228 protein-coding genes, 2 tRNA genes, 3 rRNA genes, 2 pseudogenes and 2 riboswitches (2 of these 237 cut by a window edge) are annotated in these 222585 nt (G+C 70.3%); of the genes and pseudogenes, 114 read left to right on the top strand and 121 right to left on the bottom strand.

Features of this window, described 5'->3' with window-relative positions; translation table 11 throughout:
- Both AB5L52_RS24420 and AB5L52_RS24415 read right to left on the bottom strand, forming a co-directional pair.
- Positions 1 to 166: the 5' portion of an SH3 domain-containing protein gene (locus tag AB5L52_RS24420; RefSeq protein WP_351029155.1), read on the bottom strand. Its footprint begins 164 nt before the window's first position; only the first 166 of its 330 coding nucleotides appear in the window; it begins with the start codon at positions 164 to 166; the stop codon falls past the left edge of the window.
- 162 nt (positions 167 to 328) lie between these two features.
- Positions 329 to 511 (bottom strand): hypothetical protein, encoded by a 183-nt coding sequence (locus AB5L52_RS24415; protein ID WP_351029156.1) that lies wholly within the window; start codon positions 509 to 511, stop codon positions 329 to 331.
- 418 nt (positions 512 to 929) lie between these two features.
- Between AB5L52_RS24415 and AB5L52_RS24410 the strand changes: the two genes are divergently transcribed.
- Complete coding sequence (locus AB5L52_RS24410) at positions 930 to 2912, top strand: UvrD-helicase domain-containing protein (protein ID WP_369368961.1); 1983 nt, start codon at positions 930 to 932, stop codon at positions 2910 to 2912.
- A gap of 18 nt (positions 2913 to 2930) precedes the next feature.
- On the opposite strand, the gene AB5L52_RS24405 is transcribed toward AB5L52_RS24410, so the two are convergent.
- Positions 2931 to 3623 carry a copper homeostasis protein CutC gene (locus tag AB5L52_RS24405; protein ID WP_351029157.1) on the bottom strand — a complete coding sequence of 231 codons (693 nt, stop codon included), beginning with the start codon at positions 3621 to 3623 and terminating at the stop codon, positions 2931 to 2933.
- A gap of 161 nt (positions 3624 to 3784) precedes the next feature.
- On the opposite strand from AB5L52_RS24405, the gene AB5L52_RS24400 reads away from it, so the two are divergent.
- On the top strand, positions 3785 to 4471 hold the full coding sequence (locus AB5L52_RS24400) for a hypothetical protein (protein ID WP_369366169.1): 687 nt from the start codon (positions 3785 to 3787) through the stop codon (positions 4469 to 4471).
- 28 nt (positions 4472 to 4499) lie between these two features.
- Entirely contained in the window at positions 4500 to 5600 is a 1101-nt protein-coding gene (locus AB5L52_RS24395; RefSeq protein ID WP_351029159.1) for a GNAT family N-acetyltransferase, read from the top strand.
- A 73-nt stretch (positions 5601 to 5673) separates the two neighbouring features.
- Here AB5L52_RS24395 and AB5L52_RS24390 read toward each other — a convergent pair whose 3' ends face one another.
- Together AB5L52_RS24390 and AB5L52_RS24385 are read right to left on the bottom strand one after the other, a co-directional pair.
- Entirely contained in the window at positions 5674 to 5955 is a 282-nt protein-coding gene (locus AB5L52_RS24390) for a DUF4031 domain-containing protein (protein ID WP_351029160.1), read from the bottom strand.
- Entirely contained in the window at positions 5952 to 6335 is a 384-nt protein-coding gene (locus AB5L52_RS24385) for a hypothetical protein (RefSeq protein WP_369366166.1), read from the bottom strand. Before AB5L52_RS24385 ends, AB5L52_RS24390 begins: the two co-directional genes overlap by 4 nt.
- 56 nt (positions 6336 to 6391) lie before the next feature.
- Between AB5L52_RS24385 and AB5L52_RS24380 the strand changes: the two genes are divergently transcribed.
- From AB5L52_RS24380 to AB5L52_RS24365, 4 genes are read left to right on the top strand one after another with little or no spacing between them, the layout of a single operon-like run.
- Positions 6392 to 7312, top strand: coding sequence for a MurR/RpiR family transcriptional regulator (locus AB5L52_RS24380; protein WP_351029164.1), 921 nt, complete (start codon positions 6392 to 6394; stop codon positions 7310 to 7312).
- Positions 7313 to 7352: 40 nt separating this feature from the next.
- Positions 7353 to 8276, top strand: coding sequence for an N-acetylmuramic acid 6-phosphate etherase (murQ, locus tag AB5L52_RS24375; RefSeq protein ID WP_369366164.1), 924 nt, complete (start codon positions 7353 to 7355; stop codon positions 8274 to 8276).
- 16 nt (positions 8277 to 8292) lie between these two features.
- Complete coding sequence (locus AB5L52_RS24370) at positions 8293 to 9720, top strand: PTS transporter subunit EIIC (RefSeq protein WP_369366162.1); 1428 nt, start codon at positions 8293 to 8295, stop codon at positions 9718 to 9720.
- A 30-nt stretch (positions 9721 to 9750) separates the two neighbouring features.
- Positions 9751 to 9981 (top strand): hypothetical protein, encoded by a 231-nt coding sequence (locus AB5L52_RS24365; RefSeq protein WP_351029170.1) that lies wholly within the window; start codon positions 9751 to 9753, stop codon positions 9979 to 9981.
- Positions 9982 to 10003: 22 nt separating this feature from the next.
- On the opposite strand, the gene AB5L52_RS24360 is transcribed toward AB5L52_RS24365, so the two are convergent.
- Positions 10004 to 10681 (bottom strand): class I SAM-dependent methyltransferase, encoded by a 678-nt coding sequence (locus tag AB5L52_RS24360; RefSeq protein ID WP_351568693.1) that lies wholly within the window; start codon positions 10679 to 10681, stop codon positions 10004 to 10006.
- 90 nt (positions 10682 to 10771) lie between these two features.
- Here AB5L52_RS24360 and AB5L52_RS24355 point away from each other — a divergent pair, with 90 nt between their 5' ends.
- On the top strand, positions 10772 to 11359 hold the full coding sequence (locus AB5L52_RS24355; RefSeq protein ID WP_351029269.1) for a hypothetical protein: 588 nt from the start codon (positions 10772 to 10774) through the stop codon (positions 11357 to 11359).
- Between the two features lie 25 nt (positions 11360 to 11384).
- Here AB5L52_RS24355 and AB5L52_RS24350 read toward each other — a convergent pair whose 3' ends face one another.
- The 4 genes from AB5L52_RS24350 to AB5L52_RS24335 all read right to left on the bottom strand — a co-directional run bounded on the left by AB5L52_RS24350 (position 11385) and on the right by AB5L52_RS24335 (position 14765).
- On the bottom strand, positions 11385 to 12953 hold the full coding sequence (locus tag AB5L52_RS24350) for a carboxylesterase/lipase family protein (RefSeq protein WP_369366160.1): 1569 nt from the start codon (positions 12951 to 12953) through the stop codon (positions 11385 to 11387).
- Positions 12954 to 13081: 128 nt separating this feature from the next.
- The gene (locus AB5L52_RS24345) at positions 13082 to 14206 is read right to left on the bottom strand and encodes an NADH:flavin oxidoreductase (RefSeq protein ID WP_369366158.1); all 1125 of its coding nucleotides are present in this window, start codon (positions 14204 to 14206) and stop codon (positions 13082 to 13084) included.
- Between the two features lie 116 nt (positions 14207 to 14322).
- On the bottom strand, positions 14323 to 14535 hold the full coding sequence (locus AB5L52_RS24340) for a hypothetical protein (protein WP_351569052.1): 213 nt from the start codon (positions 14533 to 14535) through the stop codon (positions 14323 to 14325).
- Positions 14532 to 14765 carry a hypothetical protein gene (locus AB5L52_RS24335; protein WP_351029177.1) on the bottom strand — a complete coding sequence of 78 codons (234 nt, stop codon included), beginning with the start codon at positions 14763 to 14765 and terminating at the stop codon, positions 14532 to 14534. The genes AB5L52_RS24340 and AB5L52_RS24335 overlap by 4 nt, the downstream gene beginning before the upstream one ends.
- Positions 14766 to 14879: 114 nt before the next feature.
- Here AB5L52_RS24335 and AB5L52_RS24330 point away from each other — a divergent pair, with 114 nt between their 5' ends.
- Positions 14880 to 15719, top strand: a complete 840-nt coding sequence (locus AB5L52_RS24330; protein WP_351029178.1) for a helix-turn-helix transcriptional regulator — start codon at positions 14880 to 14882, stop codon at positions 15717 to 15719.
- A complete protein-coding gene (locus AB5L52_RS24325) occupies positions 15703 to 15912 on the top strand; it encodes a DUF397 domain-containing protein (protein ID WP_351029179.1) in 210 nt (69 codons plus the stop codon). The genes AB5L52_RS24330 and AB5L52_RS24325 overlap by 17 nt, the downstream gene beginning before the upstream one ends.
- On the opposite strand, the gene AB5L52_RS24320 is transcribed toward AB5L52_RS24325, so the two are convergent.
- Together AB5L52_RS24320 and AB5L52_RS24315 are read right to left on the bottom strand one after the other, a co-directional pair.
- Positions 15888 to 17516 carry a transglycosylase domain-containing protein gene (locus tag AB5L52_RS24320; protein ID WP_369366155.1) on the bottom strand — a complete coding sequence of 543 codons (1629 nt, stop codon included), beginning with the start codon at positions 17514 to 17516 and terminating at the stop codon, positions 15888 to 15890. The two genes, AB5L52_RS24325 and AB5L52_RS24320, sit on opposite strands and share 25 nt — an antisense overlap.
- Positions 17513 to 18583 carry a sigma factor-like helix-turn-helix DNA-binding protein gene (locus tag AB5L52_RS24315; protein ID WP_369366153.1) on the bottom strand — a complete coding sequence of 357 codons (1071 nt, stop codon included), beginning with the start codon at positions 18581 to 18583 and terminating at the stop codon, positions 17513 to 17515. The genes AB5L52_RS24320 and AB5L52_RS24315 overlap by 4 nt, the downstream gene beginning before the upstream one ends.
- A 112-nt stretch (positions 18584 to 18695) precedes the next feature.
- On the opposite strand from AB5L52_RS24315, the gene AB5L52_RS24310 reads away from it, so the two are divergent.
- Both AB5L52_RS24310 and AB5L52_RS24305 read left to right on the top strand, forming a co-directional pair.
- Positions 18696 to 19211, top strand: coding sequence for a SigE family RNA polymerase sigma factor (locus tag AB5L52_RS24310; RefSeq protein WP_369366151.1), 516 nt, complete (start codon positions 18696 to 18698; stop codon positions 19209 to 19211).
- On the top strand, positions 19201 to 19884 hold the full coding sequence (locus tag AB5L52_RS24305; RefSeq protein WP_369366150.1) for a hypothetical protein: 684 nt from the start codon (positions 19201 to 19203) through the stop codon (positions 19882 to 19884). Before AB5L52_RS24310 ends, AB5L52_RS24305 begins: the two co-directional genes overlap by 11 nt.
- A gap of 106 nt (positions 19885 to 19990) precedes the next feature.
- Here the strand turns inward: AB5L52_RS24305 and AB5L52_RS24300 are convergent, their stop codons facing one another.
- Entirely contained in the window at positions 19991 to 20290 is a 300-nt protein-coding gene (locus AB5L52_RS24300; protein WP_351029187.1) for an SH3 domain-containing protein, read from the bottom strand.
- Positions 20291 to 20658: 368 nt separating this feature from the next.
- Between AB5L52_RS24300 and AB5L52_RS24295 the strand changes: the two genes are divergently transcribed.
- A complete protein-coding gene (locus AB5L52_RS24295) occupies positions 20659 to 21474 on the top strand; it encodes a hypothetical protein (RefSeq protein ID WP_369366147.1) in 816 nt (271 codons plus the stop codon).
- Positions 21475 to 21533: 59 nt separating this feature from the next.
- On the top strand, positions 21534 to 22214 hold the full coding sequence (locus tag AB5L52_RS24290) for a Uma2 family endonuclease (RefSeq protein ID WP_369366145.1): 681 nt from the start codon (positions 21534 to 21536) through the stop codon (positions 22212 to 22214).
- Between the two features lie 90 nt (positions 22215 to 22304).
- On the opposite strand, the gene groL is transcribed toward AB5L52_RS24290, so the two are convergent.
- The 4 genes from groL to thrC all read right to left on the bottom strand — a co-directional run bounded on the left by groL (position 22305) and on the right by thrC (position 26441).
- Complete coding sequence (groL, locus tag AB5L52_RS24285; protein WP_351029190.1) at positions 22305 to 23927, bottom strand: chaperonin GroEL; 1623 nt, start codon at positions 23925 to 23927, stop codon at positions 22305 to 22307.
- 325 nt (positions 23928 to 24252) lie between these two features.
- On the bottom strand, positions 24253 to 24459 hold the full coding sequence (locus AB5L52_RS24280) for a cold-shock protein (protein ID WP_023549335.1): 207 nt from the start codon (positions 24457 to 24459) through the stop codon (positions 24253 to 24255).
- Between the two features lie 432 nt (positions 24460 to 24891).
- Complete coding sequence (locus tag AB5L52_RS24275) at positions 24892 to 25167, bottom strand: MoaD/ThiS family protein (protein ID WP_023549334.1); 276 nt, start codon at positions 25165 to 25167, stop codon at positions 24892 to 24894.
- Entirely contained in the window at positions 25164 to 26441 is a 1278-nt protein-coding gene (gene thrC / locus AB5L52_RS24270; RefSeq protein ID WP_369366142.1) for a threonine synthase, read from the bottom strand. Before thrC ends, AB5L52_RS24275 begins: the two co-directional genes overlap by 4 nt.
- A gap of 17 nt (positions 26442 to 26458) precedes the next feature.
- A riboswitch (SAM riboswitch) is annotated at positions 26459 to 26614 on the bottom strand.
- Positions 26615 to 26774: 160 nt separating this feature from the next.
- Between thrC and AB5L52_RS24265 the strand changes: the two genes are divergently transcribed.
- A complete protein-coding gene (locus AB5L52_RS24265) occupies positions 26775 to 27719 on the top strand; it encodes a glucosyl-3-phosphoglycerate synthase (RefSeq protein ID WP_351029271.1) in 945 nt (314 codons plus the stop codon).
- Positions 27720 to 27793: 74 nt separating this feature from the next.
- The gene (locus AB5L52_RS24260) at positions 27794 to 29254 is read left to right on the top strand and encodes a trehalose-6-phosphate synthase (RefSeq protein ID WP_369366140.1); all 1461 of its coding nucleotides are present in this window, start codon (positions 27794 to 27796) and stop codon (positions 29252 to 29254) included.
- Positions 29255 to 29258: 4 nt separating this feature from the next.
- Here the strand turns inward: AB5L52_RS24260 and otsB are convergent, their stop codons facing one another.
- From otsB to AB5L52_RS24245, 3 genes are all read right to left on the bottom strand, one after another.
- Positions 29259 to 30092 (bottom strand): trehalose-phosphatase, encoded by an 834-nt coding sequence (otsB, locus tag AB5L52_RS24255; protein ID WP_351029195.1) that lies wholly within the window; start codon positions 30090 to 30092, stop codon positions 29259 to 29261.
- 86 nt (positions 30093 to 30178) lie between these two features.
- Positions 30179 to 30403 (bottom strand): DUF3263 domain-containing protein, encoded by a 225-nt coding sequence (locus AB5L52_RS24250; protein ID WP_351029197.1) that lies wholly within the window; start codon positions 30401 to 30403, stop codon positions 30179 to 30181.
- A 35-nt stretch (positions 30404 to 30438) separates the two neighbouring features.
- Positions 30439 to 31695 (bottom strand): extracellular solute-binding protein, encoded by a 1257-nt coding sequence (locus AB5L52_RS24245; protein ID WP_369366137.1) that lies wholly within the window; start codon positions 31693 to 31695, stop codon positions 30439 to 30441.
- A gap of 142 nt (positions 31696 to 31837) precedes the next feature.
- On the opposite strand from AB5L52_RS24245, the gene AB5L52_RS24240 reads away from it, so the two are divergent.
- From AB5L52_RS24240 to AB5L52_RS24230, 3 genes are all read left to right on the top strand, one after another.
- Positions 31838 to 32812 (top strand): ROK family protein, encoded by a 975-nt coding sequence (locus AB5L52_RS24240; protein WP_369368960.1) that lies wholly within the window; start codon positions 31838 to 31840, stop codon positions 32810 to 32812.
- Positions 32812 to 33954 carry an N-acetylglucosamine-6-phosphate deacetylase gene (gene nagA / locus AB5L52_RS24235; protein ID WP_351029201.1) on the top strand — a complete coding sequence of 381 codons (1143 nt, stop codon included), beginning with the start codon at positions 32812 to 32814 and terminating at the stop codon, positions 33952 to 33954. Before AB5L52_RS24240 ends, nagA begins: the two co-directional genes overlap by 1 nt.
- Before the next feature lie 110 nt (positions 33955 to 34064).
- Entirely contained in the window at positions 34065 to 34997 is a 933-nt protein-coding gene (locus AB5L52_RS24230; protein ID WP_351568735.1) for a 1-phosphofructokinase family hexose kinase, read from the top strand.
- A gap of 19 nt (positions 34998 to 35016) precedes the next feature.
- Here AB5L52_RS24230 and AB5L52_RS24225 read toward each other — a convergent pair whose 3' ends face one another.
- The 3 genes from AB5L52_RS24225 to cdgB all read right to left on the bottom strand — a co-directional run bounded on the left by AB5L52_RS24225 (position 35017) and on the right by cdgB (position 38125).
- Positions 35017 to 35316, bottom strand: a complete 300-nt coding sequence (locus AB5L52_RS24225; RefSeq protein WP_351029204.1) for a hypothetical protein — start codon at positions 35314 to 35316, stop codon at positions 35017 to 35019.
- 104 nt (positions 35317 to 35420) lie between these two features.
- A complete protein-coding gene (locus AB5L52_RS24220; RefSeq protein ID WP_351029205.1) occupies positions 35421 to 36353 on the bottom strand; it encodes a carbohydrate-binding protein in 933 nt (310 codons plus the stop codon).
- 116 nt (positions 36354 to 36469) lie between these two features.
- Positions 36470 to 38125 carry a diguanylate cyclase CdgB gene (gene cdgB / locus AB5L52_RS24215; protein WP_351568741.1) on the bottom strand — a complete coding sequence of 552 codons (1656 nt, stop codon included), beginning with the start codon at positions 38123 to 38125 and terminating at the stop codon, positions 36470 to 36472.
- Between the two features lie 391 nt (positions 38126 to 38516).
- On the opposite strand from cdgB, the gene AB5L52_RS24210 reads away from it, so the two are divergent.
- Complete coding sequence (locus tag AB5L52_RS24210; RefSeq protein WP_351568744.1) at positions 38517 to 39089, top strand: flavin reductase family protein; 573 nt, start codon at positions 38517 to 38519, stop codon at positions 39087 to 39089.
- 148 nt (positions 39090 to 39237) lie between these two features.
- Positions 39238 to 39765: a DUF6624 domain-containing protein gene (locus tag AB5L52_RS24205; protein WP_369366133.1), complete on the top strand. Its 528-nt coding sequence runs from the start codon at positions 39238 to 39240 to the stop codon at positions 39763 to 39765.
- 107 nt (positions 39766 to 39872) lie between these two features.
- Here AB5L52_RS24205 and AB5L52_RS24200 read toward each other — a convergent pair whose 3' ends face one another.
- Both AB5L52_RS24200 and arfB read right to left on the bottom strand, forming a co-directional pair.
- Positions 39873 to 40730 carry a sigma-70 family RNA polymerase sigma factor gene (locus tag AB5L52_RS24200; RefSeq protein ID WP_351029211.1) on the bottom strand — a complete coding sequence of 286 codons (858 nt, stop codon included), beginning with the start codon at positions 40728 to 40730 and terminating at the stop codon, positions 39873 to 39875.
- A 221-nt stretch (positions 40731 to 40951) separates the two neighbouring features.
- The gene (arfB, locus tag AB5L52_RS24195) at positions 40952 to 41389 is read right to left on the bottom strand and encodes an alternative ribosome rescue aminoacyl-tRNA hydrolase ArfB (RefSeq protein ID WP_351029212.1); all 438 of its coding nucleotides are present in this window, start codon (positions 41387 to 41389) and stop codon (positions 40952 to 40954) included.
- 149 nt (positions 41390 to 41538) lie between these two features.
- On the opposite strand from arfB, the gene AB5L52_RS24190 reads away from it, so the two are divergent.
- On the top strand, positions 41539 to 42114 hold the full coding sequence (locus tag AB5L52_RS24190; RefSeq protein WP_351029214.1) for a TerD family protein: 576 nt from the start codon (positions 41539 to 41541) through the stop codon (positions 42112 to 42114).
- Positions 42115 to 42144: 30 nt separating this feature from the next.
- Here AB5L52_RS24190 and AB5L52_RS24185 read toward each other — a convergent pair whose 3' ends face one another.
- The gene (locus AB5L52_RS24185) at positions 42145 to 43539 is read right to left on the bottom strand and encodes a M1 family metallopeptidase (protein WP_369366130.1); all 1395 of its coding nucleotides are present in this window, start codon (positions 43537 to 43539) and stop codon (positions 42145 to 42147) included.
- Positions 43540 to 43592: 53 nt separating this feature from the next.
- On the opposite strand from AB5L52_RS24185, the gene AB5L52_RS24180 reads away from it, so the two are divergent.
- Complete coding sequence (locus AB5L52_RS24180) at positions 43593 to 44093, top strand: hypothetical protein (protein WP_369366129.1); 501 nt, start codon at positions 43593 to 43595, stop codon at positions 44091 to 44093.
- Between the two features lie 44 nt (positions 44094 to 44137).
- Here the strand turns inward: AB5L52_RS24180 and AB5L52_RS24175 are convergent, their stop codons facing one another.
- Positions 44138 to 44830: a pentapeptide repeat-containing protein gene (locus AB5L52_RS24175; protein WP_351029219.1), complete on the bottom strand. Its 693-nt coding sequence runs from the start codon at positions 44828 to 44830 to the stop codon at positions 44138 to 44140.
- Between the two features lie 203 nt (positions 44831 to 45033).
- Here AB5L52_RS24175 and AB5L52_RS24170 point away from each other — a divergent pair, with 203 nt between their 5' ends.
- Positions 45034 to 46200 carry an NAD(P)-binding protein gene (locus AB5L52_RS24170; RefSeq protein WP_351029220.1) on the top strand — a complete coding sequence of 389 codons (1167 nt, stop codon included), beginning with the start codon at positions 45034 to 45036 and terminating at the stop codon, positions 46198 to 46200.
- Positions 46201 to 46236: 36 nt separating this feature from the next.
- Here the strand turns inward: AB5L52_RS24170 and AB5L52_RS24165 are convergent, their stop codons facing one another.
- Together AB5L52_RS24165 and AB5L52_RS24160 are read right to left on the bottom strand one after the other, a co-directional pair.
- Positions 46237 to 47643, bottom strand: coding sequence for an NAD(P)/FAD-dependent oxidoreductase (locus AB5L52_RS24165; RefSeq protein WP_369366126.1), 1407 nt, complete (start codon positions 47641 to 47643; stop codon positions 46237 to 46239).
- 10 nt (positions 47644 to 47653) lie between these two features.
- Positions 47654 to 48307 carry a rhomboid-like protein gene (locus AB5L52_RS24160; RefSeq protein WP_369366124.1) on the bottom strand — a complete coding sequence of 218 codons (654 nt, stop codon included), beginning with the start codon at positions 48305 to 48307 and terminating at the stop codon, positions 47654 to 47656.
- A gap of 34 nt (positions 48308 to 48341) precedes the next feature.
- Here AB5L52_RS24160 and AB5L52_RS24155 point away from each other — a divergent pair, with 34 nt between their 5' ends.
- A complete protein-coding gene (locus AB5L52_RS24155; protein ID WP_369366123.1) occupies positions 48342 to 49217 on the top strand; it encodes an aminoglycoside phosphotransferase family protein in 876 nt (291 codons plus the stop codon).
- Between the two features lie 15 nt (positions 49218 to 49232).
- On the opposite strand, the gene AB5L52_RS24150 is transcribed toward AB5L52_RS24155, so the two are convergent.
- The 6 genes from AB5L52_RS24150 to AB5L52_RS24125 form a co-directional block, all read right to left on the bottom strand.
- On the bottom strand, positions 49233 to 49688 hold the full coding sequence (locus AB5L52_RS24150) for a hypothetical protein (protein ID WP_369366121.1): 456 nt from the start codon (positions 49686 to 49688) through the stop codon (positions 49233 to 49235).
- Positions 49689 to 49840: 152 nt separating this feature from the next.
- Positions 49841 to 50320: an Hsp20/alpha crystallin family protein gene (locus tag AB5L52_RS24145; protein WP_369366120.1), complete on the bottom strand. Its 480-nt coding sequence runs from the start codon at positions 50318 to 50320 to the stop codon at positions 49841 to 49843.
- 536 nt (positions 50321 to 50856) lie between these two features.
- Positions 50857 to 51555 carry a hypothetical protein gene (locus tag AB5L52_RS24140; protein WP_369366119.1) on the bottom strand — a complete coding sequence of 233 codons (699 nt, stop codon included), beginning with the start codon at positions 51553 to 51555 and terminating at the stop codon, positions 50857 to 50859.
- 161 nt (positions 51556 to 51716) lie between these two features.
- On the bottom strand, positions 51717 to 52037 hold the full coding sequence (locus tag AB5L52_RS24135) for a hypothetical protein (protein ID WP_369366118.1): 321 nt from the start codon (positions 52035 to 52037) through the stop codon (positions 51717 to 51719).
- Between the two features lie 21 nt (positions 52038 to 52058).
- On the bottom strand, positions 52059 to 52187 hold the full coding sequence (locus AB5L52_RS24130) for a hypothetical protein (RefSeq protein ID WP_369366116.1): 129 nt from the start codon (positions 52185 to 52187) through the stop codon (positions 52059 to 52061).
- A gap of 104 nt (positions 52188 to 52291) precedes the next feature.
- Positions 52292 to 53335 (bottom strand): RHS repeat-associated core domain-containing protein, encoded by a 1044-nt coding sequence (locus tag AB5L52_RS24125; RefSeq protein ID WP_369366114.1) that lies wholly within the window; start codon positions 53333 to 53335, stop codon positions 52292 to 52294.
- On the opposite strand from AB5L52_RS24125, the gene AB5L52_RS24120 reads away from it, so the two are divergent.
- A complete protein-coding gene (locus AB5L52_RS24120; RefSeq protein ID WP_369368959.1) occupies positions 53225 to 54055 on the top strand; it encodes a site-specific integrase in 831 nt (276 codons plus the stop codon). The genes AB5L52_RS24125 and AB5L52_RS24120 overlap by 111 nt on opposite strands.
- A 45-nt stretch (positions 54056 to 54100) precedes the next feature.
- Here AB5L52_RS24120 and AB5L52_RS24115 read toward each other — a convergent pair.
- A tRNA-Thr gene (locus AB5L52_RS24115) sits at positions 54101 to 54174 on the bottom strand.
- Positions 54175 to 54379: 205 nt separating this feature from the next.
- Here AB5L52_RS24115 and AB5L52_RS24110 point away from each other — a divergent pair.
- The 3 genes from AB5L52_RS24110 to AB5L52_RS24100 all read left to right on the top strand — a co-directional run bounded on the left by AB5L52_RS24110 (position 54380) and on the right by AB5L52_RS24100 (position 57175).
- The gene (locus AB5L52_RS24110) at positions 54380 to 55516 is read left to right on the top strand and encodes a sn-glycerol-3-phosphate ABC transporter ATP-binding protein UgpC (protein WP_351032565.1); all 1137 of its coding nucleotides are present in this window, start codon (positions 54380 to 54382) and stop codon (positions 55514 to 55516) included.
- Positions 55517 to 55821: 305 nt separating this feature from the next.
- Complete coding sequence (locus tag AB5L52_RS24105) at positions 55822 to 56268, top strand: hypothetical protein (RefSeq protein ID WP_351032566.1); 447 nt, start codon at positions 55822 to 55824, stop codon at positions 56266 to 56268.
- 175 nt (positions 56269 to 56443) lie between these two features.
- Entirely contained in the window at positions 56444 to 57175 is a 732-nt protein-coding gene (locus tag AB5L52_RS24100) for a nucleotidyltransferase family protein (protein ID WP_351032568.1), read from the top strand.
- Between the two features lie 83 nt (positions 57176 to 57258).
- Here AB5L52_RS24100 and AB5L52_RS24095 read toward each other — a convergent pair whose 3' ends face one another.
- From AB5L52_RS24095 to AB5L52_RS24065, 7 genes are all read right to left on the bottom strand, one after another.
- The gene (locus tag AB5L52_RS24095; protein ID WP_369366111.1) at positions 57259 to 58929 is read right to left on the bottom strand and encodes a DoxX family protein; all 1671 of its coding nucleotides are present in this window, start codon (positions 58927 to 58929) and stop codon (positions 57259 to 57261) included.
- Positions 58930 to 59082: 153 nt separating this feature from the next.
- Positions 59083 to 60024, bottom strand: a complete 942-nt coding sequence (gene rlmB / locus AB5L52_RS24090; RefSeq protein ID WP_369366109.1) for a 23S rRNA (guanosine(2251)-2'-O)-methyltransferase RlmB — start codon at positions 60022 to 60024, stop codon at positions 59083 to 59085.
- Between the two features lie 91 nt (positions 60025 to 60115).
- Complete coding sequence (gene cysS / locus AB5L52_RS24085; protein WP_351032576.1) at positions 60116 to 61513, bottom strand: cysteine--tRNA ligase; 1398 nt, start codon at positions 61511 to 61513, stop codon at positions 60116 to 60118.
- Positions 61514 to 61573: 60 nt separating this feature from the next.
- Positions 61574 to 61978 (bottom strand): PPOX class F420-dependent oxidoreductase, encoded by a 405-nt coding sequence (locus tag AB5L52_RS24080; protein ID WP_351032578.1) that lies wholly within the window; start codon positions 61976 to 61978, stop codon positions 61574 to 61576.
- A 93-nt stretch (positions 61979 to 62071) separates the two neighbouring features.
- Positions 62072 to 62572 (bottom strand): 2-C-methyl-D-erythritol 2,4-cyclodiphosphate synthase, encoded by a 501-nt coding sequence (gene ispF, locus AB5L52_RS24075; protein ID WP_369366106.1) that lies wholly within the window; start codon positions 62570 to 62572, stop codon positions 62072 to 62074.
- Positions 62562 to 63314, bottom strand: coding sequence for a 2-C-methyl-D-erythritol 4-phosphate cytidylyltransferase (ispD, locus tag AB5L52_RS24070; RefSeq protein ID WP_369366104.1), 753 nt, complete (start codon positions 63312 to 63314; stop codon positions 62562 to 62564). Before ispD ends, ispF begins: the two co-directional genes overlap by 11 nt.
- A gap of 370 nt (positions 63315 to 63684) precedes the next feature.
- Positions 63685 to 64167: a CarD family transcriptional regulator gene (locus AB5L52_RS24065; protein WP_003953493.1), complete on the bottom strand. Its 483-nt coding sequence runs from the start codon at positions 64165 to 64167 to the stop codon at positions 63685 to 63687.
- A 639-nt stretch (positions 64168 to 64806) separates the two neighbouring features.
- Between AB5L52_RS24065 and AB5L52_RS24060 the strand changes: the two genes are divergently transcribed.
- Positions 64807 to 65496 (top strand): DUF461 domain-containing protein, encoded by a 690-nt coding sequence (locus tag AB5L52_RS24060; protein WP_351032587.1) that lies wholly within the window; start codon positions 64807 to 64809, stop codon positions 65494 to 65496.
- A gap of 100 nt (positions 65497 to 65596) precedes the next feature.
- Here AB5L52_RS24060 and AB5L52_RS24055 read toward each other — a convergent pair.
- The 3 genes and pseudogenes from AB5L52_RS24055 to AB5L52_RS24045 form a co-directional block, all read right to left on the bottom strand.
- Positions 65597 to 65716: pseudogene (locus tag AB5L52_RS24055) on the bottom strand (helix-turn-helix domain-containing protein); the annotation flags it as partial.
- Positions 65717 to 65802: 86 nt separating this feature from the next.
- Positions 65803 to 66483 (bottom strand): response regulator transcription factor, encoded by a 681-nt coding sequence (locus AB5L52_RS24050; RefSeq protein WP_030612283.1) that lies wholly within the window; start codon positions 66481 to 66483, stop codon positions 65803 to 65805.
- Positions 66480 to 67790, bottom strand: coding sequence for an ATP-binding protein (locus AB5L52_RS24045; RefSeq protein WP_351032589.1), 1311 nt, complete (start codon positions 67788 to 67790; stop codon positions 66480 to 66482). Before AB5L52_RS24045 ends, AB5L52_RS24050 begins: the two co-directional genes overlap by 4 nt.
- A gap of 251 nt (positions 67791 to 68041) precedes the next feature.
- Between AB5L52_RS24045 and phoU the strand changes: the two genes are divergently transcribed.
- From phoU to AB5L52_RS24025, 4 genes are all read left to right on the top strand, one after another.
- The gene (gene phoU, locus AB5L52_RS24040) at positions 68042 to 68731 is read left to right on the top strand and encodes a phosphate signaling complex protein PhoU (protein ID WP_351032591.1); all 690 of its coding nucleotides are present in this window, start codon (positions 68042 to 68044) and stop codon (positions 68729 to 68731) included.
- Between the two features lie 183 nt (positions 68732 to 68914).
- On the top strand, positions 68915 to 69070 hold the full coding sequence (locus AB5L52_RS24035) for a hypothetical protein (protein WP_351032594.1): 156 nt from the start codon (positions 68915 to 68917) through the stop codon (positions 69068 to 69070).
- Between the two features lie 630 nt (positions 69071 to 69700).
- The gene (locus AB5L52_RS24030; protein WP_351032596.1) at positions 69701 to 70024 is read left to right on the top strand and encodes a hypothetical protein; all 324 of its coding nucleotides are present in this window, start codon (positions 69701 to 69703) and stop codon (positions 70022 to 70024) included.
- A gap of 111 nt (positions 70025 to 70135) precedes the next feature.
- Positions 70136 to 70492 carry a hypothetical protein gene (locus tag AB5L52_RS24025; RefSeq protein ID WP_351032598.1) on the top strand — a complete coding sequence of 119 codons (357 nt, stop codon included), beginning with the start codon at positions 70136 to 70138 and terminating at the stop codon, positions 70490 to 70492.
- A 249-nt stretch (positions 70493 to 70741) separates the two neighbouring features.
- Here AB5L52_RS24025 and AB5L52_RS24020 read toward each other — a convergent pair whose 3' ends face one another.
- Together AB5L52_RS24020 and AB5L52_RS24015 are read right to left on the bottom strand one after the other, a co-directional pair.
- Positions 70742 to 71227, bottom strand: coding sequence for a DUF4265 domain-containing protein (locus tag AB5L52_RS24020; RefSeq protein WP_369366100.1), 486 nt, complete (start codon positions 71225 to 71227; stop codon positions 70742 to 70744).
- Positions 71228 to 71770: 543 nt separating this feature from the next.
- Complete coding sequence (locus AB5L52_RS24015) at positions 71771 to 73531, bottom strand: MOSC domain-containing protein (RefSeq protein WP_369366098.1); 1761 nt, start codon at positions 73529 to 73531, stop codon at positions 71771 to 71773.
- Positions 73532 to 74012: 481 nt separating this feature from the next.
- On the opposite strand from AB5L52_RS24015, the gene AB5L52_RS24010 reads away from it, so the two are divergent.
- The 3 genes from AB5L52_RS24010 to AB5L52_RS24000 all read left to right on the top strand — a co-directional run bounded on the left by AB5L52_RS24010 (position 74013) and on the right by AB5L52_RS24000 (position 75987).
- Positions 74013 to 74399: a hypothetical protein gene (locus tag AB5L52_RS24010; protein ID WP_351032605.1), complete on the top strand. Its 387-nt coding sequence runs from the start codon at positions 74013 to 74015 to the stop codon at positions 74397 to 74399.
- 449 nt (positions 74400 to 74848) lie between these two features.
- Positions 74849 to 75532 (top strand): hypothetical protein, encoded by a 684-nt coding sequence (locus AB5L52_RS24005; RefSeq protein ID WP_369366096.1) that lies wholly within the window; start codon positions 74849 to 74851, stop codon positions 75530 to 75532.
- Between the two features lie 248 nt (positions 75533 to 75780).
- Entirely contained in the window at positions 75781 to 75987 is a 207-nt protein-coding gene (locus AB5L52_RS24000; RefSeq protein ID WP_369366094.1) for a ribosomal protein L7/L12, read from the top strand.
- An 80-nt stretch (positions 75988 to 76067) separates the two neighbouring features.
- On the opposite strand, the gene AB5L52_RS23995 is transcribed toward AB5L52_RS24000, so the two are convergent.
- On the bottom strand, positions 76068 to 76829 hold the full coding sequence (locus tag AB5L52_RS23995) for a phosphoglyceromutase (RefSeq protein WP_351032611.1): 762 nt from the start codon (positions 76827 to 76829) through the stop codon (positions 76068 to 76070).
- 178 nt (positions 76830 to 77007) lie between these two features.
- Here AB5L52_RS23995 and AB5L52_RS23990 point away from each other — a divergent pair, with 178 nt between their 5' ends.
- Positions 77008 to 78264, top strand: a complete 1257-nt coding sequence (locus tag AB5L52_RS23990; RefSeq protein ID WP_369366092.1) for an MDR family MFS transporter — start codon at positions 77008 to 77010, stop codon at positions 78262 to 78264.
- An 81-nt stretch (positions 78265 to 78345) separates the two neighbouring features.
- Here AB5L52_RS23990 and AB5L52_RS23985 read toward each other — a convergent pair whose 3' ends face one another.
- The 3 genes from AB5L52_RS23985 to AB5L52_RS23975 form a co-directional block, all read right to left on the bottom strand.
- On the bottom strand, positions 78346 to 78618 hold the full coding sequence (locus AB5L52_RS23985) for a hypothetical protein (protein WP_351032616.1): 273 nt from the start codon (positions 78616 to 78618) through the stop codon (positions 78346 to 78348).
- 212 nt (positions 78619 to 78830) lie between these two features.
- On the bottom strand, positions 78831 to 79052 hold the full coding sequence (locus AB5L52_RS23980; RefSeq protein WP_351032617.1) for a hypothetical protein: 222 nt from the start codon (positions 79050 to 79052) through the stop codon (positions 78831 to 78833).
- A 373-nt stretch (positions 79053 to 79425) separates the two neighbouring features.
- Entirely contained in the window at positions 79426 to 81348 is a 1923-nt protein-coding gene (locus tag AB5L52_RS23975) for a hypothetical protein (protein ID WP_369366089.1), read from the bottom strand.
- 444 nt (positions 81349 to 81792) lie between these two features.
- On the opposite strand from AB5L52_RS23975, the gene AB5L52_RS23970 reads away from it, so the two are divergent.
- Positions 81793 to 82266: a carboxymuconolactone decarboxylase family protein gene (locus tag AB5L52_RS23970; protein WP_351032620.1), complete on the top strand. Its 474-nt coding sequence runs from the start codon at positions 81793 to 81795 to the stop codon at positions 82264 to 82266.
- Between the two features lie 15 nt (positions 82267 to 82281).
- On the opposite strand, the gene AB5L52_RS23965 is transcribed toward AB5L52_RS23970, so the two are convergent.
- Complete coding sequence (locus AB5L52_RS23965) at positions 82282 to 82722, bottom strand: DUF2000 domain-containing protein (protein WP_351032621.1); 441 nt, start codon at positions 82720 to 82722, stop codon at positions 82282 to 82284.
- Here AB5L52_RS23965 and AB5L52_RS23960 point away from each other — a divergent pair.
- Positions 82721 to 83599 carry an AraC family transcriptional regulator gene (locus AB5L52_RS23960; protein WP_351032646.1) on the top strand — a complete coding sequence of 293 codons (879 nt, stop codon included), beginning with the start codon at positions 82721 to 82723 and terminating at the stop codon, positions 83597 to 83599. The genes AB5L52_RS23965 and AB5L52_RS23960 overlap by 2 nt on opposite strands.
- Before the next feature lies 1 nt (position 83600).
- Here the strand turns inward: AB5L52_RS23960 and AB5L52_RS23955 are convergent, their stop codons facing one another.
- Positions 83601 to 84101: a YbjN domain-containing protein gene (locus AB5L52_RS23955; protein ID WP_351032624.1), complete on the bottom strand. Its 501-nt coding sequence runs from the start codon at positions 84099 to 84101 to the stop codon at positions 83601 to 83603.
- Positions 84094 to 85431: a D-inositol-3-phosphate glycosyltransferase gene (mshA, locus tag AB5L52_RS23950; RefSeq protein ID WP_351032626.1), complete on the bottom strand. Its 1338-nt coding sequence runs from the start codon at positions 85429 to 85431 to the stop codon at positions 84094 to 84096. The genes AB5L52_RS23955 and mshA overlap by 8 nt, the downstream gene beginning before the upstream one ends.
- Before the next feature lie 222 nt (positions 85432 to 85653).
- Between mshA and AB5L52_RS23945 the strand changes: the two genes are divergently transcribed.
- From AB5L52_RS23945 to AB5L52_RS23935, 3 genes are all read left to right on the top strand, one after another.
- Entirely contained in the window at positions 85654 to 86439 is a 786-nt protein-coding gene (locus AB5L52_RS23945; RefSeq protein ID WP_369366086.1) for a class I SAM-dependent methyltransferase, read from the top strand.
- 186 nt (positions 86440 to 86625) lie between these two features.
- The gene (locus AB5L52_RS23940; protein WP_369366084.1) at positions 86626 to 87699 is read left to right on the top strand and encodes an NlpC/P60 family protein; all 1074 of its coding nucleotides are present in this window, start codon (positions 86626 to 86628) and stop codon (positions 87697 to 87699) included.
- 352 nt (positions 87700 to 88051) lie between these two features.
- A complete protein-coding gene (locus tag AB5L52_RS23935) occupies positions 88052 to 89353 on the top strand; it encodes a fused response regulator/phosphatase (protein WP_351032632.1) in 1302 nt (433 codons plus the stop codon).
- Between the two features lie 119 nt (positions 89354 to 89472).
- On the opposite strand, the gene AB5L52_RS23930 is transcribed toward AB5L52_RS23935, so the two are convergent.
- The 4 genes from AB5L52_RS23930 to AB5L52_RS23915 all read right to left on the bottom strand — a co-directional run bounded on the left by AB5L52_RS23930 (position 89473) and on the right by AB5L52_RS23915 (position 92332).
- The gene (locus AB5L52_RS23930) at positions 89473 to 89817 is read right to left on the bottom strand and encodes a DUF2516 family protein (RefSeq protein ID WP_351032634.1); all 345 of its coding nucleotides are present in this window, start codon (positions 89815 to 89817) and stop codon (positions 89473 to 89475) included.
- A gap of 114 nt (positions 89818 to 89931) precedes the next feature.
- Positions 89932 to 90528, bottom strand: a complete 597-nt coding sequence (locus tag AB5L52_RS23925; protein WP_351568848.1) for a hypothetical protein — start codon at positions 90526 to 90528, stop codon at positions 89932 to 89934.
- A 78-nt stretch (positions 90529 to 90606) separates the two neighbouring features.
- The gene (locus tag AB5L52_RS23920; RefSeq protein WP_369366081.1) at positions 90607 to 91083 is read right to left on the bottom strand and encodes a helix-turn-helix domain-containing protein; all 477 of its coding nucleotides are present in this window, start codon (positions 91081 to 91083) and stop codon (positions 90607 to 90609) included.
- Between the two features lie 130 nt (positions 91084 to 91213).
- Positions 91214 to 92332 carry an FAD-dependent oxidoreductase gene (locus tag AB5L52_RS23915; protein ID WP_369366079.1) on the bottom strand — a complete coding sequence of 373 codons (1119 nt, stop codon included), beginning with the start codon at positions 92330 to 92332 and terminating at the stop codon, positions 91214 to 91216.
- Between the two features lie 53 nt (positions 92333 to 92385).
- On the opposite strand from AB5L52_RS23915, the gene AB5L52_RS23910 reads away from it, so the two are divergent.
- The 3 genes from AB5L52_RS23910 to AB5L52_RS23900 all read left to right on the top strand — a co-directional run bounded on the left by AB5L52_RS23910 (position 92386) and on the right by AB5L52_RS23900 (position 94886).
- Entirely contained in the window at positions 92386 to 93078 is a 693-nt protein-coding gene (locus AB5L52_RS23910) for a TetR/AcrR family transcriptional regulator (RefSeq protein ID WP_369366077.1), read from the top strand.
- Between the two features lie 170 nt (positions 93079 to 93248).
- Positions 93249 to 93737 (top strand): hypothetical protein, encoded by a 489-nt coding sequence (locus AB5L52_RS23905; protein ID WP_369366075.1) that lies wholly within the window; start codon positions 93249 to 93251, stop codon positions 93735 to 93737.
- Positions 93738 to 93806: 69 nt separating this feature from the next.
- Positions 93807 to 94886 (top strand): MerR family transcriptional regulator, encoded by a 1080-nt coding sequence (locus tag AB5L52_RS23900; RefSeq protein WP_369366073.1) that lies wholly within the window; start codon positions 93807 to 93809, stop codon positions 94884 to 94886.
- Between the two features lie 58 nt (positions 94887 to 94944).
- Here AB5L52_RS23900 and AB5L52_RS23895 read toward each other — a convergent pair whose 3' ends face one another.
- Positions 94945 to 96282, bottom strand: coding sequence for a PLP-dependent aminotransferase family protein (locus tag AB5L52_RS23895; protein WP_369368958.1), 1338 nt, complete (start codon positions 96280 to 96282; stop codon positions 94945 to 94947).
- A 174-nt stretch (positions 96283 to 96456) separates the two neighbouring features.
- Here AB5L52_RS23895 and AB5L52_RS23890 point away from each other — a divergent pair, with 174 nt between their 5' ends.
- The 5 genes and pseudogenes from AB5L52_RS23890 (at position 96457) to AB5L52_RS23870 (ending at position 100650) form a co-directional block, all read left to right on the top strand.
- The gene (locus tag AB5L52_RS23890; protein WP_351030953.1) at positions 96457 to 97047 is read left to right on the top strand and encodes a LysE family translocator; all 591 of its coding nucleotides are present in this window, start codon (positions 96457 to 96459) and stop codon (positions 97045 to 97047) included.
- Positions 97048 to 97114: 67 nt separating this feature from the next.
- Positions 97115 to 99487 carry an ATP-binding cassette domain-containing protein gene (locus AB5L52_RS23885; RefSeq protein WP_369366072.1) on the top strand — a complete coding sequence of 791 codons (2373 nt, stop codon included), beginning with the start codon at positions 97115 to 97117 and terminating at the stop codon, positions 99485 to 99487.
- 113 nt (positions 99488 to 99600) lie between these two features.
- Complete coding sequence (locus AB5L52_RS23880) at positions 99601 to 99735, top strand: chorismate-binding protein (RefSeq protein ID WP_369368957.1); 135 nt, start codon at positions 99601 to 99603, stop codon at positions 99733 to 99735.
- Positions 99732 to 99973, top strand: a pseudogene (locus AB5L52_RS23875) (cupin); the annotation flags it as partial. The gene AB5L52_RS23880 and the pseudogene AB5L52_RS23875, both read left to right, overlap by 4 nt.
- Positions 99898 to 100650: an FAD-dependent oxidoreductase gene (locus AB5L52_RS23870; RefSeq protein WP_369366070.1), complete on the top strand. Its 753-nt coding sequence runs from the start codon at positions 99898 to 99900 to the stop codon at positions 100648 to 100650. The pseudogene AB5L52_RS23875 and the gene AB5L52_RS23870, both read left to right, overlap by 76 nt.
- A gap of 47 nt (positions 100651 to 100697) precedes the next feature.
- On the opposite strand, the gene AB5L52_RS23865 is transcribed toward AB5L52_RS23870, so the two are convergent.
- The 6 genes from AB5L52_RS23865 to AB5L52_RS23840 all read right to left on the bottom strand — a co-directional run bounded on the left by AB5L52_RS23865 (position 100698) and on the right by AB5L52_RS23840 (position 108533).
- On the bottom strand, positions 100698 to 101321 hold the full coding sequence (locus tag AB5L52_RS23865; protein WP_369366068.1) for an RraA family protein: 624 nt from the start codon (positions 101319 to 101321) through the stop codon (positions 100698 to 100700).
- A 19-nt stretch (positions 101322 to 101340) separates the two neighbouring features.
- Positions 101341 to 103371, bottom strand: coding sequence for an AAA family ATPase (locus tag AB5L52_RS23860; RefSeq protein ID WP_351030798.1), 2031 nt, complete (start codon positions 103369 to 103371; stop codon positions 101341 to 101343).
- Between the two features lie 95 nt (positions 103372 to 103466).
- Positions 103467 to 104081 (bottom strand): TetR family transcriptional regulator, encoded by a 615-nt coding sequence (locus AB5L52_RS23855; protein WP_351030801.1) that lies wholly within the window; start codon positions 104079 to 104081, stop codon positions 103467 to 103469.
- A gap of 9 nt (positions 104082 to 104090) precedes the next feature.
- Positions 104091 to 106382 (bottom strand): phosphotransferase, encoded by a 2292-nt coding sequence (locus AB5L52_RS23850; protein WP_369366065.1) that lies wholly within the window; start codon positions 106380 to 106382, stop codon positions 104091 to 104093.
- Positions 106383 to 106917: 535 nt separating this feature from the next.
- The gene (locus tag AB5L52_RS23845) at positions 106918 to 107652 is read right to left on the bottom strand and encodes an HAD-IA family hydrolase (protein WP_351030804.1); all 735 of its coding nucleotides are present in this window, start codon (positions 107650 to 107652) and stop codon (positions 106918 to 106920) included.
- Positions 107652 to 108533, bottom strand: a complete 882-nt coding sequence (locus tag AB5L52_RS23840; protein ID WP_351030806.1) for a winged helix-turn-helix domain-containing protein — start codon at positions 108531 to 108533, stop codon at positions 107652 to 107654. The genes AB5L52_RS23845 and AB5L52_RS23840 overlap by 1 nt, the downstream gene beginning before the upstream one ends.
- Positions 108534 to 108666: 133 nt before the next feature.
- On the opposite strand from AB5L52_RS23840, the gene AB5L52_RS23835 reads away from it, so the two are divergent.
- Positions 108667 to 108834: a hypothetical protein gene (locus AB5L52_RS23835; RefSeq protein ID WP_351030807.1), complete on the top strand. Its 168-nt coding sequence runs from the start codon at positions 108667 to 108669 to the stop codon at positions 108832 to 108834.
- A gap of 3 nt (positions 108835 to 108837) precedes the next feature.
- Here AB5L52_RS23835 and AB5L52_RS23830 read toward each other — a convergent pair whose 3' ends face one another.
- From AB5L52_RS23830 to AB5L52_RS23820, 3 genes are all read right to left on the bottom strand, one after another.
- Complete coding sequence (locus tag AB5L52_RS23830; RefSeq protein WP_369366063.1) at positions 108838 to 109752, bottom strand: winged helix-turn-helix domain-containing protein; 915 nt, start codon at positions 109750 to 109752, stop codon at positions 108838 to 108840.
- Between the two features lie 304 nt (positions 109753 to 110056).
- Positions 110057 to 111307 carry a GNAT family N-acetyltransferase gene (locus AB5L52_RS23825; protein ID WP_369366061.1) on the bottom strand — a complete coding sequence of 417 codons (1251 nt, stop codon included), beginning with the start codon at positions 111305 to 111307 and terminating at the stop codon, positions 110057 to 110059.
- A gap of 54 nt (positions 111308 to 111361) precedes the next feature.
- Positions 111362 to 112090, bottom strand: coding sequence for an aerial mycelium formation protein (locus AB5L52_RS23820; protein ID WP_369366059.1), 729 nt, complete (start codon positions 112088 to 112090; stop codon positions 111362 to 111364).
- 159 nt (positions 112091 to 112249) lie between these two features.
- Between AB5L52_RS23820 and dtd the strand changes: the two genes are divergently transcribed.
- Positions 112250 to 112675 (top strand): D-aminoacyl-tRNA deacylase, encoded by a 426-nt coding sequence (dtd, locus tag AB5L52_RS23815; RefSeq protein ID WP_369366057.1) that lies wholly within the window; start codon positions 112250 to 112252, stop codon positions 112673 to 112675.
- A 51-nt stretch (positions 112676 to 112726) separates the two neighbouring features.
- Here dtd and AB5L52_RS23810 read toward each other — a convergent pair whose 3' ends face one another.
- From AB5L52_RS23810 to AB5L52_RS23790, 5 genes are all read right to left on the bottom strand, one after another.
- Positions 112727 to 113692: a folate-binding protein gene (locus tag AB5L52_RS23810; RefSeq protein WP_351030816.1), complete on the bottom strand. Its 966-nt coding sequence runs from the start codon at positions 113690 to 113692 to the stop codon at positions 112727 to 112729.
- Between the two features lie 9 nt (positions 113693 to 113701).
- Positions 113702 to 114139: a Fur family transcriptional regulator gene (locus AB5L52_RS23805; RefSeq protein ID WP_351030817.1), complete on the bottom strand. Its 438-nt coding sequence runs from the start codon at positions 114137 to 114139 to the stop codon at positions 113702 to 113704.
- A gap of 16 nt (positions 114140 to 114155) precedes the next feature.
- Positions 114156 to 114731: an FABP family protein gene (locus tag AB5L52_RS23800; protein ID WP_369366054.1), complete on the bottom strand. Its 576-nt coding sequence runs from the start codon at positions 114729 to 114731 to the stop codon at positions 114156 to 114158.
- 221 nt (positions 114732 to 114952) lie between these two features.
- Complete coding sequence (locus AB5L52_RS23795) at positions 114953 to 115225, bottom strand: DUF397 domain-containing protein (protein ID WP_351030821.1); 273 nt, start codon at positions 115223 to 115225, stop codon at positions 114953 to 114955.
- Positions 115207 to 116049: a helix-turn-helix domain-containing protein gene (locus AB5L52_RS23790; RefSeq protein WP_369368956.1), complete on the bottom strand. Its 843-nt coding sequence runs from the start codon at positions 116047 to 116049 to the stop codon at positions 115207 to 115209. Before AB5L52_RS23790 ends, AB5L52_RS23795 begins: the two co-directional genes overlap by 19 nt.
- 163 nt (positions 116050 to 116212) lie before the next feature.
- Between AB5L52_RS23790 and AB5L52_RS23785 the strand changes: the two genes are divergently transcribed.
- The 3 genes from AB5L52_RS23785 to AB5L52_RS23775 are packed head-to-tail and all read left to right on the top strand — an operon-like array spanning position 116213 to position 117215.
- Positions 116213 to 116617: a hypothetical protein gene (locus tag AB5L52_RS23785; protein WP_351030823.1), complete on the top strand. Its 405-nt coding sequence runs from the start codon at positions 116213 to 116215 to the stop codon at positions 116615 to 116617.
- Positions 116614 to 116856: a hypothetical protein gene (locus AB5L52_RS23780; protein WP_369366052.1), complete on the top strand. Its 243-nt coding sequence runs from the start codon at positions 116614 to 116616 to the stop codon at positions 116854 to 116856. Before AB5L52_RS23785 ends, AB5L52_RS23780 begins: the two co-directional genes overlap by 4 nt.
- Positions 116853 to 117215, top strand: coding sequence for a DsrE family protein (locus AB5L52_RS23775; protein ID WP_369366050.1), 363 nt, complete (start codon positions 116853 to 116855; stop codon positions 117213 to 117215). The genes AB5L52_RS23780 and AB5L52_RS23775 overlap by 4 nt, the downstream gene beginning before the upstream one ends.
- A gap of 54 nt (positions 117216 to 117269) precedes the next feature.
- Here AB5L52_RS23775 and AB5L52_RS23770 read toward each other — a convergent pair whose 3' ends face one another.
- Positions 117270 to 117533 carry a DUF3099 domain-containing protein gene (locus AB5L52_RS23770; protein ID WP_351030831.1) on the bottom strand — a complete coding sequence of 88 codons (264 nt, stop codon included), beginning with the start codon at positions 117531 to 117533 and terminating at the stop codon, positions 117270 to 117272.
- A gap of 119 nt (positions 117534 to 117652) precedes the next feature.
- On the opposite strand from AB5L52_RS23770, the gene AB5L52_RS23765 reads away from it, so the two are divergent.
- The 4 genes from AB5L52_RS23765 (at position 117653) to AB5L52_RS23750 (ending at position 119973) form a co-directional block, all read left to right on the top strand.
- Positions 117653 to 118390, top strand: coding sequence for a DUF2993 domain-containing protein (locus AB5L52_RS23765; RefSeq protein WP_369366048.1), 738 nt, complete (start codon positions 117653 to 117655; stop codon positions 118388 to 118390).
- A 197-nt stretch (positions 118391 to 118587) separates the two neighbouring features.
- Positions 118588 to 118695 carry an Ms5788A family Cys-rich leader peptide gene (locus tag AB5L52_RS23760; protein WP_348273507.1) on the top strand — a complete coding sequence of 36 codons (108 nt, stop codon included), beginning with the start codon at positions 118588 to 118590 and terminating at the stop codon, positions 118693 to 118695.
- 124 nt (positions 118696 to 118819) lie between these two features.
- Positions 118820 to 119659: a sulfurtransferase gene (locus tag AB5L52_RS23755; RefSeq protein WP_351568903.1), complete on the top strand. Its 840-nt coding sequence runs from the start codon at positions 118820 to 118822 to the stop codon at positions 119657 to 119659.
- A 26-nt stretch (positions 119660 to 119685) separates the two neighbouring features.
- Positions 119686 to 119973, top strand: a complete 288-nt coding sequence (locus AB5L52_RS23750) for a DUF1416 domain-containing protein (RefSeq protein ID WP_351030838.1) — start codon at positions 119686 to 119688, stop codon at positions 119971 to 119973.
- A 198-nt stretch (positions 119974 to 120171) separates the two neighbouring features.
- Here AB5L52_RS23750 and AB5L52_RS23745 read toward each other — a convergent pair whose 3' ends face one another.
- From AB5L52_RS23745 to AB5L52_RS23735, 3 genes are all read right to left on the bottom strand, one after another.
- Positions 120172 to 121422: a hypothetical protein gene (locus AB5L52_RS23745; RefSeq protein WP_369366046.1), complete on the bottom strand. Its 1251-nt coding sequence runs from the start codon at positions 121420 to 121422 to the stop codon at positions 120172 to 120174.
- A 4-nt stretch (positions 121423 to 121426) separates the two neighbouring features.
- Positions 121427 to 121681 carry a MoaD/ThiS family protein gene (locus AB5L52_RS23740; RefSeq protein ID WP_369366045.1) on the bottom strand — a complete coding sequence of 85 codons (255 nt, stop codon included), beginning with the start codon at positions 121679 to 121681 and terminating at the stop codon, positions 121427 to 121429.
- A 66-nt stretch (positions 121682 to 121747) separates the two neighbouring features.
- Positions 121748 to 122599, bottom strand: a complete 852-nt coding sequence (locus AB5L52_RS23735) for an alpha/beta fold hydrolase (protein ID WP_351030843.1) — start codon at positions 122597 to 122599, stop codon at positions 121748 to 121750.
- A gap of 181 nt (positions 122600 to 122780) precedes the next feature.
- Here AB5L52_RS23735 and AB5L52_RS23730 point away from each other — a divergent pair, with 181 nt between their 5' ends.
- From AB5L52_RS23730 to AB5L52_RS23705, 6 genes are all read left to right on the top strand, one after another.
- On the top strand, positions 122781 to 123581 hold the full coding sequence (locus tag AB5L52_RS23730) for a response regulator transcription factor (protein ID WP_351030846.1): 801 nt from the start codon (positions 122781 to 122783) through the stop codon (positions 123579 to 123581).
- 97 nt (positions 123582 to 123678) lie between these two features.
- Positions 123679 to 124704 (top strand): LacI family DNA-binding transcriptional regulator, encoded by a 1026-nt coding sequence (locus tag AB5L52_RS23725; RefSeq protein WP_351030848.1) that lies wholly within the window; start codon positions 123679 to 123681, stop codon positions 124702 to 124704.
- 147 nt (positions 124705 to 124851) lie between these two features.
- Entirely contained in the window at positions 124852 to 125877 is a 1026-nt protein-coding gene (locus AB5L52_RS23720) for a trypsin-like peptidase domain-containing protein (protein ID WP_351030850.1), read from the top strand.
- Between the two features lie 46 nt (positions 125878 to 125923).
- Positions 125924 to 126181 carry a hypothetical protein gene (locus tag AB5L52_RS23715; protein ID WP_351030853.1) on the top strand — a complete coding sequence of 86 codons (258 nt, stop codon included), beginning with the start codon at positions 125924 to 125926 and terminating at the stop codon, positions 126179 to 126181.
- A 265-nt stretch (positions 126182 to 126446) separates the two neighbouring features.
- Positions 126447 to 127181, top strand: coding sequence for a response regulator transcription factor (locus tag AB5L52_RS23710; RefSeq protein WP_351030855.1), 735 nt, complete (start codon positions 126447 to 126449; stop codon positions 127179 to 127181).
- A complete protein-coding gene (locus tag AB5L52_RS23705; protein ID WP_369366042.1) occupies positions 127178 to 128662 on the top strand; it encodes a sensor histidine kinase in 1485 nt (494 codons plus the stop codon). Before AB5L52_RS23710 ends, AB5L52_RS23705 begins: the two co-directional genes overlap by 4 nt.
- A gap of 16 nt (positions 128663 to 128678) precedes the next feature.
- Here AB5L52_RS23705 and AB5L52_RS23700 read toward each other — a convergent pair whose 3' ends face one another.
- Positions 128679 to 129158 carry a MarR family transcriptional regulator gene (locus AB5L52_RS23700; RefSeq protein WP_351030859.1) on the bottom strand — a complete coding sequence of 160 codons (480 nt, stop codon included), beginning with the start codon at positions 129156 to 129158 and terminating at the stop codon, positions 128679 to 128681.
- Positions 129159 to 129281: 123 nt separating this feature from the next.
- Between AB5L52_RS23700 and AB5L52_RS23695 the strand changes: the two genes are divergently transcribed.
- Entirely contained in the window at positions 129282 to 130148 is an 867-nt protein-coding gene (locus AB5L52_RS23695; protein WP_351030860.1) for an NmrA/HSCARG family protein, read from the top strand.
- Here AB5L52_RS23695 and AB5L52_RS23690 read toward each other — a convergent pair.
- From AB5L52_RS23690 to AB5L52_RS23650, 9 genes are all read right to left on the bottom strand, one after another.
- A complete protein-coding gene (locus AB5L52_RS23690; RefSeq protein WP_351030862.1) occupies positions 130142 to 130543 on the bottom strand; it encodes a hypothetical protein in 402 nt (133 codons plus the stop codon). The genes AB5L52_RS23695 and AB5L52_RS23690 overlap by 7 nt on opposite strands.
- A complete protein-coding gene (locus AB5L52_RS23685; protein WP_351030864.1) occupies positions 130540 to 130827 on the bottom strand; it encodes a hypothetical protein in 288 nt (95 codons plus the stop codon). Before AB5L52_RS23685 ends, AB5L52_RS23690 begins: the two co-directional genes overlap by 4 nt.
- A 114-nt stretch (positions 130828 to 130941) precedes the next feature.
- Complete coding sequence (locus tag AB5L52_RS23680) at positions 130942 to 132330, bottom strand: DUF6177 family protein (RefSeq protein WP_369366040.1); 1389 nt, start codon at positions 132328 to 132330, stop codon at positions 130942 to 130944.
- A 67-nt stretch (positions 132331 to 132397) separates the two neighbouring features.
- Positions 132398 to 133267 (bottom strand): immunity 49 family protein, encoded by an 870-nt coding sequence (locus AB5L52_RS23675; protein WP_351030868.1) that lies wholly within the window; start codon positions 133265 to 133267, stop codon positions 132398 to 132400.
- Between the two features lie 8 nt (positions 133268 to 133275).
- On the bottom strand, positions 133276 to 135129 hold the full coding sequence (locus AB5L52_RS23670) for a hypothetical protein (RefSeq protein ID WP_369366038.1): 1854 nt from the start codon (positions 135127 to 135129) through the stop codon (positions 133276 to 133278).
- A 517-nt stretch (positions 135130 to 135646) separates the two neighbouring features.
- Positions 135647 to 136084 carry a DUF6507 family protein gene (locus AB5L52_RS23665; RefSeq protein ID WP_351030872.1) on the bottom strand — a complete coding sequence of 146 codons (438 nt, stop codon included), beginning with the start codon at positions 136082 to 136084 and terminating at the stop codon, positions 135647 to 135649.
- A gap of 230 nt (positions 136085 to 136314) precedes the next feature.
- Positions 136315 to 136515, bottom strand: coding sequence for a DUF397 domain-containing protein (locus AB5L52_RS23660; RefSeq protein ID WP_369366035.1), 201 nt, complete (start codon positions 136513 to 136515; stop codon positions 136315 to 136317).
- Positions 136512 to 136715, bottom strand: a complete 204-nt coding sequence (locus tag AB5L52_RS23655) for a DUF397 domain-containing protein (protein ID WP_369366034.1) — start codon at positions 136713 to 136715, stop codon at positions 136512 to 136514. The genes AB5L52_RS23660 and AB5L52_RS23655 overlap by 4 nt, the downstream gene beginning before the upstream one ends.
- On the bottom strand, positions 136712 to 137536 hold the full coding sequence (locus tag AB5L52_RS23650; RefSeq protein WP_369366032.1) for a helix-turn-helix domain-containing protein: 825 nt from the start codon (positions 137534 to 137536) through the stop codon (positions 136712 to 136714). The genes AB5L52_RS23655 and AB5L52_RS23650 overlap by 4 nt, the downstream gene beginning before the upstream one ends.
- A 133-nt stretch (positions 137537 to 137669) precedes the next feature.
- Here AB5L52_RS23650 and AB5L52_RS23645 point away from each other — a divergent pair, with 133 nt between their 5' ends.
- From AB5L52_RS23645 to AB5L52_RS23575, 15 genes are all read left to right on the top strand, one after another.
- Positions 137670 to 137894, top strand: coding sequence for a hypothetical protein (locus AB5L52_RS23645; protein WP_369366031.1), 225 nt, complete (start codon positions 137670 to 137672; stop codon positions 137892 to 137894).
- Positions 137891 to 138199, top strand: a complete 309-nt coding sequence (locus AB5L52_RS23640) for a hypothetical protein (protein WP_369366029.1) — start codon at positions 137891 to 137893, stop codon at positions 138197 to 138199. The genes AB5L52_RS23645 and AB5L52_RS23640 overlap by 4 nt, the downstream gene beginning before the upstream one ends.
- A 13-nt stretch (positions 138200 to 138212) precedes the next feature.
- A complete protein-coding gene (locus AB5L52_RS23635) occupies positions 138213 to 138371 on the top strand; it encodes a hypothetical protein (RefSeq protein ID WP_351568949.1) in 159 nt (52 codons plus the stop codon).
- 23 nt (positions 138372 to 138394) lie between these two features.
- The gene (locus AB5L52_RS23630) at positions 138395 to 138664 is read left to right on the top strand and encodes a Uma2 family endonuclease (protein ID WP_369366028.1); all 270 of its coding nucleotides are present in this window, start codon (positions 138395 to 138397) and stop codon (positions 138662 to 138664) included.
- A gap of 29 nt (positions 138665 to 138693) precedes the next feature.
- Positions 138694 to 140022, top strand: a complete 1329-nt coding sequence (locus AB5L52_RS23625; RefSeq protein ID WP_369366026.1) for a 26S protease regulatory subunit — start codon at positions 138694 to 138696, stop codon at positions 140020 to 140022.
- Entirely contained in the window at positions 140019 to 141143 is a 1125-nt protein-coding gene (locus tag AB5L52_RS23620) for a tetratricopeptide repeat protein (RefSeq protein WP_369366024.1), read from the top strand. The genes AB5L52_RS23625 and AB5L52_RS23620 overlap by 4 nt, the downstream gene beginning before the upstream one ends.
- Positions 141144 to 141630: 487 nt before the next feature.
- Positions 141631 to 142557, top strand: coding sequence for a mycothiol synthase (mshD, locus tag AB5L52_RS23615; protein ID WP_351030894.1), 927 nt, complete (start codon positions 141631 to 141633; stop codon positions 142555 to 142557).
- 388 nt (positions 142558 to 142945) lie between these two features.
- The gene (locus tag AB5L52_RS23610; RefSeq protein ID WP_351568961.1) at positions 142946 to 143332 is read left to right on the top strand and encodes a GntR family transcriptional regulator; all 387 of its coding nucleotides are present in this window, start codon (positions 142946 to 142948) and stop codon (positions 143330 to 143332) included.
- Positions 143329 to 144225 (top strand): ABC transporter ATP-binding protein, encoded by an 897-nt coding sequence (locus tag AB5L52_RS23605; protein WP_351030896.1) that lies wholly within the window; start codon positions 143329 to 143331, stop codon positions 144223 to 144225. Before AB5L52_RS23610 ends, AB5L52_RS23605 begins: the two co-directional genes overlap by 4 nt.
- On the top strand, positions 144222 to 145235 hold the full coding sequence (locus AB5L52_RS23600; RefSeq protein ID WP_351030898.1) for an ABC transporter permease: 1014 nt from the start codon (positions 144222 to 144224) through the stop codon (positions 145233 to 145235). Before AB5L52_RS23605 ends, AB5L52_RS23600 begins: the two co-directional genes overlap by 4 nt.
- Before the next feature lie 188 nt (positions 145236 to 145423).
- Complete coding sequence (locus AB5L52_RS23595) at positions 145424 to 147778, top strand: RNA degradosome polyphosphate kinase (protein ID WP_351030899.1); 2355 nt, start codon at positions 145424 to 145426, stop codon at positions 147776 to 147778.
- Positions 147759 to 148955: a CHAD domain-containing protein gene (locus tag AB5L52_RS23590; RefSeq protein WP_369366021.1), complete on the top strand. Its 1197-nt coding sequence runs from the start codon at positions 147759 to 147761 to the stop codon at positions 148953 to 148955. The genes AB5L52_RS23595 and AB5L52_RS23590 overlap by 20 nt, the downstream gene beginning before the upstream one ends.
- 19 nt (positions 148956 to 148974) lie before the next feature.
- The gene (locus AB5L52_RS23585) at positions 148975 to 149382 is read left to right on the top strand and encodes an NUDIX hydrolase (RefSeq protein ID WP_351030903.1); all 408 of its coding nucleotides are present in this window, start codon (positions 148975 to 148977) and stop codon (positions 149380 to 149382) included.
- A gap of 332 nt (positions 149383 to 149714) precedes the next feature.
- Positions 149715 to 150635: a hypothetical protein gene (locus AB5L52_RS23580; protein WP_351030905.1), complete on the top strand. Its 921-nt coding sequence runs from the start codon at positions 149715 to 149717 to the stop codon at positions 150633 to 150635.
- 101 nt (positions 150636 to 150736) lie between these two features.
- The gene (locus AB5L52_RS23575) at positions 150737 to 150895 is read left to right on the top strand and encodes a hypothetical protein (RefSeq protein WP_351030960.1); all 159 of its coding nucleotides are present in this window, start codon (positions 150737 to 150739) and stop codon (positions 150893 to 150895) included.
- A 13-nt stretch (positions 150896 to 150908) separates the two neighbouring features.
- Here AB5L52_RS23575 and AB5L52_RS23570 read toward each other — a convergent pair whose 3' ends face one another.
- Positions 150909 to 151253 carry a metal-sensitive transcriptional regulator gene (locus tag AB5L52_RS23570; RefSeq protein ID WP_351030906.1) on the bottom strand — a complete coding sequence of 115 codons (345 nt, stop codon included), beginning with the start codon at positions 151251 to 151253 and terminating at the stop codon, positions 150909 to 150911.
- A 206-nt stretch (positions 151254 to 151459) separates the two neighbouring features.
- Here AB5L52_RS23570 and AB5L52_RS23565 point away from each other — a divergent pair, with 206 nt between their 5' ends.
- Positions 151460 to 152080, top strand: coding sequence for a DUF47 domain-containing protein (locus tag AB5L52_RS23565; RefSeq protein WP_067120521.1), 621 nt, complete (start codon positions 151460 to 151462; stop codon positions 152078 to 152080).
- 7 nt (positions 152081 to 152087) lie between these two features.
- Entirely contained in the window at positions 152088 to 153086 is a 999-nt protein-coding gene (locus tag AB5L52_RS23560) for an inorganic phosphate transporter (protein WP_351030908.1), read from the top strand.
- Positions 153087 to 153154: 68 nt separating this feature from the next.
- On the opposite strand, the gene AB5L52_RS23555 is transcribed toward AB5L52_RS23560, so the two are convergent.
- The 8 genes from AB5L52_RS23555 to AB5L52_RS23520 form a co-directional block, all read right to left on the bottom strand.
- Complete coding sequence (locus AB5L52_RS23555) at positions 153155 to 153583, bottom strand: hypothetical protein (RefSeq protein ID WP_369366019.1); 429 nt, start codon at positions 153581 to 153583, stop codon at positions 153155 to 153157.
- 77 nt (positions 153584 to 153660) lie between these two features.
- Positions 153661 to 154107: a hypothetical protein gene (locus tag AB5L52_RS23550; protein WP_369366017.1), complete on the bottom strand. Its 447-nt coding sequence runs from the start codon at positions 154105 to 154107 to the stop codon at positions 153661 to 153663.
- A 78-nt stretch (positions 154108 to 154185) separates the two neighbouring features.
- Positions 154186 to 154407 (bottom strand): hypothetical protein, encoded by a 222-nt coding sequence (locus tag AB5L52_RS23545; protein WP_369366015.1) that lies wholly within the window; start codon positions 154405 to 154407, stop codon positions 154186 to 154188.
- A gap of 62 nt (positions 154408 to 154469) precedes the next feature.
- Positions 154470 to 155321 carry a helix-turn-helix domain-containing protein gene (locus AB5L52_RS23540; RefSeq protein ID WP_369368955.1) on the bottom strand — a complete coding sequence of 284 codons (852 nt, stop codon included), beginning with the start codon at positions 155319 to 155321 and terminating at the stop codon, positions 154470 to 154472.
- A 6-nt stretch (positions 155322 to 155327) separates the two neighbouring features.
- Positions 155328 to 155843 (bottom strand): DUF6879 family protein, encoded by a 516-nt coding sequence (locus AB5L52_RS23535; RefSeq protein WP_369368954.1) that lies wholly within the window; start codon positions 155841 to 155843, stop codon positions 155328 to 155330.
- Positions 155830 to 156057: a hypothetical protein gene (locus AB5L52_RS23530; protein WP_369366013.1), complete on the bottom strand. Its 228-nt coding sequence runs from the start codon at positions 156055 to 156057 to the stop codon at positions 155830 to 155832. Before AB5L52_RS23530 ends, AB5L52_RS23535 begins: the two co-directional genes overlap by 14 nt.
- 88 nt (positions 156058 to 156145) lie before the next feature.
- Positions 156146 to 156322, bottom strand: a complete 177-nt coding sequence (locus tag AB5L52_RS23525; RefSeq protein ID WP_369366011.1) for a DUF397 domain-containing protein — start codon at positions 156320 to 156322, stop codon at positions 156146 to 156148.
- Positions 156323 to 156332: 10 nt separating this feature from the next.
- Positions 156333 to 157187 carry a helix-turn-helix domain-containing protein gene (locus tag AB5L52_RS23520; RefSeq protein ID WP_369366010.1) on the bottom strand — a complete coding sequence of 285 codons (855 nt, stop codon included), beginning with the start codon at positions 157185 to 157187 and terminating at the stop codon, positions 156333 to 156335.
- A gap of 226 nt (positions 157188 to 157413) precedes the next feature.
- On the opposite strand from AB5L52_RS23520, the gene AB5L52_RS23515 reads away from it, so the two are divergent.
- From AB5L52_RS23515 to AB5L52_RS23500, 4 genes are all read left to right on the top strand, one after another.
- Positions 157414 to 157548, top strand: a complete 135-nt coding sequence (locus AB5L52_RS23515) for a hypothetical protein (RefSeq protein WP_369366008.1) — start codon at positions 157414 to 157416, stop codon at positions 157546 to 157548.
- 9 nt (positions 157549 to 157557) lie between these two features.
- Positions 157558 to 157884 carry an ATP-binding protein gene (locus AB5L52_RS23510; RefSeq protein WP_369366006.1) on the top strand — a complete coding sequence of 109 codons (327 nt, stop codon included), beginning with the start codon at positions 157558 to 157560 and terminating at the stop codon, positions 157882 to 157884.
- 88 nt (positions 157885 to 157972) lie between these two features.
- On the top strand, positions 157973 to 158230 hold the full coding sequence (locus AB5L52_RS23505) for an Arc family DNA-binding protein (protein WP_369366005.1): 258 nt from the start codon (positions 157973 to 157975) through the stop codon (positions 158228 to 158230).
- Positions 158227 to 158607, top strand: a complete 381-nt coding sequence (locus tag AB5L52_RS23500) for a hypothetical protein (protein ID WP_369366003.1) — start codon at positions 158227 to 158229, stop codon at positions 158605 to 158607. The genes AB5L52_RS23505 and AB5L52_RS23500 overlap by 4 nt, the downstream gene beginning before the upstream one ends.
- Positions 158608 to 158780: 173 nt before the next feature.
- On the opposite strand, the gene pstB is transcribed toward AB5L52_RS23500, so the two are convergent.
- From pstB to pstS, 4 genes are all read right to left on the bottom strand, one after another.
- Positions 158781 to 159557: a phosphate ABC transporter ATP-binding protein PstB gene (gene pstB, locus AB5L52_RS23495; protein WP_351030911.1), complete on the bottom strand. Its 777-nt coding sequence runs from the start codon at positions 159555 to 159557 to the stop codon at positions 158781 to 158783.
- Between the two features lie 76 nt (positions 159558 to 159633).
- Positions 159634 to 160695: a phosphate ABC transporter permease PstA gene (gene pstA / locus AB5L52_RS23490; protein WP_351030913.1), complete on the bottom strand. Its 1062-nt coding sequence runs from the start codon at positions 160693 to 160695 to the stop codon at positions 159634 to 159636.
- A complete protein-coding gene (gene pstC / locus AB5L52_RS23485; protein ID WP_351030915.1) occupies positions 160692 to 161699 on the bottom strand; it encodes a phosphate ABC transporter permease subunit PstC in 1008 nt (335 codons plus the stop codon). The genes pstA and pstC overlap by 4 nt, the downstream gene beginning before the upstream one ends.
- Positions 161700 to 161825: 126 nt before the next feature.
- On the bottom strand, positions 161826 to 162959 hold the full coding sequence (gene pstS, locus AB5L52_RS23480) for a phosphate ABC transporter substrate-binding protein PstS (RefSeq protein WP_351030917.1): 1134 nt from the start codon (positions 162957 to 162959) through the stop codon (positions 161826 to 161828).
- 377 nt (positions 162960 to 163336) lie between these two features.
- Between pstS and AB5L52_RS23475 the strand changes: the two genes are divergently transcribed.
- The gene (locus AB5L52_RS23475; RefSeq protein WP_351030958.1) at positions 163337 to 164890 is read left to right on the top strand and encodes an FAD-binding oxidoreductase; all 1554 of its coding nucleotides are present in this window, start codon (positions 163337 to 163339) and stop codon (positions 164888 to 164890) included.
- A 56-nt stretch (positions 164891 to 164946) separates the two neighbouring features.
- Here AB5L52_RS23475 and AB5L52_RS23470 read toward each other — a convergent pair whose 3' ends face one another.
- The 5 genes from AB5L52_RS23470 to AB5L52_RS23450 form a co-directional block, all read right to left on the bottom strand.
- Positions 164947 to 165642 (bottom strand): phosphatase PAP2 family protein, encoded by a 696-nt coding sequence (locus AB5L52_RS23470; RefSeq protein WP_369366000.1) that lies wholly within the window; start codon positions 165640 to 165642, stop codon positions 164947 to 164949.
- 173 nt (positions 165643 to 165815) lie between these two features.
- Entirely contained in the window at positions 165816 to 166817 is a 1002-nt protein-coding gene (locus tag AB5L52_RS23465; protein WP_351030921.1) for a bifunctional lytic transglycosylase/C40 family peptidase, read from the bottom strand.
- Between the two features lie 99 nt (positions 166818 to 166916).
- Complete coding sequence (locus AB5L52_RS23460; RefSeq protein ID WP_369365999.1) at positions 166917 to 168656, bottom strand: serine/threonine protein kinase; 1740 nt, start codon at positions 168654 to 168656, stop codon at positions 166917 to 166919.
- 73 nt (positions 168657 to 168729) lie between these two features.
- Positions 168730 to 169500, bottom strand: a complete 771-nt coding sequence (locus AB5L52_RS23455; protein ID WP_369365998.1) for a trypsin-like peptidase domain-containing protein — start codon at positions 169498 to 169500, stop codon at positions 168730 to 168732.
- 343 nt (positions 169501 to 169843) lie between these two features.
- Positions 169844 to 170746 (bottom strand): oxidoreductase, encoded by a 903-nt coding sequence (locus AB5L52_RS23450; RefSeq protein ID WP_369365995.1) that lies wholly within the window; start codon positions 170744 to 170746, stop codon positions 169844 to 169846.
- Positions 170747 to 170808: 62 nt separating this feature from the next.
- Between AB5L52_RS23450 and AB5L52_RS23445 the strand changes: the two genes are divergently transcribed.
- The 9 genes from AB5L52_RS23445 to AB5L52_RS23405 all read left to right on the top strand — a co-directional run bounded on the left by AB5L52_RS23445 (position 170809) and on the right by AB5L52_RS23405 (position 182223).
- On the top strand, positions 170809 to 171423 hold the full coding sequence (locus tag AB5L52_RS23445) for a TetR/AcrR family transcriptional regulator (RefSeq protein ID WP_369365993.1): 615 nt from the start codon (positions 170809 to 170811) through the stop codon (positions 171421 to 171423).
- 275 nt (positions 171424 to 171698) lie between these two features.
- On the top strand, positions 171699 to 173066 hold the full coding sequence (locus AB5L52_RS23440) for a S53 family peptidase (RefSeq protein WP_351030930.1): 1368 nt from the start codon (positions 171699 to 171701) through the stop codon (positions 173064 to 173066).
- Between the two features lie 327 nt (positions 173067 to 173393).
- On the top strand, positions 173394 to 174704 hold the full coding sequence (locus tag AB5L52_RS23435) for a S53 family peptidase (protein ID WP_351030933.1): 1311 nt from the start codon (positions 173394 to 173396) through the stop codon (positions 174702 to 174704).
- Between the two features lie 359 nt (positions 174705 to 175063).
- Positions 175064 to 175372, top strand: coding sequence for a hypothetical protein (locus AB5L52_RS23430; RefSeq protein WP_009189392.1), 309 nt, complete (start codon positions 175064 to 175066; stop codon positions 175370 to 175372).
- A 143-nt stretch (positions 175373 to 175515) separates the two neighbouring features.
- Positions 175516 to 176349 carry a hypothetical protein gene (locus AB5L52_RS23425; protein WP_369365989.1) on the top strand — a complete coding sequence of 278 codons (834 nt, stop codon included), beginning with the start codon at positions 175516 to 175518 and terminating at the stop codon, positions 176347 to 176349.
- Positions 176339 to 177685 (top strand): hypothetical protein, encoded by a 1347-nt coding sequence (locus AB5L52_RS23420; RefSeq protein WP_369365987.1) that lies wholly within the window; start codon positions 176339 to 176341, stop codon positions 177683 to 177685. The genes AB5L52_RS23425 and AB5L52_RS23420 overlap by 11 nt, the downstream gene beginning before the upstream one ends.
- On the top strand, positions 177682 to 179241 hold the full coding sequence (locus tag AB5L52_RS23415; protein WP_369365985.1) for an SCO6880 family protein: 1560 nt from the start codon (positions 177682 to 177684) through the stop codon (positions 179239 to 179241). The genes AB5L52_RS23420 and AB5L52_RS23415 overlap by 4 nt, the downstream gene beginning before the upstream one ends.
- Positions 179242 to 179255: 14 nt before the next feature.
- Positions 179256 to 180668 carry an ATP-binding protein gene (locus tag AB5L52_RS23410; RefSeq protein WP_351030943.1) on the top strand — a complete coding sequence of 471 codons (1413 nt, stop codon included), beginning with the start codon at positions 179256 to 179258 and terminating at the stop codon, positions 180666 to 180668.
- Between the two features lie 25 nt (positions 180669 to 180693).
- Positions 180694 to 182223, top strand: a complete 1530-nt coding sequence (locus AB5L52_RS23405) for a type IV secretory system conjugative DNA transfer family protein (protein WP_369365983.1) — start codon at positions 180694 to 180696, stop codon at positions 182221 to 182223.
- Here the strand turns inward: AB5L52_RS23405 and AB5L52_RS23400 are convergent.
- Positions 182220 to 182798 carry a GNAT family N-acetyltransferase gene (locus AB5L52_RS23400; RefSeq protein WP_351030946.1) on the bottom strand — a complete coding sequence of 193 codons (579 nt, stop codon included), beginning with the start codon at positions 182796 to 182798 and terminating at the stop codon, positions 182220 to 182222. The two genes, AB5L52_RS23405 and AB5L52_RS23400, sit on opposite strands and share 4 nt — an antisense overlap.
- A 52-nt stretch (positions 182799 to 182850) precedes the next feature.
- Between AB5L52_RS23400 and AB5L52_RS23395 the strand changes: the two genes are divergently transcribed.
- Entirely contained in the window at positions 182851 to 183411 is a 561-nt protein-coding gene (locus AB5L52_RS23395; RefSeq protein ID WP_369365980.1) for a cysteine hydrolase family protein, read from the top strand.
- A 65-nt stretch (positions 183412 to 183476) separates the two neighbouring features.
- On the opposite strand, the gene rrf is transcribed toward AB5L52_RS23395, so the two are convergent.
- The 4 genes from rrf to AB5L52_RS23375 all read right to left on the bottom strand — a co-directional run bounded on the left by rrf (position 183477) and on the right by AB5L52_RS23375 (position 189834).
- Positions 183477 to 183593 (bottom strand): 5S ribosomal RNA (gene rrf, locus AB5L52_RS23390).
- 88 nt (positions 183594 to 183681) lie between these two features.
- A 23S ribosomal RNA gene (locus tag AB5L52_RS23385) occupies positions 183682 to 186798 on the bottom strand.
- Positions 186799 to 187101: 303 nt separating this feature from the next.
- Positions 187102 to 188627, bottom strand: a 16S ribosomal RNA gene (locus AB5L52_RS23380).
- The 16S, 23S and 5S rRNA genes sit together here, the layout of an rRNA operon.
- Positions 188628 to 189282: 655 nt before the next feature.
- Entirely contained in the window at positions 189283 to 189834 is a 552-nt protein-coding gene (locus AB5L52_RS23375; protein WP_351016408.1) for a MarR family transcriptional regulator, read from the bottom strand.
- 110 nt (positions 189835 to 189944) lie between these two features.
- Here AB5L52_RS23375 and AB5L52_RS23370 point away from each other — a divergent pair, with 110 nt between their 5' ends.
- A complete protein-coding gene (locus AB5L52_RS23370; RefSeq protein ID WP_369365977.1) occupies positions 189945 to 191225 on the top strand; it encodes an MFS transporter in 1281 nt (426 codons plus the stop codon).
- A 137-nt stretch (positions 191226 to 191362) separates the two neighbouring features.
- Here the strand turns inward: AB5L52_RS23370 and AB5L52_RS23365 are convergent, their stop codons facing one another.
- Positions 191363 to 193009 (bottom strand): SpoIIE family protein phosphatase, encoded by a 1647-nt coding sequence (locus tag AB5L52_RS23365; RefSeq protein WP_351016414.1) that lies wholly within the window; start codon positions 193007 to 193009, stop codon positions 191363 to 191365.
- Positions 193010 to 193140: 131 nt separating this feature from the next.
- Positions 193141 to 194520 (bottom strand): NAD(P)/FAD-dependent oxidoreductase, encoded by a 1380-nt coding sequence (locus AB5L52_RS23360; RefSeq protein ID WP_369365975.1) that lies wholly within the window; start codon positions 194518 to 194520, stop codon positions 193141 to 193143.
- A 378-nt stretch (positions 194521 to 194898) separates the two neighbouring features.
- On the opposite strand from AB5L52_RS23360, the gene AB5L52_RS23355 reads away from it, so the two are divergent.
- A complete protein-coding gene (locus AB5L52_RS23355) occupies positions 194899 to 195654 on the top strand; it encodes a helix-turn-helix domain-containing protein (protein WP_351571212.1) in 756 nt (251 codons plus the stop codon).
- Between the two features lie 265 nt (positions 195655 to 195919).
- Positions 195920 to 197818 (top strand): sigma-70 family RNA polymerase sigma factor, encoded by a 1899-nt coding sequence (locus AB5L52_RS23350; RefSeq protein WP_369365972.1) that lies wholly within the window; start codon positions 195920 to 195922, stop codon positions 197816 to 197818.
- Between the two features lie 58 nt (positions 197819 to 197876).
- Here AB5L52_RS23350 and AB5L52_RS23345 read toward each other — a convergent pair whose 3' ends face one another.
- Together AB5L52_RS23345 and AB5L52_RS23340 are read right to left on the bottom strand one after the other, a co-directional pair.
- Positions 197877 to 201311 (bottom strand): BTAD domain-containing putative transcriptional regulator, encoded by a 3435-nt coding sequence (locus AB5L52_RS23345; RefSeq protein WP_369365971.1) that lies wholly within the window; start codon positions 201309 to 201311, stop codon positions 197877 to 197879.
- A gap of 251 nt (positions 201312 to 201562) precedes the next feature.
- The gene (locus AB5L52_RS23340) at positions 201563 to 203638 is read right to left on the bottom strand and encodes an asparagine synthase-related protein (protein WP_369365970.1); all 2076 of its coding nucleotides are present in this window, start codon (positions 203636 to 203638) and stop codon (positions 201563 to 201565) included.
- A 723-nt stretch (positions 203639 to 204361) separates the two neighbouring features.
- Between AB5L52_RS23340 and AB5L52_RS23335 the strand changes: the two genes are divergently transcribed.
- The 4 genes from AB5L52_RS23335 (at position 204362) to AB5L52_RS23320 (ending at position 209334) form a co-directional block, all read left to right on the top strand.
- Complete coding sequence (locus AB5L52_RS23335; RefSeq protein WP_351016430.1) at positions 204362 to 205786, top strand: MFS transporter; 1425 nt, start codon at positions 204362 to 204364, stop codon at positions 205784 to 205786.
- A gap of 62 nt (positions 205787 to 205848) precedes the next feature.
- Positions 205849 to 207066 (top strand): L-2-hydroxyglutarate oxidase, encoded by a 1218-nt coding sequence (lhgO, locus tag AB5L52_RS23330; protein WP_351016433.1) that lies wholly within the window; start codon positions 205849 to 205851, stop codon positions 207064 to 207066.
- A gap of 54 nt (positions 207067 to 207120) precedes the next feature.
- Positions 207121 to 207975, top strand: coding sequence for a tRNA (guanosine(46)-N7)-methyltransferase TrmB (gene trmB, locus AB5L52_RS23325; RefSeq protein ID WP_351016435.1), 855 nt, complete (start codon positions 207121 to 207123; stop codon positions 207973 to 207975).
- Between the two features lie 45 nt (positions 207976 to 208020).
- Positions 208021 to 209334, top strand: coding sequence for a PrsW family intramembrane metalloprotease (locus tag AB5L52_RS23320; protein ID WP_351016438.1), 1314 nt, complete (start codon positions 208021 to 208023; stop codon positions 209332 to 209334).
- Between the two features lie 71 nt (positions 209335 to 209405).
- Here AB5L52_RS23320 and AB5L52_RS23315 read toward each other — a convergent pair whose 3' ends face one another.
- Together AB5L52_RS23315 and AB5L52_RS23310 are read right to left on the bottom strand one after the other, a co-directional pair.
- On the bottom strand, positions 209406 to 210350 hold the full coding sequence (locus tag AB5L52_RS23315; RefSeq protein WP_369365968.1) for an aldo/keto reductase: 945 nt from the start codon (positions 210348 to 210350) through the stop codon (positions 209406 to 209408).
- A 70-nt stretch (positions 210351 to 210420) separates the two neighbouring features.
- A complete protein-coding gene (locus tag AB5L52_RS23310; protein ID WP_369365965.1) occupies positions 210421 to 211431 on the bottom strand; it encodes a M23 family metallopeptidase in 1011 nt (336 codons plus the stop codon).
- Between the two features lie 7 nt (positions 211432 to 211438).
- A riboswitch (cyclic di-AMP (ydaO/yuaA leader) is annotated at positions 211439 to 211607 on the bottom strand.
- A gap of 333 nt (positions 211608 to 211940) precedes the next feature.
- On the opposite strand from AB5L52_RS23310, the gene AB5L52_RS23305 reads away from it, so the two are divergent.
- A tRNA-Met gene (locus tag AB5L52_RS23305) sits at positions 211941 to 212014 on the top strand.
- A gap of 78 nt (positions 212015 to 212092) precedes the next feature.
- On the opposite strand, the gene AB5L52_RS23300 is transcribed toward AB5L52_RS23305, so the two are convergent.
- Positions 212093 to 213226, bottom strand: a complete 1134-nt coding sequence (locus tag AB5L52_RS23300; protein WP_369365963.1) for a dihydrofolate reductase family protein — start codon at positions 213224 to 213226, stop codon at positions 212093 to 212095.
- 70 nt (positions 213227 to 213296) lie between these two features.
- On the opposite strand from AB5L52_RS23300, the gene AB5L52_RS23295 reads away from it, so the two are divergent.
- Positions 213297 to 213815, top strand: coding sequence for a MarR family transcriptional regulator (locus tag AB5L52_RS23295; RefSeq protein ID WP_351016448.1), 519 nt, complete (start codon positions 213297 to 213299; stop codon positions 213813 to 213815).
- 180 nt (positions 213816 to 213995) lie between these two features.
- Entirely contained in the window at positions 213996 to 214637 is a 642-nt protein-coding gene (gene ribA, locus AB5L52_RS23290; RefSeq protein WP_351016451.1) for a GTP cyclohydrolase II, read from the top strand.
- Positions 214638 to 215085: 448 nt separating this feature from the next.
- Here ribA and AB5L52_RS23285 read toward each other — a convergent pair whose 3' ends face one another.
- Both AB5L52_RS23285 and AB5L52_RS23280 read right to left on the bottom strand, forming a co-directional pair.
- Complete coding sequence (locus AB5L52_RS23285; protein WP_369365961.1) at positions 215086 to 217056, bottom strand: MFS transporter; 1971 nt, start codon at positions 217054 to 217056, stop codon at positions 215086 to 215088.
- 25 nt (positions 217057 to 217081) lie between these two features.
- Positions 217082 to 217714, bottom strand: coding sequence for an NADPH-dependent FMN reductase (locus AB5L52_RS23280; RefSeq protein ID WP_369365959.1), 633 nt, complete (start codon positions 217712 to 217714; stop codon positions 217082 to 217084).
- A gap of 208 nt (positions 217715 to 217922) precedes the next feature.
- Here AB5L52_RS23280 and AB5L52_RS23275 point away from each other — a divergent pair, with 208 nt between their 5' ends.
- Entirely contained in the window at positions 217923 to 218636 is a 714-nt protein-coding gene (locus AB5L52_RS23275) for a TetR/AcrR family transcriptional regulator (RefSeq protein ID WP_351016460.1), read from the top strand.
- 85 nt (positions 218637 to 218721) lie between these two features.
- Here the strand turns inward: AB5L52_RS23275 and AB5L52_RS23270 are convergent, their stop codons facing one another.
- Positions 218722 to 219387 carry a TetR/AcrR family transcriptional regulator gene (locus AB5L52_RS23270; RefSeq protein WP_351016463.1) on the bottom strand — a complete coding sequence of 222 codons (666 nt, stop codon included), beginning with the start codon at positions 219385 to 219387 and terminating at the stop codon, positions 218722 to 218724.
- 211 nt (positions 219388 to 219598) lie between these two features.
- Here AB5L52_RS23270 and AB5L52_RS23265 point away from each other — a divergent pair, with 211 nt between their 5' ends.
- The 4 genes from AB5L52_RS23265 to AB5L52_RS23250 form a co-directional block, all read left to right on the top strand.
- Positions 219599 to 220171 (top strand): TetR/AcrR family transcriptional regulator, encoded by a 573-nt coding sequence (locus tag AB5L52_RS23265; protein WP_369365956.1) that lies wholly within the window; start codon positions 219599 to 219601, stop codon positions 220169 to 220171.
- 360 nt (positions 220172 to 220531) lie between these two features.
- Positions 220532 to 221164 carry a DUF2637 domain-containing protein gene (locus tag AB5L52_RS23260; protein ID WP_351016468.1) on the top strand — a complete coding sequence of 211 codons (633 nt, stop codon included), beginning with the start codon at positions 220532 to 220534 and terminating at the stop codon, positions 221162 to 221164.
- Between the two features lie 263 nt (positions 221165 to 221427).
- Entirely contained in the window at positions 221428 to 221553 is a 126-nt protein-coding gene (locus AB5L52_RS23255) for a hypothetical protein (RefSeq protein ID WP_351016471.1), read from the top strand.
- 263 nt (positions 221554 to 221816) lie between these two features.
- Positions 221817 to 222585 carry the 5' portion of a hypothetical protein gene (locus AB5L52_RS23250; protein WP_369365953.1) on the top strand. The gene runs 347 nt beyond the window's last position, so the window shows 769 of its 1116 coding nt (coding positions 1–769); the start codon lies at positions 221817 to 221819; its stop codon lies beyond the right edge, outside the window.

The following is a 222585-nucleotide window of genomic DNA, read 5'->3' as shown; positions in this document are numbered from 1 at the left end:
CCCACTGGACGACCTGCAAGGTCTGGTCCTTGATGTTCTCGGTGCACGCGGAGGAGCCCACGGCCGAGGCGCTGGGAGCGGCCAGAACGGTGGCGCCGAGGGCGAGCGCGGTGGCGGCGGTGAGACCGCTCACCGCCTTGCGGAACGTAAGCTTTGAGAAGGTCATGCCAATTTCCCCGTTTGCTCGGTCGAATGGATCGGACAACGGCTGATCATGTTGGCATACGGCTCCGAGAGCCCGAGCACCAGGAGTGGGTAAGGATCTGCAAACGGCTGCTGCCGCCAAGGACGTTCGAGGGTTGGAGGGTTCGAGGTCCAGGCGTCGCCGTCACTTACGGCGTATGCCCGCTTCCTCGCCGTACTCGCCGAGGATGACCACGCCGAACGCGGCCTCCGCGAACACCTTGACGGCGCGCAGGGCGTTGCCGAGCCAGTGGTGGTGCGGGCCGTCCACGGCTGTGGCGCCGGTCGGCGGTCGGACAGGACCTGGGGAGATGGTTGCTGCGCTCATGTCTCCATGGTGGATCGCCGGACCTGAGACCGGCATCGGTCTCCAGAGCCAATTCCTGACGGCTGCGCGTAGGCCCCCGGGTGGACCACGGCCCCTACTTAGGGGGCCCGGCGCCCCCTAAGGGGCACAAAAACCATTGGCCTCGTCCCCGCCCACTCGCCTAAAATCCCCGCTCTTGCCCGCCTCCCCTCACGGAGCGCCGCCGCCCGCACGGAAACCGGACGGCCCCAGCCATGCCCAGTCGTGCACCCATGCCCAGTCATGCGTCATGCGTCATGCGAGAGCAGATCCGGAGGCCCCCTTGTCCGCGCCCGCCCACGAACCCCTCGAAGGCCCCGCCGCCCCCGTCGAAGGCCCCGCCGACCCCCTCTCCCGAGAGCGTTCCCACCTCGCCTCCTCCCGCGCCGCGCTGCGCGCCATGCGGGAGGACGTGGAGTCGCTGGACATCCGGGACGTCACCGCGAACTGGGTCAACGCCGAGGTGCTGTCCCGCCAGATCGACGAGCGGATCAAGGCGCTGGCCGACCTCAGCGACACCCCGCTGTTCTTCGGCCGCCTGAACTACCTGCACGCGCCGGGCGCGGATCAGGCCGAGGGCGCGGACGGCGAGCAGTTCTACATCGGGCGCCGGCATGTGCACGATGCCGACGGCGACCCCATGGTCATCGACTGGCGCGCGCCGGTCTCGCAGCCGTTCTACCGCGCGTCCAAGAAGGACCCGATGGACATCGGGCTGCGCCGCCGCTTCGGCTACACCGGCGGCGACCTCACGGCCTACGAGGACGAGCACCTGTCCGACCCGGAGGAGACCGCGAAGACCAGCAAGCTGCTCCAGCAGGAGATCGAGCGGCCCCGCGTCGGCCCCATGCGGGACATCGTCGCCACCATCCAGCCCGAGCAGGACGAGATCGTCCGCAGCGGGCTGGGCGGGACCGTGTGCGTGCAGGGCGGTCCGGGGACCGGGAAGACCGCCGTCGGTCTGCACCGGGTCGCCTACCTCCTCTACGCCCACCGGGAGCGGCTCGCCCGCACCGGCACGCTCGTCATCGGACCGAACCGCTCCTTCCTGCACTACATCGAGCAAGTCCTCCCGGCGCTGGGCGAGTTGGCCGTGCAGCAGGCCACCGTGGACGACCTGGTCGCCCAGGTGGAAGTGCGCGGCACGGACGACGCGGCCGCGGCGGTGATCAAGGGCGACGCCCGGATGGCCGAGGTGCTGCGCCGGGCTCTGTACTCCCATGTGACCCTGCCGACGGAGGCGGTCGTGGTGGTGCGGGGCTCGCGGCGCTGGCGGGTGCCGTCGTACGAACTGGAGGAGATCATCCGGGAGTTGCTCCAGCGGGAGATCCGTTACGGCGCCGCCCGCGAGGCCCTGCCGCAGCGGATCGCGCACGCGGTGCTGGTGCAGATGGAGCGGGCCGGGGAGGCTCCGGACGACCGGGTGCAGGACGCTGTCGCACGCAACAGCGCGGTGAAGGCGGCCGTGAAGGAGATCTGGCCGGTGGTGGATCCGGCGAAGCTGGTCCTGCGGCTGCTGACGGACGCCGGCTTCCTCGCCGAGCACGCCGCCGGGGTCCTGGACGAGGACGAGCAGGCCACGATCCTGTGGGCCAGGCCGGTGCGCAGCGTGAAGGCGGCCAAGTGGGCGGCGGCGGACGCGGTGCTGATCGACGAGGCGGCGGATCTGATCCGGCGCACGCACTCGCTGGGCCATGTCGTCCTCGACGAGGCGCAGGACCTCTCCCCCATGCAGTACCGGGCCGTCGGGCGCCGTTGCACCACCGGCAGCGCGACCGTCCTCGGGGACCTGGCACAGGGTACGACGCCCTGGGCGACCCGCAGCTGGGGCGAGGCGCTCGGCCATCTCGGCAAGCAGGAGGGCGTGATCGAGGAGCTGACGGCCGGTTTCCGCGTGCCCACGGACGTCATCACGTACGCCTCCCGGCTCCTCCCGCACATCGCGCCCGGCCTCACGCCGGTGGCCTCCGTCCGTGAGAACCCCGGTTTCTTCGAGGTGCGTACGACGGCGGAGACGGCCGAAGTCGTCGCCGCGTGCGAGGAGTTGCTGGGCAACGAGGGCTCGACGGGCCTGATCGCCGCCGACGCCCGCGTCCCCGCGCTGGCCGAGGCCCTGACGGCGGCCGGGATCACCTACCTCGCCCCCGGCGAGGAGACCACCCGCGAGACCCGCCTCACCCTGGTCCCGGCGTCCCTCGCCAAGGGTCTGGAGTACGACTACGTGGTCCTGGACGAGCCACAGGCGGTGGTGGCCGGGGAGCCGGACGAGCGCACCGGGTTGCGGCGGCTGTACGTGGCGTTGACGCGAGCGGTGTCGGGGCTGATCGTGACGCATACGGCACCCTTGCCTGCACAGCTGCGGGGCGACGCGCCCGGCACATGACCCCCCGCCCCGACGGCGCTACTCCCCGTCCAGCGCCCTCCGCCACTCGGCGACAGCCTCCTGCGAAACCGGCCCCGCCCAGCCCGCGGAGCGCGCGGCGCCGCCGATGTGGAACGCGTCGATGCCGGCGTTGCGCAGCGGTCGTACGTGCTCCAGGCGGAGCCCGCCGCCGACCAGGAGCGTCTGGTCGTACCCCGGTTCCCCGCGTCGCCCCGCCTCCGCGACCAGGGTGGGCAGCCCCTCGTCCACCCCGCCGGAGGCGCCCGCGGTGAGGTAGGTGTCCAGGCCCGGCAGGTCGGCGAGCTGTTTGCGGAGGGCGTCGCGGTCGGCGGCGCGGTCGATCGCGCGGTGGAAGGTCCAGGCGCAGCCGTCGAGCACGCCGACCAGCCGTTCCAGCGCTGCCAGGTCCGCCCCGCCGTCCGCGTCGAGGAAGCCGAGCACGAACTGGTCGGAGCCGGCCGCCCGCAGCTCGCCGGCCACGCCCACGAGCCGCTCCACGTCACCGGCCGCGAACCCGTCCGCGAGGCGGAGCATCACGCGCAGGTCGATGTCGACGGCGGCACGGATCCCGGCGAAGACGGCCACCGACGGGGTCAGCCCGTCGGCCGCCATGTCGGTGACCAGCTCCAGGCGGTCCGCGCCTCCGGCCTGGGCGGCGACCGCGTCCTCGACGTCGAGCGCGATCACCTCCAGGACTGCACGCTTGCTCATGGCACCCCATTCCTCGGCGAGTACAGGTCCCGTACAGGTCTAGTCCAATTCCTAGACTACGCGAGGCCCTCCGGGGGCGGGGCCGGAGTACCGCCGTTGGGGTGCGGCCCCGCGCCCCGGGGGAGCTGCAGTGCCGTCGCCTTCACGAAAGAATGGGCGCCATGGCCGACCTCGACGCCCTCCGCCTCCGTTTCGCCCGCGCGCTGGAAGCGACCCGCACCGCCGGCGACGGTCCCGGCGCCCCCGGCGAAGGTCACGGCACCCCCGGCGGCGGTCCCGACCCCGCGCCGTACGCCGACAACCTGCTCACCCGCTGGCAGGAGCCGCAGCGCCGGTATCACACGGTGGCCCACCTCACCGCGGTCCTCGACCGCATCGACGTACTCGAAAAGTACGCGGACGACCCGGACGTCGTACGCCTGGCCGCCTGGTTCCACGACGCCGTCTACCATCCGGAGCGGTCCGAGAACGAGGAGCGGTCCGCGCGGCTGGCCGAGCGCGCGCTGCCCGAGGCCGGGGTCCCGCGGGACAAGACCGCCGAGGTGGCCCGGCTGGTCCGGCTCACCGTCACGCACGACCCGGCCGACGACGACCGCGACGGCCAGGTGCTGTGCGACGCCGACCTGGCGATCCTGGCCGCGCCCCCGTCGGCGTACGCCGCCTACACCGCCGAGGTGCGCGAGGAGTACCACTTCGTGCCGAACGACGCCTTCCGGGAGGGGCGTTCGGGGATTCTGCGCCAACTCCTCGGTCTGCCAAGGCTGTTCCGCACGCCATACGGGCAGGAGCACTGGGAGGCCACCGCCCGTTACAACCTTTCCGCCGAGCTGGAAATGCTGTCGACCTGAGGGAGGCGGCCCGCCTAGGGTTCGCCCCATGCGACCGACAAACGGGGACGACGTCATCGAGGCCGTGGCGAACTGCACAGCGGTGCTGCGCACGGCGGTGGACCGGGACTGGAAGGCCGTCCCGGCCGGGCGGCTGGAGTGGGACTGCCACGCCACCGCGGTCCATGTGGCCGACGACCTGATCGCCTACGCCGCCAACCTGGCCGGACGCGCGCAGGACGCCTACGTCCCCTTCGAGCTGACCCTCGACGAGGGCACCGACAACGCGGGCCTGCTGCACGTCATCGAGACGACCGGCGCCCTGCTCGCCGCCACCGTCCGCACCACCCCGCCCGGCGTCCGCGCCTTCCACCCCTACCCCTTCCGCAGCGCCGACCGGGTGGGCTTCGCCGCGATGGGCATCGCCGAGGTGCTGCTCCACACCCATGACATGGCGGAGGGTCTGGGCATCCCCTACGAGGCGCCGGCCGAGCTCGCCGAGTCCGTGCTGGCCTGCCTCTTCCCGGACGTCCAGCCCGGCCCCGCCCCCTGGCCGACCCTGCTGTGGGCCACCGGCCGCGGCGAGCTGCCCGGCCGCGCCCCGGTCACCGAGTGGCGCTGGCACAACAACCTCGTCGTCCCGGCCGAGCGCTTCGCCCTGGTCGGCGTCCGCCCGGCCGCCGCCCACGCGCTGCGCCTGGGCGGCGACGGCGGCTTCGACTGGCTCGACGGCGGGCCGTACGAGGGCACCCGGGAAGCCTCCTCATTCCTGGTGAAGGCGTACGAATCCGGCGTGCACCGGCCGGAGTTCGGGGTCTTCGTGCTCGTCCGGCACGAGGACGGCCGGGCGATCGGCGGCATCGGCTTCCACAGCGCCCCGGACGAGCACGGCTGGGTGGAGGTCGGCTACGACCTGGTCGAGGGCGCCCGGGGCCGGGGCTACGCCACCGAGGCGCTGCGCGCCCTGACGGAGCGGACCCTGGCCAGGGACGACGTCTCCATGGTGTTCGCGACGATCGAGCACACCAACGTCCCCTCCCAACGCGTCGTGTCCCGGGCCGGGTTCGCCCGGGCGACCGTGGAGGAGGAGCGGATCGCCCACGAGGAGCGCGGCCTGGACACCGGGCTCCAGCTCTACATCCGCCGCTGAGGCGGAAGCTCAGGCAGAAGCTGAGGCAGAACCTGGTGCACGCCCCCGCTCGGCACCCGGCTCAGCACCCGACTCAGCCCCGGCCCGGCTGGGCCGGCCGCCCCTTCGGGCGTCGCAATCCCGCCCGGGTGAGCCGGCGGACCAGCTCCTTGGAGCCCACCTGCACCGCCCCGGCCGCCACCGCGTCCGCGTACCGGTGCGCCGGAAGGTCGTAGTGGTCGCGGTCGAAGGCGCGCCTCGGCACGTCCAACTTCTCGGCGAACGCGTGCAGTTCGTCGTAGGACACATCGCTCACCAGGTGGGACCACATGCGGCCGTGGCCGGGCCAGACGGGCGGGTCGACGTACACCGTCACGACGAGGTCATTCCGCCGGTGGCCGAGCCCAGCGAGCCCACCGCGGCGACCTTCACGCCCGCCTTGTGGCACACCCAGTGCGGGTCGGGGCCCAGCTCGGGCTCCACGTCCAGCGCATGCGGATCGCCGGTGCCGCAGACCGGGCACAGCGGCCAGCGGCCGTAGCGGTCCAGCAGCGCGTCCTGGACGTCCTGGGCGACCAGCCCGACGACGTAGGCGAGGCCGTCCGGCCACTGCTCGACCCACCAGCGCCGCTCCGCGAGGGAGTCCTCGACCAGCGAGACCACGTCCGCCTCCGCGACCTCGCCGGCCACCAGATCGGCGAGCACCAGGGCTCTGGCGGCATGCAGGGCCTGCTCAAGGGGACTGACGGGATCCATGGAACCCATTGTGCGCACTCTTGACCACAACGCCGAACCGAAAATATCTTTCATATGTGACCCAGGATGTGAAGGAAATTTTCGGGCCGGGCGGGTTCGGCAGTCCGGGCGGCTCCCTGGCCGCCAAGGTGCGCACCCTCGCCCCTTCCATGACCCGGTCCATGCAGCGCGTCGCCGAGGCCGTGGCGAACGACCCGGCCGGCTGCGCCGCCCTCACGGTCACCGGCCTCGCCGAGCTCACCGGCACCAGCGAGGCCACCGTCGTCCGCACCGCCCGCCTCCTCGGCTACCCCGGCTACCGCGATCTGCGCCTGGCCCTCGCCGGGCTCGCCGCGCAGCAGCAGTCGGGACGCGCGCCCGCGATCACGACCGACATCGCGGTGGACGACCCCCTCGCCGATGTCGTCACCAAGCTCGCCTACGAGGAGCAGCAGACCCTCGCCGACACGGCGGCCGGACTCGACACCGTCCAGCTCGGCGCCGCGGTGGGCGCGCTGGCCGGCGCCCGGCGCACCGATGTGTACGGCGTCGGCGCGTCCGGGCTCGTCGCCCAGGACCTCACGCAGAAGCTGCTGCGGATAGGGCTCATAGCCCACGCCCACGGCGATCCGCACCTCGCGGTGACCAACGCGGTGCAGCTCCGCTCGGGCGACGTGGCGATCGCGATCACCCACTCCGGCTCGACGGGGGACGTCATCGAGCCACTGCGGGTCGCCTTCGAGCACGGGGCCACGACCGTGGCCATCACCGGCCGGCCGAACTCGCCGGTCACCCAGTACGCCGACCACGTACTGACCACGTCCACCTCACGGGAGAGCGAGCTGCGGCCCGCCGCGATGTCCTCGCGGACGAGTCAACTGCTCGTGGTGGACTGTTTGTTCGTGGGCGTGGCCCAGCGGACGTACGAGACGGCGGCGCCCGCGCTGGCCGCGTCGTACGAGGCGCTGGCTCATCGGCATCGCACCAACCCCAGGTGAGTATCAGCACGCGAACCCGAACCTGAGAGAGCCACCCCCCATGACCTCCCCCGAACTGCGCAGCCAGCTGGCTTCCCTGACCACCGAGGCCTTCCGTCCCGAGCTCGCCGACATCGACCGGCTGCCCACCCTCGACATCGCCCGCCTGATGAACGGCGAGGACGCCGGGGTCCCCGCCGCCGTCGGCGCCCAGCTGCCCCGGATCGCCGCCGCCGTCGACGCCATCGCCGAGCGCATGGCGAACGGCGGCCGGCTGCTCTACGCCGGTGCCGGTACGGCCGGGCGGCTGGGCGTGCTGGACGCCTCCGAGTGCCCGCCCACCTTCAACACCGATCCCGGGCAGGTCGTCGGCCTGATCGCGGGCGGACCCGCGGCCATGGTCACCTCCGTGGAGGGCGCCGAGGACTCCGGGGAGCTGGCCCGGCAGGACCTGGACGCGCTGAAGCTCGCGCCCGCCGACACCGTCGTCGGGATCTCCGCCTCCGGCCGCACCCCGTACGCGATCGGCGCCGTCGAGCACGCCCGCGCCCTGGGCGCCCTGACCGTCGGCCTGTCCTGCAACGCGCACAGCGCGCTCGCGGCCGCCGCCGAGCACGGCATCGAGGTCGTCGTGGGGCCGGAGCTGATCACCGGGTCCACGCGGCTGAAGGCCGGCACGGCGCAGAAGCTGGTCCTCAACATGCTCTCGACGATCACGATGATCCGGCTCGGCAAGACCTACGGGAACCTGATGGTCGACGTCCGGGCGTCCAACGACAAGCTGCGGGCCCGCTCACGCCGGATCGTGTCCCTGGCCACGGGCGCCTCGGACGCGGAGATCGAGAAGGCCCTCACCGAGTCCGGCGGCGAGGTGAAGCACGCGATCCTCGCCCTCCTCTCCGGTGTCGACGGCCCGACGGCCGCCCGCCTTCTGGAGGAGTCCGGCGGGCATCTGCGTGCCGCGCTGGCGCACACGCCCGGCTGACCCGCACGCTCGGGGCGTGCGCAACGACCCCGCCTCCACCGCAGCAGCCGTCCTCACCCGGGTCGGCGGCCCGGCCAACGTCACCTCCGTGGCCCACTGCATGACCCGTCTCCGGCTGACCCTCGCCGATCCGGCGGCGGCGGACGAGGCGGGGCTGCGGGCCCTGCCCGGTGTGGCGGGGGTGGTGGCCGACGGGCCCGCCTGGCAGATCGTGCTCGGGCCCGGGGTGGTCGACGAGGTCACGGCGGAGGTGGCGGCGCGGGTCGGCGCCGGGCAACCGGGCGTGCGTGACGCCGAGTTGGGCCCCGACACGCAGGTGCGGGACGGCGCCGAGCTGCGGGAGCGGCTGCGGCGCCGTGACGCCACCCCGGTCAGGACCGCCCTGCGCCGGGTCGCGAACGTCTTCGTGCCGCTCATCCCCGCCCTGATCGGCTGCGGCATCCTGTCCGGCGTCAACGGGCTGCTGCTGAACACCGGTTGGCTGCCCGGCCTCACCCCGGCCCTGTCGGCCGTCGCGTCGGCCTTCATGGCGCTGATCGCGGTGTTCGTCGGCCACAACACGGCGGCGGAGTTCGGCGGCACCCCCGTACTGGGCAGCGCGGTCGCGGCCGTCGTCGTCCACCCGGGCGTGGCGAAGGTGGCGGTGTTCGGGACGCAGCTGGCGCCCGGACAGGGCGGGGTGCTCGGCGCGCTGGCCGCGGCGCTGCTCGCGACCCGGGTGGAGAAGTGGGTACGGGGCCGGGTGCCGGGCGCACTGGACGTCCTGCTCACCCCCACGGTCACCGTCCTCGTCTCCGGCCTGGTGACGCTGTACGGCCTGATGTACGCAGCCGGCGCGGTGGCCACCGCGATCGGTACGGCGGCCGACTGGCTGCTGGCCACCGCGGGCGCGGCCGCCGGACTGCTCCTCGGCGGCCTCTTCCTGCCCCTGGTCATGCTGGGCCTGCACCAGGCCCTCATCCCCATCCACACCACCCTCATCGAGCAGGAGGGCTACACCGTCCTGCTCCCGCTGCTGGCCATGGCGGGCGCGGGCCAGGTGGGCGCGGCGCTCGCCGTGTACGTCCGGCTGCGCCACGACGAGACCCACGCCTCCGTGCTCACCACGATCCGCTCGGCTCTCCCGGCCGGGCTGCTCGGCGTCGGCGAACCGCTGATCTACGGCGTCTCGCTGCCCCTCGGCCGGCCGTTCCTGACCGCCTGCGCGGGCGGCGCGGCGGGCGGCGGCTTCGTCGGGTTCTTCGCGACGCTCGGCACCAGAGTGGGCGCGACGGCGATCGGCCCGTCGGGCTGGGCGCTGTTCCCGCTGCTGACCGGGAACCGGGGCCCGGCGGCGGCCGTGGCGATCTACGCGGGCGGGCTGCTCACCGGGTACGCGGTCGGCTTCGCGGCGACCTGTCTCTTCGGCTTCCCGCGCCGTCCCCGTGTGGCCGCACCCGCGTGACGTGCCGCCCGACCGGTCGTTTCCCCGGGCATGATGAAGAAGCTCCTGGTCAGCGCCGTTCTGGCCACGTCGCTCGCGGCCCTGGCCGCCCCCGCCCACGCCGACGATCGCGAGGTGGACGCCGATCCCGTGACCTGCGCCGGCAACCTCAACGTACTTCCCGTTCTCCAGCCCACCTCACCGCTGGCATTGGCGGCCGGTGCCATCGCCGCCGTCCCCGTGTGCGGGGCGGGCAGCACGCTCAGTCAGCTCCGCGGCTGACCGAACGGCGCCGGATCACTCTTCAGCGGCCCGAGGTGGCGGCAGGGGCGCGCCAGACGAGGGTGTACCGCCAGAAGAGCCGGCGCCGAAGCCGGGCACCGGGAAGCAGTCGGCCCGCCTCGCGGGCGATCTCGGTGAGGGTCAGCTCCGGGTCACGGACGGGGGCGGTCATGGAGACCGGCCGGCGCGCCGTGGCCCGCCCCCGGTTCTTCGCCCACCCCATCAGCGCGTTGAGCGGTACGGCCGTCAGCGAGATCGCGTGGTCGAGGGCGCCCTCCGGGCGGGCGCAGCCGACGACCACCAGGGTGCCGCCGGGGGCGAGTTCCCGCCGGAAGCGGGTGAGGGTGTCGGCGCAGGGCAGGTGGTGCAGGACGGCGACACAGGTGATGACGTCGTAGGGGCCGGCCGGAAGGCCATGGGGGGCGGTGGCGCGGGTGTAGGTGACAGGGGCCGTCGCGCCCGTCAACTCCCGTGCCCTGTCGAGAATTCGGGGGTCGGCGTCCACCCCGACGACCGACTCCGCGCGGCCGGCCAGCCGCCGTACCAGATCCCCGCTGCCGCACCCCACGTCCAGGGCGCTGCCGAAGCGGCGCGGCAGCTGCCTGAGCAGCCAGCGGTGATAGTGCGCGTTGTGGTCCCAGGGGTGGGCGGCGTTGAAGCGATGGAGGGCCTCCACCAGCCGGCTCGGCGGTGTCGTCATGCGGCCAGTCCACCACGAACGGCTTCGCGCCACCGGCCCATGGCGATCATCGCTGGACACCTGGGCAGGAAAGGTGTACGCAGGGTGACCATGAACCACGCCCAGCTCGCCGCCCTCGGAAGGGCCCTCCGGCTCCTCGGGGAGCACGGGGAGGCCCTCACCGCCGACACCCCGGACGCCCGGCTGCACGAGATCAAGGCGGATCTGCGCCGGGCGCTCGACCTGGTGGAGGAGAGCGCCGGGGGCAGCGCGCCCGCCACCCGGTGTGCCGAGCACCCGCAGGGGCCCGTGGACGAGAGCGCGCCCGATCTGTGCCTGCTGTGCGAGACCCGGCGCCGGGCCGCCCGCCGCTCGGAGTTCCAGGGCGGGCGCGCCGAGCCCGCGCCCGTCGCCACCGCACCCTCCCGGTACGGCGTCCGCGCCGACCGGCCGCAGCCCCAGCAGCGCTGGCTGCCGGAGGCGTGGACCGGGCAGGAGTGGCAGCTGTGCGGCACGCCCCGGCGGGACCGGCGCGAGGCCGAGGCGTATCTCGCCGCCCAGCGGCGCGGTTCGCGGCCGGCGATGGCCTACCGGCTCGTCCACGAGTTCACCGACTACGAGGTGCTGCGGGTGTGGGGCACACCGGTGCACGTGGACATCGAGCCCATGGGGAACATGGGAAACATGGGGAACCTGTAGCGCCTCCGTCAGCCCTGCACCTCCGTCAGCCCTGCAGCGGCAAGGCCGAGAAGGCGTACCCCTCCCAGATGAGCCTGTTCCGCTCCTCCGGGTACGGCGCCACCTCCGGCTCCGCGTCCAGGACCTGGACCAGGCGGGACTCCGGGTCGTAGGCCGGCCAGCCGGGGTCGCCGGTCCGGGCGAACGCCGGCCAGGCGCGCTGGAAGAAGGCCGTGAGCCGCTCCGCCTCCGGTGTCGGTCTGCCGCCGGGGAAGAGGAGCGCGCCGAGGTCCGCGCCGTACGTGCCGAAGAGCAGCGGGATGTCCAGGGCGTGGCAGGCGCCCAGATCGCCGCCGGTGTCGGGAGCCGGCCAGGTCAGTTCGTAGACATGGGCGCGGCCGCCGCCCGCGTGCTGTGCCTCGGCCAGGCGCAGGCTCGGCAGCGCGAACAGCCAGTCGGTCTGGACGCGGGCGAAGAGCTGCTCGGCGGTGGCGTCCGGGAAGGCCGCGCGGTAGGCCTGCTCGCCGCTCTCGCCACCCGGCGCGTACATCCGCAGGGTCGCCGTGGCCAGGTCGTCCGTGACCTTGCCGGACAGGCCCGCCATGACCAGGAACAGGCGGTACTCGTCGCGGTTGTGGCCGACGAGGAGGTCGATGTCCCGCGCCGCGCCGGCGGCGAGGGCCTGCCAGGGCGTGTCGGGGAGGATCTCGCCGTCGACGACCGGGGCGAAGGGGACGGTGGTCGGGGCCGCCTGGCCCCAACGGGCGGTGTACTGGGCCATCTTGGCGCCCAGCGCCGCGCCTGCCTCGGTGAGCCGCTGGGGCGCCACCGACGCCAGGTCGGCCGCCGTGGGCTCACGGCCCGCCTCGGCCGCCAGCGCCGACGCCATGTCGCGGGCCAGGTCGGCGGAGAAGTACGTGCCGGGCACGCTCTGGGTCACCGCGCGCCGGAACAGGCCCCGCGCTCTGGGCATCGCCAGCAGTGCGGCGATGGAGCCCGCGCCCGCCGACTCGCCGAAGACCGTGACGTGGCCGGGGTCGCCGCCGAACGCGGCGATGTTCTCCTGGACCCATTCCAGGGCCGCCACCTGGTCCAGGAGACCGCGGTTGGCCGGGGCGCCCGCCCAGAGGGCGAAACCCTCCATGCCCACGCGGTAGTTGAGAGTGACGACCACGACGTCGCCCGCGCGGGCCAGGTGCTGGGCGTCGTAGCCCGGCTGGCCGCTGAAGCCCAGCTTGTACGCACCGCCGTAGATCCACACCATGACGGGGCGGGCGGCGGAGGGGTCCGGCTCCGGGGTCCAGACGTTGACCGTCAGCCAGTCGTCGCTCTGCGGGGCCGGGAGCGGGACCGCGCGCCCGACGAAGCCCGTCTCCTGCGGGGGCGGCGGCCCGAAGGCATACGCCTCCCGGGTGCCGTCCCAGGGGCGGGGCGGGCGCGGGGCCTGGAAGCGGGCCTCGCCGACCGGGGGCGCGGCGAACGGGATGCCCCGGAACACCGACAGGCCCTGCTCGCGCAGGCCGCGCACCGCGCCGGAGGCGGTGCGCACCACGGGACCGTCGGTGTCCGGGGTATCCGGGGTGTCCGGGGTGACCTGGGACTCACTCGTCGTCATCGCTGCTCGCTCCCTCGCTGCCTGACTGCTCATCACGACAACGCGCGACGACGATCACAAGTGCCCGGCCGCAGACGTCAGCCGAAAACTCAGCCGAAAACGTCAGCTGAAGACGTCAGCTGAAGACGTCAGCTGAGAGTCTTCACGGCGGCGGCGTCGTACGGCTTCAGCTCGTCGAAGCGGTCGGCGAGCACCTTGGCCGCCCACTCCGGGTCCTGCAGCAGCGCCCGGCCGACGGCGACCATGTCGAACTCGTCGGCCTCCAGCCGGTCGAGGAGGTTGTCGATGCCCTGGACCGGGGAGCCCTCGCCCTGGAAGGCGTTGACGAAGTCGCCGTCGAGGCCGACCGAGCCGACGGTGATGACTTGCTTGCCGGTGATCTTCTTCGTCCAGCCGGCCAGGTTCAGGTCCGAGCCGTCGAACTCCGGCAGCCAGTAGCGGCGGGTGGAGGCGTGGAAGACGTCGACACCGGCCGCGGCGAGCGGGGTGAGGATGGCGTCCAGCTCCTCGGGGGTCTCGGCGAGCCGGGCGGTGTAGTCCTGCTGCTTCCACTGCGAGTAGCGGAAGATCACCGGGAACTCGGGCGACACCGCCGCGCGGACCGCCGCGACGATCTCCGCGGAGAACTTCGTACGGGCCACCGGGTCGCCGCCGTAGGCGTCGGTACGGCGGTTGGTGCCCTCCCACAGGAACTGGTCGAGGAGGTAGCCGTGGGCGCCGTGCAGCTCGACGCCGTCGAAGCCGATGCGCTCGGCGTCCGCGGCCGCCTGGGCGAACGCGGCGACGACGTCGTCCAGGTCGGTCTGCGTCATCGCCTTGCCGGTGACCTCGGCACCCGCACTGACCAGGCCGGACGGGCCCATCGCGGGGGCGTCCGGGTAGGGGGCGTCGCCGTCCTTGCGGACCATGCCGATGTGCCACAGCTGCGGGACGATGGTGCCGCCGGCCGCGTGCACGTCCTCGGCGACCTTCGCCCAGCCCGCCAGCTGCTCCTCGCCGTGGAACCGCGGCACCCGGTCGCTCTGCCCGGCCGACTCGTGGCCGACGTACGTGCCCTCGGTGACGATCAGGCCGACACCGGCGGCGGCACGACGGGCGTAGTACGACCGCACGTCCTCACCCGGGATGCCGCCCGGGGAGAACATCCGGGTCATCGGAGCCATCACGATCCGGTTGGGGACGGTGAGGCCGTTGAGCGCGATCGGACGGGACAGTATCTGGGCCGCGCGGGAGGCGGGGGTCGTGACGGTCACGTGGGGGGCTCCTCGTGAGGGACGGCGTTAACCGGTCGGTATGTGAACACGCATTGTTGCAGCTCCTTAAGTAACCGCCTATGCGGTGCCCCACATTCCGGCCCCGCCGCATCCCCTCATGTGACCCCACTCACACTGTCCCGGTTCAGCCGCCGCACCCGCTCCCGCAGCACCGCGTCCGGCGGCGCCGGCTCGACCGACTCGGGCGGACAGTCCCACTCCCGGCCGCCACCGATGGGGCGCAGCTGCACATAGCCCCCTACGCGCGCCATGACCTCACCGATCCGCCCGCTGCGCGTGTCGACGGCGTACTCGGGTGTACGGCTCACGCGTCGGAGGCCTTCCCGCGGAGAACCGCCGCCAGCCGCGAGGCCACGCCCAGATTGCAGCGGCCCAGGTCGACCAAGGCGTACGAGTCCTCGTCCGAGGTGCTCAGCGGGTCGACCCGCAGCGACGGCAGGACGATCCCCACCCCGCGCAGAGCGACACGCAGCCGGTCCACCGCCTCGTCGGCAGTCCGGGCGGGCCGCTCACCGACGGTCGTTTCCTTCGTCTCCATTGCGCCACTTCCTCCACGCTGAGTATTCACGTTCGCCACACAGAGTGGCCGACCGCGCTCTAACCTGGCCAGAGATGGCGCCCAACAAACTCTGCTGTCAGACCAGGAGTTGCCATGGCAGGACCGAAGGACCTCGACCCGTCGTCATCACCACGCGCTCTGCTGGGCGCCGAGTTACGCCACGCCCGCGAGCGGAAAGGGCTGAGCCAGGAGGAGCTGGGCCGACGGCTGTTCGTGAGCGGATCGTTCATCGGGCAACTGGAGGCGGGGACGCGGCGGATGCAGCCGGAGTTCGCGGTGATGCTGGACGAAGTCCTGGAGACAGACGGCTTCTTCACGCGGAACTGCAAGGCGGCGGCCAGGTCGAAGTATCAGGAGCACTTCGCAGAGGTGGCGGAGGTGGAGGCTCAGGCCACGGCGATCAGGCAGTACGCGCCACTCCTGATCCCCGGGCTGCTGCAGACGCCCGCGTACGCACGGGCCGTGAACCGCGGGTACGACCCGACAACGCCGGAGGAGACCATCGAAGAGTGGGTGGACAACCGGATGGCGCGGGCCCGCGTACTTGAACACCCAACAAAGCCGTTGTTTTGGGCGGTGCTTGACGAGGCTGCGTTGCGCCGGAAGGTCGGTGGTCGGGCGGTGATGGCGGAGGCTCTGCGCCACATCGGCGGACTGGCTGGCCGGAACCGCGTCATCATGCAGGTGCTGCCACTCAGCGCAGGTGCGCACACGGCGATGGAGGGTGCCCTGAAGTTGATGGACTTCGCGGACGCCCCTCCTTTGGTCTACCTGGAAGGAGTCCGTACCGGACGGCTGGAGGACGACCCGGGCACCGTCGCCCAACTCAGGTTCGTGTTCGATCTCCTCGTGGCCTCCGCGCTCTCGCAGGAGGAGTCCCTGGCTCTGGTCGAGGCGTTGGCGGAGGATTACACCCATGAGGAACATCCCTGACTACGACCTGAACACGGCCGTATGGCACAAGTCCAGCTACAGCGGCAACGCCGACAACTGCCTGGAAGTCGCCGACGCCCACCCAACCCTCGTCCCCGTCCGCGACTCAAAGACCCCCGACGGCCCGAATCTCGCGTTCGGACCGTCGACTTGGTCCGCCTTCGTCGATCACCTCAAGCGCCCCCAGAGCTGAGTCGCCATCTGTTCCGTGAACGCCGTCGGTGAGGGATCCGTCGGCAGCTGCGCGGGCACCGTCGTGTCCTTCTTCTTGCCCGGCTTGTCGGCGAAGAGAGCGACGGTCAGGGTGAGCCGGGTGTCGTAGGCGACGGTCCACACCGTGCGGCGGGTGATGCCGCCGCCCGCGCCCGCCGTGAACCGGACCGGCGCGGCCACCACGTGGGCCGCCGTCTCCGGCAGGACCCGGTGGCGGTCGGCGTGCGCGTAGTAGACGGTCCGGCCGTCGCGGGTGATGCGGGCGACGGTGTACGGCGCGGCGTACATGCCGTCGGCCGCGACCGCCGCGTACGCCGACGTGAGCTTCAGCGGTGTGGGCGCGGTTGTCTTCGGGAACCCCGTGAGCGGCGCCCCGAACTGCCGGCCCGCCAGCGGCGTCATCACCGTACCCGCCTCCACCGCCCCGCTCACCGCGTCGTTGAAGGGTTGCCGGGCGTAGTCCGACCCCCCGTACAGCACCCGCACCGCGCCGTCGCCGGGCTCGATGCCCACGACGGCGGTGTGCAGCCGTATCCCCTTGCCGGCCTTCTGCCCCTTGACCAGTTCCGCGGCGGAGTCCTGCAGGGTGAGGTCGAAAGTGGTGCGCACGGTGTAGCCGCCGCTCGCCAACTGGTCCTCGGTGATGCCGAGCCGGTCGGCGGCCTCCTTCGCCGCGGCGTCGATCAGGTACTGCCGCTGCCCCTCGGTGGCCCCCGGCGGATAGAACCGGAACGCCGGGAAGCGGGCCTCGGCCCGCTGTTTCGCCGTGATGTTCCCGCTCGCCGCCATCGCGTCCAGCACCCATTCCCAGCGGTGCTGCAGCGTCGCCGTCACCTTCGGGTCCGAGCCGGCCTTCTCGTAGTACGAGGGGAGGTTGATGATGGCGGCCAGGGCCGCGCCCTGGGAGACGGTGAGGTCCTTGGTGTCGACGTCGAAGTAGTTGCGCGCGGCGGCCTGGACGCCGGCGGCGCCCCGCCCGAAGTACACGGTGTTGAGGTAGCCCTGAAGGATCTCGTCCTTGGAGCGGGTGCGGTCCAGCTTGACCGCGATCAGCGCCTCACGCGCCTTGCGCGACAGCGACTGCTCGGGGCTGAGCAGCGCGTTCTTGACGTACTGCTGGGTGATGGTGGAGCCGCCCTGCCGTTCACCGCCGGTCAGCGCCGCCGCGACGGCACGGACGAGGGCCTTCGGGGAGACTCCGGAGTCGGTGCGGAAGGAACGGTTCTCGGCGGCGATCACCGCGTCCTGCACATACCGCGGCACCTGCGACAGCGGTACGTCCTGACGGTCGACCGGACCCCGGCGGCCCAGGTAGGCACCCTTCTCGTCGAGGAAGACGGTGCTCTGGACGACGGTGTCCGGGTGCGGATCGGGGATGACGGTGAGCTTGTACGCGACGACGACCGCCCCGCACAGCAGGGCGATCAGGACCAGGAAGGCAGCCAGCAGCCGACGCGCGATACGGCCCCGGTTGCGGCGCAGGCGGACGCGGAGCGGAACGCGCCGCGAACTCGCGGGCGGGACGGCGTTCTTGGGCTCCTCCTTGGGCTCCTCCTTGGGCTCCGCCTTGAGCTCCGGGGTCATGCCCGCCACCCCCCGCTCCGCAGCCGGGCCACGACGGCGCCCGCGGCGTCGTACACCCTGACGCCGTCACCCCTGTCACCCTCGTCACCGCCGACGCCCTCGACGATGAGCGTCTTGGTGTCCCGTGCGGACAGCGGCGTGCTCGCGTACCAGACGCCCCAGCCGGGGCTGCCCGCCAGGGTGAGCACGTTGGCGGCGACCTGGCCGTGGCCGGTGCTCAGCTCGACACGTCCCGGGTCCCCGGTGACGCCGTAGTACAGGCCGGACAGGAAGTACCCGCCCTTCACCGGCTCCGCCTGCACGGACACCCCCGGCTGGTGGCGTGGGTAGGTGTCCAACCCGCGGAACTGGTTGGCCTGTTCCGGCGTCGACCAGTGGCTGCCGTCCGCGGTCAGCCACATCTCCACACCGGGCGCCGCCTGTACCCGCTCCCCCGGCGCCACGATCCGTACGGAACCCGCCTCGCGGCCGGCCACCGTACCGGACGACGAACCGCTGCCGGCCCCGCCGACCAGGCCGACGGCAACGAAACCCCCGGCCACCAGCACCGCCGCACAGCCGACGGCGGCCACCGCGGCCCGGCGCCGCCGCCACGCCCGCCCCCGCACGGTCACCGCCGCCAGCGGAACCGGGCCGGGAACCACGTCACCGGCCGCGGCGGCGCAGGCCTCGCGCAGCCGCCGTTCGTCACCCCCGGCCGCCTTCACCCCACGCCTGGCGACATGGCGCACCGCGCCCGTGGAGATGCCGAGCAGCTGACCGATCTGCGCGTCCGGCAGCCCCTCGCCGTACCGCAGCACCAGCACGGCCCGTTGCCGGTCGGCGCGCCGCCCGAGCGGCCACGGCCGCCGCAACCAGCTCCGCACCAGGTGACGCCGTACATGGAAGTCCACGTCGTTGCGCGGAACGCGGCGCCAGCGCGCGTACACCCGTGCCAGCGTCCTCCTCGCCAGATCGTCCGCCTCGGCCGGATCCCCGGTGAGCGACAACGCGGTGCGAAGGAGCCGGGGCCAGCAGGCGCGCGCGTAGGCGGCGAAGTCGTCATGGATCCGGGCACCCGTCCGCATCGTCTTCTCCTTGGGTCACATGTGTTTCGATGTACGCCGCACACGCGGCCCACGGGACCTGTACGCACGGGCGGGGCAGGCGGGTTGCACCGGAAACGAAAGACGCGGAGGCATGACCGAGGACGAGTTCGACGCTTTCTACGCGGCCGCGTTCCCCCGCCTGACCGGGCAGCTCTACGCCTTCACCGGAGACCACGGCGAGGCCCAGGACGTGGTGCAGGAGGCGTTCGTACGCGCCTGGGACCGGCGGAAGTCCTTCCTGGCCGACAGCGCCCCCGAGGCCTGGATCCGCACGGTCGCCGTACGGCTGGCGGTCAGCCGCTGGCGGCGCGCCAGGCGCTGGCTGGAACTGGTACGGCGGCACACCCCGCCCGAGTCGACCCCCGGCCCAGGACCCGAACACACCGCGCTGGTGGCCGCGTTGCGCGCACTGCCACAGGCGCAGCGGCTGGCGATCGTCCTGCACCATCTGTGCGACCTGAGTGTCGAGCAGGTAGCCTCCGAGACCGGCGCGCCCGTGGGCACGGTCAAGGCCCGGCTGTCCCGGGGCCGGGCGGCACTGGCGAAGCAACTGGGCGCGGACGAGGCCGAGGAGCCGGTACGGAAGGAGGGCCGCCGTGTCGGATGACCTCACCGCGCGTGAACTGGCCACCGCACTCCACGAGTTGGCCACGGCGAACGAGACCCAGCCACCCGTCACTGCCGCCGGGATCCGCCGCCGCGCCGTCCGCCGGGGCCGCCGCCGTCGCACGGCCCTCGCCCTCGGCGCGGGTGCCACGGCCCTCGCCCTGGCGGCATTCGCCCTGTCCCTGAAGACGGGTGGCACTCCGGAACACCGTCAGCCCCCGGCCGCCACCGCTCCCCGCCTCCCGTCCCCCTACCCCTCCGCTTCCCCCTCCCCCTCCTCCTCTTTTCCCGCCCCTCCCCCGACTCCGACCCCGACGGGGATCACGATCGCCGGAACGGTGAACCTGGGCAAGCGGACCCTGACGATCGACGGCCGGGTCATGCCCATCACCTCGGGTTTTCCGACCCTCGTCGCCGCCGGCCCGCTGACCGTCGCCGCGAAACTCGACCTCGGCCGGGGCCCCGTCGGTCAACTCGCCGAGGCCTCCTGCAAGGTGGCGGAACCGTACGTGGTCGAACTCCACGACGCCGACCGGAACAGCATCTACCTCGGCTCCCTCGCCTGCGCCGCCCGAACCGGCAGCTGGATCGGGCTCGACCCCAAGGACGCCGTCTGGCTCTACCACAGACTGACCCCGGGCGACACGCTGTCGGCGGTCACGCCGAAGGCCTAGGCGCGGCGCGCTGTTCGCGCCACAACGAGAAGGGCCGCCCTGCCAGACGGCCGGGCGGCCCCATCCCTAGATCTTCAGATCTTCACCGGTACCTCAGCGGGACATGTCACCAGCTGTAGTAGCCGTGGGACATCCATCCGCTGACGCCGCTGTCGACGTCGTAGACCAGGTCCCACTGACCGTCACCGGACACGTCCCGGTGCGCCAGGCGCTCGCCGGTGTAGCAGAGACCGAGCACCGTGCCCGAGGTGCTCGGGTTGGAGCGGATGCGGACACCGTCCGTGGTGCAGTGGCCGTAGACGTCGTCGGCGTAGGCCGGCGTGGCCAGCGTCGCGCCACCGATGGCGGCGGCGACCGCGAGGCCGGTCAGTGCCATGCCGCGCTTCCCCCGTACTGCGAAGGACACAGTTCCTCCTGATTGAGCCATGTGAAACCAAGCCAAATGATCTTGGTCGGGAGGAACATAGCATGTTCATGATCTTGATTCGGGCAGATCCGGCGCCCCGAAGCTCAAGCCACCAGCTCCGAGCGCTCTTTGCATGGAATGGGCGGAGGGTCTCAACCCACCCTCCCACCCCGCGAGTTGACTTGCTGCGCTCGACTTGCCACGCACAGTCACGAGGCTCTAGCGTGCCCGCATAACGAACAGCCCCCGTCAGGTGCTAGCAACACCTGCGGGGGCTTGACCAACGAGACCGGACAGGACCCGATCCCGTGGCTGACGCCAAGCTTAGTGCTGTCTCCCTGCCCGCGCACGCTTCCCCCCCCCACCCGATGGCCAATCCGGGTTACGGCAAGCGCTCGGCATCAGACCAACGCCCCCGCACCAACCACGACTTCGCGCACCTCCCGCCCCGCGAAGCAGCCATCGCCGCGTACGTCGGCCGTCTCCCCGACGGCGCCGACATCTCGGTGAAAACGCTGGCCAAGCAGCTCCCGTACGGCCAGTGCGCACTCCGCACAGCGCTCAACCGCCTTCAGGCGGCAGGGCACTTACGCCGAGGAAGGGAGCGGCTGGAGACGGAAGGCGGCAGCTCGCGCTGGATCACCCGATCGTGGTGGTCCCGTACCGCACGCGACGACGGCTGGTGGGCGGCCTTCACGCGCGGCGACGTACCGGAGGATCCACCCGATCGGTCGGGCCCCACCCGCTCCCGAGCCCACATCCTCCTCGCCGCCCTGGGCCGTACGGCCCCGGTCCTGTCCCTCTCCGCCGCCGACTGCGCCGCCCTCGCCCCGCTGGTGGAGGGGTGGTTCGCGCGCGAGGCCACCGACGAGGTCGTACTCCGCGCCCTGACCGAGGGACTGCCCTCCCCGGTCCACCACCCGGCCGCCCTGGTCCGCCGCCGCCTGATCGACAAACTCCCCCCGGAACCGGTCCGCCGCCCAGCGCGCCGGGTGCTGGAGTGCGCGGAGTGCGGGGTGCCGGGGCGGCCGGAAGCACTGGCGGGGGGTGTGTGCGGCGGCTGCCGGGGCGAACGCGCGCCGACGCACTCCAACGCGCCCCTGCCCGCTTCGGCGGTCCAAGTCCACGCATCCGAGATCCGCGCTGCGATGTCCCTACGACGACGTGAAAGGACACCCGCATGACCGCTCCTACGGTCCGACGACACCGCCCTGGGGCACGATGGGAGGAAGGAGGCGACGCCATGACCCCTGACACCGCTGAGCGCCCGCAGATGTCCGTCGAGGACTTCGAGGAACTCGTCCGCAGGGCTCCCAGGGAGCTGCAGAACCGGCTGGAATTCCTCGGCGGCCGCCTGTGCGTAAGGCACGGGCCGCTTGACGTTGAGGAGTTCGAGGAACTGGCTGAAGTCGCTCCAGAAACCGTGCGGCTGGAATACGTCAACGGAAGGGTAGTAGTCAAGGCAATGCCGGACGGCAACCACAACGAGATCTTCGTCTGGCTCCAGGAGCAGTGCATGCAGCATCGCCCTGACCTACGTCTCTACCCCGAGTCCGGTGTCAAGGCCGAGGCCTACCGCAACGGTCGCGCCCGCACAGATGGCGCCCTCGCGCCGAAGGGCCACTTCAAGGGGCGCGGGGATTGGTCTGCAACTGACGGCATCCTGATGGCCGTGGAGATCACCTCCCACGACCGCGACACCGACCAACGCGACCGCATCGACAAGCCGATCGGGTACGCGACGGCAGAGATCCCCGTCTACCTCCTCATCGACCGTGACAACAACACCCTCACCGTCTTCAGCGAGCCCAAGGACGGCCGCTACCAGCAGTCCCCGTCCTACCCCTGGGGCGCCACCGTCGAACTCCCACCGCCGGTGAGCATCACCCTGGACACCGAGGAACTCAAGGACTACGCCGACTGACCTCGGCAAACGCCCGAGGGCGGTACCCCCGGCCAGAAGCTGGGGGTACCGCCCTCGGTCCGTAGGACAGGCGATCAACCGTCAGGTCGATCAGAAGTCCATGTCACCGCCCGGCATGCCGCCCGGAGCGGCCGCGGCGGCCTTCTCCGGCTTGTCGGCGATGACGGCCTCGGTGGTGAGGAACAGCGCGGCGATGGAGGCGGCGTTCTGCAGGGCGGAACGGGTCACCTTCGCCGGGTCGATGATGCCCTCGGCGATCATGTCGACGTATTCGCCCGTGGCGGCGTTCAGACCGTGGCCGACGGCCAGGTTGCGCACCTTCTCCACAACGACGCCGCCCTCAAGACCACCGTTGACGGCGATCTGCTTCAGCGGGGCCTCCAGGGCGAGCTTCACGGCGTTGGCGCCGGTCGCCTCGTCGCCCTCCAGGTCCAGCTTCTCGAAGACCGAGGAGGCCTGCAGCAGGGCCACGCCACCACCGGCGACGATGCCCTCCTCGACGGCGGCCTTCGCGTTGCGGACGGCGTCCTCGATGCGGTGCTTGCGCTCCTTGAGCTCCACCTCGGTGGCGGCACCGGCCTTGATGACCGCGACACCGCCGGCGAGCTTCGCCAGGCGCTCCTGCAGCTTCTCGCGGTCGTAGTCCGAGTCGCTGTTCTCGATCTCGGCGCGGATCTGGTTGACCCGGCCGCCCACCTGCTCCGAGGAGCCGGCGCCGTCGACGATGGTGGTCTCGTCCTTGGTGATGACGACCTTGCGGGCGCGGCCCAGGAGGTCCAGGGTCGCGTTCTCCAGCTTGAGGCCGACCTCCTCGGAGATGACCTCGCCGCCCGTGAGGATGGCGATGTCGCCGAGCATGGCCTTGCGGCGGTCGCCGAAGCCCGGGGCCTTGACGGCGACGGACTTGAAGGTGCCGCGGATCTTGTTGACGACCAGGGTCGACAGGGCCTCGCCCTCGACGTCCTCGGCGATGATCAGCAGCGGCTTGCCCGACTGCATGACCTTCTCCAGGAGCGGGAGCAGGTCCTTGACCGAGGAGATCTTGGAGTTGGCGATGAGGATGTACGGGTCCTCCAGCGCCGCCTCCATGCGCTCCATGTCGGTCGCGAAGTAGGCGGAGATGTAGCCCTTGTCGAAGCGCATGCCCTCGGTGAGCTCAAGCTCCAGGCCGAAGGTGTTGCTCTCCTCGACGGTGATGACGCCTTCCTTGCCGACCTTGTCCATGGCCTCGGCGATCAGCTCGCCGATCTGGGTGTCGGCGGCGGAGATGGACGCGGTGGAGGCGATCTGCTCCTTGGTCTCGACGTCCTTCGCCTGCTCCAGGAGGGCGGCGGAGACGGCCTCGACGGCCTTCTCGATACCGCGCTTCAGCGCCATCGGGTTGGCGCCGGCGGCGACGTTGCGGAGGCCCTCCTTGACCAGGGCCTGGGCCAGGACGGTCGCGGTCGTCGTGCCGTCACCGGCGACGTCGTCCGTCTTCTTCGCGACTTCCTTGACCAGCTCGGCGCCGATCTTCTCGTACGGGTCCTCGAGCTCGATCTCCTTGGCGATGGAGACACCATCGTTGGTGATCGTGGGGGCGCCCCACTTCTTCTCGAGGACGACGTTGCGACCCTTGGGGCCGAGCGTCACCTTCACGGCGTCCGCGAGCTGGTTCATGCCGCGCTCGAGGCCGCGCCGCGCCTCCTCGTCGAACGCGATGATCTTGGCCATGTGAAGTGGTCCCTCCAGGACTGGGGGTGATTCCTTCGGACCGCGCCCGCGCCCGCGACGGACGGCTCGCCGGCCTGTGGTTCCCTGCCCCACGTGGCCTGCGGGCCTCACCGACCCGGTCCTTCTTTGTCACTCTCACCTTCAGAGTGCTAACGCCAATGATTAGCACTCGGCACCCCCGAGTGCAAGCGCCCAGCGCCTGCCGGGGACCTCGCTCAGCCGCGCGCGAACAGGGGGCGCCGGGCATGCCGAAGGGCCCGCACCCCAGGAGGTACGGACCCTTCGAAGTCGAACAGAAGAACGTCGCTGTCAGCCGACGCGTGCTTCAGCTGGTCGCCAGCTTGACCATGTCCGCCTGCGGACCCTTCTGGCCCTGCGAGATCTCGAAGTCGACCCGCTGCCCCTCTTCCAGGGTGCGGTAACCGTCCATCTGGATCGCACTGTAGTGGACGAAAACATCCGCACCACCGTCGACCGCGATGAAGCCGTACCCCTTCTCCGCGTTGAACCACTTGACGGTGCCCTGAGCCATGCCTAACTCCCCTATTACTGGCCCTTGCACAGATCCACACTTCGCGGACCCGGGTCAGACCTCACCCCCCAAATCGGTCGGGGGCGTGCGCCGGAACGCGTCGACCGCGGCTGAATGTATCTGCCCAACTGCCGTCTGCAACAGGTCAATCGGACGAGAATTCTGGACGGGAACGGTCCGGAATGTGGTGAGAATTCGCCCGACTTCGGGGCAAGTCGGGCCACGCAAACATCACAAATGCCGCATAAAACCCGCATACTTTGGCTACTTCTTGTCGGGCTTGCGGCATGAATCCGGGGCTCGCGACCCGAAGGCGGCGACCGGGTTCCCCAACTGTACCGCGCTCAATCACGCAGAATTGCCCCCTCCGCTTCTCTCACGGAGGAGGCAATTCGATGAACAATGAGTAACTCTAGTTACCCAAGGTAACGATCAGCCGCCGGCCACCGCCGGAATGATCGAGACACCCGCGCCGTCGGGCGTCGCGGTTTGAAGGCCCTGCTCGAAGCGCACGTCGTCGTCGTTGACGTAGACGTTGACGAACCGGCGCAGCTTGCCCTGGTCGTCCAGGACGCGCGCGGCGATCCCGGTGTGGTTCTTCTCCAGGTCCTCGATGACCTCGGCGAGGGTCGCGCCCTCGGCGGCGACCTCGGCCTGGCCGCCGGTGTAGGTGCGCAGGATGGTGGGGATGCGAACGGTCACGCTCATGCGAGGCCAGCCTCTCGGAAGGAGTCCAGGGTCGGGCGAATGGTGGCGGTGAGGCCGGTACCGGCCACCGCGTCGAGGGTCTTCAGGCCGTCGCCGGTGTTGAGGACGACCGTGGTCTTCGTCGGGTCCAGGACGCCGTTCTTGATCAGCTTGCGCGTCACGCCGACGGTCACTCCGCCCGCGGTCTCGGCGAAAATGCCCTCCGTGCGGGCCAGCAGCTTGATGGCGTCGACGACTTCCTCGTCCGTCACGTCCTCCACCGCACCGCCGGTGCGGCGCGCGATGTCCAGGACGTAGGGGCCGTCGGCCGGGTTGCCGATGGCGAGGGACTTGGCGATGGTGTTCGGCTTCTGGGGCCGTACGACGTCGTGGCCGGCCTTGAAGGCCGTCGACACCGGCGAGCAGCCCTCGGCCTGCGCACCGAAGATCTTGTACGGCCTGTCCTCGACCAGACCCAGCTCGATCAGCTCCTTCAGACCCTTGTCGATCTTCGTGAGCTGGGAGCCGGAGGCGATCGGGATCACGATCTGGTCGGGCAGCCGCCAGCCGAGCTGCTCGCAGATCTCGTACGCGAGGGTCTTGGAGCCCTCCGCGTAGTACGGCCGCAGGTTGACGTTGACGAAGCCCCAGCCCTCGCCGGCCGAGTCGCCGATCAGCTCCGAGCAGAAGCGGTTCACATCGTCGTAGTTGCCCTCGATGCCGACCAGTTCGCCGCCGTAGACCGCGGCCATGACGACCTTGCCCTGCTCCAGGTCGTGCGGGATGAACACGCAGGAGCGGAAGCCGGCGCGGGCCGCGGCGGCGCCGACGGCACCGGCCAGGTTGCCCGTCGAGGAGCAGGAGAGCGTGGTGAAGCCGAAGGCGCGGGCGGCCTCCAGGGCCTGGGCGACGACGCGGTCCTTGAAGGAGTGCGTCGGGTTGCCGGAGTCGTCCTTCACGTACAGGCCGCCGGTGACGCCCAGCTCGTGGGCGAGGTTGTCGGCCTTGACGAGCTTGGTCCAGCCCGGGTTCAGGTTCGGCTTGTCGGCCACGTCCGCGGGGACGGGCAGCAGCGGGGCGTAGCGCCAGATGTTCGCCGGGCCGGCCTCGATACGGCGGCGCAGCTCTTCGGTGTCGTAGCCGGAGAAGTCGTAGGCGGTCTCCAGCGGGCCGAAACACTCCTCGCAGGCGAACACCGGGCCGAGCGGGACGCGGTGCCCGCACTCGCGACAGCTCAGGGCCGCTGCGGGACCGAGGTCGACGGTGGAATTGCTTGCAACTGTCTGCACAGCCATGGAGGCGAGGCCCTTTCTCCTCATCTTCCTCATGACGCATCTCGCCATGAGACGGATTTGGCACCTTCCCTAGCCGGGAGCCTCGCGGAGCGATCCCTGCGGATCTACGAGTACCGACTGGAGGGTTGCCGGGGCTTCATCGGGCCGTGTCCCTCTGCCCCTCTGGATGAGCGGTATTCGGTTGTGAACGCGCGAGAACCTCCGACATGCGATGGTCATCGGCGTTGTTCAAGACTGTAACCGACGGCCAGGAGAGTTGAGATAGTCGTCCGAACCGCGAGATGGATCACACGGTCACCCCCTGTGATCACGAACAGAGAGGAGCCGCAGACCGTGCTGGAAGAAGTCGAGCACTGGCTGGCCACCCGCTCCTGGTCCGTGGCCGATCGCCCTCTCCACCGGATCCTGTCCGCCAAGCAGCGCACGGGCCAGACGATCAGCGTCGTGCTGCCCGCGCTCAACGAGGAGGAGACGGTCGGCGACATCGTCGCGGTCGTCCGGCACGACCTGATGGAACAGGTCCCGCTGGTCGACGAGATCGTCGTCGTCGACTCCGGCTCCACCGACCGTACCTCCGAGGTCGCCGCGCGCGCGGGCGCCCGGGTCGTTCACCGCGACGAGATCCTCCCGCGCGTTCCCGCGGTCCCCGGAAAGGGTGAAGTGCTGTGGCGCTCCCTGCTGGTGACCGGCGGGGACATCGTCTGTTTCGTCGACGCCGACCTGCGCGAGTTCTCCTCCGACTTCGTCTCCGGGATCATCGGCCCGCTGCTCACCGAACCGGGCGTCGACCTGGTCAAGGCCATGTACGACCGTCCGCTCGCCGGGGCGGCGGGGCAGGGCGGCCGGGTCACCGAACTGATGGCCCGGCCGCTGCTGAATCTGCACTGGCCGCAGCTGGCCGGTTTCGTACAGCCGCTGGGCGGCGAGTACGCGGCCCGCCGCAGCCTGCTGGAACAGCTCCCCTTCCCCGTCGGCTACGGCGTGGAGCTGGGCATGCTGGTGGACGCGCTGCACCTGGTGGGGCTCGACGCGCTCGCGCAGGTGGACGTGGGCGTGCGCAAACACCGCCACCAGGACGGACAGGCGCTGGGCCGGATGGCCGCGGCCATCTACCGCACGGCCCAGCTCCGGCTGGCCCGCGGCCATCTCGTCCGCCCCGCGCTGACCCAGTTCGAACGGGGTGCGGACGGCTTCGAGCCGCGCACGTACCCGGTGGACACCGAGGAGCGGCCGCCGATGGCGGAGATCGCCGAGTACGCCGAACGCAAGGTGGCGTGAACCGGTCGTATACGTCCGCGCGCCGGGCCCATCCGTACGTTTGAGCGTTTCCGGGCCGGGCTAGGTTGTGGACCATGGCTTCCACGCAGGGTGCTGCCGAGAAGGCTCGGGTGCTGGTCGCGTCCAACCGCGGCCCGGTTTCATACACCGTCTACGAGGACGGCGGGGCCGGCGGGGCCGGCTCGCTGCGCGCCAAGCGGGGCGGCGGCGGGCTGGTCTCGGGGCTGTCGGCCATCGGGGCGGACGCGGGCTCGGTGTGGGTGTGCGCGGCGCTCGGCGACGGCGACCGGGCGGCCGTACGGCGGGCGGCCGGCGGACTGCTGCCGGCCGAGGACACCGGCGGGCAGCGGGTGCGGATGCTCGACATCGACGCACGGGTGCACTCCGACGCCTACAACGGCATCGCCAACTCGGTGCTCTGGTTCGTCCACCACATGCTGTACCAGACCCCGCTGGCGCCGGTCTTCGACACGGAGTTCCGGCGGCAGTGGGCGTCGTACGAGGCCTACAACCGGGCGTTCGCCGAGGCGCTGGCCGAGGAGGCGGCCGACGGGGCGGCGGTGCTGGTGCAGGACTACCACCTGTGCCTCGTGCCCGGGATGCTCCGGGTGCTCCGCCCCGACCTGCGCATCGGCCACTTCTCGCACACGCCGTGGGCACCGCCGGACTACTTCCGGCTGCTGCCCGACGACATCGCGGCCGCGCTGCTGAGCGGCATCCTGGGCGCGGACCGGGCGGCCTTTCTGACCACGCGCTGGGCGGACGCGTTCGCGTCCTGCTGTGCCGCGGTCCTGGGTCCCGACAGCCTCACGGGCACGGAGATCGGCGTGCACGGGCTCGGCGCGGACGCGGACTTCCTGCGCAAGCGGGCCCATGAGCCGGACGTCGAGGAGCGGATGGCGGCCCTGCGGGCGGAGATCGGCGAGGGCCGCAAGGCCGTGGTCCGCGTCGACCGCACCGAACTGTCCAAGAACATCGTGCGCGGTCTGCTGGCGTACCGGCAGCTGCTGGACGACCACCCCAAGTGGCGCGAGCGGGTGGTGCATATCGCCTTCGCCTATCCGTCCCGGCAGGACCTCGCCGTGTACCGGGAGTACACGGCCGCGGTGCAGCGGGTGGCCCAGGAGATCAACTCGGCCTACGGCACGGCCGGTTGGACCCCGGTCGTGCTGCACGTCAAGGACGACTTCGCGCGCTCGCTGGCCGCCTACCGGCTCGCCGACGTGGCCCTGGTCAACCCCATCCGGGACGGCATGAACCTGGTCGCCAAGGAGGTGCCGGTCGTCTCCGACCAGGGCTGCGCGCTGGTGCTGTCCCGGGAGGCGGGGGCGTACGAGGAGCTGCGCGCCGACGCGCTGGTGGTGAACCCCTACGACGTGCTGGAGACCGCGCGGGCCCTGCACGAGGCGCTGTCCCTCAGGCCGGAGGAGCGGGCGGACCGCGCCAAGAGACTGGCGGCGGCGGCCACCGCGCTTCCCCCGGCCCAGTGGTTCCTGGAGCAGCTGCGGGCGCTGGAGGAGCTTCCGGCCGGCTGAGGCTTCAGTCCAGCTGGGCGGCGAGGGTCCGCAGCAGGTGCACGACGCCGGACGGGCCGTCCACCACCAGGTCCGCGCGCTCCGCCAGTTCCGTGACCTCCGTGCTGCCGCTGCACACCAGGACGCCGAAGACCCCGTCGGAGCGGAGTTCGTCGACGGCGTCGAAGGCGGGGAGGTCGCCCAGGTCGTCGCCGGCGTAGAGGACCGACTCGGCGCCGGTCTTGCGGACGTACTCGCTGAGCGCCACGCCCTTGTCCATGCCCGGCGGGCGCAGTTCCAGGACCATGCGGCCGGGTTCGACGATCAGGCCGTGGCGGGCGGCGAGGTCGGCGAGGGGGCCGCGCAGGGCCTCGAACGCGGCCTGCGGGTCGTCGGCGCGGCGGGTGTGGACCGCGACCGCCCGGCCCTTCTCCTCGATCCAGGTGCCGGGCCAGGCGCCGGCCCGGTCCAGGACGCCGGGCAGCTCGGCGCGGACCGCCGCGACGCCGGGGTGCGGGGCGGGGGCGGTGACGGTGCCGGTGACCGCGTCCCAGCGTTCGGCGCCGTAGTGGCCGAGGACGGTGAGGTGCGCCAGGCCGGGGACGCCGGCGAAGCCGCCGTAGCGGACCGCGACGCCGGCGGGGCGGCCGGTGATCACGGCGATGGAGGCGACCTTCGGGGCGAGGGCGGCGAGCGCCGGTACAGCTTCGGGGTGGGCGCGGGCCTGTTCGGGGTCGGCGACGATGGGGGCGAGGGTGCCGTCGAAATCCAGGCCGACGACTGCTGCGGTGGGCTTGGCCAGGAGTGCGGTGAGTCCGTCTCGGCCGGGCTGGGTCTGCGGGGTGGGCAGAGGGTCCATACCTCCGACACTATCCAGGCTCGGCCGGGCTCACTCCTGACGGAACCGCGGTGCCGTCGGCTTCAGCGTTCCTTTTCAGGGCTCCTTCAGCGCTCCGAGCGGCGAGCGTCCCGTACCCGGCGCAGGCGGTTCACCGTCACCGGGTCGTGGGCCAGGGCTCTCTCGTCGTCCAGCAGCGCGTTCAGCAGCTGGTAGTAGCGCACCGGGGCCAGGCCCAGCTCCTCGCGTATCGCTCGCTCCTTCGCGCCGGGGCCGGGAAAGCCCCGGCGCTCCAGGGCGAGGACGGCTTGTTCGCGCAGGCCCAGTTCCATGACAGCCACCGTAGCGCCGGGGACTGACAGCCCGGTCAGCCCTTGCTGCTGCTGTCCGCCGCCGTCGCCGTCGCCTGGAGGCGGGACAGGACGGCGGCGGGGCTGCCGTCGGGGGCCACGGCCTGGCCGATGTTCTGCTTCACGGCCGCACTGACCGACGCCCAGGAGGTCTTGCCGACGGGGTACAGCTCGGAGGTGGGCAGCTGCTCGAGGAAGGGGTGCAGGGCCTTGTCGGGGGCGGCGTCCGAGTCGATCATGGCGTTGGAGGCGGAGCCGGTGACCGGCAGCAGGCCGTACTGGCGGGAGAAGTCGAGGACGTTCTTCTTGCTGTAGGCGAAGTTGAGGAAGTCGCCTATCTGCTCGGCGTGCCCGTTCTGCTTGAAGGCCATCATCCAGTCGGCGACCCCCATGGAGGCCCTGGCCTTGCCGCTGCGCCCCGGCATCGGCACCATGCCGAACTGCACGCCCTTCTTCCCGGCCTGCTGGATCAGCGTGGGATGCCCGTTGAGCATGCCGACCTGCCCGTCGGCGAACGCCGCGAAGGCATCCGCGCGGTTGAGCTTGCCGGGCGCGACGGGCCCGGTCAGCCCCTTGCCGACCAGGTCGTCCTTGAGCCAGGTGAAGGTGTCGACGTTCTGCGCGGAGTCGATGGTGTAGGTGCCGATGTCGTCGGTGTAGCCGGTGCCGCCGCTCGCGCCGCTCAGCATCCACTGCATGGTCTCGGCCTGCGCCTCCTCGGGGCCGAGGGGCAGCGCCATGGGGTACTTGACGCCCTTGTCCTTGAGCGTCTTGGCGTCGGCGGCCAGCTCGTCCCAGGTGGTGGGCGGGGTGGTGATGCCGGCCTTGGCGAACAGGGTCTTGTTGTAGAAGAGCACGCGCGTGGAGGCCCCGAAGGGGATGCCGAACTGCGTGTGGTTCCACTGGCCCGCGTCGGAGAGCTGGGAGAGGAAGTCGGCCTGGGTGCGGATGGAGAGCAGGTCGGAGGCCGGGTAGAGCTTCCCGGCGGCCGCGTAGTCGGCGTAGGCGCCGATCTGGGCCAGGTCGGGGGCGTGGCCCGCGGCGACCATGTCCTTGACCTTGGCGTCGACGTCGTTCCAGGAGTACACGCTGACGTCGATCTTCACGCCGGGGTGCTTGGACTCGTACTCCTTGACCAGCGCGTCCCAGTACTTCTTGGAGCTGTTCGCGGCCGAGTCGCCGTAGTCGGCGGCGACCAGTTTCAGTGTGACGTCGGAGGAGCCCGAACTCCCGCAGCCGCCGAGGACCGTCGTCATGCCCAGTGCGGACACCACCGCGATCGTTCCTGCCGTACGCCGACGCAACCTCAACGCCCCAACCCTGCTGTCTGACCGTTCAATATATGGACACATAAGGTCTACACCACGCGAGTGGACTAGACCTCTCGCGGGTGGCCGGGCCACACTAGGTGCCGTGGTGAGACATGTCATCGCCCTGGACGTGGGCGGTACCGGGATGAAGGCCGCCCTCGTCGGCGACGACGGCGAACTGCTGCACCGTGCCCGCCGCGCCACCGGCCGCGAGCGCGGACCGGACGCGGTGGTCGAGACGATCCTCGACTTCGCCGCCGAGCTGCGCGCGTACGGCCTGCAGCGCTACGGCGAGGCCGCCGCCGCTGTCGGCATCGCCGTCCCCGGCATCGTCGACGAGGAGCGGGGCATCGCCGCCTACGCGGCCAACCTCGGCTGGCGGGACGTACCGCTGCGCGCACTGCTCACGCGGCGGCTCGGCATCCCCGTCGCCCTCGGCCACGACGTGCGCACCGGCGGCCTCGCCGAGGGCCGGATCGGCGCGGGCAAGGGCGCCGACCGCTTCCTGTTCGTACCGCTCGGCACCGGGATCGCCGGCGCCATCGGCATCGACGGCCGGGTCGAGGCGGGCGCGCACGGCTTCGCGGGCGAGATCGGCCACATCGTCGTACGACCGTCCGGCACGCCCTGCCCGTGCGGGCAACACGGCTGCCTGGAGCGGTACGCCTCCGCGTCCGCCGTGACCGAGGCCTGGGCGGCGGCCTGCGGGGACCCGGACGCGGACGCCGCCGACTGCGCCAAGGCCGTCGCGTCCGGTGACCCGAACGCCGTCCGGGTCTGGCAGGAGGCGGTGGACGCGCTCGCCGACGGGCTGGTCACCGCGCTCACCCTGCTGGACCCGCGCACCCTGATCATCGGTGGCGGTCTCGCCGAGGCCGGGGAAGTGTTGTTCCAGCCCCTGCGGGACGCCGTCCGGCAGCGGGTCACCTTCCAGAAACTGCCGGTCATCGTCCCCGCGGCCCTGGGCGACACGGCCGGCTGCCTGGGCGCGGGACTGCTGGCGCAGGACCTGCTCGACTCCACCGACCTCGACCCCACCGACCCCACCGACCCCACCGACCCCCCGGAGGTAACCGCCTGATGGCTCCCAGCTTGGTTCTCACAGGTGCTCGGGTGGTGCTGCCCGGCGGAGTGGTGGACGACGGGCGCGTATCCGTCGAGGGTACGAAGATCACGGCTGCCGCTCCCGAGAACGCCGAGGTCATCGACGTATCCGGCCACTGGCTGATCCCCGGCTTCGTGGACATCCACAACCACGGCGGCGGCGGAGCCTCCTTCTCCGGCACCCCCGACGACATCCTGAAGGCCATCCACACGCACCGCGTGCACGGCACCACCACCCTCGTCGCCTCCACCGTCACCGACGAGATGGACCTGCTCGCGCGGCAGGCCGGGCTGCTGAGCGAGCTGGCCGAGCAGGGAGACATCGCGGGCATCCACTTCGAGGGCCCGTTCATCTCCCCCTGCCGCAAGGGCGCGCACTCCGAGGAACTGCTGCGCGACCCGGAGCCCGCCGAGGTCCGCAAGCTGATCGACGCGGCACGCGGCAGGGCGAAGATGGTCACGCTCGCCACCGAGCTGCCGGGCGGCCTCGACTCCGTACGGCTGCTGGCCGAGCACGGCGTGATCGCCGCGATCGGCCACACGGACGCCACCTACGAACAGACCGTCCAGGCCATCGACGCGGGCGCCACGGTCGCCACCCACCTCTTCAACGCGATGCCCCCGCTGGGCCACCGCACGCCCGGTCCGATCGCCGCCCTGCTGGAGGACGAGCGGGTCACGGTCGAGTTGATCAACGACGGCACGCATCTCCACCCGGCCGCGCTGGAGCTGGCCTTCCACCACGCGGGCGCGGACCGGGTCGCGTTCATCACGGACGCGATGGACGCGGCCGGCATCGGCGACGGCCGCTACATGCTCGGCCCGCTGGAGGTCGAGGTCAGCGAGGGCGTGGCCCGGCTGGTGCAGGGCGGCTCGATCGCGGGCTCCACGCTCACCCTGGACCGCGCGTTCCAGCGGGCGGTGACCATCGACAGGCTCTCGGTCGAGGACGCCGTGACGGCCCTGTCCGTCAACCCCGCCCGCCTCCTCGGCCTCTTCGACCGCATCGGCTCCCTGGAACCCGGCAAGGACGCCGACCTGCTCCTGCTGGACGCGGACTTCGGCCTCAAGGGCGTGATGCGGCACGGCGCGTGGGTGGTCCCGCCCCAACTGGCCTGATCTGCCCGCCTTTCCCTCGACGGCGGCCGACCCGTCACTGGGCTGGCCGCCGTCTCTTTGGCATGATCGGGCCCCAGAAAACGAAGGAACTTCGAGGGAGGCCGGCCCGGGTGATCCTCACGGTCACACTGAACACCGCTCTCGACCTCACCTATCGCGTGCGGTCGCTACGGCCGCACGCCTCGCACCGGGTCTCGGACGTCGTCGAGCGGCCCGGCGGCAAGGGCGTGAACGTGGCCCGGGTACTGGCCGCGCTCGGGCACGAGACGACGGTCACGGGGTTCGTGGGCGGCGCGACCGGGCGTGCGATGCGCGACCAGCTCGGCGGCATCCCCGGTCTGACGGACGCGCTGGTCCCGGTCGCCGGGGCGACCCGCCGCACGATCGCCGTGGTGGACGAACTCTCCGGTGACACCACCCAGTTGAACGAGCCCGGCCCGCAGATCGCGCCGGCCGAGTGGGGCGCCTTCCTCGACCGGTACGAGGAGCTCCTGGACGGCGGAGTCCGCGCGGTGGCCCTGTGCGGCAGCCTGCCACCGGGCGTCCCGGTCGGCGCGTACGCCCATCTCGTCAGAGCCGCCCGCGCCGCCGGAGCCCCCGTACTGCTGGACACCAGCGGCGAGCCACTGCGCCGCGGCGTGGCGGCCCGCCCGGACCTCATCAAGCCGAACACCGACGAACTCGCCGAACTCACCGGCTCCCACGAGCCGTTGCGCGCCACACAGGACGCCCGCCGCCGCGGCGCCCACGCGGTCGTCGCCTCCCTCGGCGCGGACGGCCTGCTCGCCGTCACCCCCGAGGGCCGCTGGCGCGCCACCCCACCGGCCCGGATACACGGCAACCCGACGGGCGCCGGCGACTCGGCGGTCGCCGGCCTGCTCTCGGGCCTGGTGCAGCGGTTGCCCTGGCCGGACCGGCTGGCTCGCGCGGTCGCACTCTCCGCGGCGACCGTGATGGCTCCGGCGGCGGGCGAGTTCGACCGGGACGCTTACGAGCAACTACTGGCAAGGATCTCCGTGACCGGGGACTCCAGCGCCGCGTGAGCCCTTCTTGACCCGTCTCTCATGTCCTCACAGGAGAAACGCGATCAAAGAGTTCACCTGCGATGGTGCCGAGGAGACCCTCTTCCGGTTCCTCTTGTTCGGCAGCCTTTTTGGGCGCGCCGTGCGCATGGTCGGCACCGTGCGCGCTGTCAGCCGTTTTACCCTCTCCGTCCCTGCTGCCGCCGGCAGGCTCGGGGCGGGCGATCGACCTCTCGGTGGTGGGCTTTTGCGGAGTGGCCGCGGATGCGCCGGTCATGCCGATCGCGGCGAGCAGGACAGGAGTGGCGATCACGATGGCCAAGGCTCTACGTACACGCATGGTTTCCACCTCGTCTAGGACAACGTCGCCACCAAGCTGCCCCGGCCGATCATTCCGAAAAACCGCTCACCGAACTAACCACTCTTACGGCCGCAGTCGGGGGCCTAGCCGTTGCGCGTGTGCTGGCCCTGCTTGAGCCACAGCTGGTCGATCAGCGCGTTGCACTGGTCGCCGGCCTGGCAGGAGATGGAGATCGTGTTGGAGCCCTGGTTGAGGGTGGGCCACACGTAGGTTGTCGTCCAGCCGTTCACGAAGTCGCCGGCCTTGGCGTGCGCGTAGTTCTTCAGCGGCAGCCCGGGGGCGAACGGCTTACCGTTGATGCTGACCGTCATCTTCTGGTCCTGCCCGGGCACGCTGAAGTGCGCGAACAGAGTGTAGGTGCCGTCCGAGGGGACGTTGTTGACAGTCCAGGTGATGGAGGAGCCGGCCTGGTTCAGGCCGCCCACATAGGAACCGTCAGAGGTCTGCGCGCCCTTGACGTCCGTGGCTTTCGCCGCGCCGCCCGCCAACTGGAGGGCACCCGCGTCGGTCTTCAGCTCGCCGGACGCCGAGCTGCTGCTGGACGGGCTCGGACCCTGGCTCTGGGACTGGCTCGGCGTCGTGCCCGCCTGGTTGTCGTTCTTCTTGCCGTCGCTGCCGTTGAGCATCGCCACGCTGATCCCTATGACGACCGCGGCGACCACCGCGATCGCGCCGATCAGCAGGCCCTTGGTGTTCGGGCCGCGGCGGCCGGGGGCGGGCGGCGCGGATCGGGGGCCGCTCGGCGGGGCGCCGCCGGGCAGGGTCTCCGGGGCCTGGTAGTGGGCGTTCGGATGGCCGTAGGCACCCTGCTGCTGCGGGATGCCGGGCTGCTGGCCGTACGCCGACGGCTGCTGGCCGTACTGGCGCTCGCCGACCGCACGCACCCTGCTGACCGAGTTCGGGTAGCCGTAACCGCCGGACGGCGGCTGGGCCCCTCTGGCCTGGCCGTCTGCGTACAGATAGCCGAACGGGTCGTCGTCCTCGGGCGTGCTCGGGCCGTTTTCGCCGGGCGTCATCCCTTGGTCTCCTCAGCGGGTGCGGGTGGATCGATACAGGTCTGGAAGGGCGAGCCTACCCGCTCCGACTGAGCCAAACGGGTGACTCGAATCGCATCAAGTCCCTGACCTGCGGATCACCCGGCGCGTCGGTGTTGTTTGGGACGAGATCGTTTCTCTACGTACATACGTTCGTCGGCTGACTTCAACACTTCGTCCGCGGTCATGCCGCAGTGTGCCCACCCGATGCCGAAGCTCGCGCCCACCCGGACGGCCCGTCCCTCGGCGCGGATCGGCTGGATGATCTCGTTGCGCAGCCGTACGGCGAGATCCTGGGCGTCGGCCCGGCCGAGGCCGTCGGCGAGGATCACGAACTCGTCGCCGCCGAGGCGGGCGACCGTGTCGCCGTCGCGGACACCCCGGGACAGCCTGCGCGCCACCTCGATCAACACCGCGTCGCCCGCGTTGTGCCCGAAGCGGTCGTTGATCGACTTGAAGCCGTCGAGGTCGCAGAAGAGCACCGCGAGGCCCTTGGTGCCGTCGTCCTGGCCGTCCTCGGGGGCGACGGTGTGCACATGGTGGTCGTAGCCGTCGTACCCCTCCGTGCCCGGCCGGAAGTCGAAGCCGTGGCCGGCGGGGGTGTCGAAGGCGGGGTGGCCGTAGGCCGCGTCCAGGGACTCCAGCTCGCCGGCGTGGGCCGCGCGCCGGCACAGCCGGGACGCCAGGCGCGAGCGCAGCTCGGCGGAGTTCGGCAGGCCTGTGAGGGAGTCGTGGGAGGCGCGGTGGGCGAGCTGCAGCTCGCGGCGCTTGCGCTCCTCTATGTCCTCGACGTGGGTGAGGAGGAAGCGCGGGCCGTCGGCGGCGTCCGCGACGACGCTGTTGCGCAGGGACACCCAGACATACGTGCCGTCCCGGCGGCCCAGGCGCAGTTCCGCCCGGCCGCCCTCCGCCGAGGTCCGCAGCAGGGTGCCGATGTCCTCGGGGTGGACGAGGTCGGAGAAGGAGTAGCGGCGCATCGCGGAGGCGGGGCGGCCCAGCAGGCGACACAGGGCGTCGTTGGTGCGCAGGATGCGGCCGTGCTGGTCGCCGCCCATCTCAGCGATCGCCATGCCCGAGGGGGCGTACTCGAAGGCCTGCCTGAAGCTTTCCTCACTGGCCCGCAGCGCCTGCTGCTCGCGCTCCAGGCGGACCAGTGCCCGCTGCATATTCGCGCGTAGACGGGCGTTGCTGATGGCGATGGCGGCCTGGAAGGCGTACATCTGCAGGGCCTCGCGGCCCCAGGCGCCGGGGCGGCGGCCGTTGCGCGGCCGGTCGACGGAGATGACCCCGAGCAGCTCGCCGGAGGAGCCGCCCTGCACGCCCGGCGTGTACATGGGGGCGAAGAGGCGGTCGGAGGGGTGCCACTCGTCCTCGAAGCGCGGCGCGGGCCCGTCCGTGTACCACTGGGGTACGTCGTCGTCGTCCAGCACCCAGCCCTCGGTGTGCGGTATGAAGACCAGGTCGCCCCAGTTCTCGCCCATGTGCAGCCGGCGCTCCCAGGACTCGCGGGAGCCGACCCGGCCGGTGATCAGGGCCTCGGCGGCGGAGTTCCCGGAGAACGCGGCGACGACGAGATCGCCGTCGGGGCGGACGAGGTTCACGCACGCCATCTCGTAGCCGAGGGCGTGTACGGCGCCGTCGGAGACGGTCTGCAGTGTGTCCGCCAGGCTGCGTGCCGTGTTCATGTCGGCCATGACCTGGTGCAGCTGCCGCAGGGACGCAAGACGGACGTACGGCTCCGACTCGGTCTCCATGCTCGCCCTCCCCCCGAGACCTCGCAGCGAATCAAGGGTTGTCTTCGGCGCTTCTCTTGGGTGCCTCTTACGGTGCTGTCTGACTTTCCCCGCCACTGAATCACAGCGCGCTGCCCACTCGGTACACAGGGTCAACAATTCCTGCCTCTTGTGACTCAAGTCACAGGAGAACGTGAACAATTGAGTGGAGTTTCCGCGGTTTCCCTGTGCGTTTCCTGAACGGAAGTTTTGCGGGCGTGCGCACATGATGCACGCGATTGTCGCACCGGGAGGCGGTGCAGATCGCGGCCCTCGGCGGCCGGCGGCCGGCCCGCTCGGCCGTTGGTCCTAGGACCCGGCTCGGGCGAAGGCCCGATGCGGTTCGTGCAGAGCGGAGATTAGCGTTTCCGGCGTGCTGAAGACGCCCTCATCCCCCGCCACCGCCGCTTCCGGGCATGCTGAGGGGGTGAGCAACGACGAGTTCCGGGCCGCGATGTCCCGACTGGCCGCCGGAGTGGTCCTGGTGACCGCGCAGGAGCCGCCACTGGACCCGGACGATCCGGACGCGCCGGGCGTGGAGGACGTCGGCATGACCGCCACCGCCTTCCTGTCGGTCTCCCTCGACCCGCCGCTTGTCCTGGTCAGCCTGCGTGCGGGCGCCCGCATGGACGACCTGCTCGACGAACAGCCCCTGTGGGCGGTGTCGGTGCTCACCGAGAGCCAGCGGCACATCGCGGGCCGGTTCGCGATGAAGGGCCGGATCAGCGACCGGCTGCTCTTCGAGGACATCCCCTACGTCCGCGGCGAGGCCACCGGCGCCCCACTGGTCGGCGGCGCGCTGGCCACGCTGGAGTGCCGCACCGAGCAGCGGGTGACGGCCGGCGACCACACCCTCGTCATCGGCCGCGTCCTGACCGCACACGTCCCGAGCGCGGAGGGCGGCCCGCTGCTGTATTTCCGCGGCCGGTACCGCCAGTTGGACTGACCGGCGAAGTTCTCGATTATCGCGGCGTAAATCCAGTATCCAGGTTTTGCACCCGCCCTGTCACCATCTTCACGGATGATCTTCGCATCCGGAAACGCCCCTAGGGTTTCCATGCACCCAACGGCACGGCATTTCCGAGGAGTTGACGATGACGAACGACCGTCCGCACCACACCGAACCGGCCGCGGAACTGGCCGCGGAATTGGCACGGATGGCCACGGCGGACCACGAACTGGCCGCCCGCGCCCACAGCGACGACCCGGCCGAACAGCTCGCGTGGCGCCGGCTGACCGCGCGGCACGCGGACCGGCTCGGCGAGATCATGGACGAACACGGCTGGCCCACCGCCGACCGGGTCGGCCCGGAGGCCGCCCGTGCGGCCTGGCTGATCGCCCAGCACGCGGACCGCCGGCTCGACATCCAGCGCCGCGCGCTACGCCTGCTGGAGCAGGCGGTCGCGGAAGGCAGGGCCGCCGCCCGCGACCTCGCCTTCCTCCGCGACCGCACCCTCGTCAACGAGGGCCACGAACAGATCTACGGCACCCAGATCGCCGCCGTCCACAACGGCTCCCCGGTCCCGTGGCCGACCATCGATCCCGAGCACCTGGACGAACGCCGAGCGGAGGTGGGAATCGAGCCGTACGAGGAGTACGTGGCCCGGCACGCGCCCGCATAGCGCCGCCGGCGCGGGCGAGCGGGACGCGCTCCCCGAGCCGGCCGCCAGATCTACGCCGGCTCGATCGTCAGCGTCGGTCTATGCCGGCCTCGATCGTCAGCGTCGGTCTATGCCGGCTCGATCGTCAGCGTCGACAGGTCCGCCGGGTTCGTGACGACGTCGATGGACGTGATGCGGTCGGCGGCGAAGGTGAACGTCAGGACCCGCTCGACGCGACCGTCGGCGTACACGACCAGCCCCGTCGCGCCGTCCACCAGCGCCGGCCGCGCCACCCGCGCAAGATGCGCGAAGCTCTTCGCCCCCGAGGCGACCCCGGCCGCCCCCACCGTCGCACCGGCCTCGCTGCGCGCCACCACGTCCGGATCGAGCACGGCCAGCAGCCCCTCGAAGTCACCGCCCCGCGCCGCCGCCAGAAACGCGTCGACGACCTCCCGCTGCCGCACCAGATCGGCCTCCGGCGCATCCGCTCCCCGCACCCGCCGCCGCGCCCGGCTGGCCAGCTGCCGCGCCGCGGCCGGGCTGCGCCCGAGCACCCCGCCGACCTCCTCGAACGGCACCCCGAACAGGTCGTGCAGCACGAACGCCAGCCGCTCGGCCGGCGAGAGCGTCTCCAGGACGACGAGCAGGGCCACCCCGACCGAGTCCGCGAGCACGGCGTCCTGCGCCGGATCCGGCTCGGCGGACGGCCCCGGATGCCAGGTGTCCAGCGACTGCTCGCCCCGGGAGCGGCGGGAGCGGAGCATGTCGAGGCAGACCCGGCCCACCACGGTCGTCAGCCAGCCGCCCAGGTTGCCCACCTCACCGGCGTCGGACCGACTCAGCCGGAACCACGCCTCCTGCACCGCGTCCTCGGCCTCCGTGGCCGAGCCCAGCATCCGGTAGGCGACGGCCCGCAGATGCCCCCGGTATGCCTCGAACCGCTCGGCGAGAAGGTCGTCGTCGCGGTGCTGCTCGTTGTCACTCATCGGGCTCTCCGGCCTCTCCGTCGCCATCCCTGGGTCCTCTGCTTCACTGACGATCGACGGGCCGGAGATGTGACGGGCTCACCGGCTGGGCGCAGGCATCGACATACCGAAATACCGAACGGCAGTCGTCGTAGTGGGCGGCCCGGTCCGTCGGCCGACGTCCGGTTCCGGGTCGGCTGGCGCGCGATCCCGGGTCGGCTAGCGCCCGGTTCCGGGGCCGCTCATGTCCAGTCCCGGCCGGAGCGGCCCCGCTTGGTGTCCGAGCGCTGCTTCTTCTCCCGCAGCCGGCGTTCGTTGATGCCGCGCGGGATACGGGTCGGCCGGCGCGGCTTCGGCGGGGGCGCGCAGGCCTCCGCGAGCAGCGCGGCGAGGCGCACGGCGGCGGTCTCGCGGTTGCGCCACTGGGAGCGGTGCTCGGAGGACCGTACGACGACGACCCCGTCGACGAGCCGCCCGGCCAGCCGCTGCAGCGCCCGCTCCTTCCACACCGGAGGGAGCGCCTCCGTGCGGGCGAGGTCGAAGCGCAGCTCCACCTGCGAGTCACTGGTGTTGACGTGCTGTCCGCCGGGCCCTGACGACCTGGAGAAACGCCACGTCAGCTCGGCCTCGGGAAGCGAGACCGAGCCACGGATGAAGTAGGGCCCGGACATGCCTCCCATGTTCCCGGGCGGCCCGTCTCACGTCACCCTGTTTTCGCTCTCGGTAAAAAAGGTAAAGGGATCCGGAACCACCGGGACCCCACTCGACGTTCTTCGGGGTGACGGTAGCTTCGTCGGCACAGAAACCTAAAAGGGAAGGACTCCCAATCATGGCTGTAAGCCTGTCCAAGGGTGGCAACGTCTCGCTCACCAAGGAGGCTCCGGGCCTGACCGCCGTCACCGTGGGCCTCGGCTGGGACGTCCGCACCACGACCGGCACGGACTTCGACCTGGACGCCTCCGCGATCGCGGTGAACGCGCAGGGCAAGGTCTACTCGGACGCGCACTTCGTCTTCTTCAACAACAAGCAGACCCCGGACAACTCCATCGTCCACACCGGTGACAACACCACCGGCCAGGGCGAGGGCGACGACGAGGCGATCAACGTCAACCTGGCCGCGCTCCCGGCCGACATCGACAAGGTCGTCTTCCCCGTCTCCATCTACGACGCCGAGAACCGCGGCCAGAACTTCGGCCAGGTCCGCAACGCCTACATCCGCATCGTCAACCAGGCCGGCGGCGCCGAGATCGCCCGCTACGACCTCTCCGAGGACGCCGCCACCGAGACGGCCATGGTCTTCGGCGAGCTGTACCGCAACGGCGCGGAGTGGAAGTTCCGCGCCGTGGGCCAGGGCTACGCCTCGGGCCTGGTCGGCATCGCCAAGGACTTCGGCGTCAACGTCTGACAGACGCTGCCCCGAGCCACGACCAGAGCCTCACGGGTGGGCCGGCTTGCCGTCTCCGTACAGCCAGTCCTTCCAGATCTCACTGAAGTCGTGGCCCGGGGCCTTCTTCTCCACGTACGCGGTGAAGTCGGCGGTGTCCACGTTGCCGTAGCGATGGGTGGCGGCCCAGCCCTGGATGATGGCGTAGAAGGTGTCGTCGCCGACCTTCTGCCGGATCTTCTGCAGAACCATCGCGCCGCGCAGGTAGACGGGGCTGTCGGAGATATGGGCCGCGCTCGACGGCTTCGCCGGCGGGTAGGCCCAGATGGCCTCGTTGTCGCCGTTGTAGAGGTCCATGAAGGTCTGCTGGGCGCTCTCGCCGCCGTGGTCCTCCCCGTACAGCCACTCCGCGTAGGTGGCAAAGCCCTCGTTGAGCCACATGTCCTGCCAGGACCTGGGGGTGACCGAGTCGCCGTACCACTGGTGGGCCAGTTCGTGCACGAGCGTCTCGGTGTTGAACTGGTCGGCGGGAATGACCGGCCGGTTCTGGGTCTCCAGGGCGTAACCGGCGTCGCTGTCGCCGGTGACGATCGCGCCGGTGGAGGAGAAGGGGTACGGCCCGAAGTTGTACTCCTCCCAGTCGACGATGTCGGAGAGCTTCGCCAGCACCTCCTTGCTCTCCTTCGCCTCGGCGTGGTCGACGGCGGCGACGATGGGCAGGCCGTGCGGGCCCCTGGTGCGGGTGATGTCGTAGTGGCCGACGGCGACCGTGGCGAGATAGCCGGCCATGGGCTGCGCGGTGTGCCAGTGAAAGCTCGTACGGCCGCCCTGGGTGGACTGGTCCGCCAGCTCGCCGTTGGAGACCGCCTGGAGCCCCTTCGGGACGGTGACCGTGATGTCGTAGGTCGCCTTGTCGGAGGGATGGTGGTTGCCGGGGAACCAGGCCATGGAGCCGACCGGTTCGCCGAGGCCGAGACCGCCGTCGGCGGTGGGCAGCCAGCCCTCCTTCGAACCGTCGGGGTCGGTGAGCGTGCGCGGAGTGCCCGAGTAGCGGACGGTGGTGCGGAACGTCTCGCCCTTGCTCAGGTCGTCGTGCGGGCGCACGGTGAGTTCCTGGCCGGCCCGGGCGAAGAGGGCCTTTCTGCCCTCCACGGTGACCGAGTCCACCTGCAGCCCGGCGAGGTCGAGATTGAACGCGGACAGGTCCTGGGTGGCGCGGGCGGTGATGACCGCCGTGCCGGTGAGACGGCGGCCTGCGGGGGTGTAGTCGAGGGCGAGGTCGTAGTGGTCGACGTCGTAGCCGCCGTTGCCGGCCTTCGGGAAATACGGGTCGCGTACGCCGGAGCCGCCCGGGGTGCCGTGCACACCGCCGCCGCATGCGGTGGTCGTGAGAGCGAGGGCGAACAGGGCCGCGGCGGGTGGGACAAGGCGTACGGATCTGGACATGTCAGTGATCTTATGTTCAGGGGTGCAGGGGGAAGCGTGTCACCATCTCTTCCGTGCTCGACATCGGCTACGCCCTCTCCAACCGGTTCCCGGACCCCCCGCAGACCGACTACCGCCGCGCGGACGTCCACGCCCTGCGCCACGACCTGTTCTGCGGTGACGTGTATCTCGCGGACACCAAGACCGACCGGGAGCTGTCCACAGCCTGGGGATGGGTGCCGGTGCTCGACTTCGCGTGGGCGCTGTGCGACATCGTGGAACAGCTGGACCGGGATCCGATGGGCTCCCGCGCCGCCCGGCCGCAGCGGGCGGACCTGGACTTCACCGAGTCCACCGACCGCATGCTCTTCGAGCGCCGCTTCGGCTGGGTGGACATCACCGCCGACTGGGCGCCGGCGGAGGAGCCCCCGCTCTCCTTCTCCCACGCCGAACTGCGCCGCGAGGCCCGCGACTTCCTGCACGACCTGCTCGCGGACCTCACCGACCTGCACGAGGACCTGTCGGAGAACCCGGCCGTCTGGACACTGCAGGCCCGCTTTCCCCGGGTTCCGTAAGTCCGCCTGCCGGCCCTGGGGCTGCCGTCCCCGGACCGGCTGATTCACTCCACCCGGATACCCAGTTCCGCCGCCAACACCGGTGCCAGGTCGAGCAGTTGGGCCGTACTGATCACCGCCCCCGACAGCCGGTCCAGCCCGCGCACGATCTCCAGCGGAGCGGCCCCGCGCAGGTCCACGTCCGTCAGCGTCGCGCTGCCGAAGTCCGCCTCTCTCAGCGCACAGTCGACGAACTCCACCCGCTCCAGGCGCGCGCCCGCGAAGTCCGGCTCGACCAGGACACAGGACTCGAACACGACGTCCTTGAGGCGGGCCTCGCGCAGGTTCAGATAGTCGATCTTGCCGCCGCGCACCACGACCCGCTCCAGGACGGCGCCGTGCAACTGCGTGCCGCCCAGCCGGGCGTCGATCAGCTCGACGTCCCGGAACGTGGACTCGGCGAGATGCGTCCCCACCCCGCGCAGACCGGTCAGGACCGAGTCCAGCACTCTGGCCCGGCCCAGCGCCGTGCCGTCCACCGCGCAGCCCGTCAGCGCGCAGTCCATGAACCGGGCGCCCACACCGTCCTGCCCCGTCAGGTCCGCGTCTGTGAACTCCAGCCCGTCATAGTCCCCGTCGGGCTCCAGCTCTCCCCCCTGCCACGGCTCCAGGGGCGGCAGCCGCAGCTCCGGCCGTCGCGCACCCTTCACCCCCGCCCGGCCCGCCGCACGGCCGCCGTCCGTCGCTCTCCTCGCCATGCCCTCCATGCTGCACCCCACCACTGACAATCCGCCCTGACCTGGGAAAACGCGGCCCGTGTCACATTCCGGCGCCCCCTCGCCGTCGTAGTCACGACCCATCGCAGTGACCAAGCAGCCGTACGGACCGGCCACACAGATCCGCCGCACCGACCCGCCGTACGCACGGACCGGATGACCTGACCCGAGGGAGGACCCACCTCATGCCCCAGCCCCGCATCACCGTCATCGGTGGCGGCTTCGCCGGACTCACCGCCGCGATCACCGCCGCCGAGGCAGGCGCCGAGGTCACCCTGTACGAGGCCCATCACACCCTGGGCGGCCGCGCCCGCACCGCCGAGGGGCCGTACCGCACCAACGAGGGCCCGCACGCCCTCTACAACGGCGGCCCGCACTGGACCTGGCTCAAGCGGCGCGACCTCATCGGCCCGCTCGCCCCGATCCCGCCCCTGGACGCCGCCCGGCTGCGGCTGCGCCACCACGGCGCCCTGCGCCGCACCCCGCCCTTCGGGATGCTGAAACTGCTGCGCCCCGGCGTCCGGCAGGCCCCCGTCGACACCGACTTCCAGAGCTGGGCGACCGGTGTCGCCGGCGAGGAGGGCGCCCGCGCCGCCGCCCACTACGCGGCCGTCGCCCTCTTCCACCACGACCCGGGCGCCCTGTCCGCCGCGTTCGTACAGGAACGCCTGCGCCGGGCCACCACACTGCCGCCGGAGGCGCACTACCCGGTCGGCGGCTGGGGTCCGCTGATCGAGCGGATGGCCGCACTGGCCTGGAAGCTGGGCGTGCGGGTCGAGACGCTGTCCCGCGTCGACGAACTGCCCACCGGCACACCCGTGATCGTCGCGACCTCCCTGGCCGCCGCCCGGCAGCTGCTCGGCGACGTCTCGCTGACCTGGCCGAGCGGCCGTACCGTCCTGCTCGACCTCGCCCTGCGGACCCGGCGCGGCGACCCCTTCATCCTCTCCGACCTCGACGCCACCGGCTGGTTCGAACGGTGCACCGCGCCGGACCACACCCTCGCGCCGGCCGGGGAACAGCTGGTCCAGGCGCAGCTGCCGATCGGGCCGGACGAGACCCGCGCCGACGGGCTGGCCCGCGCCGAGGAACTGCTCGATCTGGGGTTCCGGGACTGGCGACAGCGGCTGACCTGGCGGCGGGAGGCCGTGGCGGACGGCCGTACCGGGGCCGTGGACCTGCCCGGGAGCACCTGGCGGGACCGGCCCGGCGTCGACCGGGGCGACGGGGTCTATCTCGCGGGCGACTCGGTGGCGGCGCCGGGCGTGCTGTCGGAGGTGTCCTTCAACAGCGCGGTCACGGCGGTCTCCCTGATCCTCGGCCGGACCACGGTTGATCTCAAGCGTGCTTGAGGCCGGCGGGTGGGCGTACACACGACAGCCGTCCTCTCAGTGCCGCCCCGCCACCCGGTCCGCGATCTTCGCCAGCCGGGACGAGCCCGTCCCCGGTCGACGTCGTTCCCGCTGGTCGGCAGTCCGGTACGTGGCATACATGCCATGGACGCCGAGCCAGCGGAAAGGTTCCGGCTCCCAGGTGCGGACCCTGTGGTCGACCCAGGGCAGGTCGGTCAGTTCGGTGCGGCCGCCCTGGCCGGAGTCCTGCTGGACCAGGTCGCGCAGGGTGCGGCCGGCCAGGTTGGTGGTGGCGACGCCGGAGCCGACGTAGCCGCCGGCCCAGCCGAGGCCGGTGGCGCGGTCGAGGGTGACGGTGGCGCACCAGTCGCGCGGGACGCCGAGGACGCCCGACCAGGCGTACTCCACGCGCACGCCCGCGAGGGACGGGAAGAAACGGGTGAGGATCTCGTGCAGGGCGTCGATGGTGGCCGTCTGGGTGCGGCCGTCATTGTCGGTGCGCGAGCCGAAGCGGTACGGGACGCCGCGGCCGCCGAGGGCGATGCGGCCGTCGGCGGTGCGCTGGGCGTACATGTAGGCGTGGGCCATGTCGCCGAGGGCCTCGCGGCCGTTCCAGCCGATCGCGGACCACTGCGCCTCGGTGAGCGGCTCGGTGGCGATCATGGAGGAGTTCATGGGGAGCCAGGTGCGCTTCTGGCCCTTCAGGGAGGCGGTGAAGCCTTCGGTGCAGCGCAGGACGTAGGAGGCGCGGACCGTGCCGTAGGGGGTGACGGCGTGCCGGGGGCGGATCTCGGTCACCGGGGTGGATTCGTGGATGGTGACCCCGAGGGATTCGACGGTGGCCGCGAGGCCTTTGACCAGTTTGGCCGGGTGCAGTCGGGCGCCGTGCGGGGTCCAGGTGGAGCCGACGGCGTCGGCGATGCGGATCCGTTCGGCGGTCTCGCGGGCGCCGTAGAGTTCGCGGTCCTTTTCGCCGTACGACAGCTCGTGCTCGTGGAACGCCTTGAGGCGGGCCAACTGGGCGGGTGTGGTGGCCACTTCGAGGACGCCGCCCCGGTGCATGTCGGCGTCGATGCGCTCGGTCTCGGTGACCGCGATCACCTCGGCGACGGTGTCGTTCATGGCCTTCTGCAGCCGTACGGCGGCCTCGTGGCCGTGCAGTGCGGCGTAGCGGCCGCGGCCGGCGATGCCGTTGTAGAGCCAGCCGCCGTTGCGGCCGGAGGCGCCGTAGCCGCAGAACTTCTGTTCCAGGACGGTGATGCGCAGGTAGGGGGCGGCCTTCTTCAGGTAGTAGGCCGTCCAGAGGCCGGTGTAGCCGCCGCCGATGATGGCGACGTCGGCCGATGCGTCGCCGGACAGGGGTTCCCGTACGGGCGGGAGGCCGTCGTCGGCGTACCAGTAGGAGATTCCGCCGTTGACGACGCTGCTTGCCGAGCTGCTCATGGCCGGGACGTTAACCCCTGAGGGCGGCCAGTGTCTCCTTCGGATTCCATGCTTTTCCGCGGCCCCTGGCCAGGGGGTAGCAGGCCAGGCCGATGAGGACGGAGAGGAAGTGGCCGAGGTCGGTGAAGGTCGGTCCTTCGGCGAGTGGCAGTCCGTAGAAGATCAGTACGGCGAGGAGGTAGGGGTATCGCCAGGGGGGCGTGATCCGGTAGGTGAGGACGGCGATGACACCGGCCAGTGCGTAACTCACGCCGATGTCGAGGGTGTTGACGGCGGAGCGGTGGGCCATGCCGCCCTGGATCGCGACGAGGAGCGCCCCCTCGCTGATGAGTGAGGCCAGGACGTGGGCGAGTGCGCAGACCGCGAGCCAGCGGGGCGTGCCGAGCCAGCGTTCGGCCTGTGCGTGGAAGAGGCTGTACAGGAGGACGTACGGGAGCCAGTGGCCGCTGTCGATCCACAGGGCGCTCGCGACGAGGACGCGCACCGGGTTGTGGGACAGCTCGTGGATGTTGGTCGACCGCTGCCGCAGGAAGTGCTGCTCGAAGGCCGGTGACATCTGGTGGAGCGCGACGGTGGTGATGAAGAGGACGGCCAGCCACACATAGGTGCCCGGAGCGCTGCGGATGTACGCCCACACTCCGCCGGGGCCCCGGTAATTTCGCATGAGCCGATTCACGCACGTCAGTATCGTCCGGTCCATGATTGACATTCCCGCCGATCTCGCGGAAGCGCAGGAGACGTACAACGGCCCGGCGGGCCGGGCCTTCATCGCCGGGCTGCCGGACCTGACGGCGGGCTTCCTGGACCGCTGGCGCCTGCGGCTCGACGGGCCCGCCATGAACGGGGTCAGTGCGCTGGTGCTGCCGGTGGTTCGGGCCGACGGCGGCCGGGCCGTCCTCAAGCTGCAGCTGCCGGACGAGGAGAGCGAGGGCGAGCCGGTCGCGCTGCGGGTGTGGGACGGTGCCGGGGCCGTACGGCTGCTGGATCACGATCCGCAGACGGGCACGATGCTGCTGGAGCGGCTGGACGAGTCCCGGATGCTCTCCGCCGTGGCGGACACGCGCGCGGCCGTCCTGGTCGTGGGCCGGCTGCTGGCTCGTCTCACCTCTTTTCCGGCGCCGCCCGGGATGCGTCGGCTCGGGGACATCGCCGGGGCGATGCTGGAGCAGACGCCGTGGGCGTTGGAGCGCATTCCGGACCCGGCGGTACGGCGTCTGGTCGCGGACTGTGCGGCCGCCGTGCGTGAGGTCGTCGCCGAGCCCGGGGACCGGCTGCTGCACTGGGATCTGCATTTCGAGAACGTCCTCGCCGGCGAGCGCGCCGACTGGCTGGCCATCGACCCCAAGCCGCTGGCCGGTGATCCGGGTTTCGAGCTGTGGCCCGCGCTGGTCAACCGTTTCGAGGCGGCCGAGGTGCGCCGGCGCTTCGACGCGCTGACGGACGTCCTCGGCCTGGACCGGGAGCGGGCCCGTGCCTGGACGCTGGGCCGGCTGCTGCAGAACGCGCTGTGGGACGTGGAGGACGGGCAGCCGGTCGAGGAGCGGCAGCTGGAGATCGCGCGCCGGCTTCGCTGAGCCTTGATCGGGGGATCAGCTCTCGTCGGCAGCCGGAAGCTCCGGCCAGCCCTTGCCGCGCTCGTCGGGCACCGGAAGCGGCTGCCGGCACGGCGTGGAGGCGTCGATCTCCGGTGCGGCCCGGACCAGCGAGGCAGCCGTGGCCGCCGCCTCCGAGCGGTTCGGCACGGAGACGGCGAGGAGGCGGAACGGGGCACCGGGGCGCAGTTCGACGCATACGACGGGTCTGCCGGGCCGCAGGACGACGAAGTCCGCCCCGGCGAGGTGGCCGCGTGTCCCGACGCACCGGGTCCCGGGAATCCACACCCCGCGCCGCGGGTCACCGCGCAGCGCGCGCCACCAGGCGGGTTCGACGGTCACCCGGCACACCGCGGCGAGCGGCACCCGTACGTCACCACGCCGCGCGGCAACCCGTTCCCGCCACGTCAGACGGACGAACAGGTCGTCACCGCGGACCTCCATGCGGGCCATCGCCGGCCTCTCCACGCAGGACGAGCAGGACGAGCAGAACGCGCAGGACGACCGGCGGGGCCGTCCTGCGCGCCTCACGCCCCTTTCGATCCTCAGAACCTCAGTCCTCAGAACCTCGGTCCTCAGAACCTCGGTCCTCAGAACCTCGGTCCTCAGGACTCGGCGATCTCGATGTGGCGCGGCTTCGTGGCCTGCGCCTTGGGTACGGTGACGGTCAGCATGCCGTCGCAGAGCGTCGCGTGGACCTCCTCCGACCTGACGTCGGCGGGCAGCAGGGCCGCGTACTCGAAACGGCCGCTGCGGCGGGTGCTGCGGCGCAGGACGCCCTCGCGCTCCTGCTCCTTGTACTCCCCCGTGATGCGCAGCTCGCGCGCGCCCATCTCGATGTCGATGTCGTCCCGCTTGATTCCCGGCAACTCCGCCTCGATCACATAGGCGTCGTCGGTCTCCCGCATGTCGGCCGCGGGGGACCAGGCCATCGCGGCGGGAGCGGCAGCGGCGGCGCCTTCGAGCAGCCGGTTCATGCGCTCGAACAGCTCATCGAACTCGGCGGCGACGGGCTCACCCCAGCCGAAGGCGTGGAACGGCCTCTCCAGCAGACTGCCGTGCCGGTGTCGGACAGGCAGCGTCATCGGGGTTCACCTCCCCGAATGTAGGTACATGTGCACTTCTCATACTCCATGTACCCATGTGTGGAGCCCCCTGTCGGATTCGAACCGACGACCTTCGCTTTACAAGTGGGATCGAATCCTTGCTGGGGGGTGCTCGACGCTGCCGCGGGGTGCTGTTCTGCCTGATCAGCGCCCTGCGGCGGCGTACTCCATCCGGCTCATGACGCCTCGTGCCGGGCGGTCCGCTCACGCATCGCTCACGCACGAAGGGGGGTGTGACCGGCTGCGTTGGTGAGCTTCGACGCCAGGGAGCGAGTTCTCTCCGGGTACCGAAAGTGGCTGCCGACACGGCGCGGGTGCCCGCAGTTGCACGCACACCACGGTTCTGCCAGGGCCGAGTGCGAGTCCGCCCCGGCGTGGTGGCCGCGCGCGTCGGCGCGCCGGGCGGCGAAAGGTCAGACGCCGCGCTCCAGGCTGCTCGCATGGCACGCCACCAGCAGGGCTCGGCCATCAGCCCTGCAATGGGCATGTCTGTGGCCGTCTGCACCCTGATCAGATCACAGGCCCCCGGTCCCTCGTCTCCGTCGACTGGACAGCAACTCTTCTACAGCAATTCCAAGGCCGAGCTCTGGAACGACATCCAGCCAGGCTTCTGCTTCACGCGCCAGGTCTGTGTCGGCAACCCTGCCTTGAAACCAAGACAATTTTTCCAACAGAACAAGCACCGCATGAAGTTCGACGCCCCCTTCGAAGCTGACCGCTCGATCGAATTCCTCTCCCTGCGGCAGACCGGCACCCAAAGCCCTGAGATAGCGGTCACGCCTGATACTGGCCGCCCTCGATGCCCGCTCACGAGTGAAAGTCAGGCAACCCAGTAGCCGCTCTGCCACGGCATCGACTCGAAAAGAAGCAGGCACATCCCGAGCCCCTTCATCCACCGCTAGCCGAGCAAACCTCATGTACTCCCGGGTGATGATTACCGGGTCATGGACGTTCAATTCTCGCTCGACGAAATCGAGCAGACTCGCCGCAAAGGAAAGACGCCGCTCCAGGTCGATGCCCTGATCTTGGTTGGCGGGATAGTAGTCGGTGAAAGCGACGTCGACCAGAGTAAGAACCCACCGCGCCTGTCGCCCTGGAGGCACCGGCGGGACGAACCCTCGCAGGGCCTTCGATAGGTGCGCGGGTTCGATCCTGATGAGCGAGCCATAGTCAGCGATCGGGCTGTACCGGTCGCTCCGGTTGTTCAAAGTCATCACCCCCCCCGGAACGGTTGGATCGCGTTTTCGGGGACCTCTACGCCTGCGTTCCAGAAAACGTTGACGCCTCATTGGAGGTACGAGTCAGAGGCGTCGGGTTCAGCCATCGGACAGGAAGTAGAGGAATGCCGCCACCTGCGTCACGGCCTTTGTGGTTCTTACCCGACCTCGTCCAACCGCAGCTTCGCCAGATCTGGCAGACCACCGAGCGAAGTCAGCACAGACCGGTCTGGATTCGTCAGGTATACAAGGATCGGATAGTCAGGAAAATCTGGCTCTGACTGATACCCTTCCTCGTCGGTCCAGTTCTCTTCCACGGTTGCCTTATCGAAATGAGCACTCCGCAGTAGAAAGTAGACGCCACCCGCGTACGAACTCTCGCGCTCCTCCAATGCAGCAGAAAGCGTTCGGGCTAGGTTCTCGCTGACTTCAGCGATGTCTGCACCGGTGGATCCGAAGAGGTAAAAACGGTCGGGCACACCGTCCTCCGTCCGTACTTCTCATGGCTTCTTAGCGACAAGGCAGGGCTTTTGCGCAATCGCCGCTTCCGTGGACTCGTAGATCATGAATTTGACCTCACGTCCGCCCAGCGAGGCCGACAGATCGTTCGCCAAATTCAGCAGACCCATTTGACGAAGTTGATAGTCTTTCAGTGGACCTGTCCGAGTGCCTCGCGACCGCAGTTGAATGTTCGAATTCTTCGCGCGCTTGAGAAGGCTCGGACCAGTGAGCGCTATGTCGTAGTCACTGGTGCGCCCTTCGTCGAATGGCTCCCCTGTCCTGTAGCTAGTGCCGGTGAGCTTCCCTGGAAAACCGCTTCAGCATCCGAAAATCCGAGTTCATTCAGGCCATCGTACAACTTAGTCAGAAACTGCTGGTACTGGGCGGTGTCCGAGAAGCCGCGCGGGATGTACGGATTGGCTCCGCTGAGTGCCGGGTCATCGCCATGAGCCGCACCTGGGCCGAACCTGCGCGGTTGGGTCGTGGTCGGTTCGACAGCGTCCTTTTCCCAGCCGGTCAGTCCGCCGAGGCCGGTGAGGAGGATCTGCTGGGTGAGTTGGTCGCCGGCCGCGTCGTACTGGTCGGCGAGTTGGTCGCACCCTTGCTGGCGCAGCATTTCGGCAGCGCGGTAGAGGCGGTAGGCGGGGCGGACGGGGAAGTACTTGTCGAGGAAGGCGCCAGCGCCGCCGTTGCGGCCGGAGACGGCGTCACCGAGGTCGCCGATGAAGGTGAAGGGGAGTTCGGCGCCTTCCTTCAGGCCGCTGCCGATGGCTTTGAGGCGGCTGGTGATCGGATCCCACCAGCTCTGGCCCGATAGGTCGACGGCGTACGTCGGCCGGTCACCGGTGTAGCTGTACGCCGAGGTGTAGGGCTCGGCCTGCTGCGGCTGGATGGGGTCGGTGGTGGTGAAGCGGCCGGTGATGGGGTCGTAGTTGCGGGCGCGGAGGTTGTAGCCGGCGGCCTTGGTGGTGGGTTCGGTGTACTGACCGGTGTACGTGAAGGGGTTGGCCGGCGGGCTGGTGGCGGTGTTGGTCTGGGTGGATTGGCCGTAGGCGGTGTAGGGCCAGCTGGACTGGAGGTTGCCGGTGGCGTCGGTGAGGTCGGTGACGGAACCGAGTTGGTCGTGGTGCTGGAAGTATGCGGCGCCACTGGGCAGCGTCCGGGACTGGATCTGCTCCAGCGGGCTGTACTGGTAGGCGGCGGTGAGGGCGCCGCTGCCGGTGTAGTCGGCGGCTGCCTGCGGGAGGGCGAGGACCGCCTGTACGCGCTGTGGCACCTGATCGCCTTCCGCGGGCTGCGGCGAGGCGAGGCATGCGGGCAGAGGTGGACCGACACGCATCTCGACGACGGCCGTATCACCGTCGCCAAGCAGCTCGTCGTGAGTGGCTGGGAGGTGTACGAGGACGATCCCAAGACCGACGCAGGCGCCCGCACCATCGCGCTCGACTCCGACACGGTCCGAGCCCTCACATGGCACCGCGTCCAGCAGGACAAGGACCGCGAGGAGTGGGAGAGCGCCTGGGTGGAGACCGGCCGCGTCTTCACCAAGGAGAACGGCGAGATGCTCCGCCCCGCCAACGTCACGCGCCGGTTCATCGAGCTGTACGAGGAGATCGGCCTCCCGCCGATCCGACTGCACGACCTGCGGCACGGCGCGGCGACCCTCGCTCACGCGGCCGGGGCCGACCTGAAGGACATCCAGGAGATGCTCGGCCACTCCTCGATCACCATCACGGCGGACACGTACACGAGCTTGCTTCCCGAGGCCGACCTCGCCATCGCCGAGGCCGCCGCCCGCCTCGTACCACGTGCTCACCTGACAGGTGATGCCGAGAAGGCCGAAGCCGAGCCAGAGGTCGCCGATGGCGTGAAATCCGGCGCCGAAGGCGTGCCGACGGATGCCGGGGAATCCGCAGCCCAGCTGGGCCCTGGTGACGCATCCGCTCACGCACCGCTCACGCAAACGGCCCCGGACGGGGAGTCCGAGGCCGAATAGGGCGTGCCGCCTGGGATAACCCCCAGGTCAGAGCGAGTTTTCCAGAGCCCCCTGTCGGATTCGAACCGACGACCTTCGCTTTACAAGAGCGGCGCTCTGACCAGCTGAGCTAAGGAGGCCTGCGCATGGGCGCCCGTGCAGTGTACCCAGGTCTGGGGCTGCCCCTGTCGAAAATTTCCGCGAAGTTCACAGTCGTCTTGGTGCTGACAGAGCGAGTGAACGGCAGGTACCGTCGTGAGCCAGTTCACCCGCGTGGACTACACCACCACCTTCCTACAACGGATCGTCCGGCACGTTCCTGCCGGTAGAAGGGGGCCCATCACCATGGCCACTGTCACGTTCGACAAGGCGACCCGGATCTACCCGGGTTCCACGAAGCCCGCCGTCGACTCGCTCGACATCGCGATCGAGGACGGCGAATTCCTCGTCCTGGTCGGCCCGTCGGGCTGCGGAAAGTCCACGTCGCTGCGGATGCTCGCGGGACTGGAGGACGTCAATGGCGGCGCCATCCGGATCGGTGACCGCGACGTCACGCACCTGCCGCCGAAGGACCGGGACATCGCCATGGTGTTCCAGAACTACGCGCTGTACCCGCACATGACGGTCGCCGACAACATGGGCTTCGCGCTCAAGATCGCCGGTGTCAACAAGGCGGAGATCCGGCAGAAGGTCGAGGAGGCCGCGAAGATCCTCGACCTGACCGAGTACCTGGACCGGAAGCCGAAGGCGCTGTCCGGTGGTCAGCGCCAGCGTGTCGCGATGGGCCGTGCCATCGTCCGGGAGCCGCAGGTCTTCCTCATGGACGAGCCGCTGTCGAACCTGGACGCCAAGCTCCGGGTCAGCACGCGTACGCAGATCGCGTCGCTGCAGCGCCGTCTCGGCATCACCACCGTCTACGTCACCCACGACCAGGTCGAGGCCATGACGATGGGCGACCGGGTCGCCGTACTCAAGGACGGTGTGCTGCAGCAGGTCGACTCGCCGCGGAGCATGTACGACAGGCCCGCGAACCTCTTCGTCGCCGGTTTCATCGGCTCCCCGGCCATGAACCTGGTCGAGGTGCCGATCACCGACGGCGGGGTGAAGTTCGGCAACAGCGTCGTCCCGGTCAACCGCGAGGCCCTGAAGGCCGCCTCCGACAAGGGCGACCGCACGGTGACCGTCGGCGTCCGGCCCGAGCACTTCGACGTGGTCGAGCTGGGCGGCGGTGCCGGCGCGTCGCTGTCCAAGGACAGCGCGGACGCCCCGGCCGGTCTGGCCGTCTCCGTGAACGTGGTCGAGGAGCTGGGCGCCGACGGCTACGTCTACGGCACCGCCGAGGTCGGTGGCGAGGTCAAGGACCTGGTCGTCCGGGTCAACGGCCGTCAGGTGCCGGAGAAGGGCGCCACGCTGCACGTGGTGCCGCGGCCGGGCGAGACCCACGTGTTCTCGACGTCCACGGGTGAGCGCCTCTCCGACTGATCCGGTCCCTGGAGCCGGTCCCTGGAGCCTGTCCCTTGATCCGGTCCCTTGATCCGGTCCCTTCGGCTCGCCCTTTCGGCTGATTCCTCCGACTGAGCAGCGCGTTTGCGCCGAAGTTGACGAAAGGGGCCCCACGGAGTGCCGTGGGGCCCCTTTTGTGTGCCATCTCTGCCCGGATATAACCCGGCACAGCGATCATTTCGGGCACAGCCCGTCAACCCTTTACCCAGAAAGAAGAGCCTTTTCATCCCCCGAAAGGGTGACTAAATGTCGCCAAATCATTACCCCGCGCTACCCTCACACGCGTGAAGCACTCCACCATCCCGCAGACACGACGCGGCCACCGGGGCGGCCCTGCCCGCCGGATCGGCCGCACTCTCGCCCTCGTCCTGCCCGTCGTCCTGGTGCTCTCCGGGACCCTCGCGGTCACCCGGGTCAACTGGACGGGAAGCCCCTCCAGCTCGCTGCTGACCGCCTCGGACGTCTCCGCCAAGAAGGTCGCCCGCGCCCCACAGGAGGAGCTCCGCGACCAGCTGATGGGCGAGCTCCAGGAGAAGAACCCGGGCGTCGTCCTCACCCACCTCCAGCAGGCGGTCAACGGACACCCCTCGCTGGCCCAGCACTGCGCCTCCATCGCCCGCGCCCTCGGCCAGGCCGCGGTGCGCATGTACGGCGCCTCGCGCGCCCAGTCCTACGCCCGCCCGGTGTGCGACACGTCGTTCGCCTCCGGCGTGCTCGCCGCACACAGCTGACGTTCGCCCCGGAGTCCCGGAGGCGGCGGCTCCCGCCGGCGGCCCCTCCTCCTTCCGACCCCTCCTCCGACCCCTCCTCCTTCCGGCGGCCGCTTCCAACGGCTCCGTGTAACGGCTCCTCAGGAAGCGTGCCGCTGTGGGCCGGTCCGAGTGGGGCGCCACGTACAGTGCGGTCATGACCCTTCCCAACGCCGCGTCGCGCCCCACTCAAGCCGTGGTCCTGGCCGGTGGCCAGGGCTCCCGGCTGCGTCCTTACACCGACGACCGGCCCAAGCCGATGGTCGAGATCCCCGGTACGGGCACTCCGATCATCGGCCATCAGCTGACCTGGCTCGCCGAGGAAGGCGTGACCGACGTGGTGGTCTCCTGCGGCCATCTCGCGGAAGTCCTGCAGAAGTGGCTGGACTCCGCCGATCTGCCCGTGTCGGTCAGCACCGTCGTGGAGACCGAGCCGCTCGGCCGGGGCGGTGGCCTCAAGTACGCCGCCGCGCATCTTCCGCGCCCGGATCAGCCCTGGTACGCCACCAACGGCGACATCTGGACCCGGTTCTCGCTGCGCGACATGGCCGACTTCCACACCGAGCGGGATGCCACGGCCACGTTGGCGCTGGCCCGGCCGCGTATCCCCTGGGGCGCGGTGGAGACGGACGGGTTCGGGCACATCACCGACTTCATCGAGGCCCCGCCGTCGACGTTCGAGATCAACGCGGGTGTCTACGTCTTCTCGCCGGGCTTCGCCTCGCTGCTGCCGGAGCGGGGGGATCATGAGCGGACGACGTTTCCCGGGCTGGCCCGGGAGCGGAAGCTGTTCGGGTTCCCGATTCCGCAGGGGGCGTACTGGCGGGCCATCGACACGGCGAAGGATCTGACCGAGGCGGCGAAGGAGTTGGCGGCCTTGGGACGGTAGCCGTCCGAGCGGTAGCCGTCCCTTTCGGGCGCGAAAAGGCCCCGTACCGCCATCGGTACGGGGCCCTCTCGTGTCGCGTTCCGTCAGCCCAGCAGGCCGCCCACCAGGCCCGGTTGGCCGGAGGAGGACGAACCGCCGCCGCTCGTCGACGAGCCGCTGCCGGTCGAGGTGCCGCCGCTGCTCGTCGGGCCGGCCGACGTGCTCGGGGCGCCGCCCGTCGGGGAGGACTGGCGGGGCGGGATCTGGCCGGTGGTGCCCTGGGTCTGGCTGGGGGTGGTGGTCGTACCGCCGGCGGAGCGGGTGGCTCCCGGGGTCGCCGCCGCACCGGACGGGCGAGCGCCGGCGGTGGCGCCGCGGGTGGGCACACCGGAGGAGGACGGGCTCTGGCTGTGCCGATGGCCGGGTCCCTGAGGAAGCGGGGAGCCGGGCTGGTCGTTGCGGGGGGCCTCGCCGGGGCCGGGGACGACGACGCGGCTGGAGTCGCGTACGGCGCCGCCGAACAGGGAGCCGACGAGCAGGGTGAGGCCGACCGTGACGAGGGTGATCAGGGCGCCGCGGCGCAGGACGTAGCGGCGCAGGTCCCAGATGTCGGCACGGGGACCGAGACGGCGCCAGGCACTGGCGGCGAGGCGGCCGTCCACGGAGTAGACGGGGGCGCCGGCGATGATCAGCGGGGACCAGGCGGCGAGGTAGATGATGTCGGGGGCGTCGTAGGCGGGGACCGTCTTCCAGCTGACGGTGACGATCAGGGCGGCGGAGAGCAGGGCGCCGAGGACCGCGGCCACGCGCTGCCAGCAGCCCAGGATGGTGAGGACGCCGACGACCACCTGAAGGAAGGCGATGACGAGGCCGGAGCCGACGGGGTGGTGGAGGGCGAACTGGCGCAGCGGTTCGGCGACGTCCCACGGGTGCAGGGTGTTGAGCCACTTGACCATCGAGCCGCGCTTGCCGCCGTCGAAGTAGACGGGGTCGCACAGCTTGCCCATGCCGGCGTAGATGGTGATGAAGCCGAGGAAGATGCGGAGGGGGAGGAGGACGACGCCGAGGTTCATCCGGCGGCCGGGGTAGTAGGCGTGCCGGGCCGGGTCGTCGCCGTGGCGGCGGGCGGGGCGCGGGGCGTCGGGGTCGGAGGGGTCGTCGTACTCGTCGTAGTCGTCGTCGTAGTCGTCGTACGACTCGAAGCCGGTGTCGGGGTAGGGGGGGTCGTCGTAGGCGCCGGCGTCGGTGCGCATGGGAGGCAGCAGGCGGGTGCCGGAGTCGTGGGGGGCGGTGCGCTGGTGGCCCACGACCGGGGTCTCGACCGTCTGGTCGAGTTGGTCGTAGCCGTCGCCGTAGCCGGTTTCGACGCGCGGGATGACCCGGGTGGCGCCGGGCTCGGGCTCGTCGGCGTGGCGGACGCTGCTGCCCCGCACGGCCTGGAGGAGGCGGTGGGCGCCGGTGTCGTCGGGGGCGGACTTGCCGCTCCACACGACGGGGCGGCGGCGGGCGGCGGCGCCCGACCGGCCGGCCGTGCCCACGACGGGCATCCGGGCGCGGTCCTGGGCGGCACTCAGATGCCGGGCGATCCGCTGGGATTGGGTGCGTTTCGCCGACGGGCCCAGCTGCACGCGGAAGCTGGGGTGGTTGACGATGACCTGCGCCGGATCGCTCGGCACCTTCACCATGCTCAGCGCGGGAGCGTCGTCGGACCCGGACTGGAATCCCGACGAGCGGTCCCCCGTGGGTGTGCGGGGTGTTCTGGTGTCCACACTCATCTAACCGAGTGACGAGGAGTTAGGACACTGCTTTGACCGGGGCGGATGTGTCCGGACCCCGTCAAAGCAGCCTCGAACGCCACATGGGCGCCAGAATTACCCCGTAAGGGTGAAGTTCCGGACGGGTGTTCAATCCCGTTCGGAGTGCCGATGTCAGCCGCGCCGACGCGCCGCCTCATACAAGACGATCCCCGCCGCCACACCCGCGTTCAGCGACTCCGCGCCACCCGGCATCGCGATGCGGACGCGGACGTCGCAGGTCTCGCCGACCAGGCGGGACAGGCCCTTGCCCTCGCTGCCGACCACGATGATGACCGGCCCCTCAAGGGCTTCCAGGTCGCCGAGCTCGGTCTCGCCGTCGGCGGCGAGGCCGACGACCGTGAGGCCGGCCTTCTTGTACGCCTCCAGGGCGCGGGTGAGGTTGGTGGCGCGGGCGACCGGGGTGCGGGCCGCCGTACCGGCGGAGGTCTTCCAGGCGCCGGCGGTCATGCCGGCCGAGCGGCGCTCGGGCACGAGCACGCCGTGGCCGCCGAAGGCGGAGACGGAGCGGACGACGGCGCCGAGGTTGCGCGGGTCGGTGACCCCGTCCAGCGCGACGACCAGCGGGTCGGCACCCTCGTCGTAGGCCGCGTCGGTGAGGTCCTCGGGGTGCGCGTACTCGTACGGCGGGACCTGCAGGACCAGGCCCTGGTGGTTGAGGCCGTTCGTCATGCGGTCCAGCTCGGGGCGCGGGGCCTCCATCAGGTTGATGCCACCGCGTTCGGCGGCAAGCTGGAGGGCCTCGCGGACGCGCTCGTCGTTGTCGATGAACTGCTGGACGTAGAGGGTGGAGGCGGGCACGCCCTCGCGGAGCGCCTCGACCACGGGGTTGCGGCCGACGACCATCTCGGAGGCGGACCTGCCGGCACCCCGGCGCTGCTGCGGGCGGACCTGGGCGCGGCGGGTCTTCGCCGCGGCGGCACGCTGCTTGGCGTGGCCCTTGCGCATCTCGGCGGGCGGGGTCGGGCCCTTGCCCTCCAGGCCCCGGCGCCGCTTGCCGCCGCTGCCGACCTGCGCGCCCTTCTTGCCGGACATGCGGCGGTTGTTCGCGGCCATGAGTTACCTGTCTCCGTGAGCTTCGTACGTACGTCTTATGCAGTGTGCCGCCCGGGGAGCCGGGCGGCACAGTCGATCTTCAGGTGCGGGGCTAGGCCTTGAGGCTCCAGCGCGGGCCCTGCGGGCTGTCCTCGATGGCGAGGCCGGTCTGGGCGAGCTGGTCGCGGATGGCGTCGGCCGTCGCCCAGTCCTTGCGGGCGCGGGCCGACTCGCGCTGGTCCAACACCAGACGGACGAGGCTGTCGACCACGCCGTGCAGGTCTTCACCCTGGCCGGACTCCCCCGTCCACCGCTCGTCGAGCGGGTCGAGGCCGAGGACGCCGAGCATCGCCCGCACCTCGGCGAGGCGGGCCACGGCGGCCTCCTTGTCGTCGGCGGCCAGCGCGCTGTTGCCCTGCCGGACCGTGGTGTGCACGACGGCGAGGGCCTGCGGGACACCCAGGTCGTCGTCCATCGCCTCGGCGAAGGCGGGCGGGACCTCGGCGGCCGGGTCGACGGTCTTCCCGGCCAGCTCGGTGACCCGCTGCACGAAGCCCTCGATCCGCGCGAACGCCGACTCGGCCTCGCGCAGCGCCTCCTCGCTGTACTCGATCATCGAGCGGTAGTGCGGGGTGCCCAGGTAGTACCGCAGGACGACGGGCCGCCACTGCTTGACCATCTCGGACACGAGGACGCTGTTGCCGAGCGACTTGGACATCTTGTCGCCGGCCATGGTCACCCAGGCGTTGTGCACCCAGTAGCGGGCGAACTCGTCGCCGTAGGCCTTGGCCTGGGCGATCTCGTTCTCGTGGTGCGGGAAGATCAGGTCCAGGCCGCCGCCGTGGATGTCGAAGGCGGAGCCCAGGTACTTGTGCGCCATCGCCGAGCACTCCAGGTGCCAGCCGGGGCGGCCGGGGCCCCACGGCGTCGGCCAGGTCGGCTCGCCGGGCTTGGCGGACTTCCACATGGCGAAGTCGCGCGGGTCCCGCTTGCCGGTCTCGCCCTCGCCGGACGGCTGCAGCAGGTTGTCCAGCTCCTGGCGGGACAGCTCCAGATACTGCGGGAAGGACCGGACGTCGAAGTAGACGTTGCCGTCGGCCGCGTAGGCGTGCCCGCGCTCGATGAGGCGCTGCATCATCTCGACCATCTCGGTGATGTGGCCGGTCGCGCGCGGCTCGTACGTCGGCGGCAGGCACCCGAGGGCGGTGTAGCCCTCGTTGAAGGCGCGCTCGTTCTCGTACCCGATCGACCACCAGGGCCGGCCCTGCTCACGGGCCTTGGCGATGATCTTGTCGTCGATGTCGGTGACGTTCCTGATGAACGTCACCTCATAGCCGCGGTACGCGAACCAGCGGCGCATGATGTCGAAGTTGAGGCCCGAGCGGATGTGGCCGATGTGCGGTGCCGCCTGCACGGTGGCGCCACAGAGGTAGATCGAGACACAACCCGGCTTGAGCGGGGTGAAGTCACGGATCTGCCGGGCGCTGGTGTCGTACAGGCGAATGGTCACCACTCCAGGGTAGTGGGCGCGAGAGGGTGCCTCACGCCCCTTCCCCGTAAACCGGGCCCCTCAGAGCCGCCCGACGACCTTCCGGGGCCGGATCCGTACGACCACCCGCTGGGCGTCCTGTGCCGACGCGGGGTTGAAGTCGGCGTATTTCCTGCCGGTGTACTTCTCGCTCAGTTCGTCGATGAGTTGAAGACCGCCCTCGGTCGTCGTCTCGGCGGTGCCGCGGATCTCGGCGTACGCGTAGGGCTGGTCGGGGTCCATGACGACGACCGTGACCCGGGGGTCGCGGTCCAGGTTCAGGTACTTGCGGCGGTCCACGGTGGTGGAGAAGAGGACGTCGTCGCCGTCCCGCTTCACCCAGACGGGCGACAGCTGGGGGCTGCCGTCGGGCTGGAGGGTGCCGACGACGATGAACACCTTGCCGTCGAGCAGGGACTTGAGCCGGTCGGACAGGGCGGCGGACATGGGTACCCTCCGGAGTCCAGGGGTCACTGGCGGTCGTGTGGGTACCCTCGCACGCTCCGGGCGGACCCGCACCAGGAAGGCGCGGAGTCACCGTCAGCCCGCCGTCCGCACCACCAGTGCCGTGGCGACCGCCATCAGTCCCTCCTCGCGGCCCGGGAAGCCGAGGCCGTCCGTGGTGGCGCCGGAGACGGAGACGGGGGCGCCGGCCGCCTCGGAGAGGATCTTCTGAGCCTCGTCGCGGCGCTTGCCGATCTTCGGACGGGGGCCGACGACCTGGACGGCGATGTTGCCGATGGCGAAGCCCGCCTCGCGGACGATCCGGGCGGCCTCCGTGAGCAGGACCACCCCGGCGGCGCCGGACCACTCGGGGCGCCCGGTGCCGAAGTGCTGTCCCAGGTCACCGAGGCCGGCGGCGGAGAAGAGCGCGTTGCAGGCCGCGTGGGCGACGACGTCGGCGTCGGAGTGTCCGGCCAGGCCCGGCCCCTCGCCCTCCCACTTCAGGCCCGCGCACCACAGCTCGCGGCCCTCCTCGAAGGCGTGGATGTCGGTGCCGATGCCGACCTGCGGCAGCATCAGGGGCTGCTCAGAAGCCATCGTTCAGCCTCCTGCGGGCGAGGACCGCCTCGGCGAGGACCAGGTCGAGGGGGCGGGTGACCTTGAAGGCCTCCTCGTGGCCGGGGACGGCGACGACCGTGAGCCCCAGCTGCTCGACCATGCTCGCGTCGTCCGTGACGTTGTCGGTGACGGTCTCGTGGGCGCGGACCAGGGTGGCCCGGTCGAAGCCCTGGGGCGTCTGGACGGCGCGCAGCCGGGCGCGCTCCGGGGTGGCGACGACCGGTTCGGGGTCGCCGGCCTCGGCGGCGGGCTCGACCTCCTTGACGGTGTCGGCGAGCGGGAGCGCGGGGACCACGGCGGACGCGCCCGCGCGCACGGCCTCGATGACCGCGTCGACCGTGTCGACCGGGACGAGCGGGCGGGCCGCGTCATGGACGAGGACGACGCCGTACTCGGGGGGCAGGGCGTCCAGGCCGAGCTTGACCGACTCCTGCCGGGTGTCCCCGCCGGGCACGACCAGGAAGTCGGTGCGCTCGGGCAGGGCGTGCGCGTCGAGCAGGGACTTGACCTCGGCGGCGCCGTCGGACGGGGCGACGACGATCACCAGGGAGACATGGCGGGACGCGGCGAGCGCGCGGACCGCGTGGATGAGCATGGGCGTGCCGTTCAGCGCGCGGAGCGCCTTGGGGGCGCCCGGGCCGAGGCGTACGCCCCGGCCGGCGGCGGGAATCACGGCGGCGACGTTGGTCTGCGCGGGCGAAGGGCGCGATTCGTCAGACATCGGTTCCTGTCAGGTTTGTGTGCTCGACCCAGGTGGGTATGGCCTGGAGGAGTGCCGGGCGCGGCTTTGACCGGACCCTTTCCGTGACCCTGGTCGAGCCATCTGCCCGGGCCCGGCACATCAAGTATCCGGGGGCTTTCCCTGAGGTGTACGGCGGGCGTTTCGGCGCCCGTGTTTCCGGCTGCCGAAGCCGTGCTGCAGTGCGAGGTGCTGTGCCGAAGCGTGAAGTGCTGCGCTGAAGCCTTGCGGTTTCCGGGGACGAACATGCCGCAGCGCCCGGCGACAGGGTCAGTGTCATCGGGCACCGCGGCATTTCACTGTGCTGAACGCGCTGAGCGTGGCGGGAGCGAAGGTTCGCTGCCGTGGCGCGTCAGGAGGCGAGCACCTCGTCGAGCAGGGCCTCGGCCTTGTCCTCGTTCGTGTTCTCCGCGAGAGCCAGCTCGCTCACCAGGATCTGGCGAGCCTTGGCGAGCATGCGCTTCTCACCGGCGGAGAGGCCGCGCTCGCGCTCACGACGCCACAGGTCACGCACGACTTCGGCGACCTTGATGACATCACCGGAGGCGAGCTTCTCCAGGTTTGCCTTGTAACGACGAGACCAGTTCGTGGGCTCCTCTGCATACGGCGCGCGCAGCACCTCGAAGACCCGGTCCAGCCCGTCCTGACCGACCACATCACGCACGCCCACGAACTCAGCATTGTCCGCTGGCACACGTACCGTCAGGTCACCCTGGGCGACCTTCAGCACCAAGTAGGTCTTGTCCACGCCTTTGATCTGGCGAGTTTCGATGGCCTCGATCAGCGCGGCCCCGTGATGGGGATAGACCACGGTGTCGCCAACCTTGAACGTCATGTGACAGGTACCCCTTCCGTGGCTATCCAGGGTAACACGGATACGGCGTCTTCTGAATGGCGTTTTCGCAGGTCAGGGCATATCTCGGGGCTTGACAACTGCGACTGGAACGTGCTTCGAGGGGCCTGCGGGGGCGGGAATTCGCAGGTCGGAGGGGCTCTTCGGGCGGGGTGAAACGCGTACGTTACACACTCCCGGAGCCCCCTCCAAGTGGACGAACGTCCCGTTTTGTCCGCTTCCAAGCGTACGACTTCCGCTACTCCGTTCGGTGGCCCGAGGACGATCCCGACCGATTCCGGAATTGATCAACGACGGCCGGACAGGTGCCACGTGATCAATATCGGGGACGGTCATCGAGAGCCGCTCGAGAGCCGTCATCGAAGCGGTCACGCATTCCTTCACGGAAATTTTGCGGGCGGTTATGTGAATGGCGGACGAGCGCCCGGCAAAGTGACCGGGGAGTCACGTGTGACGGGAGTGGCGAAGCAGCGCGGTACCCCCAGCCGGAGGCAAGCCGGTCCCTTGGGGAGGGTCGGGTGCGGCGGCCCGGGAACGGCTCGGTAACCTAAGCCCGCTGACAGACACTTAGGGTGGCTTTATCAGGGGAGCCGCCCGCGCGTTCAAGGAGTTGCCGCCGCCGTGAGCAGCAGCCTTCGACGCGGCGCCCTCGCCGCCTCCGCCATCGTCTTCTCGATCGCCTCGCTCGCCGCCTGTGGTGCCGGCAACGACTCGCAGACCCTGGGGGTCAAGCCGGACAACGCGGCGACCTCGGTCGGCGACATCAAGATCCAGAACGCGCTGGTCATCACCCAGCCCGACCTGAAGGCGACGGGTCCGGCGGTGATCTCCGCGACCCTGTTCAACCAGGGCGACACGGACGAGACCCTGCAGTCCGTCGCCGTCCAGGGCAGCAGCGACACCGTCAAGCTGACCCCGGCCAAGGGCGGGAACCTGACCGTCCCCGCGCACGGCTCGCTGATCCTCGGCGGCAAGGACAACGCCTCCGCGGAACTGCCCAGCGGCCGTCAGTCGGTCCAGGACGGCAACGCCCAGAAGATCACCTTCACCTTCAGCAAGACCGGTGAGGTGAGCCTGCAGGCCTTCGTGGTGCCGGCCACCAGCTACTTCGACAAGTGGGGCCCGAGCACGATCCCGTCCGCGCCGGCGATCCCCACCGGCGCCCCGGGCGCGAGCGGCTCCCCGTCCACCGGCGGCAAGCCGGCCAAGGGCAAGGGCGGCAAGGCCACCCCGTCGTCCTCCGCGAGCGGCCGGGCGAGCACCGGCGCCACCCCGACCGACTCCGCGTCGCAGTCGGTCGCCGGCCACTGAGCAGCGGTACACGCGAGGGCGGCACCCCAGCGCGGGGTGCCGCCCTTCCTCGTACGGCGCGCACGAGCGGTCTACGGCTCGTCCGGCCGGCGCGTGCGGTTTACGGCTCGAACTTGTAGCCCAGACCCCGCACCGTCACCAGGTACCGCGGTGCCCCCGGATCCGGCTCGATCTTGGCGCGCAGGCGCTTGACGTGGACGTCGAGGGACCCCTCCCCCACGCACCCCTCGCACCGCTGCGCGGGCATCGGGGCGCTGCGCCGGACTCCGTCCGGCCGGACAGCGGGCGTCCCTGACATCGGCTCGATCACGGCTCGAACTTGTACCCCAGACCCCGCACCGTCACCAGGTACCGCGGCGCCCCCGGATCCGGCTCGATCTTGGCACGCAGTCGCTTGACGTGGACGTCGAGCGTCTTGGTGTCGCCCACGTAGTCGGCGCCCCAGACGCGGTCGATGAGCTGCATGCGGGTCAGCACGCGGCCGGCGTTGCGCAGCAGCATCTCCAGCAGGTCGAACTCCTTCAGCGGGAGGTCGACCTTGGAGCCGGCGACCGTCACCACGTGGCGGTCGACGTCCATCCGGACCGGGCCCGCCTCCAGGGCGGCCGGAGCGACCTCCTCCGGCTCGCCACGGCGCCGCAGGACGGCCCGGATACGGGCGACCAGCTCACGCGAGGAGAACGGCTTGGTGACATAGTCGTCGGCTCCTATTTCGAGACCGACGACCTTGTCGATCTCGCTGTCCTTGGCCGTCACCATGATCACGGGGACGTTGGAGCGGCCGCGCAGCTGGCGGCACACCTCCGTGCCGGGCAGCCCCGGCAGCATCAGGTCGAGGAGGACGAGGTCGGCGCCGTTGCGCTCGAACTCGTCGAGTCCGTCGGGGCCCGTGGCCGCGACGGCGACCTCGAAGCCCTCCTTGCGGAGCATGTACGACAGGGCGTCGGAGAAGGACTCCTCGTCCTCGACGACGAGCACTCGGGTCACGGAAGGACCTCCGGGGCGGGAAGCGGTTCGTACGGGGATGACTCAGGGGGGTTGCCGGCCTCGTCGTCGAGGTCGGGGTCGGGGTGCTGCGATGCGCGGTCGCGGGCCGCACCCGCCTCCGGCAGCCTGAGGGTAAAGGTGGAGCCCTGGCCTTCGGCGCTCCAGACCGTGACCTCCCCGCCGTGCGAGGCGACCACGTGCTTGACGATCGCGAGACCCAGACCGGTGCCTCCGGTTGCCCGCGAGCGGGCCGGGTCGACGCGGTAGAAGCGCTCGAAGATGCGCTCCTTGTCCTTGTCGGAGATGCCGATGCCCTGGTCCGTCACGGCCAGCTCGATCATGTCGCCGCCGGGAGCGCTGACCCGGCGGGCGGCTATGCCGACGCGCGTGCGGGCCGGGGAGTAGTTCACGGCGTTCTCGACCAGGTTGCCCAGGGCGGCGGCCAGCTGGCCGCGGTTGCCCCAGACGTGCAGATCGGCCGTGCCGCCCGCCCGTCGCCCGCCACCGCCCTGATCGGGCCCTTCGGGCGCAAGGACGTTCCAGGCCATGGTGATCTGCTTCGTACCGGCCTGGTGGCGGCAGCGGTCGACCGCCTCGGCGACCAGCTCGTCCACGCGGATGGGCTCCGCGTCCTCCAGCGGGTCGTCGTTCTGCACCCGGGAGAGGTCGATCAGCTCCTGGACCAGGTTGGTCAGGCGGGTCGCCTCGATCTGCATACGCCCCGCGAAGCGCTGTACGGCCTCGGGGTCGTCCGAGGCGTCCATGACCGCCTCGGAGAGGAGGGAGAGGGCGCCGACGGGCGTCTTCAGCTCATGGCTCACATTGGCCACGAAGTCGCGTCGTACGGCCTCGATTCTCCTGGCCTCCGTCAGGTCCTCGACCAGCAGCAGGACCAGGCGGGAGCCGAGCGGGGCCACGCGCGCGGAGACGGCGAGGGCCTCGCCGCGTCCGGTGCCGCGCCGGGGCAGGTCCAGCTCGACCTGGCGTATCTCGCCGTCTCTTCGTGTGTCCCGCGCCATCAGGAGCATGGGTTCCACGGCGAGCTTGCCACCGCGCACCAGCCCGAGGGCGTACGCGGCGGAGCTCGCCTTGACGACGGCGTCGGCTTCGTCGAGGACGACGGCCGAGGAACGGAGCACGGACAGCACGGTGTCCACGCCCGGCGGGAGTACGGGATCGATATGCAAGGAAGTCCTGGTCGGTCGCTTCTGGTCGCGCTCGCTCCAGCGGAACGCCAGCATGGCGATGACGCCGGTGAGCACCCCGGCGATCGCTGCCGCTGCGGCGACCGCCGCGTTCACGTCCATGCGTCCAGGTTAAGCAGGGCGTACGACAAGACCACAGCCGTCGGGGGGCGACCTCGAACACTCGTCGCCCAGAGTTCACCTGGGAGCCAGTATTGGTTCATTTGGGGTGGCAGAAACGGACGCGTACGGGCCACAGCGTGGGAGCGTGGGGTTCGCACCGCCGATTTTGCACGGGGCACCCGGTCCACTGGGTCCGCTCGGTGTCACAGCCCCGGAACCCCGAGAACACGCACGTAGGAGAGGAAACCCTGATGCGGGACGCGTACCACGAGGAACTGGACTCGATCGGTGACAGTCTGGTGGAGATGGCCCGGCTGGTCGGGTCGGCGATCGGGCGCGCCACGACCGCCATCCTGGATTCCGACCTCAAGCTGGCCGAAAGCGTGATCGAGGCGGACAAGAAGGTCGACGAGCTCCAGCACGACCTGGAGGCGCGGGCGATAGCCCTGCTGGCCAGGCAGCAGCCGGTGGCGACCGACCTGCGGATAGTCGTCACCTCGCTCCGTATGTCCGCCGACCTGGAGCGCTCCGGCGACCTCGCCCAGCATGTGGCGAAGCTGGCCCGGCTGCGCTTCCCCCAGCGCGCGGTCCCGCAGGACCTGCACGCCACGATCCTGGAGATGGGTCAGCTCGCGCAGCGTCTGATGGCGAAGGCGGCCGAGGTGATCATCACCAAGGACGTCGACCTCGCGATGCAGCTGGAGCAGGACGACGACGAGATGGACCTGCTGCACCGCACGCTGTTCCAGCACCTGATCGACGAGCGCTGGAAGCACGGCATCGAGACGGCGGTGGACGTCACCCTGCTCGGCCGCTACTACGAGCGGTACGCCGACCACGCCGTGGCCGTCGCCAAGCGCGTCGTGTACCTGGTCACGGGCGAGCACGCGGACGAGCTGCAGGCGGACATCCAGCCGGTGACGGGAGTCGAGGGAGCCTGACCCCGCGGGGCGGGGCTTCCGGGGCGTCCGGGCCTCCGGGGCGCTCGGTGCTCCGGAGGGGGCTTCCGGAGTGGTGTCGGGGGCGCGGGGCCGCGTGAGCGCCTCCGTGCGCCGTTGATGCGCCCAGGGAAACGGGCATGAACTAGGTGAGGGCACCCCTGCCCCAGCGTCTAGGAGGGACCCATGGCCGAATCCCCCAGCACCACGCCCGACCCCACGCAGGAGCGCGAGACCGACCGGCCCACCGAAACGAGGAACCTTCCGCTGATCGGCGCGTGCGGGTGCGGCTCGGGCTGCGGCTGCGGCTGCCAGTCGGGTGGCCCCTGCCAGTGCGGCTGAGGGCGGTACGACGTCACGAGGGCCGGTGTGGACGCGAGATGCGATCCACACCGGCCCTTGTCATGCGGGGGGGCGGAAGGGACCGGTCGATGCCGTCGCGCGCGCCGGTGACGTCCGTAAACCGGTGACGTCCGTCAGCGGGTGATGACTGTCAGCCGGTGAAGTCCGTCGGACCTGGTCGTGGCGGACCGCTGATTACCCTCGGCCGGACCGAGGACGCGGCCCACGCATGCGCCGCCGTCCCCTGCCGCGCACCGAGCCGGACTCCGGCCCCCGTGCTCTTCCGGATCCCCGCGTCCTGTCAGACGCGCGCGTTGCGCTCGCGCCGCGGTGGCAGCATGACCGTGAACGCGGTGAGGGCGACAGCACCCGCCAGACCGAGCCGCGTAGCCGAGTCGCTGTGTGCGTGCGGTGGCGCACTCCTGTCGCTCCTCGGAATACGACTTCTCACCGGTGGTCGATATGACCGATCCGCAATGTGAAGTTGATCTACGGCCGCCAAGGCTACCGAGCCGCGTTCTGCGGCTCCTGGGCCGTTCGAGGTCGCCGGGGAGACACTCCACACGGAGGTGCACGTCCTTAATGTCTTCATCTTTTATACTTTGTTCGTCACTCAGCGTGAGGAATCATATGAGAAACGTGATTGAAGCGCTGCGTAATCCGCGGCGCCCCCTTGTGCTCGGCGCAGTGCTGACCGTCGCCCTCGTCGTGCAGTCAGCCGTGCTCCTCGCCCAACAAGGGCAGATCGACGACCTGCAGACGCAGCCCGTCGACTCCCAGGGACACCTCTTGACCGGTCCTCCCGGCCCGTCCGGTCCTCCTGGCCCTCGCGGTCCGGCCGGCCCCATCGGCCCGGCAGGCCATGACGGAAAGGACGGAAAGGACGGAAAGGACGGGCAGGACGGTCATGACGGAAAGGACGGGAAGGACGGGAAGGACGCCATCGGCAGCTAGACGGGGCGGCGTCGGCCGGCCGAGCCCCCGTCGTCGAAGTCGCGTCAAGTCCGCGCCTTTTACTTTTCGCCGTCACACAGAGTGAGGAAAAGCGTGAGTAGCGTAAACGAGGTGTCGCGTAGCCCGCGGCGCCCCCTTGTGCTCGGCGCAGTGCTGACCGTCGCTCTCGTCGCGCAGTCGGTCGCGCTCGTCGCCCACCAGCAGCAGATCGACAGACTCCAGGCACGACGCGTCAGCCTCCAAGGACAGGAGGTCCTGCCCGGCCCGCCCGGCCCCTCCGGTCCCTCCGGTGCGGCCGGCCCCACCGGCCCGAGAGGCAGACCGGGGCACCACGGGGAAGACGGCCATCACGGCAGGAGAGGCCACAACGGCAGGAGGGGTCACGACGGCAGGAACGGGCATGTCATCCCCGCCCCTCCCTCACCGGACAAGAACGGCTCCGACACATCGGAGGACGAGACCGACTAGAAGACGACCGAAAAGCCCCCTACCGGCGGAGAAACCGCAGGTAGGGGGCTTGTTCGCGGGCGCTTACTTCTCCTTGCCCTGGGTCTTGCCCGGGATCTTGGGGAGCTGGGTTTTTGCTGGTCGGGAGCGGTGAGCCCGTGCGCCTGGTGGTCGTCGTTGGTCGTCATTGGCCCCTGTCGAGCGGCCTCGGACGGCCCAGGGACGGCCCAGTCATGGGGCACATCGACGTCATGGGGCACATCGACGGCGTCAAACGGCGGAGGCGGCCCGCCACTGCTCGGTGATGCACCCCTCTTCCATGTCCCACCACTCCTTCGCTACGCCGTGCTTTAGCAGCCCTTGCACCTTGACGAGATCGGCGGTGGGCGGGACGTCCAGGGCAACCATGCCGAACCGCTCTATGCCCTCGCCGTCGACGCCGACTCTCTCAAACGCGTTGATCACGCTCTGCCGTGCAGCTCCCGAGCCGCCGTCACGGAACACGATGAGGCGGATAGTGCAGTTCTCCGAACGCCGGACCACCTCGCCGGCCCATCGCACGCCTTCCTCATCTGGCTCGGTGGCCACGATGTCCCCGCAGGCAATACCTCGGACGAACCAGGGGATGTTGTCGAGCCGCACGGTGCCGTCACCTTGGTCGACGGCCCAGAGGCTCTCCACCGACGTCGGGAGCCAGTCGTCCTCGACCTCAAGCCGGAAGTGCACCTTCACGTACGGGCCTTCGGGGTTCGTCATGGTGCCCAGGATGTACAGCCCTGCCGCGCCAGCCGCAGGTGGGTGACAGATGACGTTTCCTCAGAGTTGGGTCCGGTTCCTCTGGGCCTCAGCCGACGACAGTCAGCCACGACGGCGGGCCTGCGGACCGATCACGCACGCGTATGCCTCGCTGCACCCCCACCGGCCTCCGCCACGCTGCCGGTGCCGTCGATCACAGCAAGCCGTGACGGCCGCCCCGTAAAGACGGTGCCTGAGCCTCAGCTTGGGAAGCTGCGATCATTTGCGGTCGGTTCGGGCATTGACCTGGGCGAACAGCTGAGCTGTGGCTTCGCCGGCGGCGCTCATGTTCACCGTGATTCCCCGCTGTTCCCCGCTCTATCTGGTGCGCTTGTGGTGCGGTTCTCCTCGGTGTTCGGATTCAGCCCAGCGGTCTGTGCCAGTCGGTCTCGGCGGCGTCGGTCAGAGCTGTGGCGCGGTCGGCGAACTCGCCGTCGAATTATCCGTCTTGGAAGCGGTCGGCGACGGTGATGTGCAGGCCCGGCCTGTGCCTTTGCTGGCCGGCTAGAGGTCGAGGACGACTTCGGTGGTCGGCGCGCTGCAGCAGACGAGGATGGTGCCGGCTTCGGGGAGTTCGAGGGGTGGGGTGGTGTAGGTGATGTCGCCTGACACAAGGTGGGTGATGCAGGTGTGGCAGACGCCCGTGCGGCAGGACCAGCGGGTGGGGATGTCACAGGCTTCGGCGAGATCGAGGAGGGACGCGTGGGCGGGTGACCACGGGGTCGTGAGGCCGCTGCGGGCGAAGGTGATGAGGGGGCCGGTGCCCGGTGGACCGGATGGTTGGTGCGGCCGCACCACGGCAGTGGGGGTGACGCCGGGGTTGATGGCCGGGAGGGCGCTGAACTGTTCCGTATGGATCCGCTCGGGGCGCAGACCATGATCGCGCAGGAAGCCACCGACGTCGTCCATGAAGGCGGGTGGTCCGCACAGGTAGGCGTCGGCGTCGGTGGGGATGCCCATGGCCGTGAGTGATCGTGCGGTCGGGCGGCCCTGGGTGATGTAGACCTCGCCGGGATGCGGGGTTTCGGAGGTGTAGTAGATGTGCTCGTGGGCGTTGGGGAGTTGCGCCAGAAGGGCGTGGCTCTCCTCTGCGAAAGGGTGGTGGGCGCGGTCGTGGGCGGTGTGGATCCACCAGACAGGGCGTGCGTCTGTTGTGGCGGCGAGTCGGTGGAGCATGGCGAGCACGGGGGTGGCACCGATCCCTGCGGAGATCAGGAGGATCGGGCGGGTGCTTTCTTGGAGTACGAATGTTCCGCGGGGGCTGGCGATGTCCACGAGGTCCCCGGGGCGGAGCCTGGCATGGATGTAGCTGCTGACTTTCCCGTGGGGCTCGTGCTTGACGCTGATGCGGTAGGTGTCGGCTGTGCGTGCGGAGGATAGTGAGTAGCTGCGCACTGCGGGGGCGGCATCGCCGACGGCGAGGCGGATGGACAGGTACTGGCCCGGACGGGCTTCGGGCAAGGGTGTGCCATCAGTGGCGGCGAGGTAGATCGACGAGACGGTGGGGGTCTCAGGGACGATGCGGGCGATGCGCATGGTCTTGAACCCCGGCCATTGCGGCTCTTGTCTGGGCTGCTGGCAGCTGGCGCGTTCGCCCGGCCATCCCGGTTCCTGTTTAGGCTGCTGGGCGGCGGCGAGTTCGCGGAAGGACTGCTGCCATCCGGGGCTGAGAGCGGGGATGTTCAATGCTTTACGCAGCTTCGCGGGGTCGCGACCGGGGAGGTAGAGCAGCGCGTCGATCTCGGCAACGCTGAGTTGTTCGGGACCTTTGCGGATGAGGCTGATCTCATCGCCGGCTTCGACGCGCCCTTCGGTGAGGACGCGCAGGTAAAAGCCGGGTCGGTGGTGGGCGACCAGGAAGGAGGCCATGGTCGGTTCGCCCAGGCGCATGCCGACCCGGTAGCAGGTGACGCGCGGCTGGGTGACTTCGAATTCGGCTTCGCCGATGCGGTACCGGTCGCCGATGGACACTTCGTCGTCGGGCAGACCGTCGACAGTGAAGTTCTCCCCGAAGATCCCGAAGGTCAGGTCGTCGCGACCGAGTTGCTTTTGCCAGTACTGATAGGACTGCAACTGATAGACGAGAACGGCTCGAATTTCGCCGCCATGCCCGGCCAGATCTCCTTGACCGTCTCCATCGACGTTCAGCCGCCGGACCATGCGAGGGCCCTGGACGGGGGCCTTCCAGGCTCCGGTGTGGACAGTCCTTCCCTGCCAGGGGACGTCTCTGGGCATGCCTACGTTCACGGACAGCAGCGTCGCCATTGCGGACCTCCTGCGGGCTGGCTGGCCGGCCGGGTCAGCCCCTCACAGCGCCGTGATCTGTGCGCTGGGGCCGATCCTAGTTCCCGTTCCGGTGCCGCCGCGATTCCGTGATCATGAATCGTTTGGTGCATTCGCTGAGATTCGAACGGAGGGACCGGCGCGGAAGGCCATTACCTCAAAGGTTCTGCTTCGCTGGGCCGACGAGTTGGCTGATGTCGTCGCGGGTCGCGCTCTCAATGGCGGGTGCATCACCGTATCGGGTTGTACGCCTCCGCTGCTGTCGGCTACTGATGTCGGGCGACAGGCGTTGGAACTGCGGCTTCGCACTTGAAGCCGTGGCCTGGCACACAGGCCGGACACTCGGCGCAGGCGCGCCAGAAACAGGCCGGCGAGCGCTGCTACTCTCCCCACCACCATCCTGCTCAGGCCGAAAACGGCCGCCCTCTGGCCGTTTCGCTGCGCGAGCGTCAAACTGCCCCCTATGGTCGGCGACATGACATGGTGGCAGGCTGCCGTCTGGGGCGTTGCAGGTGGGTTCGCACTCGACGCTGTTGCGATCTATCGCTCCGTCCGCACCCATCGCCGCTGGCCCTGGCAGGAGCGTAAGCCGGGCGACGGGGAGGCAGGCGCGGTCGCCTACACCATCGCCGGGGTCGCGGTATGGATGGTTGGTGGGGGGCTGGCTTCTGCTGCAGATCTGACAGGTCAAATATCGGGCCCGATTGGCGCCCTGACCATCGGCGCGGCGGCTCCGTACATAATTGAGAGAATCGCTCGCACGGTCCCTCTGCAACTCCCAGAATCCAATCTCACGCCACCTGAAACATCGACGATGCAGGGAGCGTCAAACCTGGATCCGGAGGCCTAGGTATGCGCGCTGATTCACTGATCGGCCAGATAATTGCCGTAATGTCACGACGCACTCCTGCCCTGCAATCTCCATCAGTTGTTTCGAGAAAAGCTACTCCCGATCGCATTCTGAGCCTTAGAGTCACACGAGTTGCCGGAGGCGACGACCCCGAAACGAACGACGTCGAGAGCCTGGACGGCAAAATTACGAATTACTCCTCGGGAGGTGATAAACGAGGCGAGGAGCCACCCTACGTGTGGGGCCGTACAGCCGACGGAAAAACTCGCCTGATTGACGCGGTACTTACAGTTCGAGTTGTGAAACGAGCAAGCCCGTCAGTTAGTCTCACTGCACCTGACCGCGCATTGGTCTTCGCAACACCTGGAGGTGTGTACGACACGTATATGCCATCGTATCGCCCTTCGCGTAGTGAAGTAGCATCGAGGCGGTACACCACAATGTACGAGGTGGATGTCAGCACGAATCTCATAACCGAGAGCATCACTTTGCCTAGTGCGGATGATGCCTTCCAGTTCGATGGGGACGTAAGTATCCTCTGGCAGGTCGCCGATCCGGCACGGTACGTGGCCAGCGGGGTCCGTGACGTGCCACAACACCTGATGGCAGAGATCCAGAGGATCGCTCGTCGAGTCACACGGCGAATTAATATCGAAAATAGCGCTGAAGCGGAAAGTGCGTTGCAAGAAGCAGCGGATTCCAAGTCGCTCGGTTCATCAATCGGCCTGCGCGTATCCTGGAGCATCAATGTATCCCAGGAAGAACGCAGCAAGCGGCTGACCCACTTGGTCAACGAGGGAATCTCGCGATTTGAACTTGAGTTGCTCGTGGAGCATCAACGTGCTGAGACTCGCCGTATCGGTGCTCAAAAAGCCGCCTTCTATCAATGGCATTTTGAGACTGGCGGGGTGACTTCGTGGGCGCATCACCTTGCGCTGCATCCTGAGGACTCGCGACTCGCCGTTGAGTCTATGCGAGTCGACCAACTAGAAACAATTGGAAGGAGATGGCGGCAAATCAATGAAATCATGCAGGCGTCAGGAGAGTCGGACAAAAACGCACGAGAACTCGCTCTGCAGGTGATCCAGGAAGTGCTTAAGGAACGACTTGGTCAGCGGTCCACTAAACGCTAATCAAAGGCGTTGAGCCCCAATACCTTGCCCTAGTCGCGTGTCTGTCGCGACTTCCAACACGAGTCGGCTGGTGAATCCGTGCAAGGCCAGGCGCCCGTACGCTCGGGTCGCTTCAGCGGGTACGTCCTGCTGGATTATGAAGCCCTGAGCCGGATGCCTTCAGCAGTTATGGGCCGAGGGGTTCTTACCACCTCAACCCACCACCGTCCCCAGCTCCCATCCCGTACGCCGTCGACCCACCGCGCGAGATGGATGTGATCCGAGCAGTGCGCAAGGTGACCGGGCTGAGCTTGTGGCACAGCCGGGTCCTGGCGCGCCAAGCGCCCGTCACCCTCCTTGAGGGTCTGTCTGCGTACAGGGCCCAGTCCGCTGTCGCTGTGCTCCAGAGCGCCGGCGCCAGAGCGGAGTGGAGACAGGAGCCGGAGCCCGGAGAGCGCGCGGCCCCATCGCCCTGACGGCCCAGAGACGGCCCAGAGGCAGCGAAAGGCCCCCTACCAGCGGAGAAACCGCAGGTAGGGGGCTTGTTCGCGGGCGTTTACTTCTTCTTGCCCTGGTTCTTGACCGCCTCGATGGCCGCCGCGGCCGCCTCGGGGTCGAGGTACGTGCCGCCGGGGGTGACCGGCTTGAAGTTCTCGTCGAGTTCGTAGTACAGCGGGATGCCGGTCGGGATGTTCAGGCCCGCGATGTCGGCGTCGGAGATGCCGTCCAGGTGCTTGACCAGGGCGCGTAGCGAGTTGCCGTGGGCCGCGACCAGTACGGTGTGGCCGTCGAGAAGGTCGGGGACGATGCCGTCGTACCAGTAGGGGAGCATCCGGACGACGACGTCCTTCAGGCACTCCGTGTCCGGGCGCAGCTCCGGCGGGATGGAGGCGTAGCGGGGGTCGTTCGCCTGGGAGAACTCGGAGTCGTCCGCGAGCGGGGGCGGCGGGGTGTCGTAGGAGCGGCGCCAGAGCATGAACTGCTCCTCGCCGAACTCGGCCAGCGTGGCCGCCTTGTCCTTGCCCTGGAGGGCGCCGTAGTGGCGCTCGTTCAGGCGCCAGCTGCGGTGGACCGGGATCCAGTGGCGGTCCGCGGCCTCCAGGGCCAGCTGGGCCGTGCGGATCGCGCGCTTCTGGAGGGACGTGTGGACCACGTCGGGGAGGAGATCGGCGTCCTTCAGGAGCTCGCCACCGCGGACTGCCTCCTTCTCGCCCTTCTCGTTGAGGTTGACGTCCACCCAGCCGGTGAACAGGTTCTTCGCGTTCCACTCGCTCTCGCCGTGGCGGAGGAGGATCAGCTTGTACGGTGCGTCGGCCATGGGAAAGAGCGTAATCCAAGCGTTCCCGGCCCTGCTCGGACGGCCGATGGGTGGACCGTTGACGGCATCTGTTAATTGAGTGGCCACTGACAACCCCCCGCTGTAATGTGTGATCACCGCTTGCGTCACTTACAGGGCCCTGTCGGAGCGTCCTGTGATCCATGGGGGGTCCTTTTTCATGTCCGCCGCTCGTCTTCGACGTGCCGCCCGGGAGAGCGTCTCCGGGCTACCCCGCGAGTTCTGGTGGCTGTGGACCAGCACCCTCGTCAACCGGCTCGGCGCCTTCGTGGCCACGTTCATGGCCCTCTACCTCACCCTCGACCGCGGCTACTCCGCCTCGTACGCCGGTCTCGTCGCCTCGCTGCACGGACTGGGCGGTGTCGTCTCCTCGCTGGGCGGCGGGGTGATGGCCGACCGGCTCGGGCGGCGGCCCACCCTGCTCATCGCCCAGACGAGCACGGCCGCCTCGGTCGCGCTGCTCGGTTTCATGAGCGACCCGGCCGCCATCGCCGGCGTCGCCTTCCTCGTCGGCATGGCCTCCAACGCGTCCCGGCCGGCCGTGCAGGCGATGATGGCCGACATCGTGCGGCCCGAGGACCGGGTGCGGGCGTTCTCCCTGAACTACTGGGCCATCAACCTCGGGTTCGCCGTCTCCTCCATGGCCGCCGGGTTCATCGCCGAGTTCAGCTATCTCGCCGGGTTCCTGATCGAGGCCGGGATGACCCTGGCCTGCGCGCTCGTCGTCTTCCTGAAGGTGCCCGAGTCCCGGCCCGCGGCGCACGTGAAGGAGAAGGACAGCGCCGTCAGCCTCGGGACCGTGCTGCGGGACGGGCGGTACATGGCCGTCGTCGGGCTGTCCTTCCTGGTGGCACTGGTGTTCCAGCAGGGGTCCGTGGGGCTGCCGGTGGCCATGGGGCGGGCCGGGTTCTCGCCCGCGGACTACGGGCTCGCCATCGCCGTCAACGGCATCCTGATCGTCGCCCTGCAGATCCCGGTGACCCGCTTCATCGAGCACCGCGACCCGCGCACCCTGCTGGTCGCCTCCTCGCTGCTCGCCGGCTACGGCTTCGGGCTCACCGCCTTCGCCGGGTCGGTCGGCGTCTTCATGGTCACCGTGTGCGTCTGGACGCTCGCCGAGATCGTCAACGCACCGACCCAGACCGGACTCGTCGTACGGCTCTCCCCGGTGCACGGGCGCGGGCGCTACCAGGGCGTCTACACGCTGTCCTGGTCCGTCGCCGCGCTGGTCGCCCCGCTGATGTCCGGCGCCGTGATCGACCATCTGGGCGCGTCGTGGCTGTGGGGGATGTGCGCCGCGGTGGGGACGGTCGCGGGACTGGGGTACGGGGTGCTCATGCGGGGGCTGCCGAAGGAGACTCCTATGGCGCCCGCTCCGCCGGCCATGGACGCCGAGCCCGAGGTCCGTACGGCCTGAGGGGCTCACCTGCGGAACATTGCCCGCCCCGCACCGTGAGCAGCATGGTGCGGGGCGGGCAATGAAGGCACGGCCAAGCGGTCACTTGGCGTCGGATCGGTCGAAAATGGACCCGGTCTTGCCGAATCCGGAGGCATCCGGGCCGAGATCGGTCTTGCCGTGCGAGCCCTTCCCGAAATCGCCTCCGCTGTTTCCCATGAGGCCGCCATGGTTGTTGCCCATGACCCCGCTGCCCTGGCTGTTGCCGACGGGGCTCCCCATGTCGTCGTTGTCGTCGGCGAGGGCCTGGGCCGCACCCCCGAGCAGAACGGTCCCGGCGAGAGCGATGCCGGCCACCACGGTACGTGCACGCATAAGCGTCTCCTTCGGTCGGTGTGTGCTTGCGCCAGAGGTATGCCGCCGGCCCGCACGCGAGAAGCGGTGCCGTGCACACAAGCACCCGAATAGGGGCCCACTTGGCGCCACCCGCGTGGGCACCCTCGCCGAAAGAGGTGTATAGGGGGCACGACCGAGCCCCCTGACCGGAGTCTCCTCCGGCAGGGGGCTGGGTGCGGTGACCGAAACGATCAGAGGGAGGCGTTCACGCCGACCTGGTGGGTCTGGCCGAGGGCGCCCAGCGCCTCGCCCGTGACGGAGCCCGTGACGGCGCTGAGCTGGGACAGGGCGCCGGTGCTGCTGAGGGTCGTGTTGTCGAGGGTGAGGCTGAGCTCGGGCATCAGGCCGCCGGCGACGGTGTCGAGTTCGGCGTCGGAGATCTCGACGGTCTGGAGCTGGTGAGCGGAGTTCATGGGGAAACTGCCCTTCGCGTGATGGTCCACAAGGGGAAGCGGCACCGCCGGGGGACAGACGGTGGGCCGCGGCCGCAGGCGTGCGCCGTCCTGGTTCAGGACAGGTGGCGCGATCCCGGCGGTGCGAGCGATCAAACCACGGAGTGCGCCGGGCAGCCACCCAACCGCAGCCCGGCCCGGGTCAGTTGCCCCGCCGCGTGCCCCATCCGTGCGGGCGCGGTCACGCTTCCGGGGCGGTTTCTCCACATGCGGCGCCCCACAGGCGGGTCACAGCTCTTGCCACCGCCGCAGCGGTTCGGACAACTCGGCACCAACGGCACCGGACCGTTCCGTGGTTGCGTACGCACTGTGCAGATTCCGTTGTGGCCCTCGGTCAGGGCAGATACGACCGGGTGTTGCTGGCCCACAGGGCGCCGCCCTTGCCCGGGCCGCCGGAGGCCGCGTAGACGACGAAGTTGCCGTCGCTCTGCTCCGTGGCGTACGCGCCGGAGTGGCCGGAGGTGTGGGTGGACCACAGGGCGCTGCCGCTGCTCGGGTAGACCACCAGGTTGCCGTCGCCCTGCATGTACGCGTAGGCGCCGGAGTGGCCGTAGGTGCCGGTGGACCAGAGCGCCTTGCCGTCGCGCTTGCGGTACAGCACGACGTTGCCGTCCGGCTGCACCACCAGTCGGGTGTACTTGGCCTGGGCCCACCAGCCGCCGTAGAGCTTCTGTCCCGAACCGATCGTCGCCGACCGCATGTAGGTGCCGTCCGACCACAGGGCGCTGCCGGTGCTGGAGTACACCACCAGGTTGCCGTCGTCCTGCACCAGGAAGTACGCCCCGCTGTGGCCGGAGGTGTGGCTGGACCACAGGGCGGTGCCGGTGCTGGAGTAGACCACCAGGTTGCCGTCGCTCTGCATGTACGCGTACGCGCCGGAGTGGCCCGAGGTGCCGGTGGACCAGATCGCCGGACCGCTGCCGCTCGTTCCGTTCGTCTTCAGGTACGCGACCAGGTTGCCGTCGCTGCCCATGGACAGGGTGATGTTCGCGCTGCTCAGCCGCTGGCCGGAGGTCAGCTTCCGGCCGGGCTGGAGGGAGTTGACGGTGTTCGCACCGCCAGTGAAGGCGGCGGTGCCGTTGGGCGTGCCGAGGCCGGTCGGGCCGTCGTAGCCGGTGCCGGCGGTGCAGAGGTAACTCGGGGAGCAGGTGCCGTCGGCGCCGGTGGTGACGTCGTTCAGGGCCGACGTGTGGCCGTAGGGGTACGAGGACGGGTAGCTGTTCGCGGTCGGGGTGCCGGCGAGGGCGTAGGTGGCCGCGATGATGGGCGAGGAGGCGCTGGTGCCGCCGTAGACGTTCCAGCCGGAGGCCCCGGTGGTGTCGTAGACCGCGACGCCGGTGGCCGGGTCGGCGACCGCCGAGACGTCCGCGACCGTGCGGCGGGTGCAGCCGGTGTCCGGCTGCCAGGTGGGCTTGGCCTCGTCGGCGGAGCAGCCGGATCCGGTGCCGTCGGTGCTGCCGGTGGACCACACCGACTCGCTCCAGCCGCGGGAGTTGCTCGCGTGGCTGAGCGAAGTGCCGCCGACCGCGGTGACGTAGGGGGAGGAGGCCGGGTACTGGGCGCCGTAGCCGCTGTCTCCCGCGCTGACGGTGATGGCGACGCCGGGGTGGTTGAAGTACTGGACGTCGGCGGTGGTCTCGGACGGGTCCTCGGAGCCGCCGAAGGAGTTGGAGACGTACTTGGCGCCGAGGGCGACGGCCTCGTTCTCGGCCGTGCCGATGTCGGTCATGCTCGTGGAGGAGGCCTCGACGAGCGTGATGTGGCACTGCGGGCAGACCGCGCTGACCATGTCGAGGTCGAGGGAGATCTCACCGGCCCAGCCCGAGTCGGCGCTCGGGTAGGTGGTGCCGCCGGTCTGGTTGACCTTGTGGAAGCAGCCGTTGGCGGTGGTGCAGGCGGGAAGGCCGTACTGGGACCGGTAGGCGGCGAGGTCGGACTCGGCCGTGGGGTCGTCCATGGCGTCGACGATCGCCACGGTCCGGCCCGAACCGGCCGTCGCGGACGGCAGGTTGTAGGCGCTCTGCAGGTCCGCGGGACCGTAGCCGGACGGAGTGGTGTGGGGGCCGACGGTCAGGTGCTGGACGACGTCGGTGCGGGCCTCCGCCAGACACGCCACATGGCCGGGTGTGGTGGCGTGCGCGCACAGGTGTCTGGCGTGGGCCGCCGAAGCTGCCGACGATCCGGCCGCGAACGCGGTCGTCGTGAGTCCCACGCCGGATATCAGTGCCGCGGCGGACAGCAGTGCGGCTGCGGACACCGCCCGGTGTCTCGGCCCGCTGTCCGGCTCGGAGGTGGAACGTTCGGTCCTTGAGCGCAAGGATCCGCCCTTCTGTGTGTGACGACGGAGACGACTGGCCTGCCCATGAGAGTCATGTGGCAGGGGTCGGCGGATGCGCCATGAAGTGGGGGACGCGCTCGGACCGCTCAGGATGTTCCGGCTCTTTCATGAGCCGTTCATGAGCTGCCTGCTTGTTTCATGCGCCGCGGGCTGAACGCTAGCCACACGGTCGGCCGGGCACAACGAGAAGCGGGTAAACCCTTGATCATGGAAAAGGCCCCAGCCCGCACCCGCGGCCGTGCCCTCGCCCTCGCCCTCACCCGCGAGTGACCGGCGTCACATTCGCCCCACGTCACATCCTCCCGGCCCGTTTCGTCAGAGGGGTGTAGTCAGCAGCGACCGGACATCACACAGGAGCACGCCATGGACGCCCGTCTGAACCTCTTCGCCAACCCTGTCACCAGCAAGTTCTTCAGGTACATCAACTCGGCGGGGAAGGTGGTCTCGGACTCCGCCCTGCCGGCCGCGACGCAGGAACTGGTGAAGATCCGGGCCAGCCAGATCAACGGGTGCGGGTTCTGCACCGACATGCACACCAAGGACGCCACCGCCGCCGGGGAGACCGCGCAGCGGCTGCACATGATCGCGGCCTGGCGGGAGGCCAAGGTGTTCACGGACGCCGAGCGCGCCGCGCTGGAGCTGACGGAGCAGGGCACCCGCATCGCCGACGCGGCGGGCGGTGTCCCGGACGAGGTCTGGGCGAACGCCGCCAAGCACTACGACGAGGACCAGCTCGCCGCGCTCGTCGCGCTGATCGCCCTGATCAACGCGTACAACCGCGTCAATGTCGTCGTCCAGCAGCCCGCCGGCGACTACCAGCCGGGCATGTTCGACTGACCCGGACCGGGGGCCTCACGGATGCATCCGGGCGCCCTTGAGGACCTTGTCCACCCCGCCCCGCGGGCCGTACACCGCCAGCCCCACCAGGTCCAGCTCGGCGGTCGGTACGGCCCGCACGGCCGCGCGGTTGTCGCGGTCGTTGCCCGTCGTGAACAGGTCCGAGGTGAAGACGGCGCGGGGCAGGGCGCGGCTCAGTGCCCTGCCGTGGGCCGCCTTCAGGGTCTCCTTGGAGCCCTCGAAGACCAGCACCGGCTGGCGGAACATGGGGAGGTAGCCGACGCCGTCCGCGTCCTCGTACGGCTCGCCGATCACCTCCGGGACCTGGCTGCCGAGGCCGCTGACCAGGAACGCGGTGACATTCAGGCGCTGCCAGGGCTCCAGGTCCGCGCGCAGCAGTACGGCGATCTTCGTGTCGAAGCGGACGGGCTCGGTGGGGATCGGTTCGGTGTTCATGCAGCGAGACTGCCGGGCGGACCGGCGGCCGGTCTTGTACGTTCTTTGCGTGGCCGCCGACCAGCAGGAAGTCTCCGCCTGGCGCCCGCGCATCCCGGGTGTCGTGGAGGTCTTCCACGCCCACTTCACCGAGTACGCCTACCCGATGCACGTCCACGACGCCTGGACGCTGCTCATCGTGGACGACGGGGCCGTACGGTACGACCTCGATCGGCATGAGCACAGCACCCCGCTGGACACCGTCTCACTGCTGCCGCCGCACGTACCGCACAACGGCTCGCCCGCCACTCCGGACGGCTTCCGCAAGCGCGTCGTCTACCTCGACGGCAGCCGGCTGGGCGAGGACCTGATCGGCGCCGCCGTCGACACCCCCGATCTGCGCGATCCGCTGCTGCGGCAGCGCGTCGGGCGGCTGCACTCCGCCCTCGCCCGGCCCGGTGACGAACTGGAGGCGGAGAGCCGGCTGACCCTCGTCGGGGAGCGGCTGCGGGACCATCTGCGGCGGCGCACGAACGTACCGCCGCACCGCCCGGACCCGGTGCTCGGCCGGCGGCTGCGGGAACTGCTCGACGCCCGGGTCGTCGACGGTGTCTCGCTGGCGGAGGCGGCGCGGCTGCTGCACGCCCATCCCGCCCATCTGGTACGGGCGTTCAGCGGCGCGTACGGCATCGCCCCGCACCAGTACCTGATGTCGCGGCGGGTCGGGCGGGCCCGGCGGCTGCTGCTGGACGGCCTGGCACCGGGCGAGGTGGCCTCGGCCACCGGGTTCTACGACCAGGCCCATCTCACCCGGCACTTCAGGAAGTTGGTCGGGGTGACACCGGGGCGCTATCGCGGCGGCTCGCGCACGGCTCCCGCACCCGGAAAACGGCGGTGAGTCAGTCGGCGGGGCGCTCGATCAGATGCCGGAACGCGTCCAGGTTGCGTGTGGACTCGCCGCGGGACACCCGCCAGGCGTACTCCTTGCGGATCGAGGAGGCGAAGCCCATCTCCAGCAGGGTGTTGAAGGCTCCGTCGGCCGCCTCCAGGACCTGGCCGAGGAGGCGGTCGATCTCGTCCGGGGTGACGGAGGCGAGCGGCAGACGGGCGGTGACGTAGATGTCGCCCAAGCGGTCGACGGCGTAACTCACGCCGTACAGCTTGAGGTTGCGCTCCAGGAGCCAGCGGTGGACGCCCGCCTCGTTCTCGTCGGGGTGCCGGACGACGAAGGCGTTGAGCGAGAGGGAGTGGCGGCCGACGAGGAAGGAGACCGTCGTGGAGAGCTTGCGCGTACCGGGGAGCTTGACCACGTAGTTTCCGGGCTCGGGGCTCTCCCACTCCACTTCGGCGTCCTTCAGGACCCCCTCGATGACCTGCGCCGCCTTCTCGACATCACCCATGATGGGAGCGTACGCGACGGCGGTGCGACTGGGTCGCGGCCGTGTAGACGTCGGCGGTCGAGGCGGCCGCCCGGTCCCAGCCGAAGGACCGCGCGTGCCGGGCGGCGGCCCGGCCCATGGTCGCGGCGAGGGCCGGCTCGTCGGCGAAACGGCCCAGCACGCGCGCGTAGTCGGCGGGATTGTGGCCGGGGACCAGGAACCCGGTCTCGCCGTCGCGCACGGCCACCGGAAGGCCGCCCACGGACGCCGCCAGCACCGGCGTGCCGGCCGCCTGCGCCTCTATGGCGACCAGCCCGAAGGACTCGCTGTACGACGGCATGACCAGCACGGACGCGGCCCGGAACCAGTCCGCGAGCTGCTCCTGGCCGACCGGCGGACGGAACCGTACGACGTCCGCGACGCCGAGCCGGGCGGCGAGCTTCTGCAGCCCCTCCGGCTTGGCGAGCCCGCTGCCGCTCGGGCCGCCGACGACCGGGACGTGGATGCGGGAGCGGAGCTCGGGGCGCTCGTCCAGCAGCACGGCCACCGCGCGCAGCAGGATGTCCGGGGCCTTCAGGGGCTGGATACGGCCCGCGAACAGCGGGATCAGGGCGTCCGGCGGCAGCCCCAGGCGGGCGCGGGCCGCCGCGCGGCCGTCGTCCGGGCGGAAGCGGTCGAGGTTCACGCCCGGGTGGACGACGGCGACCTTCGCGGGGTCGGCGGCGTAGTGCCGTACCAGCTCGTCGGCCTCCTCCGCCGTGTTGGCGATGAGCCGGTCGGCGGCGGCGACGATCTGGGTCTCGCCGATGACCCGGGCGGCGGGCTCGGGCGTGTCGCCGTCGGCCAGGTTGGCGTTCTTGACCTTGGCCATGGTGTGCATGGCGTGCACCAGGGGCACGCCCCAGCGCTGGGCGGCGAGCCAGCCGACGTGGCCGGAGAGCCAGTAGTGGGAGTGGACGAGGTCGTAGTAGCCGGGGCGGTGACCGGCCCAGGCCTGCATCACGCCGTGCGTGAAGGCGCACAGCTGGGCCGGGAGCTCCTCCTTGGCGAGGCCCTCGTAGGGGCCGGCGTCGACGTGCCGGACGAGGACGCCGGGGGCCAGTTCCACCGCGGGGGGCAGACCGCCCGACGTGGCCCGGGTGAAGATCTCGACGTCGATGCCCAGGGCGGCGAGCCGCTGGGCCAGCTCCACGATGTAGACGTTCATGCCGCCGGCGTCGCCGGTGCCGGGCTGGTGGAGCGGAGAGGTGTGCACGGAGAGCATCGCGACCCGGCGGGGCCGGCGGTGGAGCCTGAGGAGTGACGCGGCCGACGGGGAGCGTCGCCCGAGCCTGCTGACGTACTGGCTCACGTGGCGGTCCTCCTTGCTGCGGGCATGCCGAACGGAGGATCGACCTCGCCCTCCAAGGTGGGCAACAGCGAGCGGGGCCGCACCATTTCCCGATCAAGCCGCTTTACCCAATCATTACCTTGCGTGAGGCTCCGCCTCTACGGCGCTTACCCTCGTACCGTGAAATCCAGCGCAGCGACACTCCCCCACTCTCGGCTTCGCTCGAGCGGAGGGACCCCCATCGTGGGAACGGTGACGCGCGGGACGACCAACCCCAACCGGCTGCGCCGCATGGACCGCTGGATCGCCGCCGCGCACGGCGCCGAACTGCGGCGCGCCGAGGACCCCCTGGCGATCGATCTCGGCTACGGCGCCGCCCCCTGGACCGCCGTCGAGCTGCTCGGCCGGCTGCGGACCGCCGCGCCACGCGCGCGTGTGGTCGGCGTGGAGATCGAACCGGAGCGGGTCGCGGCCGCGCGGCCGTACGAGCGGGAGGGGCTGGCCTTCCGGCACGGCGGCTTCGAGGTCCCGGTGCCCGGACGGCCCCTGCTCATCCGGGCCGCCAATGTGCTGCGCCAGTACGACGAAGCCGAGGTCGCCGCCGTCTGGGCGCGGCTGTGCGCGCGGCTCGCCCCGGCCGGCGCCGGCTCGCGCGGCGGACTGCTGGTCGAGGGGACGTGCGACGAGATCGGGCGGCGGCACGTATGGGTGGCGCTCGGCCCGGAGGGGCCACGGACCGTGACCTTCGCCACCCGGCTGGGCTCGCTGGAGCAGCCGTCCGACCTCGCCGAGCGGCTGCCGAAGGCGCTGATCCACCGGAACGTCCCCGGCGAGCCGGTGCACGCCTTTCTGCGCGACTTCGACCGCGCCTGGGCCGCCGCCGCGCCCTACGCCTCCTACGGCGCCCGGCAGCGCTGGCTGCGCGCGGTACGGGACCTGACGGCCGACTGGCCGGTGACGGACTCCCCGGCCCGCTGGCGGCAGGGCGAAGTGACGGTGGCCTGGGCGGCGTTGGCGCCGAAGGCCTGACATCACCCGTTCGGGGGCCGTGGGGTGGAACGAATCCCGCGCGTCGTTCGTCACACCGGCGGGGAGATCGTCACGTGGGGCGATTGAGGGGGGAACACCTGCCTCTGTCGCTTTGTGCCGCGACGTGACACCATCCCCGAGGCACCGTAAGTTACTGACGGTAAATCAGCTTTGGGGGGATCCGTGATGGGCTGGGGCAAGCGCAGTGTCCTCTCGGCCGCCGTGACCGTGGTCTGCGCGGTGACCGTGCTGGGTGTGCCCGGCACGGCCTTCGCCGCCCCGCAACCGACTCCGAGTCCGAGCACTTCCCCGACTCCCCCGCCGAGCAAGGACCTTGAGAAGGTCCGCGAGAAGCTCGACAAGCTCTACCACGACGCGGCCGTCGCCACCGACGCCTACAACGCGGCCGAGGAGAAGGCGAAGCAGCAGTCCGCCGAGATCGTCGAGCTGGCGAAGAAGATCGACCAGGGGCAGCAGCGGCTCGCGCGGCTCAAGGACCAGGCGGGCGCGACCGCCCGCGCCCAGTACCGCACCGGCGGTATCCCGCCCACCGCCCAGTTCCTGCTGAGCAACGACCCCGGACAGGTCCTGGACGGGGCCGGACTGGCCCTCCAGGGCCAGCGGGCCGCGAGGTCGCTGATCAGCGAACTGACCAGCACCCAGACGCAGTTGCAGGGGTACGCCGACGACGCCGCGGCACAGTGGAAGAAACTGGACGCCGACCGCACGGCCAAGGCCGCCGCCCAGAAGAAGGTCCAGCAGCAGATCGACGCCGCGAAGAAGCTCGAGTCCCAGCTGGAGAAGAAGGAGCAGCAGGAACTCGACCAGCTGGAGCAGCAGGCCGCCCTGAAGGCGCAGACGGACTGGCTGGACACCGGCATCCTCCAGCGGATCCACGGCAAGGCCTCCGCGCAGGGCGAGAAGGCCGTCGCGTTCGCCACCGCCCAGCTCGGCAAGCCGTACGTGTGGGGCGCCGAGGGCCCGCAGTCGTACGACTGCTCCGGCCTGACCTCCCAGGCCTGGGCCGCGGCCGGCCACCCCATCCCGCGCACCTCGCAGGAACAGTGGCAGCAGCTCAAGCACATCGACGTCCAGGACATGCGCCCCGGCGACCTCATCATCTACTTCGACGACGCCAGCCATGTCGCCCTCTACATCGGCGACGGCGCGATCATCCAGGCCCCGCGCCCGGGGCGTACGGTGACGATCGCGGGCGCCGGTTCGATGCCGATCCTGGGGGTCGTCCGCCCGGACGCGTAGGCCTGCGGCCACGGCGCGGGGCGGTACAGCACCGTTGAGGTACGGCCGTCTTCCGAGCGCGGCTTTCACCGTGGCTGGTCGCTCCCCTGGGCAATCCCCGTGACCCACGCCATGTGACCCACTCCACCGACCCGCCGCCCATATCCGGGCCGGACGTGAGCTTCGTCATCCCCCGCGCCGGGGCGGCCTGTCCAACTGTCGTACGGAACGCGGCATATGACAGCGGCCTGCGCGCGAGCGACGCGGCTCACACCATTCCATCGGGGCGGTCAATGCCGCTATGGTCCCCGTCGGTGGCTTCGAGACCCTCGGCGCCGCCGTGCCCTCGGGGGGAGGGAAGGAACCCAAGACGATGCCCGTACCCGTACCGCGGCAGAGAGCGATCCCGGCCGTGGAGTGTGGTCAGGCGCAGGCCGCCTCCGCAGGCGGCGGCCCCCTCAAGGAAGAGGCCCACCGCGACGCCACGCCCACCAGCACCACCGGCACCACGCTCACCCTGCTGCTGATCGAGGACGATCCGGCCGGTTCGCCGATCGTTCCCGATCTGCTGGACTCCGCCGGCAAGCCGATCCGGGTGCGCACCGCCCGCAACCTCACCGAGGCCGAGCGGCTGCTCACCGACGATGTGCACTGCATCCTGCTGGACCTCGCGCTGCCCGCCCCCGGCGGCAGCGACGCGGACGACGAGCTGGCCGTGCTCCGGCATGTGCTGCGGCTCGCGCCCCGGCATGCCGTGCTCGCGCTGACCGGCTCCGGCGACGCCGAGCGCGGCACCGAGGCCGTGCGCGTGGGCGCCCAGGACTACCTCTTCCGGGAAGAGCTGGACGGCCGGCTGCTCAGCCGCGCCATCCGGTACGCGGTGGAGCGGAAACGTTCCGACACGGCCGAGCGGCGGCTGGCCGAGGGCCGGCTGCGCGCGCAGGAGAACCGCCGCCTGGAGCGCGGGCTGCTGCCCACGCCCCTGCTGGACGGCTCCTCGCTGCGCTTCGCCGCCCGCTACCGCCCCGGCCGCTCCCGGGCACTGCTCGGCGGCGACTTCTACGACGCCGTCCGCACGCCCGACGGCACCGTGCACGCCATGATCGGCGACGTCTGCGGCCATGGCCCGGACGAGGCCGCGCTCGGCGTGGAGCTGCGTATCGCCTGGCGCGCGCTGACGCTGGCCGGGCTGTGCGGGGACGAGCTGCTGGGCACGCTGCAGCAGGTGCTGGAGCATGAGCGGTCCGACGAGGAGATCTTCGCGACGCTGTGCACCGTCGACATCGCGCCGGACGGCCGGAGCGCGGGCCTGTGCCTGGCCGGGCACCCGGCACCGCTGCTGGCCCGTCCCGGGCGGTCGGCCGGGCTGCTCCCCTACGACAACAACGGACCCGCGCTCGGCCTGCTGCCCGGCGCCCGCTGGCCGCGGATGCAGGTGCAGCTGGGTGCCGAGTGGAGCCTCATGCTCTACACCGACGGGCTGATCGAGGGCCGGGTCGGTGACAGTGGAGAGCGGCTGGGGCAGGACGGCATGGTGTCGATGATCCGCCGACAGCTGACCGAGGGGCTGCGGGGGGAGCATCTGCTGCGGGCCGCGGTGAGCGAGGTGCGCGATCTCAACGGGGGCGAACTGACCGACGACGTCGCCGTCGTGTTGCTGGACCGGACACCGTGACGCGGGTCTCGCCGTAGGGGGTTGTTCACGTCGCCCGGTGCGGGGGGCGTCTCACCCGGCGCGAGGTGCCGGGGTGCGAGGGGGTGCGTCGTGGCCGTTCGGCCGAGTAGCCAGGTCAGTCAGCGGCCGCCGTTGTACGGGCCGTAGGGACCGTCGCTGCTGCTGCCACGCCCCCGGCGGCGGAAGCGCTTGCCGCCCGAGACCTGCTGGAGGGCGGGGCGTACGTCCACGAAGAAGACGATCGTCGCGACCAGGCCCGCGAGCTGCAGGAACAGCCACGGCACGAACAGGTTCACCGCGACCGCGACGCCCAGGATGATCAGCCAGAACCCCTTGTTCTGCTTGTCCGCGGCGCGGTACGCGTCCTCGCGGAAGATCGCGGCCATCACGAACGCCACGATGGCAAACGCCAGCATGGCGGTGAAGATCAGCCACATCACGCCGCCGATTGCCGTCGTCAACACAATGTCCACCACCCGAATCGAGTCGTCCGTACAGCCACCGTACCCGTACAACGGGCCGGGCACCCCCAAGGTGCCCGGCCCTTTGTCACGCCGTTGTCAGCTCGCCGACGCGGGTCACTTCGCCGGCGGGGTCGTCTTCTTCGCGGGGGTGGCCTTGCGGGCGGCCGGGGCCTTCTTCGCCACCGGCTTCTTCTCCGCGGCGGGCTCGGCCTGGGCCTGGGCCGGCTTCGGCTCGGCCTGGGCCTCGACCGGCTCGGGCTTGCCCTCGACGACGACCGCGAAGTCCTCGATCTCCTCGGCGGCCTCGCCGCGCCACGTCTTCACGGCCTGCTCGCCGTGCTCGGCGACCTTCTCGTAGGTCTCGCGGGCCTTGACCGCGTACTCGGCGGCGACGCCGACGCCGCGCAGGGCGAGGTCCTGGGCCTGCTCGCCGAGCTTGCGCAGGTCGACGTCGATGGTGCCGAGGAACTCGTTGACCTTGGTCTGGAGCGTCTCCTGCGCCTCCTTGGCGCGGGCGGCGGCCTTCTCCTGCACGGCCTTCGGGTCGGTGTGGCGCACGGCATCGATGCGGGCCGGGGCCTCGGCACGCAGCTGCTCGACCAGGGCGGGCACCTTCTTGGCCTGCTGCAGGGCGAGGTCGGCGGTGCCGGCGGCGAAGTACAGCGGAGTCGGGTCGCTGAGGGTCTTGCGCAGGTCGTCGGTAATGGCCATCGTGATCAGGTCCTCCCGGATTCGCGTTCGGCTGAGGTTGGTGTGGTCCGCGGTGGGGCGGCCGGCGCCCTGGTCCGGTTATCCGGCCGTCCGCCGCGGACCGGCATCGGTGTCGCTCACGTCGGCCGTATCGGCCGTATCGGTGCCGTCGGTGTGCACACCCGCGTCCTGTGCCGGTTCCCCGGCCGCGTCGGGCTCTCCGCCCCCGAATCCGTTCTCCTTGCGGAAGGACTCGTAGATCTGGAGCAGCACCTGCTTCTGCCGCTCGTTGAGCGAGGGGTCGGCGAGGATGACCGCGCGCGTTTCCACCTCGTCGCGATCCCGCTCGGCGTCGAGGATGCCGGCGCGGACGTACAGCGTCTCGGCGGAGATGCGCAGGGCCTTGGCGACCTGCTGGAGCACCTCCGCGCTGGGCTTGCGCAGCCCGCGCTCGATCTGGCTCAGGTACGGATTGGACACCCCGGCGGCGTCGGCGAGCTGCCGCAGCGAGAGCTGGGCGTTCCGCCGCTGCTCGCGCAGGTAGTCACCGAGATTGCCGACGTTCAGCGATGCCATGCCTCCACTGTGCCCCACCCCCGCTAACAATTGCAAGCATCCCGCTTGCAAAAGTGCGCCGCGGGGTGAGACAGACGGGACCCGTGAAGCCGTGGCGAGCCGTTGATGCTGGTGCTCCCGCGCTCGGCGGTCAGGATGGCTGGACTTGGTCGAAGAGGGCGAGGGCTTCGGCGGGGTCCGGGCTCACGAGGCGTTCCAGACCGGCCGTCGTGATCTTCGCCCACTTGCCGGCCCGTGCCCACATCTGTTCCTCGAAGGCACGGACGGCCTCGTCCAGATCTCCAGGGCCGGTGGCGATGGACTCGGCGAGTTCGGCGCCCTCCAGCATCGCGAGGTTCGCGCCTGCCCCCAGTGGGGGCATCAGGTGGGCGGCGTCGCCCAGCAGCGTCACCCCGGGGACGTGGGTCCAGGTGTGGGACACGGGCAGGACGTAGAGGGGGCGGTGGACGAAAGCGGTGCCGTGGCGGAGGAGGTCGAGGACGGGAGCGGCCCAGCCGTCGAACAGAGCCAGCAGGCTCGATCTGACGGCCTCGGCGTCGGCCAGGTCCAGGTTCGTGTGCCAGTCCAGCGGCGCGCGGAACTGGGCGTACACCCTGACGTGGCCGCCGCTGTTGCGCTGGGCGACGAGGCTTCGGTTCACGCCGTACACAGCCAGGGAACCTTCGCCGACCAGCCGGGCGAGGTCGGGGTGGCGGGTGTCGACGTCGTCCAGGGAGGTCTCGACCGTGGTGACGCCGGTGTAGTGCGGCGTCACCGGCGAGACTGCCGGGCGGGTCCGGGACCAGGCGCCGTCCGCGCCGACCACGAGGTCGAACGTCTCCTGTCGCCCGTCCGCGAATTGGACCAGTACGCCATCCCGGGTCCCCGGCACCACCTGTGTCACGCCCCGCCCCCACTGGACGTCGAGAGGGCCGAGCAGCAGGTCACGGAGTTGCCCGCGGTCGATCTCGGGATTGGCCCGGTCGTCCGGGCGGGGTTGCCAGTCGCGCAGGACGGTCCCGTCCGTGTCCAGGATGCGCATGGCCTGCCCCTCGGGACGGGACAGCGCCTGGAACTCCGCCAGCAGCCCCGCCTTGTCCAGCGCGAGCTGGCCCAGCCCTTTGTGCAGGTCCAGCGTGCCGCCCGGGGGGCGGGCGTCGGGGGCGGGATCGCGTTCGAGGACGGTGACGGGGTGGTCATGGCGGTGCAGGACGCGGGCGAAGGCAAGGCCGCCGGGACCGCTCCCGACCACTGCGATGCGATGTCTCATGCCGATACACTGTATTCGTTCGTTACGATGCATCGCAACGGTACGATGTCACCATGACTGTGTGGGACCGGCCGGAGCCGCCGACTCAACCCGTGCCGCTCGACCGGGAGCGGATCGTCGCCACCGCCATCGCGCTGGCCGACGAAGGCGGGCTGGAGGCGGTGTCCTTGCGCAAGGTCGCGGCCCGCCTGGACGCCGGTCCGATGCGGCTGTACAGATACATCGCCACCAAGGAGGAGCTGTTCGACCTCATGGTGGACGAGGTCCAGGCCGAGATTCTCCCCGAGGAGCAGCCCGGTGACTGGCGGGAGGCGCTGCGTATCCTCGCCCACCGCACCAGACAGGCCGCTCTCCGCCACGCATGGCTGGCCGACCTGCTCGGCGGCCGCCCGGCCCTGGGCCCGAACGGCCTCGCCGTGACCGAGGCCAAGCTGGCCGCCCTCGACGGCCTCGCCGATGTCGACACCGTCATGCGCGCCGTGGAGACTGTCAGCGCCTACTTCATTGGCGCGATCAGGCGCGAGATCGCGAACCTGCGGGCCGAGCGCGCCACGGGCCTGTCCAAGCGCGACTGGCAGCGCGCCTCCGGCCCGCACGTGACGAAAATGTTGGCCACGGGCCGCTTCCCGGCGCTGGCCAAGGCCGTGTACGACGGCACGGACGTGGATGCCGAGACATCCTTCGCGACCGGCCTGGACTGGGTCCTCGACGCCGTGGCCGCCAAACTCGACTGCCCGCGGGCGTGACGCTCGGCTCCTGCCGCATGTGAACGAGGGACACCGGCATCCACGGCACGGGGCCGATGGCGGGCTCGCGGCCCGGTCGCCTCGAACCGAGGCGGCTGCCGACGGGCCAGTCGGTGTCAGTGCTCGCCCCTACGCTCGTCGAGTCGCTGACGATCAAGGGGGAGGCTCGCGTGATCACCGAGGACATGACGATGAAGCGTATTGAGGAAGCCATCGGGCTGCAGCACGCGGGGGACGGCGATGGCGCTCGGCACCGGTTCGCCGAGATCTGGGAAGGGATCACGCCGGATGGTGATCCTTTCCACCGCTGCGTTCTCGCTCACTCCATGGCCGATCTCCAGAAGGACCCGCGGGACGAACTCACCTGGGACTTGCGGGCATGGGAAGCGGCCGGTGCGGTGACCGACGACCGGGCCGAACAGCACGACGCGTCCTTGGCGATCCGGGGGTTCTACCCGTCGCTGCACCTCAACCTCGCCGCGGACCACCACAAGCTGGGGGACGATGATCGCGCCCGCGCCCACCTGGCCCAGGCACAGCAGTACGTCGATGCACTGGGCGACGACGGCTACGGGCAGGGCATCCGATCGGCACTGCAGCGGCTGGCCGCCGAACTCGGCATCGAACAGGGCCGCGCAGAAACCAGAAACCTCGGTTGACCTTCACCTTGGGGGAGCCCGCAGCATCGGTGGGGCCGGGCGACGGGCCCGGCATGAGGAGGGACGAGCATGGGGTTGCTGACCATCGGGGCGTTCGCGAAGGCGTCCCGGCTGTCGCCGAAGGCACTGCGTCTCTACGACGAGCTCGGCCTGCTGACCCCCGCCCGCGTCGACCCGGTGACCGGCTACCGCCTCTACGCACCGGAACAGCTGGACCAGGCCCGCCTGGTCGCCTGGCTCCGCCGCCTGGGGATGCCGCTGGCCCGCATCCAGCACGTCCGCACGCTGAACGCGGTGGCGGCGGCCCGGGAGGTCCGCGCGTTCTGGGCCCAGGTCGAGGCCGACACCATCGCACGGCGGGACCTCGCCACCTTCCTCGTCGACCACCTGTCACGGAAGGACCCCGCCATGTCCCCGACCGCCAAGCCCCTGGGCATCCGTTACGCCGCTCTGTCCGACACGGGCCTCGTCCGCGAGAGCAACCAGGACACCGCCTACGCCGGGCCCCGGCTGCTCGCCGTCGCCGACGGCTGCGGCAGCCAAGGAGCCCCGGCCAGCGCAGCCGCCGTCGACGCGCTCAAGCACCTCGAAACCGGCGGCGTCCCGGCCGGCCCTCTCCTCAACGTCCTCGAAGACGTCGTCGAACAGGCCAAGCAGGCCGTGCACGACATCGCCGGGGACGGCTCGTCGTCCGAGCACACCGGCACGACGCTCACCGCGATGCTCTGGACCGGATCCCAGCTGGCCCTCGTCCACATCGGTGACTCCCGCGTCTACCTCCTGCGTGAGGGAGAACTGTTCCAGATCACCCACGACCACACCATGGTCCAGTCGATGGTCGACGAAGGCCGCCTCAGCCTGGAAGAGGCCGCCTCGCACCCGCAGCGGTCGCTGCTGGTCCGGGCCCTGGGCCGAGGAGCCGACACCACACCCGACATGCGCCTCCACGACGCCCGGCGGGACGACCGGTATCTGCTCTGCTCCGACGGCCTGTCGACCGTCGTACCGACCCAGGACATCCACCGAGTGCTCTCCGGGACCGGCGAACCCGAGCAGGCCGTCCGTGAACTCGTCGCCCTCGCCAACGGCTCCGGCGGTCCCGACAACGTCAGCTGCGTGGTCGCCGACGTCCTGGAGCTCCGGCAGTAGGAGCGAGCGGCATGCGCCGGGCCGATTCTGCCGGCGTGGCTGTGACATCCGGCTCGCGTCAGTCGGTGACGTGGTCCTCCGGGGCGGTGCGGGCCAGTTCGGCGAGGGTGGTGAGGGCCTGGGCGAGGACGTCGGGCGGTGGTGTGGCGAGGCCCAGGCGGACGGCGTTCGGGGCGTGGTGGTCGCCGACGGTGAAGGCGGCCGCCGGGACCACCGCGATGCCGTGCCGCGCGGCGGCGGCCACGAAGGTGTCCGCGCGCCACGGACGCGGCAGGTCCCACCAGGCGTGGAAGGAGCGTTCGTCGCTCCGCACCGCGAACCCGGCCAGACACCGGGCCGCGATCCGCTGCCGTACCGCCGCCTCCCGCTGCTTGGCGGCCACCAGCTTCCGTACCGTGCCGCCGCGCTGCCAGCGGTGGGCGGCCTCCAGGGCGAAGCGCAGGGGAGCCCAGCCGCCCGCGCGCAGGGCGGTGGTGACCGCGGTCGTCAGGGCGGGCGGGGTGATCGCGAAGCCCAGGGACAGGCCGGGCGCGATGCGCTTGGAGAGGCTGTCGATCACGACGGTCCGCTCGGGGGCGTACGCGGCGAGCGGCGGGAGGTCGTCGCGCAGGAACGCCCAGATCGCGTCCTCCACGGCGGGCAGCCCGAGGCGCAGCAGCACCTCGGCGAGCCGCTCGACGCGCTGCTCGGGCATGGTGAGCGAGAGGGGGTTGTGCAGCCTCGGCTGGACGTAGACGGCGTGCAGCGGGGCGGCCGCGTGGGCCTGGGCCACCGCCTGCGGGACCAGGCCGTCCGCGTCCATCGCCAGGGGTACGAGGACGATGCCGAGCCTCGCCGCGACCGCCTTGACCAGCGGGTACGTCAGCTCCTCCACTCCGAGGCGGCCGCCCGGCGGCACCAGGGCGGCGACGGCGGCCGAGAGGGCCTGCCGGCCGTTGCCCGTGAACAGGATCCGCTCGGGGGCGGGAGCCCAGCCGCCGCGGGCGAGGATGCCGGCGGCCGACTCCTGCACGGCGGGCAGCCCGGCCGCGCCGACCGGCCGCAGCGCCTGCCCGAGGGCGTCGGGACGCAGCAGCCCGCCGAGCCCCTCGGCGAGCAGCGCGCTCTGCTCGGGTACGGACGGGTAGTTCAGCTCCAGGTCGATCCGGCCGGCCACCGGTTCCGTGAGTGCGGGGGCCGGGTCGGCGGGGGCCGCGCGGACGAAGGTGCCGCGGCCCACCTCCCCCACCGTCAGGCCGCGGCGGGCCAGTTCGCGGTACACGCGGGTGGCGGTGGAGTCGGCGATGCCGTGGCGCCGTGCGAACGCGCGCTGCGGGGGCAGGCGGTCGCCGGGGCGCAGGGCGCCGGACCTGATCTCGTCGGCCACCGCGTCGGCGACGCTCCGGTAGTCCTTCACGGCTCGCCATCCCACCACACCATTGCACCGAGCGCAATCTTTTGATTGCACCGAGTCATTGCCCTGCCCTAGGCTCGCGGCATTGCACCGAAAACGGCGTGAACGGCGTTCGACGAGGGGGTTTTCAGGGTGGAAGCGAGCGGGATCCTCGGCGTGGCCGTGGTGGCACTCGGCATGGTGCTCACCCCCGGTCCGAACATGATCTATCTGGTCTCCCGGAGCATCACCCAGGGCAGGCGGGCCGGGCTGACCTCGCTCGGCGGGATCGCCCTGGGCTTCCTGGTGTACCTGTTCGCGGCGAACCTCGGTCTGTCGGTCGTCTTCACCGCCGTACCCGAGCTGTACCTCACGGTGAAGCTGGCCGGCGCCGGCTATCTCGCGTACCTCGCCTGGAAGGCGCTGAAGCCGGGCGGCATCTCGGTCTTCGCCCCGAAGGAGGTGCCGCACGACTCGCCGCGCAGGCTGTTCACGATGGGCCTGACGACGAGTCTGCTCAACCCGAAGATCGCCATCATGTACGTCTCCCTGATCCCCCAGTTCATCGACCTGCACCGGGGCCATGTCCTGCTCCAGGGACTCGTCCTCGGCTCGGTACAGGTCTTGATCAGCGTCACGGTGAACTTCGTCATCGTGCTCGCCGCCGGCACGATCGCGGTCTTCCTCGCCCGCCGTCCCTCCTGGCTGAAGGTGCAGCGGTATCTGATGGGCACGGTGCTCGGCGCCCTCGCCGTATCGCTGGCGGCCGACACCTCGGGTCCGGCGTGAGGCCGGTCCGGCAAGACGTCAGGATTCGAGAAGCGGCCGCCGCCCCGCCCCCGCTAGCGTGGCCGCCATGGACCGCACCGCAGCGCACGCAGCCGACAGCCATGACCTGATCCGGGTGCACGGCGCCCGGGAGAACAACCTCAAGGACGTCACCGTCGAGCTCCCCAAGCGCCGGCTGACCGTGTTCACCGGCGTCTCCGGGTCGGGCAAGAGCTCGCTGGTGTTCGACACGATCGCCGCGGAGTCGCAGCGGCTGATCAACGAGACGTACAGCGCGTTCGTGCAGGGCTTCATGCCGACTCTGGCGCGGCCCGAGGTCGACGTGCTCGACGGGCTCACCACCGCGATCATCGTGGACCAGCAGCGGATGGGCGCCGACCCCCGCTCCACCGTCGGCACGGCCACCGACGCCAACGCGATGCTGCGCATCCTCTTCAGCCGGCTCGGCGAGCCGCACATCGGCTCGCCCAAGGCGTTCTCCTTCAACGTCGCCTCGATCAGCGGCGCCGGTGCGGTCACCGTGGAGCGCGGCGGGCAGCAGGTGAAGGAACGGCGCAGCTTCAGCATCACCGGCGGCATGTGCCCGCGCTGCGAGGGCCGCGGCACGGTCACCGACCTCGACCTCACCCAGCTCTTCGACGACTCCCTGTCCCTCAACGAGGGCGCGCTCAACATCCCCGGATACAAGACGGGCGGCTGGAACTACCGCCTCTACACCGAGTCCGGCCTGTACGACCCGGACAAGCCGATCCGCGCCTTCACCAAGCGGGAGCTGCAGGACTTCCTGTACCGCGAGCCGACCCGGATGAAGATCGCGGGGATCAACATGACCTACGAGGGTCTGATCCCGCGCATCCAGAAGTCGATGCTCGCCAAGGACAAGGAGGGCATGCAGCCGCACATCCGGGCCTTCGTGGACCGTGCGGTCACCTTCGCCGTCTGCCCGGAGTGCGAGGGCACCCGGCTCACCGAGGCGGCCCGGTCCTCGAAGATCGACGGGGTCGGCATCGCCGACGCCTGCGCGATGCAGATCAGCGACCTGGCGGAGTGGGTACGGTCGCTGTCCGAGCCGACCGTGGCACCGCTCCTGGCCTCCCTGCGGCACACCCTCGACTCGTTCGTGGAGATCGGCCTCGGCTATCTCTCGCTCGACCGTCCCGCGGGCACACTGTCGGGCGGCGAGGCGCAGCGCGTGAAGATGATCCGGCACCTCGGCTCCTCCCTCACCGACGTGACGTACGTCTTCGACGAGCCCACGATCGGGCTGCACCCGCACGACATCCAGCGGATGAACGAGCTGCTGCTGCGGCTGCGCGACAAGGGCAACACCGTGCTGGTCGTGGAGCACAAGCCGGAGGCGATCGCGATCGCCGACCACGTCGTCGACCTCGGCCCCGGCGCCGGTACGGAAGGCGGCACGGTCTGCTTCGAGGGCACGGTGGCGGGCCTGCGGGCCAGCGGCACCCTCACCGGCCGCCACCTGGACGACCGGGCGGCCGTCAAGGACGCGGACGCGGTGCGCAAGCCGACGGGCGCGCTGGAGATCAGGGGCGCGACGACGCACAACCTGCAGAACGTGGACGTGGACATCCCGCTGGGCGTGCTGACCGTGGTCACCGGTGTCGCCGGCTCCGGCAAGAGCTCGCTCGTCCACGGATCGGTCCCGGCCGGCGCGGACGTCGTCTCCATCGACCAGACCCCGATCCGCGGCTCACGGCGCAGCAACCCGGCGACGTACACCGGGCTGCTGGAGCCGATCCGCAAGGCGTTCGCCAAGGCCAACGGCGTGAAGCCGGCGCTGTTCAGCGCCAACTCCGAGGGCGCGTGCCCCACTTGCAACGGCGCCGGGGTCGTCTACACCGACCTGGCGATGATGGCCGGGGTCGCCACGACCTGCGAGGAGTGCGAGGGCAAGCGGTTCGAGGCGTCGGTGCTGGAGTACACGCTCGGCGGGCGGGACATCGCGGAGGTGCTGGCGATGTCGGTGACCGAGGCGGAGGAGTTCTTCGCCGCCGGCGAGGCCCACATCCCGGCCGCCCACAGGATCCTTCAGCGGATGGCCCACGTGGGCCTCGGCTACCTCACCCTCGGCCAGCCGCTGACGACGCTGTCGGGCGGCGAACGCCAGCGGCTGAAGCTGGCCACGCACATGGCCGACAAGGGCGGTGTCTACGTCCTGGACGAGCCGACGACCGGTCTCCACCTGGCCGATGTCGAGCATCTCCTGGCCCTGCTCGACCGCCTGGTCGACTCCGGCAAGTCGGTGATCGTGGTCGAGCATCACCAGGCGGTCATGGCGCACGCGGACTGGATCATCGACCTCGGTCCGGGGGCGGGCCACGACGGGGGACGGGTGGTCTTCGAGGGCACACCGGCGGATCTGGTCGCGTCCCGCTCCACCCTCACGGGCGAGCATCTGGCGGCGTACGTCGGGGCGTGAGCCGCGGGCGTGGGGGCGCTTCAACGGTGTTCTCCGGGCGTCGCCTTCATCGTCGAGGTGAAAGCGCCGGGCGCGTGCCGCACTGTTGCGTGAGCTGGTGCACGACTTGATCCATCGAATGCTTCATCGAGCCCTGTTGGGTTCAGGCCGGGGCCGGGATTGTGAGGCAATCGCAGCCCGAGCGCGAACACGAGGAAACTTGCGAGAAGTTACGCAGCATCGCCTACCAAACAGCCGTCGGCTTATGACTCCGGTCGCGGGGACCGAGGGCTTGGTCGTGCCGCCGGGAGCAGGGCGGAAGCTCGTCTCCCCTGTGCAGCAGGTGACGTTCAAGGTCACCGGCGAGCACTCCCTGGCCGCGTCCAGTTCGCCTTCGAGCCGCGCGTACGCACGCTGGGACACTGGCGGGAGTGGGAGTCCCCCTCGGGGCAGGGATACTTCAGGGCGCCCGTCGGCACCGTCATGGTCGTCCCCCGGGGGTGCCCGGCCACCACTACGTCGGCGCCACCAACCTCATCACCACCACCCCCATCACCGGACCCGAACTCGGCTCCACCCACACCCTCATGCGCGAGGCATGCGAGCAGATCGACCACACCCTGGCCTTCGGCCGCATCCAGCACCTGATGTCCGGCTCCCGCCCCATCCCGCTGGACCGCTTCCCCCTCCTGGGTACCTGCTCCCTGTCCGGTCTTGTCTTCGCCACCGGCACCTATCGCGACGGCTTCCACTACTCACCCGTCGTCGCCCGCCACCTGGCCACCACACTGCTCGGACCTTCCGGAGGCGGGCAGGATGCCGACCTCGCTGCCGATACGGCCCACTTCGCCCCTGAACGCCCGCCCATCCAGGTCATGACCCGCGCGGAGGCGATCGCCGACACGGTCCAGCACACGGTGGACACCATCCAGGAACAAGGCATGCACATGCCGTTCTGGCTCGACAGCACCCCCATGGAGGACTGGGTGCGCGGACAGGTCGAGAACCTCTACGACCGGCTCGGCGACGGCGCCGTCCTGGCACCGGAGCTCATCTACACCCAGTTCCCCGCTCCCAAGTCCACGGACGACACGCACGCCCTCGACCGCCTGACGGCCTATCTGGGCAAGGCACGCGCCCACCACGGCACCGGCCTCGGCCTTCACCCCAACGCCTCTGCCTGACCGGGTCTTGCGGACTCCTGGTGCCAGTCTGAGGGACGCGGCGGGGGTCAGCCCTCGAAGCCCGCTGCCGCGAGCAACTCGTTGATCCGCTCGCGGTGGGCCTTCTCCCACTCGTCCAGGGTCTCCGCGGCCTCCTTCGCGAGCTTCGCCCGGGCCCCCGCCAGGACCTGCTCCGCCAGCGCCGCCGGCACCACGACCACGCCCTCCTCGTCCGCCACGACCACGTCCCCGGGCTCCACCCGGACGCCCCCGCAGCGCACGGGCTCGTTCAGCGGGCGTACGGACTTCTTGGCGCCGGGGATCGGGATGACGCCCCGGGCGAAGACGGGGAAGCCCAGCTCGCGGACTTCGCCGAGGTCGCGGATCAGGCCGTCGGCGACGAAGGCCGTCACCCCGCGGCGCCGGGCGACCGCGCACACGTTGCCCCCGGCCAGCGCGTAGTCGAGGTCGCCGGACTCGACCACGATGATCGAGCCGGGCGCGGCGCGGTGGACGGCCGCGTGCAGCATGAGGTTGTCGCCGGGCGGGCAGCTGACGGTGAACGCCGGTCCGGTGACGCGCGGTACCGGCCCCCACAGCGGTCGTATCCCGATGTCCATGACCTGCTCGCGGCCCAGGAGATCGGCCAGGGTGGTCGTCGGGATTCCGGCGAAGGCTTCCGTGTCGGTCATGCCCCGCACGCTATCGCCGTCAGAACGGCAACGGGCGGGCGTGGATCACATCCAGGCGGGACACCGCGCGCGTGAGGACGACGTACAGCCGGTGTGCGCCGCGCTCCTCCGCCTCGGCCACCGCCGCCGGCTCCACGGCCACGACATGGTCGTACTCCAGGCCCTTGACCATGCTCGCGGGGACGAGCGTCACCCGGGCGCCCAGCGCGTCCGGACCGGCGGTGGTGATACCGGCCTTCGTCAGCGCCTCCGCCACGCCCGCCAGCTCCTCGTCCGCCGCCACGACACCCACGGAACCCTCCCGGGCCAGCGCCTCGCGGACCGCCGTCACCGTCGTGCCCGGCACATCGGCGGTCGGGCGCAGGGTCAACTCGCCGTCCGTGCGCAGGGACCGGGCCGGCGGTGCGGTCACGTCCAGCCGGGCCAGCAGCCGGTTGGCCAGCGCCACGACGGCCGCCGGGACCCGGAACCCGGTCGTCAGCGGGACCACCGTCGTGTCCGGCTTGCCCAGGTGGCGCAGGTGGACGGACCAGTCGCGGGCGGCCCACGGGGTCGTGCCCTGGGCGAGGTCGCCGAGGACGGTCAGCGAGCCGAAGGCGGCCCTGCGGGCGATCGCCCGGCACTCCATGGGTGAGAGGTCCTGTGCCTCGTCCACGACGATGTGGCCGTAGCCCTCGGGGTGTTCGATCAGTCCGGAGAGTTCGTCCAGCAGGACCAGGTCCGCCGCCGACCAGCGGGCCGACTTGTACGAGCGCGGTGCGCGCGGCCGGCGGAGCGTCTCCTGTTCGTCCGCATCCAGCAGGCCGTCCGCCGCACGGGCCAACACCGCCGGGTCGGTGAGGAGTCGGGTCAGCACCTCCTCGGGACGGACCCTGGGCCAGACCAGGTCGAGGTGGGCGGTGAGCGGACGGGCCCGTTCGATACGGCGCACCCAGGCGGCGGGCAGGACACCGGAGCGCCGTTCGGCCCGCTCGCGCAGCCGCCGCACCACCCGGGTGCGCACCCGCTCGCGCCCGATGGCGTACGGCGGCTCCTCGGCGCGCACCTCCTCGACGATGGCGGCCAGTTCCGCCGCCGGCACCCGCCGGCGGTAGGAGCCGTCGGGTACGGCGAGGTCGGTGACGCCGTCGGTGGTGACGTGGGCGTACAGCGCCCGGTGCAGCACCTCGGCCATCCGGGCGTCGTGCTTGAGCGCGGCGGTCGCCACGGGATCGGTGCCGGTGACCGGGTGGCGGGCGATCTCTTCCAGCAGGGTCGACTGGCGTACGCCCGTCTCGCCGAGCGACGGCAGCACCTCGGCGATGTAGTGCAGGAAGGTGCGGTTGGGGCCGAGGATCAGCAGGCCGGCGCGCTGGAGTCGCTTGGGGTGGGTGTAGAGGAGGTACGCGGCGCGGTGCAGGCCCACGGCGGTCTTGCCGGTGCCGGGGGCGCCCTGGACGCACACCGAGTCGGTGAGGGCGGCGCGGACCAGGTCGTCCTGTTCGGGCTGGATGGTGGCGGCGATGTCCCGCATGGGTCCGACGCGGGGCCGTTCGATCTCGCGGGTCACGATGTCGCTGGTCCGCGACTCGCCCCGGGTCAGGTGCTCGTCCTCCAGACCGGTGAGGTCGGCGGCGGCGCCGGTGCTGCCGGGCGCCCAGCCGAACCGGCGCCGTACCTCCACGCCCTGGGGATCGCGGGCGCTCGCCTGGTAGAAGGCGCGGGAGACGGGGGCCCGCCAGTCGACCACGAGGGGCGGGGCGGCCGGGTGCTCGGTGATCCGGAGCCGGCCGACGTGGTAGTGCTGCCCGCCGTGCCCGGGGGCGCCGTCGGCGAAGTCCAGACGGCCGAAGAACAGCGGGCCGGGCGGCAGTTCGCGCATCGCCTTGGCCTGGCTGCGCAGTTGGTAGCCGAGGACCTCGGCGTCGGCGCCGGAGGCGGAGACGTCCTCGCCGATGACGACCTGTTCGGCGGCGCCCTCGATCATCGCGGCGAGAGCGGCACGGCAGCGGTCGTGGTGGGCGCGCTCGGTGTGCAGGGTGTCGACGAGGGCGGGGTCGATGGACGTCATGACGGCAGCGTACCGCCATAACGTTACCAAGTTACATTTTTAACCCGGTCTCACTGGTCTGTCCGGTCTCACGGGCGGCTTCCCGGATCCCGGTCTCACGGGCGGCTTCCCAGGTCGGGGAGCCCCCGCGCCAGCCGCGCGAAGGCCCGCTCGGCGGCCCGTACCGCGTCCGGCCGCACCGCCTCCACGTCCTCCCCCGCCGCGATCCGCCGGAAGTTCTCCAGCGCGAGGATCCGCTGGACGGCGATGATCTGCCCGGCCGCCAGCCGCGCGTCCAGATCCCCGCCGAGCGCCTCGGCGAGCGCCGTCTCGGACCGCTCCTGATGCCGGTACGCCCGCGCCACCAGGGACGGGGTGCCGTAGAGCAGGGCGTGGAAGGCGAGCACCTGCGGGTGGTCGTTGAGCCCGGTGACGGGATCGCCGCTCTCCAGCCCTGCCAGGAAGTGCCGGCGCAGCGCGTCCACCGGGTCGGCCGCGCCGGCGACCACCCGCGCGGCCTCCGTCTCGTGGTCCGCGATGCGGTGCAGGACCAGGTCCTCCTTGGCCGGGAAGTACCGGAAGAGGGTCGGCTTGGAGATCCCGGCCGCCGCCGCGATCTCGGCGACGGACACCGCGTCGAAGCCCCGCTCCAGGAACAGCCGTACGGCGATGTCCGACACGTCCCTGTACATCTGCTGCTTCTTGCGCGCGCGCAGCCCCATCTCACCCATGGGGGGAGCCTACGCAGCGCCGCCCGGACGGGCGGGCCGGACCAGGGCGCCGGTGAGGTGCGGATTGGTCCGGCGCCGGGACGACAGCCCCAGGGAGGCGGTGGCCGCCGCCAGGGTCATCGCGTACGACTCCACCGCGCGGCGCACGTTGGGGGCGTCCAGGCTCGCTCCGGTGACCAGGCGGTCGAGGTCGACGTAGGCGGAGCGGACGATCTCGATCCACCGGTACACCTGCCAGTCCTCCCGCCAGTTCTCGGTGCACCGGGCGGGCAGCCGGGTCTCCCAGCGGCGGAACATGCGGTCGCGGATCTCCGGCCGGGTCGGGGTCAGATGCATGTGCCGGACCAGCTCGTACAGCGGGTCGCCGACCACGGCCAGCTCCCAGTCGATGAGGGTCAGCGCCGGCGGGTCGTCGCGGCGCACCAGGTTCCACGGGTTGAGGTCGCCGTGCAGCAGGGCGGCGGCGCGGTCGGTGACCTCGTGCCGGGCGAGGATCTCGCGCAGCCTGGGCGCGTCGGGCAGGCCGAGGAAGCGGGCCACCCGCTGGGACTCCTTGGGCAGTCCGGCCACCAGGGCCACCAGTTGCTCGCTCAGCCAGGCGTAGAAGCCGGGCCGGCCGGCCACCGGGTCGACCAGGGTGTAGTCGACCCCGGTCAGCGCGGCCAGCTGATCGACCAGGCCGTCCGCCTCGTGCGGGAGCAGCCCGTGCACCGGGTGCTCGGGCCGCCGGCGCATGTCGGGCGGGCCCTCGTAGGTGTGGACGGCGAAGCGGTCCCCGGAGTAGGTCCGGATGCCGGAGAGGTCCTTCGAGTGGCTCTCGCCCAGCGCCAGCACCCGCGGCGCGGCCACCGCCGCGCCGGACCGCTCGATGGCCCGGAGCACGCCGTGCTCGCTGAGGAAGCTGCGTTCGCGCCGCGTGACGTGCGTGACCTTGCGGCGGACGACGACCGGGAACGGGGTGCCGGGGACCCGCAGCACCGAGTTGAGGTGCGCGGTGCCCTTGAACACCCGGTGGGCGGGGGCCGCGCCCTCCAGGATCAGGGCGTCGGCGACGGCGGAGTGCGGGAAGTCGGGGTGTTCCGGCACGCGCCGGTCCGGCGTCCAGTCGATGGCGCGGGCGGGCGGAGCCGGGCGCGGTCCGCCGTGGGCCGGCGCCGCGGCACCGGCGCCCGGCCCGGCACCGGGCCGTACGGAGGCCCGCCAGCGGAACAGGATCCGCTCGATCTCCTCCCGTCCCGGCACCCGGCCCAGTCGCAGCGGCTCCGCCGCCGCCAGCACGGCCCGGTGCACCCGTGCCGTCGCCTCGTCCAGGCTCCGCTGGTCGAAGGACTCCTCCAGCGACTGCGCGGCCCGCATCACGTCGGGGAACACGGACTGCGCCCGTTCGAAGGCGACGTAGTGGCGCAGATCCCGGCCCACGCCGCCCACCGCGGCGGGCCGCACCGCCCCCATGGCGCGCACCCACGCCGCGACGACCTCGTCCCACTGGTGGTCGGGGTAGCGCATCCGGACCAGGTGGACGGCGAGGTCGTGCAGCGGGTCGCCGTAGCCGGCCAGCTCCCAGTCCACGCAGACCGGGGGCGCGGCGCCGCCGTCCGGCATGATCACGTTGTCGCGGTGCAGGTCGGCGTGGAGCAGGCTGTAGGGGCGGCGGGACATGGCGGGGGTGTGCTCCGCCAGCCGGGCGAGGGCGTCCTCGGGGATGCCGAGAGCGGCGAACAGGCCGCCGAACCTGGGCCAGTTGGGCTGGCGGATGCGCAGGTCGGCCAGACGGGCCAGGGTCCGCAGGAAGCCCTGGCTGTCGGTGTGGTTGCGGGGCCACGGGGCCGGCAGGGGCGGCAGTGCGCCGCCGCGGACCTGGGCCGTCCGGGCGAGCAGCTCCGTCAGCGCCCCGATCAGCAGGCCGTCGACCGGTTTGCCGGGCGGGCAGACGCGGGAGAGCGGTGCGCCGTCCACATGGCTGTGGATGGCGAAGCCGTCCCCTTCGAGCAGACTCTCCGGCACGTCGGGCAGCACGCCCCTGACGGCCCGCAGGATCGCCGCCTCGCTGTGCCAGGTCCGGATCACCACCGGCAGGGCACCGGCCCGCGGCAGCCGCACGGTGACGACGGTGCCCGGCTCCCGGCCGAGCAGCCGGGCCATGGGCTCGGTGAGCGGCAGCACGTGGTTGTGGTGGTGGAAGCCGCCGTTGCTGCGCCCCCGCGCGACGGCCTCCGCCAGGAACGCCCGGCAGACGGCGTCGCGCTGTGCCCGGCCGGCACGCGCGCCGGCCGTGCCACGGGGGACGGGTGGTGCGCCCACTGGCCGCTCCGGGGGTCGATCGCGCTGCGCTGAAGAAGACGAGACGGGTCGAGTCAGGTCGGGGAAACGCTATCTCCCCGTACGACGGACGACACGGCGTACGGCCGGACGAGCAGCCCAACGGGTGGTCTGCCACTCGTCCGCGCCAAGCGGGCGGAGGCCGGCTCGTACGCCGACCCCGACGCGGAGACCCGAGCGATCGCTCAGACGGTTGGCCGGATGCTATCCCATGCCGCTCGGGTCCGGGCCGAACCTCCCACGGCAGGGCCTAGGTCCTGTCGTCAAACTCCCGTCGTTCGCCCGTAGGGCGGGCCCGGCGGCGGCGATGGGGGTCCCCCCGCGCGAGCGAAGCCGAGCGTGGGGGAGCGTGCGATCGCAAGGCGCCGGAGCGCCCTCGATGGGGGTGCCCCCGCGCGAGCGAATTCGAGCGTGGGGGAGGCGCCACGTGGGCGCTCCGGCAACGCGGCTGGGGGTGCCCCCTCTGGGGGAGTGCGTGCCAGGCGTCGCCGGGCAGGCGGGAGTTTGACGGCAGGGCCTAGCCGCGCAGTGTCCGCAGCAGCGGCTCCAGCGACGCGACCACGCTGACGGCGCCGGCGTCCCGCAGGATCCTGCCCTTGCGTTCGTTACGCGCGTAGCCGAGAAACGGAACACCGGCGTTGTTCGCCGCGGCGAGGTCGGAGCGGGAGTCGCCGATCATCAGGGCCGCCGAGGGGGCGCAGCCCATCGCGGTGAGCGCGCGGTTGAGGCAGTGCGGGTTGGGCTTGAGGAGGTGCAGGTCGGCCGTGCGGCCGTAGATGTGGGAGGCGAAGCAGGAGGTGAGGCCGCGGCCGTCCAGGTAGGCGCGGACCACCTTCGGGGAGTTGTTGGTGGTGATGGCGAGCCGGGCGCCGACCGCGGTCCAGGTGCGGATCAGCGGGTCGGCGTAGGGGGTGGGCAGCGCGGAGCCGGCGGCGCGCAGTTCCTCCTGGGTGAGACGTTCCTCCAGCTCGGTCACGAGGTCGCTGCCGGGGTGGCGCAGGTCCACGGCGCGCAGCACCACGTGCGGGTCCAGCAGCTCGCGTTCGGAGTCGCTGAGCAGGTTGTGCAGCCCGTGCCCGGCCAGCCAGTCGACCAGCCCGGCGGCGACCCGTTCCGCCTTGTGCCGCGCGAACAGACGGCAGATCGGTCCGTCGAAGTCCCACAGAACCACCCGGGCAGGTTCGATCAGACCTCGTATCTTCTCGATCTCGTTCGCACTCTGTTCGGTCTGCGCCGTCGCATCAGAAGTCACTAGGAGAGTGTCAGGTCCGTCGTGATGGTTTCCCAGAGGGCGTCGAACCACTTCTGCGATTGCTCCACGAACGCCGCGTCCCGCAGACCGGCCCGCTGCTCGAAGGAGAACAGCAGCGACTCGGAGCCGAGGGTGTCGTACATCTCCAGGGTCCCGCGCTCGGTGGGCTCGGCCCGGCGCGTGACCATGTAGTGCGCGAACAGCGCCTCGACGCCGTTGAGCAGATACAGCTTGACCGGCGGGGTGAACGGCAGCGCCCGGAAGGTGACCTGGACGTCGATGCCGTGGGTGCCGCGCAGCGCCTGGAGGTTGTACTGGAGCACCTGGCCCTGGGCGTTGCGCATGGCCAGCCAGCGCCGGTGGACGGCGTCGTCCTCCGCGCTCCCGGCGTCGACCGACACCGGGAAGGCGAGATTGATGTCCCGGGACGGCAGCAGGATGCGGGCGTCGATCCGCTCGGGGCGCAGCCGGCCCTCGTGGACCAGGCGCAGTGCCTCGCCGAGCGCGGGGATCAGGCTCTGCGCGGTCAGGCAGACGGCGTCGATGCGCACGTGCCGGGCGGCGAAGGCCTCGGTCAGCCGGGGGGCGAGGGCCACCATGGTCGGCTGCGGTTCGTCCCGGGCGGGCTGCGGCTCGGCGACCCGGGGCGGGCTGCCCTTGCTGACGTTGCTGAGCAGCCCGTCCTCGTGGAGCACACGCAGCGCCTGGCGGACGGCGCCGCGCTCGACGCCGAACTCCTCGGCCAGCTCGGCCTGGGTCGGCAGCCGCTCGCCGGGCCGCAGCGCGCCGCTGCGGATGCGCTCGCGCAGGGTGTCGGCAATCTCCTGGGGCGTGAGCCTTCTGCTGCCGTTCACTGCCACATGCTCCTGAGTCACGACCAAACGCTACAACTCTGATCCATCTAAGGGGAGTTGCCCGGAAGTTGTTTATGGAATGAGACCAAGTGGGGACAACTTAAGTGAAGTTGGTTGCCAACTTTAGCGAGTTGGCAAGTCTTCGGAAGGGGGAATCGCCGTGCCCGCTCTCACCTTTGTCGTCGAGCAGCTCGTCCAGTGGAAGTACGGTGCCGCCGGCGGCGTCGGCATGCTCCTGCTCTCGGTCGGCATCAAGACCAGGAACCAGAAGACCGCCTCCGCCGGTGCCGTCCTGCTCGCCGTGCTCCTGGCGGGTCCCGCACTGTGAACTCTATGAGCTGAAACGCAGTTCCGAACTGATCGTCTCCCACAGCGCGTCGAACCACAGCCGCGACTGCTCCACGAACGCGGCGTCCCGCTGTCCGGCCCACCGCTCGAAGGCGAACAGCATCGAGCGCGTGCCGTCGGCGTCGTACAGCTCCAGATGCTCGTGCTCGATCTCCCGCTCGCGGCGCAGCAGCGTGTAGTACGCGAAGAGCGCCTCCGAGCCGTTGAGCAGATACAGCTTGACCGGCGGAGTGAACGGCAGGGCGCGGAAGGAGACGTGTACGTCGATGCCGTGGGTGGCGTACAGAGCCAGCAGATTCTGCCGCAGCACCATGCCCTGGGCGTTGCGCTGGGCCAGCCAGCGGCGGTGCAGCAGACCGCCGTCGTCGGCGGCCACCGGGGTTGGGAAGGCGAGGGCGATGTCCCGGCTGGGCAGCAGCACCCGGACGTCGATCTTGGCCGGTTTCAGCCGTCCGGCGTGGATCTGCCGCAGCGGCTCGCCGACGGCCAGCGTGAGCGAGACCGAGGTCAGGCAGAGCGCGTCGATGCGCACGTGAGGGGCGGCGAAGGCGGCCGCGATACGGGGCGCGAGGCCGACCATCGTGGGCTGCGGCGGGGCCGCAGGACCGGCCGGCAGCCGCACCGGTGCGGGCACCGCCGCCACGGTGGCCGGGCTGCCCTTGGACACGTTGGTGAGCAGCCGCTCCGACTGCAGGATGCGCAACGCCTGCCGTACGACCCCGCGTTCCACGCCGAACTCGCCGGCCAGCTCGGCCTGCGTGGGCATGCGCTGACCCGCCCGCAGCACACCGGACGTGATCCGGCCGCGCAGCGCGTCGGCGATGTCGCGGGGGGACGCGTGAGGCTGCCGCGGCCTCGTCCGTCCGCCGGCGGAGGCGTGCTCCGGGTCCACGGACAAACACTACAACTTCCCGCCAACTTCCGGCAGTTCACCGACGGCTGGTTATGAGCCGCTTCCCAGCGGTGATAAGTACAGTGAAGTTGGCTACCAACTTGCATGACCTGGTCAAGCTTCCCAGTGGTTGGTCGGCCGGGCTCCCTTCCGGAGGGGAGCCGGGAGTCCGGACAGGGGACGGCCACCGAAGCGCACAGTCACAACTGAACACGACATGGCACAGCCACAACTGCACACGGCACAGCACAGCCACAACTGAACAGCTCGCTACGGATGAACAGTCAACGCATCGCCTGCGGAAGGGACTTCAGAAGATGTCCGGGCACCACGGCCGCCCGGACGAGCGGAACAGGGCGTCGGCCTGCCGGGCGGCGCCCTCTCGTTCTTCCCGGAGCCGGCCGAGCGCCGCGAGCCGCACCGGCGACTCACCGCCGAGCCAGATCGAGGCCAACTCCCCCACACCCAGCGTGAGATCGGGACTCGCCGCGGGCGCCGACACACAGGACGCCCCCTCGGGCGAGGCCTCCAGCCGGAACCGCCCCCCGGCCAGTCCCGCGGCCGGTCCCCCGTCGTCCACGACGTCCAGGACCAGCGTCCCCGCCGCGTCGTACGTCCGCGCCTCAAGGGCCCGTACGACATCCAGGATCCGCACCCACAGCCAGTCCGCGTGCTCGGTGATCCGGGCCGCGCGCGGGTCGGGCAGATAGTCCGGCAGCAGGTCGTCCGGGCCGCGGAAGCCGGTCTCGACCTTCGTGATCCAGTCGATCGAGCACAGGTAGTGCCACAGGGCGCGCTCGGCGGCCGCAGTGGTGGCCGTGAGCCTGAGCACGCGGGCGGTCTGGTCCGGCTGCTTGCCGTTCCAGGTCTCGTCGGACTTGTACGCCACCAGGCCCTGGACCTCGCCGTCGGCCGCGCGGTGGACGGCGTAGAAGGGCTCGGTCCAGTCGGCGTGGAAGCGCAGGGCACCGGTGCTGAGCTGCCACCACAGCTCGTCCCGGCTGACCGCGCCGGGCTGGAGCCGGCGGAACCGCTCGTGGAACTCCGGGCCGAGCTTGCGGATGTCCGCGCCGTCCACCAGGTCGATCCGGCCGCCGTCGTCGGGCCCGGACCAGCGCGGATCCAGACCGGCCCGGGGCACCTCGATGGTCCAGGTCGTCGTCCAGGTGGCGGGGCCGAAGCCGTAGCGACCGTAGATCGGGTACTCGGCGGCGATCAGCGTGGCGACGACGTCACCGCGCTCCTTCGCCGCCGCGAGGTCCTGGTTCATCATGCGGGTGAGCAGGCCGCGGCGGCGGTGGGTGGGGCTGACGGTGACGTTCGAGATCGCGTTCGCGGGAACGAGCCCGCCGCCGACCGCGGTCAGCTCCTGCGCGAAGGAGCGGAACGTGGCCACGCACCGGTCGCCGTCGAACGCGCCGAGCAGCCGCCCCGGCACGAACTGCGCCCGGCGGGCGTCGAGTTGCTCGGGCGCCAGCACCGGCGGCTGCAGAAACCCCGTGGCCAGCGCGCGCTGCCAGTCCTCGAATTCGGCCTCGGTGACGATCCGGACGTCGCTCATACGCCCACCGTAGGCGGGCGACCCGCCGACTGTCCTCCGGGTTTTTTTCCGCCCTCAGATCAGCAGGTCGTCCACCTGGGCCTCGCCCACCCGGTAGCGGCGGGCGATCTCCGCGCTGGAGTCGTCGGCCGTGCGCTGCAGATGCTGGCGGCGCCGGGAGACCTCCTGCTCGTACTGGACCAACCGCCCCATCGCGGTGGCCAGTTCGGGATCCGTGCGGGCCTGGAGGTCGGACAGTTCGACCTCGGCGAGCATCTCGGCGGCCAGCTGCCCGTACTCCTCGTTGTGCGGGGTGCCGAGCGTGACATGGCGGGCCGAGGAGCGGTGCCGGGCCGGGGCGTCCTTGAGGATCTCCGGGAGCCGGTCGACCACGGAACCGTCCGCGGGCGCCGGCAGCGCGGCCCGGCCGCGCCGGCACAGCTCCGCGCGCAGGATGTCGATCCGGCCCTGCAGCAACCGCCGCACATAGCTGAGGTCCGCCTCTTCGCGCTGGGCGTCCCGCCGCAGGGTGCGCAGCTCGGGCAGGCTCAACAGGGCCAGATCCGGCTCGGGCGGCGGCGCGGGCAGGCTCAACAGGGCCGGATCGGGCTCGACCGGCGCCGTAGGCAGGCTCAACAGGGCCGGATCGGGCTCGACCGGCGCCGTAGGCAGGCTCAGCAGAGCCGGATCGGGCTCGGCCGGCGGCGCGGGGAGCGTCGCGCCCGCCGGAGTGTCGGCACGCTGAACCGGCGCCCGGTACGTCCCCTGCGCCCCCAGCCACCCGCTCGTACTCGGTGTGCTCATGTGGTTGTGACCGTCCCCTCGACCGGCGTGTGAAAGCATCGTGCCACCCCAACTGGCCGCTATGTGACCGAGTGCCCCCGAACGGCCCCAGATGGGGGGTTAGAGATCTATATTGGACCCCCTGTATCCGCGTGCCGGGGACCCGGCATGATGGTCCGCATGCGTGCGGTGGTGCAGAGAGTGGACGGCGCGAGCGTCGTCGTGGACGGAGAGACGGTCGGCTCGATCGAGGGCGAGGGGCTGTGCGTGCTCGTCGGGGTGACCCATGACGACACGAAGGAGAAGGCAGCGCAACTCGCCCGCAAGCTCTGGTCGATCCGCATGCTGCAGGACGAGAAGTCGTGCAGCGACATCGACGCCCCGCTGCTGGTGATCAGCCAGTTCACTCTGTACGGCGACGCCCGAAAGGGCCGCAGGCCGACGTGGAACGCCGCCGCGCCGGGTGACGTCGCCGAGCCGTTGGTGGACGAGGTGGTGGCTCAGCTGCGATCGCTCGGCGCGACAGTGGCCACGGGCCGCTTCGGCGCCCAGATGAGGGTGTCACTGACGAACGACGGGCCGTTCACGGTATTGCTGGAGATCTAGGCGTACGGCACTGAAGCTGCCCGAGGGCCGCGGGGCCGTGCCGATACGCGGCTACGGCTCGACCACGACCTCCTGCGCAGCCGCCGTCTCCCCGGCCAGGAGCCGCGCGTCGAGCGGCACGTTCCGCTTCACCAGCGCCAGAGCCACCGGCCCCAGCTCATGGTGTCGTACCGACGTCGTCACGAAGCCGATCTTGCGGCCCTCGGGGCCCTCGTCCGCGACGCGGAGCTCCGTGCCCGGGACCGGGAGGTGGACGTCGCTGCCGTCCAGGTGGAGGAAGACCAGCCGGCGCGGGGGCTTGCCCAGGTTCTGGACGCGGGCGACCGTCTCCTGGCCCCGGTAGCAGCCCTTCTGCAGATGCACCGCCGTACCGATCCAGCCCAGCTCGTGCGGGATCGTGCGGTGGTCGGTCTCGAAGCCGAGGCGGGGGCGGTGGTGCTCGACACGGAGCGCCTCGTAGGCGAGCAGACCCGCGGCCGGGCCGTGCGTGGCCGCGAAGGACTCCAGGTCCTCGCGCGGCAGGAACAGATCACGGCCGTACGCCGTCTCGCGGACCACGACGCCCTCGGGCACCTCGGCGATCGACCCGGCCGGCAGGTGGACGAGAGCGAAGTCGGCGGTCCGGTCGGCGACCTCCACCCGGTAGAAGAACTTCATCGATTCCAGGTACGCGATCAGCGCGTCCTGCGTACCGGGCTCCACGTGCGCCCAGACGGTCGTGCCGTCGTCCACCAGGTACAGCGCGTGCTCGATGTGCCCGTGCGCGGACAGGATCAGTGCCTCGGTGGCCTCGCCGGGCGGCAGCTCGCTGACGTGCTGGGTGAGCAGCAGATGCAGCCAGCTCAGCCGGTCCGCTCCGGACACGGTGACGACCCCGCGGTGCGAGAGGTCGACGAAACCGGTGCCGTCGGCGAGGGCGCGCTGCTCGCGGAACAGGTCGCCGTAGTGGGCGGCGACACCTTCGTCCACGCCCTCGGCGGGGACTGCGCCGGGCAGGGACAGCAGGGGGCTCTTCATGGGGCCAGCCTACGACGTGGTAGTTGAACTCTTCAGCGAACAGTCCTTGCACCGGCCGAAGATCGCGAAGTGCTTCATGTCCGTGTCGAAACCGAACTGCGCGCGCAGCTTCGCCGTGAACTCGGCGGCGACGTCCACATCGGCCTCGATCACGTTCTCGCAGTCGCGGCACACCAGGTGCAGATGGTGGTGGCGGTCGGCGAGATGGTAGGTCGGCGCACCGTGCCCGAGGTGGGCGTGGCTGACCAGGCCCAGCTCCTCCAGCAGCTCAAGGGTCCGGTAGACCGTGGAGATGTTGACCCCCGACGCCGTCTTCCGCACTTCCACGAGGATGTCGTCGGGGGTCGCGTGCTCCAGAGTGTCCACGGCTTCGAGCACAAGCTGCCGCTGCGGCGTCAGCCGGTAACCGCGCTGCCTGAGGTCACTCTTCCAGTCGGTGCTCACCACACCGACGAGTCTAGAACTACTTGAAGAAGGCGATGCCGTCGTCCGGCATGTCGTCGGGCAGGGCCTTGGCCCAGCGCTCGACGTCCTCCGGAGTGACGACCTTCTTCAGGTGGGCCGACATGTAGGGGCGCAGCTCGACATCGGGCGTCTGCTTCTCGCCGACCCACATGAGGTCGCTCTTGACGTACCCGTAGAGCCGCTTGCCACCGCTGTACGGCTGCGAGGCGGCCGTCCGTGCGACGGCGTCCGTGACCAGGTCGATCTGCGGCTTCTTGTCGGCCATCTCGCCGTACCAGATCTCGATGACACCGTCGTCGCGGGTCATCGTCACCTCGACCTTGCGGTCGGCGTCGATCCGCCAGAAGCCGGACTCCGACTCCAGCGGGCGGACCTTGTTGCCGTCGTTGTCCAGCACCCAGGTGTGCGAGTGGTACTCCAGGAAGTCCCGGCCGTCGTGGGTGAAGCTGACCTCCTGCCCGAAGTTGCACTTCTCCGAGCCGGGGAAGTCGTGCACGCCCGCACCGGCCCAGTTGCCGAGCAGAAAGGCGAGCGGGACGAGGTCCTTGTGCAGGTCGGACGGGATCTCAATCATGAGGGGAAAGCTTTCCTAGGTGTGGGTCAGCGCTGGCCCTGGTACAGCTTCTTCACGGTCAGACCGGCGAAGGCGAGCACGCCGACGCAGACCAGGACCAGCAGGGTTTCGAAGAATGCTTCCACGGGAGCTCCTTGAGCGAGGGCGGGCATACGACAGAGCCGGGGCCCAGCTTACGCGGCCGGAGCCCGGCCCTCCTGAGGAGGTGCGCCGTCCGGGCCTCAGCCCACTTTGACCCCGTCCACGAAGGCCTTCCAGGCGGGGGCGCCGAAGAGGAGGGGGGTGCGAGTGGTGTCCTTGCTGTCGCGGACGGGGACGAGGGGGAGGTTGTCGGCGACCTCGACGCAGGCGCCGCCGTCCGTGTTGCTGTAGCTGCTCTTGCGCCAGGCGGCGGCGCTCAGGAAGTCGTCGGAGACCTCGACGCACTGGCCGCCGTCCGGATTGCTGTAGCTGCTCTTGCGCCACGTCGCGTTACTCAGGTCGATGGCCCGCACGGCTCTTCCTCCAACATCCGCAGGATGAACTTCCGCGACTCGGCCGGGTTCAGTGCCAGGTCACGCATTGCATCGTACGCACGTTGCAACTGCTCAACTGAGCGATTTTCCTCGACCAGTTCACCACGGTACGCGTTCTCCGCATAGGCCACCGTCTGGCCATCCAGCAGCCGCAGAAACATCACGTCAGTGCTCACCAGTCCATGCAGACCGGAGCTTTGCAGCAGGACCTGGATCGTGATGTTCAGGCGCTCGGACGCCTCCAGCAGGTATTCCAGCTGCTCCCGCCACTCACCTGCATCGCGTAGCGGCGTACGCAGCACCGCCTCCGCGATAAGGGCACGGAACGGCGGCGCATCCTCGCCCTCCAGCACGTTCCGCCGACCGGCGCGGGCCTCGACTTGCTGGTCAAGCTCCTTGCCCCTGTAGCCGCCCAGCGCGAGGACCTCACGCGCGTAACCGTCCGTCTGGAGCAGGCCTGGCAGGATGCTCACGCCGTAGTGCCACAGGCTGAACGCCTCCGCCTCCAGCTCCATATAGCCCCGGTACTGCTCCTTGAACTGCTTCGGGTCCGCGACAGCCAGCTCCCAAAGGGTCACCAGCAGCGGAGACGTCCCGTAGTACTGGTCCAGCGCCTGTACGACTTCGGGCCCGCCCAGCGTCTGGCCGTTCTCCATCTTGCTGAACAGGGACGCATCCCAGCCCGCGTCCCTGGCAAGGTCCCGCAGGCTCACGCCCCGCTCGCTCCGCCGCAGCCGTAACTCCTCGGCGAACCGTGCCCTCGGCTCCTGGCTCCGTCCCGTGATCACCAACCGCTGTGGCATCGCGCTCCCGTTGAATTTGTCGAATTTGGCGGCCTCAGCGTTGAACTTGAGCCTCTCAACAGCCCAAACGCCGCTTCCATGCGCCATGCTCGAAGCACCCGAACACGCAGCGTAGTTCAGCGCTTGCGCTGCGCACAGGCGTTCATGGAAAGGAGCTGCCCCGATGACAACGAAGTCGGAGCCCCTCGAACCCGGATCCCTCCTCTACGACCCGGCGACCAGCCAGGTCGGCGAGTACCGGGACAAGTCAGGCCCGTACGCGACGCTGCGCCCCGTCGGCGGCGGCCGGGAGTGGCAGGCCGACCCGGCCTCGCTGCGCCCGGCCACACCTCGGGAGCGGCTGAGCGCCGAGGTGCGGGCGACGAACCAGCACACCCGCGCGGCCGGTGCGAGCGTGCCGCCGGACCCCGAGGACCTCAGCCGACCGCCCTGGCCGATCCCCGGCTGCCCGGCCTGCACGGAGCTTGCCGGGCGCAGGGAGGCCGCCCGCGCCGAGCACGACCGCAGCGCCGAGACCGACGCGAACGTCCTGCTGCGCCAGCACCAGCGGAAGGAGCACCGGGCGTGACGGGGCTGCCGTATGAGGAGTGCAAGCGGCGCCAGACGGAGGTGCGTACACCTCGGGACCCGGAGTTCGTCCAGCCCGCCTACGCGCTGCCGCCCTTCCACCCGTATTTCGCCGAGCAGGCCCGGCAGAGACGGCGTCGGCGGTCGGTCGACGGGGCCGTCGTCAGCGGCGTACTCACCGCCCTCTGTCTCGCCACTCTGATCGTCACCGTCGTCGCCGCGGCTACGCTTCCCGTATGACCAAGAAGCTCGTGATCAAGGTGACGGCGGGGGCCGACGCGCCCGAGCGCTGCTCGCAGGCCTTCACCGTGGCGGCGGTGGCCGTGGCCAGCGGCGTCGAGGTCTCGCTGTGGCTGACCGGGGAGTCGTCCTGGTTCGCACTGCCGGGGCGGGCGGCGGAGTTCGAGCTGCCGCACGCCGCCCCGCTGCCCGATCTGATCGCCTCGATCCTCGCCGCCGGGCGCATCACGCTGTGCACGCAGTGCGCGGCCCGGCGGGCGATCACCGAGAAGGACGTCATCGAGGGCGTACGGATCGCGGGGGCGCAGGTGTTCGTGCAGGAGGCGCTGGCGGACGGGACGCAGGCGCTCGTCTACTGAGCCTTCTCCTCAGCCTTCTAGTGAGCCTTCTACCGAGCCGTCCGCTGAGTCTTCTTACGAGCGCGGGCGCTTCTTGCCGTCCAGTTCGTCCCACCACTCGTCGGACTGGGGATCGCCGGAGGGGTCGTCCCACCAGCGGTCCTCCGGGCCCCGCCGGTTCGCGACCATCGCGGCGACGGGCGGAATCAGCATGGCCACCACGCACATGCCGACGGCCGCCGGGACCGACCAGATGCGCACGACTCCCCAGGCCAGGACGAAGAGCCCGATACAGGTCCCCATCATGGCGAAGTAGATGTGCCGCCGCCGCGCGTACATAAGACCAGGGTAGGTCCGGAGGTCCCTGTCACAAGTGATCCACAATCGCCGCCCGGGCCCGGCCCGCAGGGTTACCGTGACGTAGCCACACCAGTCTCCGCCCCGGGGGGAAACACCACATGCGCGCCCTGCGAATAATCCTGATCCTCGTCGTGATCCTGGGCGGGCTGTTCGTGATCGCGGACCGGATCGCCGTGCACTTCGCCGAGGGGCAGGCGGCCGACAAGCTGAAGTCGACGGAGAACCTCGCCTCGACGCCGGATGTGAACATCAAGGGGTTCCCCTTCCTCACCCAGGTCGCGGGCGGGTCGCTCGACGACGTCGAGGTCGGGATCAAGGACTACGGCGCGGCCACCGGGACCACCGGCCAGAAGATCCGGATCGGCGACCTGAAGGCCGACATGAAGGGCGTCTCCTTCTCCGGGAACTACAGCTCGGCCACCGCGGACAGCGCCACCGGCACCGCGACCATCTCGTACGCCGAGCTCATGAAGACCGCCAAGGCCCAGCCGACCGAGGTCGCCCCCGGGATCACGGCCAGGATCGTCGGCCTCTCCGACGGCGGCAACGGCAAGATCAAGGTCATGGTCGAAGGCACCATCTCCGCCCTGGGGATCAAGCAGACGGTGCCGGTGCTCAGCTCGGTGACCGTCGAGAACGACAAGGTGCAGGTCCACGCCGACTCGCTGCCCAGGCTCGGCGCCGCCGCGATCGCCGAGACCCGCATCCGCGAGATCACCGACTTCCAGCAGGCCGTCGACCAGCTGCCCGGCGGCATCAAGCTGGACAAGGTGCAGGCCGCGGCGGACGGTGTGCAGATCTCGGTGAAGGGTTCCCACGTCAAGCTGGCGGGGTAGTAGTACCGCTTGTGGACGGGGATTGTCCGACTGGCGAGACGGTGTCGTCCGTAACGTAGATCCGAGACCCGTACGAGCGCTCGGCAGGCCGCACGACGGCCGCCGGGCGCCTTTCTCGTCCCGCCATACGGACGATCGTGTCTCGTCATATGACACACCGGTGACACGCCTCCCCGGACGTCCCTACGATCGGGCCCATGCGGTATTCGACAAGCGTCCTCCAGCCGCGGGGACAGGCGGATCTCACGAAGCGGCGGGCAGTGGACCTGTGCCGCGTTGCCGCCATGCTCTGTCGCCCCTTCTGAGCGAAAGTCCCCGACTTCCGCATCTCACGCCCTGCCCTGCTGGAAGGGCACCCGTGCGCCGTATGCGCCGCACACCCCTCTCTACTCGCACGCCCTGCCGCAACTGCCCCGGAGGAGAAAGAGCATGAGCCGCAGCGACGTCCTCGTCGACGCCGACTGGGTCCAGGACAACCTGGACAACCCGAACATCGCGATCGTGGAAGTGGACGAGGACACGTCCGCCTACGAGAAGAACCACATCAAGAACGCGATCCGTATCGACTGGACCAAGGACCTGCAGGACCCGGTCCGCCGCGACTTCATCGACCAGGCCGGCTTCGAGAAGCTCCTGTCGGCGAAGGGCATCGCCAACGACACCCTGGTGATCCTCTACGGCGGCAACAACAACTGGTTCGCGTCGTACGCCTACTGGTACTTCAAGCTCTACGGCCACGAGAACGTGAAGCTTCTCGACGGCGGCCGCAAGAAGTGGGAGCTGGACGCCCGCGAGCTGGTCGATGAGGTCCCGGAGCGCGCCGAGACCACCTACAAGGCCAAGCCGCAGAACACCGCCATCCGCGCCTTCCGTGACGACGTCGTCGCCGCGATCGGCTCGCACAACCTGGTCGACGTGCGCTCGCCCGACGAGTTCTCCGGCAAGCTGCTCGCCCCGGCGCACCTGCCGCAGGAGCAGTCGCAGCGTCCGGGTCACGTCCCGAGCGCGAAGAACATCCCGTGGTCGAAGAACGCCAACGACGACGGCACGTTCAAGTCGGACGAGGACCTGAAGGCCCTCTACGCCGAGGAGGACGTGGACCTCGCCAAGGACACGATCGCCTACTGCCGCATCGGTGAGCGCTCGGCCCTGACCTGGTTCGTGCTGCACGAGCTGCTCGGCGTGGAGAACGTCAAGAACTACGACGGTTCCTGGACCGAGTACGGCTCCCTCGTCGGCGTGCCGATCGAGCTCGGCGCCGGCAAGTAAGACACCCACTTCATCAGGAGAACAGCATGTGTGGAGCGAAGGCCGGCGGTCCGGACGCCTCGACGATCAAGCCCGGTGAGACCACGATCCAGGGCCAGGTGACCCGCGACGGCGAGCCGGTGAAGGGGTACGTCCGTCTCCTCGACTCGACCGGCGAGTTCACCGCGGAGGTTCCGACCTCGGCGACCGGTCAGTTCCGGTTCTACGCGGCCGAGGGCACATGGACCCTGCGGGCGCTGGTGCCGGGTGCGACTGCCGACCGCACGGTCGTCGCCCAGCAGGGTGGTCTGGCCGAGGTTGCCATCGCCATCTGAGTGGTTTCAGCAGTGACGGGCTGAAAGGCCAAGGGCCGTACCCCTGGGGTTGGACACCAGTGGGGGTACGGCCCTTCGGCTGCTCGCCGTGGGAGTGCCTCGTCAGTGCCGGGTGCGGGTGCGCGGGGGTCGTTCGCGCAGTCCCCCGCGCCCCCTGGCGAACCGCAGCACCGTTGGCCGCAAGCGAAGCCCCGCGCCTCAGCCCAGGGCACGCCCCAATACCCACACCACCGGAGCCGCAGCCGACAGGGGCAGTGCCACGCCCGCGGTGAAGTGGACGAAGCGGGACGGGTAGTCGTAGCCGGCGACCCGGTGGCCGATCAGGGCGCAGACGCCCGCCGCCACGCCCAGGGCCGCACCCTTCGGGCCCAGCCCCGTCACATCGCCCACGGCGATCCCCGCACCCGCGGCGGCCAGCAGGGACACCACGATCGCGGCCGGCCCCGGCAGGGGCAGCGCCTTCGCCACGATCGCCACCGCCACCGCCGCCGCGCCCACGGACACCGCGTGCGGGTCGGCGCCCAGATACCCGGTGGCCAGTACCGACAGCGCCGCCGAGACGACCGTTGCCATCAGGCCGTACATCCGCTCGTCCGGTGAGGCGTGCGAACGCAGCTGCAGGACCAGGGACAGCAGGACCCACAGGCCCAGCGGGCCGAGGATCGCGGCGGGTGCGTTGTCGCGGCCCGCGGCCAGGACCGCCACGTCCGCCGCCAGCCCGCCCGCGAACGCCAGCGCGATGCCCTGCCGGGCCGGCCACATGCCGTTCAGCCGGAACCAGCCCGCCGCCGTCACCGCCTGGAGCACCACCAGCGGGACGACCAGCGCGTACGAGGCGATCGGCGCCGTCGCGGCCAGCAACGCGCCCAGCACCGCGGTCAGCAGTGCCGGCTGCATACCGGGCTCGATGATCGGCGAACGGCCCTCCAGCCGCGCCCGCTGGGCGTCCGTGATCCGGGTGTTGCCGGCGAGCGTGGCGGGTCCGTAGGCCGGCTCGGACTCCGACTCGGACTCCGGGACGGCCCGCTGTGCGTGTGCCGGGGCCGGGGCCGGGGTCGGGGCCGCTGTCATCGCCGGTTCAGGCCGCGGCTGAGGCATCGGCTGCGGCTGGGAGTGCGGCTGCGGCTGGGGAGCCGAGGTGTACGGGCCCGCGTACGGCTGCTGCTGGTACTGGCCCTCGTACTGCTGCGGCGGCGCATACGCCGTCTCCGCCGCCTGCGCGGGCATCTGGAGCGACGCGTGCGTCTGGGAATCCCAGGTCTGTCCCTGCCAGTGCTGGGTGGGCTGGGGGTCGTAGCCGGACTGCTGCTGCCCGTGTCCGGCGTACTGGTCCTGCTGCGGCCACTGCTGCTGGTGCTGCTGGTGCTGCTGATAAGGGTCGTAGCCCTCGTAGCCCTCGTACGGGTTGCCCTGGTAGGGCTGTCCGCCCTGATACGGCTGGTCGCTCATCGCCTCACCCTCCTGCGAACGGCGGGAGCACTTCGACCGTGCCGCCCTCGGCCAGCCGTACCGTCTCATGCGCGCGGGTCCCGACGGGGTGACCGTCGACGAGGAAGGAGCATCGCTGCAGCACGCGCGTGAGTTCACCGGGGTGTCGCGCGCGTACGGCGGCCAGCGCGTCGGCGAGCGTGTCCGCGTCGTACGGCTCCTCGGCGACCCGGGCCGCGGCCTTCGCGGCGGCCCAGTAGCGCACCGTGACCTTGGGCATCTCGTTCCTCAATCGGCGGCAAGGGACATCAAAGGACTTCAAAGACAGAGAACAGATGGTGTCAGGCTAGCCCGCCGCACCGACAGCCCAGTCCGCGATCCGGGCCAGCAGCGCGTCGTCCGCCGCGTGCTCAGCGTGGCCCATGCCCGGCTCCACCCACAGTTCCCCGTGGTCACCGGCCGCCTCGGCGAGCATCCGGGGGTGGTCGAGGGGGAAGTAGCCGTCGCGGTCGCCGTGCACGATCAGCAGGGGAGCGGGGGCGATCCTGGGGACCGCCTGCACCGGCGACAGGGGCACCGGGTCCCAGTCGCGGTGGTGGATGCGGGTGCGCAGGCCGTAGCGGCCGACCAGGCGGCCCTCGGGGCGGGTGACCAGCCAGTGCAGCCGGCGCATGGGGGCCGTGCCGCGGTAGTACCAGCGGGCGGGGGCGCTGACCGAGACCACCGCGTCCGTCGTGCCGGGGCGCAGGGCCGCGTGGCGCAGGACCACCGAGCCACCCATGGAGAAACCGACCGTCGCCACGCGCGCGTGCCCGCGGCCACGGGCCCACTCGACGGCGGCAGCGAGGTCCAGGATCTCCCGGTCGCCGACCGTGGACCGGCCCCCGGAGCGCCCGTGGCCCCGGAAGGAGAAGGTGACGACCGCGCCGTAACGGGCCAGGACGCCCGCCACCCTTCGTACGTGCGGACGGTCCACGTCCCCGGTGAAGCCGTGCGCGACGACGAACACCAGGCCACGGACGGGCGAACGGAGGGCGTCCGGGAGTGTTTCGTATACGAGGGTGCCCGGGTCGTATACGAAATCGATCGGAACCCCGTCGGCGGTGTGCAGAAACGTCCGGATAGGGGCCTGTCTGCCTGTCTCGGGATTCGGACGAACGGTGGAATGCGCCACTTGACCTGCCGGACGGTTCCTCATGTGGGCTATTCTGCTGGGCAGAGGACTCGGGCAGCGCAGCCCCCGGGTCCTTTTGTGCTTTCGGAAGCGTTGTATACGAAGCGGGAAACCTCAGGTGACCGCGGGTGTGTACGGGGCCTTCGGGATCGCAGAGCAGTGCCCGTCCGCACAGCCTCGCAGGGACCGAGGAGGAACCAGACGTATGAGTTCTCTGCTGCTCCTGACCAACGCCCTCCAGCCGTCGACGGAGGTGCTCCCCGCCCTCGGCCTGCTTCTGCACAATGTGCGGGTCGCCCCGGCCGAGGGCCCCGCCCTGGTCGACACCCCGGGCGCCGACGTGATCCTCGTCGACGGCCGCCGTGATCTGCCGCAGGTGCGCAGCCTGTGCCAGCTGCTGCGCTCCACCGGCCCCGGATGTCCGCTGGTCCTCGTCGTCACCGAGGGCGGTCTCGCCGCCGTCACCGCCGACTGGGGCATCGACGACGTGCTTCTCGACACCGCGGGGCCCGCGGAGGTGGAGGCACGGCTGCGGCTGGCCATGGGCCGGCAGCAGATCGTCAACGACGACTCCCCGATGGAGATCCGCAACGGCGACCTCTCCGTGGACGAGGCGACGTACAGCGCGAAACTCAAGGGGCGGGTCCTCGACCTCACCTTCAAGGAGTTCGAGCTGCTGAAGTACCTCGCCCAGCACCCGGGCCGGGTCTTCACCCGCGCCCAGCTGCTGCAGGAGGTGTGGGGCTACGACTACTTCGGCGGCACCCGGACGGTCGACGTGCACGTACGGCGCCTGCGCGCCAAGCTCGGCCCGGAGCACGAGTCGCTGATCGGCACCGTACGGAACGTCGGTTATCGATTCGTTACGCCCGAGAAGGCCGACCGGTCCGGTGAGAAGACCGACCGCTCCGCGGAGAAGGCCAAGGCCGGGGCGGACCGGGCAAAGGCGGAAGATGCGGACGCTTCCGCCGTGCCGAGCGGCGAGGAGATCCACGCGGACGTCTAGCGCAGGCATGGAACGCGCCCGGGCGGGGCATTGCTTCAGCACATCCAAGCACTGATACGCCCTGCCCAGAGCGGGTCCATCCGCGTAGACTCCGCGCGTGGCCAAGGTGACTCGGGATGACGTGGCACGGCTGGCTGGAACCTCCACCGCCGTCGTCAGTTATGTCATCAACAACGGACCCCGGCCGGTCGCCCCGGCCACGCGCGAGCGTGTCCTCGCGGCGATCAAGGAACTGGGGTACCGGCCCGACCGGGTGGCCCAGGCGATGGCCTCGCGCCGCACCGACCTCATAGGCCTGATCATCCCGGACGCCCGTCAGCCCTTCTTCGGCGAGATGGCGCACGCGGTCGAGCAGGCCGCCTCCGAGCGCGGAAAGATGGTCCTGGTCGGCAACACCGATTACATCGGCGAACGCGAGGTCCACTATCTGCGCGCCTTCCTGGGCATGCGCGTCTCCGGGCTCATCCTCGTCTCCCACGCCCTGAACGACCTGGCCGCCGCCGAGATCGACGCCTGGGACGCCCGGGTGGTGCTGCTGCACGAGCGGCCCGAGGCCATCGACGACGTCGCCGTGGTCACGGACGACCTGGGCGGCGCCCAGCTCGCCGTACGCCATCTGCTGGAGCACGGCTACGAGTACGTCGCCTGTATGGGCGGTACGGCGGAGACGCCGGCCGTCGGCGACCCGGTCTCCGACCACGTCGAGGGCTGGAAGCGGGCCATGGCCGAGGCGGGCCTGCCCATCGAGGGCCGGCTGTTCGAGGCGCCGTACAACCGCTACGACGCGTATCGCGTCGCCCTGGAGATCCTCTCCGGGCCGCGCCGCCCGCCGGCGATCTTCTGCTCCACCGACGACCAGGCGATCGGCCTGCTGCGGGCCGCGCGCGAGCTGCGCATCGACGTGCCCGGCGAGCTGGCGGTGGCCGGCTTCGACGACATCAAGGAGGCGGCGCTCGCCGACCCGCCGCTGACCACGGTCGCCTCGGACCGCTCGGCGATGGCCCGCGCGGCGGTCGACCTGGTCCTGGACGACGGGCTGCGGGTGGCGGGCTCGCGCCGTGAGCGGCTGAAGACGTTCCCGTCCCGGCTGGTGGTGCGGACGTCCTGCGGCTGTGGGAGCTGAGCAGCCCCGGCACCGGCTCTGCCGAGTCTGCGAGCGGCTTCCGGGTCCGTCTGCATGGTCCGCCTTTATATCGGGCAAACGAGGTTCTGCCGGGCTTCTCAGCCGGTACTCAGGAAGCTCTCACGTTCGCGGGGGACTCTCTTTGACATGACCGAGAGCCAGGGCAACGACGCGCAGCGGTATCCGCAGTACCCGCAGCAGCACTCCTCCTACTCCGCTCCCGCGAGCCACTCCGCTCCCGTGGGCCCTGAGTGGCCGCCCCCGCCGCCGTACCAGCCTCCCATGGACCCGGCCCCCCACAAGCGCCGGGGCAACCGGGGTCCGGTCGCCCTCCTCGCGGCCGTCGCGATCGTCGCGGCGGCGGTCGGCGGCGGCACCGCGTACGCCTTCCAGGAACTGACCGGCAAGGACACGGTCGCCACCGCCGGCCCGAGCACCCATGTGGTGCCGGCCGGCAAGAAGGGCGACGTCGCGGCGATCGCGGCCGCGGTCAGCCCGAGCGTGGTCGAGGTCCAGGCGGCCCTCGGCAACGGCTCGTCCACCGGCTCCGGCGTGATCATCACCGGTGACGGCGAGATCGTCACCAACAACCACGTCATCTCCGGCGCGCAGTCCGTCAAGGTGCGCACCAGCGACGGCAAGAGCTACACCGCCGAGGTCGTCGGCACCGACAGCTCCAAGGACCTCGCGCTGATCAAGCTGCGGGGCGCCTCCGGTCTGAAGCCCGCGTCCCTCGGCAACTCGTCGGGCGTCCAGGTCGGTGACTCGGTCGTCGCGATCGGCTCCCCCGAGGGCCTGACCGGCACCGTCACCAGCGGTATCGTCTCCGCGCTCAACCGGGACGTGACCGTCTCCACCGACGAGAGCCAGGGCCAGGGCGGCGACGGCAGCTGGCCGTTCCAGTTCGGCGGCCGTCAGTTCAACGGCGACACCGGTTCGTCGACGACGACGTACAAGGCGATCCAGACCGACGCGTCCCTCAACCCCGGCAACTCCGGTGGCGCGCTGATCGACGCCGGCGGGAACGTCATCGGCATCAACTCCGCGATGTACTCGTCGAGTCAGCAGTCCTCGTCGTCCTCCGACGCGGGCAGCATCGGCCTCGGCTTCGCGATCCCCGTCAACACCGTCAAGTCCGACCTGGCGAAGCTGCGGGCGGGCACCAAGAGCTAACGCTTCACCTCAGTCAGCAGGGGGCACGTCCAGCAGGGAGTACGTCATGATCACGAAGGTTTCGCACCAGATCGCCCTCCGAGGTCCCGCCGACATCATCCTGGCCCTCTCGGTCTCCAGGAACCTGCACGCGCCCATCCCGGCGCCCCGCGAGCCCGAGCCGGCCTCCCGCACGCCCCGGTCGGCACCGCGTGCACCCGAAGTGGCCGTGACGTTCCCGGAGCTGATGGGCCTGCGCACCGCCCCCGTCCGCACCCACCGCCGCAAGGTCCCCCTGAACCGCCTGACCGCGGTCCGAGCCTGACCACGACAGTGGCTCCGCCCGACCACGGCACCGGCAGTGGGCCCCGCCCGGCTACGGCATCTGGAGTGGGGCGGACCCGACCACGACACCGGCAGCGGGCCACACCCGACCACGGCACCGGCAGTGGGCCGCGCCGGGCTCACGGCGGTGGGGCTCGCGGCCCGCCGGTCGTGGCAGGGCCCGCCGGTCGTGGCAGGCTGAGAGAAACCCCTTCATCCCACCCACCCACCCACCCACACACCCGCACCCCGAGGAATCGCGAGCGATGAGCCCCGCCGAAGGCGACCGTGACCCCCAGCGCATCCTGATCGTCGACGACGAGCCGGCGGTACGCGAGGCGCTCCAGCGCAGCCTCGCGTTCGACGGGTACGACACGGAGGTGGCCGTCGACGGCGCGGACGCGCTGGAGAAGGCCACCGTCTACAAGCCCGACCTGGTCGTCCTGGACATCCAGATGCCCCGTATGGACGGCCTGACGGCGGCCCGCCGCATCCGCGGCGCCGGCGACACCACCCCGATCCTCATGCTCACGGCCCGCGACACGGTGGGCGACCGGGTGACCGGACTCGACGCGGGCGCCGACGACTACCTGGTCAAGCCCTTCGAACTGGACGAACTCTTCGCCCGGATCCGCGCCCTGCTGCGCCGCAGCTCGTACGCGGCCGCGGTGTCGGCCGCGGCCCAGGAGGACGAGGCGCTGACCTTCGGCGACCTGCGCATGGACCTCGCGACCCGCGAGGTCACCCGGGGCGGCCGCCAGGTCGAACTGACCCGTACGGAGTTCACCCTGCTGGAGATGTTCATGGCGCACCCGCGCCAGGTCCTCACCCGCGAGCAGATCCTGAAGGCAGTCTGGGGCTTCGACTTCGAGCCGAGCTCGAACTCCCTGGACGTCTACGTCATGTACCTGCGCCGCAAGACCGAGGCCGGCGGCGAGCCGCGCCTCGTGCACACCGTGCGGGGCGTGGGGTACGTCCTGCGCCAGGGCGGCGCCGAGTGAGCAAGCTGGTACGGCGGTACCGCGCACTGCCCATCCGGGCCCGGCTGGCGATGCTGGTCGCGGCGGCGGTGGCGTTCGCGGTGGCGGCGGTCTCGGTGACGTGCTGGTTCATCGTGCAGGGGAAACTGTACGACCTGGTCGACAAGGATCTGCAGAACTCGTCGCAGCATCCCGTGCGCGCCGGACAGGTGCTCGACCTGCTGGCGGCCTGCCCGCAGAAGCCGACGGACTCCTCCAACGCCTGGCCGGGCCGCACCACCCTCTACTCGCAGTTGATCAAGGCGGACGGCACGGCCTGTGTCTCGCAGGACTCCCCGGGCGTGGTGAGGACCACCCCGGCCGACCGGGCGATCGTCGGGCGCGACACCAGCCAGGGCGGCATTCTCCGCAACGGCACGGACACCAACGGGAACCCGGTCCGGGTGCTCACCATGCCGCTCGTGGTCGGCACGGACACCGGGCTCCAGTCGTATCCCGGTGCCGCCTGGATGACCGCCGTCCCGCTCGCGAACACCGAGAAGACCCTCAACGACCTCGCGCTCATCCTGCTGCTCGTCTCCGGGATCGGCGTCGTGGGAGCCGGTGCCGCGGGCCTCGCCGTGGCCCGTGCGGGGCTGCGCCCCGTCGACAAGCTCACCGAGGCCGTGGAGCACGTGGCGCGGACCGAGGACCTCGCCGTCCGGATCCCGGTGGAGGACGACAGCGAGGACGAGATCGCCCGCCTCTCCCGCTCCTTCAACTCGATGACCACCGCGCTGGCCGGCTCCCGCGACCTCCAGCAGCAGCTGATCGCCGACGCCGGCCATGAACTCCGTACGCCTCTGACGTCGTTGCGGACGAACATCGAACTCCTCACCCGCAGCGAGGAGACCGGCCGGCCCATCCCGCCGGAGGACCGCAAGGCCCTGCTCGCCTCGGTGAAGGCCCAGATGACCGAACTGGCCTCGCTGATCGGCGACTTGCAGGAACTGTCCCGCTCGGAGGGGCAGCAGGGCGAGCGCGTCCAGGTGGTGTCGTTCCAGGAGACGGTCGAGGCGGCGCTGCGCCGCGCCCGGCTGCGCGGCCCGGAGCTGACGATCACGGCGGACCTGGAGCCCTGGTACGTACGGGCGGAGCCCACCGCGCTGGAGCGGGCGGTCGTCAACATCCTCGACAACGCGGTGAAGTTCAGCCCCGGCAGCGGCACGGTCGAGGTGCGGCTGAGCGAGGGCGTCCTGACCGTCCGCGACCACGGTCCCGGCGTCCCCGAGGACGAACTCCCGCACGTCTTCGACCGCTTCTGGCGCTCCCCCAGTGCCCGCGCCCTGCCGGGCTCCGGCCTCGGCCTGTCGATCGTGGCCCGCACGGTCCGGCAGGCGGGCGGCGAGGTCACCCTGTCCCCCGCGAACGGCGGCGGCACGGTGGCGACGGTACGACTGCCGGGCGCGCCGACACCGCCGCCGGAGACACCGGAGGCGGCCGCCGGGACGCCGGCCGGCTGAGCCGGAGCCGCCCGGCTCAGCCGGGCTTCGGCAGGGTGCGCAGGCGCTGGATCTGGGTGCGGCTCAGGTCGTTCGCGCGGCGCATATGGCGGGTGATCGCCTTCAGCTCGTCCTCGCTGTGGTCGTCGAGCAGGGTCTGCCAGGTGCGGCCCAGCTCGTCCCAGACCGCGGCGACGCGCGCGAGGCGCTCCGGCACCGGTGTGACCAGCACCCGGCGGCGGTCCCGCGCGTCCGGCGTACGGGCCACATAGCCGCCGCGTTCGAGCCGGTCCACCAGCCGGGTGGCCGAGCCCGTGGTGAGGCCGGTCAGGTCGGCGATCTGCCGGACGGTGAGCGGCTCGGGCTCGACGGTCAGCAGGCTCAGCGCCTGTACGTCGGTGGGGTGCAGGCCCAGGTGGTCGGCGACGGCCTGGTTGAACAGCACGAACGCCGCGTGGTAGCGGCGCGATTCCGTCGCCAGCTCCTCGTACAGCCGGGCCCGGTGCGGGTCGGTCATGGGGCTCGCCTCCAAAAATCACTGCGCGACGCAGCGAAACTCGCGCTACCGTCTTTCCTGCGCGACGCAGTTAATGCGTCACGCAGGCATCATCCACTCTACGCGCCCACCTGGGGGACACCCATGCTCACCGTCGCCGTCACCGGCGCCACCGGCGCCCAGGGCGGAGCCACCGCCCGTGCTCTGCGGGCCGCCGGCCACCACGTCCGCGCCCTGACCCGCCGCCCCGACTCGGCGGCCGCCGACGCCCTGCGCGCCCTCGGCGCCGAGATCCGCCACGCCGACTTCGACGACCGCGCCTCCCTCGACGCGGCCCTGACCGGCGCGGACGCGCTCTTCGCGGTCACGACCCCCTTCGGCACCGACACGGCGACCGAGGTCCGGCAGGGCAGAACCCTCGTCGACGCCGCCGCGGCCGCCCGCCTCGGGCACGTCGTCCTCACCTCCGCCGCCCACGCCGACCGCGGCACCGGCATCCCGCACTACGACAGCAAGTACGAGATCGAGCGGCACCTGCGCGCCTCCGGCGTGCCCTGGACGGTGATCGCCCCGGCCGCCTTCATGGACAACTACACCGCCGACTGGACCCTGGCCGGACTGCGCGAGGGCGCCTTCGGCTGGCCCATGCCCGCGGACCGGCCCTTCGCCCTGATCCCCGCCGCGGACATCGGCGCGTTCGCCGCGCTGGCCTTCGGCCGCCGGAAGGAATTCACGGGCCGTCGTATCGACATCGCCTCGGACACCCGCACCGCGGCCGAGATCGCGGCCGCCCTCACCACCGCCACGGGCCATCCGATCACCCACCACGAGGTCGCCCTCGACCACGTCCGCACCCACTCCGCGGACCTGGCGGCCATGTTCGCGTACTTCACCACCACAGGCCTCGACGTCGACGCCCCTGCTCTGCGCCGGGCATATCCGGAGGTCGGCTGGACGACCTTCGCGGAGTGGGCGGCTGGGAAGGACTGGGGGACGTTGCTGGGTCAGTAGTGGCCGAGCATGCCGGGGGAATCGATATCGACGGTGAGGATTCCGGGCGGGTAATCCGGCTCGCGGCCGGTCAGGATGATCGACATGCCATCACCCGTCTCCAGGTGCGGTGTCGCGACGTACAGGGCGTGGCAGATGTCGGGGCCGCCCCAGCCATCGCGGTACATCGCGCCCACCGTCGCAGCCGCTGCCTGGCCGAGCGGATCGACCATGACACCGGCGAGCCGCAACACATCACTGGCCGCCCCCTTCTCCTCCGCCTCCGCGTGCATGAGGCAGAGCGCAGGGATGTGCAGCCAGTCACCCGGAGTGTGGGCGACGTTGTCCGCCAGGTGGTGCAGCGCCCGATGTCCCTTCGTCAGGGCGACGACAGCGCTCGTATCGAGGATGATCAAGCGGCCATGCCCTTCTGCGCGTGCATCTTCTCGGCCGCCATCGCATAGATGTTGGCCAGCACGTTCGGTCCCGCGTCGAGTTCCTCGTCGGACAGCGTGCAGCCCATACGCTCACGCAGAACCTCTCGCGTGGCGGCCACCCGCTCGGCGATCTGCGCGGCCGTGAGTTCCCGCTCCGCCAGATTCTCCACCAGCTGCCCCAGGGTCAGCCCCCGCTCCTTGGCCACCTGGGCGAGATGGTCACGGGCCTGCCGAGAGACCTGGATGGTCGTGTTGTCAGCCATATCCACACCATAGACATCTCACGGCCTCACCTGGAACGGTATGCCGCCGCTTCACCGGATCGTGGCAACCCGCCCCCGCGCTGGGGGACTGGACCCCGTCGGCATCCTGAAGCGTCAGCCCCGCTTGAGGTCCTCCGTCAGTCGCTTCAGCCTTCCCCAGGCGCCGGCGTCCGTGCCGTCGCCCAGCGGGTAGTGCAGGGCACGCCCCAGGTGCAGCGGCTCCGGGCCGGCCGGCGGGTGTTCGGCGCGCCGACGCCCGACCGCGTCCGTCTCGGCTCCGCCGAGCGTGAACGCCACCGGTACGGGCGGTGCCTCGATGCGTGCCGGCACCATCAGGTCCCGGCGGGCGGCACGCAGTGAGGTCAGCAGGGTGACCAGGCCATGCTCGGCGTCGAGCGCCTCGGCAAGTGATGCGATCGCGTCGAGCGGCGGCTGCTCGTCACAGCCGTAGCCGAGCCCCAGGGTGATCTCCTCCTCCACTCCCGCCGGGGTGCGCCGTACGCGGACCGTGGCCAAGCCCGGGCGTTCGGGGTCCCCGACGGCGATCAGCAAGGTGGGCCTCGGCGCACGAGCCCTGGCGAGTTCGGTGATCTGCCGCGTGGACCAGGGCAGATTGACCGGTTCGGCGGTACTCCAGCCGGCGGGCGGGGCGCCGGTCAGGTGGCGCCAGACGGCCTCCAGGGCGCGTCCGAGGACAAGGGTCGCGGTCGGCCGGTGCCGGGTGCGCACAGCGAGCAGGAGCTGGCGGTCACCGGTGTCGGCGGCCGTCGCGAAGGGCGCGGCCACCGAGGCCGCGCCGTGCTCGTTCCGAACGGGGCTGAAGGTGCCGCCCTGCCATTGGAGTACGGCGCCGGACAGCCCGTCGTAGCAGCCGTGCTCCGGATCCTGGATCACCCACCGGTTCGGCAGACCGCGCAGGGCGGTGCGGGTGGGCAGGGTCAGCCGCGCCGTGGGCGGGGTGACGATCTGCAGACTACGGTCGGCGTCCGAAGCGGTCCGGAAGGCGTCCGACAGCCAGCTGGTCAGCGCGACCACCGGCCTGTCCTGGATGACGACGGCAGTCGCCTCCGTGAGAACGTCGACCGCCGGGGCTTCGGTGAGCGGGACGGGGATCGCGGTCATGTCCGTGGTGAGGGGCACGACCTCGGTCGTGGCGGCCTTTGGGGGCCAGACCTCCCCGCCCAGGACGGTGGCCAGGCGTCCGGCGAAGGAACCTGCGAGCCGGCCGGCCTCGGCGATCGCGGCGGAGGCGCGTGCCTCCGTCCACCACACCGGTCCGCCGGGCGCCGCGCACCGCAGGAGTCGCTCGATCTCGCCGGGCACATGGACCAGGACCGGTGCCTCCACGGAGACAAGGGGCCGTCCGTCCGGTGAGCACAGCTGGACGACGGCACCGTCACGCGCACCGTTCACGCCGAGACCGGGGCCGCCCGCGAAGAGACCCGCCAACAACGTGCGCAGGTCAGGCATCTTGGGGGTGAGCGCGATGACGTCTTTCGTCACGGGTGTCTCTTCCGATGTCTCCGAACGGAGACGGACTCCAGGAGCCGGCAGTCGTGGTCGTGAGGGGTCATGTGGGGAATTCGCCGAGCCAGCTGCGCTTCAGCAGGTGCTCGGGCAGATACTCGGACTCGACCTCGATGGGACGGCCGGCGTCGTAGGCGAGGCAAGTGATCGCGAGTACCGCGAGCGGGATGTCACCGCCTCCCGACTCCTCGCGCTCGGGATCAGCTGTCCAGTACTCCTTGTGAAGCTCAAGCGCCTGCACCAGGGCCTCGTTGAACTTCACGGGATCCCGGCTGATGAAGCGGTAGAAGAGGTTGATCGGCGGATAGAGAACCTTCAGCATCATTTCGCGGTCGATGACCCGCAGCCGGTCGGGATCGGTCCCGTCGAAGGCCGCGGTCAGCTTCTCACCGAGCCCGGGCCGCTCCAGCCAGTACGTCTGAAGAGTCTCCACCCAGTCGTAGATGTACTCCTCGAAGACCGCGCCCGAGGCACGGAGGGTCTCGATCGGCACCTGGCAGAGCTGGGTCATCCGGTCCTGATCACGGCAGACGACCGCCAGCCAGAAGGCCTCCAGCCAGGTGCCGGCGTCAGTGAAGTGCTTCGGGCCGCCGGCCGGAATGGAGCGGATCTTGTGGGCGATCAGGTGCTCGACCGTGGATCCCTCAGGAGCCGTGGCGGAGGCGAAGAGAGCCGAGCCGACCTGCATGGCCATGACCCAGGCCTCCCAGGTTTCCAGGAGCTCGGCCTTGGGGTCGTCCAGGCATAGCATGAATCCCCGGGACTGAGCCCGGTGAAATATCATGCCGAAACGCTCCGGATAACCTTCAAGATCTTCGACGTCCTTGACGGTTCGCGCATTGAGCTCCTGCCGAAACCTGTCCAGATCCGGGTGACCACTTGCATTCGGCGGGCGCGAAACACGCGTCGGCATGGGGGTCCTCACTTCTTGATGTCGAACTGGTACATCTCGTAGCCAGCGTACTTAGCCCCGTCGGACTTTGCCTTGACGAGGACGTAGTCGACGTTGTCGTGCTTCAAGGCTGTATCCAGGTCTTCCGCCAGCTTGCGCTCTGCCTCGGCCGCCTCGAAGTGCCCCTTCCTTTCGTTTCTTTCCGCTCTCAGCTCCATCTCGTCGAGGATGGTCTGGAAGTACTCCCGCGTCCCCTGCTTCACCAACCGCCCGCTGACGCCCTTGCGCACCCCGAGCTTGGCTTCCGTCGACCCCTTCGCCTCCACCACGACAAAACGTCCATCGTGCGTCTTGTAGATCTGGTCGAACCGGTTGTTTCCGAACGCCCTGTCGTCCACTCGTTCCGCGCCAGGGTAGTGCTCGGGTATCGCCTGGTGTTCCGCAACATCCTCACCGAACAGCTCACTCTGCCGGTTGGCATCCCCGTGCAGAGGTGAGTGCTTCGCGTCCGCCTTGTCCATCGCGTCGGCCAACTCCTGTGTCGGGTCGGCCGCATACGCCTTCTCCGCCTGCTTCAGTTCAGCCTCGGCGGCCTTGTCGGCCTTGATGGCCTTGTCCCGAACGGAGGCCTGCTCATCCAGGTGATGCAGCGCCTCGGGGCGCACGTCCGAGCGCCCGCCCCGGACGGGGTCATTGTGGAGGTAGTGCTCCCTGATCGCCGGCGGCATATCGCTCTTCGCGATCCATCTCCCCGGGTGGAACGGGTCGGGCACAATCTGCGGCACGGCCTGGCCGTAACCGCCCTCAGCCGTTGTCGAACGCCGGTAGCCGTTGGACCGGTAGTGCTTCTTGAACCACTTCGGGTCGTTGTTGGCCCGCTCGACCTGCTTGCGCATGATCTCGCGCTCGGCGTCGAGGGGATCTCGGCCACCACCCGATCCGCCTCCGTGGTGAGAGCCACCGCCATGCCCCTCGGGGGACCCGGTGTGCGAAGACGGCACGTGGCCCACGTCAGCACCACCGAGCGCCGTATGTCCGGCGCCTCGACCACCGACCTCGACGAGTTCCCGTTCCGGTACGGACGCATGCCCGTTCGTGGCCCCCGCGGCTCCGGATCGTTCCTGCGCAGGAGGCACGGCGACTACGTGCCCGTCCTTGTCGTAAGCGATGAACTTGCCGTCCTGGATGACGACCTTGGAGCCGTCCCCCAGTTCGATCACACTGTGGACGCGTCCCACGTCGACCGAGGCGTCCACGTCGGCCAGGACTCTCGACGTCACCTCGGAGACCTTGGGCAGCGAGCGCACGACCCGGCCGGTCACCTTCAGCCCGGCTGACACAGGGTCGACCACCTCGCCGACCTTCGCCACGACACCGAGCCCCTTGGCCAGCGAACCGAATCTGCCCGCCTTTGCAGCGGCACCTGCGGGGCCCGCACCGAGGGTGAGGGCGTTGAAGAACACTGTCGCCGAGGCTCTGGCGGGGTTCTCCTTCCACTCGTCCCACGCCACGAAGGACTTGGCGAACTCCTTCGTGTACACCTTGCTGCCCTGGGCGTAGTCCGAGGCGTAGAAGCCGGTCGGCTTTTTTCCGTCGGCCTCGTGGAGATACGTATCTGCGCCGATCAGTACCCGACCCAGACCGGTCCAGGAGTCCTTGAAGGCCTGCGCCCCGTTGAGGTGTGCCATGGAGAGGATGCCGTCGACGCTGCCCGCGATGTTGTCGACGATCAGCCCGTCCCAGACAAAGCTTTTGAAATAGTAGTTGAAGTCGTGCGGATCCCACAGGTCATGGTGTTGGGTCACCGCGGTGCCCCAGGGCAGCTTCTTGGCGTGATCCAGTACGTCGGCGCTGTAGCCGTAGAGTTCGGCGCCCCGCGGCACGTGCTGCTTCGGGCCGGTGTTCATGACGAACTGGGTGCCGCCGACGAGCGCGGTGATGGTGTCGGCGCAGCTGATCTCAGCCGCTGTGAACGCGGCCTGTGCCACCGCCACGTCGTGCATCAGGGCCTGATGCTCTTCGACCTTGTCCGCGTCCTTGTTCCAGCTCTTGTCGAATTCCCCGGTACTGGTCTTCAGCCCGGCGACGAACGAGGTCGCCTTGCTCTTCAGGTGTTCGAGCCGCTTGGCGATGGGCGCGACTTCGACGGCGTAGGACGCCAGAGCGTCGGCGACCTTCTCGACCTTGTCCGCGAACGCGTCGGCGGCATCCCGCGCCGGTGCCGTGGAGGCGAACAGGTCCTCTGCTTCCGGCGCCTCGTAGAAGGCCGAGAGCCCCTGGAACTGCCGGTGGGCCTCCCCACCGGCCTCTCGTATGCCCCCGCCTCATGCCGCAGGGCTCGGACGTGCTCCTCCAACTGCCCCAGGTCGCCGGTGAAAAGCGGAATCGACTCCGGCTCGATCACGGACGATCCGCCTTCCAGCCCGCCGACCCCGCCGTCCACCCGTCCGGCATGTCCGGCTCGACCAGGCCGGCCGTCCGTCGCTGTGTCTCGGCCGCCATTTCGACGTCACCGGCCTCGTACGCCATGGTGGCCTCCACCGCCCCGCCGACCGACTTGCCGACGCGTACGCCGATGAACCGCACATCGTCCGCAGTACCTTGGACGAACTCCGCGAGGGCAGCCGCCACCAGCCCTGCCTGCCCCTTGTGCTCTCCGCTCGCCCCGCCCGGTGCCAGCGTCCCGGCCGAGGTCGCCGCACCCTGCACGTCAGTGGAGTACGCCTCGACCATGCCTTCCAGGGCATTCATGACGTCACCCACGCGGGAGACCACCCCGGCGACGCCGGACGGTGATATGTCCCAGCCCTTCAACGCACCCCCCGCGTCACTGCCCATAACTCACACATGCTCGAACATGATCTCGCACAACGGATCGAGGGTGCGACGACGTCGAGGTGCGATGGCTGGTTCCTGTCTGTCGACCGCCATGGTTCCGGCGACCTTGTCATGCAGACACCGCTGCTACGGCTTGTCCCAGTAGCACCACAGCGGGTTGAGGAAGGGGAGTACCGGCACGAAGGCCGCGACCAGCCGATACTGCGGGCCCTCGTGGTGAGTCGACACCTTCAGCAGGCGCTCTGGACCGCCGCCGCCACGAACGCTGTCCACGCCGATGCCGTGAGGACGAGCGCGGTGCCGTCGGGGGTCTTGCTGTCGCGGACCGGGACGACACCGGGGTAGCCGTCGGCGACTTCGACGCAGTTCGTGCCGCCCCCGTCGCTGTAGCTCGACTTGCGCCAGGCGGCGGTGCCGGGATCGAAGATCACGCCGTCTCCTTCGCGCCGCGCACGAAGGCGTCCCAGGACGTCGCCGAGAAGATCAGCGGGTGGGCGGAGGGAACCTTGCTGTCGCGGACGGGGACGATGCCGGGGTAGCCGTCGGCGACCTCGACGCAGTCATTGTCTCCCCCTTCGCTGTAGCTCGACTTGCGCCACACGGCGGTGCTGAGATCGGGGGTGCGCGTCATGATCTGTGCTCCTCCAGTACGTCCCTGATGAACGCGAGCGAGTCTGACGGGGACAGCGCCAGGTCGCGGAGCCGATCGTAGGACAGCCGCTGCCGCAGGACTTCGTCCGGATCCTCGATCAGCCGGCTGCAACCGTTGCCCTCCTTGTAGGCAACGGCACTTCCGTCCCTCTGCCAGAGCAGCGTCAGCGACCCGTTCATATGGTGGTGCGCTCCCGCCGAGAACGGCAGTACTTGGAGCGTCACGTTGGGCCACAGCGCGGCGGCCTCAAGATGGAGCAGTTGGTCGTGCCAGGTCTTGCCCCAGGCAGCGGGACGGCGGAGTGCGAACTCGTCCATGGCGATCCGAACCTCGGGCTCCGGCTTCTGCCTCAGCAGGTACTGCCGCCCGAGCCGTGCGGCCACTTGCTCCTCGACGGCCTCGTCACCGTCAGCCGTTGTCTGGACTCCAGACAACACCCCACGGGCGAAGTCCTCGGTCTGCAGAAGCCCTGGAATCCCCGGCGAGAACTTCCACATGATCCGCGCAGTCGCCTCCAGCCCCATGAACTCCTTGTACTGGTCCTTGAACGCGTCCAGCCGAGTCGCTTTCCAGAGGCAGACCAGCAGGTCACCGGTGCCGTAATACCCGTCCAGGTCCTCCATGACGGTCGCCTTGGACAGCCGCTCCCCGGACTCCAAGCGGCTCAAGTAGCCCTTGTCGTACCCGGTCTCGTCGGCCGGCTGCCCCAGTGACTTCCCGGCCTTCTCGCGCAGCACCCGCAGCGTCTGCCCCAGCATGGCCCGCCCGGAAACCGGCTTCGCGTCAACGTCTTCGTCCACGTCACCCCTCCCCGTTGCCTGGCGCCCCAGGCAACACCGAACCTCTTCCGCAGCGTACGCCGCAGCTGTGACGATCAGGGCACGAACGGTAATCACCGCTCGCCAACTCCCCTGCCGCTCAAGGAGCTTCGACGTGCGCGCACGTATCGCCGGAGTCATCGAATCGCTGCTGCTTCTGCTCATCCGGGCCCTGCCGCCCGCCCGGGGCCGCCGTCGCGCGTTCCCGGCCCAACTGCCGGACGCGGACCCGCCATTGATCACACGCCCCGTCCGCCGCCGCGACACCGAAGCGCACCTCTACTGGTACGACACTCCCCTCGTACGCCCGTACCTCCACGAAGTGGAGGTGTTCGTGTGAGTGACGGACTCCGCCTCCTGCCGTGGAGCACCCCGGAGGGCAAGCCCTGCTACCTCAGCACCGACAGCGACCACAGCCGCCTCTCCCTCCTCGCCGATGACGTGGAGGCAGCCCAGCTCGCCTCCGGAGAACAGGTACTCGCGGGAGCGACGGCCGTACTGGAGGACCCCAAGGCGGGTGAGTGGGCGGTGCGTTTCGCGCTCACCGGAGCGACCGAGTCGCTGAGGGACGTCCTCCGCATCGCGGTCGCCCGATCGGGTGCTCGACAGTCTGAGGGGTGCCACCTTGACCGCTCTCGCACATGAGAGGCCCGAGACCATGTCCGAGGCTCCGGCTGAATCCCAGAACGTACCCGACCTGGACGAGGTCCTGTGGCTGGCGTGGAAGGCCATGGAACTCCCCGAGGGCTACCGCGCCGAGATCATTGAGGGAGCCATCGAGGTGTCGCCCACCGGTCGCCTTTCCCACTGGGCGTAGCCGCTTCAGCTGTCTCCCTCGTCGTGGAAGTGGCCTCCCCCGGCCACCGCAACCTGGAACGCGACCGCATGCGAAAGCGCCGCGAGTACGCCCGCGCCGGCATCCCCGTCTACGTGCTCATCGACGACTACGACGGTCAGGGCTCCGTCACCCTTTTCACCGTTCCCCGTCCCGACAAGGCCGACTGGGAGGACATTCACCGCGTCCCCTACGGCACCGAGATCACCAGCCCCGAAGGTCCCGCCAAGGGATTCGTCATCGGTGAGGCCATCACCGGGCCCAAGCGGAAGTGAGCGCAGAGCGGCTCCGTAGGCTTGAGCCCATGCCGGAAGACTCTCCTCTGATCCACAGCCTGCGTACGGCCGTCGCCGCCGCGCCCGCCGATGTGCCGCTCCGACTGCATCTGGCCGAACTCCTCCTGAACGAGGGCCAGTCGGAGGCCGCGGTCGCCGAGGCGGCCGTCGCCCTGCAGCACGCGCCGGGGGACGCGCAGGCGCGACAGCTCATGGCCCGCGCCATGGGAGTGCCCCAGCAGCCGGCCCCCGCCGCACCAGAGACCCTCGCTGCGCCGGAGACCCCCGCCGCGCCGGAGGCCCCCTCGGCCTCGCAGCCCGCCCCGGCCCAGCGGCCCGCCCCGCCCGCGCAGCGCCCCGGTTTCGACTGGAACGCCGCCGAACAGCAGGTCGGTGACGTCGTACCGCCGCGGTTCGTCGAGGCGGGGGCACCGATGCGGGCGGACGGGGACGACGATCCCGGGGACGCCGAGGCCTGGGACGTCGAGCGGCCCGGGGGGCTGCGGCTCGCCGACGTCGGTGGGATGCATGAGGTGAAGGACCGGCTGGAGGCCGCCTTTCTCGCGCCCCTGCGCAATCCCGAGCTGCAGAAGCTGTACGGGAAGAGCCTGCGGGGCGGGCTGCTGCTGTACGGGCCGCCCGGCTGCGGGAAGACCTTCATCGCGCGGGCCGTCGCCGGGGAACTCGGGGCGTCCTTCCTGTCCGTGTCGGTCAGCGACGTGCTCGACATGTGGACCGGCAACTCCGAGCGCAACATGCACGAGATCTTCCAGACCGCCCGTCGGCAGGCGCCCTGTGTCGTCTTCCTCGACGAGCTGGACGCCCTCGGCGCCAAGCGCAGCCGCACCCTGCACGGCGGCATGCGCAACACCGTCAATCAGCTGCTGACCGAGCTGGACGGGATCGACTCGGGCGCGAACGAGGGCGTGTTCGTGCTCGCCGCCACCAACGTGCCCTGGGACGTCGACAACGCGCTGCGCCGGCCGGGGCGCCTGGACCGCACCCTGCTCGTGCTGCCGCCCGACGCACCGGCCCGTGAGGCGATCCTCCGCTACCACCTGCGGGACCGGCCCATCGAGAACATCGACCTGGGCAAGCTCGCCAAGGCCACCGACGGTCTCTCCGGCGCCGATCTGGCCCATGTGTGCGAGGCCGCCGCCGAGCGGGCGCTGCTCGACTCCGCCCGGTCCGGCACCGTGCGCATGATCGGCATGAAGGATCTGCTGGGAGCGGCGAAAGAGGTCGCACCGTCCACCGAGCCGTGGTTCGCCGCCGCCCGGAACGTGGCGATGTTCGCCAACGAGGGCGGCATGTACGACGACCTCATCGCCTATCTGAAGAAGCGGCGGAAGCTGTGAGCACCGGAACGCACCCCGCTCTGGAGCGGGCCGACGCGCTGTACGAGCTGCGGCGGTACGACGAGGCCAGGACGGTGCTCGGACAGCGGCTCGCGGAGGATCCCGAGGACGTCCGCGCCCTGGTCCGGCTCGCCCGCTGCCATCTTCGCCTGGAGAACCAGGCGGAGATGGCACTGGAGGCGGCCGAGCGCGCCCTCGCGCTCGCCCCCGAGGACGTCCCCGCGCTCATCCAGCGCGCACACGCCCTCAGGGCCGTGGGCCGCTTCCCGGAGACCGAGGGCGTCCTGCGGGAGGTCATCCGTATCGACCCCGGGTACTGGCTGGGATACGCGATGCTCGGCGACTGGCTGTGGCGGATCAAGGCCTATCGGTACGGGCGGGAGACCGGCGGTCGGCTCCCCGGAGGCATCCCGCAGGTCTTTCTCGATGAATCGGGTGAATTCGCCAAGGAGGCCATACGCCTGGCGCCCGAGGAGGTCTTCCCCTACGAGGTGGCGTGGCTGATCGCCGACATGGCGGGCAACCGTACCGTCGCCGACCAGCTGGACCAGGCCATCCTCCGCCTCGACCCGAACCACGCGGGGGCGCTGGCCCGGCGGACCGAGAAGGCCGCCGCCGCACCCGGCGTCAAGGCCGCCGAGGCCGCCACCCTCTACGCCGACGCGCTCGCCGCCTCCCCGCACTCGGCGTCCCTCCAGCAGGGCCTGGACCACGCCTCGTACCGGCTGCTGCGCGGGGTGCGCTGGATCGCCCTGCTCAGTCTGGCGCTCGCCGGTGTGCTGCTCGACCTGTGGACCAAGGACGGGCAGGTTCCGCGCGAGCTCCCCGTCTCCCTCGGTCAGCGGCTGTGGTACTTCGCACCGGTCGGCGCCCTCTGGGCCGTCGGCGCGCTGCTGCGCTACCGCCGGCTGCGGACCGGCGTCCGCTACAACCTCCGCTCCCTGATCCACCGCCGCCGCTGGCCCCGGATCGTCCTCGGCCAGGCCGCCTGGGCCGTGCTGTGCGCGCTGGTCATCAGCCAGGTGCCGTGGTCCGAGCGGACGGTGCCGCGGATCGTCTTCTGGGTGGGGCTGGTGCCGACGCTGGCGACGATCTGGTTCGACCGGAAGAAGACCACCTGAGACCGCCCGAGTGTGCCGTCACCATCTGAGGATCAGCGTGTCCTCGCCCTTCGGCGGCGGCGGTGCCGCTGGAAGAAGTACGGGGGCAGGTCCTGGACATGGGCATCGGCAACTCCTTTCCACAGCTGTGGACACGGCCGGGCGGAGCCACCGGTGCGACCACGCGACAACCGGTGACCCCGCCCCACGACGGTCTGACTCAGCGCCTGCCTTGGCGCTTGCCTCAGCCCTTGTCCCCGACCGGGTGGCGCCGCGACGGGGGCGAGCTTGTGGAAAGACATGGAATTCCCCTCCCTGATTCTTGTTTTATACCCAGCCGGCTTTTATTCGCTTTCGACATGGAAAACATTACGGCACCCGGGAGCCGAAAGAAGCGAATTCCGATGAGACCTCAATTAAAGAGCGCTGTGCGCAATTCACAGGGTTTTTGCGGAACCACGGCGCCATTCACATAGGTTTTACGGGGCGCCTGCCGTAGGCTCTACGCATGAGCAGCGACGACACCGTACGGGCCTTCCCCGCCCGCTCCATCGAGACCCACTCCGCGCTCACCGCCGACCGGGCCGAGGCCGTGCTGGCCCTGCTCGCCGAGGCCGCCGGGGTCGACGGACAGCAGCCGGTGTCCGAGCAGGGCCGGCTGCAACTGCGCGGAGGGACCCGCGAGGGCGTCTCGCATCTGCTGCTGACCATCGGCGCCGAACTCGTCGGGTATGCCCAACTGGAGGACACCGACCCGGTGGAGGCGCCGGCCGCCGAACTCGTCGTCCACCCCGCGCACCGTGGACACGGGCACGGCCGGGCGCTCGGCGCGGCGCTGCTCGCCGCCTCCGGCAAGCGGCTGCGCGTGTGGGCGCACGGCGGGCATCCGGCCGCCCGGCATCTCGCCCAGGTGCTCGGCCTGACGCTGTTCCGCGAACTGCGGCAGATGCGGCGGCCGTTGACCAACCTGGAGCTGCCCGACCCGGTGCTGCCGGAGGGCGTGACCGTGCGCACCTTCGTGCCCGGCAAGGACGACGCGGCCTGGCTCGCGGTCAACGCGGCCGCCTTCGCCCACCACCCGGAGCAGGGCTCGCTGACCCAGCGGGACCTCGACGACCGCAAGGCCGAGCCGTGGTTCGACCCGGCCGGGTTCTTCCTCGCCGAGCGGCGCGGGGAGTTGATCGGCTTCCACTGGACCAAGGCGCATGTCGAGGAGGGCCTCGGCGAGGTGTACGTCCTCGGTGTGCGGCCCGGTGAGCAGGGCGGCGGCCTGGGCAAGTCCCTCACCACGATCGGGCTCCGCCATCTGGCCGCCGAACAGCTCCCGACCGCGATGCTCTACGTCGACGCCGACAACCAGGCGGCCGTGTCGGTGTACGAACGGCTGGGATTCAGCACGTACGAGACGGACCTGATGTACCGCACGGAGACGTGAGGGCCGCGTTTCACAGCCGCGGCCGCCGACCGCGCTCCGCCCCCGCGGGGGTCACCCGCGCCCGCACGACCGGCTGCCGCACGGCCAGCGGGCGTACGACCGGCTGCCGCGCGACCCGCTACCGCACGACCAACTGAGCGGCCGGCGCGGCGGAGGTGCCGTGCGCTCCTCGCCCGCCTCGGCTATCAACTCCCGCAAGCGCATGCGCTGTTCGGGGGCGAGGCCGGCGGCCGGTTCAGCCCCGTCGCTTCTCGTCCAGCTCACGTCTCCTCATCGCACCGGCACCGTCGACCGGCTCACGGAAACGGTGCACGGAAGCCGCGCTTGACTTCCGGGCCACCCCTGAACCACCCTTTCACTACTCAATTAGTGAAAGGGTGGTTCACGCGTGGTCGAGTACCGCATCGACCGGCACAGCGGGGTCGCCACTTACGTCCAGATCGTCCAGCAGACCAAACAGGCCCTGCGCCTCGGCCTGCTGTGCCCCGGCGACAAGCTGCCCACGGCCCGTGAGGTCGTGGAAGCCACCGCGATCAACCCCAACACCGTCCTGAAGGCCTACCGGGAGCTGGAGCGGGAGGGCCTGGTGGAGGCGCGCCGGGGCCTCGGGACCTTCGTGCGGCGGGCGCTCGGCACCACCCCGGTCGACTCCCCCCTCCGTGCCGAGCTGGAGGAGTGGGCCGCACGGGCCCGCTCGGCCGGCCTGGACCGGGACGACGCCGCCGCGCTCTTCACTGCCGTACTCGACACCCACTTCCAGGGAGAACGTTCATGAGCGACACGGCGATCGAGGCGAGCGGCCTCGGCAGACGCTTCGGGCGCCGGGGAGGCTGGGCGCTGCGCGACTGTTCCTTCCGGCTGCCCGCCGGGCGGGTGTGCGCCGTCGTCGGGCCCAACGGCGCCGGCAAGTCGACGCTGCTGGCCCTCGCCGCCGGACTGCTCCCGGCCACCGAGGGCCGGATCAGGGTGCTCGGCACCAGCCCGGCCGCGGCCCGCCCGCGGGTCGGCTTCGTCACCCAGGACAAGCCGCTCTACCCGCAGCTCACGGTCGCCGAGACCCTGCGCCTGGGCGCCGACCTCAACCCCGGGTACTGGGACGCGGCCGTCGCCGAGCACGTCGTCGAAGTCGGCGGCCTGGACCCGAAGGCCCGCGTCCGCTCCCTCTCCGGCGGTCAGCGCACCCGGGTCGCGCTCGCGCTCGCCCTCGGCAAGCGGCCCGCCCTGCTGCTCCTGGACGAGCCGATGGCCGACCTCGACCCCCTGGCCCGGCACGAGCTGATGGGCGCGCTGATGGCGGAGGCCGCCCAGTACGGCACCACGATCGTGATGTCCTCGCACGTGGTCGCCGAGCTGGAGGACTCCTGCGACCATCTGCTGCTGGTCGGCGCCGGCCGGATCCGGCTGGCCGGCGAGATCGACGACCTGCTCGCCGCCCATCTGCGGGTCTCCGGCGCCGCCGACTCCACGGACCTCGACGCGCACGCCGTGATCGAGTCCCGGGTCACCGGCCGCCAGCGCACCGCCCTGATCCGCCCGGCCGGACCGCTCCCCGCCGGCTGGCGCGCCTCGCCGCCCTCCCTGGAGGAACTGGTCCTCGCCCACCTGCGCAATCCCGAGGCCCCCGGCCTCACCACCGCCCCGGCCGTCCCCGAGGAGAGTGCCGCGTGACCACCGCTCCGACCGTCCTGCGGCCCCGCACGGCCCGCTGGCTGCTGCGCCTGCACCGCCCCGCGCTGTACGGCTTCGCCGGCCTGGTGATCGCGCTGACCGCCGTGCAGATCGCCCTGGCCGGCCCGCTCGCCGACGCGGCGGCCGAGGCCTGGCGGCAGTTCGACGCCTGCACCTCGGGGATGTGCAGCTACGACCAGGCCGCGATCCTGCGCTACAAGGACTACTACGACTACGCCACCTACGCCCTGGACGCGCTGCCCTTCCTGGTGGCCGCCTGGGCCGGTGCCGCGCTGACCGGCCGGGAGCTGGAGACGGGCACCGCCGGGCTGAACTGGTCCCAGGGCATCTCCCCGGCGCGCTGGCTCACCGTCCGGCTGGCCGTCCCGGCGGTCCTCGCGACCATCGGCGGCTGCCTGCTGTTCTGGCTGCACCACCGGGCCTGGGCGGCGGGCCGGGGGCGCATCGACACCGCCAAGGACTGGTGCGACCTGGCCACCTTCCACGCCAACGGCCCCACCGTCGCCGCCCTCGCCCTCGCCGGGCTCGCGGCCGGCGCCCTCGCGGGCCTGCTGTTGCGCCGTACGCTGCCCGCGCTGGTCCTCGGTGTGGTGTTCACCGGCGCCGTCGCCTGGCTGGCCCAGCGGCTGATGCCGCACCTGTGGCCCACGGTCACCCAGGTCACCTCGCTCCAGCAGGGCGGCGTCGGCTCCGCCATCGTGGTCGAGCAGGGTCTGGTGGCCAAGTCCGGCGGCCACCTGCCGCTGCCGCACTGCTACAGCGAGGCCACGTGCAACGCCGCCTTCGCGAAGGCCTCCGGCTACTACAACGTCTACCACCCCTACGCCCACTACTGGCCGCTCCAGCTCATGACCACGGCGCTGATCCTGGGCGTCACGGGGCTGCTGGTGCTCGGCTGCTACCTGGTCCTGCGCCGCCAGACCGGCGCGCTACGGTCGGCCGCACCGGCCACGGCGCGGCTACGGGTGGAGCCGGCCGCAGCCGCCTAGGGGCGCGGGGCTCTGTTCGATATGCGGCTCACCCGCGTGGGCGGCGCCGGCCACGACGCCCCCGCAGCCGGAAACGGCTCCCGGAATCCGTAACTTTCGCGATGTAGACCTCCGGGAGCCGCCCCCCGCTATCCCGCACGTCATGTCTCCGTAACCATTGATTCAGCCAAGCTTGCGACGCTCGGCCAATGAAGCCCGCCGTGCCAGAGCCTTCGCCGCCCCCCGAGGGGCCCGCGCTGAACGGGGCCGTGACGCTCCCGCCCGCACGTTCCGACGCGCCCGTCACCCCCGCGGCGCGGAAGAATGGACTCATGAGCCAGCAAGACGCCCAGGCACCTGTCCAGCACGCGCAGCCTCCCGTGGGGTCCATCGCCGCGCACCGCCCCCACACGGTGGCCGCCACGGTCTCCGACCTGGAACCCGACATCGACGCGGACCTCGACGGGTACGAGGAAGCGCAGGGAGAGGGTACGCCCCTGCCCCAGGGCCGGTTCCTCGACCGGGAGCGCAGCTGGCTCGGCTTCAACGAGCGCGTCCTGGAGCTGGCCGAGGACCCGAACACCCCGCTGCTGGAGCGCGCGAACTTCCTCGCGATCTTCGCCAGCAACCTGGACGAGTTCTTCATGGTCCGGGTCGCCGGACTGAAGCGCCGTATCGCCACCGGTGTCGCGACCCGCTCCGCCTCCGGGCTGCAGCCCCGCGAGGTGCTGGAGATGATCTGGGCCCGCTCGCGCGAGCTGATGGCCCGGCACGCCGCCTGCTACCACGAGGACGTCGCCCCCGCACTCGCGGAGGAGGGCATACAGCTGGTCCGCTGGAACGAGCTGAGCGACAAGGAGCAGGCCCGCCTGTTCACCCTGTTCCGGCACCAGATCTTCCCGGTCCTCACCCCGCTGGCCGTCGACCCCGCCCACCCCTTCCCGTACATTTCCGGCCTCTCCCTGAACCTGGCCGTCGTCGTACGCAACCCGGTCAGCGGCCACAAGCACTTCGCGCGCGTGAAGGTGCCGCCGCTGCTGTCCCGCTTCCTGGAGAGCAGCCCCGGCCGGTACGTCCCCATCGAGGACGTCATCGCCGCGCACCTCGAAGAGCTGTTCCCGGGCATGGAGGTCCTGGAGCACCACACCTTCCGGCTCACCCGCAACGAGGACCTGGAGGTCGAGGAGGACGACGCCGAGAACCTGCTCCAGGCCCTGGAGAAGGAGCTCATGCGGCGCCGCTTCGGCCCGCCGGTGCGCCTGGAGGTCGAGGAGTCCATCGACCGCGAGGTCCTCGACCTGCTGGTCCGCGAGCTGAAGATCTCCGAGGCCGAGGTGTACCCGCTGCCCGGCCCGCTGGACCTCACCGGCCTGTTCCGCATCCACCACCTGGACCGGCCGGAGCTGAAGTACCCGAAGTTCATCGCGGGCACCCACCGCGACCTGGCCGAGGTCGAGTCGGCGTCGGCACCGGACATCTTCGCCGCCCTGCGCCAGCGGGACGTGCTCCTGCACCACCCGTACGACTCCTTCTCGACGTCCGTGCAGGCCTTCATCGAGCAGGCGGCCGAGGACCCGGACGTCCTCGCGATCAAGCAGACCCTGTACCGGACCTCCGGCGACTCCCCGATAGTCAACGCGCTCATAGACGCCGCCGAGGCCGGCAAGCAGGTCCTCGTCCTGGTCGAGATCAAGGCCCGCTTCGACGAGCACGCCAACATCAAGTGGGCGAAGAAGCTGGAGGAGGCCGGCTGCCACGTCGTCTACGGCCTCGTCGGCCTGAAGACGCACTGCAAGCTGTCCCTGGTGGTCCGCCAGGAGGGCGAGACCCTGCGCCGTTACAGCCATGTCGGCACGGGCAACTACCACCCGAAGACCGCCCGGCTGTACGAGGACCTGGGCCTGCTCACGGCCGACCCGCAGGTCGGCGCGGACCTGTCCGACCTGTTCAACCGCCTGTCCGGCTACTCGCGCCGGGAGACCTACCGCCGCCTGCTGGTGGCCCCCAAGTCGCTGCGGGACGGCCTGGTCGCGCGGATCAACAAGGAGGTCCAGCACCACCATGCGGGCCGCCCCGCCTTCGTCCGCGTCAAGGTCAACTCGATGGTCGACGAGGCGGTCATCGACGCGCTCTACCGGGCGTCCCAGGCCGGCGTGCCGGTCGACATCTGGGTGCGGGGCATCTGCGCGATCCGCCCGGGTGTCGCGGGCCTGTCGGAGAACATCCGGGTCCGCTCCATCCTCGGCCGCTTCCTCGAACACTCCCGGGTGTTCGCCTTCGGCAACGGCGGCGAGCCCGAGGTGTGGATCGGCAGCGCCGACATGATGCACCGCAACCTCGACCGCCGGATCGAGGCCCTGGTCCGCGTCGTCGACCCGGCGCACCGGGCGGCGCTGAACCGGCTCCTCGACACCGGCATGTCCGACACGACCTCCTCCTGGCACCTCGGCCCCGACGGCGAGTGGATCCGGCACGCGACCGACGCGGACGGACAGCCCTTGCGCAACGTCCAGGAGATGCTCATAGACGCGCGGAGGCGCCGGCGTGGCACAGCAACACCTTGAACCGACGGACCCCACGGCCGAGGTGGTGACCGGGGACGCCCTGGCGACGTATCTGCGCGCCCAGGCCACGGAGTTCCTCCGCGCCCTGCGTCTGCACCGGGAGAACGGCGCTGCCAACGGGGGCGCCGCCGCGCGTGACCGGTCGAACACGGGGGAGAGCGGCGCGGAGGAGTCCGTCGACGCGGCGCGCGCCCTGCGCCGCTCGGCCCGCCGCATCAGCGGCAGCCTGCACACGTTCCGTCCCCTGCTGGACCCCGACTGGTCCGAGGAGATGCGCCCCGAACTGGCATGGCTCTCCGGCACGTTGGGCCTGGAACACGCCTACGAGGCCCGCCTGGAGCGCCTGCTGCTGGCGTTGCACCGGCTGTCGGGGGCGACGGGGTTCCCCGGTCAGCCGGCGGCGGGCGGCGGCGGCGCGGGCACAGCGGCGGGAGCGGGCGACGTGACGGTCGCCGTGGCCGCGGGCAGCCGTGCCGCCGGGGCGGCGCCCGTCCCGCAGAGAGCGGCACCTCCCGGCGGCGGCACGGCCGGCCCGACGTCCGCACCGGAACGCGGCAACCTCACGGTGGGCGCGGCCAAAGCAGGCGCCCTGCTGGAGCGCCAGCTGACCCTGGCCCGCACAAGGGCCCACTCCACGGCGCTCCAGGCCCTGGGCTCGTCCCGCTTCCACGCCGTCGCCGACAAGGTCGCCGTACTGGCCAGCGAGGTCCCGCTCACGCCCGCCGCGCCGACCACGGACCTGCGCCCCCTGGCAGCCGCTGCGGAGGAACGGCTGACAGACGCCATCGCGGGCCTGCCCCTGATCACCGCGGGCCACCCGTACAACGCGGAGGCCCTGGTCCACGGCCTGTCCCCGGACCCGGCCCCCCACCCCCAGGACGGTCCCTGGCACCAGGTCCGGCTGCTGCTGCGCCTGCACCGGTACGCCCGGGAGGTGCTGTACGCGGGCAACTCCCCTGTGGACGTACGCCTGTTGGCGGCGGGCCAGGCGCTGAACCGGCACCGGGACGCCTCGGAGGCGGCAGCGGCGGCGGCCCAGGCCGCGCGCACCCCCCGCATCGCACCGGCGACGGCGTACGCCCTGGGCGTGCTCCACGCCGATCAGCGGCACGAGGTGGAGGCGGCCAGATTCGCCTTCCAGCAGGCGTGGCAGCAGCAGACCATCAGCGCATCCTGAGGTCCCACGAGGAGGCGGTGTGAGCGACACCCTGGTGCGAGCGGCCGGCTGCGTGCTGTGGCGCCGCTCGCCCATCGCCGGTGACCTGGAGATATGTCTGGTCCATCGGCCGAAGTACGACGACTGGTCGCATCCGAAGGGCAAGCTCAAGCGGGGTGAGGACGCGCTCGCGGGCGCCCTTCGGGAGGTCGCGGAGGAGACCGGGTACACCGCCGGGCCAGGACCGGAACTGCCGACGATGCACTATCTGGCCAACGGCCGCCCGAAACAGGTGCGTTACTGGGCGGCGGAGGCGATTTCCGGCCACTTCACCCCGAACGAAGAAGTGGACCGGATCCTGTGGCTCTCCCCCGCCGCCGCCCGCAGCCGCCTCACCCAGCCCCGCGACCGGGACCTGGTGGACGCCCTTCACAGACTGGCCGTGTGAGCCTCCGCGTCCGTACGGGCCTGACTGCGGGCCCTGCGGGCGGGGCCGCGCCAGCCGCAGCTGCAGCGGGCCACGCAGAACCGGCCCTCTTCGGTCGTCGTCGTGCAATGTCCCGGCCCGGAGCGGGCACGCTCGGGCCCGTCCTGGTCTGCCGCGCCGCCTGTCACCCCGACAACGTTACCCATCCCGCGGCGCCAGGGCTCACACGGCGCTCGCATGGGGCTCATACGCCCGTCCGGGGCTACCGCCGCCGCGTGACGGCACCTCCTACCCGTCGTTAACCGGACGACAGGGGGCCCGTGACGGACGTACCGGCTGGGGGTAGGCAGGCGATGGATCGGCGGCAGCACAGGAACACGGGCAGAACGTTCGTCGCGGTCGGCATCTTGCTCGGCCTGGGGGCGGGGGCGACGGGGTGTTCCGGCACCGGGGCCGCCGCCGAGGACGTCAAGGGCGGGGGCGATCCGGTCGCCATCCTGCACCGGGCCGCCGACACGCTGGGCGGCGCGGGCAGTTCCAAGGCCACGACCTCCATGGAGATGGCCACGGGCGGCACCCGGGTCACCATCCGCGGCCAGGGCGTCTACGACTACGGGCACCGGCTCGGGCGGCTCACGGTCGTCCTGCCCGAGGACCCGGCGGGCACCGCCGAGCACCAGCCGATCACCGAACTCCTCGCCCCCGGCGCCCTGTTCATGAGGAACCGGGGCGCGGGCGTGCCGGCGAACAAGTGGGTACGGGTGGACACCGCCACCCTGTCCGACGGCAACCTGGTCACCGGCGGCGCGACCGATCCGTACGCGGCGGCCGAGGTGCTGCGCGGGACGCGGACGGCGACGTACGTCGGCCGGACCGAGGTCGGCGGGACACCGGTGCGGCACTACCGGGGCACGGCGAACCTGAGCGGCGCGGCGCGCGCCGCCTCCGCCGAGAACCGGCAGCCGCTGGCCGCGGCGGCGAAAGGGTTCGCCACGGCCGAGGTTCCGTTCGACGCCTATCTCGATGACCAGGGCCGCATCCGCAAGCTCAGACAGCGCTTCAGCTTCGTCAACGGCCGGCAGCAGACCCCCGTGGCGGTCGCCTCGACGACCCTGCTGTACGACTTCGGCGCCCCCGCCGACGTACGGCTGCCGCGCCCGGCGGACATCTACGCGGGCCGTATCGCCGAGGACGACAGCCCGGACGAGCACGCGGACGGGCGCACGGACCACCATGCGGACGGACACATGGAGGGGCACGAGGGCGGGCACTAGTCCGGGGTGTCACCCCGTAAGTAGCCCGTCCGTGCCATGCGCGTTGTGTAGGGCGCTGCCTACTCTAGGAAGTCGGTGACTGTGGAAAAGAGGTGAGGCGAGTGGCTCCAGTCGGCGGTACGGCGGTGCAGGACCACGTGGCCCTCGCCGAGATCGAGCTGTGCGGAGAGCTGATCATCGCGGCCTCCGAGGCCGAGGACCGGCTCAGCCTGGAGAGCATCGACGAGGTGCTCCGGGTGGCCGAGGAACGGGAGTCCTGACCGGCCTGACAGGTCAGGACCGCAGCAGCCGGCCGATCGCCTTCGTCGCCTCGTCCACCTTCGTGTCGATCTCGTCGCCACCCTTGACCGCCGCGTCGGCCACGCAGTGCCGCAGATGCTCCTCCAGCAGCTGCAGCGCGAAGGACTGCAGCGCCTTGGTGGAGGCGGAGACCTGGGTGAGTATGTCGATGCAGTACGTGTCCTCGTCAACCATCCGCTGCAGCCCGCGGATCTGCCCCTCGATCCGGCGCAGCCGCTTGAGGTGCTCGTCCTTCTGCTGGTGATATCCGTGCGTGGTGTGCGCGGACTCACTCGCGGTCCCGGAGGGTGCCGTGGCGCCGGCCTCGGTCGTCGTCATCGCGAGCCTCCATGTCGGTACGAGCCGGTAATAGATACCCCTGGTGGGTATATGGTAACGAACTTCGCGGGGTAAGGAGCCCTTGGTACGCCCCCGTGCTGATCAATCTGCCCGATGGGCGACACTGGGATGCGGCCCATTAGCCGTGGCCGGATGATGCGCCTAGCATCAGCCTGACCGAAACCGAAGCACCCCGAGGACCCCACGTGCGCTTTCGTCTGACCCCCAGGGAGACGAGCTTCTACGACATGTTCGCCGCATCCGCGGACAACATCGTCACCGGCTCGAAACTCCTGATGGAACTGCTCGGGGCGGACGCACCTGCCCGAGCCGAGATCGCAGAGCGTATGCGGGCCGCGGAACACGCGGGTGACGACGCCACGCATGCGATCTTCCACCAGCTGAACTCCTCGTTCATCACGCCGTTCGACCGCGAGGACATCTACTCCCTCGCATCGTCCCTCGACGACATCATGGACTTCATGGAGGAGGCCGTCGACCTGGTCGTCCTCTACAACGTCGAGGAGCTGCCGAAGGGCGTCGAGCAGCAGATCGAGGTGCTGGCCCGGGCGGCCGAGCTGACGGCCGAGGCGATGCCGCATCTGCGCACCCTGGACAACCTCACCGAGTACTGGATCGAGGTCAACCGGCTGGAGAACCAGGCGGACCAGATCCACCGCAAGCTGCTGGCCCACCTCTTCAACGGCAAGTACGATGCGATCGAGGTGCTCAAGCTCAAGCAGATCGTGGACGTCCTGGAAGAGGCGGCGGACGCGTTCGAGCACGTGGCGAACACGGTGGAGACCATCGCCGTCAAGGAGTCCTGAGGCGTCGATGGACACCTTCGCCCTGGTCGTGACCATCGCGGTCGCGCTCATCTTCACCTACACGAACGGCTTCCACGACTCGGCGAACGCGATCGCGACGTCGGTGTCGACGCGGGCGCTGACCCCGCGGGCGGCTCTGGCCATGGCGGCGGTGATGAACCTCGCCGGTGCCTTCCTGGGCTCGGGCGTCGCCAAGACGGTCAGCGAAGGCCTGATCGCCACGCCCGAGGGCTCGACGGGGATGGGCATCCTCTTCGCGGCGCTCGTCGGCGCGATCGCCTGGAACCTGATCACCTGGTACTTCGGCCTGCCGTCCTCCTCCTCGCACGCCCTGTTCGGCGGCCTGGTGGGCGCGGCCCTGGCCGGCGGTACGGTCGTCCACTGGAACGGCGTGGTGGACAAGATCATCATCCCGATGTTCCTGTCCCCCGTGGTGGGCCTCGTCGGCGGCTACCTGGTCATGCTGGCGATCATGTGGATGTTCCGCGGCGCCAACCCGCACAAGGCCAAGCGGGGCTTCCGCATAGCGCAAACGGTCTCGGCGGCGGGCATGGCCCTCGGCCACGGCCTCCAGGACGCCCAGAAAACCATGGGCGTGGTCGTGATGGCACTGGTGATTTCCGGCCATGAGACGTTCGGTGACCCGATCCCGGTCTGGGTGAAGCTGGTCTCGGCGATCATGCTGTCGCTCGGCACCTACGCCGGCGGCTGGCGCATCATGCGCACGCTGGGCCGCAAGATCATCGAACTGGACCCCCCGCAGGGCTTCGCGGCCGAAGCCACCGGCGCCTCGATCATGTTCGGCACGGCGTTCCTCTTCAAGGCGCCGATCTCCACGACCCACGTCATCACCTCGGCCATCATGGGCGTGGGCGCCACCAAGCGCCTCAACGCGGTCCGCTGGGGCGTGGCCAAGAACATCGTCCTGGGCTGGTTCATCACGATGCCGGCGGCGGCCCTGGTCGCAGCCCTGGCCCTGGGCCTCCTCAAGCTGACGGTGCTGTAGTTCTTTTTCCACCCGCCCACCCGTCTCGGTCGGCTGAAAAGCCGGCCAAGGGGGTGGGCATTGTGCTGTCAGTCCGCGTACTGCGGGTACTGGGTGTGCTTCGCGGCGATCTGCTCGGCGGTGAGTGCAGGCACCGTGAGGTTGCCAGTGACCAGCACGTCTTGGTTGCACCAGGATCCGCCAAGCTCCACGAGCCAGCCACCAGCCTCCATCACCCAATCAGCGTCGGAGAGCTTCGTCACGACGCCGCTGCCGCAGATGAACGCCCGGGACGCCTGCGAGACGATCCACTCGGCCTTCCTGATTTCCGTCACCCCGCCGTTGTGGCACCGCTCCGCCATCGTCCAGAGCAGACGCCACCCGACACCGGGGGTCAGCGGCCCCACGAAGGCAAGCTGCTGGTCATCCACGAGAGTGGTCGCGTAGCCGAAGACGGGCCCGAACATGGAGAAGACGGTCACCCGACCCCGGCCCTTGGTTCCTTCGGCAGTCGCCATGAAAACTCCCTTTTGCACCCAGAGTCCCGGATCGTGAGGGCCGGGACTCTAGCGGCCGGCACTGACAACGCCCGGTGTCAGCAGCAGGGACCGTCGCCGCAGCATGTCGGCGCGTTGCACTCCGCCGCGGCGCCCCAGAGACGCTCGTCGACCGCGAAGCCCTCGGCCCTGATGCGCCCGACGACGTCGACCATGAGGCCCTGCGTGCGGACCTTGCTGTTCGGCCGATGGTGCAGGAAGTAGCCGAAGTTCTCGGTGCACCAGTCGGCGTAGTCCTCGGTGTGGAGCATGAACGTGTGCCAACCGGGGTCCACGACCTTGCTCGGAGCCATGACGTCGCCCGCGTTGGTGCTGCCCATCACGTAGCACAGGGTGATGGCCTCGTTCATGATCCGCTCGGCCATGGACCTCTCGTCCCCGTACTCCTCGGCGCAGAAGTCCGCCAGCCTCGCGAACAGCTTGGGCGACACGAGGTCCCGGCCGCGCCGCGAGGCGACGGCTTGCATTTCAGGTGCCACAGTCATTCGGAAGTCCTCTCTTCCCTCTGATCTGATGTGCGCTTGCCTGTGCACGGCCTGCCGGAGGCCGGCGCAGACTGCGCCTTACCGCTGTGAGTGACCATCGGGCGCGTGACCGCGGATGTTCGTGGCGTGCTTGGCGGCTTGCGTGATGTCGCCGAGTTCCTTGGCCGCGTTGAGGCGCTGCCACTCGGACTGGCAGGTCCCGCAGTCAGCGACGGGAGCGCAGTCCAGGAGCCAGGCATTGAAGCCGATCGGAAGATCAACGGGACGCGGGTCGGGGCAGGTCTGCCGGATTCTGGCCATGGTGCCAGGCTGGAGCGGTGATGGCCTTGGGGTCGATGAGCTTCTACGGACTTGCGCGGCGGTTACCCGAGGGCATCGATGGCAGCGGTGATGAGCGATCTGGCCTGTACGCCGTACACAGCGATGGCCGACAGCTCCGCGAACGCCTTGGTGTATTCGGCGATCTCACCAGGCTGGGTGACCGTCAGGTGAGCGGAGACGAGCTCCACGTTGACCTGCGCGTCGTCGTACATGGTGAACGACTCGACGGGCCATCCAGCGCCACGGGGCGTGCCGAGGGGAATGACGCCCAGGCTGACCGAGGGCAGCGAAGCGACAGAGATGAGGTGGCCAAGCGCTCCGGCCATGGTGGCGCTGTCGCCGATGACCGTTCGCAGCACCCACTCCTCGACGAGCATCGCGAACCTGTGGTCGCCGGAGTGCAGGATGCGCTGGCGATCCATGCGGACGGCTGCGGCTTCGTCGATGTCGTCGGGCACGTCCCGCAGATGCCCCACGGTGCTCAGTACAGCTCGCGTATACGCGGCAGATTGGAGCAGGCCCGGGATCACCCACGACTGGTAGACACGAAAGCGGCGCGTGCGCTCGAACAGAGGCGCTACTGATTGCTGGACGCGCTTCAGGCCCGCCCGCTCAATGCGCCGCCACTGGATGTACGCACCCTCTATGCCGCGTGCTGTTGCAATCAGGTCAGCTGTCTGCCCATGGGCAGCACAATGGGCTGTGTACGTGCGGATGTCAGCATCGGACGGAGGCGTGTGCCCGTTCTCAAGACGCGAGCACTTGGACTCGTGCCAGCCGGCACGCCGTGCCAGCTCGCGAGCTGTGAGGCCGGCGTCCTTGCGAATCTCGCGCAGACGCCGGCCGAGGGCCTGCCGTGCTTGCTTGACGCTGGATGAGGTCACGCCGGGGATTGTGGATCAGGTGAGCTGGTAGTCCGCGTGCGGCACTGCCAGGGACCAGACGACCTCGAACGCGTCCGCGCACAGTTTCACAACCGCCGGATCGACGGTGAACTCCTCGTCGTCCGGGGCGAGTTCGCCATCACCGGCGAAGTGGTGGAAGACCACTGAACTCTCGTCGAAGAGCCAGAAGTCGTTGCCCGGCAGGGCGAGCCCGGAGGCACGGCGGCGAGGCAGCCAGCGCACTTGCTCGCCCGCCGCCACGGTTGGGTCCGTCAGGTGATGCTCAAACCTGATGTAGTCCGACACAGGCTCCGACACGATCCGCGCCCTGCGCACCTCGACCCCCTGGGCCGCCAGGTCGGCGATCAGCCGCAGCCACGGCCGGCGTTCAGGGTCGCTGTCGGCCGGGTTGTTCCTGACGCCCTGCTGCCAGGCCTCAAACCGCGGATCGGAGCGCATGTACCCGTCACGCATCTCCAGGTGTACGGCGGCACGGGTGCAGCGCCGAAGCCGCTCCTCAAGCGTCGGCATCGCCACCGCTGTTCACCTCCAGGAAGAACTGCACCATGCGTCGGGGGATCTCTACGACGTCTTCGTGACCGGGGAGATCCAACTGCGAGCGCCTGTCCTCATCGGCCACCTTCCAGCCCTGGACCAAGTAGGTGTCCTTCTCGTCGTCCAGGTACACGGTCGGCGACTTGCCTTCCGGGCTCTCGGGGGCCTTTCCCAGCTTGCGCAACGCCATGCCTGGCCTCCTTCGACCGTGGTGGGCGATCACTGGGGATGAGCTTGCATGCCAACATGACTCCACCGCGACGAACTTGCACGAACTTCTACGCTTCGGCGGCGAACGGCAGGAAGGCCGCCCAAGTGTGAGGGGTAACCGTGAGCTGGGGGCCGGTGCTGTTCTTCGAGTCGCGGATGCGGACGGCTGCGGGTGTGGTGGCTATCTCGACGCAGTTCGAGCTGTCGCCGCTGTAAGTCGATTTCTGCCAATGGAGTATTTGCACGGTCGCTCTCTCAGATGTCCCGGACGAGGCTCTGGATGAAGTCGCGCGACTCGGCGGGCCCGAGCGCACAGGACTCCATGTGATCCAACACGGCACGGTACTTGCTCAACTGTGCCTCCCCGTCGAGGAATCCGCACCCACCGTGGTGGGTGTCGAGCTGCACCGTGTCGAGCTGTGGAACCGGGCCCTCGACGTAGTCGAAGGACTGACCTGTGCTCGGGTAGTACTCCGCGTCGAAGGGGATCACCTGGACAGTGACGTGAGGCAGCTCGCTCATGTCAAGGAGATGCTTGAGCTGACCGCGCCTGACGTCGGGGCCACCGAAGCCCATTCGCAAAGCGGACTCGTGGATGATCGCCGCGTACGCGAGCGGCTCCTCCCGGTGCAGGATTCCCTGTCGTTTCATGCGGTGCGTGAGGCGGTGCTCGATCTCGTACTGCCGCATGGGCGGGACCACTGCCCGGAAGAGGGCGCGGGCATGGTCCGTGGTCTGCAGCAGTGCGGGAATATGCATCGCGAGGGCCACCCGCAATCCGGCCGCGTGGTGCTCAAGTTCAGCAAGATCGACCAGTGCGGCCGGGAGGTGTTCGCGGTATTCCTCCCACCAGCCGCGCATCCGGCGTCCCGTCATCGCCTCCAAGGCGTCGATCAGAGGCCCGTCCGAGCAGTCGTACGCAGATGCCAGCGATCGGACGCGGTCGGCGCTGAGGGAGCTGCGGCCTGTCTCGATCATGCTGACACGCCCCTGGTTGACGCCCAGCAGCGCCGCGGCCTGGGTGACCGTAAGCCCGGACCGCTCACGAAGCCTGCGCAGCTCGGTACCGAGACGCCGTTGACGCAGAGTGGGGTTGTTGGTCGGCGGCAAGGCACGTCCTTTCGGGCTGAGACGCGGCGCTCTCGTAACCCACACGAGGTAACTGTAGGCACATCTCCCAGATTTGGGAGATTCATCTTCCATTCGGCTCTACTGTAGAGCCCGCACCACCCAACTCCCCTCGCCTGTAAGCCGGAAGCGCACCTACCCCAGGCAGAGCCACCGCCCGGCGCGGTCGTTGAGCTGGCCCGAGTCCCTTCTCTCGCTGGAGGTTTCCATGGGCACCGTATCCCTGCCCGACACCTGGGTGTACGCCCTTCGCCTGCCTCATGATCCCCGCGCGGCACGTGTCGCCCGTACGACCGTACGGGCCATCCTGAACGGACACGGCAGACACGAAGTCCTCGACTAGGTCGAATTGTTGACGTCTGAACTCGTCACCAACACCTACCGGCACACCAACGGGCCCGCCTCACTCCGACTCACCGCCCTGGCCGACGGGAGGATTCGGGTCGGGGTGTGGGACAGGCACCCGCACATCCCCGCGCCCTTCGGGGAGCCGCCCTGGGATCGGGTTCCGCTCGCGCCGGTTGACGACGAAGAGGGGCGTGGTCTGCACCTCGTACAGGAGTTCGCCGACTCATGGGGCGGCCTGGCCCTCGGGGACAGCCCACTGGACCGAGGCGCCGGGAAGTTGCTGTGGTTCGAGGTGGGCGGGCAGCGAGCCGGGTGGACGGCTATTGCCTGACAACACCTCCCACCCGCCTCCGGGCCCTGCCTCCTTCCGTTGGATACGGGCACGTACCCGTATCCATGGTGCGCAGAGGAGTCCGACGATGCCCGACGCCAACGTCCGTATCCCTGAGGAAGCCCGGGACCGGCTCGCCGCCGTAGCGGCAGCCGAAGGGATGTCGCTGCGCGCCTACCTGGCCCGGCTCGCCGAAACCCTGCTCACCCCCGCTGAGCGGGCCGAGCAGGCCGAGCAAGCCCGCGCCGCCTTGAAGGGGTGGACCGGCTACGCGCCGGGTCCTGCGGAGGAACGGGACCTCGACAGCGAGCTGGACCGCCGGCTGGCCCAGGCGGCGGCCCGGTGAGCGACGCGATGCACATCGTCCTGGACGACACCGCCGTGGCCGCAGCCGGCCGGGGCAACGTCCTTGCGTCCCGGTTGATCCACCGCGCCCATGTGGAGGCCGGCTGGTACCTGTACGCCCCGGCGTGCGCACTGGTCGAAGCCGACCGGGCCCGTCCCGGTACGGCAGAGCATCTCACCGCCCTGCCCGCCGTCACCGTCCTGGACCTGGACCTGCCCGCCACCCTGGCGGTAGCCCAGCAGAACACGTGGGCGGCGGCGCACTGTCAGTACGCCGCTCAGCCCACCCCGGACCGTCCCGACGGAGCGATCATCGCCACCACCACCCCGGACCGGTGGATCGGCGAGCTGGCCCGTGTGCTGGACCTCAATCCGTAAAGGCCGCGCTTGATGACGCGGCACTACTGAGCGGAGCCCGCGGACAACGGCTCAAGCCGAGCGCAGCGGACGCGCAGCGGGCCCGCCCCCGGGAGCCGGGGGCGGGCCCTCTTGCGTCCTCGCGGTGGCACCGCCATGCAGCACCGCGAGGGGTCCTATGAGACCGTCTCGGCCTAGCCGAAGCGGCCGGAGATGTAGTCCTCCGTGGCCTGGACCGACGGGTTGGAGAAGATCCGCTCCGTGTCGTCGATCTCGATCAGGCGGCCCGGCTGGCCGACCGCCGCCAGGTTGAAGAACGCCGTACGGTCCGAGACACGCGCGGCCTGCTGCATGTTGTGCGTCACGATGACGATCGTGAAGCGCTCCTTCAGCTCGCCGATCAGGTCCTCGATGGCGAGCGTGGAGATCGGGTCCAGGGCCGAGCAGGGCTCGTCCATCAGGAGGACCTTCGGCTCCACCGCTATCGCCCGCGCGATGCAGAGGCGCTGCTGCTGGCCGCCCGAGAGGCCGGAGCCCGGCTTGTTCAGGCGGTCCTTGACCTCGTTCCAGAGGTTCGCGCCCTTGAGCGACTTCTCGACGATGTCGTTCAGCTGGCTCTTCTTGTAGTTGCCGTTCAGGCGCAGACCCGCCGCCACGTTGTCGAAGATCGACATCGTGGGGAAGGGGTTCGGGCGCTGGAACACCATGCCGACCTCGCGGCGGACGGACACCGGGTCGACGCCCGGGCCGTACAGGTCCTCGTCGTCGAGCAGCACCTTGCCCTCGACGCGGCCACCGGAGGTGACCTCGTGCATCCGGTTCAGCGTGCGCAGGAACGTCGACTTGCCGCAGCCGGAGGGGCCGATGAACGCCGTCACCGAACGCGGCTCGACGGTCATCGAGATGTCTTCGATCGCCTTGTGGGAGCCGTAGTAGGCGGTCAGTCCGCTTACGTCGATTCGCTTGGCCATGTCGTCTACTTCACTTCCAGAAATTCAAGCTCGGTCGCTGAGGGGGCCCCGCCCGGCGGAGCCGGAAATTGTCGCCTTAGCGACCGGTCTTCGGGGCCTTCCAGCGGGCGATGCCGCGGGCCACCAGGTTGAGGATCATCACGAAGGCGATCAGCGTGAGAGAGGCCGCCCAGGCACGGTCGTAGGCCGCCGTGGAACCCGAACTGTTCGCGTACTGCTGGTAGATGTACAGCGGCAGCGCCTGCTGGGCACCCGAGAACGGGTTGTTGTTGATGAAGCTGTTGCCCCATACCAGCAGCAGGATCGGGGCCGTCTCGCCCGCGATGCGGGCGATGGCCAGCATGATGCCCGTGGTGATGCCGCCGATGGAGGTCGGCAGGACCACCTTCAGGATGGTGCGCCACTTGGGCACGCCGAGCGCCAGGGACGCCTCACGCAGTTCGTTCGGGACGAGCTTGAGCATCTCCTCCGTGGAGCGGACGACGACCGGCATCATCAGGATGGCCAGGGCCAGCGAGCCGGCGAAGCCGAAGGGCTGCATGTCGGACATCAGCATGAGGCTGAGGATGAACAGACCCGCCACGATGGAGGGGATACCGGTCATCACGTCGACGAAGAAGGTGACCGCCCGGGCGAGGTTGCCGCGCCCGTACTCCACCAGGTAGACCGCCGTGAGCACGCCGATCGGGGCGCCGATCAGGGTGGCGAGGCCGACCTGCTCCAGGCTGCCGATGATCGCGTGGTAGATGCCGCCGCCCGGGTCGGAGTCGGCGACGATGCCCATCGAGTGGGTGAGGAAGTAGGGGTCGAGAACCTTCACACCGCGCTTGACGGTGGTCCAGATCAGCGACACCAGCGGGATCAGCGCGAGCAGGAAGGCCACCCAGACCAGGGCGGTGACGACGCGGTCCTTGGCCTGCCGCTTGCCCTCGACCTTCGCCGCGACGGCGAAGGTGCCGAAGACGAAGAGCAGCACGGCGATCAGGCCCCACTCGATCTTGCTGCTGAGGCCGGCGCCCAGGCCGATGCCCACGGCGACCACGAGGGAGCCCGCGGCGATCGCCCAGGGCGACCACTTCGGCAGGCTGGCGCTGCGCAGCGTGCTGGGACGCTTGTCGGTGACGGCTGCGGTGCTCATGCGTTGGCCCCCGAGTACTCCTTGCGGCGGGCGATGATCGCGCGGGCCGCGCCGTTGACCAGCAACGTGATGACGAACAGGATCAGACCGGAGGCGATGAGCGCGTCACGGCCGTCCTGCGTCGCCTCGCCGAACTTGCTGGCGATGTTCTGGGCGAAGGTGCCACCGCCCGGGTTGAGCAGGCTGGCGTGGATGTCGAAGTCCGGGGAGAGCACGGTGGCGACGGCCATCGTCTCGCCGAGGGCGCGGCCGAGGCCGAGCATGGAGGCGGAGATCACGCCGGAGCGGCCGAAGGGCAGTACGGCCATGCGGATCACCTCCCAACGCGTGGCGCCGAGGGCGAGGGCGGCCTCCTCGTGCATCTGCGGGACCTGGCGGAAGACCTCGCGGCTCACGTTGGTGATGATCGGCAGGATCATGATCGCGAGCAGGATGCCGACGGTCAGCATCGAGCGCGGTGCGCCGCCGTCCCAGGAGAAGATGCCGGTCCAGCCGAGGTAGTCGTTCAGCCAGCCGAACAGGCCGTTCATGTGCGGTACGAGCACCAGGGCGCCCCACAGGCCGTAGACGATGGACGGCACTGCGGCGAGCAGGTCGATCACGTACGCGACCGGACCGCTCAGCCTGCGCGGGGCGTAGTGGGTGAGGAACAGCGCGATCGCGACGGCGACCGGCACGGCCAGGGCCATGGCGATGACCGAGGAGACCACCGTGCCGAAGGCCAGGACGGCTATGCCGAAGGTCGGCGGGATGAGGTTGGTGTTCCACTCGTAGGTGGTCAGGAAGTTCGCGTGGTCCTTGCTGATCGCGAGGGACGCGCGATAGGTGAGGAAGACCGCGATCGCGGCCATGATCACCAGCAGCAGAATGCCCGAGCCTCGTGACAGGCCCAGGAAGACACGGTCGCCGGGGCGGGTCTTGGTGCGCGCGGCACCCCGCTTCCCGACGGCGGCCGGCTGGGGGGTGGGGGGAGATGCGTCAGTTGTTTTAGTCGATATGTCCATCAGGGATTCTCCGGTCTGCTGAGCCTCTCACCCGGTGGGGTGGGCGACTCTTGGCGGCGGTGCACCGGACGGTGCGGCCCGGCCCGCGGGGAGGCCGTGGGAACCGGGCCGCACTCTCGGATCAGGTCAGCTCAGGCCCGCGATGGTGGTGCGGACCTTGCTGATGATCTCTTCGGGCATCGGCGCGTAGCTGATGCCGCTCAGGATCTTCTGGCCGTCCTCGGAGGCGATGTAGTTGAGGAAGGACTTGACGGTGGGCAGGGTGTCGGCCTTGTTGCCCTTGTCGCAGACGATCTCGTAGGTCACCAGGGTGATCGGGTACGCACCCTCGGCCTTGGTGGTGTAGTTCAGCTTCAGCGACAGGTCCTTGCCGACGCCGACGATCTTGGCGTCCGCGATGGCCTTGGTGGCGCTGTCGGTGCTGGGGGCGACCGGCTGGGCGGCACCGGTGTTGATGCTCGCGGCCTTGACGCCGTCACCGACGTAGGAGAGCTCGAAGTAGCCGATGGCGCCGTTGGTCTGCTTGACCTGCTGGGCCACACCGGAGGACTGGGCGGCGGACTGGCCACCGCTCGCCTGCCAGGTCTTGCCACCCGAGTACTTCCAGTTCTCCGGGGTGGCGGCCTTCAGGTACTTGGTGAAGTTGTCCGTGGTGCCGGAGTCGTCCGAGCGGTGGAAGGCCTGGATCTTCAGGTCGGGAAGCTTCGCCTTCGGGTTCAGCTTCGCGATCGCCGGGTCGTTCCAGTTCTTGATCTTGCCATCGAAGATCTGGGCGACGGTGGGGGCGTCCAGGACCAGGTTGTCCACGCCGTTCAGGTTGTAACCGAGGGCGATCGGGCCGCCGACCATCGGGAGGTCGATGCCCTGGCCGCCGGAGCAGACCTTCTTGGAAGCGGCGACGGCGTCGGGCTTCAGCGCGGAGTCGGAACCGGCCCACGGGATCTGGCCCTGGGTGAACGACGTCACACCGGCACCGGAGCCGCCGGCCTTGTAGTTGATCTGCACGCTGCAGGCCTGGGAGAAGTTCTTGACCCAGGCGTTGATCGCGTTCTTCTGCGCGGAAGAGCCGTCGGACAGCAGCTGCCCCTTGGCGCCGTCACACTTGATCGAGGAGGCGTTCGCGGCGCCGGACGGGTTGCCCGAGGCCTTCGAACCGCTGCCGGTGTCGTCGGAGCCGCACGCCGTCAGGGCCAGGGCGCCGGAGACGGCGATCGCGCCGAGGGAGAGGGCGCGCAGCCGGTTCTTGCGCTGAAGCTTCACTTTCGGGTGTTCCTTCCAGGAGCCGCCGCTAGGGGCGGCGTGCGAAGTATCGAGAGTTGTGAGCGCTCATATGGCCGAGCGCATGAATGGCCGCGCTCCGCACCGTGCACGGCCGAAATTAGGCAGAACAGGTGAAGCCGCCGATGGCCGGAAGTGAACGGCGGGTGAACCCCTGCCATCGGCCCGGTAAGGTCACGGAATGCTTACAGGGAGGGCACACGGAGGTTCCGACGGCAGGGTTACGCGCACACGTCTTCGACGTTCGCCTGTCTGTGTGCGAACTGTTGCGAATCCCGCGAACCAATCCGGTCCACAGCGCCATCTCACCCCAGGAAAGGCCAAGGGGGCCTGGGGAGAGGTGACTGAGCACGATGGGCATGGAACGCCGGACGTTCATCGCAGGCGGCACGGCCGCCCTGGCCGCGACCGCACTCACTGGGTGCAGCTCGGGCTCGGGCAGGTCCACGACGTCCGCCACGGGCTCATCGTCTCTCACGTCCCTCAAGACCACCAGCGTGAACGCCGCCGCGAACTGGACGGACCTCGCCCATGACCTGGACGGCACCCTGATCCGGCCCGGCGACGCGGCCTGGCCGACGGCCCACCAGCTGTACAACACCCGCTTCGACGGCCTGAAGCCCACCGCCGTGGCCTACGCGGCGCACGCCGACGACATCCGTACGACCCTGGCCTACGCCCAGGCCCACAACATACGGATCTCCATACGCAACGGCGGCCACTCCTACGCGGGCTACTCCTCCGGCGACAACCGCCTCATCCTCGACGTCTCCCGGCTGAACCGCATACGGGTCAGCGGCGGGCAGGCGGTGGTGGGCGCCGGCTCCAAACTGATCGACGTCTACCGGGCGCTGGGCGCGAAGGGCGTGACCATACCCGCCGGCTCCTGCCCCAGCGTCGGCGTCTCCGGCCTGGTGCTCGGCGGCGGCCACGGCGTCGCCTCCCGGGCGTACGGCCTGACCTGCGACAGCCTCACCCAGGCGACCGTGATCACGGCGGACGGCACCCAGGTCACCGCCGATGCCACGTCCCACTCCGACCTCTTCTGGGCACTGCGGGGCGCGGGCAACGGAAACTTCGGCGTCGTCACCGAGCTGCAGTTCAAGACCCACGCGGCACCGCAGGCGGTGACGGCGTACATGACATGGCCGTGGGCGAAGGCCGCCGGGGTACTGAAGGCCTGGCAGGAGTGGGGCCCGAGCCAGCCCGACGAGATCTGGTCCTCGCTGCACCTGTCGTGCTCCCCGGGCGGCACCCCGTCCATCTCCGTGGCCTGCTTCTCCATGGGTACCTACGGGGAGCTGCAGAACGCCGTGGACCGGCTGGCCCACGCGGCCGGCGCGAACGCCTCCTCCGTCACCCTGCGCCGTCGCGGCTACGAGGAGGCGATGGAGGTCTACGCCGGCTGCTCCTCCTTCTCGACGGACGCGCAGTGCCATCTGCCGGGCTCCACCCCCGGCCGCTCGCCGCAGGGCCGGCTGGGCCGGGAGACGTACGCGGCCCGCTCGGACTTCTTCGACCGCTCGCTGTCGGCGGCCGGCATCCAGACCGTGCTGCAGCAGATCGCGTCCGTCCGGGGCGGCGCGGGCAGCATCGCGTTCACGGCCCTCGGCGGCGCGGTCAACCGCGTCTCCCCCACGGCGACGGCCTTCGTCCACCGCCGCTCCCGGATGCTGGCGCAGTACATCGCGTCCTGGGGGGCGGGGGCCTCCGGCGGTTCGGCCCAGTCGTGGCTCACCTCGGCCCACCAGGCCATGGCGCCGTACGCCTCCGGCGCGGCGTACCAGAACTACACGGACGCGACGCTGTCGAACTGGAAGAAGGCGTATTACGGAGACGCCGCGAACCGCCTGGACAAGGTGAAGAAGCAGTACGACCCGCAGAGGTTCTTCTCCTACGCGCAGGGGCTGTAGGACGGGGTCCGCGGGGGCTGGTCGCTCCCCTCGGGGAGTCGCGGTGCCGTCGGCCTCTAGGCCGCCAGATCCCGTTCCTCGGACTGGGCCGGGCGGCGGGTGCCGGGGACGATCGGGACGTCCGGGGCGGACCGGCGGCGCACGATCCACCCCGCCCCCGGCGCCCGCTCCACCGCCCGCATCAGCGGCGTGAGCAGCGCCATGGCGAGCGGAGACAGCAGCAGCGCGACCGCCGTGCCGAGGGCGAAGCCGCCGATGACGTCCGTCGGATAGTGCACGCCCATGTACACCCGGCAGAACCCCTCCAGCAGCGCGAGCCCGATCCCCGCGATGCCGAAGCGGCGGTTGGCGACGAACAGGCCCACCCCGAGCGCCATGGTGATGGTGGCGTGGTCGCTGACGAAGGAGAAGTCGGTCTTGCCGCCGATGAGGACGTCCAGCCCCTGGTGATCGACGAAGGGGCGGGGGCGCTGCACGAAGCCCCGGATCGGAATGTTGACCAGCACGGCGATGCCGGCCGCGAGCGGCGCCCACACCAGCGCGGCGACGGAGGACGCGGCGTCCTCACCGCCCCGGCGCCGCACGGACCACCAGCACCACAGCACCAGCAGCACCATGGCGAGCAGCAGGCCGTACTCGCCGACGAACTCCATGACCCGGTCGAACCAGTGCGGGGCGTCCTTGGCCAGGCCGTTGATGTCGTAGAGCAGTTCGACGTCGGGGTTCGATCCGGATTCGGCGAGTACAGCCATGGTGCTGTGGCCCCTTCGTCGTCTACCGGACGCACCTCGTGTGCGTACGTCAACAGGAACGCACGACCCCCATCAATACGTTCCACGCTCTACTGAATGATCACCCAGACGTTATCGAAGAGAGACTCATCATCGCAGCTCAGGGGGGTGGTTCACGCACGGTGCACACTCATTCAAACCGCCGTGGGGAGCGCTTTTGCGCCATCCGCCGTCACGCGGGTGGCGCCGAAGTAGTCGGTGCCGTCGATGGGATCGAACCGGATGACGGCCCCGGTGCGCGGCGCGTCGATCATGTACCCGCCACCCACATAGATGCCCACGTGATGGATGGCCCGCGAATCACTGGGGTCGGTCGAGAAGAACACCAGATCACCCGGGAGAAGCTGGTCCCGTGAGGGATGCGGGCCGGCGTTGTACTGGTCGTTGGCCACGCGCGGCAGACTGATACCGACCTTCGCGTACGCGGCCTGGGTCAGCCCCGAGCAGTCGAACCGCCCGCCCTGATCGGCCGTACCCTCACCGCCCCACAGATAGGGCGTACCGAGCTTGCTCTGAGCGAAGGCGATGGCACCGGCGGCCTGTTGGGTGGGGTCGATACGGCTGACGGGGGCGGCGAAGCTCTGCTCCAGAGTCGTGATCGTCTTCACGTAGTTCTGTGTCTCGCTGTACGGCGGCACGCCCCCGTACTTGATCACCGCATCGGCGCCCGCGTTGTAGGCGGCGAGCATGTTCTCCGAGACGTTCCCCGGCACGCTCTTGACGTACTTCGCGAGTTCGCAGTCGTACGCCGCGGCCGAGGGAATCGCGTCATTCGGGTCCCAGACGTTGCGGACGCCATCACCATCGCCGTCAACTCCGTGCGTCGCCCAGGTGCCAGGGATGAACTGCGCGATCCCCTCGGCCTTCGCCGGGCTCTTGGCGTTCGGGTTGAAGCCGCTCTCCTGGTACAACTGGGCGGCCAGCAAGGCGGGGTTGAGGGCCGTGCACAGGTTGCCCCACCTCTGTACGAGCGTCTTGTACGCCGCCGGGACGGCCCCCTTGGCCAGTCCCACACTGCCCGGGCCGACGCCGTTGAGGAGGTTTCCGGCGACGACGTAGACCCCGACGACGAGCAGCATGACGAAGCTCAGGCCGAGCCCGACCGCGACGCCGCCCACCACCCACACTTTGCGCACGACCCAACCCTCCCCCACACAGGGCGCGTTCAAGGCTACTTTCGCAGCACGTCTGTTCCTGCGGCCAACATTTCGGCCTATTCGTGACGCTCGTGCGGCCTACCGGCCCGGAACGTGGAAGCCCGTGCAGCCAAAGCTGTCGTAGTCGGTGGGGCTGTTCTTGACGTGGTACAGGACCGCCGTCCAGTCGCCGGGGTCGTTCTGCACGGGAATCCCGGGGGCGATGTGACCCTCGAAGTGGCTCTGGAAGTCGTCCGGGTACGTCAGCTCGATGAATCCGCCGTCCTTCCAGTACTTGTAGATGTCGACGGGCTTGCTGGTGTAGCCGATGGACTTGTTCGGCCCCATCGAGTCGAACGGCTTGCCCGTCTCGTCGTCGATGTCGTGCGGCGGCTTGACCCCCACCGAGACGTAGTACGGCGCGGGCTTCGACTCGGAGAGCTCCGCGTACTTGAACCGGAAGGAGATCTTCGCCTTCTCACCGACGTACGCGGACTCGGGGTCCTCGCCGCCGCTGACACTGGTCTGCAGGTCGCCGGGCGGGCTCACGGCGTTGATCAGGCCGCACTGGCCGATGCCGTGGGCGACTTCGTCCGGCTTGGTCGACAACCGCCAGTAGTCGTTGGAGATCCTGTTGTTCTCTATGTAGGCGGGCACCTCGTGCACGGCGGTACTCGCCGACGCGGAGGCGGAGGCGGGCGGTGTGGCGCTCCCCTCCTGCCTCCCGCCCTGTCCCCCGTCCTGCATCGTCCGCAGGGCCACGGCGGAGGCCGCCCCGACGACGGCCGCGGCCGCGATGCCCACGACCCAGCGTGTGCGCCGGGGACGCGCACGCACGGGAACGGTCGGCTGTTGCATCGGAGCGAGCGTCGCAATGTGGGCCCTGGGCCCGACCGTGGGGATGTACCCGGGACCCGCCGTCGGCAGCTGGGCCGACGCCGCCGGAGCCAGGCCGGCCGCCACGGCGGCCGCGAGGTCCGGGGGCGGACGCTCGGCGTCGGCGGTGAGCCGTACGTACGCCGGGTCTTCGGCCAGTGAGGACGACACCGAGCACCGTGCTATGACCGCGTCGAGCGCCGGCCGTCGAGCGGGATCCTTGGCGACGCACTCTTGTATCAGCGCCGCGAGGCCCGGCTCCGCACCGGCGACGTCGATCTCCTCGTGAACGACGCGGTACGACACGGCGTGCGCGGCGCCGGATCCGAACGGGGGGCGCCCGGTGACGGCGTAGGCCATGGTCGCGCCCAGGGCGAACACGTCGACGCTCGGGCTCACCTGATTGCGTACCAGGACTTCGGGCGCGCTGTATCCGGGTGTGCCCGGAGCGAACCCGGTCTGGGTCAGGGCCGTGTCCTCGATTCCACGGGCGATACCGAAGTCGATGAGCAGCGGACCCTGTGGCGAGAGGATGACGTTCTGCGGCTTCAGATCCCGGTGGGTGACCCCGTGTGCGTGGACCGCCGCGAGGCCCTCCGCGAGCGCTGCGAACAGCCCCCGGCAGGTCTCCGCGGGCAGCGGGCCGCTTTCCGTGACGGCCTGGGCCAGGGTGGGCCCCGAGACGTACTCGGTGGCCAGCCAGTAGGGGGCGCGGTCCAACGAGGCGTCAATGAGGTTGGCCGTGTAGGCGCTCCGGACCGTCCGCGCGGTCTCCACCTCGCGCCGGAACCGGGCCAGCGCCTCGGGATGGTCGGTGATCTCGTCGCGGATCACCTTGATGGCGACGAGCCGCCCGCCGGGCGACCGCCCGAGATGGACCTGCCCCATCCCGCCCGCCCCGAGCCGGGCGAGCAGCGTGTACGTGCCTATGTGCGGCGGGTCCTGAGGCTTGAGCGCATCCACGGACCTACCTTGCCACGAAGATCAGTTGACGGTCCGGGATGTCTCGGGGATCCAGCGGCGTCCCGGGGATCTGTCAGGGTTCGGCGGTCGCGTCCTTGTACAAATCGGCCGCAGCCCTGCCCAGCGCCACGCTGTACGACACGTCGTCGGTGTCGCCGCCCTCCTCGTGGCCGCCGAGGATGCCGACGACCTGGCCGTCGCCGTTGATCCAGGGGCTGCCGCTGGTGCCGCTGGTGAAGGCGGGGCAGTCGATGCGCTGCTGGGTCTTGCTGTGCGCGGTCGGCTTGTTGGTGCAGCTGATGGGCGCCTCGCGGGAGTCGGGGTAGCCGGTGACGGTCACGGCGGTGGCGCCGGTGGCGGTGCCGGTCGTGAACCGGTTGGCTCCCACCACGTCCTCGATCGGTCTGTCGTCCACGTCGTCGACGGTGGCGAAGGCCAGGTCGCTGTCCTCGTCCTGCTCCTTGGCCCACCCGTCGGGCAGATAGCGGTGCCGCAGCTTCCACACCCCGTACGGTGCCTTCCCATCCCGGTAGCCCGGCACGAACACCAGGTCGGTACCGGTGTCGCTCACACAGTGCGCGGCGGTGGCGATGAGGTCGCCCTGGGGGCTGTGCACGACCGAGGCCGTGCAGAAGTGCCCGCCGGACAGGCTGTCGGCCCGGTCCGCGCCGAACAGCGCGCCGACGCGCGCCGCCTGCCGTGACACGACGACGTCGGCGGTGACCCCCAAGGGCCCCCGCCCGTCATCGGCGGCCGCCACGGACGCCGAGGTCAGGGTGAGCATCACCACGGCGCCGAGCAGTGCGGGACGCGAGGTGAGCGAGATGCGTGAGATGCGCTTCATCAGCCCCCACTCTGTCCCACAAAAGCGAGAAACCCGCTCCGACTTCACTGAGATTTTCCTGTGAAACCTCCCTACGGCGGCTGAGCTTGACCGTCCAGAGGCACGTCGCAGGCAGCGACGTCACCACCGTACTGGGCGATGTCCCGTCGCGCCCCCGCATCACCTCCTTTCACAGTACGAGCAGGAATGACTACCGTATGTCACGGCACTGACAGTCCGCCCGCCGCGGCTGCCCGCGCCCGCTTCCAGGCGGTCGGCCTCGGGTTCCGGGCGGTCGCCCTCGGGTTCCGGGCGGTCGCCCTCGGGTTCCGGGCGGTCGCCCTCGGGTTCCGGGCGGTCGGTTTCAGGCGGCCGGCTTCAGATCCCAGGTCACCCCCGTCAGCTCCTCCGACAGAGTCCACAGCCGGCGGGCCGCCTCCGGGTCGCCGGCCGCCGCGCTGCGGCCGACCAGCGTGGGGGCGCCGCGCATCTCGCCGAGGCCGGCGGGGCCGACGTAGGACGCGCCGGGCAGGTCCTGGCTCGCGGCGTAGAGGGTGGGCAGGGCGCCGGCCTTGTCGCTCTGCGCGAAGACCTTGTTGGCGACGGCCATGAAGGCCCTGGCCAGGGGGTTGGCGTGGTGGCTCTGGAGGTTGGTGGCCGCGTAGCCGGGGTGCGCGGCGAGGGCGCGGACCGGGGATCCGGCCTCGGTCAGGCGGCGCTGCAGTTCCAGGGTGAAGAGGAGATTGGCCAGCTTGGACTGGGCGTAGGCGCGGGTCGGGGTGTAGCGGCCGCGCAGGTTCACGTCCTCGAAGTGGATCACCCCGTCGCCCGCACGGTGGAGGCCTGAGGCCAGTGTCACCACCCGGTCCGTCACCTGCGGCAGCAGCAGGTTGGTCAGCGCGAAGTGCCCGAGATGGTTGGTGCCGAACTGCATCTCGAAGCCCTGCTTGGTGCGCTGCTCCGGCAGCATCATCACGCCCGCGTTGTTGATCAGCAGATCCAGCGGGCGGTCCCAGGCGTCCGCGAACTCCCGTACCGAGTCCAGGTCGGCCAGGTCCAGACGGCGCACCTCGGTGCTGCCGCCCACCCGCGCCGCGGCGGCGCCGCCCCGCGCGAGGTCCCGTACGGCGAACACCACATGCGCTCCGGCGCGGGCCAGCGCCTCGGCGGTGACGAGGCCGAGGCCGCTGTTGGCGCCGGTGATCACGGCCGTACGGCCGGAGAAGTCGGGCAGGTGGGTCACGTTCCACTTCGTCGTATCAGCCATGCCTCGAATGTAGGCATCGACAACAAAGCTGTCAACGACAACATCCCGATACGATGGTGCGCATGCCGCGCCCGTCCTCCTCGCCCCCGAGCCGCCCCTACCACCACGGAGACCTGCGCGCCGCCCTGCTCACGAGCGCCGAGCGCACCCTGCGCGACAAGGGGGCCGGCGCCCTGTCCCTGCGCGAGCTGGCCCGGGACATCGGCGTGAGCCACGCGGCCCCCGGCCGGCACTTCAAGGACAAGCAGGCCCTGCTCGACGCCCTCGCGCTGGACGGATACGAGCGCCTGAACAGGGCCCTGGCCGCGGCCGCCCTGCACCCCGGCCTCGACTTCGACGAGCGGATGACCGCGCTCGCCCGCGCCTACCTCGGCTTCGCCGTCGAGAACCCCGAGCTGCTGGAGCTGATGTTCGCGCGCAAGCACGACCCCGACAGCTCCGACCGGCTCGCCGCGGCCGTCGACCAGTCCCTCGGCTCCCTCACCCGGATGATCGCCGACGCCCAGGAGCGCGGCGAGATCGTGCCGGGCGACCCCGAGCGCATCACCATGGTCGCCGCCGCGAGCCTGCACGGCCTCGCCGCGCTCATCGCCAGCTGCGCACTGGACGCCGAGGAAGCGATGAACGGCCTGGCCGAACACGTCCATCTGCTACTGAACGGACTCCGGCCGCGGTAACACGCGCCGGTCGCGGAGCAGTTACGCGCGTAGCCGCGCCCTGTGGCCGGGCTGCGCCCAGGGTCAAGCGGCGCCCAGCACAGAGCCAGCACAAAGCCATTGATCAGTAAGCCGTCAACCGCCTTGAGCAATGCGGCAGTCAGGATTCCACCAGGCTTCTTGTTGTCGCGTACTCAACAAGCGATGGTCGTCGCGGGCCGCCGCCCCCACCGGTCACCCATCGGTGGACCCTCACACCCGCAGGCCTCTGTCCACCACTTCCAGGAGGCTGTACCTTGCGTACGACCAACCCCAACTTCCCCCACATAAGAGGCAGATGGGCCCGGATCGGCTCGGCCGCCTTCGGCGCCGCCGCGCTCGTCGTCGCCGGTCTCGGCACCACCGCCCACGCCGGCACGGACACCGCCGCCACGAGCCACAAGGTGAGCGCCAAGGCCGTCGCCGCCCAGGTCGCCAAGGCCCATGTGCGCTACGAGAAGGCGTGCGGCGCCACCCCGAAGAAGGGCTACGCCGCCTGCCACGCACTGCGCGTCACCGGCGGCACCACCGCGTTCATGGAGAAGCAGGCCGCCCTGAAGGGCATCACACCCAAGACGGTCCAGCCGAACGCCGCGTCCGCCTCCCCCACCGGATACGGCCCCTCGGACATCCAGTCGGCCTACGGCCTGGCCTCCGCCGCCTCCTCGGGCGGCTCGGGCGAGACCGTCGCCATCGTCGACGCCTACGACGACCCGAACGCCGAGGCCGACCTCGCGACCTACCGCTCGCAGTACGGCCTGCCGGACTGCACCACCGACAACGGCTGCTTCAAGAAGGTCTCCCAGACCGGCTCCACGACCTCCCTGCCCGCGGCCGACAGCGGCTGGGCCGGTGAGGAGTCCCTCGACCTCGACATGGTCAGCGCGACCTGCCCGAACTGCAACATCCTCCTGGTCGAGGCCAAGTCCGCGTCCGACGCCAACCTGGGCACCGCGGTGAACGAGGCCGTCAAGCTGGGCGCCAAGTTCGTCTCCAACAGCTACGGCGGCTCGGAGTCGTCCTCCGACACCTCGTACGACTCCAAGTACTACAACCACCCGGGCGTCGCCATCACCGCGAGCGCGGGCGACAGCGGCTACGGCGCCGAGTACCCGGCCGCCTCGAAGTACGTGACCGCCGTCGGCGGCACCGCCCTGACGACCTCCTCCGACAGCCGCGGCTGGACCGAGAGCGTCTGGAACACCTCCAGCACCGAGGGCACCGGCTCCGGCTGCTCCGGCTACGACGCCAAGCCCAGCTGGCAGACCGACAGCGGCTGCTCCAAGCGCATGATCGCCGACGTCTCGGCGGTCGCCGACCCGGCCACCGGCGTCTCCGTCTACGACACCTACGGCTCCGACGGCACCGGCTGGAACACCTACGGCGGCACCAGCGCCTCCTCCCCGATCATCGCCTCGGTCTACGCCCTCGCCGGCACCCCGGGCAGCAGCGACTACCCGGCCCAGTACCCGTACAAGGCGGCCGGCACCTCCGCCCTGAACGACGTCACCAGCGGCAGCAACGGCACCTGCTCGACCTCGTACTTCTGCACCGCAAGGTCCGGCTACGACGGCCCGACCGGCTGGGGCACCCCGCAGGGCACGTCGGCCTTCGGCGCGAGCTGAGCACGGCCTGATCCGCCCCGTCGGGTCACGGGGAGCCGCCAGGTGAGGGGGACGTGGGGTCCCCTCGGCGGCACGGAAGGAAGACGGGCCACGGCAGCCGGCCGCGGCCCGTTTTCCCTGTCCGGATCCGGGGCCGTTCTCCTGTCCGACTCCCGTGAAACAGCCATGTGTTGCGTCAAGTGAACGGAATGGTTCGGTAAGGCGGACCCCAGGATCCCCGCCACCCCCTGGTTGTCACGTACTCAACAAGTCACAGTCTTCGTCGTACCGCCGCACGCACCCGCACAGCCCTGTTCCCACCCCCCACCCGGAAACCAGGAGCTGCACATGCGTACGACTCCCCCCGTCAGACCCACGGCCGCACCCGGCCACCGGCGCCGCCTCACCGCCGTCCTCGCGGCCACCGCCGCACTCGCCCTCGCCGGCCTCGGCACCGCCGCCCACGCGGACGCGGCCGCCCCCACGGCGCACGCGACCTGGACCGCGGCCCCCTGCGCCACCCCCAAGCACCACGGCGAACTCGCCTGCGACTCCTTCCGAGTGACCGGCGGCCTCACCGCCTTCCAGAAACAGCAGGCCGCGAGGACCGGCGTCACCCCGAAGGCCGCCGACGCCGCCACCCCCTCCGGCTACGGCCCCTCCGACCTCCGGTCGGCCTACGGCCTCACCTCCGCCGCCTCGTCCAAGGGCTCCGGCGAGACCATCGCCATCGTCGACGCGTACGACGACCCGAACGCGGCGGCCGACCTCGCGAAGTACCGCTCGTACTACGGCCTCCCCGCCTGCACCACGTCCAGCGGCTGCTTCAAGAAGGTCAGCCAGACCGGCTCCACCACCTCCCTGCCCACCGCCGACAGCGGCTGGGCCGAGGAGGAGTCCCTCGACCTCGACATGGCCTCCGCGATCTGCCCGAACTGCAACATCCTGCTGGTCGAGGCCAAGTCCGCGACGATGGCCAACCTGGGCAAGGCCGTGAACGAGGCGGTGGCCCTGGGCGCGAAGTACGTCTCCAACAGCTACGGCGGCTCGGAGTCGTCCTCCGACACGTCGTACGACTCCTCCTACTTCAACCACCCGGGCGTCGCGATCACCGTGTCGGCCGGCGACGGGGGCTACGGCGCCGCATACCCGGCGGCCTCGAAGTACGTGACCGCGGTGGGCGGCACGGCCCTCACCAAGTCCTCCTCCGCCTCCCGCGGCTGGACGGAGTCGGTCTGGAGGACGAGCAGCACGGAGGGCACGGGCTCAGGCTGCTCCGCCTACGACCCGAAGCCCAGCTGGCAGACCGACACCGGCTGCTCCAGGCGCACCGTCTCGGACGTCTCGGCGGTGGCCGACCCGGCGACCGGCGTCTCGGTCTACGACTCCTACGGAGTGACCGCCGGCTGGTACACCTTCGGCGGCACCAGCGCCAGCTCGCCCATCATCGCCGGCGTCTACGCGCTCGCCGGCACCCCGTCAAGCGGCAGCTACCCGGCCAAGTTCCCCTACACCGCGGCCGGCACCTCCGCACTGAACGACGTCACCAGCGGCAACAACGGCACCTGCTCCCCGAGCTATCTGTGCACCGCTCGATCGGGCTACGACGGCCCGACCGGATGGGGTACCCCCGAGGGCACGTCGGCCTTCACCGGCTGACCGCTCCCACTGCTCCGCACGTCAAGGCCCCGGCGCGCACACCGTCGGGGCCTTGGCCATTTCGCGCACCTCCCCCATGAGAACATCGTGTCGACGCCTCACCCGACCGGCCGTCAGAAACCGCGCCAGGTCGTAGAGGGGGACAACGACAGAACCACACGACAGGTTCCGGTCGGACCTCGTTGCCCGGCGTGACCTGCCGTGATACACAGAGTGACCGTACGGGCTATTCGTACGAAACCCGCCAGTCAATGACGTCAAGTCGACATACGTTGGCGGCGTTGTCGGCGACAATGAGGCCTGACCTCTGCACACCGCAGAGGGCCAGACGGAACTACCCATCAGGGGCGGTGACTTACATGCTCTTTGCGGCCGACAAGGGAGACATCAACACCATCATCGGCGGGATCGCCCCGAACTGGGGCCCCTTCGGCAGCCTGGGCAACGAGGCCAAGGTGATGATCGAGGTGGTCATGGCCGTAGCCATCCTCCTGTGCCTCGGCATCGCGGTCTGGGGCGCGGCGAAGCAACGCATCGGCGCCACGGCCCTGCGCGACACCTTCAGCGCGGAACAGGGCAAGGGCCTCATCATCGCCGGTCTGACCGGGGTCTTCATCATCGGCTCCCTCGGCACCCTGTTCACCATCGTGTACGGCATGGCGGTCTAACCCTCCCCTCCCCCGCCCGTCCCTTCCGGCTGAGGTTGCGTCTCCCTGATGTCTAGTCACCACACCGCACCCACGCGGGAACCAGCACGGCTACCGTCGTATGCCTACGAGGGTGAGTACGAGGGTGAGGGGGCGCACACGGCATGAATCCCGGAGACGAAGAGTCCTACCCGGACTACGGCGACACCACGGGCCACACCCGCACCCGCCTCCCCGAGAACGACCCCTACGGCGGCGCCCCCCGCCGCGCCCCCCGCCGCTCCTCCTCCCGCAGCCTGGTCACCGTGGTCGGCGTAGTGGTCCTCCTCATCGCAGCGATCGCATTCGCCAACAGAGGCGACCATTCGCCGACGGACGGCTCGACCGCGAAGAACGACAAACCGGCGGCTGCTCCCACGGCGCCCAGCGGAACGCGGCCCGTGGACACCAAGTCCGCCGGAGTACCCACGGGATTCGCCCACACGGAGCAAGGAGCGCAGTCGGCGGCCTCGAACTACGCCGTGGCGCTGGGGTCCACCGACATGTTCAAGAGGGGCAGCCGCGACATCCTCCTGCAGCTCCTCTACACCTCCGAGGCGGCCGCCCGTCTCCAGGGCGCGATGGATCAGGCCTACTCGGCCGGCTTCCTCGCGAAGATGGGACTCGACGCCGCGGGCGACCCGCCCAAGGGCAGTACGTTCGTCTCCCGGGTGGTCCCGGTCGGCGCGACGGTGCAGAGCTACACGGACACCGACGCCAAAGTAGCGGTGTGGTACCTGGGGCTCATCGGCATGGCCGGCAGCAGCTCGACCGATCCGGTCACCTCTTCCTGGAAGACGTGGACGTTCGATCTGCAGTGGGCCCACGGCGACTGGAAGATCGTCTCCGACACGCAGCAGGACGGCCCGGCGCCGGTACCCGGCGACGACAAGGCCGCCACCTCCGACGAGATCACCAAGGCCATCGAAGAGTACGGAGGCTTCACGTATGCCCGGTAGCCCGCAACGTGCGCTCAAGCTCGCCGGAGTCGTGACAGCCGTACAGACCACGGCCGTACTGCTGGCCACGCGCGCCTTCGCCGAGCCCTCACCCACTTCTTCCGGCAGCCCGTCGCCCGCACCGTCGAAGAGTAAGTACAACTGCGACGTCATCTCCGGCGAGGCCAAGAAATACTGCGAACGCGGCAACACCTCCAGCGGCTCCGGCGGTGCCAACGTCCCGGACACCTCCACCCTCGACCCCCTCTCCTCCCTGGCCAAGGGCTGTGCCGAGGCTGCCTCCTGGACCATCGACAAGCTGAGCAAAGCCGTGAAGGAGACCGCCAACGTCGACTTCACGAACCCGAAGTTTCTGCAGCAGTACGCCATCGTCTTCGCCGCGTCCACGATCCTCACGCTCCTGCTGTGGCTCCTGGCCGTGGCCAAGCGAGCCGTACGCGGCGTGCCCCTCACGACCGCCATCTCGGAAGCCGTCGGCTTCCTGTGGCTCACCGTGCTCGCCTCCGCCTTCACCCCGCTGATCCTGTACACCGTCGTGTCGGCCACCGACGGCGTGACCGACGTCCTCGCCAAGGCCACCGGCGACCAGGCCGACACGTTCTTCGGCACGTTCTCCGGCGCCCTGAACAAGGGCAACAACATCGGCGGCGGCCCCATCATGCTGATCGTCGTCTCCCTGGTCAGCATCCTCGCCTCCGGCGTCCTCTGGCTGGAGCTGGTCATCCGCGCCGCGCTCCTCTACGTCGGCGCCCTCCTCGGCACCGTCGTCTACGCCGGACTGGTCGACAAGAACCTGTGGGGGCACGTGCGGCGCTGGGCCGGCATCATGATCGCGGTCATCCTCGTCAAACCCGTGATCGTGATCGTGCTCGGGCTCGCCGGGGCACTGTCCAGCGGCAACGGCCCCGACTCCTTCTCCGCGGTCGTCTCCGGCCTCGCCATCATCCTGCTCGCCATCTTCGCCAGCGCGATGATCTACCGCTTCGTCCCCGGCTTCGGCGACGAGATCGCCAACGGCCGCAACAACCGCATCATGCAGGGCGCCGAGAGCAAGGCCGCCGCCGTCATCAGCTCCCCCGCCACCCTCGTCGCCCAGGGCATCAAGACCCACAGCTCCCGCGCCGACAGCAACAGCGGCGCGGGAGGGCAGGCGAACAGCGCACCCCGCCCCGCCAACCCCGCCAGCGGCGGAGTCGCCGCCCACAGCAGCCGTACCCCCACCGGCGGCGGAGCCGTCCCCTCCGCCACACCCGCGCCCCGCGCGCCCAGCCCCGCCAACACTCCGCACGCCGGCAACACCCGCAACATCAACCGCACGGGAGGTGAAGGGCGTTGACGACCGAGTCCCATCTGTCCCATCCGGTCACGCCCCGCCGTACGTATCTCATCGGCCGCGCCCGGCCGAACGCGATCGTCGGCCGGAACCGCGAATCCGGCGAGATCGCGCTGATCGTCGCCGGCGCGTTCCTCGGCATGATGTGCGGCCTCCTCGTCCCGGTCCTGAGCCTGCGGATCGCCCTGCTGACGGGCTTCCCGATGCTCGCGCTCGCCGCGGTCTACGTGCCGTACAAGCGCCGCACCTTCTACAAGTGGTTCGAGATCAACCGCAGCTACAAACGGACCATCAAGGGCGGCAACGCCGTCTACCGGTCCACCGTCATGGAGGCTGGGACGCGGCTCGACGGGCGGGAGGTCGAGATCGGGCCGCCGCCCGGCATCGGCCGCATCACCTGGCTCGCCGCGCCCTTCGGACCGGACGAGATCGCCGTACTGCTGCACGCCGACCGCAAGACCGTCACCGCCGCCATCGAGATCGAGGGCCCCGGCGTCGGCCTGCGCGACTCCGAGGACCAGGAGGCCCTGGTCGACCGGTTCGGCACCCTGCTCAAGCATGTCGCCAACGGCGACGGCTTCGTGACCCGGCTGCAGATGCTCGCCCGCACCCTGCCCGCCGACCCCGACGCCCACGCCAAGGACGTCGCCCTGCGCGGCGACGGCCGCTCCCTGGAGTGGCTCCAGCGGTCCTACGACCAGCTGCAGTCCATGGTGTCCACCAGCAGCGAGCAGCACCGCGCCTACCTCGTCGCCTGCATGCACTACACCCGCGAACTGGCCGCCGAGGCGAACGCCATGGCCCGCGCCGTCCGCGCCCAGGGCAGCAAGGTCGACCGGGACGCCGGGCTCGCCGTCGTCATGGCCCGCGAGCTGACCGACATCTGCTCCCGGCTCCAGGAAGCCGACATCCGGGTACGGCAGCCGCTCGGCCAGGGCCGGCTGGCCTCCCTCATCCACTCCATGTACGACCCCGACCACCCCATCGACCACATCCAGGCCATGACCCAGCGCAACGCCTGGCCGGCCGAGCTGGACGCCATGGAGCCCACCTATCTGCAGGCCAAGACCCGGGAGTCGTACACCCGGGCCCCCTGGTGCCATGCCACCGCCTGGGTGAAGGAGTGGCCGATGACCCCGGTGGGCGTGAACTTCCTGGCGCCCCTCCTCGTCCACACCCCCGACGTCATCCGAACGGTCGCCGTCACGATGGATCTCGAACCCACCGAGGTAGCCATCGAACGCATGCTGACCGAGAAGACCAACGACGAGGCCGAGGCCTCCCGTGCCGCCAAGATGAACCGGACCGTCGACCCCCGTGACGTCGCGGCCCACCACCGCCTCGACCAGCGCGGCGAAGACCTCGCCAGCGGCGCCGCCGGCGTCAACCTCGTCGGCTACATCACCGTCTCGTCCCGCACCCCGGAGGCCCTCGCCCGCGACAAGCGCACGATAAGAGCCTCCGCCGGCAAGTCGTACCTCAAGCTGGAGTGGTGCGACCGAGAGCACCACCGCGCCTTCGTGAACACACTTCCCTTCGCCACCGGCATCCGAAGGTAGGGGCTGATTCACCGATGCGGGATCCGCTGTCCGTCCTCACCGACGCCTTCACCTCCTTCCTGTTCGGGAAGGTCGAGACGACCCGGCTTCCGGTACGCACCTCCACGGGCCAGGCCCAGGCGGTCTACCTGCCCACCGCCGCGCCCGGCCTCGGCGACTCCGGCGTCATCATCGGCCGCGAGGTGTACTCCGGAAAGGGCTACATCTACGACCCCTTCCAGCTGTACGGCCAGCAGCTCCCGGCCCCGCACTGGCTGGTCCTCGGCGAGTCCGGCAACGGCAAGTCGGCCCTGGAGAAGACCTACGTCCTGCGCCAGCTGCGCTTCAAGGACCGCCAGGTCGTCGTCCTGGACGCCCAGGGCGAGGACGGCGTCGGCGAGTGGAATCTGATCGCGGAGGAGCTGGGGATAACTCCCATCCGGCTCGACCCGACCGCCGCCCTGGACCACGGCATCCGCCTCAACCCCCTCGACCCCGCGATCACCACCACGGGCCAGCTCGCGCTGCTCCGCACCATCATCGAGGTCGCGATGGGCCACGGCCTCGACGAACGCTCCGGCTTCGCCCTGAAGGTCGCCCACTCCTACGTCAACGAGTCCATCCTGGACCGCCAGCCGGTCCTGACCGACATCGTCGAGCAGCTACGGCACCCGGAGCCCGAGTCGGCCGAGTCGATGAACGTCGCCATAGACGACGTACGCGCCTGGGGTCTCGATGTCGCGCTCGTACTGGACCGGCTGGTCGACGGCGACCTGCGGGGCATGTTCGACGGCCCGACCACGGTCGGCATCGACCTCGACGCCCCGCTCATCGTCTTCGACCTCTCCCACATCGACCGCAACTCCATCGCCATGCCCATCCTCATGGCGATCGTCGGCGTATGGCTGGAGCACACCTGGATCCGCCCCGACCGGAAGAAGCGCATCTTCCTGGTCGAGGAGGCCTGGCACATCATCAACAGCCCCTTCGTGGCCCAGCTGTTCCAGCGCCTGCTCAAGTTCGGCCGCCGGCTCGGCCTGTCCTTCGTCGCGGTCGTCCACCACCTGTCCGACGTCGTCGACGGAGCCGCGGCCAAGGAAGCGGCGGCGATCCTCAAGATGGCCTCCACCCGCACCATCTACGCCCAGAAGGCGGACGAGGCACGGGCCACCGGCCGGGTGCTGGGTTTGCCGAGGTGGGCGGTGGAAATCATCCCGACACTGACGCCCGGCATCGCCGTCTGGGACGTCAACGGCAACGTCCAGGTGGTCAAACACCTCGTCACCGAGACGGAACGCCCCCTGGTCTTCACCGACCGCGCGATGACCGAGTCCTCCAGCGACCTCATGGCCGACGACGCCCTGCGCGCCGCCGAGCTGGAGGCCGAGCAGCGGGCGGCGGCCTTCGTGGAACAGCACCTGGGCGACTCCGAATCGACGGTGGCGTAGGGGCACGGGCACAGGGGAGGAACGGGTGAGACCGGACGCTCACGAGCGCCGCCGGGAGGGCCAGGGCGGCATCCCCGACGGCCTGCTGGTCGGCATACTCGCGTTCCTCCTCGGCATGACCGTGCTGGTGTGGACGGCCACGGGCCTGGCGGCCCTCTTCGCCAAGGGCGCCTGGCCCCACGGCGTCACCTTCACCCGCACCCCCGTGGCCATGCGCCACCTGATCGCCGCGCCCCACGACATCAGCGGCGCCTGGCCGGACACCCCCGCCTCCCGGCTCTCCGGCTGGGGCCTCTTCTGGGGCCTGTTCATCGGCCAGCTGATGGCCCTGTTCGTCCTCACCGTGTTCGTGATCGGAACGGTGGCCAGATGGCGAGCGGGCCGGGGACGGCGGGCCAGGGCGGGCAAGGGCGCGGTGCGGCCCGCTGTGCCGAGTGAGGGGGCGGTGCAGCCGACGGCAGCGCCCGAGGCCGTCGTACGGCCGACGGCACCGACCGAGCAGACCGAGCGGCGGTACGAGGTCCCGCTCCCGCGTACCGAGACGGTGCCCACGCCGCCGGTGCCCCTCGAAGGGGCGGTACCGCAACTGCCGTCGCCCGGCCTGCCGGCCGACGGCGAGCGGATGGGCGGGTGGGAGAAGATCCTCCTGGCACCCAGGGAAAGCCGCCACACAACGGCGAGCCGGGCCATCCAGGACGCGCCCGGCCCGACCCTGGTCGTCACGTCGAACCCAGCCCTGTGGGCGGAGACCAAGGACGCAAAGGCCAAACTGGGCCCCACCCTCCTCTACGACCCCGCCCACCTCTGTGACACCCCGTCCCGCCTGCACTGGTCGCCCACAACGGGCTGCGAGGACAAACAGACCGCACTGACCAGAGCCACCGCCCTCCTCGCCCCCGTACAACCCACGGCCAAGCTGGACCAGGCGGTCGCGGACACGGCGACCACCCTCCTGCGCAGCTATCTCCACGCCGCCGCCCTGGACAACCGCACCATCCGCCACGTCCACCGCTGGTCCCAGGGCACCCAGATCCAGGACGCCGTACGCACGCTCCGCACCCACCCCAAGGCCGCCCCCGGCGCCGCCGGCGAACTGGAGGCCGCGCTCACCGCGCACCCCGAACGCCGGGACATCGCCCAGGAGTTGACCAGCCGCGCGCTGTCCGCCCTGTCCACGGTCAACATCCGTGAAGCCTGCACCCCAAACCGAACTGATGCGCTCGCCTTGGATTCCTTCGTCCATGAAGGGGGCACGCTTTATGTGGTCGGTGAATCCATCGAGGACCCCAAGAGCAATCCCGGCGCGATGCCCCTGCTGACGGCCCTCGTCTCAAGCGTGGTCGAGCGCGGCCGGCGCATGGCCGAACGGTCATCCTCCGGTCGGCTCGACCCACCACTCACGCTGGTCCTGGACGACATCGCGGCCGTGGCCCCGCTCCCCCAACTCCCGGATCTGCTCGCCGCGGGCACCGACCAGGGCCTGCCGACGCTCGCCCTCCTCCGCTCCCGCGAACAGGCCCGCTCCCGCTGGCCCCACCGGGAACTCCCGGTCTAGGACAGCCACTCCAGCACGAACTCCAACTCGTTCTGCGCCTCGTCCTTGAAGAACGGCACGACCACCCCGCTCGGCACGAACCCCGCCTTGCGGTAGGCGCCCTGAGCCCGTTCGTTCTCCTCGTGCACGAGGAGCCGCACCCGCTCCGCACCCCGCTCCCGCGCCCAGGCCACGCCGACATCGAACAGGGCCTTGATCAGCCCGTTCCCCCGGTGCTCGGGCCGGACGTACACCCCGACGACATGCCCCTGCCGGCGCTCGACGGCATACCCCGCCCAGTCCTTCGTCCCGGCCTCCTCCATGAGTACGGTGACCGAGCCGGCCCAGCTCCCGTCGGGGGCCTCGGCGATGAACTGCCGGGCCGCCGTGGATCCCTCGCCCGACCCGACGGCTCTGTCCTGCCAGAACGCGTCGGTCTTGGCCACGGCGTCCTCGTAGTCCTCCAGAAAGGCGAGCGGCGCGGCCGGATCCCGCAACGCGTCCAGCCGCAGCTGCTTCACGCGGCGCCAGTCGCCCGGTCGTATGGCGCGGATGACGTAGTCACCGCTGTTGTCAGTGCTGGTCAGGGAGCTCATGGGGTCACCGTAGTGCCGGCCGCTGTCCGTGGCATCCCATATTGTGGACGCCATGACAAATCTGCCACAACGGCCGAACACCGCCCTACTTGTCATCGACGTACAGAACGGCGTGATGGTGCCGGGCTCGCCGCACCTCGACGAGGTCATCGCCAACATCAACACCCTGATCGGCAAGGCCCGCACGGCAGACGTGCCGGTGATCTGGGTACAGCACCAGGACGAGGAACTGGTCCCCGGTACGGAGGCCTGGGAGTACGTCCCGGAGCTGAAGCGCCTCGACGCCGAGCCCCTCATCGCCAAGACCTACCGGGATTCCTTCGAGGACACCGACCTGGAGTCCGTGCTGGCCGACCGCGGGGTGGGCCGGCTGGTCGTCACGGGCGCCCAGACCGACTTCTGCGTCCGCTCGACCCTGCACGGCGCCCTGGTCCGGGGCTACGACGCGACGCTGGTGGCCGACGCCCACACGACGGAGAACCTCACCGCGTACGGCGCTCCGGCCCCGGAGCAGGTGATCGCCCACACGAACCTCTACTGGAGCGGCCAGCACGCACCGGGCCGGCAGGGCGGCACGATGAAAACGGCGGGCGTCAATTTCCAGGACTTCTAAAACCGTAAACTACCCTGAAACGCAGAAAGGCCCACGCCGGATGGCGTGGGCCTTTCTCAAGATTTGTTCGGCGGTGTCCTACTCTCCCACAGGGTCCCCCCTGCAGTACCATCGGCGCTGTGAGGCTTAGCTTCCGGGTTCGGAATGTAACCGGGCGTTTCCCTCACGCTATGACCACCGAAACACTATGAAACTGTGAACGCCACACCACGCTGTGACAACGTGGGGCTGTTCGTGGTTTCAGAACCAACACAGTGGACGCGAGCAACTGAGGACAAGCCCTCGGCCTATTAGTACCGGTCACCTCCACCAGTTACCTGGCTTCCAGATCCGGCCTATCAACCCAGTCGTCTACTGGGAGCCTTACCCCATCAAGTGGGTGGGAGTCCTCATCTCGAAGCAGGCTTCCCGCTTAGATGCTTTCAGCGGTTATCCCTCCCGAACGTAGCCAACCAGCCATGCCCTTGGCAGAACAACTGGCACACCAGAGGTTCGTCCGTCCCGGTCCTCTCGTACTAGGGACAGCCCTTCTCAAGACTCCTACGCGCACAGCGGATAGGGACCGAACTGTCTCACGACGTTCTAAACCCAGCTCGCGTACCGCTTTAATGGGCGAACAGCCCAACCCTTGGGACCGACTCCAGCCCCAGGATGCGACGAGCCGACATCGAGGTGCCAAACCATCCCGTCGATATGGACTCTTGGGGAAGATCAGCCTGTTATCCCCGGGGTACCTTTTATCCGTTGAGCGACGGCGCTTCCACAAGCCACCGCCGGATCACTAGTCCCGACTTTCGTCCCTGCTCGACCCGTCGGTCTCACAGTCAAGCTCCCTTGTGCACTTACACTCAACACCTGATTGCCAACCAGGCTGAGGGAACCTTTGGGCGCCTCCGTTACCCTTTAGGAGGCAACCGCCCCAGTTAAACTACCCATCAGACACTGTCCCTGATCCGGATCACGGACCCAGGTTAGACATCCAGCACGACCAGACTGGTATTTCAACGACGACTCCACACACACTGGCGTGCATGCTTCACAGTCTCCCAGCTATCCTACACAAGCCGAACCGAACACCAATATCAAACTGTAGTAAAGGTCCCGGGGTCTTTCCGTCCTGCTGCGCGAAACGAGCATCTTTACTCGTAGTGCAATTTCACCGGGCCTATGGTTGAGACAGTCGAGAAGTCGTTACGCCATTCGTGCAGGTCGGAACTTACCCGACAAGGAATTTCGCTACCTTAGGATGGTTATAGTTACCACCGCCGTTTACTGGCGCTTAAGTTCTCAGCTTCGCCCACCCGAAAGTGAGCTAACCGGTCCCCTTAACGTTCCAGCACCGGGCAGGCGTCAGTCCGTATACATCGCCTTACGGCTTCGCACGGACCTGTGTTTTTAGTAAACAGTCGCTTCTCGCTGGTCTCTGCGGCCACCCCCAGCTCGAGGAGCAAGTCCTCTCACCAGGCGTGGCCCCCCTTCTCCCGAAGTTACGGGGGCATTTTGCCGAGTTCCTTAACCATAGTTCACCCGAACGCCTCGGTATTCTCTACCTGACCACCTGAGTCGGTTTAGGGTACGGGCCGCCATGAAACTCGCTAGAGGCTTTTCTCGACAGCATAGGATCATCCACTTCACCACAATCGGCTCGGCATCAGGTCTCAGACTTCATGGCGTGCGGATTTACCTACACACCGTCCTACACCCTTACCCCGGGACAACCACCGCCCGGGATGGACTACCTTCCTGCGTCACCCCATCACTCACCTACTACCAGATTGGTCCGGCGGCTCCACCACTTTCCATTCCCCGAAGGGTCCGGAACGGCTTCACGGCCTCAGCATCACTGGATTCGATGTTTGACGCTTCACAGCGGGTACCGGAATATCAACCGGTTATCCATCGACTACGCCTGTCGGCCTCGCCTTAGGTCCCGACTTACCCTGGGCAGATCAGCTTGACCCAGGAACCCTTAGTCAATCGGCGCACACGTTTCTCACGTGTGTATCGCTACTCATGCCTGCATTCTCACTCGTCAACCGTCCACGACTACCTTCCAGTGCCGCTTCACCCGGCAGACGACGCTCCCCTACCCATCACAGCACCCGTTGGGGCTTATACTGCAATGACACGACTTCGGCGGTACGCTTGAGCCCCGCTACATTGTCGGCGCGGAATCACTAGACCAGTGAGCTATTACGCACTCTTTCAAGGGTGGCTGCTTCTAAGCCAACCTCCTGGTTGTCTCTGCGACTCCACATCCTTTCCCACTTAGCGTACGCTTAGGGGCCTTAGTCGATGCTCTGGGCTGTTTCCCTCTCGACCATGGAGCTTATCCCCCACAGTCTCACTGCCGCGCTCTCACTTACCGGCATTCGGAGTTTGGCTAAGGTCAGTAACCCGGTAGGGCCCATCGCCTATCCAGTGCTCTACCTCCGGCAAGAAACACACGACGCTGCACCTAAATGCATTTCGGGGAGAACCAGCTATCACGGAGTTTGATTGGCCTTTCACCCCTAACCACAGGTCATCCCCCAGGTTTTCAACCCTGGTGGGTTCGGTCCTCCACGAAGTCTTACCTCCGCTTCAACCTGCCCATGGCTAGATCACTCCGCTTCGGGTCTTGAGCGTGCTACTGAATCGCCCTGTTCGGACTCGCTTTCGCTACGGCTTCCCCACCCGGGTTAACCTCGCAACACACCGCAAACTCGCAGGCTCATTCTTCAAAAGGCACGCAGTCACGAGAACGTGCAAGCACGTTCCGACGCTCCCACGGCTTGTAGGCACACGGTTTCAGGTACTATTTCACTCCCCTCCCGGGGTACTTTTCACCATTCCCTCACGGTACTATCCGCTATCGGTCACCAGGGAATATTTAGGCTTAGCGGGTGGTCCCGCCAGATTCACACGGGATTTCTCGGGCCCCGTGCTACTTGGGTGTCTCTCAAACGAGCCGCTGACATTTCGACTACGGGGTCTTACCCTCTACGCCGGACCTTTCGCATGTCCTTCGTCTACATCAACGGTTTCTCACTCGTCCCACGGCCGGCAGACCGCAGAAGAGAGATCCCACAACCCCGTATACGCAACCCCTGCCGGGTCTCACACGCATACGGTTTGGCCTCATCCGGTTTCGCTCGCCACTACTCCCGGAATCACGGTTGTTTTCTCTTCCTGAGGGTACTGAGATGTTTCACTTCCCCTCGTTCCCTCCACACTGCCTATGTGTTCAGCAGTGGGTGACAGCCCATGACGACTGCCGGGTTTCCCCATTCGGAAACCCCGGATCAAAGCCTGGTTGACGACTCCCCGGGGACTATCGCGGCCTCCCACGTCCTTCATCGGTTCCTGGTGCCAAGGCATCCACCGTGCGCCCTTAAAAACTTGGCCACAGATGCTCGCGTCCACTGTGCAGTTCTCAAACAACGACCAGCCACCCATCACCCCACCAGAACATCCGGTGAGTGCACTGGGGCCGGCGACTGAGGAAAGTTCGTTCCCTCAGACACCCAACAGCGTGCCCGACACGACCAGCCGACCAGATCAGCGTTCCACGCCCCGAAGAGCAGTACTAGCGCCTGGTCCATCCTGGACCGTGCCGAATAATCAACGTTCCACCCATGAGCTGACCACCGCCAGACATTTGCTGGCGTAGTGGCTCTGGCTGCCTTGCGGCAGCTAGATGCTCCTTAGAAAGGAGGTGATCCAGCCGCACCTTCCGGTACGGCTACCTTGTTACGACTTCGTCCCAATCGCTAGTCCCACCTTCGACAGCTCCCTCCCACAAGGGGTTGGGCCACCGGCTTCGGGTGTTACCAACTTTCGTGACGTGACGGGCGGTGTGTACAAGGCCCGGGAACGTATTCACCGCAGCAATGCTGATCTGCGATTACTAGCGACTCCGACTTCATGGGGTCGAGTTGCAGACCCCAATCCGAACTGAGACCGGCTTTTTGAGATTCGCTCCACCTCACGGTATCGCAGCTCATTGTACCGGCCATTGTAGCACGTGTGCAGCCCAAGACATAAGGGGCATGATGACTTGACGTCGTCCCCACCTTCCTCCGAGTTGACCCCGGCGGTCTCCTGTGAGTCCCCATCACCCCGAAGGGCATGCTGGCAACACAGAACAAGGGTTGCGCTCGTTGCGGGACTTAACCCAACATCTCACGACACGAGCTGACGACAGCCATGCACCACCTGTACACCGACCACAAGGGGGACCCTGTCTCCAGGGTTTTCCGGTGTATGTCAAGCCTTGGTAAGGTTCTTCGCGTTGCGTCGAATTAAGCCACATGCTCCGCCGCTTGTGCGGGCCCCCGTCAATTCCTTTGAGTTTTAGCCTTGCGGCCGTACTCCCCAGGCGGGGAACTTAATGCGTTAGCTGCGGCACCGACGACGTGGAATGTCGCCAACACCTAGTTCCCACCGTTTACGGCGTGGACTACCAGGGTATCTAATCCTGTTCGCTCCCCACGCTTTCGCTCCTCAGCGTCAGTAATGGCCCAGAGATCCGCCTTCGCCACCGGTGTTCCTCCTGATATCTGCGCATTTCACCGCTACACCAGGAATTCCGATCTCCCCTACCACACTCTAGCTAGCCCGTATCGACTGCAGACCCGAGGTTAAGCCTCGGGCTTTCACAATCGACGTGACAAGCCGCCTACGAGCTCTTTACGCCCAATAATTCCGGACAACGCTTGCGCCCTACGTATTACCGCGGCTGCTGGCACGTAGTTAGCCGGCGCTTCTTCTGCAGGTACCGTCACTTGCGCTTCTTCCCTGCTGAAAGAGGTTTACAACCCGAAGGCCGTCATCCCTCACGCGGCGTCGCTGCATCAGGCTTGCGCCCATTGTGCAATATTCCCCACTGCTGCCTCCCGTAGGAGTCTGGGCCGTGTCTCAGTCCCAGTGTGGCCGGTCGCCCTCTCAGGCCGGCTACCCGTCGTCGCCTTGGTGAGCCATTACCTCACCAACAAGCTGATAGGCCGCGGGCTCATCCTTCACCGCCGGAGCTTTCCAGCCTCCACGATGCCGTGGAGGCTCGTATCCGGTATTAGACCCCGTTTCCAGGGCTTGTCCCAGAGTGAAGGGCAGATTGCCCACGTGTTACTCACCCGTTCGCCACTAATCCACCCCGAAGGGTTTCATCGTTCGACTTGCATGTGTTAAGCACGCCGCCAGCGTTCGTCCTGAGCCAGGATCAAACTCTCCGTGAATGTTTTCCCGTGATCGGGATGAACACCACGAGAGCGGAACAGCCGGATGGAATGACCCGACCGTTCACAGCGTCCTCGCTGTGTTTTTCAAAGGAACCTCGACCATCGGAATATTTCCGACGGACGGGGTATCAACATATCTGGCGTTGATTTTTGGCACGCTGTTGAGTTCTCAAGGAACGGTCGCTTCCTTTGTACTCACCCTCTCGGGCTTTCCTCCGGGCGCTTCCCTTCGGTGTTTCCGACTCTATCAGATCTTTTCTCGATCCGATTTCCTCGGTGCTTTCCAGGTTCCCGCGTTTTTCTCGCGGTTTCCTTTCCGGCGGTTCCGACTCTATCAGATCCTTTCGGCGTCCGACCCCCAGTCAGCGGGGTTTGTCTTCCCGGCCGTTGGGCCGTTCCGACGTCTCAAACCTTAGCGGATCCGCTCGGTGATTCCCAATCGGACCACCGGGCTTCCATTCGAATTGAATTCGGGCATGCCGAAATCGACCCGTACGGGAGATCGTGCTGAGGTGTGAGGGGTGCCGCTCGAAGCGGCGAAGGTGTTGCCGAAGAACCGTTACGGCCCTGTGGCAACCCGGAGAACTTTACGGAACCGGCAGGGGCGTGTCAACCATCCCCTGTCAAGATCTTTTCGAGTGACCTCAGCGGCTCAGTCAAGGTCGCTCAGTCGGCCGCCGGCGTCCGGCTGGGCGTGCTCCACCCTGATCAGGAGCCTGGTCAGGACCTCGCCGAGCACCGCGCGCTCCGCCGGGGTGAGGTCCTGGAGGAGGTCCTCCTCGAAGACGGTCGCCAGGCGCATCGCCTCCAGCCACTTCTCGCGGCCCTCGGGCGTCAGCTCGATGATGACCCGGACGCGGTTGGACTCGTCGCGCTCCCGGGTGACGAGCCCCTCGGCGACCATGCGGTCGATCCGGTGGGTCATCGCGGCCGGCGTGAGGCCGAGGCGCTTGGCGAGGTCGCTGGGGCCCATGCGGTAGGGGGCACCGGAGAGGACCAGCGCCTTGAGCACCTCCCACTCGGCGTTGCTGATGCCGAGGGCGCTGGTCTGGCGGCCGTAGGCGACGTTCATACGGCGGTTGAGCCGGGACAGCGCCGACACGATCTTCTCGACCTGGGGATCCAGACCCTGGAACTCGCGTTGATAGGCGGCGATCTGCTCTTCGAGGGTCGGCTCGGTGACGTCGGGGGCGGTGTCGGCCATGGCCGCAGTATGGCACGCGGCTCCTTTGCATTGAAGTCCTTCACTGTGTACTCTTTAGCTTCGAACTTTAGCTTTGAAGTCTTCAGGTCTAACTAGTGAGAGAGGTGAACGTGACCAGGGCGATGGGCGCAGCGATGCGCCGGATCCACGTGGGCAACGCACTCAGCGCATTCGGGCTCGGCTTCACGGTCCCCTACCTGTACGTCTATGTGGCGCAGGTGCGGGATCTGGGAGCCATGACGGCGGGACTCGTGCTCGCCGTCTTCGCCGTGGCCGCGCTGATCGTCCTGCCGTTCGCCGGCCGGGCGATCGTGCGGCGCGGCCCGCTGCCGGTCCTGCTCGCAGCCCTGGTCACGGCCGCGCTCGGCGCACTGAGCCTGGGTCTCGCGAGCAACGCGGCCGCCGTACTGCTGTCGGCCGCGGCGCTCGGGGCCGGGCAGGCCGTGATGCAGCCGGCGCTGGCGACGATGATCGTGGACTGCTCGTCGGCCGACACCCGGTCGCGGGCGTTCGCGATGCAGTTCTTCCTGCAGAACCTGGGGCTCGGGGTCGGCGGCCTCATCGGCGGTCACCTCGTCGACGTCACACGCGTGTCGTCGTTCACGCTGCTGTTCGCGATCGAGGCGGCGATGTTCCTGCTGCTGGTCGTGGTGATGGCGACGGTGCGGATGCCGCACTCGCCGCGGCTGGAGGACGCGCCCACGCAGTCGTCGAAGGGCAGCTGGAAGCAGCTGCTCGGGAACCGGGCGATGGTGCAGCTGTCCGTGCTGGGCTTCGTGCTGTTCTTCGCCTGCTACGGCCAGTTCGAGTCCGGTCTGAGCGCGTACGGCGTAGAGGCGGCCGGGATCTCCACCTCCGCTCTCGGTACGGCGCTGGCCGCGAACACGCTGATGATCGTGGTCGCCCAGTTCGCCGTGCTGAAGTTCGTGGAGCGGCGTCGGCGGTCCCGGGTGATCGCCGCGGTCGGGCTGATCTGGGCCGTCGCCTGGCTGGCCGCGGGGTACGCGGGGCTGGGGCACGGCAGTCAGGAGATGGCGACGGCCGCGTTCGTGTCCACGTACGCGCTGTTCGGGCTGGGTGAGGCGATGCTGTCGCCGACGGTCGCTCCGCTGGTCGCCGATCTGGCGCCGGAGGGGATGGCCGGGCAGTACAACTCGGCGTTCGCGCTGGTCAAGCAGCTGGCCTTGGCTGTCGGGCCGGCGGTGGGCGGGCCGCTGGGGGCCTCGCTGCCTGCGCCGTACATCGTGACCTTCCTGCTGTTCTCGCTGGGGATCACGGTGCTGGCGCTGCGGTTGGGGCGGCGGCTCACGGATGTGCAGGACCAGCCGTGGCTGCGCACCAGCCGTGTGATTGCCCGGGGTGAGGCACCTGCGGAGTCCCTGGCCGCGTAGCCGTCGGGCAGGCACGACTGCCCGCAGCTACGGCGCGCATGCGGGTGCGGCGGCTGCAACCGCCCAGGGGCGCGGGGAACTGCGCGACCAGCCCGCCACACACCCGCATCCAGCAACGGCCAGAACCCCCACGGCCCCTACCCCTTCGGCAGAACGAACTCGCACCACACCGCCTTGCCGCCGCCCGGCGTCCTTCTCGACCCCCAGTTGGACGCGATCGTCGCCACGATGGCGATGCCCCGCCCCGACTCGTCGCCCGGCTCTGCGCGGCGTCGGCGCGGGAGGTGGTCGTCCCCGTCCGTGACCTCGACGATCAGGCGGCGGTCGGTGCGGCGGAGCCGGAGTCTCATGGGTGGGGTGCCGTGTTGGAGGGAGTTGGCCACCAGCTCGCTCGCGGCGAGGACGCCGAGGTCGTGCAGCTCGGCCGGGAAGCGCCAGCTCGTCAGCACGCCGGAGGCGAAGGCGCGGGCCCGCGGGGCCGCTTCCACGCCGCCGAGGAGTTCCAGGGCCGCGTTGCGGAAGAGGTCGCCGGCGGGGCCCGTACGGGCCGGGTGCTGGAGGACGAGGACGGCCACGTCGTCGTCGTGGTCGGCGGTGACGCCGGCCGAGCGGACCAGGCGGTCGCAGATCACCTGAGGGGTGCCCGTGGCGCCGGCCAGAGCGCCTTCGAGTGCCGCGATGCCCTCGTCCAGGTCCTCGTCCCGGCGTTCGACCAGGCCGTCCGTGTAGAGCACCGCCGTCGACCCGGGGCCGAGCGCGATCGAACCCGACGCGTGCATCCAGCCGCCGGTGCCGAGCGGCGGGCCGGTGGGTTCGTCGGCGCGGGAGACCGTGCCGCTCTCGTCGCGGACCAGGATGGGGAGGTGCCCGGCGGAGGCGTACACCAGGCGGCCTTCGTTCGGGTCGTGGACGGCGTAGACGCAGGTGGCGATCTGGTTGGCGTCGATCTCCGAGGCCAGGCCGTCCAGCAGCTGGAGCACTTCGTGCGGGGGCAGGTCGAGGCGGGCGTAGGCGCGCACCGCCGTGCGGAGCTGGCCCATGACGGCCGCCGCGCGGACCCCGCGGCCCATCACATCGCCGATGACCAGCGCCGTACGTCCGCCGCCCAGGGTGATCACGTCGTACCAGTCGCCACCGACCGCCGCTTCCGTGCCGCCGGGCTGGTAGGTGGCGGCGATGCGCAGGTCGTCGGGTTGTTCCAGCTCCTGGGGGAGCAGGGAGCGCTGGAGGGTCACCGCGGTCTCGCGCTGGCGGCGCTCGCTGGCGCGCAGCCGTTCGGCGGCCTCGGCGTGGTCGGTGACGTCGGTGGCGAAGACGAGCACGCCGGCGTCGCGGTCGCCGTCCTCGGCGACGGGCGTGCAGGTGAAGGTGTAGGTGCGGCCGTCGACGGCCTTGCGGGACTTCAGGGTGCGGGGCTTGCCGCTGCGCAGCACCTGGTCGAGAAGCGGGAGCAGACCCAGTTCGGCGAGTTCGGGCAGTGCCTCGCGGGCGGGGGCGCCCGGGGGGCGTACGCCGAAGGCCGTCGTGTAGGCGTCGTTGACGTAGGCGATGCGGTGGTCGGGGCCGTGGACCAGGGCGACGAGGGCCGGGACGCGGTCGAGGACGTCGCGCGCGGGCAGGTCGTCCACGGCGGACACCGGGGGTGCGTCGCCGGCCGGCTGTCCGGCGCGGGCCGCGGGCACGGAGCCTTCCCCCCGCCGGTCCGGGGAGACCGGGGACTCGGTCCGCGCGGCGGCGCGGCGCTGCGTTCCGGGGAGCCGGGCGCTCCAGCGCGTGAAGTTCACTTGGGAAGAAGCCTCGTGGGTGCTGAGGACGGGTGGGTGGCCCGTCCGCGGACGTGGGGCAGTCTGGCAGGGGGCGCGCCGCGGCGACATCGGTCAGACGCCTGGGCGAGCCGGGGAGTTCCTGGGTCCGGTCAGGACGACCCCTTCGGGTCGTCCGAGGGGCTGTGAGGAGGCTTTCCACCGGCCGCGAGTTCGAACTCCGCTCGCGGATGTTCGAGTGAACCGAGCGAGACGATCTCCCGTTTGAAGAGCCCGGCGAGGGTCCATTCGGCCAGGACCCGGGCCTTGCGGTTGACGGTGGGCACCCTGCTGAGGTGGTAGACGCGGTGCATGAACCAGGCAGGGTAACCCTTCAGCTTGCGCCCGTAGACCTGGGCGACGCCCTTGTGCAGGCCGAGGGAGGCGACCGAGCCGACGTACTTGTGGGCGTACGTCTCCAAGGGTTCGCCGTGCAGCGCGTGGGCGATGTTGTCGCCGAGGGTGCGGGCCTGGCGGACGGCGTGCTGGGCGTTGGGCGCGGTCTCGGTACCGGGCTCGGCGGCGGTGACGTCGGGTACGGCCGCCGCGTCTCCGGCCCCCCAGGCGTGCTCCGCGCCGTCGACGGTCAGGTGGGCGGTGCACTTGAGCCGGCCGCGCGCGGTGAGCGGCAGGTCGGTGGCGGCGAGCAGCGGGTGCGGTTTGACGCCGGCGGTCCACACGACCGTGCGCGTCGGGAAGCGCTGGCCGTCGCTCAGGACGGCGACGCGGCCGGCGCAGGAGTTCAGGCGGGTGTCGAGGAGGACCTGGATGTTGCGGCGGCGCAGCTGGGTGACGGTGTAGCGGCCCATCTCCGCGCCGACCTCGGGGAGGATGCGGTCGGAGGCCTCCACGAGGATCCACCTCATGTCCTCGGGGCGGACGTTGTGGTAGTAGCGCGCGGTGTAGCGGGCCATGTCCTCCAGTTCGGCGAGCGCCTCCACGCCCGCGTAGCCGCCGCCCACGAAGACGAAGGTGAGGGCGGCGTCGCGGATCGCGGGGTCGCGGGTGGAGGAGGCGATGTCCATCTGCTCGATGACGTGGTTGCGCAGGCCGATGGCCTCTTCGACGGTCTTGAAGCCGATGCCGTACTCGGCGAGGCCCGGGATGGGCAGCGTGCGGGAGATCGAGCCGGGGGCGAGCACCAGCTCGTCGTAGCCGAGCAGTTCGGCCGCTCTGCCCTCCTCGGCGGTGGCGAGCGTCGCGACCGCGGCGGTGCGCACCGCGTGGTCGATGGCGGTGACCTCGCCGATGACCACATGGCACTGGTCCAGGACGCGGCGCAGCGGTACGACGACATGACGAGGGGAAATCGAACCGGCGGCCGCTTCCGGAAGGAACGGCTGATACGTCATGTAGGGGTCGGGGGTGACGACCGTGATCTCGACCTCACCCCGCTTGAGCTCGCCCTTCAGCTTCCGCTGCAGACGCAGGGCCGTGTACATCCCGACGTAGCCGCCGCCGACAACCAGAATGCGCGCACGTTCCTTCACCATCCCATGACGCACCCGGCGCAGTTGTTTGTCCACAGCCCCGGCAATTTGTGTGACTGGCGGTCGGGTGTGCGCGGGGCCGGACGCGCTGTCGGGGCGGGACGAAACGGGGCAGGTCAGTAGGGTCGGGCCATGGGGAACGAAGAGACGGAAACGGGACGTACGAGGCCCGTACTCCGATCGGGGGGCGCACTGTGCGGAACCTGCCCCTTCTGAATTGACTTCCTCTCAACTATGTTCGTGTGTCGACGGGGTGTAGGGAATGTGGTCGAGCGGGTATCGCGACGGGCGGACCCGGTCGAGACCGATGCCAGTTCCACGCACTCCCGATTCAGTGGCGGGGAGAGTCTCCGGGGGGAGACGTCATTACCGGGGGAACACATGCATGTTCAGGACGCACATTGGTCATCCGCAGCTGCCATCGCACCCGGTGGCGGGGCGGTGAGCCCGGCGGTGGGCAACGGACGCGCGGACGGGCCGCGCACGACGCCGCTACGGGTGGACGCACAGCGCAATCTGGAACACGTGCTGCGTGCGGCGCGTGAGGTCTTCGGCGAGCTGGGGTACGGCGCGCCGATGGAGGACGTGGCGCGGCGCGCCCGGGTCGGGGTCGGCACGGTGTACCGGCGCTTTCCCAGCAAGGACGTGCTGGTCCGGCGGATAGCCGAGGAGGAGACGGCGCGGCTGACCGAGCAGGCGCGGGCCGCGCTCGGGCAGGAGGACGAGCCGTGGTCGGCGCTGTCGCGGTTCCTGCGGACGTCCGTGGCGTCGGGGGCGGGGCGGTTGCTGCCGCCGCAGGTGCTCGTCGGCTCCGCCGGGTCGGGCGGGCCGGGTGGTTCGGTGGGGCCCGCCGAAGAGGCTCGGGTGCCGCAGCAGCGGTCGCAGCCGGACGGTGTCGAGCTGCGGCTGGGTTCGGGGGCCGATGACGCCGGGGCCGGGGCGCTGCTGGAGGTCGTCGGCCAGTTGGTGGAGCGGGCTCGGGCGGCCGGGGAACTGCGGGCGGATGTGTCCGTGTCCGATGTGCTGCTGGTGATCGCCACGGCGGCGCCGTCCCTGCCGGATGCGGCGCAGCAGGCCGCTGCGAGTGCGCGGCTGCTGGACATTCTGCTGGAGGGGTTGCGCTCGCGTCCCGTGTAGGGGCTCGATCGTCGGTTCGGGGTGGGTGGTCCACGTGGTCCTCGGACTGCGGACCATCGGGCTGCAGACCGTACGTGGCTGGTCGCGCAGTTCCCCGCGCCCCCGGGGAACTGCGGCTCACTCGTTCGGGTGGTGGCCGCAAGGCTGTGCCGGCAAGGGTCTCGGATGAGTGGATGCCATGAACGAGGGGTCCTTGAATAAAAGACAATGTGGCACCCTGAGCCGGTGAAGGGTTGGGCCGGGCCGGTGTCGGGGGCATTCCGCGATGAGCGTTGACGGGTGGGACGAGTCACGCGGTGACGACGCGGGCGCGGAGGCCGCCCCCGGGCTGACCCCACCCCAGGTGCCGAATCAGGGCGGTCGTCCGGCTTCCTCGGCCGGGCGGAGCAACGCGAGCGTGCCGGCCCAACGTGAGGGCAGTGCGCTGCCACCGCCCCGGGAGCGGCCGCCCGACGACGGCGCGCTGATCGAGCGAATGCGCGGCGGTGACGATTCCGCGTACGAGGAGCTCTATCGACGGCATGCGGACGCCGTACGGCGGTACGCCCGCACCTGCTGCCGGGACGGGCACACCGCCGACGACCTCACCGCCGAGGTCTTCGCCGGGATGCTGCAGGCGGTGCGCGGGGGATCCGGACCCAAGCACGCCGTGCGCGCCTATCTGCTGACCTCCGTACGGCGCGTCGCCGCGCACTGGACCAGGTCGGCCCGGCGTGAGCAGCTCGTCGACGACTTCGCCGGCTTCGCCCAGCAGGCCGCCCGTGCCTCGGACGTCGCCGACGACACGGCATCCATGGGCTCCTTCGGAGCGGGGTTGGACCTCGGCGCCGATGTGCGCGCGATGCACGAGGCCGAGCAGTCCATGGCCATGCGGGCCTTCCGCTCGCTGCCCGAACGCTGGCAGGCCGTGCTGTGGCACACCGAGGTGGAGGACGAGTCGCCGAGCGACGTGGCCGTGCTGTTCGGGCTGGACGCCAACGGCACCCGGGTCCTCGCCAGCCGCGCACGCGAAGGCCTCAAGCAGGCCTATCTCCAGGCCCATGTGAGCGCCTCCCTCACCGGTGACGAGGAGTGCGCCCGCTACGCCGACCAGCTCGGCACCTACGCCCGCCGCAAACTGCGCATCCGCGCCGAGCGGGGCCTGCGCAAGCACCTGGAGGAATGCGCCAAGTGCCGGCTGGCGGCCGTGCAGATCGAAGAGGTCGCCGGCGGTATCCCCGGTGTCGTCCCGGTCGCGGTCATCGGCTGGTTCGGGGCCGCCGGGTACGCCAAGGCGCTCGGGATCGTCGCCGGCAGCGCCGGGGTCGGGGCGGCCGGCGCCGCCGCGGCCACCGGGTCGTCCGGAAGCGCCGGTGGCACGGGCGGGGCCGCGGCCGCGGAGGGGCTCGGGGCACCGGTGAAGGCGGGGATCGCGGCCGGTGTGGTCGCGGTGGCCGCCGCCGCGGTGGCCCTGGCGCTGGTGAACGACAGCCACCCGCCGGCGAAGGAGGCGGCCAAGCCGTCGCCGTCCGCCCCGGTCGTACAGCCCCCGGCGCCGAAGCCGACCCCGTCGAAGCGGAAACCCTCGCCGAAGCCGGTCGTGGTCGCCCCGGAGCCGACCCCCACCCCCACCCCGACACCGACGCCCACGCCGAGATCCACCCCCAAGCCGGCGCCCACGTCCCGGCCGACGCCCACCCCGACCCCCACACCGAAGCCGACCCCGACGCCCGCTCCGCCGCCGCCCACCACCGTCTACGAGGTGAGCGACCTCAGCTACGACGTCACCGGCGACGGCACCCGGCCCGAGATCCAGCTCGGCGAGAGCAGCTGGGTGTGGCAGCGCTACGGCATGTCGATCGACGGCAAGCAGTACGCGCGCGGGGCGACCGTGCACGGCGAGTCCTCCGTGACCATCGCCCTCAACCGGCAGTGCACCGCCTACGACGCACTGGCCGGCGTGGACGACATGACGCTGGGCCTCGGCAAGGTGTCCTTCTCCGTCTACGCCGACGGGGTCCGGCTGTGGCAGTCCGGGACGGTCGAGGGAAACACCCCTGCCCTGCCCGTCCATGTGGACCTGACCGGGCGCAGGACCGTCCGGCTCGTCGTACAGCCGCACGGCGGCCTCCTCGACCGGGCGGCGCTCGCGGACTGGGCGGAGTCCCGGTTCACCTGCCGGTAGGCAGGTGGGCCAGGGAGCCGGCAGAACGCCGCAGCCAGTGCCCCGACAGGCCGGGGCACTAGGCACGTTCGGCGGGCGTCGTCTCCGTGGCCGCCAGTTCCCGCAGCACGTCGGCCACGTCGAGGGACATGCCCCGGGCGGACTCGGCCGTGTACCGCTCGGCCGACAGGACCGTGCGGGCGTCGGCCTGCACCTTGAGGGCCTCGCCGCGCTCCGGCTCGGGGCGGAGATTGCCGTCGCGCCAGCGGTCCGCGGCGGCGAACAGCCGGACCGCACCGGCCAGATCGCCGCGCCGGGCCTGCAGAACGGCCGCGATGTCGGCCAGCCCCGCCGTGATCGACTCCGCGCACCGCTGGGCCACGGCCTCGCGCAGCGCCTCGGCGACGATCGGCAGCCCGTGCGCGGGACCCGACTCGGCGGCGGTGAGCAGCGCCTCGACGCTGCGCAGGGCCGCCACGAACTGCGGCGGCGGGTTGCCGCCGCGCGTCACCGCGCAGGTCGCCTCGTACAACTCGCGGGCGGCCGCGTGCTCCCCGTCGTGCAGGGCGATGTGGGCGCGCATCAGCAGCACGAAGGCGCGCGACTCCGGCACGGCGTACCGGTCGGCGGCCGCTCCCGCCTCGTCCAGATCGGCCAGCGCGGTCTTCGGGTCGCCGGAACGGTAGGCGATCTCGGCGAGCCGGGCCATCAGGAACGGCGATTCGGCATAGGCACCCACCTCGTAGGCGAGGCGCAGCGCCTCCTCGTACTCACCGCGTGCCTCGCCGAACCTGCCGCGCGCCATGGCCGCCTCACCGGCCGCGCTGCACACCTGGGCCCGCATCCAGCGGTCCCCGACGCGCCGGCTGAGCGTCCGCAGCTCGGCGAGGTCCTCGTCCACGCCCCGCAGGTTGCCCGGGGAGTCGACCTTCGTGTGGGTGCGGTACATCAGAGAGACGCCGACCTCCCAATCGCCGCCGTACGTACGGCAGTTGGCGACGGCCTCGGTCATGGCCCGGCCGAGGTCCTCCGAGCCGCCCAGGTAGTAGGCGGTCAGCGGCCAGACGATGCCCGGGAGCCGGGCGGCGTGGGGACCGCCGTGCTCGAAGGCGGCCCGGACGCGCGCGAGGTACTCCGGGGCCCGCGGGTCGGACGCGAGGTGCTCGGGGCTCGACTCGGAGGTCAGGAACAGGTCGAACATCCGCAGGTCCATCCGCAGCTCCCGCAGCGGATGCCCGGCCTCACCGTCGGGCACGGCGAGAAGGGCACCGACCGGGTCGGCCGACTCCACGAGCTTCATCAGCTCGCCGCCGGGGGCCGGGCCCGCCGAGGCACCCCCCGGGTCGAAGCCGCCCGCGACTTCCGAGGCGTCCGCGACTTCCGAGGCCTCCGAGGTCGCCAGGGCGTCCACGGTGTCCAGGGCCACGCCCAGGCGCAGGACCAGCCGGACCCAGGACACGGCCTCCTGGCGGTGGTTGCGCAGCCACCAGAACCAGCCGATGGCCAGGACGATCGCACCCGCCTCCGGCTCGTCGCCGGCACGCACGGAGCGGTCCAGTGCCGCCCGGATGTTGTCCAGTTCGGTCTCCAGCCGGGAGATCCAGGGCAGTTGGTCCGCCGACCGCAGCCGCGGCTCGGCCTCCTCGACCAGCGCCCGCACCCACGCGCGGTGCCGTCGCTCGGTGGCGGCGCGCAGCCCGGGGACCTCGGCCGCGCGCTCGGCGGCGTACTCGTGGATGGTCTCCAGCATGCGGTAGCGCATACCGCCGCCGGAGGCGTCCGGGGCGGCTACGACGAGGGACTTGTCGACCAGGGCGCCGATCAGGTCGGCGGCCGGGCCGGTGCACACGGCCTCGGCCGCGGCGAGGTCCCAGCCGCCGGCGAACACGGACACCTCGCGCAGCACCGTGCGCTCGCGTTCGTCCAGCAGGTCCCAGGACCAGTCGACGACCGCGCGCAGGGTCTGCTGGCGGGGCAGGACCGTGCGGCTTCCGGAGGTGAGCAGGCGGAAGCGGTCGTCGAGCCGGTCGGCGATCTGCCGTGGGGTGAGCAGCCTGAGCCGGGCGGCGGCCAGCTCGATGGCCAGCGGCAGCCCGTCCAGACGGCGGCAGATCTCCGCCACGGCCTCGGTGTCGGCGAGCACCGCGCCGGCGTCGGGACGGACGGCCTTCGCGCGCTCGGCGAACAGTCGGTGCGCCTGCTCCGGGACGAGGGGCTCGACCGGGCGCACCGACTCACCGGGGACGCCCAGGGGTTCACGGCTGGTCGCGAGGATCGTGAGCCCCGGGCAGTGGGTGAGGAGGGTCTCGGCGAGGGCGGCGGCCGCGCCGATGACATGCTCGCAGTTGTCAAGGATCAGGAGTTGGCTGCGCGGGGCGCAGTACTCGACCAGCTGGGCGACGGGGTCGTCCTGCTGGGTGGCCAGCTCGTTGGTCAGCAGCACGGTCTCGCGCAGACCGAGGGCGCTGACCACTGCGCCGGGCACCGCCTCCGGATGGTCGAGCGGGGCCAGCTCGACCAGCCATGCCTGGGGGAGCCCTGCGGCGGCCTCCTCGGCGAGGCGGGTCTTTCCGGAGCCGCCCGGTCCGGTGAGCGTGACCAGGCGGGCCCTGTGCAAGTCGGAACGAATGGCCTCAAGTTCTGGTTCCCGCCCGACGAAAGACGTCAGACGGGGGCGGAGATTGCCGGTGCGCTCGGGGGGTTGAGCGGGGGCGAGCGGCTTCGGCGGCTCCGGCACTGCATCTGACGGTGAATCCGACGGTGGCTGTGCGTGTGGCTGCGTCCGTGGCTGTGGTTCCTGCTGTGTGAGCAACGACCTGTGCAGGGCCTTGAGTTCCGGGCCCGGGTCGGTGCCGAGGGTGTCGGCGAGGGTGCGGCGGGCGGACTCGTACGCGGCGAGGGCGTCGGCGGGGCGGCCCGTGTCGCGCAGGGCACGGATGAACAGGGCGTGCAGGGACTCGTCCAGCGGGTGGGCCGCGGTCAGCTCCTTCAGCTCCGGTACGGCGTCCGGGGCGCGGCCGAGGTCGAGGGCGGCGGCGGCCCGGGCGCGGGTCGCCTCCCGGCGCAGGGCCTCCGGGCGGGTGGCGGCGGTGCGGTCGGGGAGGTCGGCGAGGGCGGGGCCGTGCCAGAGGGCGAGGGCCTCGGTGAGGGTGCGGTGGGCGGTGGCCGGGTCGCCTGCGGTGAGGGCCTTGGTGCCGGTGTGGACGAGCCGCTCGAAGACGTACAGGTCCACGTCGTCCTCGGTCGCCTCCAGGCGGTAGCCGCCGGGGGTGGAGGCGATGGTGTCACGGCCGAGGGTGCGGCGGAGACGGCCGATCAGGGCCTGGAGGGCGGCGGGGGCGTCGTGGGGCGGGTCGTCCGTCCAGATCTCGTCGATCAGGGTTTCGGGGGTGGTGGTGCGGGAGGGGCGGAGGGCGAGGGCGGTGAGGAGCGTGCGCAGGCGGGGGCCGCCGATGGGTATGGGGGTGCCCTGGTCGTCCGCTGCTTGGGTCACGCCCAGGATTCTGTACCGCACCTGGTCATTGTCGCGGGGGGTGCGGTTCCGGGCACGAGGGTTTCTGAGCGAGGCGTGATCGGTGCCGTGTGCTGCGGCGCGATGAAGGCGACGGCCCTGCGGCTCCCCAGGGGCGCGGGGAACTGCGCGGCCGGCCACGACGGACCCGCGGCGGCCTACGGCGGGAGCCACCCCAGCGGGGGCCTGGGGGCGGCAGCCCCCAGATGGGGAGGGACCAGCGCCCAGATGGGGAGGGACAGCGCCCTCAGCCGTCAAGCGCCGGAGGCCAGAGCTCCCCTTCTCGGCTGGATGCCGGAGGGCACCGCACGCGCCCGTGCCGGTGTCCCCGTCCAGCAGGTGCCTCGGCGGGAGAGGAGGCGGTGGAGCCAGAGTTCGAGGGAGATGAGGTCGGCGAGGCCGTCCAGGGGGATGGGGTCGCCTGCGGCGCCCGCGCGCAGGGCCTCGCGGACGACGCGGGCCTCCACCAGGCCGGCGTCGGCCAGGAGGGGGGTGGCGAAGAGGTCGAGCAGGGGGTCGGCCGCCATGCGCAGGCCCGCGCGTGCGGCCGCCGCCGAGGAGGCGTGGGAGGGGGCGCCCCAGCCGGCCGGGAGGTCGGCGACGCCGGCGCCCTCCAGGACCGTACGGAGGATGGCGGCGCGGGCGCCGGGCTGGACGCGCAGGGCCTCCGGGAGGGCGCGGCAGGCGCGGACGACCTGGTTGTCGAGGAACGGCGCGTGCAGGCGCTGGGAGCGGATCTCGGCGGCCTGCTCCAGGACGCGCAGGTCGGCGGCGTACCGGGCGAGGGCGGCACGCGCGCGATAGTCGCCGGGACGCTGCACGCCGGTCGCGGAGCGGTCTGCCTCCGAATGGAGCAGAACCGATACTTCAGCCAGCGCCTCCCCGGTCAGCCAGCGCGCCGCCGGCCCCGGTCTGGCCCAGGTCAGCGCGGCGAGGGACGCGCCGACCGCTCCCTTGGGCTCGTCGAAGCGGCGCCGCATCAGCCGCTCGGCCAGCACCTCCAGGCCGGTCCGGTAGGGCGTGCGGGCGAGCCGGCGGGCGGCGCCGTACACGCGCGCGGTGACCATCACCGAGCCGTCGGCCTTGGCGAGCGCGGCGACCGGGCGGACCAGATGGCGCCGTCTGCGGTCCATGAGGAGGTCGGCGAGGCGGGCGGGGTGGGCGTCCAGGACCTGGCGGGCGCCGTGGCCGGTGAAGTGGTCGGCGCTGCCGGCGGCGAGCCGGGCGCGGTGCCGGGCGGCCATGACCAGCGAGGGCCCCGGTTCGTCGGTGAGGGGGCCGTCGAGGTCGGCGTACGGCAGGGTTTCCTCGGCGCCGGTGACCACCACGTGGTGCAGGCGCGGATTGGCGGCGAGGGCACCGGCGCGTTCGACCTCGGCCTCGCGGCCGCCGACGGCCAGGTCGTTGAAGGTGACGGCGAGGAGCCGCTCGCCCGCGCCCGTGCCGTGGCCCAGCAGCGTGCCGGGTCTGCCGGGCAGCCCGGCGGCCAGCAGCGCGAGGGTGCCGGAGGCGGGGCCGCCGGAGAGGTCGGCGCCGATGCCGGGCACGGGCATCCCGCGCCGGGCCCGCCGCTCGGCCGGTCCCATGCCGGGCACCGGGCCTGGGTCGAGGTCGGGCACATGGCGCGGTGCGGAGAGGCGGGTGCGGACCGCCTCCACCAGGGCGTCGCGTACGGCGTCCACGGCGTGGTCGGGGTCGGCCGGGGGCGCGGCCACGGCGAGGGAGGCGACCGGCTCGTACCCGGCGATCTCGCGCGCCCCGGCGCGCAGCACGAGTGCGTGCCCCGGCGGAACGCGCCGTACGCCCTCGTACGGGGTGGTGTCGCGCAGCGCGGCCGGTACGTCCGGGGCGGCGAGCAGGGCGGCCAGGTGACCGAAGTCGAGGTTGGCCTCGATGAGGTCGGCGAGGGGCAGCGCGGCGGTGGCGTAGGCCGTGCCGCCTGCCCAGGGGGTGTGGAACACCGGGCGGGCGCCCGCGAGATCGCCGCAGACGGTGATGCGGCGGCCGACCTGCACGACGGCCGTGTAGCTGCCGGGCCAGGTCGTCAGGTGGCGCAGTGCGCCCCCGCGCGCGGTGAACAGGCCGCGCCGCAGCTCCTCGTCGGAGGCGCCGCAGATACCCAGGACGGCGATGCGGTTGTCCGCGTCGGCCCGGATCACGCGTACCTCGTCCGGGCGCCAGTCGCCGACGGCCCACAGCGGGTCCGGGTCGCCCCACAGGAGTTGGGAGCCGACCGGGTGCAGGGTCTCGCCGTCGTAACCGGTGGCGCCCGCGGACCCGATGCCGGCGACGCCCGCGGCGGTGCTGCTCCAACCCACCAACCACCGCATCGACGCCTCCACAGGCTGTGGACAACAGTGCACCGTACGAACCGGATCCTCATGCTGCCATGAAAGACGCGGTGTGGAGGGACGGCGGCACCGGCTTCGATCGAGGGAAGGCCGCGGCCAACGCCGGGGGACACCAAGGGAAGTCGGCGGACGCGACGCATGCCGGCCGTCGGCCGTTCACGATGAGTACGACGCGAATGCGCCCCCTGTGCGCTCCCTCAAAACGCCCTTCGCGCCCTTGAGTTCCGTGGTGGGAGCGGGATTCAACCCTGACGCACAGGATCGATTTTCAGCCAAACATACAGGGGCGCCCGGGATTTGAGCACGCTCCGTACAGGCCTGCGGAGAGCGCGGCGACGCGGACACGCGCACAGTCCGGGAGGCGGGCATCGCCTCCCGGACCGGTCCGCCACCCGCGGGGATGAAGGTGGCGGTGTCCCCCAGCCCACTGGATCCAGTACAGCGGGCCGACCCACGCAAGAGCCATGGAACCGCTCCCCCGGTGGCCGGAGAAGAGCGCACGGACGGGCGCACGGCCACACGGGCGGGGGCACGCGGCGACAAGCCGTGCACGGTGCGTACAGGACCGGACTTCCGTACGGACCACAATCCCGCCATCCGGAACAATGCCCCTTAACGCTTGGGATGCGGCGAACTACGCTGGGTTTACGAATGCCGCGTGGTTATGCCAGCGCGGCAGCCGTCTGTGTCGAGGGGTGGCGCATGTCCAGGGAGCAACGCGGGCCGAACGAAAAGCTCGGCGCCGTTCTCGCCCTCGCGGGAATCAGCAACGCAGGACTCGCACGACGCGTCAACGACCTTGGCGCACAACGCGGGTTGACTCTTCGCTACGACAAAACCTCCGTGGCGCGCTGGGTGTCGAAGGGGATGGTGCCGCAGGGCGCGGCGCCGCACCTCATCGCGGCCGCCATCGGACAGAAGCTCGGCCGCCCGGTGCCGCTCCACGAGATCGGCCTGGCGGACGCGGATCCCGCCCCCGAAGTGGGCCTCGCCTTCCCCAGAGACGTAGGGCAGGCGGTGAAGTCGGCGACGGAGCTGTACCGTCTCGACCTCGCCGGGCGCCGGGCCGGCTCCGGCGGCATCTGGCAGTCGCTCGCCGGATCGTTCGCAGTGAGCGCATACGCAACGCCTGCCTCACGCTGGCTGATAACCCCCGCCGACAGCTCGGTCGCGCGGGAGGCGGGCTCCGCCGAGGGCTCCGGCGCACCGATCAAAGTCGGCCACAGTGATGTACAGAAGCTGCGGGAGGCCGCCGAGGACGCCCGGCGCTGGGACTCCAAGTACGGCGGCGGGGACTGGCGTTCGTCGATGGTGCCGGAGTGCCTGCGGGTGGAGGCGGCGCCGCTGCTGCTCGCCTCCTACTCCGACGAAGTGGGCCGTGCGCTCTTCGGGGCCTCCGCCGAACTCACCCGGCTCGCCGGGTGGATGGCCTTCGACACCGGCCAGCAGGAGGCCGCGCAGCGGTACTACATCCAGGCGCTGCGGCTCGCGCGCGCGGCGGCGGACGTGCCGCTCGGGGGCTATGTGCTCGCCTCCATGTCGCTCCAGGCGACGTATCGCGGCTTCGGCGACGAAGGGGTCGACCTGGCGCAGGCCGCGCTGGAGCGGAACCGGGGGCTGGCGACGGCCCGCACGATGAGTTTCTTCCGGCTGGTGGAAGCGCGGGCACACGCGCGTGCGGGCGATGCGCAGGCGGCGGGTGCGGCACTGAAGGCGGCGGAGGGGTGGCTCGAGCGATCCCGGGAGGGCGACAACGATCCTTCTTGGCTTGGTTTTTATGGCTATGACCGGTTTGCCGCCGATGCGGCCGAGTGCTACCGGGATCTGAAGGCGCCCCGGCAGGTGCGGCGCTTCACCGAGCAGGCGCTGTCGAAGCCGACCGAGGAGTTCGTGCGCTCGCACGGACTGCGGCTGGTGGTGTCGGCCGTCGCCGAGCTGGAGTCCGGGAATCTGGACGCCGCGTGCGAGCAGGGGGTGCGGGCCGTGGAGGTGGCCGGGCGGATCTCCTCGGCCCGGACGACCGAGTATGTGAAGGATCTGCTGCACCGGCTGGAGCCGTACGGCGACGAGCCGCGGGTGGTGGAGCTGCGGGAGCGGGCCAGGCCCCTGCTGATGGCCCCGGCATGAGAACCGTCACCGCCTGCGTTTGAAGGCATTGTCAGTGGCGCAGTGCACTATCGAGGTGGGAGGTGGTGCAGGTGCCGGTCGAGGCGTACGACTGTGATGTGCTCGTGATCGGTGGGGGGATCGTCGGGCTGTCCACGGCGTATGCGATCACCCGGGCCGCACCGGGCACACGGGTGACCGTGCTGGAGAAGGAACCGGGCCCGGCCCGGCACCAGACGGGCCGCAACAGCGGGGTCATCCACAGCGGGATCTATTACAAGCCGGGCTCGCTCAAGGCGCGGTATGCCGTGCGGGGCGCCGCCGAGATGGTGAAGTTCTGCGCCGAGTACGGCATCGCGCACGCCGTCACCGGCAAGCTGATCGTCGCCACGGAGCGGGAGGAGCTGCCCCGGCTGCACGCCCTCGTGCAGCGCGGGCGGGAGAACGGCATTCCGGTGCGGGAGCTGGGCCCCGCCCAGATCGGGGAGTACGAGCCGGAGGTCCGGGGACTGGCGGCCATACATGTCGGCACGACCGGCGTGTGCGACTTCGTGGGCGTCGCGCGCCAGCTGGCGCAGGCCTCGGGGGCGGAGATCCGGTACGGCGCGCGGGTCGTCCGGGTGGACCGGCGGCCGGAGCGGGGCGTGGCCGTGCTCACCGCCGGCGGCGAGATCGTCCGCGCCCGCGTGCTGGTGAACTGCGCCGGGCTGTACTGCGACGAGCTGGCGCGGCTGACCGGGGACGAGCCCGGGGTCCGGATCGTGCCGTTCCGCGGTGAGTACTACGAGCTGGCGAGGCCCGAGCTCGTGCGGGGGCTGGTGTATCCGGTGCCGGATCCGGCGTTCCCGTTCCTCGGGGTGCATCTGACCCGGGGCATCGACGGGGGTGTGCACATCGGACCCAACGCGGTGCCGGCGCTGGCCCGGGAGGGGTACGGCTGGGGGGTCGTACGCCCCCGGGAGCTGGCCGGGACCGTGGCCTGGCCGGGGTCGTGGGCGATCGCCCGGCGGCACTGGAGATACGGCGCCGGGGAGCTGCACCGCTCGCTGTCGAAGGGGGCGTTTCTGGAGGCCGTGCGGAGGCTGTTGCCCGGGGTCGAGGGCGACGACCTGGTGCGGGCCCCGGCCGGGGTGCGGGCGCAGGCGGTGTTGCGGGACGGGACCCTGGTGGACGACTTCCTGATCCGGGAGGGGAGCCGGGCGGTGCACGTGCTCAACGCACCGTCTCCGGCGGCTACAGCTTCGCTGCCGATCGGCAGGGAGATCGGGCGTCGGGTGCTGGACATGCTCGGCTCGCTGTAGGCGTCGTACGGCCGGAAGGGCACCCTCGTAGAGCGCCGTAAAATCGGAAGCACTGTGTCTGACTTCCTCAACGCCACCGAAGCTCCCGAAGCCCCCGCGTCGGCCCCCCACGCCCCAGGTGTCTCCGTTCGGCATACCCGGGCCAAGGGGGAGCCGCGGTTTCCGGACGGGCCCAAGGCGGATCCCGCCGGGTCGCACTTCGAGCGGCGGATCCGGAGTTTTCAGCCGCGGCGGAGCCGGGTGACCGCGGGGCAGGCCGATGCGTTGCAGCGGCTGTGGCCCCAGTGGGGGCTCGACATCGACGGGCAGCAGGTCATCGATCTCGGTGAGCTGTTCGGGAACGACAAGCCCGTCGTGCTGGAGATCGGCTTCGGGATGGGCGAGGCCACCGCGCAGATGGCCGCCGGGGCCCCGGACACCAACATCCTCGCCGTCGACGTGCACACACCGGGTCAGGGGAATCTGCTGAACCTCGCCGACCGGAAGGGGCTGGCGAACGTCCGGGTCGGCAACGGCGACGCGATCATCCTGCTCCGGGAGATGCTCACCCCCGACGCGCTCGACGGGCTGCGGGTGTACTTCCCGGACCCCTGGCCCAAGAAGCGGCATCACAAGCGGCGGCTCATCCAGCCCGAGTTCCTGACGCTGGCCGCGACCCGGCTGAAGCCCGGTGCGCTCGTGCACTGCGCGACCGACTGGGAGCCGTACGCCGAGCAGATGCTGGAGGTGCTCACCGCGCACCCCGACTTCGAGAACACACAGGCGGACGGCGGTTTCGCGCCGCGCCCCGAGTTCCGGCCGCTGACCCGTTTCGAGGGTCAGGGACTGGACAAGGGACATGTGGTGAACGATCTGCTGTTCCGTCGCGTACCGCACCAGGACCGATCACGCGAACCGCACCAGGGCTGATAAACCGCTCCAGCCCCTCGTCCCGTCACCGTTAGGGTCGATGCCGTGGCCACCAGTCCTCCGTTTCCGACGTATCCCCCGGGCCCCGAGGGCCTGGTGCTCCGCCATCCGCACTGGTGGCAGCGCAGGTGGGTGCGGTACGGGGCGCTGATCACGCTGCTGGCGCTGTCCGGTCTGGTCATCCTCGCGCTGGTGCGCCGGCAGACCGGTACCGAGGGGTTTCTCGTCGGGATCGGGCTGGCCATGCTGCCCGTGCCCTGGCTCATAGCCGCCTTCCGCTGGCTGGACCGGGTGGCGCCGGGCCCCTGGCGGAATCTGATCTTCGCCTTCGCCTGGGGCGCGTGCGCGGCCGCGCTGATAGCGATCGTCGCCAACAGTTTCGCGACCAAGTGGATAGCCACCGCCACCGCCGATCCGGCCAGTGCGAACACCCTCGGCGCCACCGTGATAGCGCCCATCGTGGAGGAGTCCGCCAAGGCCGCGGCCGTCCTGCTCGTCTTCCTCTTCCGCCGACGCGACTTCACCGGGATCGTGGACGGGGTGGTGATAGCGGGGATCACCGCCACCGGGTTCGCGTTCACCGAGAACATCCTCTACCTGGGTACGGCCTTCGGGACCGACCAGCTCACCGGCGACGGCGGCATCGCCTCCGTCACCGCCGCCACCTTCTTCGTGCGCATCGTGATGTCCCCGTTCGCGCACCCCCTGTTCACCACCCTCACCGGCCTCGGCTTCGGCATCTCCGCGCTCTCCGCCGAGCGCCAGCGCGTCCGGCGGGTGCTGCTGCCGCTGTGCGGTCTGCTGCTCGCGATGAGCATGCACGCCTTCTGGAACGGTTCCTCCACCTTCGGCGAGTTCGGGTTCTTCGCCGTCTACGGCGCGTTCATGGTGCCCGTGTTCGGGCTGCTGACCTGGCTCGCGATCTGGACGCGGCAGCGGGAGCTGCGGACCGTGCGGGAGGAGCTGCCGGCGTATGTGCTGGCCGGGTGGCTGGGGCCGGCCGAGCCGTTCGCGCTCGGGTCGATGGCGGCGCGGCGGACGGCCCGCGACTACGCCCGGCACCACCACGGCCGGACGGCGGCGCGGGCGGTGGCGCAGTACGAGGCGTACGCCACGTCGCTCGCGTTTCTGCGGCGCCGGGGGCGCCAGGGGAAGGCCGGGGCCGACTTCGTCGTACGGGAGCGGGAGCTGCTGGACGAGCTGTGGAAGCGGCGGGACACGGCCCGGACCGCATTGGAGTATGCGGCCCGGGCGGCCGCGCCGGCCTGGCCGGTGCACGCGGCACCAGTGGCGACGGCGTGGCCGGGGTACGGATATCCGGCGGCGCCCTACTCCGTGTACAACCCGTACCGGTCGTAGCCCTCCGGGTCGCCGATAGTCCGGCACCGCCGGAACACGCCGTCGCGGCGGAAAGGTGACCTACGGGTGCCTTACGCCGACGCCTCCGTCAGGCTCGCCGCCTCCTCGTCCGTCAGCTTCAGGTCCGCCGCCGCCAGCAGAGCCGGGAGCTGGTCGACGGTGCGGGCCGAGGCGATCGGGGCGGTGATGGTCGGCTGGGCGGCCAGCCAGGCGAGGGCGACCGTGGCGACGGGGGCGTCGTGCGCGGCGGCGATCTCGTCCAGGGCCGCGAGGACCTTGTGGCCGCGCTCGGAGTCCGCGTACTGCTGGGCCCGGTTCGCGCGGGCGCTGTCGACCGTCGCGCCGGGGCGGTACTTGCCGGTCAGGAAGCCCGCGGCGAGCGAGAAGTAGGGCACCGCGGACAGGCCCTCCTTGGCGGCCAGGTCCTGCAGCGGGCCCTCGTAGGTGTCGCGGGAGACCAGGTTGTAGTGCGGCTGGAGGGCGACATAGCGGGCCAGGCCCTCGCGGTCGGAGAAGTCGAGGGAGGCCTTGAGGCGCTCGGGGCTGATGTTGGAGGCGGCGATGTGCCGGACCTTGCCGGCCTTCACCAGCTCGTCGAGGGCGCCGATGATCTCCTCGACCGGCACCTCGGGCTGGTCGAAGTGGGTGTAGTAGAGGTCGATGTAGTCGGTGTCCAGACGGCGCAGGGAGGCGTCGGCGGCGGCCTTGATGTTGGCGGCGGACAGGCCCTGGTACTCGGGGTGCTGGCTGACCTTGGTGGCGATGACGACGCGGTCCCGGTTGCCGCGCGCCTTGACCCACTTGCCGATGATCGTCTCCGACTCGCCGCCCTTGTTGCCCTCGATCCAGGCGGTGTAGGAGTCGGCGGTGTCGACGAAGTTGCCGCCCGCCGCCGCGTAGGCGTCGAGGACGGCGAAGGAGGTCTCCTCGTCGGCGGTCCAGCCGAAGACGTTGCCGCCGAGGCAGAGCGGGAAGACCTCGAGGTCGGAAGAGCCGAGTGTGCGCAAAGACGTCATGTTCCACATCAACGCCGACGGTGGATGATCTCATTCCGCCGCCGGCGTCGCGTTCACACGCATGCCATGGTCAGGGGTTGAGGCCCTTGTCGCGCAGCCACGGCGCCGGGTCGATGGCGGACGCCTGGCCGTTCGGGTGGACCTCCAGGTGGAGGTGCGGGCCGGTGACGTTGCCGGTGGCGCCGATGCGGCCGATGACATCGCCGGTGGAGACCTTCTGGCCGACCGAGACGTTGATCGAGGACTGGTGGCAGAACCACAGCTCGGTGCCGTCGTCCAGGGTCAGGATGGTGCGGTAGCCGTAGGCGCCGGCCCAGCCGGCCTCGGTGATCGTGCCGCTGTGGACGGCCTTGATGAGGGTGCCGGTGGGGGCGGCGAAGTCGAGACCGGTGTGGTAGCCGGAGGACCACATCGCGCCGGGCTGACCGAAGGTGCCGGTGATCGTGTACGAGACGACGGGCAGCTGGTACTGCTTGGCCAGCTCCGCCAGCCGCTTGGCCTCGGCCGCCTGCTCGGCGTCGGCCTCCGCCTTCTGCTTGGCGGCGGCAGCCTTGGCCGCGGCCTCCTTCTCCGCCTTGGCCGCCGCGTCGGCGGTCTGCTTCTCGGCGGCGGCGGTGGCCTTGCTGTCGGCCTTGCTCTGCTGATGCTCGGCCTGGGCCATGATCCGGTTGCGCAGGGCCTCGCCGGCATCGCCGCTGTCACCGCTGTCGGTGGTCACGCCGACCTTGCTGAGCCCGGTGGCGGTGGCCTGGTGCTGGTGGGCGGAGTCCTCGCCGAAGAAGTGGGTCACCGAGTCGGGCAGGGATATGGAGACCGGCGGCTTGCCGGTGTTGGCGCTGGCCATGCCGCCCGCGCCGACGGCGGCCATCACACCGACGCCGAGGACGGTGGAGCTGCGCGCGAATCCGCCGCGCTGCTTGGCGACGCGGTGCCGGCCGCGGACGGGGTTGAGGGATTCCTCGGTGGGGTTCCACTCCTCCCAGGGGCCCTCCTCCGCACGGTAGGCGCCGTAGCCGAAGGTATCCGGCTCGGCTTGCGCGGGCTCGAACGGGGCTTCTGGGGCGGGCCGGTTGGACGCCACTCGGGCGTGCTCCTTTCCTTCCTCCGCCTACCGGGTTAGCTGACGGGTTCGGAGCAGGAAGGTCTCCTACGCGCGTATACCGGGCGTGGACTCGACGAGTTCACGTCAGTATGCGCGTGATTCACCCCAAGGTGGTGGTTCCCCGGTTCCCTTACGGGATTCGGCGCGTGCGCACGGAGCCGCCTCTTGTGACGGCTGGGACGACCGCGCTGCGTTATCGAACGTTAATAGACCTCAGAGTCACTTTCCAAGCCGTTCGGCTTGATCATTAACGCTTTCCAGTGGGGACTTACCGGTCACGACCGCTGCAAATCGGGCGAGTTGGTCGCCGTTCAGGAGTATCCGGGTTTTTGATGGTGTCTCAGATGTTATGCGGAGGGCGGTCGTCCGGTCACCGTGGGTGAAGACGATCAGGGCCCGACCGCGGGGCGGCCGGGGCGAGGAGGACATGCCGCGGTTAACCGGTGTGCAAGCTGTCCTGCGCATGGCGTACACTGGAGTCACAACGACGCGGGGTGGAGCAGCTCGGTAGCTCGCTGGGCTCATAACCCAGAGGTCGCAGGTTCAAATCCTGTCCCCGCTACTGAAGGCCCAGGGCCCGGAAACCAATGGTTTCCGGGCCCTGGGTGTTTTCACCGGCCCTGAGCATCCTCCGGGCGCGTCACTCCACCAGATGCCTGTTCGGCGCCTTGGCCTGCTCCTCGCACTCCGGCAGTACGACCACCTCGGCGCCCCCCTTCACCAGCACCCCGGTCCCGTCGGCCGCGTCCACGAACGTGTCCGGCTCCTGCCACGCCGTGACCACCCGCCGTACCCCCGCCCGGAGGATCAGCTCGGAGCACGGCGCGGGGCGGGAGGCGCGCCGGGCGCACGGCTCCAGGCTGCTGTAGACGGTGGCGGTGGCCAGCCGCGGGTCCGCCGGGTCGAGCTTGGCCAGCGCCGCCTCCTCGGCGTGGACCACGGGGTCGGCCCCCTCGCGCGAGTGGCCACGGGCCAGCTCCGTACCGTCGGCGGCGACCACCACCGCACCCACGCTGAACGCCGTGGGCGAGGGCGGGCACAGCGCGGCGAGTTCGCAGGCGGTGCGCAGCCAGTGGCGGTCGGCGGCGGTGGGGAGCGGCCCGGTGCCGGGGGCCGTGGGCTCGTAGCGCATGAGGACCACGTCCTCGATCCGGCGGGTCTCGGTCAGCCGCAGCCGGCCGGACTGGTAGCCGCCCGGGCCGAACAGGCGGGGCGCGGCCGGGTCGCCGACGAACAGCGGGGCGAGGACCAGCTGCAGCTCGTCGGCGAGGCCCTGCCGCAGCAGCTGGGTGTGGACCGTGCCGCCGCCCTCGACCATCAGCCGCCGTACGCCGCGCACGTCGTGCAGGTGGGACAGCACGGCGCGCCAGTCGAGCTCGGGGCCGAGCGGGACGACGTCGGCGGTGCCGCCGAGGCGGCGGGTGGCTTGCTCGGCACCCTGGTCGGTCGTGTAGACGAGCTTGTCGCCGCCGGTGTGCCAGAACTTTGCGTCGGGGTCGAGGGCACCGGTGGCGGTGACGGTCACCTTCAGCGGATACTCCGACCGGCCCTCCCGGAGGCGGGCCGCGCGGCGCTCGGCGGAGTTGACCAGCAGCCGCGGGTTGTCGGCGCGGATGGTGCCGGCGCCGATGAGGATGGCGTCGACCGAGGCCCGTACCGCGTCGACCCGGTCGAAGTCGGCCGGACTGGACAGCAGCAGCCGCTCGGGGCCGGTGTCGTCCAGGTAGCCGTCGAGGGAGACGGCGGCGGACAGCAGCACGTACGGGTACGGCATCGGCGTGCTCTCCCTGGGAAGTGGCGAAGTCGGCCTTGGTTCAAGTTTGAAACAAACCTACACTGGCGGCATGACGACCCGCTGGCTCACCCCCGAGGAGCAGCGCGCCTGGCGCGCGTATCTCGCCGCGACGCACCTCCTGGAGGACGCGATCGACCGACAGCTCCAGCAGGACGCCGGCATGCCGCACCTGTTCTACTCCGTGCTGGCCAATCTGTCCGACGCGCCCGACCGGCGGCTGCGCATGACCGACCTCGCCGAGACACTGAAGATCACGCGCAGCCGGCTGACCTATGCGGTGACCCGTCTCGAACGGGACGGGCTGGTGCGCCGGGAGAACTGCCGCTGGGACAAGCGCAGCAGCATCGCCGTGCTGACGGACGAGGGGATGGCCGTGCTGGAGCATACGGCGCCCGGACACGTCGCGACCGTGCGCGCCACCCTGTTCGACCGGCTCACGCCGGAGCAGGTGGGGCAGCTGGAGGAGATCTTCACGGGGGTCGCGCGCGGCCTGCAGGGCGACGAGGGCGGCGACGCCGGGACGGACGACGTCCCGTGGCGGCGCCGGTCGTCCTGCTCCGGTTCCTGAGTCCCACGGCGCCCATCGGGACCCAGTCGCACCCACCGGGCACCCACCCGCACCCACTGGCACCCGTAAGTCACACCCGACACCCGGAAAACAATTGCTTTAAGTTTGAAACATGGATAGGGTTCCCTCCGAACCCGCTGCTTCAAATCTGAAGCAGCTGCCGCTCTCGGAGGGACCCGCATGCCCGACACCCCCGCCGCCACGCCGCGCGCCCGCGTCCGGGTACCGCTGCGCTTCCACGACGGCTACAGCGTGGACGCCGAACTCGTCACCTTCCACGGCCTGGCCGACGGTCAGGAGCACGTCGCCGTCGTCCTCGGCGACCCGGCCCCGGGCTCCGTCCCGCTGGTGCGACTGCACTCCGAGTGCCTGACCGGTGACGTCTTCGGCTCGGCCCGCTGCGACTGCGGTCCCCAGCTGCGCGAGGCGGTCGAGCGCATCGCCGACCGCGGCGGCGTCCTGCTCTATCTCCGCCAGGAGGGCCGCGGCATCGGCCTCTACAACAAGCTCGACGCCTACGCCCTGCAGGACCAGGGCCTCGACACCTACGAGGCGAACGCCGCGCTCGGCCTGCCGGAGGACGCCCGCGACTACACGGCCGCCGGGCAGATGCTCACCGCGCTCGGCATCGAGGAACTGGACCTGCTGTCCAACAACCCCGACAAGGCGGAGCAGTTGCGCGAACTGGGCGTCGTCGTACGGGACCGGGTGCCGACCGGCGTCTTCACCACGGCCCACAACGTCCGCTACCTGCGCGCGAAGGTCCTGCAGACCCGCCACACCCTGCCGCTGGCCGAACTGACGGAACGGAACGCGGGCTGACGGCCAGCGGGGACGACGGGCGGGCGGGGATGACGGGCGGGCGGGGATGACGGGCGGGCGGGACGACCGGTAGGTGGGACGACGGCCTGGGGGGCGACGGCCGGCCGGGCGACCGGCAGGGGGGACGACGGCCTGGGGGGACGCCGGCCTGGGGGACGCCGGCCTGGGGGGACGACGGGCAGGTGGGACGACCGCCGGCCGGGACCGCGGTCAGGCGGGCTGTCGCCGGCCGGGACGACCGGCAGGTGGGGCAACCGGCAAGTGGGACGACCTGCAGGTGAGACGACCGCTGGCCGGGACGACCCCAGTGGGACGACCGCCAGGTGGGACGACCGCCAGGTGGGACGACCGCCAGGTGGGACGACCGCCAGGTGGGAAGACCGCCGGCCGGGGAGGACCGCCAGGTGGGACGACGGGCAGGTGGGACGACCGTCGCCCGGGACCGCGGTCAGGCGGGCTGCCGCCGGCCCGGCAGCCGCATGGCGGGCAGTGCCGCCAGGGCCAGCAGGGTCGCCGCCACGGCGTACGTGGTGCGGAAGCCGGCCGGGGACATGCCCGCCTGACCCAGCACCACCGACAGGACGGCCGTTCCGACGGACGCGCCCAGCTGGGAGTTGATGCTCAGCGCGGTGCTCGCCGCCGCCAGCCGGTCCCCGGGCAGCTCCCGGCTCGCGGTGGTCATCGTCGGCAGCAGCACCACGCCGACGCCGAGGCCCAGCACCATCGCCGAGGCGACGATCCGCCAGGGCGCGACCCCGGGCACCCCGGTCTGCCAGGCCAGCAGCGCCATCCCGAAGGCGGCCACCGCGATGCCGGCCGGGATCAGCCGGCGCGGCGCCACCTTGTCGATCCGCCGCGCCGCGAACTGCATGGTCGTACCGACGACAAGACCCGTCGGCACGCCCAGCAGCCCTGCCGCCGTGGCGCTCAGGCCGCGCTCCTGCTGCCAGTACAGCGGGCCGAGCAGCATCGCGCCGAAGTAGCCGCAGGTGAACAGCGCGAGCGTGCCGATACCGGCGGCGAAGGTGCGATCGCGCAGCAGCCGCAGGTCCAGCAGGGGTGCGGACGCGGTGAGGGCCCGGCGTACGAAGCCCGCCGCGAGGGCCGCGCCGGCAAGGGCCGGCACGAGGGCGCCGGGTGCGAGCAAGTCGCCGCGCTCGCCGCCCCGGGCCAGGCCGTACAGGAGCAGGGCGAGGCCGGGCGAGAGCATCAACAGGCCGGGCAGGTCCAGCCGGGCAGCGGTACGCCCGGTCGCGGTCGTGGGGTCGGTTCCGGGCGCCGGATCGGTTCCGGTCACCGGATCGGATGCGGTTGTGGGGCCGGTCGCGGTCGTCGGGCCAGTCCCGGACGCCGGGCCGATCCCGGACGTCAGGCCTGTCGCGGACACCAGATCGGTCGCGGACGTAGTGCCAGTCCCAGACGTCAGTCCGGTCCCGGACGCCGGATCAGTACCGGACGCCGGATCGGTCGCGATCGTCGGGCCAGTCCCAGACGTCAGGCCGATCCCAGACGCCGGGCCAGTCCCGCTCGCCGGATCGGTCGCGGACGCCGAGCCGATCCCGGACGCCGAGCCGATCCCGGACGCCGAGCCGATCCCGGACGCCGGGCCGGTCGCAGTCGTCGGGCCAGTCCCGAGCGCCGGGCCGGTCGCGATCGTCCGGCCAGTCCCAGACGCCGGGCCGGTCGCGATCGTCGGGCCAGTCCCAGACGCCGGGCCGATCCCAGACACCGGATCGGTCGCGGACGCTGGGCCGGTCCCGGGCGTCTGCGCGTCGGGCGGCAGCAGTCGTAGTCCGAGTGCCAGGGCGAGGGCGCCGACGGGTACGTTGACCAGGAAGATCCAGTGCCAGGAGGCGGCGTCGACCAGCCAGCCGCCGAGCACCGGGCCGGCGACCGGCCCGACGAGGATGGGCAGCCCGCCCACGGCCATCGCACGGCCTAGCCGGCTGCGGTCGGCGGCGCCCATCACCATCGTCATGCCGACCGGTTGCAGCAGCCCGCCGCCGAGCCCCTGCACCGCCCGGAAGGCGATGAGGCTGCCCGCGTCCCAGGCGCACGCGGCGAGGAGCGAGCCGAGGGTGAAGAGGATGAGCGCGGTCAGATAGGTGCGCTTGGCGCCGAGCCGGGCCATGGCCCAGGCGGCGGTCGGGATGACGGCGGCCAGCGCGAGTGTGTACGCGGTGGCGGTCCACTGGATGGTCTGCAGCGAGGCGCCGAAGGACTGCGAGAGTCGGCGCATCGCGACGTTGACGATCGTCATGTCGAGCACCGCCATCACCGAGCCGATGACGGTGACGGCCAGGGTGCGGTTCAGGGCCGTGGCCGGGCTTCCCAGGCCCAGCAGGGCTCCCGGGGCCCCCGGGTTCGCCGGGTTCGGACCCGGCAGGGCCGGTGCCGTGGCGGGCGTGGTCGTACGCATCTCCCCCACCTCTCCTCCCCCGCCCTCAGCCGGCGTACGGGCGTTCGGCCCGCGCGGCTCGCAACGCCCGCCCCCACCAGGTGAGTTGACCGAGCATGCCCTTCACGGCGCCGGTGCACACGGTCGCGTCCCGGGGTGTGCCGTCCTCCCCGAGGCCGGACCAGGGGCCGTGCAGGCTGACCGAGTCGCGCACAGTCATGGCGTGCAGTTCGGCGAAGACCAGCCGGAGCTGTTCGACCGCGCGCAGCCCGCCGCCGAGGCCGCCGTACGACACGAAGCCGACCGGCTTGGCATGCCACTGGGCGTGGTGCCAGTCGATGAAGTTCTTCAGGGACGCCGGGAAACTGTGGTTGTACTCGGGCGTGACGACGACGAACGCGTCGGCGGCGGCGAGCCGCGGCGAGACGTCCCGCAGCAGGGCGGCGACGGCGGGGCTCGGCGTGCCGCCCCAGCCGGGCAGCACCAGCGACAGGTCGACCTCGGCGAGGTCGATGACGTCGAGGTCGAGGCCGGCGTCACCGGCGGCGGCGAGGAACCAGTCGGCGACGGCCCGGCCCTGCCGGCCCTCCCGGACGCTGCCCACGAGGACCGCTACGCGCAGCGGTGTCTCGCCGGCGGACAGGCCTTCATCAACCGGTACGGCTTCATCAACCGGCACAGCTTCAACGGCGGATACCGCCTCATCGACGGTTACGGCCTCATCGACGCATACGGCTTCGTTGCTGGTGACAGACACAGGTGTCCCCCTTCTCCTGGTGGGCCGGCCGCCCGTCGCGGCCTCCCGCACAGCAAAGTACAACGGCCGTTGTAGAAAATACAACGCACGTTGTAAGTCGGATAGAGTGGCTGGTCACTAGGAGGCAGGTGTGGGCGAAACGAACGAGTCCCGGCTGGCGCAGGCGCGACGCGAGGTCTCACCGCGCAAGCTGGAGAAGCAGATGGCGATCGCGAGCGCGTCCTGCACGCTCTTCGGCCGTGAGGGCTATGCGCGCGCCTCGATCGACGCGCTGGCCGCCGAGGCCGGCGTCTCGACGCGCACGCTCTACAACCACTTCCCCGGCGGCAAGGCACAGCTCTTCCAGACGGTGGTGACCTGGACGTCAAACGAAGTTCGCGACGCCCAACTGGCCCGTCTGCACGCCGTGTTGGACCCCGAGCGGCCACCGCGCGCCGAGGAGCTGGAACGTGATCTGGTCGCGCTGGCCCGCGCGTTCGTCGGCCTCATGACCGACTACCCGAACCACTTCGCACTCGTCCGCCACATCCATGCCGAGGCCGACCATGTGCCGCCGGAGGTCCTCAAGGCCTGGCACGAGGCCGGTCCGGGACCGGTCGGCCGGGCCGTCGCCGAGGCGATGACCCACCTCGCGGACGCCGGCCTGCTCGACACGCACGGCGACGCGGCCATGGCCGCCGCCCACTTCATGGCCCTGACCAGCCACACGATCGTCCAGTTCACCAACTACGGCGTCCATCCCCTCCCACCGGCGGAGACGGACCGGGTGATCAGGGGCGGCGTGGCGGCGTTCCTGCGGGCCTACGAGCCTGCGGGCGGGAAGGGATCACTCCCACCGGCTTAACATCAGCCCGGCGGGTGACCGCGGCCGCCCGTGGCGATCGCCGTCGGCTCAATCGCCGTCAGCTCAGCCGGCGGGTGCACGCTGCTCAGTGCGCTCCGCCGAGGAGTCCCTCCACCACCCGGCGCACCTTGCGGGCGGCGCCGTCGTCCCCGAGCCGCATGGCGATGTTGGTCGCGTTGCAGACGGCGTCCAGCTGGAACGCGGCCAACTCCACGTCCGGCGCGGCGAGGTCACCGGCGCCAACGGCCTGCCGAAGCTGTTCGGCGATCAGTTTCAGCCAGGCCTCGCGGTGGGCGAGCAGGGCGTCGCGGACCGCGCCGGGGCGGCTGTCGTAGGCGGGAAGGTTGGCGGACCAGAAGCATCCGCCCTCGAACAGGGGCGTCTGCGCGTAGGTGATCCAGTGCTCGGTCAGCGCTCGCAGCCGGGCGGCGCCCGCCGGGAAGGCCAGCGCGGGCTGCACCACGTTCCGCTCGAACTCGCGGTGCGCGCACTCGGCGGCGGCCAGCTGCAGGTTCTCCTTGGTGCGGAACAGCGTCTGGACACCGCTCTTGCTCAGCCCGAGGTCCGCGGCCAGCCGGCCGATGCTGAGCCCGTCGAGCCCCTCCAGCGAGGCGATGTCGACGGCGTGCCGGGCGACCCGCTGCCGGGCGCGCGCACCGCGCACCAGCCGCAGATCGGTCACCTCGGGCCCCTCCGCACCCAGGATGCCCCACCCCGCGCCGGGCTCCGGACCGTGCCGTTCGCTCTCCATTCCCGCCATCGTGCCACACTCGATGAAAGTTATACGACCAGTCGTACGCTTTCTTGCCTCGCCGGGCCGCCCGGCCGCTGGGCCACCCGGCCGTTGGGCCGCCCGGTGCTGGGGCGCTGAGGCACTGAGGGCCGCCGGACCGACAACTTCACTCGGAGTACTCTGACCGGAGTGGTTGTCGATGCCCCCTGCACACGGAGCCGGACCTGCCATGGTGAGACGCAACGACCAACGGCGAGCCGCGCTCGTCGACGCCGCGATCGAGGTGCTGGCGCGGGACGGCGCACGCGGGCTGACCTTCCGGGCGGTGGACGGGGCGGCCGCCGTGCCTCCCGGTACGGCGTCCAACTACTTCACCAGCCGCGACGAGCTGCTCACCCAGGCCGGCGCCCGCGTCTACGAGCGGCTCCAACCCGACGAGGCCACGCTCGACCGCCAGCGCAGCGCCGGCCGCGACCGGGAGACGTACGCGGAACTGATGCGTGAACTCGTCGGCCGGATCGCCTCCTTCCGCACCGGCTACCTCGCCCTGCTGGAACTCCGACTGGAGGCCACCCGCCGCCCGGAGCTGCGCGCGGTACTCACCGAGCGGGTCCGCGCCGATCTCGCCGCCAACGTCGCCTACCACGAGGCCTCCGGTCTGCCCGGCGACGCCACGGCCGTCAAGCTGCTCTACCTCGCCCTGAACTGGCTGATCGTCGAACACCTCACCCTGCCGGACGTGCTCTCCGAGGCGGAGCGGGAGGAGCTGGTGACGGCGGCCGTCGAGCGGATCGTGGGCTGATCATGACGGTCCAGCCACCCCTTTAATAGAACTCCGTTATCTTCACGGAATGCAATTTCCCCGTTATTAGCATTTTCGCCGATTGCTGCGATCGGACCCTTCGGATACTGCTTTCGAGCAACAAATACACCCGAATGTCCGACACCCCATCCCCCGGAGGGGCTCGTTAGGCGGTCGTGACACGAACTGAGGGCCTCACGACCGGGAATCTTCGCTCGACGATCACATTTAACGTGGAATGCGGCGAGGGGGAGATGCTCATTGACGGATGTTCAGATCTTCTCGATGACTTCCTGAGAAGAATGACCCAGCTCGAAAGCGAGTACCTGCAGGCGATGGTGGGGCTATAGGACTTACTCGATGGACAGGATTCACAACGAAGACCTCTTCACTGACACCGAGTTCAGCACGCTCGAGATGCAGTGGGATCCGGTCGAGGAACTGGCCCAGATGCTGTCCGCGGCATCGGCCACGGAGCCCGAACCGCCGAGTCCGCCGCACGAACGGTCCAGCCACCGAAGGACCCGGCAGCGGCTCCGTGCGGAGTCTCGCTCGCACGACAGCAGCCGAGGAACTCACGTCACGATCCTGATCGCGACCATCTCGGTCTGCGCCGTCTGCATGTTGGGCTGGTCATTTTCTTATTCATATGCCCAGCTCCGCGCCACCGCGTCCGCCGAACTACCGGCGAGTCTGGCCCAATGGTGGCCGCTGACGGTGTATGGGCCATGGCTCGTGGCGGCCCTGTCCATTCTGCGGGCCACCGTTCAGAATCGCAGTGCGCGAAGGTCCTGGGGGGTGGTGCTGGGCGCCTCCGCCCTGGCAGTGGCCCTGTGCGTCAGCCACTCACCGCACTCACTGCTTTCCTGGATCATCTTCGGAATTCCCCCGATCACCGCACTGGTGTGTTTCTGGGAGATCGTCGGCCAGGTCTCGTCCAAGGTGGCCAAACCTCGGCACGCCGCGCACAACCGGCGGAACTCCAAGCCGTAGAGCATCCGTTCACCGTCGCCGCCGGGCCCGGCACCCGAGCCGCTCGGCGTCGACGGTCCGCGCGACGGCCGGCCGGTGACGTCCGGCGCCTTCGCCGGTCCGGATGGACGAAAGCCCAGATGGATGAAAGAAATGGTCGGCAACCTGGCCTGATTACGGACGGTTGTACGTTCGATATGCGGTCTGTGCGCGTCTCGGCAAGCCTTGGACGCAAGCCCCCAAGACACGTGTCTTGACGGAGGACCCAGAAAGGACCGTTCACCATGCGAACCATCGCTGCCCTCTTCATCGCCGGTCTCCTCGCAGCCGTCGCGGCCCCGGCCGCTTCCGCTGGGGAAGGCCCCGGCTACGTCTGCGACACCCACACGATTAGCTCGCTCTGCTGGTGACTTCTTGGTTGACCGGAACAGGCCGCGGACGTCGAGTCCGCGGCCTGTTCTCACCCCTACGGCCTGAGGGGCGGCACGGCCGCTGCCGTACAGGGCGCGTCATCAACGGAATTTCATCGGCATGGCAACAACCGCGGCCATGCTGATGGGGTGACATCGCAGCACGCGCGCGAGGTATGGGGGACGCCAACTCCTGGGAAAGATGGGGATGTTGGCGTATCTTCCGAAGTGGCGGGGCCTGACGGAAGCGGCAGGGGGGACGCATGAGCGGGAACCCGTACTTCCAGCATGACTTCCGGCCGGGCTCCCGGTCGGACACGAACCCGTCACCGGGTGGTGCGCAGCGGACGGTCAGAGGGCGTGTGCTGATCTCCGCCGGATGGATCCTGCGGATCGTGGGCACGGTGACGGGCTTCCTGGCGTTCACGGTCTTCAGGAAGAACCTGCACAGCGATCAGTGGTCGTCCATACCCACCGTCCGCTGGTGGTTACGGCTGCTGGGATCGGTCGTGGCCTTCTTCGCCGGCGTAGCGGTCTTCGCCATCGGCCGGCAGGCCGTGGTGCGCGGCAAGCAGCACCTCGCCGACGTCATCGAGTCGCTGGACCGCCTGCCCGGCCCCCGCTATCTCCTGTACCTGCGGCCGTTCTCCAACGATGCGCTCATGTCCGGGCTGCCCGACGACATCCAAGGGGGCGGAAACGCCCAGAACTTCTTCCTCGTCTCGGGGCTGACGTACGAGGAGTCCCTGGTCCGCCGCTTCCGGCGGTTCGGCCGGGTCATCGCGATCGGCCGGCCCGGCGAGGAACTTCCACTGCCGGGAGCGGCACGCGCGTACCTGCCGCTGAACGACTGGCAGTCCAAGGTGAGCAGGCTGATCGCGGGTGCGCACGCCGTGCTGCTGTCGGCGGGTCCCGGTCCGGGCACGGTGTGGGAGTTCACCGAGGCGGTGCGCCTCGTCCCGCCGACGCGGCTGTTGCTGCTGGCCTACTGCGACGCCCCGACGTACGACCGTTTCCGCGAGGCCGTCGCGG

Source organism: Streptomyces sp. CG4 (genome assembly GCF_041080655.1).
In the GTDB taxonomy this organism is placed as follows: Bacteria; Actinomycetota; Actinomycetes; order Streptomycetales; family Streptomycetaceae; genus Streptomyces.
Note: the sequence above shows the minus strand (reverse complement) of the source record. Positions and strands in the feature narration are given on the sequence as shown.

Excerpts from the sequence above, each read along its gene's own strand:
- AB5L52_RS23560 (WP_351030908.1), top strand. The coding sequence starts at position 152,088 with ATGGACACCTTCGCCCTGGTCGTGACCATCGCGGTCGCGCTCATCTTC.
- AB5L52_RS24225 (WP_351029204.1), bottom strand. The coding sequence starts at position 35,316 with ATGCGTGTACGTAGAGCCTTGGCCATCGTGATCGCCACTCCTGTCCTG.
- AB5L52_RS24350 (WP_369366160.1), bottom strand. The coding sequence starts at position 12,953 with ATGACGACGAGTGAGTCCCAGGTCACCCCGGACACCCCGGATACCCCG.
- AB5L52_RS23295 (WP_351016448.1), top strand. The coding sequence starts at position 213,297 with ATGACGACCCGCTGGCTCACCCCCGAGGAGCAGCGCGCCTGGCGCGCG.
- groL (WP_351029190.1), bottom strand. The coding sequence starts at position 23,927 with ATGGCCAAGATCATCGCGTTCGACGAGGAGGCGCGGCGCGGCCTCGAG.
- AB5L52_RS23665 (WP_351030872.1), bottom strand. The coding sequence starts at position 136,084 with ATGGGCAGTGACGCGGGGGGTGCGTTGAAGGGCTGGGACATATCACCG.
- AB5L52_RS23890 (WP_351030953.1), top strand. The coding sequence starts at position 96,457 with ATGGTGCTCACCCCCGGTCCGAACATGATCTATCTGGTCTCCCGGAGC.
- AB5L52_RS23785 (WP_351030823.1), top strand. The coding sequence starts at position 116,213 with ATGACAACGAAGTCGGAGCCCCTCGAACCCGGATCCCTCCTCTACGAC.
- AB5L52_RS23955 (WP_351032624.1), bottom strand. The coding sequence starts at position 84,101 with ATGGGTGATGTCGAGAAGGCGGCGCAGGTCATCGAGGGGGTCCTGAAG.
- AB5L52_RS23470 (WP_369366000.1), bottom strand. The coding sequence starts at position 165,642 with ATGGCTGTACTCGCCGAATCCGGATCGAACCCCGACGTCGAACTGCTC.
- AB5L52_RS23685 (WP_351030864.1), bottom strand. The coding sequence starts at position 130,827 with ATGGCTGACAACACGACCATCCAGGTCTCTCGGCAGGCCCGTGACCAT.
- AB5L52_RS23720 (WP_351030850.1), top strand. The coding sequence starts at position 124,852 with ATGACCGAGAGCCAGGGCAACGACGCGCAGCGGTATCCGCAGTACCCG.
- ispF (WP_369366106.1), bottom strand. The coding sequence starts at position 62,572 with ATGGCTTCTGAGCAGCCCCTGATGCTGCCGCAGGTCGGCATCGGCACC.
- AB5L52_RS23885 (WP_369366072.1), top strand. The coding sequence starts at position 97,115 with ATGGACCGCACCGCAGCGCACGCAGCCGACAGCCATGACCTGATCCGG.
- AB5L52_RS24310 (WP_369366151.1), top strand. The coding sequence starts at position 18,696 with ATGACCGAGGACGAGTTCGACGCTTTCTACGCGGCCGCGTTCCCCCGC.
- AB5L52_RS23710 (WP_351030855.1), top strand. The coding sequence starts at position 126,447 with ATGAGCCCCGCCGAAGGCGACCGTGACCCCCAGCGCATCCTGATCGTC.
- AB5L52_RS24080 (WP_351032578.1), bottom strand. The coding sequence starts at position 61,978 with ATGTCCGCCGCCCTGTCCGACCGGCTCAAGTCCCTGCTCGACGGCAAG.
- AB5L52_RS23260 (WP_351016468.1), top strand. The coding sequence starts at position 220,532 with ATGGACAGGATTCACAACGAAGACCTCTTCACTGACACCGAGTTCAGC.
- AB5L52_RS24065 (WP_003953493.1), bottom strand. The coding sequence starts at position 64,167 with ATGACGTTCAAGGTTGGCGACACCGTGGTCTATCCCCATCACGGGGCC.
- AB5L52_RS23395 (WP_369365980.1), top strand. The coding sequence starts at position 182,851 with ATGACAAATCTGCCACAACGGCCGAACACCGCCCTACTTGTCATCGAC.
- AB5L52_RS23475 (WP_351030958.1), top strand. The coding sequence starts at position 163,337 with ATGGAACGCCGGACGTTCATCGCAGGCGGCACGGCCGCCCTGGCCGCG.
- rlmB (WP_369366109.1), bottom strand. The coding sequence starts at position 60,024 with ATGGCCGCGAACAACCGCCGCATGTCCGGCAAGAAGGGCGCGCAGGTC.
- AB5L52_RS24200 (WP_351029211.1), bottom strand. The coding sequence starts at position 40,730 with ATGAGTGACAACGAGCAGCACCGCGACGACGACCTTCTCGCCGAGCGG.
- AB5L52_RS23285 (WP_369365961.1), bottom strand. The coding sequence starts at position 217,056 with ATGCGTACGACCACGCCCGCCACGGCACCGGCCCTGCCGGGTCCGAAC.
- ribA (WP_351016451.1), top strand. The coding sequence starts at position 213,996 with ATGCCCGACACCCCCGCCGCCACGCCGCGCGCCCGCGTCCGGGTACCG.
- AB5L52_RS23605 (WP_351030896.1), top strand. The coding sequence starts at position 143,329 with ATGAGCGACACGGCGATCGAGGCGAGCGGCCTCGGCAGACGCTTCGGG.
- AB5L52_RS23865 (WP_369366068.1), bottom strand. The coding sequence starts at position 101,321 with ATGACCGACACGGAAGCCTTCGCCGGAATCCCGACGACCACCCTGGCC.
- cdgB (WP_351568741.1), bottom strand. The coding sequence starts at position 38,125 with ATGGAGACCGAGTCGGAGCCGTACGTCCGTCTTGCGTCCCTGCGGCAG.
- AB5L52_RS23350 (WP_369365972.1), top strand. The coding sequence starts at position 195,920 with ATGAGCGTTGACGGGTGGGACGAGTCACGCGGTGACGACGCGGGCGCG.
- AB5L52_RS24165 (WP_369366126.1), bottom strand. The coding sequence starts at position 47,643 with ATGAGCAGCTCGGCAAGCAGCGTCGTCAACGGCGGAATCTCCTACTGG.
- AB5L52_RS23255 (WP_351016471.1), top strand. The coding sequence starts at position 221,428 with ATGCGAACCATCGCTGCCCTCTTCATCGCCGGTCTCCTCGCAGCCGTC.
- nagA (WP_351029201.1), top strand. The coding sequence starts at position 32,812 with ATGGCTCCCAGCTTGGTTCTCACAGGTGCTCGGGTGGTGCTGCCCGGC.
- AB5L52_RS23995 (WP_351032611.1), bottom strand. The coding sequence starts at position 76,829 with ATGGCCGACGCACCGTACAAGCTGATCCTCCTCCGCCACGGCGAGAGC.
- AB5L52_RS23970 (WP_351032620.1), top strand. The coding sequence starts at position 81,793 with ATGGACGCCCGTCTGAACCTCTTCGCCAACCCTGTCACCAGCAAGTTC.
- AB5L52_RS24315 (WP_369366153.1), bottom strand. The coding sequence starts at position 18,583 with ATGCGGACGGGTGCCCGGATCCATGACGACTTCGCCGCCTACGCGCGC.
- AB5L52_RS23340 (WP_369365970.1), bottom strand. The coding sequence starts at position 203,638 with ATGCGGTGGTTGGTGGGTTGGAGCAGCACCGCCGCGGGCGTCGCCGGC.
- AB5L52_RS23655 (WP_369366034.1), bottom strand. The coding sequence starts at position 136,715 with ATGACGCGCACCCCCGATCTCAGCACCGCCGTGTGGCGCAAGTCGAGC.
- AB5L52_RS24280 (WP_023549335.1), bottom strand. The coding sequence starts at position 24,459 with ATGGCTCAGGGCACCGTCAAGTGGTTCAACGCGGAGAAGGGGTACGGC.
- AB5L52_RS24150 (WP_369366121.1), bottom strand. The coding sequence starts at position 49,688 with ATGGCCCGCATGGAGGTCCGCGGTGACGACCTGTTCGTCCGTCTGACG.
- AB5L52_RS23940 (WP_369366084.1), top strand. The coding sequence starts at position 86,626 with ATGGGCTGGGGCAAGCGCAGTGTCCTCTCGGCCGCCGTGACCGTGGTC.
- AB5L52_RS23530 (WP_369366013.1), bottom strand. The coding sequence starts at position 156,057 with ATGGCGTTGCGCAAGCTGGGAAAGGCCCCCGAGAGCCCGGAAGGCAAG.
- AB5L52_RS23700 (WP_351030859.1), bottom strand. The coding sequence starts at position 129,158 with ATGACCGACCCGCACCGGGCCCGGCTGTACGAGGAGCTGGCGACGGAA.
- otsB (WP_351029195.1), bottom strand. The coding sequence starts at position 30,092 with ATGGACCCTCTGCCCACCCCGCAGACCCAGCCCGGCCGAGACGGACTC.
- AB5L52_RS24385 (WP_369366166.1), bottom strand. The coding sequence starts at position 6,335 with ATGGATCCCGTCAGTCCCCTTGAGCAGGCCCTGCATGCCGCCAGAGCC.
- AB5L52_RS23425 (WP_369365989.1), top strand. The coding sequence starts at position 175,516 with ATGAATCCCGGAGACGAAGAGTCCTACCCGGACTACGGCGACACCACG.
- AB5L52_RS24220 (WP_351029205.1), bottom strand. The coding sequence starts at position 36,353 with ATGACGCCCGGCGAAAACGGCCCGAGCACGCCCGAGGACGACGACCCG.
- AB5L52_RS23375 (WP_351016408.1), bottom strand. The coding sequence starts at position 189,834 with ATGGCCGACACCGCCCCCGACGTCACCGAGCCGACCCTCGAAGAGCAG.
- AB5L52_RS24320 (WP_369366155.1), bottom strand. The coding sequence starts at position 17,516 with ATGACCCCGGAGCTCAAGGCGGAGCCCAAGGAGGAGCCCAAGGAGGAG.
- AB5L52_RS23265 (WP_369365956.1), top strand. The coding sequence starts at position 219,599 with ATGGTGAGACGCAACGACCAACGGCGAGCCGCGCTCGTCGACGCCGCG.
- AB5L52_RS23535 (WP_369368954.1), bottom strand. The coding sequence starts at position 155,843 with ATGCCGACGCTTGAGGAGCGGCTTCGGCGCTGCACCCGTGCCGCCGTA.
- AB5L52_RS24190 (WP_351029214.1), top strand. The coding sequence starts at position 41,539 with ATGGCTGTAAGCCTGTCCAAGGGTGGCAACGTCTCGCTCACCAAGGAG.
- AB5L52_RS24260 (WP_369366140.1), top strand. The coding sequence starts at position 27,794 with ATGGCTTCCACGCAGGGTGCTGCCGAGAAGGCTCGGGTGCTGGTCGCG.
- AB5L52_RS24335 (WP_351029177.1), bottom strand. The coding sequence starts at position 14,765 with ATGGAGACGAAGGAAACGACCGTCGGTGAGCGGCCCGCCCGGACTGCC.
- AB5L52_RS23580 (WP_351030905.1), top strand. The coding sequence starts at position 149,715 with ATGGATCGGCGGCAGCACAGGAACACGGGCAGAACGTTCGTCGCGGTC.
- AB5L52_RS24095 (WP_369366111.1), bottom strand. The coding sequence starts at position 58,929 with ATGAGTGTGGACACCAGAACACCCCGCACACCCACGGGGGACCGCTCG.
- AB5L52_RS24140 (WP_369366119.1), bottom strand. The coding sequence starts at position 51,555 with ATGACTTTGAACAACCGGAGCGACCGGTACAGCCCGATCGCTGACTAT.
- pstA (WP_351030913.1), bottom strand. The coding sequence starts at position 160,695 with ATGAGCACCGCAGCCGTCACCGACAAGCGTCCCAGCACGCTGCGCAGC.
- AB5L52_RS23300 (WP_369365963.1), bottom strand. The coding sequence starts at position 213,226 with ATGCCGTACCCGTACGTGCTGCTGTCCGCCGCCGTCTCCCTCGACGGC.
- AB5L52_RS23515 (WP_369366008.1), top strand. The coding sequence starts at position 157,414 with ATGGGCACCGTATCCCTGCCCGACACCTGGGTGTACGCCCTTCGCCTG.
- AB5L52_RS23570 (WP_351030906.1), bottom strand. The coding sequence starts at position 151,253 with ATGACGACGACCGAGGCCGGCGCCACGGCACCCTCCGGGACCGCGAGT.
- AB5L52_RS24030 (WP_351032596.1), top strand. The coding sequence starts at position 69,701 with ATGAGAAACGTGATTGAAGCGCTGCGTAATCCGCGGCGCCCCCTTGTG.
- AB5L52_RS23450 (WP_369365995.1), bottom strand. The coding sequence starts at position 170,746 with ATGGCTGATACGACGAAGTGGAACGTGACCCACCTGCCCGACTTCTCC.
- AB5L52_RS23430 (WP_009189392.1), top strand. The coding sequence starts at position 175,064 with ATGCTCTTTGCGGCCGACAAGGGAGACATCAACACCATCATCGGCGGG.
- murQ (WP_369366164.1), top strand. The coding sequence starts at position 7,353 with ATGACCTCCCCCGAACTGCGCAGCCAGCTGGCTTCCCTGACCACCGAG.
- AB5L52_RS24330 (WP_351029178.1), top strand. The coding sequence starts at position 14,880 with ATGGCAGGACCGAAGGACCTCGACCCGTCGTCATCACCACGCGCTCTG.
- AB5L52_RS23445 (WP_369365993.1), top strand. The coding sequence starts at position 170,809 with ATGCCGCGCCCGTCCTCCTCGCCCCCGAGCCGCCCCTACCACCACGGA.
- AB5L52_RS23820 (WP_369366059.1), bottom strand. The coding sequence starts at position 112,090 with ATGAGCACACCGAGTACGAGCGGGTGGCTGGGGGCGCAGGGGACGTAC.
- AB5L52_RS24360 (WP_351568693.1), bottom strand. The coding sequence starts at position 10,681 with ATGACGACACCGCCGAGCCGGCTGGTGGAGGCCCTCCATCGCTTCAAC.
- AB5L52_RS24015 (WP_369366098.1), bottom strand. The coding sequence starts at position 73,531 with ATGGCGACGCTGCTGTCCGTGAACGTAGGCATGCCCAGAGACGTCCCC.
- AB5L52_RS24170 (WP_351029220.1), top strand. The coding sequence starts at position 45,034 with ATGCCCCAGCCCCGCATCACCGTCATCGGTGGCGGCTTCGCCGGACTC.
- AB5L52_RS24410 (WP_369368961.1), top strand. The coding sequence starts at position 930 with ATGCGGGAGGACGTGGAGTCGCTGGACATCCGGGACGTCACCGCGAAC.
- ispD (WP_369366104.1), bottom strand. The coding sequence starts at position 63,314 with ATGTCTGACGAATCGCGCCCTTCGCCCGCGCAGACCAACGTCGCCGCC.
- AB5L52_RS24250 (WP_351029197.1), bottom strand. The coding sequence starts at position 30,403 with ATGGAACTGGGCCTGCGCGAACAAGCCGTCCTCGCCCTGGAGCGCCGG.
- AB5L52_RS24290 (WP_369366145.1), top strand. The coding sequence starts at position 21,534 with ATGACCCCTGACACCGCTGAGCGCCCGCAGATGTCCGTCGAGGACTTC.
- phoU (WP_351032591.1), top strand. The coding sequence starts at position 68,042 with ATGCGGGACGCGTACCACGAGGAACTGGACTCGATCGGTGACAGTCTG.
- AB5L52_RS23735 (WP_351030843.1), bottom strand. The coding sequence starts at position 122,599 with ATGAGGAACCGTCCGGCAGGTCAAGTGGCGCATTCCACCGTTCGTCCG.
- AB5L52_RS23400 (WP_351030946.1), bottom strand. The coding sequence starts at position 182,798 with ATGAGCTCCCTGACCAGCACTGACAACAGCGGTGACTACGTCATCCGC.
- AB5L52_RS23860 (WP_351030798.1), bottom strand. The coding sequence starts at position 103,371 with ATGACGTCCATCGACCCCGCCCTCGTCGACACCCTGCACACCGAGCGC.
- AB5L52_RS23920 (WP_369366081.1), bottom strand. The coding sequence starts at position 91,083 with ATGGCATCGCTGAACGTCGGCAATCTCGGTGACTACCTGCGCGAGCAG.
- AB5L52_RS23545 (WP_369366015.1), bottom strand. The coding sequence starts at position 154,407 with ATGGCCAGAATCCGGCAGACCTGCCCCGACCCGCGTCCCGTTGATCTT.
- AB5L52_RS23800 (WP_369366054.1), bottom strand. The coding sequence starts at position 114,731 with ATGATTGAGATCCCGTCCGACCTGCACAAGGACCTCGTCCCGCTCGCC.
- AB5L52_RS24395 (WP_351029159.1), top strand. The coding sequence starts at position 4,500 with ATGCGACCGACAAACGGGGACGACGTCATCGAGGCCGTGGCGAACTGC.
- AB5L52_RS24155 (WP_369366123.1), top strand. The coding sequence starts at position 48,342 with ATGATTGACATTCCCGCCGATCTCGCGGAAGCGCAGGAGACGTACAAC.
- AB5L52_RS24100 (WP_351032568.1), top strand. The coding sequence starts at position 56,444 with ATGACCCTTCCCAACGCCGCGTCGCGCCCCACTCAAGCCGTGGTCCTG.
- AB5L52_RS24400 (WP_369366169.1), top strand. The coding sequence starts at position 3,785 with ATGGCCGACCTCGACGCCCTCCGCCTCCGTTTCGCCCGCGCGCTGGAA.
- AB5L52_RS23965 (WP_351032621.1), bottom strand. The coding sequence starts at position 82,722 with ATGAACACCGAACCGATCCCCACCGAGCCCGTCCGCTTCGACACGAAG.
- AB5L52_RS23360 (WP_369365975.1), bottom strand. The coding sequence starts at position 194,520 with ATGGTGAAGGAACGTGCGCGCATTCTGGTTGTCGGCGGCGGCTACGTC.
- AB5L52_RS23915 (WP_369366079.1), bottom strand. The coding sequence starts at position 92,332 with ATGAGACATCGCATCGCAGTGGTCGGGAGCGGTCCCGGCGGCCTTGCC.
- AB5L52_RS23625 (WP_369366026.1), top strand. The coding sequence starts at position 138,694 with ATGCCGGAAGACTCTCCTCTGATCCACAGCCTGCGTACGGCCGTCGCC.
- AB5L52_RS23765 (WP_369366048.1), top strand. The coding sequence starts at position 117,653 with ATGCGCGCCCTGCGAATAATCCTGATCCTCGTCGTGATCCTGGGCGGG.
- AB5L52_RS23315 (WP_369365968.1), bottom strand. The coding sequence starts at position 210,350 with ATGACGTCTTTGCGCACACTCGGCTCTTCCGACCTCGAGGTCTTCCCG.
- AB5L52_RS23900 (WP_369366073.1), top strand. The coding sequence starts at position 93,807 with ATGGGGTTGCTGACCATCGGGGCGTTCGCGAAGGCGTCCCGGCTGTCG.
- AB5L52_RS23775 (WP_369366050.1), top strand. The coding sequence starts at position 116,853 with ATGACCAAGAAGCTCGTGATCAAGGTGACGGCGGGGGCCGACGCGCCC.
- AB5L52_RS23675 (WP_351030868.1), bottom strand. The coding sequence starts at position 133,267 with ATGCCGACGCGTGTTTCGCGCCCGCCGAATGCAAGTGGTCACCCGGAT.
- AB5L52_RS24045 (WP_351032589.1), bottom strand. The coding sequence starts at position 67,790 with ATGGACGTGAACGCGGCGGTCGCCGCAGCGGCAGCGATCGCCGGGGTG.
- AB5L52_RS23435 (WP_351030933.1), top strand. The coding sequence starts at position 173,394 with ATGCGTACGACTCCCCCCGTCAGACCCACGGCCGCACCCGGCCACCGG.
- AB5L52_RS23990 (WP_369366092.1), top strand. The coding sequence starts at position 77,008 with ATGTCCGCCGCTCGTCTTCGACGTGCCGCCCGGGAGAGCGTCTCCGGG.
- pstB (WP_351030911.1), bottom strand. The coding sequence starts at position 159,557 with ATGGCCAAGCGAATCGACGTAAGCGGACTGACCGCCTACTACGGCTCC.
- pstC (WP_351030915.1), bottom strand. The coding sequence starts at position 161,699 with ATGGACATATCGACTAAAACAACTGACGCATCTCCCCCCACCCCCCAG.
- arfB (WP_351029212.1), bottom strand. The coding sequence starts at position 41,389 with ATGGGAGGCATGTCCGGGCCCTACTTCATCCGTGGCTCGGTCTCGCTT.
- AB5L52_RS24365 (WP_351029170.1), top strand. The coding sequence starts at position 9,751 with ATGATGAAGAAGCTCCTGGTCAGCGCCGTTCTGGCCACGTCGCTCGCG.
- AB5L52_RS24405 (WP_351029157.1), bottom strand. The coding sequence starts at position 3,623 with ATGAGCAAGCGTGCAGTCCTGGAGGTGATCGCGCTCGACGTCGAGGAC.
- AB5L52_RS23270 (WP_351016463.1), bottom strand. The coding sequence starts at position 219,387 with ATGGAGAGCGAACGGCACGGTCCGGAGCCCGGCGCGGGGTGGGGCATC.
- AB5L52_RS23695 (WP_351030860.1), top strand. The coding sequence starts at position 129,282 with ATGCTCACCGTCGCCGTCACCGGCGCCACCGGCGCCCAGGGCGGAGCC.
- AB5L52_RS24145 (WP_369366120.1), bottom strand. The coding sequence starts at position 50,320 with ATGACGCTGCCTGTCCGACACCGGCACGGCAGTCTGCTGGAGAGGCCG.
- AB5L52_RS24020 (WP_369366100.1), bottom strand. The coding sequence starts at position 71,227 with ATGACGAACCCCGAAGGCCCGTACGTGAAGGTGCACTTCCGGCTTGAG.
- AB5L52_RS24130 (WP_369366116.1), bottom strand. The coding sequence starts at position 52,187 with ATGGGTCTGCTGAATTTGGCGAACGATCTGTCGGCCTCGCTGGGCGGA.
- AB5L52_RS24010 (WP_351032605.1), top strand. The coding sequence starts at position 74,013 with ATGGTCGGCGACATGACATGGTGGCAGGCTGCCGTCTGGGGCGTTGCA.
- AB5L52_RS23790 (WP_369368956.1), bottom strand. The coding sequence starts at position 116,049 with ATGCCACAGCGGTTGGTGATCACGGGACGGAGCCAGGAGCCGAGGGCA.
- AB5L52_RS23980 (WP_351032617.1), bottom strand. The coding sequence starts at position 79,052 with ATGAACTCCGCTCACCAGCTCCAGACCGTCGAGATCTCCGACGCCGAA.
- AB5L52_RS24415 (WP_351029156.1), bottom strand. The coding sequence starts at position 511 with ATGAGCGCAGCAACCATCTCCCCAGGTCCTGTCCGACCGCCGACCGGC.
- dtd (WP_369366057.1), top strand. The coding sequence starts at position 112,250 with ATGCGTGCGGTGGTGCAGAGAGTGGACGGCGCGAGCGTCGTCGTGGAC.
- AB5L52_RS23730 (WP_351030846.1), top strand. The coding sequence starts at position 122,781 with ATGAGTTCTCTGCTGCTCCTGACCAACGCCCTCCAGCCGTCGACGGAG.
- AB5L52_RS23925 (WP_351568848.1), bottom strand. The coding sequence starts at position 90,528 with ATGGCCATTACCGACGACCTGCGCAAGACCCTCAGCGACCCGACTCCG.
- AB5L52_RS24295 (WP_369366147.1), top strand. The coding sequence starts at position 20,659 with ATGGCCAATCCGGGTTACGGCAAGCGCTCGGCATCAGACCAACGCCCC.
- AB5L52_RS24175 (WP_351029219.1), bottom strand. The coding sequence starts at position 44,830 with ATGGCGAGGAGAGCGACGGACGGCGGCCGTGCGGCGGGCCGGGCGGGG.
- AB5L52_RS23745 (WP_369366046.1), bottom strand. The coding sequence starts at position 121,422 with ATGAGCGACCAGCCGTATCAGGGCGGACAGCCCTACCAGGGCAACCCG.
- AB5L52_RS24160 (WP_369366124.1), bottom strand. The coding sequence starts at position 48,307 with ATGCGAAATTACCGGGGCCCCGGCGGAGTGTGGGCGTACATCCGCAGC.
- AB5L52_RS23825 (WP_369366061.1), bottom strand. The coding sequence starts at position 111,307 with ATGAGCGACGTCCGGATCGTCACCGAGGCCGAATTCGAGGACTGGCAG.
- AB5L52_RS24325 (WP_351029179.1), top strand. The coding sequence starts at position 15,703 with ATGAGGAACATCCCTGACTACGACCTGAACACGGCCGTATGGCACAAG.
- AB5L52_RS23960 (WP_351032646.1), top strand. The coding sequence starts at position 82,721 with ATGCAGCGAGACTGCCGGGCGGACCGGCGGCCGGTCTTGTACGTTCTT.
- AB5L52_RS23455 (WP_369365998.1), bottom strand. The coding sequence starts at position 169,500 with ATGAAGCGCATCTCACGCATCTCGCTCACCTCGCGTCCCGCACTGCTC.
- AB5L52_RS23855 (WP_351030801.1), bottom strand. The coding sequence starts at position 104,081 with ATGGGTGAGATGGGGCTGCGCGCGCGCAAGAAGCAGCAGATGTACAGG.
- AB5L52_RS23755 (WP_351568903.1), top strand. The coding sequence starts at position 118,820 with ATGAGCCGCAGCGACGTCCTCGTCGACGCCGACTGGGTCCAGGACAAC.
- AB5L52_RS23750 (WP_351030838.1), top strand. The coding sequence starts at position 119,686 with ATGTGTGGAGCGAAGGCCGGCGGTCCGGACGCCTCGACGATCAAGCCC.
- AB5L52_RS23810 (WP_351030816.1), bottom strand. The coding sequence starts at position 113,692 with ATGAAGAGCCCCCTGCTGTCCCTGCCCGGCGCAGTCCCCGCCGAGGGC.
- AB5L52_RS24000 (WP_369366094.1), top strand. The coding sequence starts at position 75,781 with ATGGATGTGATCCGAGCAGTGCGCAAGGTGACCGGGCTGAGCTTGTGG.
- AB5L52_RS23505 (WP_369366005.1), top strand. The coding sequence starts at position 157,973 with ATGCCCGACGCCAACGTCCGTATCCCTGAGGAAGCCCGGGACCGGCTC.
- AB5L52_RS23555 (WP_369366019.1), bottom strand. The coding sequence starts at position 153,583 with ATGGCGACTGCCGAAGGAACCAAGGGCCGGGGTCGGGTGACCGTCTTC.
- AB5L52_RS23740 (WP_369366045.1), bottom strand. The coding sequence starts at position 121,681 with ATGCCCAAGGTCACGGTGCGCTACTGGGCCGCCGCGAAGGCCGCGGCC.
- AB5L52_RS24355 (WP_351029269.1), top strand. The coding sequence starts at position 10,772 with ATGAACCACGCCCAGCTCGCCGCCCTCGGAAGGGCCCTCCGGCTCCTC.
- AB5L52_RS23410 (WP_351030943.1), top strand. The coding sequence starts at position 179,256 with ATGCGGGATCCGCTGTCCGTCCTCACCGACGCCTTCACCTCCTTCCTG.
- AB5L52_RS24035 (WP_351032594.1), top strand. The coding sequence starts at position 68,915 with ATGGCCGAATCCCCCAGCACCACGCCCGACCCCACGCAGGAGCGCGAG.
- mshD (WP_351030894.1), top strand. The coding sequence starts at position 141,631 with ATGAGCAGCGACGACACCGTACGGGCCTTCCCCGCCCGCTCCATCGAG.
- AB5L52_RS24275 (WP_023549334.1), bottom strand. The coding sequence starts at position 25,167 with ATGAGCGTGACCGTTCGCATCCCCACCATCCTGCGCACCTACACCGGC.
- AB5L52_RS23595 (WP_351030899.1), top strand. The coding sequence starts at position 145,424 with ATGAAGCCCGCCGTGCCAGAGCCTTCGCCGCCCCCCGAGGGGCCCGCG.
- AB5L52_RS23935 (WP_351032632.1), top strand. The coding sequence starts at position 88,052 with ATGCCCGTACCCGTACCGCGGCAGAGAGCGATCCCGGCCGTGGAGTGT.
- thrC (WP_369366142.1), bottom strand. The coding sequence starts at position 26,441 with ATGGCTGTGCAGACAGTTGCAAGCAATTCCACCGTCGACCTCGGTCCC.
- AB5L52_RS24185 (WP_369366130.1), bottom strand. The coding sequence starts at position 43,539 with ATGTCCAGATCCGTACGCCTTGTCCCACCCGCCGCGGCCCTGTTCGCC.
- AB5L52_RS23910 (WP_369366077.1), top strand. The coding sequence starts at position 92,386 with ATGACTGTGTGGGACCGGCCGGAGCCGCCGACTCAACCCGTGCCGCTC.
- AB5L52_RS23635 (WP_351568949.1), top strand. The coding sequence starts at position 138,213 with ATGTCCGAGGCTCCGGCTGAATCCCAGAACGTACCCGACCTGGACGAG.
- AB5L52_RS23550 (WP_369366017.1), bottom strand. The coding sequence starts at position 154,107 with ATGACTGTGGCACCTGAAATGCAAGCCGTCGCCTCGCGGCGCGGCCGG.
- AB5L52_RS23985 (WP_351032616.1), bottom strand. The coding sequence starts at position 78,618 with ATGCGTGCACGTACCGTGGTGGCCGGCATCGCTCTCGCCGGGACCGTT.
- AB5L52_RS24110 (WP_351032565.1), top strand. The coding sequence starts at position 54,380 with ATGGCCACTGTCACGTTCGACAAGGCGACCCGGATCTACCCGGGTTCC.
- AB5L52_RS23760 (WP_348273507.1), top strand. The coding sequence starts at position 118,588 with ATGCGGTATTCGACAAGCGTCCTCCAGCCGCGGGGACAGGCGGATCTC.
- AB5L52_RS23715 (WP_351030853.1), top strand. The coding sequence starts at position 125,924 with ATGATCACGAAGGTTTCGCACCAGATCGCCCTCCGAGGTCCCGCCGAC.
- AB5L52_RS23420 (WP_369365987.1), top strand. The coding sequence starts at position 176,339 with ATGCCCGGTAGCCCGCAACGTGCGCTCAAGCTCGCCGGAGTCGTGACA.
- AB5L52_RS23355 (WP_351571212.1), top strand. The coding sequence starts at position 194,899 with ATGCATGTTCAGGACGCACATTGGTCATCCGCAGCTGCCATCGCACCC.
- AB5L52_RS24205 (WP_369366133.1), top strand. The coding sequence starts at position 39,238 with ATGACGAACGACCGTCCGCACCACACCGAACCGGCCGCGGAACTGGCC.
- AB5L52_RS23770 (WP_351030831.1), bottom strand. The coding sequence starts at position 117,533 with ATGTACGCGCGGCGGCGGCACATCTACTTCGCCATGATGGGGACCTGT.
- AB5L52_RS23335 (WP_351016430.1), top strand. The coding sequence starts at position 204,362 with ATGTCCAGGGAGCAACGCGGGCCGAACGAAAAGCTCGGCGCCGTTCTC.